Source organism: Actinoplanes sp. URMC 104 (assembly GCF_051386375.1).
Classification (GTDB): domain Bacteria; phylum Actinomycetota; class Actinomycetes; order Mycobacteriales; family Micromonosporaceae; genus Actinoplanes.
On sequence record NZ_JBPQTO010000002.1, the window covers coordinates 55,960 to 278,169 of the forward strand.

Genomic DNA, 222,210 nt, shown 5'->3' on the forward strand with positions numbered 1-222,210 from the left:
GCTCGTCCGCGCCCAGGGGCCGAAGGGGTCGTGCGAGTGGTCCTCCACGACGGTCACGCCGGGGTGCGCGTCGATCCAGTCACGCCAGCCGAGGCCGTCCTCGCGGCCGAAGAGGTTCTGCGCGAGCACCACGTCGCCGGGCACGGCGTGCAGCGTCTCCCAGTGCGGGCCGCGGTCGTCGGGCAGGTGGCGGTACCAGGCCGGCGGCACGTCGCGGCCGAGCGCCTCCGCCACGCCCATGCAGAAGAACGACGGCACGTGCAGGCGTCCGGGCGGGGCGAGCCGGCGCAGCAGGACGCGCAGTGCCCCGCAGGCGGTGGCGAACAGCCGGCCCTGCGGCGGCAGCACGTCGGCTCGGGTCGTGCCCAGGAAGGCGGGGTCCCAATGGAACTCGGAGCCGATCTCAGGCCGCACGGCGGGTGTCCCCCGCGGTCGTCTCCGGCGCGGCGGAGGCGGCGCGGGAGAGGTTCACGGTGCCGCCGCCGGGCTCGGCGGAGACTGCGCGGGCGAGGTTCACGGTGTCGGCGTCCGGCCCGGTGGAGCCGGCGCGGGCGATGTTCATCGTGTCGACGTGCACCGGGGGCTCGCCGCGGCGCAGGTCGGCGACCGTACGCCAGAGGATGCGCAGATCCAGGACGGGCGACCGGTTGTCGACGTACCAGCGGTCGAGCACGAACCGCTGCGGCCAGTCGATGTCGTCGCGGCCGTTGACCTGCGCCCAGCCGGTGATGCCGGGCTTCACCTCCAGGCGCCGCGCGTCGAGCGGCGAGTAGTGCGCGACCTGCGGCAGCACGTCGGGGCGCGGGCCGACCAGCAGCATCTGCCCGGCCACCACGTTCACCAGCTGGGGCAGCTCGTCGAGGCTGGTGCGGCGCAGGAACCTGCCGCAGCGGGTGATCCGTGGGTCGTTCTCGACGAGCCCGTACGGGTCCCCGATGCCCAGCTGCGCGCTCAGCGCCACCGAGTCGTGCACCATCGAGCGGAACTTCAGCATGCGGAACGGCTTGCCGCGCAGCCCGGCCCGCTCCTGCACGAAAAGCACGCCGGGGCCGTCCGCGATGCGGATCCACGCCGCGAGCACGAGCAGGACCGGGGAGAGCACGAGCAGGGCGACGGCTGCGATCAGGCGCTGGACGAACGACCAGAGTTTCACAACGACTCCACGGTGGGTCCGGTCAGGCGGTGCCGGGTGTCGAGCACGTACGAGGCATGGGTGGTCACCAGGTCGAGGTCGAACACGTCGTGGTCGGCGAGCAGCACCACGGCGTCGGCCTCGGCCACCGACGCGGCGGTCAGCGCGACCCGCGCCACGCGCCGGTCGACCTGGGCGTCCTCGACCACGTGCGGGTCGGCGGCGCGCACGTCGGCGCCCATGTCGAGCAGCAGCGACGCGACCCGGCGGGCCGGCGACTCGCGGGCGTCGCCGCTGTTCTTCTTGTACGCGAGGCCGAGCAGCAGGATCGTCGAGCCGTTGACCGGCTTGCGGCGTTCGTTGAGCGCGGACACCAGCCGCCGGACGACGTAGTCGGGCATGTGGTTGTTGATGTCGTTGGCGAGCTCCACGAAGCGGAAGCTCTGCCCGAGCGTGCGCTGCACCCGCCAGGACAGGTACGACGGGTCGATCGGCAGGCAGTGCCCGCCTACGCCCGGGCCGGGCACGAAGCGCAGATAGCCGAACGGCTTGGACGACGCGGCGTCGATCGCCTCCCACACGTCGATGCCGAGGTCGTGGGCGAACACCGCGAGCTCGTTGACCAGCGCGATGTTCACGTGCCGGAACGTGTTCTCGAGCAGCTTGGCCAGCTCGGCCACCTTGGTGTCGCCGACCGGCACCGTCCGGTCGACCACCGAGCCGTAGAAGGCCTCGATCCGCTCGAGCGACGCGGGGTTGATGCCCGACACCACCTTGGGCGTCGTCTGCAGCGACCACTCGCGGTTGCCCGGGTCGATGCGCTCGGGGCTGTAGCCGAGGAAGAAGTCGTCGCCGGCGATCAGCCCCGAGCCCTCCTCGAGCAGCGGGGCCACCAGGTCGGTGGTGGTGCCGGGATAGGTGGTCGACTCGAGCGCCACGGTCGCGCCCGGGCGCAGATAGCGGGCGAGCGTGCGGGCCGACTCCTCGATGTACTTGAGATCGGGTGTGCCCTCGCGCAGCGGGGTGGGCACGGCGATGACCGCGACGTCGAAGCCGGCGCACGACCGCGGGTCCGCCGACGGGTGGAACGTGCCCGCGTCGAGCAGCTCGCGCAGCTCGGCCGAGGTCACGTCGTCCACGTACGACTCCCCGGCGGCCAGCCGTTTGATCCGTTCGTCGTCGACGTCGAAGCCGACGACCGTGTGGCCGACCCGGGCGGCGCGGACGGCCAGCGGCAGCCCGACGTATCCCTGACCGACGATGACGACCCGCATGACAAGCTCCTCGAGGCTGGAAGGGTCAGGCCGCGCGACTGCGGCGGGATGGGCGGGCCACGCGACCGCGGCGGCAAGGGGGTCAGGCGGCGCGGCTGCGGCTGGACGGATCGGCGGCGCGCGCCGGGCGGGCGACGGAGAGCGCGGGGCTCTCGGCGAGCCAGCGCATGACGGCGATGAGGTCGGCGCGGGGCGCGGCCGCGTCGAGCAGGGAGAGCGCCGAGCCGTCCAGCGGCGGCACGGGCACCTGCGAGATGAGCGGGTGGTTGGGGCGGTGGTCGGCCTCGTCCGGGCCGAACAGGCTCTCGTGCAGCTTCTCGCCGGGCCGCAGTCCGGTGTAGACGATCGACACGTGCCGCTCGGCGGCGTCGGCCAGGCGGCGCGCCACATCGGCGATCCGCACCGGCTCGCCCATGTCGAGCACGAGCACCTCCCCCGCGCTGTCGAGCGCGCCGGCCTGCACGACCAGCCGTACCGCCTCCTGCACGGTCATGAAGAAGCGCGAGACGTCGGGGTGGGTGACGGTGATCGGGCCGCCCGCCTCGACCTGGGCGGCGAACGCGGTGAGCACCGAGCCGCGGCTGCCGAGCACGTTGCCGAAGCGGACGCTGCAGAAGGTGCCCGGGCCGGCCTGGTCGGCGGCCGCGGTGAGCCGCTCGGTGATGCGCTTGGAGTAGCCCAGCACACTGCCGGGGTCGGCGGCCTTGTCGGTGGAGATGTTGACCAGCCGCTCGACGCCATGGCGCAGCGCGGTCTGCAGCACCTGGTAGGTGCCGAGGATGTTGGTCTTGAGCGCCTCTCCGGGGTGCATCTCGAGCAGCGGCAGGTGCTTGAGCGCCGCGGCGTGGAACACCACCTGCGGCCGGTGCTCGGTGAAGACCTCGTCGAGCCGCTGCTGGTCGCGGATGTCGGCGACCACCAGGTTGTGGTCGTCGAGCAGGCCGCGGCCGTCCATCGAGAGCTGCACGGCGTGCAGGCCGGACTCGTCGCGGTCGAGCATCACCAGCTCCGCCGGCGCGAACCGGGCGACCTGGCGGCACAGCTCCGAGCCGATCGACCCGCCGGCGCCCGTGACGAGCACGCGGCGGCCGGACAGGTAGCCGGCGATCGCCGCGAGGTCGATGCCGATCTCGCGGCGGCCGAGCAGGTCAGCGTGGGTGACCGGGCGGATGTCGTCGACCCCGACCGTGCGGCCGAACAGCTCGACCACCGGCGGCACGACCTTGACCTCGACGTCGCATGCGCGGGCCAGGTCGGTCAGCTCGCGCACCAGGTCGGCGCCCGCGCTCGGGATGGCGATCAGCACCACGTCGGCCTCGTAGCGGCTGACCACCTCGGGCAGCGCGTGCCGGGGGCCGGCCACCGGCACGCCCATGATCTGCAGGGTGCGCTTGGCGGGGTCGTCGTCGAGCAGGGCGACCGGGATGTACGGGCTGTCGGGGTTGCGCAGCATGGCGCGGACCACCTGGGTGGCGCCCTCCCCGGCGCCCACCACGACCACGCGGCTGCCGTGGTCCGGCGACGGGCGCAGCCGCTGGTCGCGGGTCAGCCGTACGGCATAGCGCACGCCCGCCGCGAGCACCAGCGCGATGAGGCCGGACGCGATGATGGCCGACCGCGGCACCAGCCGGCCGAACAGCGTGTCGAGGACGAACAGGATCGGGACGGTGACCGCCGCGGTCTTGGCCAGCGCCGCGATCTCCTCGAAGCAGCCGTACGCCCATCGGCCGGTGTAGAGGCCGGAGCGCAGGCCGGCGAGGGTGTGCACGAGGGCTCCGACGGCCGCGAGGGCCAGCACGCCGCCGACGTCGACGTGGTCGAGATGCCCGTCGTGGCGCAGCACGGTCGCGATCATCAGCGCGGCGGCGAGGGCGAGCGCGTCGACGCCGGCGCGGGCGGCCCGGCCGGCGACGATCGTGCCCGCCCAGCGCGTGCCGGGCCATCGACCCCCCGGTTCGTCGACGTCCTCCCGCGGCGCCGCACTCCGTACCTGCATGAATTCCTCCTCGCGCGCTGCGCCCTGCGGAAGTTCCTTCATCAGGCAAGGAAAAGGCGTCTCTGGAATGGTCTTGGAATGCCTTTACCGCCTGCGTGAACGAGAGTGCCAGGAAGGTACGGTTGAATACAGTGGCAATTGTCATGCGACGTGTGAGGATCGTTCACCTTTCGCATGACACCCGCGCTGGCCTGCGGCACCACGCCAATCGGAACGTGAGCGTCCCTCTTGTTGTGCATGACATATGCGACTGTTGATAAGGCCGCCACCTCTGCGAACGTCCATTAAACGGCCTACACAATCGCGTTGCCGACAATAGCGCGGCGGGGAGTGGAAAATGGCGGCTCGGGTGCTGCACGTCATCAGCGCCCCGGCCGGCGACAGCGCCGAGCACCAGCTGCGGCTGCTCCTCGGCCACCTGCCGCAGCACGGTGAGGTGGTCACGCTGTCGCCGCCCGGTCCGGTGCTGGGCGGCGTGCGCGCCGGCGGCGCCGTCGTGCACGAGCTGGTCAGCGCCCGCGACCTCGACCCGGGCGTGGTGAACCGGCTGCGCCGCCTGGTTCTGCGCGGCGGCTTCGACGTGGTGCACACCCACCTGTTCCGGGCGGGGCTGCAGGGCCGGCTCGCGGCCTGGCTGGCCGGCGTGCGCCACGTGATCACCACCGAGTACCACCTGGGTGACGACAGCCGGCAGGTGCTCGGCGCCCGCGCCTTCTACCGGGCCGGCGCCCACGGCCGGTTCACCGTGGCGGTGTCCGCGGCGATCGCCGGCCGCCTGCGCCGCCGGGGGGTGCCCGCCGAGCGGATGGCCGTCATTCCCAAGGCCCTGGACCCCGCGGAGTTCCGCTTCGACGCGGGGCTGCGCGCCGCCGCCCGGGCCCGGCTGCGCATCCCCGCGGGCACCCCGGTGATCGGCGGACTCGGCCGGCTCGAGCCGAGCAAACGGTTCGACGTGCTGATCCGCGCCGTGCGGGAGGTGCCCGGCGCGGTGCTGCTGCTGGTCGGCGACGGCTCGGCGCGCCACGCCCTGGAACGGCTCGCCACTATCGAGGGCGTCGCCGACCGGGTGCGGTTCGCCGGTGCCGTGCCGCACGCGCGCGAGATGCTGTGCGCCATGGACGTGTTCGCCTCCCCCGGCCGCGACACGTGCGGGCTGGTCGTGCTCGAGGCGCTCGCCGCGGGGCTGCCCGCGCTCTACGCCGGCTGCGCCGCGCTGGACGAGGTGCCCGTGGAGGGCGCGCGGCGGCTCACCCCGCACGACCCGGAGTCGCTGCCGCGCGGGCTGCGGGCCGAGGTGCTCTGCGTCGCCGAACGTTCCGGTGGCCGCCTCCCGGCGCGGTCGGCCGGCAAGCCGTACGACGCCGGCAGCATGGCCGCCTCCATCGGCGACCTCTACGACCGCGTCCGCGGCTCCTGACGGTCCGGCCGTGACGTCCTATCGGGTTCTGCTGGACCCGGCGGGCCACCCGTTCTGCCTCTGTTCGGAGTGATCCGGACGAGCGTCAGCGGGCGACTGCCCGGTCGGCAACGCCGGCCCGCGGGTTGACCGACCAGCGGGCCGCCGTGCGGGCCACGGCGGGCACCCGCAGCAGCCGCCGGAAGGCGAGCCACCCCAGCCAGGCTCCGAGCGTGTTGGCGATCAGGTCGTTCACGTCGGCCCACCGGTTGCCGTGCAGGAACAGCAGGAGCAGCAGCTGCGCCGACTCGATCGCGGCGCTGAGCAGGAAGCCGGTCAGCACGACCCGGCGGCGGCTGCGCACCCCGGCCACCAGGTGCAGCAGCGCGGCCAGCGGCACGGTCATCGCGATGTTGAGGATGAAGTCGCCGACCCGCATGCTGAGGATCGGGACCGGCAGGATGCGGAACAGCTCGGGCTCCCCCGTCGCCGGCCCCCACGCGAGGTGCAGCGGCAGGAACGTCGCGCCGAGCACCGCCACCGCGTACCACCCGGCGGCCCACGCCACGCCGAGCCGCCCGGGGGTGAGCGCGCCGCGGCGGTGCAGCACCAGCGCGGCGGCGACCATGAGCGCGACCCCGAGCGGAATCAGGATCGGCAGCGCGGGGACGGTGAGCTGACCGGACACCGGACCAACGGTACGTCCCTCAGCGCAGCCAGCCGTCCTTGCGGGCGATGCGGATCGCGTCGAGGCGGTTGCGCGCGCCGGTCTTGGTGATGACCGCGGAAAGGTAGTTGCGGACCGTGCCGCCCGACAGGAACAGCCGCCGGGCGATCTCCTTCACCGGCTCCCCCTCGGCCGCCAGCCCGAGCACCTCGAGCTCGCGGGTGGTCAGTCCCTTGTCGGTGAGCAGCGTGGCGGTCTGCAGCCGCGGCGACACCACCCGCTCGCCGCCCGCGAGCCGGCGCACCGAGTCGGCGAGCAGCGCGGCCGAGGCGTCCTTGGGCAGGAAATTGAGCGGGCCGGAGCGGTGCCGCGGGGGCAGCATGCCGCGCTTGCTCGGGTCGCAGAGCAGCAGCAGCGCGCAGGAGGGGTTGGCCGCGCGCACGGCGTTGGCAACCGGCAGCACCTGGCTCACCATGTACTCCGTGTCGATCACGATCACGTCCGGCCACATCTCGGTGGCGACCTGCGGCAGGTCGTTGCCGAACGGCAGCGTGCCGATGAAATGCATGTCGGGGTTGGTCTCGAGCAGGGCACGGACCGGGACGCCGAAGTATCCCTCGTCTCTGGCCACCGCAACGCGTATCACCACATCACCTCGCCGATGGACGCCAGCACCCGTGCCCGGATCACCGATCCGGCAGGCACCCCGGAAAGCTCTTTCCTGTGTACTCCTGCTTGTCGATCCGCCCCGCCACGCTCCGCGGCCGGTCCGGCACCGTGAAGGATGTCGAAACGACCAGGTCAGAGCGCGCACTTCGCGCCGGGACCCCATCCCCCGGCGCCTCCTCACCGTAACCTTTCCGTCACAGCGCGGGTACCGGCCTGGCCGATCAAACGACCCAAGTGCACCGGATCTTCTGATCGGGCTGCCGGAAACAGCTGAGACATCGCATCGAAACAGGATTGCCACCGTCCACCGCGGACGGACAGGCAACCTTTCGGGCGCCCGCGAGCGTTGACCTCTCATGCCCACACACGCACCGGCGGACGACGGCTTCCGCGCCTTCGTCGAGCAGCAGTGGGGGCCGCTCGTGCGGCTCGCCTACCTGCTCACCGGCGACCGCGGCCACGCCGAGGACCTGGTCCAGGCCGCCCTCGAGAAGACCCACCGCCGATGGTCCCGCGTCGCGGCCATGGAGGCGCCGGTCGCCTACGTCCGCCGGGCGATGGTCAACACCGCGACCTCGTGGCGCCGGCGGCGCCGGGTCAGCGAGGTGCCGCTGCTGACATCCGACAGTCCGGCGCCCGACCCGTACGGACCGGTCGAGCACCGACGGCAGGTGGTCGCCGCGCTGCGCACGCTGCCGCCGCGGATGCGCGCGGTGCTGGTGCTGCGCTACTTCGCCGACCTGAGCGAGCCGGAGGTCGCCGAGGCGCTCGGCTGCTCGGTCGGCACCGTCAAGAGCCAGGCGTCGCGCGGCCTCGAGCGGCTGCGGGCGCACCTGACCGCCGTACCGGAAAGGACGCGGGCATGAACACCGAGCACGTGCTGAAGGATGCGCTCGCGGCCGAGGCGGAGCTGGTGGACGTGCCGGAGGACCCGTGGTCCGGCTTCCGGCGCCGCGAGCGCCACCACCGGGTCAAGCGGCGCTCGGGGATGGCCGCCGTGGCGCTGGCGCTGGCCGCCGCGGGCGGGGTGCAGGGCGGCTTGGTGCCGCTTCCCGGCTGGGCGCCCGGCATCGCGGTGGCCGGCTTCAACCCGGTGCTGGCCGAGGGCGCCACCCGCGGGTCGCTCGCCGGCGACGAGGCGTTCCTCGAGGGCGTACGGGCGCGGATCCAGGACGTCGAGGACCCGGGAGAGACGTGGCGGGTCGCCGACCGCGGCGCGATCAGGTTCGTGTACGCGGCGGACGTCGGCGACCAGCGCCTGGTGCTCGCGCTCGTGCCGCTGCGGTACGGCTTCCTCCAGGACAGGGCGCTGATCTGGTACGTCGGCGACGCCGGCGCCCCGCCCGCCGCCCTGGTGGAGAGCGGCCGGGTCGACGGCGGCGAAACCGTGGTCACGTACGCGGTGGCGCGGTCGGACGGCCCCGGCGTCCTCGTGGTCGTCGCGCCCACCGGGTCCGAGGTCGCGGTCAGCACCGGCTTCCGCTACACCCCCGAGGGGAGCGTGGAGCACGAGCCCGCCACGGTGGAACCCGGCGACGGGCTCGCCGAGCGGACCCTGCCGCCCGTGCCGCTGTCGCCCGAGATGACGATCACCGTCACCGCCGGGCCCGACACGCTCTACCGGGGCGGCGCGGGCTTCGGCTGGTCGGGCAGCTCGGGCGGCGACCCGCAGGAGGCGAGCGAGGCGACCGTCGCCGCGGCCCTGGGCGCCCGCACGTTCGACCGGGCCACGTTGCGGCAGTGGGTCTCCGGCGCGATCCGGGACGCCCGGCTGTCCGCCGCGGGCACGAAGGTGGCGGTGCGCTGGACCGGCGTGGTCGACGGGCAGCCCGCGGCGCTGTTCACCCTCCGGCCCCGCGGTGGCGGCGTGCTGGCGTACGCCTACCACGGCACCGCCGACTCGTACCGCCAGGACCTGCGGCTGCTGCTGCCGGTCAGGGGCGCGGACACGCGACCGATCGCGTGGCGGCTGCGCGCCGAGGGCCGCGACGACCGCACCGACCAGGTGGTGGTCACCGGCCCGGCGGGCGCGGCTCGGCTGACGCTGCAGGTCGGCGAGGCCGCGCCGACGTCCGTGGCGGTGGACGAGAGCGGGGCCGCGACGACGTCGGTGCCGCCGTTCGCCCCGGCGCTCGTCACGGCGTACGGCGCGGACGGGTCGGTCCTCGGCTCCACGCCCGTGCCGCCGTTCGAGACCGACAGCGGCGGCCTGCCCGGCGACGGCCCGGAGACCCGGGTCGGGGGCTGAGCGGCCGGGAACTGACCGCAATGCGCCCTAGCGTCGGGGCATGACCCGGACCCTGACGCGGCGGCACCTCAACCGCGCCACGCTGGAGCGGCAACTGCTGCTCCGGCGGGCGGCGCTGGACACCCCGCAGGCCCTCACCCGGCTGGCCGGCCTGCAGGCGCAGGAGGCGCAGAGCTGGTACGTCGGCCTGTGGAGCCGGCTCGCGGACTACCGGCCCGAGGAGACCTCGCGGCTGCTCGGCGACTCCTCGATCGTGCGGCTCGGGCTGATGCGCAACACGATCCACCTGGTCACCGCGGCGGACGCGCAATGGCTGCGGCCGCTGCTCGACCCGGTGATCGAGCGCAGCACGATGGGCGTGTTCCGGCGCGGCGTGACCGGCGTCGCGCGGGCCGAGCTGGTCGCCGCCGCCCGCGACGCGCTGGCCGGGCGGCCGATGCAGTTCGCCGAGCTGGGCCGCGCCCTGCAGCAGCACTTCCCCGGGCGTGATTCGACCGCGCTGGGCTACGTCGCCCGCGCGTGGCTGCCGCTCGCCCAGATCCCGCCGCGCGGCCAGTGGGGGCGCCGGGGGCGGGCGCTGCACATGCCGCTCGACGAGTGGCTGCGCGATCCACCGCCGGCCGGCGAGTCCACACCCGACCGGCTGCTGCTGCGCTACCTGGCCGCGTTCGGCCCGGGCACGGTGGCCGACTGCCGCCAGTGGTCGGGGCTGACCGGGCTGGGCGAGGTCGCCGAGCGCCTCCGGCCGCGGCTGGTCACCTTTCGCGACAAGCGCGGCCGGGAGCTGTTCGACCTGCCCGACGCGCCCCGGCCCGACCCGGGCACCCCCGCGCCGGTCCGTTTCCTGTACGACTTCGACAACCTGCTGCTGTCCCACGACGACCGCACCCGGGTGGTCGACGTCGACTACACCGCCCAGGGCTTCGGCCACGACCTCCCCGAGCAGCCCCGTTCGCTGCTGGTCGACGGCTTCGTCGCCGCCACGTGGAAGCCGGTGATCGACAAGCAGCGGGCGGTGCTCACCATCCGCCCGTTCCGCCCGCTGACCTCCGCCGAGCGCGCCGACGTCGAGGCCGAGGGCGCGGCCCTGCTCGCCTTCCTGGCGCCGGGCCGCGCCCACGACCTGGTGCTCACGACAGCGGCTGGCCGCCGGTGACGCCGAGCACCTCGCCGGTCACGTAGCTCGACTCCTGCGAGGCGAAGAAGACGTACGCGGGCGCCAGCTCGGCCGGCTGCCCGGCGCGGCCCATCGGGGTCTGCTCGCCGAACGACTCGACCTTCTCCGCCGGCATGGTCGCCGGGATCAGCGGCGTCCAGATCGGACCGGGGGCGACCGCGTTGACCCGGATGCCCTTCTGCGCCAGGCTCGCGCCGAGCGCCTTGGTGAACGCGACGATGCCCGCCTTGGTGGTGGCGTAGTCCATCAGCTCCGGCGAGGACTGGTAGGCCTGGATCGACGCGGTGTTGATGATGGTCGAGCCGGGGCCCATGTGCTTGACGGCGGCCTTGCTCAGCCAGAACATCGCGTACAGGTTGGTCTTGAGGACCCGGTCGAACTGCTCGGTGGTGATGTCCTGGATGCCGCCGGGCTGGGCCATCTGGTAGGCCGCGTTGTTCACCAGGATGTCGAGGCCGCCCAGGTCGCTGACCGCGCGCTCGACGATGCTCGTGCAGTGCTGCTCGTCGCGGATGTCGCCGGGCACGGTGACCGCCTTGCGACCGGCCTTCTCGATGAGCTGGGCGGTGTCGCGGGCGTCGTCCTCCTCCTCCGGCAGGTACGCGATGAGCACGTCCGCGCCCTCGCGGGCGAACGCGATGGCGACCGCCCGGCCGATGCCGGAGTCGCCGCCGGTGATGACCGCCCGCTTGCCGGTCAGCCGGCCGCTGCCGCGGTAGCTGTCCTCGCCGTGGTCGGGCTGGTCGTCCATCTGTCCCGTCGTGCCCGGGTGCGGGATCTCGCTGCTCTGCTGCTCGTCGGTCTGCGGGAACTGGTCCTGCGGGTTCTGCTTGCCGTACTGGTCCTCGGGCACGGTTCTGCCTCTCTGCTGCCGCGGGTCGCTGACCGGGGCCGGGTACCCAACGGATCGGCAGTGATGTCGGCGGATCCGTTGTTTGCGCCGCCGAGCCCCGGGAAGGCAGCCCGATGCCTGTGCGCCGGATCATCCTGGACACGGACGTCGCCATGGGCGCGCCCGGGTCCGACATCGACGACGGCTTCGCCCTGGCGTTGTGCGTCGACCTGGCCGACCAGACGCTGGAGCTGGTGACCACGGTCAACGGCAACATCGACGTCGAGACCTCGACCCTGCTGGCCCTGCACCTGCTGGAGCGGCTGGGCAAGACGGAGATCCCGGTGGTCAAGGGCGCCCGCACCCCGCTGCGGCGGCCGCTGCACGACCATCCCGCCCGCGACCGGGTGGCCGACGTGCGGGAGAGCCTGGCCGGGCGCAAGCCCGCGCCGGGACGCGCGGCCACCGCCATCGTGGACCACGTGCTCGCCAACCCGGGCGAGATCACGATCGTGGCGATCGGCCCGCTGACGAACGTGGCGATCGCCCTGTCGCTGGAGCCCGAGCTGGCCACGGCGGTCAAGGAGATCGTCATCATGGGCGGCGCGTTCATGCGCACGACCAGCCAGCTGTCCATGCCGGGCGAGTTCAACATCTGGATCGACCCGGAGGCCGCGGCCATCGTGCTCAACAGCGGAGCGCCGCTGCGGTTCATCGGGCTGGACGTCACCATGCAGGTGGAGCTCGACCGGGCCGACGCCGACCGGCTCATCGCCACCGGGCGTCCCTTCGCGACGTACGCCGGGCAGTGCGCGCACGCCTGGATCGACTACCTGCGGGAGGCGTACCCGGGCAAGGAGTTCCTGACCGCCTCCATGCACGACCCGCTCGCCGTGGCCGTGGTGAGCCGTCCGCACCTGGTGACGTGGCGCCCGGCGCGGGTGGAGGTCGAGGTCACCAGCGACATCACCCGTGGCGTGACCGTGGCCGACCTGCTCGCCTCGCGCCACCCTCCCGAGCCCAACTGCCTGGTGGCCACCGAGGTCGACAGCGCCGCCTTCATCGAGTACTTCCTCAACCATGTCTACTCCCTCTGACCTGCGCGTCGACCCGGCGCGGAAGGGACAACACCATGCCTCGACCCAGATTTCTCGCCGCGGGCGCGCTCGCGCTGGTGGTGCTGGCGGCCGCCGGTTGCGGCGGCGACGACGACTCGGGCGGCGCCTCCGGCGGCAACGTCACGCTGACGTTCGTCAACGCGCAGGACCCCGGCACCTTCGACAAGGTCATCGCGGACTTCGAGAAGGCCAACCCGACCATCAAGGTCAAGCAGCAGGTCGTCCCGTTCGACGACCTCAACTCCACGGTGCAGTCCCGGCTCGGCGCCCGTGACGCCGACATCGACCTGTACGACGTGGACGAGCCGCGGCTGGCGGCGTTCGCCTCGCGCGGTTTCCTGGAGCCGCTCGACGACCTCAAGGCCCAGGCCGAGGGCAAGATCGACCCCAACGCCCTGAAGATCACGACCTTCGACGGCAAGCAGTACGCGATGCCGCGGTGGACCTCGACCCAGCTGCTCTACTACAACAAGGCGCTGCTGTCCAAGGCCGGCGTCAAGGCGCCCAGCAGCGACCCCGCCGCCCCGATCACCTGGGAGCAGGTGACCGCCGACGGCAAGAAGGCACAGTCCTCGGGCGCCAAGAACGGGCTGATCTTCGACCAGGTCGACCGCTACTACCAGCTGCAGCCGCTCGCGGAGTCGCTCGGCGGCGGTCCCGGCCTGACCGGCGACAAGATGATCCAGCCGGACGTGACCAACCCGGGCTGGACCGCGGCCTTCACCTGGTACCACGACATTTTCGCCAACGGCGTGGCGCCCCGGGGCATCGACCCGGAGCAGACCCCCGGCCTGTTCGGCACCGGCGCCACCGCGTTCTTCGCCGGCGGCCCGTGGAACGCCGCCGCCTTCGACAAGGAGAAGGGCGTCGACTACGGCGTCGCGCCGTTCCCCAAGTTCGCGCAGGGCAAGCCGGCCACCTCGACCGACTCGTGGTCGACCGGCGTCAGCCCGTTCTCGGACAGCAAGGACGCGGCGAAGAAGTTCCTCAGCTACATGACGATCGACGCGGCCGGCGCCACGGCGACGACCAGCAACAACATCCCGGTCCAGAAGGACGCCTTCCAGACGTACCTCAAGACCCTGGGCGCCAAGGGCGCGCGCTACCAGCAGATCGCGGACATCATCGAGCACTCGCTCGCGAACACCGCGGTGTCCCGGCCGATCACGACCGGGTTCGTCGACTTCGAGTCGGTGATGAACAAGGCGTTCGCCGACATCCGCAACGGCACCGACGCGACGACCCGGCTCACCCAGGCCGGCGAGGAGCTCACCCGGGCCCTGGCCAAGTACGACAAGTAGGACTCGTGACCACCCCCACGACGACCCGCCGGCGCCGGCTCGGCGATCTGCCGATCGCGCTGACGTTCCTGCTGCCGGCCCTGCTGGCCGCGGTGCTGCTGCGGCTCTGGCCCACCGTGCGAGCGGTGTGGGACAGCCTGCGCAGCACCGCGCTCGGCGTCGAGCCCACGCACTGGGTGGGCGCCGAGCAGTTCCGCGCGCTGCTCGACGACCCCGCCTTCGTCAACTCGCTGAAGATCACCCTGCTGTTCGGCATCATCGTCAACCCGCTGCAGATCGCGGTGGCGCTCGCGCTCGCCGTGATCTTCAACGAGCGGATCCGCGGCGTCGGGCTGATGCGCACGCTGGTGTTCCTGCCCGTCGCCATCCCGCAGAGCGTGTCGGCGGTGATCTGGGCCGTCGCGTTCCGCCCGGACGGGCCGCTCAACGGCGTGCTGGCCCGGCTGGGCATCGCGCCGCAGGGCTTCCTCACCTCGCCCGGCCAGGCGCTGGCCTCGATCATCGTGGTCGTCTCCTGGATCGGCGTGGGCTATTGGATGATGTTCCTGGTCGCCGGCCTCAAGGAGATCGACCCCACCCTGTACGAGGCGGCGGCGCTCGACGGCGCCGGCCGGTGGGCCCGGTTCCGCCACGTGACGGTCCCGCAGCTGCGCCGGCAGATCGCCTTCGTACTGGTGGCCGACACCATCTCCAACCTGCTGGTGTTCGCGCCGGTGCACATCCTGACCGGCGGCGGGCCGAACGGGCGCACCAACCTGATCATGAACGACGTGTTCGAGCGGGCCTACGTGCGGGCGGACGCGGGCGCCGCGGCCGCCGGCACGGTGATCGTCGCGCTGATCGCGCTGGTCATCGTCCTGTTGCAGTTCCGGCTGCTGTCGAAAGGAAGTGACTAGTGTCCACCCAGACGCGTCAGCGGCCGGCCACCGCCGGGCCACCCGCGCCGCCCGCGCCGCGCCGCAAGCCGTCCCGCCGGATCGGCACGGTGCTGCTCGGCTCGGTCATCGCCGTGCTGTTCGTCCTTCCGCTGTGGTGGGCCGCGGTCAGCGCGCTGCGGCCGCAGCGGGAGACGTTCGCGACCATCTCGCCGGTGTCGCTGTGGACGTTGCTGCCCCGCAGCCTCGACCTCGGCAACTTCGCCCGGCTGTTCGACGCCGAGTTCGGCCGCGCGCTGCTCAACTCGACGATCGTCACGGTGCTGACGCTCGTCGCCGGCCTGGCCATCTGCGCGACCGCCGCGTTCGCGCTGGCCGTCCTGCAGTTCCCGGGGCGCGGGGTCATCTTCGCCGTGATGGTGGTGTCGTTCCTCATCCCGTTCGACGCGATCGCCATCCCCCTGATGTCGATCTTCCGCGACGCGCGGCTGGAGAACACGTACCTGGCCCTGGTCCTGCCCGGCGTAGGTAACGGGTTCGCGGTGTTCCTGCTCCGCGGCTTCTTCCAGGGCGTGCCGTACGACCTGGCGGAGGCGGCACGGGTCGAGGGGCTCGGCTGGTGGGGGGTCTTCTGGCGGATCTACCTGCCGTTGTCGCGGCCCGCGCTGATCGGGGCCGGGCTGATCCTGTTCGTGTTCCAGTGGCAGGCCTACCTGTGGCCGCTGCTGATCGCGCCGGATCCGAACATGACGGTCGCGCCCGTGGCGATCGCCCAGTTCGCGGGTCAGCAGGGGGTGGACTTCGGGGCCATCTTCGCCGGAACCGTGCTGACCGCCCTCGTGCCGCTGCTGATCCTGCTGTTCTTCCAGCGGTACTTCACGCAGTCGGTGTCGTCCTCGGGCGTCAAGGGCTGACCAGATAGGCGCCGGCCACCAGGCCGCGCAGCGGTTCGAACAGCGGCTCCGGAGCCGCGAGCACGTCCCCGCTGCGCGGCCAGGTGCCCCCGGACCGGCCGCTCAGGTCGCCGACCACTCCCCCGGCCTCCAGCACCAGCAGCACGCCGGCCGCGCAGTCCCAGGGCTGCAGGCCCGGCAGCCACGCCGCGTCCGCCCGGCCCGTGGCCACCCGCGCGAGCGCGGCCGCCGCACTCCCGCCGCGGCGCAGGTCGCGCACCCGCGGCGCCAGCGCGGCGACCATGTCGCCCGCCTGCAGGCGCTGCTCGGGACGGCCCAGGTTCACCTCGACGAGCGTCCGCGACAGATCGTCGTGGGCGGGCATCCGGGCACGGGCCCCGGCGCTGCGCGTGCCGCCGCGAAGCCGCGCCTCGGTGATCCGGTCGAGCATCGGCTCGGCCACCACCCCGGCCAGCAGCCGGCCGCCGGACGCCTCGCAGGCGGCGACGCTGACCGACCAGTCCGACCGGCCGTACAGATAGCTCGTGGTGCCGTCGATCGGATCGACCAGCCACCGGACGTCCGAGCGGCCGGCGGCCGCGCCCTGCTCCTCGCCGAGCACCGCGTCGTCGGGCCGCAACTGCGCCAGCACCTCGCGGATGGCGCCCTCCGCGTCGCGGTCGGCCTGGCTCACGAGGTCCGCCGGTCCGGCCTTCTCCTCGACCAGCAGCCGGTCCGCTCGGGCCCGCCAGCCGAGGGCCACCCGGGCGCCGGCCTGCGCCGCCCGCACGGCGACGCCGAGCAGGTCGTCGAGCTCGGTGTCACGCACGGGCCGACCCGCGCCCGTGCAGCAGGGTCCAGGTCTCGCGGCCCAGCGTGGCGCGCGCGATCGGCGCCAGCGCGGCGCCCAGCCGGGAGCGCAGGCGGTCGCCGAGGGCTCCCATCGTCTGCAGGCAGCCCGCGACGCACCGCACGTACGCGGCCGTCACCACCACCCACGGCAGCGCTGCGACCAGCGGCGCCGGCGTCTGCCGCCACAGGACGCCGGCCAGGACGACCGCGCCGGCCGCCACGACGGCGAGACGGGCACGCCCGGCCGCGACGACCCCGAGCGTCGCGAGCCCGCCGGTCACCGCGATCACCGCGGCCTCGGTAACGGACGTGTCCCCGGTCAGCAGGCGGCCGGTGACCGCGGCCGCCGCGCCGGCGACGACGGCCGCCAGGTTCCACGGGGCCGTCAGCGCGGTGCGTCCGCGCAGGGCGCTCCAGCCCGTGGCCGGCCCGTCCGCCGGCCCGCTGAGGTGCCGGGCGTCCGCCCGCGCGGGCATCCAGCGGACCAGTGCCAGCAGGTGCTCGCGGGCGTGCCCGGCCTCGCACGACCAGCCGAGCCGGCCGTCGCGCAGCCGGGCGAACGCGGTCGCCTCGATCGCCCACCGGCTCGTCACGAACGCGACGCCGTACGCCCAGAGCGTCACACCGGCCGCCACCCCCGCCATCGGATGACGGGAGAGGGCGACCACCAGCGCCAGACCGGTCAGGCCGCGGACGACGTAACCGGCGCCCACGACGATCCAGAGCAGGACCAGGGCCGGCCGCACCGGCGCGGGCACCTCGCCGGATCGGCCCGTGGCCGCGGCGCGCAGGGCCTCGTACGCGACGGCCACCCCGAAGACGCCCAGCACCAGCCACACCACGAAAGCGCCCAGGTGCAGCCCCGGCAGCAGCAGCGCCAGCGCCGCGGCCAGCAGCAGCCGCGCGACGGCGACGGCGACGCTCGCGGCGACGTGCTCGCGCGCCCGGCCGAGCGGCCCGGGCAGGCGGCCGCGGTCGGCCTCGGCGGGATGGCGCTGGTCGGCGGCGAAGCCCCGGATGTCGTTCCACTGGTAGCGCGCCGGATAGACCAGCAGCTCCAGCACCACCAGCACCACGGCGGCGCGCAGGACCGTCGACGCCGGCACCCCGCCCGCGGCGAGCGCCGCCAGCGCGAAGGTCAGCGGCATCAGCACCGCCTTGAACAGATCCTTCGGCCGGGGCATGAGCAGATAGCCGAGCAGGCTGCGGGAGGAACGTGCCGGCGGGGCCGCCGAGGGCTCGGCCGGTGGGCCGGCAGGCATCCGCGCGGTGTCCGTCCGGGTCGCCACGGCGGGCGCTGTGGTGGTCATGGCGCAGCCTTCCCACCGGCCGGGCCGTCAAACAAGCAGCTCGGTCGCCAGGTAGTCGCAGATGGTGGCGGCGGGGCCGTACATCTCGAGGTCGTGCAGCGCGCACTCGAGCATGGCGGCGAACGCGGGATCGTCGGCCAGCGGGCCGAACAGGCGGCGCTCCGCCAACAGCGGTCGCGGGTCGTTGCCACCGGCCCGGGCCCGGGCCTGCAGGACGTCCGCGAGGCGGTCGCGCACCTCGATCGGGGCGCCGTTGAGGTCGTACCCGCGCAGGTAGCAGAACCAGGCGGCGACCGCGAGGCTGAGCAGCAGCGCGGGCCGGTCGTCGCGGCGGGCGTGCGCCAGCGTGGGCAGCAGGTAGGCGGGCATCTTGGTGGAGCCCCGCCCGCACAGCCGGGCCAGCTGGTCGCTGATCATCGGGTTGGCGAAGCGCCTCAGCACGGTGCGCTGGTAGGCGTCCAGGTCGATGCCGGGCACCTCGGGCAGTAGCGGCGCGATCTCCTCGCGCATCAGCACGGCGAGGTAGTCGGCGATGACGGGGTTGGCCATGGCCTCGCTGCTGGTGCCGTACTCGCCGGTCAGCGCGCCGAGGTAGCCCAGCGCGCTGTGGCCGGCGTTGAGCAACCGCGTCTTCATCAGCTTGTACGGCGTCACGTCGGGCACGAACTGCACGCCCACCCGTTCCAGCGGGGGCCGGCCGGCGCGGAAGTCGTCCTCCACCACCCACTGGCGGAACGGCTCGGCCACGACCGGGCAGCGGTCGGCCACCCCGAAACGGCCGGCGACCAGGTCGCGGGCGGCGCCGTCGGTGGCCGGGGTGATGCGGTCGACCATGCCGGCCGGGAAGGAGACGTGCGCCTCGATCCACGCCGCCAGCGACCGGTCGCGCAGCCCGGCGAGGCCGAGCACGGTGGCGCGGGCGGCCGCGCCGTTGTCCGGCAGGTTGTCGCACGAGAGCACGGTGAGCCCGGGCGCGTCGCGGCGGCGGCGCCGGTCCAGCGCCTCGACCAGATAGCCCGCGGCTGTCGTGGGCGTCGCCGGGTGCGCGAGGTCCGCGAGGACGGCGGGGTGGTCGCTGCGGTGGTAGCCGTCGCCGGTGATCGTGAGCGTGACGATCCGGACCCGCGGGTCGGCCAGGATGCGCAGCACGGCCTCCGGGTCGTCCGGCGCGTACCGATAGCCGACCATGGACCCGACGACGCGTGCGGTGTCGCCGTGCTCGTCGCGCTCGACCACGGTGAACAGGCAGTCCTGCGGCAGCAGCGCGTCGCGCATCCGTGCCGAGCGCAGGCCGACGCCGACCACGCCCCATCCGGTGTCGCCCGTGCGGGCCAGGTCGTCGAGGTAGACGGCCTGGTGCGCCCGGTGGAAGCCGCCGACTCCCAGGTGGACCACGGCGGGGGTGAGCGCGGTCCGGTCGTAGGCGGGAACGTCGAGCCGGTCGGCGAGGGAGGCGACGGTCCGGTTGGTGAGGGGTATGGAGTGCACGGCTGGGCCCTTCGACTCCCGCGCACGGCGGCATCGCCCGGTGGTGACCGGGCATCCGGTGATCGTCGGCCGCCGAGCGCGGTCAGATGGAAGGCAGTCGGGTTGGGACTGCGCCGCGATCGGGCCGCGCTGCGGCCGCCGAGAGCGGTCTCGACGCTTGCCCAGCGAATCCGCGCTCAAACAACGGGTTTCGCGACCCGGCGGCCACTGTGGATCAGTTGAGCCCGCGGCGGCCCGCGACGAGCTTCTCCGACTCGCCGGCGGGCAGCAACGGGCCCAGCCCGCCGACGATCGCGACCTGCCGGACCAGCGGTTGCAGCTCCACGGCGGTGACGGCCACCCCGCGGACGCGTCCGGCGTCGTACGCGGCGAGCAGGGCGGCGACCCCGGCCGCGGCGAGCAGCGGCACCGCGCCCAGGTGGACGGCCACCTCGGAGCCCGCGGGCGCCCGGCTGACCAGCCGCACCAGGTCGCGGCGCAGCCGGTCGGCGTTGTCCCGGTCCACCTCGCCGGCGACCAGGACCAGCAGCGGGCCGGCGGCCGACCGGCGCACGGTGAGGATCGGTCCGGAGCCGGGCACGTCGGCCGTCTCCGCGTGCCGCGGCGGCGCCTCGTCGGTCAGCATCGCCGTGCGCAGCCACTCCAGCGTGCGGCCCAGCAGCCGCGACACGTGCATCTGCGAGATGCCCAGGTCGGCGGCGATCTCCAGCTGGGTGCGGTTGCCGTAGAAGCGCTCCAGCAGGATGCGCCGCTCGCGGGCGGGCAGCTGGTCGATCAGCCGGCGCACCGTCACCTGGTCGGCGACGAGCTCGAGGTCGCCGTCGGCCGACCCGAGCAGGTCGCCCAGCACGCCGCCGGACTCCGAGACGGGCAGGCTCAGCGAGACCGGCCGGTATCCGGCGCGCGACAGCAGCGCCTCCTCGACGTCCGCCGCGCTGACCAGGCACCGGACCGCCACCTCGGTGCGGGTCGGCGGGCGTCCCAGCTCGGCGGTCAGCGCGTCGATGGCCTGCGAGACCACGCGGGACAGGTCCTGGAGCCGGCGCGGCACCTGCATGCCCCAGCTGTGGTCGCGGAAGTACCGCTTGAGCTCGCCGACGATGGTGCTCAGCGCGTACGCGGTGAACGAGCCGCGCTCGGGGTCGTAGCGGTCGACCGCCTTGATCAGCCCGAGCCGCGCGACCTGCTCGAGGTCGTCGGACGGCTCCCGGAAGTAGCGGTAGCGCGCGGCCAGGCGGCCGGCGAACGGCAGCAGCCTGCGGATGACGTCGTCACGCAGCCGGGCCGCCTGGGCCGGGGACAGCCCGGCACGGTCACGGACGTACTGCTCGGCGACCTCGTCGAGGTCGTCGGAGATGTCGACGGGACCGATCGTCGCCGACGTGCGGCCGTTACGGCTCGGGTGACCACTGTGGTCCATGGGCATGCGTCATCTCCGTGACATCAGCTCCGCGGACACAGGGCGGATCGGTCAGATGCGCCAAGTCTAGCCACGATCGGGGTTTTGTCGACTTTCGACCGAAGGGTTTGAAACGTGTGGCATCGGGGATGCGCACTGGTCACGCCTTCGGGAAGGGGCCGCCGTGCCGGTCGACCAGCTGGCCTTGTCGCTGACCCTGCAGAGCCTGTTGCGGGTGGTCGATCTGCCGGCCGCCACCGACGGCGCCGCGCTCATCGGGCACCTCAACCGGGTGCTCGACGCGACCCAGGACGTCCTGCAGATCGACGGCGCCGGGCTGCTGCTGCGCGACGGGAACAACGGTCTGCGGATGGTGGGAGCCTCCGACGCCGCCGGCGCCGCGCTGGAACAGGGACAGCTCGAGGTCGACCAGGGGCCGGCCATCGACTGCGTCGCCACGGGCGCCGTCGTCGCGGTGACCGACCTCGCCGAATCCGACTATGCCGATCTGTGGGCGTGGCTCGAGGCGCGGAACGCGGACGGGAACGGGCCCGGAGTGCGGGCGGTCCTGTCCGCTCCGGTGCGGGTGGCGGGCGACGTCGTCGGCACGCTGAACGCGTTACGGTCGCGCAGCGGGCGCTGGTCGGCCGACGAGGTGCGGGCGGTGGAGGCGTACGGGGGCCTGATCGGGGTGTTGCTGCGGCTCCAGGCGGGAACAGCGGACGAGATGATCCGCGCAGGACGACCGCCCGAGCACAGTTAGGGATCCGCTCCGATGGCTCCTATCGATCCTCAGATGCTGGCGAGCAGCCTGCAAGGGCTCGGAAAGGCCTCCCGGCACGACGTCAGCGCCGCGGTCGGCGAGGCGGTGAGGGCCTGCGCCGACCTGTTCCCGGTGACCGGCAGCGGCCTGATGATCGCCGACGAGCAGAGCACGCTGCACTACGTCGCCGCCAGCGACGACCGCGGCCGCATCCTGGAGAGCGTGCAGAGCGAGACCGGGACCGGTCCGTGCGTGGAGGCGTTCGTCATCAACGACGTCGTCGTCGCGGCCGACCTGCGCGCGGAACCCCGCTGGCCGGAGGTGGCGCCGACGCTGGCCCGGCACGGTGTGCTGTCGGTTCTGGGCTGTCCGCTGCGGCTGGGTGGCACGCCGGTCGGCACGCTGGACGTCTATCTGGACAAGCCGCACCACTGGGACGAGTCCGAGCGCACCGCGCTGGTCAGCTACGGCGACGTCATCGAGGCCACGCTGAGCACGGCCCTGGCCGCCCACCGTGCCGGCGAGCTGGCCGACCAGCTGCAGTACGCCCTGGACTACCGCGTGGTGATCGAACGGGCCGTCGGCTATCTGATGGCGCAGCACCGCACGGACTCGGTCACCGCGTTCAACGTGCTGCGTCGGGCCGCCCGCGACCAGCGGCGCAAGGTCGCCGAGGTGGCTCAGGAGCTGCTCGACACCGGCACGATCACCCGGCGCTGAGCGGCCGGTCCGGCAGGGCCGCCGCGAGCTGCTCCCAGGCGTCGATCATCAGGGTCACGCCGGCCTGTTCGAGGGCACTCCGGCGGGCGTCCCGTTCGCCGGGCGGCACGAAGACGAGGTTGCCCACGGTGGCGATGCCCGCGGCGACGGCCGACTGCGCGCCGGGCAGCGAGTCCTCCACCGCGATCGCCTGCCCCGGCGCGACGCCGAGCTGGTCCAGGGCGTACCGGTAGATCGCCGGGTCGGGCTTGCTGGTGGGCCGGGGCAGCGAGTCCTCGGCGCTGAACCGCCGCCCGGGCGGGACGAGCGCGTCCAGGCCGGTGGCGCGGAAGCACTCGTCCAGACGGGTGAGGGCGCTGGAGCTGACCGCCGCGAGCTCGTAGCGGTCCGCGAACCGGCGCAGCGGCCCGAGCACCGCCGGGTCGGGGCGCAGCACCCGGCCGAGGTGCTCGGAGACGACCTTCTTCTCCTCGGCGACCCAGTCCTCGAGCACCTCGGCGCCGACCGCGACGCCGTGCTCGGCGGCGAGATCGACCGCCGTGGTGCGGAAGTTCTTGCCGGTCGTCGCGAGCCGCAGCTGGTCGGCGGTGTACCGGCGCGCGATGCCCAGCGAGGCGAGGAAGCGGTTGGTCACGTCGGCCGAGGCGACGAACGCCGGCTCCTCGGAGGGAAACAGGTTGCCGTCGGCGTCCAGGAGCAGCACGCGGGCGTCCCCGGTGGTGGGAGGTCGGATCACGGGCACCGCCTACCCACCGCACCGGGGACTACACCGTCGCAGGTCAGCGCGGGACGACCTTCTCGACCGCCCACTGGCGCCAGGTGTCGAGGTGGTGCTGCACCTGGGCGAGCTGGTCGGCGACCGGGCCCGGCCCGGTGGAGCCGGGCGTGGTGCGGGCGGCCAGCGCCGACTCGACCGAGAGCACCTGCCGCACGGACGGGTCGAGGTGCTCGCTGACCTGGGTGAGGTCGTCGTCGGTGAGGTCCTCGAGCTCGCACTCGCGCACCGAGCAGAGCGCGACCAGCTTGCCGGTGATCTCGTGCGCGTCGCGGAACGGGACGCCCTTGCGGACCAGCCAGTCGGCGACCTCGGTGGCCAGCGAGAAGCCGACCGGCGCCGCCGCGGTGAGGCGATCCACCCGTACGGTCATGGTCGACACCATGCCGGCGAGCGCGGGCAGCAGCAGCTCCAGCGTCTCGATCGCGTCGAAGACCGGCTCCTTGTCCTCCTGCATGTCGCGGTCGTAGGTCAGCGGCAGGCCCTTGAGCATGGTCAGCACCGTGACGAGCCCGCCGATCAGCCGGCCGCTCTTGCCGCGGGCCAGCTCGGCGATGTCCGCGTTCTTCTTCTGCGGCATGATCGACGACCCGGTGGCGAAGGCGTCGTCGAGCTCCACCCAGCCGAACTCGGTGGAGGTCCAGAGCACCACCTCCTCGCCGAGACGGGACAGGTGCACGCCGATCAGCGCGGTGATGAACAGGAACTCGGCCACGAAGTCGCGGTCGGCGACGGCGTCCATCGAGTTCGGGGCGGGGGCGCTGAAGCCCAGCTCCTTGGCGACGGCGGCCGGGTCGAGCGGCAGCGACGAGCCGGCCAGCGCGCCGCTGCCCAGCGGCGAGACGGCCGTGCGGGCGTCCCAGTCGCGCAGCCGGTCGAGGTCGCGCAGCAGCGGCTGCACGTGGGCCAGCAGCCAGTGGCCGAACGTGACCGGCTGGGCGTGCTGCACGTGGGTCAGGCCGGGCGCGGGCGTGCCGACGTTGCGGGCCGCCTGCTCGGTGAGCGCGTCGGCCAGCTCGACCAGCGCCACGGCCACGCCGCGGGCGTGGTCGCGCAGATAGAGCCGCAGGTCGGTGGCGACCTGGTCGTTGCGGGACCGGCCGGCGCGCAGCTTGCCGCCGAGCGCGCCGAGCCGTTCCAGCAGCCCGCGCTCAAGGGCGGTGTGCACGTCCTCGTCGTCGATCGTGGGCCGGAACTCGCCGGAGGCGCAGGCCGCCTCCAGGTCGTCGAGCGCGGCCAGCATCTGGCCCAGCTCGTCGGGGTCGAGCAGCCCGGCGGCCGCGAGCACCCGGGCGTGGGCGCGCGAGCCGGCGATGTCGTACGGGGCGAGGCGCCAGTCGAACTGCACGCTCACCGAGAGACGGGCCAGGGCGTCGGCGGGGCCGCCGGCGAACCGGCCGCCCCACAGGGAAGTTTTCTCAGTCATCGGGTGTCAGTCTGCCAGCCGCGCGTCGCGGGCCGACGCCATCCGTGACGGCAGGCCCCAGAGCTGCACGAAGCCCTTGGCGAGGGTCTGGTCGAACGTGTCGCCGGTGTCGTAGGTGGCCATGCCGAAGTCGTACAGGCTCGCCTCCGACCGGCGGCCGGTGACGGTGGCGCGGCCGCCGTGCAGCACGAGGCGGACCTCGCCCGAGACGTGCTTCTGGCTGTCGGCGATGAACGCGTCCAGCGCGTGCTTGAGCGGCGAGAACCACAGGCCGTCGTAGACGAGCTCGCCCCAGCGCTGGTCGACCGACCGCTTGAAGCGGGCCAGGTCGCGCTCGACGGTGACGTTCTCCAGCTCCTGGTGGGCGGCGATCAGCGCGATCGCGCCCGGGGCCTCGTACACCTCCCGGCTCTTGATGCCCACGAGGCGGTCCTCGACCATGTCGAGGCGCCCGACGCCCTGCGCCCCGGCCCGCCGGTTCAGCTCGGTGATCGCCTGCAGCGGGGTGACGGTCTCGCCGTCGATCGCGACCGGGTTGCCCTGGTCGAACGTGATGACCAGCTCGTCGGGGTCGCGGCCGGCCGACGGGTCCTGGGTGTAGGAGTAGATGTCCTCGATCGGCGCGTTCCAGATGTCCTCGAGGAAGCCGGTCTCCACCGCGCGGCCCCACAGGTTCTGGTCGATCGAGTACGGCGACTTGTGCGACACGTCGATCGGCAGGCCCTTCTCCTCCGCGAGGGCGATCGCCTTGTCCCGGGTCCACGCGAAGTCGCGGGCCGGCGCGATCACCTTCAGGTCGGGGGCGAGCGCGCCGATGCCCACCTCGAAGCGGACCTGGTCGTTGCCCTTGCCGGTGCAGCCGTGCGAGACGACCGTGCCGCCGTGCCGCCGGGCCGCCTCGACCAGGTGGCGCACGATCAGCGGCCGGCTGAGCGCCGAGACCAGCGGGTAGCGGTCCATGTAGAGGGCGTTGGCGCGCAGCGCGGGCAGGCAGAAGTCCGCGGCGAACTCGTCGCGGGCGTCCACCACGATGCTCTCGGCGGCCCCGCAGTCGAGCGCGCGCTGCCGGACGACCTCCATGTCCTCGCCGCCCTGCCCGACGTCGAGCGCGACCGCGATGACCTCACCGCCGACCTGGTCGGCCAGGTACGGGATGGCGACGGAGGTGTCGAGCCCTCCGGAATAGGCAAGGACGACCCGCTCGCTCACGGGGTGCTCCCTTCGAAGCTGTCGGAGTGGTGCCCGGCCCAGTCGGCGAGCTTCGCCGCGAGGGCCTGGCCACCGGTGACGTCGCGGGCCACGACGAGGATCGTGTCGTCGCCGGCGATCGTGCCGACGACGTCGGTGAGGCCGGCGCGGTCGAGCGCGCTGGCCAGGAAGTGCGCGGCGCCCGGCGGGGTGCGCAGCACGGCGATGTTGCCGCTGGAGTCCACGCCGGTGAGCAGCTCGCGCAGCAGCCGCAGCAGGCGCGCCGGGCCCTGCGCGGTGGTCTCGCGCAGGGGGCGCTTGCCGTCCTCCGGGATCAGGTAGGCGCCGCTCACCTTGACCGCGCCGAGTTCCTCGAGGTCGCGGGAGAGGGTGGCCTGGGTCACCACCACGTCCCAGCCGGCGAGTTTCTCGGCCAGCTCGGTCTGGGATCGGATCTCCTGATCGCGGATCAGTTCGACGATCCGGGCGTGCCGTCCGGCCCGGGTCACCGGCCCTGTCATGCCGGACTCGCCCCCAGGAGCCAGGCGAGCAGCGCCTTCTGCGCGTGCAGCCGGTTCTCGGCCTGGTCGAAGACCGCGCTCTGCGGGCCGTCCATGACCTCGTCGGTGATCTCCTCGCCGCGGTGGGCGGGCAAGCAGTGCAGCACGATCGCGTCGCCCGCGGCCGCGCCCAGCAGCTTGTCGTCGACCTGATAGGGCCGGAACGGGGTGAGCCGGTCGCGCCCGTCGTCCTCCTGTCCCATCGACGTCCACGTGTCGGTGGCCAGCACGTCGACGCCGTCGGCCGCCTCGTACGGATCGCGCAGCACCTCGACCGAGCCGCCGGTCCAGGCGGCGATCTCGGCGGCCCGTGACACCACGGCCGGGGCGGGGTCGAACCCGGACGGACCCGCCACCCGGACGTGCATGCCCGCGGTCGCTCCCGCGAGCAGGTAGGAGTGCGCCATGTTGTTGGCCGCGTCGCCCACGTACGCGAGCTTGCGGCCGGCCGTCGTCCCCAGCCGTTCACGGATCGTGAGCAGGTCGGCCAGCAGCTGGCAGGGATGGAAGCCGTCGGTCAGCGCGTTGATCACCGGGATGTTGACGCCGGAGGCGAGCTCGGTGAGCCGCTCGTCGCCGGTGGTCCGGAAGACCATGGCGGACACGTAGCGGGACACCACCCGGCCGGCGTCGCGCAGCGACTCCCCGCGCCCGAAGTGGGTGGCCTGCGTGTCCACGATCAGCGGCTGGCCGCCCAGCTCGGCGATGCCCGCCTCGAACGACAGCCGGGTGCGCAGGCTGACCTTGTCGAAGAACACGGCGACCGAGCGGGGGCCGGTCAGCGGCTGGTACTTGAACCGGTCCGCCTTCATCTCGGCGGCCAGGTCGAGGACGGCGTTCTGCTCGTCCGGCGTCAGGTCGTCGTCGCGCAGGAAGTGCCTGGTCACAGCGCACCGCCCAGCGCGGCGACGAGCGCGTCGGCCTGCTCGGCGCTGACGATCAGCGGTGGGGCGAGCCGGATGACGTCGGGCTGCGGGGCGTTCACGAGGAACCCGGCCTCCTTGAGAGCGGCGGCGACGCGGGCGGCCTCGGGCTCGGCGAGCACGACGCCCAGCAGCAGCCCGGCGCCGCGCACGCCCTTGACGAGGGGGTGGCCGAGGCCTTCGATGCCGCGGCGCAGCTGCTCACCGACCCGCTTGACGTGGTCGAGCAGGCCCTCGCCGGCGATCGTGCGGATCACCGCGAGCCCGGCGGCGCAGGCGATCGGGTTGCCGCCGAACGTGGTGCCGTGCGAGCCGGGGGTGAACAGCTCGGCGGCCGGGCCGAACGCGAGGCAGGCGCCGATCGGCAGGCCGCCGCCGAGGCCCTTGGCCAGCGTGATGACGTCGGGCTCGACGCCTTCGCTCTGGTGGTGGAACCAGTGACCCGTACGGCCGACGCCCGTCTGCACCTCGTCGAGCACCAGGAGGGCGCCGTGGGCCGTGCAGATCTCCCGGACGCCCGCGAGGTAGCCGGGCGGCGGCACGACGACGCCGTTCTCCCCCTGGATCGGCTCGAGGATGACCATGGCCGTCCGGTCGGTGACGGCGTCGCGCATCGCGTCGAGGGAGCCGAAGTCGACGTGCGTCACGTCGCCCGGCAGCGGCCGGAACGGGTCCGCCTTGGCCGGCTGGCCGGTCAGCGCGAGCGCGCCCATCGTGCGCCCGTGGAAGCCGCCGTGGGCGGCGACGACGTGCGTGCGCCCGGTCAGGCGCGAGATCTTGAAGGCGGCCTCGTTGGCCTCGGCCCCGGAGTTGGTGAACACGACCCGCCCGGCGCGGCCGGCCAGCGCGAGCAGCAGCTCGGCGAGCGCGACCGGCGGCTCGGCGACGTAGAAGTTGGACACGTGGCCCAGCTGCTGCACCTGCTCGGTGACGGCGGCGACCACGGCGGGGTGGGCGTGGCCGAGCGCGTTGACCGCGATGCCGCCGAGGAAGTCGACGTACTGCTTGCCGTCCTCGTCGGTGAGCACCGCGCCCTCGCCTCTGGTGAAGGCGGCCTGCGGGGTGCCGTAGTTGTTCATGCCCGCCTGCTGCCACCGCTCGATGAGCGAGCTCATGCTGGTACCACCATCGTTCCGATTCCTTCCGGGGTGAAGACTTCGAGCAGCGTCGAGTGGGCGACGCGGCCGTCGATCACGTGGGCCGCGGGCACGCCGCCGCGTACCGCTCGCAGGCAGGCCTCCATCTTGGGCACCATGCCGCTCTCCAGCCGCGGCAGCAGCTTCTCGAGCGCGTCCGCGTCGATCTGGCTGGTCAGCGACGTGGTGTCGGGCCAGTCGGTGTAGAGGCCCGGGACGTCGGTGAGCACGACCAGCTTCTGCGCGCCGAGCGCCTCGGCGAGCGCGGCGGCGGCGGTGTCGGCGTTCACGTTGTGCACCACGCCGTCGGCGTCCGGGGCGACGCTCGCGATCACCGGGATGCGGCCCGCGGCGATCAGGTCGTCCACCGCGGACGTGTCGACGCGGTCCACGTCGCCGACGAGCCCGATGTCGACCGGCTCACCGTCGACGAGCGCCCCCCGGCGTACGGCGGTGAACAGGTGGGCGTCCTCGCCGGAGAGCCCGACCGCGAGCGGCCCGTGCCGGTTGATGAGGCCGACCAGCTCGCGCCCGACCTGCCCGGTGAGCACCATCCGCACGACGTCCATGGCCTCGGGCGTGGTGACCCGCAGCCCGCCGCGGAACTCGCTCTCGATGCCGAACCGGTCGAGCATCCGGCTGATCTGCGGCCCGCCGCCGTGCACCACGACCGGGCGGATGCCGGCGTAGCGCAGGAACGCCATGTCGGCCGCGAACGCCTGCTGGAGCTCGGGCTTGATCATGGCGTTGCCGCCGTACTTGACGACGATCGTGGAACCGTGGAAGCGCTCCAGCCAGGGCAGCGCCTCGATGAGGACCTCGGCCTTCTCGCCCGCGTTCACGAGCTGTACGCCGAGTTCTCGTGCACGTACGCGTGCGAGAGGTCGGTGGTCCAGATCGTCGCGTCCAGCTCGCCCTCGCGCAGGTTGACGGTGATCTTCACGTCGCGGCCGCTCAGGTCGACCTTGGAGCGGTCCTCCGCGGCCGCGCCGCCCTTGCAGATCCACACGTCGTTGATCGCCACGTCGACCCGGTCGGGCTCGAAGCGCGCCTGCGTGGTGCCGACCGCGGCCAGGATGCGCCCCCAGTTGGGGTCGTTGCCGAACAGCGCCGTCTTCACCAGGTTGTTGCGGGCGACCGTGCGGCCCACCTCGACCGCGTCGGCCTCGCTGGCCGCGCCGCGCACCTCGATCGCGATGTGCTTGGTCGCGCCCTCGGCGTCGGCGATCAGCTGCTGGGCCAGGTCGTGGCAGACCTCGGTGACCGCGGCGGTCAGCTCCTCCGGGCTCGGCTGCACGTCGGAGGCCCCGCTGGCCAGCAGCAGCACGGTGTCGTTGGTGGACATGCAGCCGTCGGCGTCGATCCGGTCGAACGTCAGCCGGGTGGCCTCGCGCAGCGCCGCGTCGAGCACCTCGTTGCCGGCGCTGGCGTCCGTCGTGATCACCACGAGCATGGTGGCCAGGGCCGGGGCGAGCATGCCCGCGCCCTTGGCGATGCCGCCGACCGACCAGCCGTCCCGCTGGACCACCGCGTTCTTCGCCACGGTGTCGGTCGTCATGATCGCCTCGGCCGCCTGCGCGCCCCCGTCCGCGTGCAGCTTCTTCGCGGCGGCGGCCACCCCGGGCAGCAGCTTGTCCATCGGCAGCAGCTCGCCGATCAGCCCGGTCGAGCAGACCGCCACGTCGCCGGCGCCGATCAGCTGCGGCTTGGGGCCGCCGCGCAGCACGGTCGCGGTGTGCTCGGCGGTGGCGTGCGTGTCGCGGAAGCCCTGGCTGCCGGTACACGCGTTGGCGCCGCCGGAGTTGAGCACGACGGCCCGCACGACGCCGCCCTTGAGCACCTGCTGGCTCCAGAGCACCGGCGCCGCCTTCACCCGGTTGCCGGTGAACACGCCCGCGGCGGTGAAGTCGGGGCCGTCGTTGACGACGAGCGCGACGTCCGGGTTGCCGGAGGCCTTGAGGCCGGCGGCGACGCCCGACGCGCGGAAGCCCTTGGGGTGGGTGACGGTCACGGTGCGACTCCGAACACGGACAGGCCCGTCGTCTCGGGCAGGCCGGACATGAGGTTGGCGCACTGCACGGCCTGGCCGGCGGCGCCCTTGCCGAGGTTGTCGAGCGCGCTGACCACCACGATGCGGCCGGAGTCGACGTCCACGGTCGCCTGCAGGTGGCAGGAGTTGGAGCCGGCGGTCGCGGCGGTGTGCGGCCACGTGTTCTCCGGCAGGACGTGGACGAACGGCTCGTCCGCGTACGCCTGTCGCAGCGTCTCGCGCGGGTCGCCCGCCGCCGCGAAGCGCGCCGTGACGGTCGCCAGGATGCCGCGCGGCATGGGCGCCAGCACGGGCGTCATCGACAGCGACGTCGCCCCGGTCGCCTGCTTGATCTCCGGCACGTGCTGGTGGGCGCCCACCTTGTATGGCGACAGGTCGCCCATGACCTCGCTGCCCAGCAGGTTCACCTTGGCGGAGCGGCCCGCGCCGGAGGTGCCCGAGCTCGCCACCACGACCACGTCGGCCGGGTCGGCCAGCCCCGCGGCGATCAGCGGGGCCAGGGCGAGCGTGATGGTGGCCGCATAACAACCCGTGTTCGCCACCCGGGTCGACGCCTTGATGAGCTCGCGCTGGCCGGGCAGCTCGGGCAGCCCGTAGGTCCAGGTGCCGGCGTGCGCGCCGCCGTAGTACCTCTCCCACAGCGCCGCGTCCTTGAGCCGGAAGTCCGCGCCCAGGTCCACGACCTTCACGCTGTCCGGCAGCTGCGCCGCGAGGGCCGCCGACTGCCCGTGCGGCAGCGCGAGAAACACCAGGTCGGCGTCGCCCAGGCCGGCCGCGTCGGTCGCCGTGAGCGTCAGGTCGAGGCCCGCGAGCTGCGGGTGCACGGCGGTGACGTGCGAGCCGGCCTGCGAGTGCGCCGTGGCTGCCACGAGGTCGAACTCGGGGTGCCCCGCGAGCAGGCGCAGCAACTCGCCGCCCGCATACCCACTGGCTCCCGCTACCGCGACCCGGATTCCCATACCAACCTCCGCATGACTATGCAGAAGACCGTATCAACCCGCCGGGACGCCGGGCAACACCATTCCCCCGCGCGCCGCTATGACCCGCGCGACGGTGATAAGACTGGGCGCATGGCTGACGAGACGATCATTGCTTTGCGGGAAGCCGCCCGGGCGTACGCCGAGGCGGTACGCACCACCCAGCGCTACTTCGACAAGCTCGAGGACACGACGGACCCGTCCGTGGTGGCGGAGTACGCCAACCTGGTGGAGCGCGAGAAGGAGGCCGCGTCGGCCCGGCTCGACGCCATCGTGGCCGCCGGGATCGAGGCGCCGAGCATCGATGAAAGTGATTCTGACAGGTAAGTGAAAAGTTCCGGAACCGGGCCGGGCTCCCGTAACCGGTTCCGGACTGGAAGACTCCCGGTTGTTCATGTTTCGTTGACCGTGCCACCGCGGTCGTGACGACCGGAGGCGCGCGTGCCCGCTGACGTCCCGTACCGGGATACCACCCTGCCTGTCGACCAGCGGGTCGACGACCTGCTCGGGCGGATGACCCTGCCCGAGAAGGTCGGGCAGATGCTCCAGCTGGACGCCCGGGGCGACGTGAAGGAGATCGTCGGCGAGAAGCTGGCGGGCTCGATCCTGCACACCTCGCCGGCGAAGATGCTCGAGGCGATCGACCTAGTCGCCGAGACCCGGCTGCAGATCCCGCTGCTCACCGCCGAGGACTGCATCCACGGCCACTCGTTCTGGCCGGGGGCGACCATCTTCCCGACGCAGCTGGCGATGGCGGCCACCTGGGACGCCGGGCTGATCGAGCGGGTCGCCCGGGTCACCGCCGTCGAGGTGGCGGCCACCGGCATCCACTGGACCTTCTCCCCCGTCCTGTGCATCACCCGTGACCTGCGCTGGGGCCGGGTCGACGAGACGTTCGGCGAGGACCCGTACCTCATCGGCGAGCTCGGCTCCGCGATGGTGCGCGGCTATCAGGGCGGCGGCCTGAGCGACCCCACCGCGATCCTCGCCACGGCCAAGCACTTCGCCGGCTACTCCGAGACCCAGGGCGGCCGCGACGCCAGCGAGGCCGACATCAGCCCGCGCAAGCTGCGCTCCTGGTTCCTGCCGCCGTTCGAGCGGGTCGCCAAGGAGGGCTGCCGGGTGTTCATGCTCGGCTACCAGTCGATGGACGGCGTGCCGATCACCGCCAACCGCTGGCTGCTCAACGACGTGCTCAAGCAGGAGTGGGGCTTCACCGGCACGCTGGTCACCGACTGGGACAACGTCGGGCGCATGGTGTGGGAGCAGAAGGTGTGCGCCGACTACGCCGAGGCCGCGGCGGTGGCCGTACGCGCCGGGAACGACCTGGTCATGGTCACGCCGGGCTTCTTCGAGGGCGCCCAGGAGGCGGTCGAGCGGGGGCTGCTCGCCGAGGAGGAGATCGACTCGGCGGTCCGGCGCATCCTGCGGCTCAAGTTCGAGCTCGGGCTGTTCGAGAACCCGCGCGCGCCCTCCCCGGAGCTGATCGAGACGGTGATCGGCACGCCCGAGCACGCCGAGCTCAACCTCGAGGTGGCCCGCCGCTCGCTGATCCTGCTCAAGAACGACGGGGTGCTGCCGATCGACCCCGCGGGCAGGTTCCGCCGCATCGCCGTGCTCGGCCCCAACGCCGACAACGTCTCCGCCCAGCTCGGTGACTGGGCGGGCAACTCCGGTCAGGTCGACTGGATGCCCGACGGGCACCCGCGCGAGATGACCGAGACCGTGCTCGACGGCTTCCGCGCGGTCGCCCCGCCGAACTGGGTGATCGAGCACGAGCGCGGCGCCGACATCGAGCGCCTGGTGCCCGACCCCGAGGGCGCCACCTATCCCGACGGCCAGCCGCGCCCGCCGATCTCGGTCGGCGCGCCGGTCGACCACCACCTGATCGACCTCGCGCGCGACAAGGCGGTCCGCGCCGACTACGCGGTCGTGGTCGTCGGCGACACGGTGAACCTGACCGGCGAGCACAAGTCGACGGCCACACTGGAGCTGCAGGGCGGCCAGATCGCGCTGCTCGACGCGGTCGCCGCGACCAAGACCCCGATGATCGTGGTGCTGGTCAACTCGAAGCCCAGCGTGCTGCCGCCGTCCGCCCTGGGCGCCGCGGCGATCGTGCAGGCGTTCAACCCCGGCATGCGCGGCGGCCGGGCGATCGCCGAGCTGATCCTGGGCCTGATCGAGCCGAGCGGGCGCCTGCCGCTGTCGGTGGCCCGGCACGTGGGTCAGCAGCCGGTGTACTACAACACGATCCGCGGCCAGCACGGCAGCCGGTACGCCGACCTCACCCAGGACCCGCTGTTCGCGTTCGGCGAGGGGCTGACGTACACCACCCTGACGTACGGGGACCTGACCGTCAGCACGCCGTCGGTGTCCGCCTCCGAGACCGTGCGCGCGACGGTCACGGTCACCAACAGCGGCACCCGCCCGGCGCTGGAGACCGTGCAGGCGTACGTCAGCGACCTCGTCACGTCGGTGACCTGGGCCGGGCGCGAGCTCAAGGCGTACCGGCAGGTCACCGTGCCGCCGGGCGAGAGCGTCACCGTCGAGCTCGAGGTCCCCGCGTCGGCCTGCTCGCTGGTGACCGCCGACGGGCGCCGCGTCGTCGAGCCCGGCGACTTCGAGCTGCTGGTCGGGCCCAGCTCCCGCGAGCGCGACCTGCTGCGCGCCCCGTTCCGGATCGTCAGCCCGTGACCTGGTGCGCGGCCGCCACGGGCCGCAGGGCGAAGCCCAGCCTGCGGTACACCGCCACGGCCGCCACGTTCCAGTAGTCCACGAGCAGCGCGACCCGGGGCCGCCCGGCCAGCAGCTCGCTCGTCACGAAGGCGCAGAGCGTCGCCGCCCGCCCCCGTCCGCGCTGGTCGGGCCGGGTGGCGACGCCCGCGACGAACCCGACGCCCGGCGACGACCAGGCGTCCGCGGCCACCGCCACCAGCGCGCCGCCGGCGTCGCGCAAACCCGCCCAGCGCCGCACGCCCGTGCCGCCCGGCACGGCGTACGAGTCGGGGGCGGCCTCGTCCAGCAGCGCCCTCACCTCGGGCAGCGCGCTGTCGTCGAGCCAGCCCCCGGCGCCCGCGACCGGGGGCACGCGGGTGGTGTCCATCCAGCCGAAGCGGGCGCGCACCTCGACCGTCGGCAGCCGCTCGGCGACCGCGAGGACGAGGTCCTCGGCGCCCACCGGGCGGAAGGTGGGGCCGGCCTCGGGAAGCACGTGCTCGAGCAGCCGCGCGACGGCGTCGGGGTCGCCGTGGATGGCGAGGCGGTCGTGGCGGGACAGGTCGGGGCAGGCCACCGCGGTGGCGCCGGGGCGGGTCCAGACCCGTACGCCCGGCCGGTCGGCGGCCCACATCATGAGCGGGTCGGCTCCGGTCGCGGCGGCGACGTCGTCAAGGCTCGGCACCCGCCCATCCTGCCTGTGGACAACTCGCCGTTCCTGTCGGCCCCGTGCGCTAGATTCCCCGTCGTTCCCTGGGCGGGCGGGGGAGGCGGTGGCCCACCGCACGCCGAGCGCTGATCTTGACACCGGCTGGCATTGTCGTACGCGTGCCGATCATGAACCGCCTCCGTCGCAGCCGCTGGGTCCGCCGCGGCCTGGTCGCCGGCGCCCTCGCCGTCGCGCTGGGCGTGCTGACCTCGGCGGGCGCCGAGCTGTGGACCCGCGGCACCGCGCACGGGCACGTGTACGCCGAGGCGGACGTGCCCGCCGCGCCGGTGGCCCTCGTCCTCGGCGCGCAGGTCTACCCCGGCGGCTCGCCCTCGCCGTTCCTGGCCGCGCGGCTCGACATCGCCAAGCGCCTGCTCGACGCGGGCAAGGTCAGGGCGATCCTGGTGTCGGGCGACCACAGCCGCTGGGAGTACGACGAGCCCGGCGCCATGGAGGTCTACCTGATCGCCCATGGGGTGCCCGCGTCGCGGATCGCGCTCGACTACGCCGGGTTCGACACGTACGACTCGTGCGCCCGCGCCAACCGCATCTTCGGCGTCAAGCAGGCAATTGTCGTCACGCAGAGCTACCACATCGACCGGGCGGTGACGCTCTGCCGCACGCAGGGCATCGACGCGACCGGGGTGGGCGACGACACGGTCCGGATCTACGAACAACCGTGGCGCAACTCGGTCGTACGCGAGCGCGGCGCCGTGCTCAAGGCGGTCGCCGATGTCGTCTCGCACCGCGATCCGGTGTTCCTCGGACGGCAGGAGACCACCGTCCAGGAGGCGCTCGCCGCCCCCTGACCGCACCCGGTGTCGACCTTGGGAGGCAGACTTGCCCATGCGTCGCATCGTTCTCGGTCTCTGTCTGCTCATCGGCCTCCTGGCGGGATGCGCGTCGCCGGGCACCCGGGCGGCCGAGGATGAGGGCGTGCGCTGGGGCACCTCGCAGGCCGATGTGACGGCGGTGCGCCGCATCCCGGGCGAGCCCAGGTCGGTGCGGCTGACCGTGGAGCTGCTCGCGGGCGCCGAGGGCTGCTCCCGGAACCCGGCGATCGGGTACCACACCGAGGAGAACGGCCTGATCTACGCCACCGTGACGCAGGAGACGAGCCGCTCGGACGAGGTGGGCGTCTGCGTCCGGCGCACACCCGGCGAGGTGGTGCTGAGCTCGCGGACGCCGATCGGCTCGCGCCGGCTGGTGCTCAACCAGCAGGCGTGGAAGCCGGTCGCCGACGGCTACGAGCGCTGCTGGCGAGACGATGGGCTGCGACCCGCCGCCGGCCGACCACTGCGACCCGTTCTGGATCAGGCTCACCGTGCAGGGCATGGACGTCTCCCGCCACTCGACCGGCCACAAGGAGGCCTGCGCGGATCCGTGGCTGGTGATGACGGTCCCCGACGACCCCGCCGTGTGCGGCGCCGTGCCGCGCGGCGGCTGCGACGCCACCACCACGACGCGGCGCTACTTCCTGCGCTTCACCGGCGAGGGCTGGGACACCCTGGCCCGCGCGACCGGACCGGGCTGCGCCGGCGCGCCCGCCGAGTTCCCCCGCCGGCTGTGCGAGGGCCTGCCCGCCCCGGGTTGATCGTCCCGGGGAGCGCGTCGAAGGTCATCCGTGACAGGCTGGGGGCGTGACATCGCGACCTCTGCGCAAGATGGGCTTCCTGACGATCGGGCTGTTCGACGCGGGCGACCCGCGGGCCGGGCACGAGTCGACGCTCGAGATCATCAAGCTGGGCGAGGACCTGGGCTTCGACAGCGCCTGGGTGCGGCATCGGCATCTGCAGTACGGGATTTCGTCGCCGGTCGCCGTGCTGGCCGCGGCCTCGCAGCGGACGTCGCGCATCGAGCTCGGCACGGCGGTGATCCCGCTCGGGTGGGAGAACCCGCTGCGCCTCGCGGAGGACCTGGCGACCGTCGACGTGCTCTCCGGCGGCCGGCTCAACCCGGGCATCAGCGTGGGGCCGCCGATGAACTTCGACACGGTCAAGGAAGCGCTCTACCCGGACACCGCCGACGCCGAGGACTTCAGCTACCGGCGGGTCGAGCGGCTGCTCGGCTTCGTGCGCGGCGACAAGGCCAGCGACCTCAGCGGCAAGCAGGGCGTGGTGGAGGAGTTCTCCAGCCGGGTCGAGCCGCACGCCGCGGGCCTGATCGACCGCATGTGGTACGGCGGCGCCAGCCTGCGGTCGGCGCGGTGGGCCGGCGAGCACGGCATGAACTTCCTGACCAGCAGCGTCGTCAAGGCCGAGGAGTCGGAGGACTTCGCCGAGATCCAGCTGTCGCACGTGCGCGCGTTCCGCGAGCTGCACCCGGCCGGCGAGCGCGCCCGGGTGTCGCAGGGCCTCGTGGTCATCCCCACCGATTCGGCGTCGCCGGAGCAGAAGGCCAAGTACGAGGCGTACGTCGAAAAGCGCACGCCCCGCACGAAGGAACCGCAGGGCCCGGCCCGCATGCTGTTCTCCCGCGACTACGTCGGCACGTCGGCCCAGATCGCGGACGAGCTGCAGGCGCACGCCGCGTTCCGGGAGATCGACGAGGTCGCGTTCGCGCTGCCGTTCAGCTTCGAGCACCCCGACTACGTCCAGATCCTCACCGACATGGCCACCACGCTGGGCCCCGCGCTCGGCTGGCGTCCGGCTAGCTGAGGGCCCGTACGCTCACCGGCCGCCCGTCGCCGAGGCCGGCGACCGGGATCAGCGCCGCCGGGCCGCCGGCCATGAGCACCAGCGTCGTGGTGGGGTCCGGCGATCCGGTCTCCTGGCCCGCCATCTGCCGCAGCCGGGCCACGTCAGCGGCCGCGACGGTGACCGTACCGTCCTCGCGGGTGGCCTCGACCTCGCCCAGCGGCCCGTTGAGCACCAGGCACAGCTTCCGGTCGCCGTCGCGCGCGAAGTACGTGTCGGCGTCGCACATGCCGAACACGTTCGGCTCGTCCTGCGTCTCGCCCGAGATCGCGTCGTTCAGCCCGTACACCTCGACCCGGTGCTCGCCCGGCAGCGCGAGCGGGTCACCCACCACCCGCAGGGCGACCGTCGCCCCCGCCACGGCCACCGCGAGAATCCCTGCCGTCCAAGCCCATTTTCGTCGTCTCGACATGGACACGACCCTATGAACCCGGGCGGCGGGCGGGCCTGAGTAGCGCGACTCAGACGGCCTTGGGTAGGCCTAGCTCCACCCTGGATCCGGATGCTGGCCCCAGCGACCGCGCGCCGCCGCGGCCCTAGCGTCGAGGGCATGACGACGATGACGACGACCTCGGCCGCCGTGGCCCTGCACGGGGTCAGCCGGGTGTTCGGACGCGGGTCCTCGGCGGTCCGCGCGGTCGACGACGTGACGCTGGAGTTCCCGCGCGGCGGCTGGACCGCGGTGATGGGCCCGTCCGGCTCCGGCAAGTCCACGCTGCTGCACTGCGCGGCGGGGCTCGAACGGGTCGACACCGGACGCGTGCTGCTCGGCGACACCGACGTGACGGCGGCGAGCGACGCGGACCTGACCGCGCTGCGCCGCACCCGGATCGGGTTCGTGTTCCAGAGCTTCAACCTCATCGGCGCGCTCACCGCCGAGCAGAACGTCGCGCTGCCGCTGCGCCTCGCGGGCCGCCGCCCCTCGAGGTCCACGGTGCGCGCGACGCTCGACGCGGTCGGCCTCGGCGACCGGGCCCGGCACCGGCCGCGCGAGCTCTCCGGCGGCCAGCAGCAGCGGGTGGCGATCGCGCGGGCCATGGTGACCCGGCCCGAGGTGCTGTTCGCCGACGAGCCGACCGGCGCGCTCGACTCCGCCGCCGCCCGCACGGTGCTCGACCTGCTGCGCGCGATGGCCGACGCCGGGCAGAGCATCGTCATGGTCACGCACGACCCCGGAGCGGCCGCCCGCGCCGACTCGGTGGTGTTCCTGCGCGACGGCCGCGTGGTCGACCGGCTCGCCGGCGCCGACGCCCACCTGGTCGCCGACCGCCTCGCCGCGTGGGAGCGCTGACATGCGGGGCCTGAGCCGGGCCGGCCTGGCCGACCGCTGGACGCTGTTCGCGGGCGCGCTGCTCGCGGTCACCCTGGGGGTGGCGCTGGTGCAGTCGTCGCTGCTGCTGCTCGTCACCGCCGCCACCGCCGGCCCGCCGCCCGGGCTGGACGCCGCCGGCCGGATGGAGTTCGCCGACGCCACCTCCGGCGCGGTGGCGATGCTCGGCGTCGTGCTGGGCGGGTCCACGTTCCTCGCGGGCTTCGTCATCAGCTCGACGTTCGCCTTCACCGTCGACCAGCGCCGCCGCGACCTGGCCCTGCTGCGCCTGGTCGGCGCGAGCCGCGGACAGGTGCGCCGCCTGCTGCTGGGCGAGGCGCTGCTGCTCGGCGTGGCCGGCGCGGCCCTCGGCGTACCGGCCGGTCTCGGTGTCATGGCGGTGCAGGCCTGGCTCATGCGCCGGTTCGCGTTCGTGCCCGACGGCTTCACGGGCCAGTGGCGCATGTGGATTCTCGGGGTTTCCTTCGGTACGGGCATCCTGCTCGCGGTCGCCGGTGTGCTCGTGGCGGCCCGGCGGGCGGCGCGGGTGCGTCCGCTGGAGGCGCTGCGCGAGACGGGTGCGGCCGCACGCGTCATGACCGCCGGGCGCTGGGTCGCCGGGCTGGTGTTCCTCGGCGGGGCGCTCGCGCTGGTCCTCGTGGCCCCGCACGGCGGCCCGGCCGGCGGTCAGGCGATGGCCATGAACGTCGCCATGCCCGCCGCGGTGGCGGTGGTGGCGTTCGCGCCGCTGCTGGTGCCGCTGGTCGCCCGGCTGGTCCCGCTCGGCGGCGGCGTGCTCGGCTCGCTGGCCCGAGCTAACGTGCGGGACGCCCGGCGGCGGTCGGCTTCAGTGGCGGCGCCGCTGATCGTGCTGGTCGCGCTCATCGTCGGCAACACCGGCGCGGGATCGTCGTTCACCGCGAGCGGGATCGGCGAGCTGGCCCGCACCACCCACGCCGACTTCGTGGTGCAGGGCCGAGGCCCCGTCGCCGCGGTGCCCGGCGTGGCGACCGTGTCGACCGAGACCGCCCTGCTCGCCGAGGTGACCACCGGGTCCGGCGACGACCGGGAGACCTCCACCGTCACGGCGCTGGTGATCGACCCTCGGGCGTACGCGTCGGTGCACGTCGACGCCCGCCGACCGGGACCGGCAGGCGCCGGCCGGGACACGCTCCTGCCGCTGACCGGCCACGCCGTGGCGGCGGGTCCCGGCGGCGACGTGCCGCCCCGCGGGACCGTACGGGTCCGGCTGCCCGGGCACGACCTCGGCGAGCTTCCCGTGGTCGCGTCAGTGCCGGCCACGATGAGCGGTGGCGCGAGCCTGCTGCTGCCGCCCGGCCTGGTGCCCGAGGCCCAGCTGGCGACCGCGGACACCCGCTCGTACGTGTCGCTCGCCCCCGGCGCCGACCCCACCGCCGTACGGGCCGCTCTCGCCCGCATCGGCACGGTCTCCACTCTGCGCGACTGGCTACGCGCCGACGCCGCCGAGCGCGCCTCGACCAACAACCGCGTGATGCTGATCGTCCTCGGCCTCGGCGCCCTCTACGCGCTGCTCGGCGTCGTCAACTCCCTGGTCATCGGCGCCGCCACCCGCCGCCGCGAGTTCGCCGAGGCCCGCGTCACCGGCCTGACCCGCGGCCAGGTCGTGCGGGCAGCCCTGCTCGAGGCGTACGCCGTCACCGGCGCCGCCCTCCTGCTCGGCGGCGTCGCCGCGGCCGCCGCCCTGATCGCCACGCTCGCGACCACCTCCGCCGTGACCGGCACCGCGACGCTCGACCTCTCGTGGCCGCTGACCGCCGCCGTGGCCCTGCTGACCGTGGTCGTCACCGGCGTGACCAGCCTTGTCACGTCGTGGTCGGCCACCCGCCGCCCACCCGTCACCCTGCTCGCCGCCCACGAATGACCCCGCCGGCTCGCCCCGCCGATCCGCCCCCGCCGGCTCGCCCCGCCGGCCGGCCGACCAGCGGGCCCAAGAGCTGGCCACGAGCTGGCCCACCAGCCGGCCCACCAGCCGGCCCACCAGCCAGCCCACCCGCCCTGGGGGCCATCCACCCTACCCGGGCGGCCAACTCCGCGATCGAGTTTTCCACAGGCGCCCGCGAGTGGCCGGCTTCGTCCACAGGCCGGCTACGGCAGTCGCACCACGTCGGCGATCACGGCATCATCGTCGGTGAGGCGCACGGCCGCCGGGCTGTCGTAAACGACCAGCAGCCGCCCGTCGCCGTAGCGGCTGATGCCCTCGGCGTGGTCGTCGCCCTCGCCGAAAGTCAGCTCCAGCTCCCGCGTGATCAGCTCTCCGCGCACGATCGTCGGCTGCTCCGTGCGCCGGGCGCCGTGCCAGCGGTACACCCGTACCGGCCCGTCCAGGTCCATCGTCGGGCCGGCCAGGATCAGCAGGTCGTCGCCGTCGGGGCACAGGTCGCGCACGCCCAGCCCGTCGAGGCGCAGCACGTGCTTGCGGTAGGTGAAGCCGTCCGCGAACTCGTGCAGCCGCAGCCGGCCGGGCTCGTCGGGGTCCACGTACGGCCGCAGCTCCAGCACGAACGCCCACCCGCGCAGCACCGGCCCGCGCAGCCCCAGGTAGACCCGGTCGTCGCTGACCGCGATGCCCTCGATATCGAGCCCGTTGTCCTTGCCGGGGATCGGCAGGAACGGCGCCAGGTGCTCGTCGCGGCGCAGCAGCCGGCGCAGGTCGTCCTTGCCGCCGAGCGCGGCCGCGTAGTGCTTCTCGCCGTCGACCTCCAGCTCCCGGACGGGCGTGGGCAGGCCGTCCACGTCGGTCACGGGGATGCGTACGAGGATCTGGCGGTTCTCCTGCCCCTCGATGCGCGCCAGCCGCCGCAGCGCCTTCGCGCCCTCGTGCCGGCTCTTGATCTGCTTGCGGCGCAGGCTGTGCGAGCCGATCGCCCAGAGGAAGTGCCCGGTGCGGGCCAGCCCCTCGACGTCGGCCTCCTCCTCGATGTCGGTGCCGGGCAGCGTCACGAAGTCGGCTAGGCGGTACGTCGTCTCGTCGCGGAACTCCGTGGGCCGGGCGGGGTCGTCGGCGACGAGCCGTTCCACGGTGGCGGTCTCGTCGCCGGCGATCCAGAGGACGGGCCCGTCGAGCCGTACGGCGGAGAGGTTCGTATGTGTCGCCGCGGCGCGCGACTTGTCCCCGAAGCGCAACCGGACCGTGTGTTCCAAGGTCATGGTCATCATGGTCGCACCGGGGAGCCACCCGGGGCCCCCGCTGCCGGAACAACAAAAACTAGCTGGACGGCCGGGGCGCGGCGACCGGGCTGCGGTGCCCGTCGGTGTCGACCGCCCGCACGCCGAAGAACACGTTGTCCTTGGACAGGTCGATCGTCACCGTGTCGACCTTGCCGACGGCCCGCGAGTGCTGCCAGTCGGGCGCCGTCGTCTCGCGCCACACCACCTCGTACCCGGCCAGGTCCGGCTCGGCGCCGAGCTGCCAGCGCAGCGTGGTCTCGTTGGTGAGCTGGGTCGTGTCGATGACCACCCCGCGCGGCGTGCCCGGCGCCTGGGCGAGCGACCAGAGAGCGGCGGCGTTCACCCGGGCGACCCTGGCGATGTACGCGAAGTCGCAGAACTCGATGAGGTCGCCGTACTGGACCCCGTTCTCCACCCGTATGTCCTGGTGCTCGTGCGCGAAGTTCTCCCGCGGCTCGGTGAAGCGGGCCGCCGGGTAGCCGCGCAGCAGGAACGAGATGTGGTCGCTGCCGCGCAGGTAGCGGTCGCGGCGCCAGATGACCCGTACGTCCATGCCGGTCTGCCGGTTGCTCGCCACGTCGTCGACGAAGCGCCCCAGCTGCCGCGACGGCCCGTCGTTCTCGCCGCCGACGCTCTTGCGGACCGTCGCCTCGGCCGCCGTCTCGGCGGTGGGCACGCCCTCGACGAACAGCCGCACCTGGCGCGGGTTGATCGGGGTGCCGTCGTGCGCGTTGCCGGTGCCCACGATGTCGTTGCTGAACATCGCCTGGATGTCCGCGCCGCGGTCCTTGTAGACCTGGGCCATGTGGTCGGAGCCGTACAGGCCCTGCTCCTCGGCGGCCACCGCGGCGAACACGATCGTCGCCTCCGGCTCCCGCGTGGCCAGCACCCGCGCCAGCTCCATCACGACCGCCACGCCCGACGCGTCGTCGTCGGCGCCCGGCGCGTCCTTGACCGCGTCCATGACGTCGGTGACCCGCGAGTCGTAGTGCCCGGTCACCACGTAGATCCGCTCCGGCGTGACGCTGCCCCGCAGGGTGGCGATCACGTTGGTGATCGTCGTCGGCGCCGGGATCCGCGACGAGACCGGCTGCACGAACGACTGCAGCTCGACCGTCATCCGCCCGCCGGACGCCGCCGCGTACCGCTGCATCTCCGCGAAGATCCAGTCCCGCGCCGCCCCGATGCCCCGCACCGGATCGGTCTGGCTCGACAGCGTGTGCCTGGTCCCGAACGAGACGAGCTTCCGGACGATCGCCTCGATCCGCCGCGGGTCGATCTCCCGCAGGATGCCCTGGAGGTCGCGGCCGGGCGCGGTGCCGGCCTTGGCGGGCTCCCCCGCCACCAGCGGCGCCGCCGCAGCCGCCGCAGACACCGTCAGAAACGCACGCCGAGTCGACTTGGCCATGCGACTCACTCTGTCCCACTGCCGCCCACATGTCCATGTCGATCGATATATTGTTCCGCCTGCGGCCAACACACCGGCCTCCGCGCCCAGCTGACGAACCGGTCGTAGAGGTCGTCGACGCGGCCCCAGTTGTGGTCGCGGACCGCCTCCTCGATGGCGTCCCCGAGCTGTGCCGACAGATAGACGCACAGTCCGGTGAGGTCGCCGGCGTACTCCTCGGACAGCTGAACCTTCGCCGGCGGGCACGGCCACGGCCGCCGGCAGACCGCACACCCGAACCCCGGCCGCTCCGGCGTGTGCACCAACTCCGCCACAGCCGTCACCTGCGTCCGCCGTTCGAGTCTGCTTCCGTCACCGGCCCGCGGATGAACGGGTCGCGCACCGCCTCGAGACGCGCGTCCACGCAAGGCCACGGCAAGCCGCAGACACACAGCCGTCTGCGCCACGTCCGGAGGCGAGCCCGGGGGCGATGCATGAGAACCAGCTCCTCACGTGGCGAGGGACGGGTGCGTAACTTGCTGTGACCTACACTGCGCCCACAGGCTTGGCTTTGCAAGGCTTGCATTTCCTTGACACGCAGACGCGAGGGCATGTGCACGCCTAGGTATGGGTCCATGCACACTTACGGGACGGAGTGAGGGGATGGCCGGGATGGCGGGGCGCAGAACACCGACGATCAGGCTCAGGCGGCTGGCCGCCGAGTTGCGCCGGTTGCGTGTCGCGGCGCAGCTCACCGTCGAGGCGGTGACCGAGGCGACCGGGCTCGACCAGTCCTCGCTGTACCGGATCGAGCGGGCGCAGAACAAGCCGCAGCGGCGTACGGTGACGACGTTGCTGCAGCTCTACCAGGTGGACAGGGAGCGCCAGGCGACCTTGCTGGGCTGGCTCAAGGAATCTGGCCAGACAGGCTGGTTCCAGGTGTACGAGCCGTACCTGCCGGAGCAGTACCAGGCGTACGTCGCCTTCGAGCACGAGGCCGAGCGGCTCAAGAACTACGAGAGCTTGTTCGTTCCCGGCCTGCTCCAGACTGCCGAGTACGCGCACGCCGTCATCGCTGATGCGGATGCCGGCCGGTCGCTGAAGGCGGACGACGTGCAGCGCCGGGTGGATGTGCGTATGCAGCGTCAGTCCGTACTCAGCCGACCGGTTCCCATGCAGCTTCACGCTGTCGTGGACGAGGCGGCGATCCGGCGCACGGTCGGGGGGGCAGAGGTCATGAGGGCTCAGCTCACCCATCTCGTCAAGGCGAGCAGCCTGCCGAATGTGCGCCTGCAGGTCGTTCCGTTCGCCGCCGGCGCGCACCCTGGCATGCCGGGGTCGTTCGTGGTCATGGACTTCGCCGATCCGTTCGACGCGCCGCTGGTCTACGTCGACGGAATTGCGGGTGACGCGTTCTTGGAGACCGAGGAAGATGTTGCACGGTTCGCACGCACATTCGACCTCATCGCCCAGGCGGCGCTGAGCGAGACGCAGAGCAGGAAACTGATCCAGGAAGCGGCGCGAGCCGCATAGCAGAAGGAAGTCCGGATGGAACGCAACGTCTGGCGCACGAGCAGCAAGTCGAGCTCCAGCGGTCAGTGCGTCGAGGTCATGGTCACCGACGACGCCGTGCTGGTTCGGGACTCCAAGGACCGCAGCAAGCCGCCGCACGCATACACGCACGGGGAGTGGGCGGCCTTCGTGGGCGGGGTGAAGGACGCGGAGTTCGACCTCTAGGCGGCACGAGGAGCCCCGCCGGGCGTGCCGGCGGCGGGGCTCAGCCTGGGCGGCGGGCCAGGTGGACGACGATGTCGGACTCGAGTTCGACGGTGGCGGGCAGGACCGCGCGGATGCGGGTCCACACCTGCTCGCGGTCGGCGGCGGGCAGTTCCAGGTACGCGGAGACGGTGGCCAGGTGGCCGACGTAGTCGTCGGGCGTCAGGGTGAAGCGGCGCTCGATCGTGGTCTGCCGGACGTCGGTGAAGAACGGCGAGGTCTCGAGCTCCGTGCCGGGCCACTGCAGGGCGGCCTCCGCAGGCGTCCCGTCGGGGGACGGCACGTCGTCGCTCGCCAGGAACGGCGCCCGGGCCGCGCGCACGGCCTCCTCCACGGCGGGGTCGACCAGCTGCACCGGCCCGCCGAAGTTGGCGAACACGCCGCCGGGCGCGAGCAGGCCCGCGACGCGCTCCCACCGGCCCTCGGGCCTGGTCCAGTGCAGCGCCGCCGCCGCATAGACCAGGTCGTACGTCTCCCCGGCCGGCAGCTCCTCGAACGCGGCCCGCAGCGGGCGGACGTTCGGGGGCACGTGTCTACGCAGCTCCGTGAGCATGTCGGCGTCGGGCTCGGAGGCGGTCACGGCGACACCGCGGCCGGCGAACAGGCGCGTCGCCTTGCCGGTGCCCGCGCCGATCTCGAGCGCGGTCCGCAGCGGGCGGCCCGCGTACGCCGCCACCAGCTCGAACACCTCGTCGGGATAGCCGGGCCGGAAACGCTCGTAGGCCTGGGCAATGGCACCAAAACTGAGGGCTCGTCCGGACACGCCGCAGATCATCACACGGCCGCCGGGCCGGCCGCGCGCCATTAACGTCGGCGCATGACGATCTCGGGTACCGCGCTGGTGACCGGCGCCTCGCGCGGGCTGGGCGCGCACATCTGCCGCCGGCTGGCCGCGGACGGGTGGCCGGTGGCGGTCAACTACCGTTCCGACGCGGACGGCGCCGCCCGGGTGGTGGCCGCCATCGAGGCCGCCGGCGGCCGCGCGGCCGCGTTCCGGGCGGACGTGACCGACGAGGACGACGTCACCCGCCTGGCCACCGAGGTCGAGGAGAAGCTGGGTCCCGTACGGGTCATCGTCGCCAACGCGACCGGCCCGCAGCCCACGGCCAGGGCCGAGGAGACCACCTGGCAGGCGCACCTCGACCAGCTGGTGTTCTTCGTGAAGAGCCCCACCCTGCTGCTGCAGGCCACGCTGCCCCACATGCGCCGGCTGGGCGGGGGCCGCTTCGTCCACATCGGCTCGGACATGGTGGAGCGCGCGCTGCCCGGCTGGTCGGCCTACAACGCGGCCAAGGGCGCGCAGCTGATCCTGGCCCGCACGTGGGCGCGCGAGCTGGGCGCCGACAACGTGACCGTCAACGTGGTGGCGCCGGGGTGGATCCCGGTCGAGCGGCACGGCGAGGTCACCGAGGCGGACAGCGCCGGCTACCTGGCCGACGTGCCGCTGCGCCGGATGGGCACGCCGCAGGAGATCGCCGACGTGGTCGCCTTCGTGGCTTCGGACGCGTCCCGCTTCGTCACCGGCGAACGGATCACCGTCAACGGCGGCCACACCATCGATTGACGAGAGAAACCGCGACGGTACGGATACTCTGCGGACATGCTTGTCACGGTCGTTGCCGACTACGGGTTCGGGGATCTCGCCTTCGCGGAGGTGCGCCAGCGGTTCGCGAAGCTCATCCCGCACGCCGACGTCACGATGGTGCCGGTGCCCGCGTTCGACACGGTGAGCGCGGGGTTCTGCGTGGCCCAGCTGGCGCTGACCGACGGGCCCCTGGAGCGCATCGTGTTCGCCAACGTGGCGCCGCGGGAGGACGAGGACGACCCGCGCCCGGACAACGCCGGGGAACGGCTCGCCGCGGCCCGCACCGAGTCGGGCGTGCTCGTGGTGGCGGTGGCTTCGGGCGCCAGCCTCGCCTTCCTGGCGGCCGAGGGTGTCAGCGTGCGGGCCGTCAAGGTGCCCGACGCCGGCTCGCAGTTCCGCTCGCGCGACGTCTTCCCCGCGGCCGTGGCGGCGCTGGCCCGCGGCGAGGACGTGCTGGGCGAGGTGCTCGAAATGCCCGCCCCTCCGGAGAACGCAGTGGTCTACACCGACGGTTACGGCAACCTGAAGACCTCGTGGCACGAGTCGCCGGCCGAACCGGGCACACCCGTACGGGTGACGATCGGCGACGTCACCGCGGAGGCCATCGTCAGCGACGGCGTCTTCACCGTGCCGGCCGGCGCCACGTCGTTCGCGCCGGGCAGCTCGGGCTGGGGCAAGCCGTTCTACGAGCTGTTGATCCGTGGCGGCAACGCCTCGGAGGTCTTCGGCCGGCCGCGCTCGGGCACGCCGGTCGAGATCCAGCGGTAGATCTGGCCGTCGCGCAGCTCGTAGGAGTCGGGCGGCGCGGGCGGGGGGCCGGCGGCCAGCCGCGCGAAGACCTTGGTGCGCCCGCGCACCGTGACGCCGGCCTCGGTCCAGTGCAGGTAGGGGTGCAGCAGCCGGACCAGCGCCGGCCGGTCGTCGGCGGCCACGGCGTCCAGCACAGAGGCGATCAGAGCATCCATGCGAGCAAGGTAGAGCCCGGGTACGACAAAAAACGGGGTAGGCGCCGGGCCGAAGGACCCGGCGCCCACCCCGTGCTCAGGCTCCGCGCAGCACGGCTGCGAACTGCGACGACACCGCGGCCACGGCGGCATCCCGCGCGGCCAGGGTCTCCTCGGTGGTGAGCGTGCGGTCGGGGGCACGGAAGGTCAGCTTGTAGGCGAGCGACTTCTTCCCCTCCCCCAGCTGCTCGGACTCGTAGAGGTCGAACAGCGACACCGACTCGAGCAGCGAGCCCGCCCCGGCCGCCAGCGCGGCCGAGACCTCCGCAGCGGGGACGTCGCGGTCGACCACCAGCGCCACGTCGATCAGCGCCGGCGGGAACGAGGAGATCCGCGGCGCCTGGGTGACCGGGGGCAGCGGCAGCGCGTCCAGGTCGAGCTCCATCGCGGCGGTCCGCTTGGGCAGCTCGAACGCGGACACCACCGCGGGGTGCAGCTCGCCCGCGTGGCCGACGACCGTGCCGTCCACCGCGATAGCCGCGCACCGGCCGGGGTGCCACGGCGCCAGCTCGGCCGCGCTCACGGTGACCCGGTCGGCCGAGATGCCCGCCGCCGCGACGGCGATGCGCGCCGCCTCGATCGCGTCGGCCCAGGACGCCTCGCGCCCCGCGCCCCACCAGCCGGCGGGCTCGATGTCGCCGGTCAGCGCGGCCGCGAGGTGCCACGGCTGGGCGGGCACGATCGCGTTGGCCGCCGCCCACTCGGTGTCGGAGGGACGCCGGTCGACGCCCATCGCGGGCGGCGCGTTGCCGGCCAGGCGCGGCAGGAAGACCGTACCCGTCTCGAAGACCGCCACGTCGCGCCTGCCCCGGCCCAGGTTGCGCTTGAGCGTGCCGAGCAGCGGGGCCAGCAGCGACGTGCGCAGCAGCGGCTCCTGCTCGGACAGCGGGTTGGTGAGCCGCACGGCGCTGCGCCGCGGGTCGTCCGCGGGGTAGCCGAGCTGGTCGGCGGCGCCCGGCGCGACGAACGGGTACGACAGCACCTCGACGTAGCCGTTCTCGGCCAGCGCCCGCCCGACCGTGCGCCGGCGGCGCTGCGCCGGCGTGACACCGCTGCCCCCGCGCGCGGGCGGCAGGAGCGAGGGGATGTCGTTGTAGCCGCCCAGCCGGGCGACCTCCTCGACGAGGTCGATCGGCGCCAGCAGGTCGGGGCGCCAGGACGGCGGGGTCACCTCGAGCGGCGCCGAGCCGGTGACCGTGCAGCCCACCTGGGACAGCAGGGCGGCCACCTGCTCGGCGTCGTACGCGAGACCGATCCGCCGCGTGGCCAGCCCCGGATCCAGCGAGATCGTCGCCGGGGCGGCCAGGTGGTCGATGTCGAGCACGCGCTCGTCGACGGTGCCGCCGGCGTGCTCGGTGAGGATCCGTACCGCCCGCTCCAGCGCGATCAGCGTGAGCTGCGGGTCGACGCCGCGCTCCCACCGCTTGGCGGCCTCGCTGAACAGCTTGTGCCGGCGGGCCGTGCGGCCGACCATCACCGGGTCCCAGTGCGCGGCCTCGAGCAGCACGTCGACGGTGTCGGGCTGCCACTCGCTGGTCTCGCCGCCCATGATCGCGGCCAGCGAGATCGGGCCGGTGTCGTCGCAGATCACCATGTCCTCGGCGTCGAGCACCCGGGCCACGCCGTCGAGCGTGGTGAGCTTCTCGCCGGGGTGGGCGCGGCGCACGACCAGGCCGCCGTTGAGCCGGTTGAGGTCGAACACGTGCATCGGCTGGCCCAGCTCGAGCATCAGGTAGTTGGTGATGTCGACCGGCAGCGAGATCGAGCGGATGCCGGACGCGATCAGGCGCTTCTGCATCCACTCGGGCGACGGGGCGTTCGGGTCGATGCCGCGCACCACCCGGGCGGAGAAGCGGTCGCAGCCGACGGTGTCCTCGACCGTGACCGCGTACGGCGGTTCGGCAGTGCCGGCGCGACCGGGCACCAGCGTGGCCGGGTCGGTGTACGCCGCGGAGAACGCGTACGACAGCTCCCGCGCGATGCCGCGCAAGCTCATCTCATACCCGCGGTCCGGGGTGATCTCGACCTCGACGAGCACGTCGGACAGCCCCACCACCGGACGCGCGTCGTCGCCGGGCGAGGCCGCGCCGGGCGGCAGCACGATGATGCCGGAATGGTCGCCGCTGAGGCCGAGCTCGGCGGCGCTGCAGATCATGCCGTTCGAATTGCGGCCGTACGTCTTCCGCGCGCCGATCGTGAAGCCGCCCGGCAGCTCGCCGCCCGGCAGGATGACCGCCACCAGGTCGCCCTCGCTGAAGTTGCGGGCGCCGCACACGATCTCCTGCGGCTCGCCGCGGCCCACGTCCACGGTGGTGAAGCGGATCGGCTTCTTGAAGCCGGTCAGCTCCTCGATGGTGAGCACCCGGCCCACGACGAGGTCGCCCTTGACGGTGGCGGCCTGGTCGACGATCGACTCGACCTCCATGCCGAGGTTCGTCAGCGCCTCGTCGAGCTGCTCCGCGGTGAGGCCGGCGGGCAGCTCGACGAACTCCCGCAGCCAGGACAGTGACGTCTTCATGCGCCTCAGACCTCCATTCCGAAGTTCGCGGTGAACCGCACGTCGCCCTCGACCATGTCGCGCATGTCGCTGACGCCGTTGCGGAACATCAGCGTCCGCTCGACGCCCATGCCGAACGCGAAGCCCGAGTAGCGCTCGGGGTCGATGCCGCACGCGACCAGCACCCGCGGGTTGACCATGCCGCAGCCGCCCCACTCGACCCAGCGCGGGCCGTCGCGGTGCTGGGCGAACCACACGTCGAACTCGGCGGACGGCTCGGTGAACGGGAAGTAGTGCGGCCGCCAGCGGGTACGGGCGTCGGGGCCGAACATCGCCTTGGCGAAGTGGTCGAGCGTGCCGCGCAGGTGGGCCATCGTGATGCCCTCGTCGACGACCAGGCCCTCGATCTGGTGGAACACCGGGCTGTGCGTGGCGTCGAGCTCGTCGGAGCGGTAGGCGCGGCCCGGGCTGACCACATAGATGGGTGGCTGCCGGGTGAGCATCGAGCGCACCTGGCCGGGTGAGGTGTGGGTGCGCATGACCAGGCCGGGCAGGTCGACGTAGAAGGTGTCCATCGACCCGCGGACGGCGTTGTCGGGCCCGATGTTGAGCGCGTCGAAGTTCGCCCACTCCAGCTCGAGCTCGGGACCCTCCACGATGTCGTAGCCCATGCCGGCGAACAGGTCGCCCATGTGCTCCATCAGCGTGGTCAGCGGGTGGCGGGCGCCGCGCGGGCGCCGGTCCCACGGCAGGGTGACGTCGACGCGCTCCTCGACGAGCACCCGGGCGGCGCGCTCGATCTCGAGCTCGGCGAGGCGGGAGTCGTACGCGCCCTGAATGGACTGCCGGGCGAGGTTGACCCGCTTGCCGGCGTCGGACTTGGCGGCCGGCGGCAGCGAGCCGATCTCGCGCCGGGCCAGCGAGACCGGGGCGCGGTCGCCGAGGTGGGCGGGCTTGAGCGCGGCCAGCGAGTCCAGGTCGGACGCGGCGTCGAACGCCTTGCGCGCCTCGTCGACGGCGGCCTCGAGCGCGGCCGGGTCGAGCAGCGCGGCCTGCTTGGGGTCGTACGGATCGTTGCGGTAGGACATGGTCTCCCTCACACCGGATTGCCAGACGGCAGTGTACGGAGGCACGGCTGAGCCGCAGCCCGCCGGTCAGGGAGTTCGGGGCGTCAGAGCCCGGGCCCGCGACCAGCGGGCCGGCTAAACAGCATCGTCAGGCCTGACACGCCCATGAGCATATCGCGTCAGGCGCCGCGGACGGCCACGACCATCCCGGCGTGGCCCGGGATCGGCGAGTCCATGGCGGTCAGCGCGACCCCGGCGGCCTCCAGCGGGATCTCCGAGCCGACCAGCAGGGCCGGGTCGAGCCGGCCGCGCGCCACCAGGTCGACCATCGGCCCGTAGTCCGCGGCGGCCATCCCGTGCGAGCCCACCACCTGCAGCTCGCGCGCCACCACGAGGTCCCACGGCAGCGGCGCGCGGGCGTCCGCGCCCAGCATCAGCCCCACCTGCACGTGCCGGCCGCCCCGCTTGAGGCTGCGCACCGAGGCCTGCGCGGTCTCGGCGGACCCGTACGCGTCGATGGCGATGTCCGCCTCCTGGTCGATCTCGTGCACGATCACCGCGCCGAGCGACGCCGCGAGCGAGTTGGCGGCCGGCGACGGGTCCACGGCGAGCACGCGGAGCCGCAGCGCGGTGGCGATCATGATCGCGGACAGCCCCACGCCGCCGCAGCCGAAGACCGCCACGGTGGCGTCGTCGGGCACCGGTCCGTGCCCCGTCAGCGCGCGGAACGCCGTGGCGAACCGGCAGCCCAGCGCGGCGGCCGGCACGAAGCCGACGCTGTCGGGCAGCCGGACGAGGTTGGTGTCGGCCGCCCGCACGACGACCCGCTCGGCGAACGACCCGGCGTGGGTGAAGCCCGGCTGGGTCTGGTCGGGGCAGATCTGCGCCCGGCCCGCGAGGCAGTACCCGCAGACGCCGCAGCCGTTGACGAACGGCGCGGTCACCCGGTCGCCCAGGTGGAAGCCCTTGACCGCCGGGCCCGCGGCGACGACCACGCCGGCGAACTCGTGGCCGGGGATGTGCGGCAGCGGCACCGGGTCGTGCCCGCGCCAGGCGTGCCAGTCGGAGCGGCACAGCCCGGTGGCCCGCACGTCGATGACGGCGCCGTCGGGCGGGCAGACGGGTTCGGGCACGTCGGCGATGCGCGGCGCCGCACCGGCGGCGTCGTAGACGATCGCCCGCATCAGCGCTGCGCCCGCGCGGAGGCGTACAGGCACACGGCGGCGGCCGCGGCCAGGTTGAGGCTCTCCGCGCCGCCGTAGATCGGCACGCGTACCTGCCGGTCGGCCGCGTCGAGCAGCACCGGGGGCAGGCCGTGCGCCTCGGAGCCGAACAGCCACGCCGTCGGCGCCGCCAGCACGCCGTCGTCCGCCAGGGAGTCGAGGTCGTCGGCGCCGTAGCCGCTGGTGGCCAGGACCTGCAGGCCGGCCTCGCGCAGCGGGCTCACGACGTCGAGAGGGGTACGCACCACATCTACATGAAACAACGAGCCCGCCGATGCGCGGACGCATTTGCCGTTGTAGGGGTCGACGGCGTCCCCCGCGAAGATCACCGCCCCGGCGCCGGCCGCGTCCGCCGTCCGCAGCACGGTGCCCGCGTTGCCGGGGTCGCGGACCTCCGTCACCACCGCCACCAGCCGCGGCCGCTTCGCCAGCGCGTCGGCCAGCGACACGTCCACCTGCTCGCACACGGCCACCAGCCCCTGCGGCTGCACCGTCTCGGCCAACGCCGCCAGCCCGTCCTCGCTCACCGGCGACACCACCTGCGCGTGGGCCGCCAGGTCGGCGTACCGCTCGATGGCGTTGTCGGTGCCGAACAGCTCGACCACCACGCCCGCGGCAAGCGCCTCACGCACCGCCTGTGGCCCCTCGGCAAGGAACCGCCCGCTGGCGTCGCGGTCCCTGCGGCGCTGCAGCTTGCGCGCGGCGACGACTCGGGGAGTGCGGGAGGTGAAAGTCATGGGCCCTTCCTGGCAACGAAACAGGGCGCCTCCCGGGTCGGGGAGACGCCCTGCTGTCGAACGGGACGATCAGGCAGCCTGGGCGGCGGCGCCGCCGGTGCCCTCGGCCGCGACGGCGGCCTTGGCGACCTCGACGATCGCCGCGAACGCGGCGGCGTCGTTCACCGCGAGGTCGGCCAGGATCTTGCGGTCGACCTCGATCTCCGCGAGGCGGAGGCCCTGGATCAGGCGGTTGTAGGTCAGGCCGTTGGCCCGGGCCCCCGCGTTGATGCGCGTGATCCACAGCTGGCGGAAGTCGCCCTTGCGGTCACGGCGGTCGCGGTACGAGTACTGCATCGAGTGCAGCACCTGCTCCTTGGCCTTGCGGTAAAGGCGGGAGCGCTGACCGCGGTATCCGCTGGCGGTCTCCAGCAACGTGCGACGCTTCTTCTGGGCGTTGACTGCCCGCTTGACGCGTGCCATTTCGGTACTCCTAACAGGGGAACGGTTGTGGCGCGCGCGTCAGCGGCCCAGCAGCTTCTTCACTCGCTTGAGGTCGGACTCGTCGACGACCGTGGTGCCGGTCATCCGACGGGTGACGTGCGAGGACTTGCCCTCGAGCAGGTGGCGCTTGCCGGCCTTCTCGCGGACGATCTTGCCCGAACCGGTCACCTTCACCCGCTTGCCGGTGCCGGTGTGGGGCTTGAACTTAGGCACGTGGAGCCTCTTTCTGATCTTTCCCGTACGTCCGGGGGCCGAGCACGGCCCCCGACGTAGGAGAAAAGCTGTCTACTCTGCGGTGGTGTCGGCGGTCCCGGCCGTCGTCGCCGGGGCCTCGTCGCCCTCGCGCGGCTCCCGCGGGGGGCGTGCGTTGGCCGCGACCGTCGCCGCGGCAGCGGCCTTGGTCGCCCGGTGCGGGGCCAGCACCATGATCATGTTCCGGCCGTCCTGCTTCGGACTGGCCTCTACGAAACCCAGCTCCGAGATCTCTTCGCTGAGCCGGCGCAGGAGCCGGAAACCCAGCTCGGGGCGGCTCTGCTCGCGACCGCGGAACATGATCGTCACCTTGACCTTGTCGCCCGCCTTGAGGAACCGCACCACGTGACCCTTCTTGGTCTCGTAGTCGTGCGGGTCGATCTTCGGACGGAGCTTCATCTCCTTGATGACGGTCTGCTGCTGGTTGCGCCGCGCTTCGCGTGCCTTCAGTGCGCTCTCGTACTTGAACTTGCCGAAGTCCATGAGCTTGCACACCGGCGGCCGCGCCATCGGAGCAACCTCGACCAGGTCCAGGTCGACGTCCGCGGCCAGCTGGAGGGCTCGCTCGAGCGGGACGATGCCCACCTGCTCACCCTCGGGGCCGACCAGTCGGACCTCACGTGCCCGGATCTGTTCGTTAACGCGTGGTTCGACGCTGATGGGGCCTCCTCAGAACGGTTACTGTTTCTGCCAATGTCGGTCGGCCCCGCGCCCGCGACAACCGGGCACCGGGAAAGCAGAAGGCCCCGCCTGCACCGAAGAAAACTTCAGCGCATGCCGGGGCCCGCTCGACCGGTCATCGGCGCCCATGAGGACGCGCCCCGGGCGTCGGGTATTCCCCGACACCCAGGTGACCGGACCCGGCCCTCGGTGAAAGGGCGGCGGGTGGGAACCAGCGGGCTCCTCTTTCGCGTGTGCACGGCAGCGCACACGTGGTCGACGGCGTCAAGCCTACCAGGTGTGCCGGGTCACGCGTCCACCGCGGCCGCGTGCAGCCGGCGCAGCGCCCGGACGCCCTCGACGGCGTAGTCCTTGTCGGCCGCCTGCAGCGCGTGGATCGACACCTGTTCCTCGTCGTGCAGCTCGAGCTGGGCCCACGGCGAGTTGCGGTCGAAGCGCACCGCCCGCACCACCGACCAGGGCAGCTCGTAGCCGCCGATCACGTTGCGGATGCGGATGGTCTCGGCGTCGGCGACCACGCGCGGGCGCAGGAACGCCAGCACGCCGAGGCCGATCAGGATGCCGAGGCCGATCATCGCGACCTGGTCGCCGCGCTGGAACGAGCCCGAGTTGTCGAACCCGGCCGAGCCCTTGAGGCCGAAGCTCAGCACGGTGAAGAGCACCACCACCGCGGCGGCCACCGGGATGGCCACCCAACGGATCTTCTGCGGCCGGAACGTCACGGCGGTCTCCTCCACGACGTCCACGCTACAACCGGCAGTTCGCGATGTCGGTGACCAGGATGGCGCGGGCGCCGAGCTCGTACAGCTCGTCCATCACCCGGTGCACGTCGGCGCGCGGCACCATCGCCTGCACGGCCACCCACCCCTCGCGGTGCAGCGGCGAGACGGTCGGCGACTCGAAGCCCGGCGTCATCGCGCTCGCCCGGTCGAGCAGGTCGGCTCGGACGTCGTACGCGAGCATCACGTACGACCGGGCCACCAGCACGCCCTGCAGGCGCCGCAGCAGCTGCGCCGCGCCGGCGTGCTCGCGCCCGTCCCGGCCGATCAGGATCGCCGACGAGCGCAGCAGCGGCTCGCCGAGCGTGACCAGCCCGGCCTGGCGCAGCGTGGCGCCGGTCTCGACCACGTCGGCGATCAGGTCGGCCACGCCGAGGCGGACCGCGTTCTCGACCGCGCCGTCGAGCCGCACGACGTCGGCCTTGAGCTCGTGCTCGGCCAGATAGCGCTCGACCACCCCGGGGTACGCGGTCGCGATGCGGCGCCCGCCGATCTCGTCGGCCGACGTCAGCGAGCCGACCGGAGCGGCCCAGCGGAAGGTGGCGCCGCCGAAGTTGAGGTCGAGCAGCTCGACGGCCGGGACGCCGGAGTCGACGAGCAGGTCACGGCCGGTGATGCCGAGGTCGAGGTCGCCCGAGCCGACGTACGTGGCGATGTCGCGCGGCCGCAGGTAGAAGAACTCGACGTTGTTCGCCTCATCGCGGCAGATGAGGTCCTTGGGGTCGGTGCGCTGGCGGTAGCCGGCGTCGCGCAGCATCTGCGACGCGGGCTGGGACAGGGTTCCCTTGTTGGGTACGGCGATGCGCAGCATGACGTGCTCCTTGCGGTTCGGGGGGAACGGTGGCGCAGTGGCACGTCACAGATGTCGATAGACGTCCTTCAGCTCGAGACCGGTAGCGATCATCAGCACCTGGGCCTGGTAGAGCAGCTGGGAGATCTCCTCGGCGGCCCGCTCGGGGCCCTCGTGCTCGGCGGCCATCCAGGACTCGGCCGCCTCCTCGACGACCTTCTTCCCGATGAAGTGGACTCCGCGCTCCAGGGCGGCGACGGTGCCCGAACCCTCGGGGCGCTCCACCGCCTTGGCCTGAAGCTCGGCGAACAACTCTTCGAACGTCTTCACGGCGGCCATTCTGTCAACTCGTCACGGGATGGCGACGAACGGCCCCAGCAGGTGAGACGTGGCCTAGAGTGCCGTCATGGTCAGCCGATTCACCCTCCTCACCACCGGCGGCGCGGCGCTCGTGCTCGCGGCCGTCGCGGGCTGCGCTCCCGCCGACGAGAACGCGTCCCCCACCACGTCCGCCAGCGCTTCCACGGACGTCTGCGCTGCTGGCGCCCTTCCTACCCGGACCGCCGGCAAGCTCACGATCGGCACCGACAACCCGGCGTACGAGCCGTGGTTCTCCGGCAACGACCCGAAGAACGGCAAGGGCTTCGAATCCGCCGTCGCGTACCAAATCGCCCAGCGCCTCGGGTACTCGCCGGACAACGTGATCTGGACCTCTGTGACGTTCAACAACGCCATCGCGCCGGGTCCGAAGACGTTCGACTTCGACATCAACCAGTTCTCGATCACCCCCGAACGGCGTAACGCGGTGGACTTCTCCTCGCCGTACTACCTCGTCCGGCAGACCGTGATCACCACCAAGGGCTCGAAGATCGCCGGGGCCAAGTCGCTGGCCGACCTCAAGAGCGCCAAGCTGGGCGCCCAGGTCGGCACGACCAGCTACCAGGCCGTCACCGACCTGATCAAGCCGAGCACCCAGCCGTCGGTGTTCAACAGCAACGACGACGCCAAGGCCGCCCTGGTCAACGGCACCGTCGACGGCCTCGTGGTGGACCTGCCGACCGCGTTCTACATGACCGGCGCCGAGCTCGACAACGGCGTGATCGTCGGCCAGCTCCCCCAGGTCGGCACGCCCGAGCAGTTCGGCGTCGTGCTCGACAAGGGCTCGGCGCTGACCCCCTGCGTCAGCAGCGCCGTCGACCAGCTGCGCCAGGACGGCACCCTCACCGTGCTCGAGAAGACGTGGCTGGCCGAGACCGGCGGAGCTCCCGAACTCTCGTGAGCCCGGACGCCTACCGGCCGAGCCCTCTGCAGCAGGACCGGATCGCCTTCCGTCGCGGGCGGGCGATCCGGTCCGTGCTGCTGGCCGCCGTCTCCACCGCGGTCGTCGGCACGCTGCTCGGCCTGCTGATCACCGGCGCGCCCGGGTGGGACCGGGTCCGCCGGTCGTTCTTCGACCCGCGCATCGCCGTGGACTGGCTGCCCGAGATCCTCCAGGGACTCTGGCTCAACCTGCGGATGCTCGTGGTGTGCGCGTTCGCGGCGCTGGCGCTGGGGCTGCTCATCGCGGTGCTGCGCACGCTGCGCGGCCCGGTGTTCTTCCCGGTGCGGGCGCTCGCGACCCTCTACACGTACTCGTTCCGGGGTCTGCCGCTCATCATCGTGATCTACCTGTTCGCGTTCGGCGTGCCGGGGCTGCGGCTGCAGGGCACCCCGAGCGTCACGGTGCTCGGCGGGGCGGCCATCGTGATCACGTACGGGGCGTACCTGGCCGAGGTGTTCCGGGCGGGCATCGAGTCGGTGCACCCGAGCCAGATCGCGGCGGCGCGCTCGCTGGGGCTCAGCTACCGGCAGTCGATGCGCTTCGTGGTGCTCCCCCAGGCCGTACGGCGGGTGGCTCCTCCACTGCTCAACGACACCGTCGCGCTGCAGAAGGACGTGGGGCTGATCTCGCTGGCCGGTCCGATCGACGCGATCCGGGCGGCGCAGATCGGCGTCGCGCAGACGGCGAACTTCACCCCGTACGTGGTGGCCGGCGTGCTGTTCGTGCTGCTGGCGCTGCCGCTGATCGGGATCACCGACTGGGTGACGCTGCGCGCCGCCCGCCGGCAGAACGCGGGTACCTGATGGTTCTGAGCTGCACCGACGTCCGCAAGACGTTCGGCTCGCACGTCGTCCTCGACGGGCTCACGCTGGACGTGGGCGAGCACGAGGTGGTGGCGCTGATCGGCGCCTCGGGGTCGGGCAAGTCGACGCTGCTGCGCTGCGTGAACCTGCTCGCCGGGATCGACGACGGGGTGATCCGCCTCGACGGCGAGGACATCACCGACCCGCGGGTGGACGCCGACGCCGTACGCCAGAAGATCGGCCTGGTCTTCCAGTCGTACAACCTGTTCCCGCACATGACCGTGCTCGACAACATCACGCTCGCGCCGGTCCGCGTGCACAAGCGGCCCGTCGGCGAGGCCCGCGAGCAGGCCCTGGAGTGGCTGCGCCGGGTCGGGCTGGCCGACAAGGCGGGCAGCTATCCCGACCGGTTGTCCGGCGGCCAGCAGCAGCGGGTGGCGATCGTCCGCGCGCTGGTCAACAACCCGCGGCTGCTGCTGCTCGACGAGGTCACCTCGGCGCTGGACCCGGAGCTGGTCGGCGAGGTGCTCACGATGATCCGCGACCTCAAGGGCGAGGGCATGACGATGGTGCTGGCCACCCACGAGATGGGCTTCGCCCGGCAGGTGGCCGACCGGGTGGCGTTCCTCGACAACGGCCGCGTGCTCGAGCAGGGACCCCCGTCGCAGGTGCTGGGCGAGCCGGTCGAGGCCCGCACCCGCCAGTTCCTGGCCCGCATCATCGAGGCCGGCCGGCTCTGACCCCGGGCGGGGCAGCGCCGGCCGACGGGCCCCGCGGGTCAGGGCTTGGCGAGCTCGCGCAGCGTCAAGGCGGCGTCGAGCACGGCCACCGTGCTCTGCCAGCCCTTGTCCTCCACCGAGTCCTCGAGCCCGGCGCGGTCGCGGGCCTGCCCCAGGCTGTGCACGGTCAGCACGCCGTGCGCGACCGGGGTCTGCTCGTCCAGCGCGACCCGGGTCAGGCCCGAGGTCACCGCGTCGTTCACGTACTTGAAGTGGTCGGTCTCGCCCTTGATCACCACGCCGAGGGCCACCACCGCGTCGCACCTGCGGGCCAGGGCCTGCGCCACGATCGGCAGCTCCACCGAGCCGGAGACCCGGACCACGACGACGTCCTCGACGCCGCAGGCCCCGGCCGCCGCCCGCGCCCGCTCGATCATGTGATCGACCAGGTCGGCGTGCCAGCGCGAGCCGACGATGCCGAGCCGCAGCCCGGCCGCGTCCACCGTTTCCATGTGCGGATCACCGAAGCCGGCCATCTCTCCCCCTCGCTCGAAACCTCATCGTCGCCCCTGAACGGCGCGGAAATCAGCCCAACGCCTCGAACAGGTGCCCCATGCGGTCGCGCTTGGTCCGCAGGTAGTGCACGTTCTCGGGGTGCGGGCGCACGGGCAGCTCCTCGCGGCCGGTGACCTCCAGGCCGTACCCCTCGAGGCCGGCCCGCTTGGCGGGGTTGTTGGTGAGCAGCCGCATCGAGCGCACGCCCAGGTCGTACAGGATCTGCGCGCCGGTGCCGTAGTCGCGTGCGTCGGCCGGCAGGCCCAGCTCGAGGTTCGCGTCGACGGTGTCGAACCCGCGGTCCTGCAGCTGGTACGCCTGCAGCTTGTGCAGCAGCCCGATGCCGCGGCCCTCGTGCCCGCGCATGTAGAGCACCACGCCCCGGCCCGCCTCGGCCACCCGCTCCAGCGCGGCGTCGAGCTGCGGACCGCAGTCGCAGCGCTGCGAGCCGAAGACGTCGCCGGTCAGGCACTCGGAGTGCACGCGCACCAGCACGTCCTCGCCGTCGCCCAGGTCGCCGTGCACCAGCGCGACGTGCTCGCCGCCGTCGGTAAGCGCCCGGTAGCCGACCGCGGTGAACAGCCCGTGCTCGGTGGGCAGCCGGGTCTCGACCACCCGCTCGACCTGGGTCTCCCGGTGCCGGCGGTACGCGATGAGGTCGGTGATGCTCAGCAGCGCGAGGTCGTGCTCGGCGGCGAACTTCTCGAGGTCGGGACGGCGCTGCATGGTGCCGTCGTCGTTGACCATCTCGCAGAGCACGCCGGCGGGCCGCAGCCCGGCCAGGACGGCCAGGTCGATCGCGGCCTCGGTGTGGCCGGGACGGCGCAGCACGCCGCCGGGCTTGGCGCGCAGCGGCACCACGTGGCCGGGGCGGGAGAGGTCGGCCGGCTGGGTCTGCGGCGAGGACAGCAGGCGGATCGTGTGGGCCCGGTCGGCGGCCGAGATGCCGGTGGACACGCCCTCGCGGGCGTCGACCGTCACGGCGTACGCGGTGCCCCTCGCGTCCTGGTTGGTGTGGAACATCGGCGGGAGGTCGAGGCGGTCGGCCTCCTCCTCGGTGATCGGCACGCAGATGTAGCCCGAGGTGTAGCGCACCATGAACGCGACCAGCTCGGGCGTCGCCTTCTCGGCGGCGAAGATCAGGTCACCCTCGTTCTCGCGGTCCTCGTTGTCGACCACGATCACCGCGCGTCCCGCCGCGATGTCCGCGATCGCCCGCTCGACGTTCTCAAACATTGCGGCCTCCGAGCATCTTCTCGACGTACTTGGCGATCACGTCGACCTCCAGGTTCACCGGGTCGCCGACCTGCTTGGCGCCCAGCACGGTCAGCTTCGACGTCGTCGGGATCAGCCCGACGCTGAACGTCTCGTCGTCCACGGCCATGACCGTCAGCGACACCCCGTCGACGGTGATCGAGCCCTTCTCGACCACGTAACGCGCGAGGCCGGCCGGCAGCGAGAACCGCACGACCTCCCAGTCGGCGGCGGGCTCGCGGGCGACGATCCGCGCGACCCCGTCGACGTGGCCCTGCACGAGGTGCCCGCCGAGGCGGCTGCCCAGCGCGGCGGCCCGCTCGAGGTTCACCTGGCCGCCCACCTCGAGCGCCCCCAGCGACGAGCGGCGCAGCGTCTCGCCCATCACGTCGGCGGTGAACACGCCGTCCGCGTTGTCGATCACGGTGAGGCAGACGCCGTTGACCGAGATCGAGTCGCCGTGCCGGGCGTCGGACGTGACCAGCGGGCCGCGCACCGCGAGAACCGCGGAGTCGCCACCCGAGTCGGTGAGGCCGACGACCTCACCCAGTTCCTCGACGATGCCGGTGAACATCAGTGCTCCTCGTGTGGGTGATCGGCGGGCTTGTGCCGCAGCGATGCCGTGAAGCGCAGGTCCGGGCCGATCTGCGCGATGTCGGTGAGGTCGAGCTCGATCGCGTCGCCGATGGTGGCGACGCCCGCGTCGACCAGCGCGGTCCGGCCGGCGCCCAGCAGCTTCGGCGCCACGTAGCCGATGACCTTGTCGACGAGGCCGCCCGCCAGGAAGGCGCCGGCCAGCGTCGGGCCGCCCTCGAGCAGCACCGAGCGCACGCCGCGGCCGTAGAGGGCGCTGAGCAGCGCGTGCAGGTCGACGCGGCCGTCCGGCCCGGCGCCGAGCTCGCGGGTCGTGGCGATCCAGGTCGGTGCGGCGGCGTCGTTCACCCGCGCCCCGCCGGGCGTGCGGCCCTCGGAGTCCACGACGACGCGCAGCGGCTGCTTGATGGCGAGCGTGCCGTCGCGCAGGTCGCGGACGGTGAGCTGCGGGTCGTCGGCGAGGACCGTGCCGACCCCGGCCACGATCGCGTCGACCGTGCTGCGCAGCACGTGCACGTCGGAGCGGGCGGGCGGCGAGGTGATCCACTGGCTGGTGCCGTCGGCGGCAGCCGAGCGGCCGTCGAGCGTGGCGGCGAACTTCCAGGTCACGTACGGGCGGCCACGGCGCACGGCGGTCAGCCAGGCGACGTTGCCCTCGGTGGCCTCGCGGCGGCGCACACCGGTCTCGACCTGCACCCCCGCGGCGCGCAACGTGACCGCGCCGCCGGCCGCGGCGGGCGTGGGGTCGTCCACCGCGATCACGACCCGCCGGACGCCCGCGTTGATCAGGGCCTGGCTGCAGGGCCCGGTGCGCCCGGTGTGGTCGCAGGGCTCGAGCGTGACGACCGCGGTGCCGCCGCGGGCCCGGTCGCCGGCCTGCGCGAGGGCGACGATCTCGGCGTGCGGGCCCCCGGCGTACGCGTGGAAGCCCTCGCCGACGACCTCGCCCGCGGGGTCGAGCAGCAGGCAGCCCACCACCGGGTTGGGGCTGGTCGTGCCGAGGCCCCGGGCGGCCAGCGCGATCGCGCGGCGCATCGCCTCGTCCTCGGTCACCATCGTCTCGTCCTCTCACGCGGTGCGTCACGCGCTGAGGAACACAAGGGGCAGAACGCCGGAAATCGGGCAGGAGGGTACGCTTCGCGCGCCCCCGCTGCGGGCCGGGCAGCCCGCACCGATGCCGACGCGCTGTCTCCCATCCGGACTGTCTGGCCGGGCGTCGCCGCTCGACCAACCGTCGGCCCCGGAGTCTCACCAGGTCCACCGTCCGCCGCGAGATGCACGACGTCCGGGTCGCGGGCTTACCGATCGTGGATCGGATCACCGCCGGTTCGGAATTTCACCGAGTCCCGCCAGCGCGTGGTGGGTTAACCCCGAGTTTGGCACGACATCGAGTTTTTGCCACCCGGGGAGCGAGTCATGTCACACCGCGCGCCGCCGTCAGCCCTCGTCGCCGTCGGCGCGCCGGCGGTCGATCGCCACGTAGGACCCGGGCTGCGACTTCGCGACCTTCTTCATCTCGGAGGCCACGGCGATCACCACGCGCGGGTCGGTGAAGCGGCGCCCGTCGGCCGTCGCCTGCGCCACGCCGATCGACAGGGTCACCAGCGCGGCGCGGTTCTTGTTGCCGCGCCGGTCGGGCACCTCGATGTAGCCGCGCTCGGCGTCGCGGGCGTCGTAGAGCTGGTCGGCGGCCTGCTCGAAGTCGGTGACCGTGCGCTTGGTCAGCGGCAGCACCTGGTCGGGGTGGCAGATGAAGACGAAGTCGTCGCCGCCGATGTGGCCCAGGAAGATCGACGGCGGGCCGACCGTGGTCACCGCGCGGTGCAGGCTGCTGGCCAGCGCGCCGATGAACTCGTCGCCGCGGTCGAACCCGTACACGTCGTTGACGCTCTTGAACCGGTCGATGTCGATGTAGCCCACCGAGTAGTCGCCGCCGGCCTTCATCCGGTCGGCGATCTCGCGCCGCACCCGCGCGTTGCCGGGCAGGCCGGTCAGCGGCGAGACCTCGCGGAACTCCTTGTTGCGCCGCAGCGTCGAGGACACCCGGGCGATCAGCTCGGCGGTGTCGAACGGCTTGACCAGGTAGTCGTCGACCCCGGCGGTCAGGCCCACCACCTTGTCGACGGTCATGCTCTTGGCGGTCAGCATGATCACCGGGAGCGCGGAGGTCAGCGGCTCGGCGCGCAGCCGCCGGGTCAGCTCGACCCCGTCCATGCGCGGCATCATCCAGTCGACCACGGCCAGGTCGGGCCGCTTGTCCTGCATGACCTCGAGCGCGTCCTGCCCGTCGCGGGCGCGGATCACGTCGAACCCGTGCACCTTGAGGTTGAACTCGACGAAGCTCGCGATGTCCTGGTCGTCGTCGACCACCAGGATCAGGTCGGGACGGTCCTCGGGCTCTCCTCCGAGGTCCTCGTGCGGGGGATCGGCGACCCCGGTGCTCATCCTGCTCCTCCCACCAGCTCACGCAGCTTGCGGATGGCCTCGGCCGGGTCCTGCGCCCCGTAGACCGCCGTGCCCGCGACGAACGCGTCGGCGCCGGCCTCGGCCGCCTGCTCGATCGTGTCGGCCGCGATGCCGCCGTCAACCTCGAGCCGCACCTCCAGACCGTCGGCGTCGATGCGGCGGCGGACCGCGCGCACCTTGTCGAGCGTCTCGGGCAGGAATTTCTGCCCGCCGAACCCGGCCTTGATCGTCATGATCAGCAGCGTGTCGACGTGGGGCAGCAGATCGAGATAGGCATCGACCGACGTGTCGCGGTCGATCGCGAGGCCCGCCTTGGCCCCCGCCGCGCGCAACGTCTTGGCCAGCGCGACCGGGTCGTCGGTGGCCTCGGCGTGGAACGTGACGTTGTAGGCGCCGGCCTCGGCGTAGCCGGGCGCCCAGCGCTCCGGGTCGGTGATCATCAGGTGCACGTCGAACGGGAGGCTCGTCGCCTTGCGCAGGCTCTGCACGACCGGCAGCCCGATCGTCAGGTTGGGCACGAAGTGGTTGTCCATGACGTCGACGTGCACCCAGTCGGCCGCACCCTCGATCGCGCGCACCTCGTCGGCGAGGCGGGCGAAGTCGGCGGCCAGGATGCTGGGGGCGATGATCGGCGATGGTTCCACGGGAGGAAGTCTATGGCCTCCGCGGCGAGGGCTCTTCCCACCTGTGGACAACCGATAGAGTGACGCGCCATGCGACGGTGGGTGCCCCTGGTGGCCGGCGCGCTCGTGGCGGCCCTCACGGGCTGCTCCGACCTGCCCGCCGGCGTCGACGGCGACCTCACCGACGGCTGGCCGGCCCCGCCGGCGGCGACCCCGTTCCGGCCGGCGCCCGGCTGCCAACGCGACCCGGCCGCCACCGGGTCGATCGACGAGTACGCGCCGGTCCCCTGCACCGAGCCGCACCTGGCCGAGACAGCTGTGGTCGCCGACCTGCCGGTCCTCGACCCCGCCCGCGTCCATCGGGAGTGCTCGCGACGGGTCGCCGCGTTCCTCGGCGGCGACTGGCGCACCGGCCGGCTGGCCCTCGTCCCCGTGCTGCCGAGCAGGGACGCCCGGCTGGGCGGCGCCCGCTGGTACCGCTGCGACCTCGCCGAGATCTCACCGGTCCGCGGCGAGCCGGTGCGCCGCTCCGCCTCGCTGAGGGGCGCGCTCGCGGGCGCCGGCCCGCTGCGGCTGACGTGCGCCGACCCGGACCTCGACGGCGAGCGGATCACCGGCATGCACCCCGTGCCCTGCGCGGGACGGCACACGGCCGAGTTCGCCGGCATCTTCGAGATCGACGGCGGCCCCTCGTCGGTGGCCGGCCTGACCGCCGACGACGTCGGGCCGGGCTGCCAGGCGGCGATCGCCCGGTTCGCCGGCATCCCGGACGACGACACGATCGCGAGCCGGGCGGGCTGGCTCAGCATCCCGCCCGACCCCGGGTCGTGGAAGCTCGGCGAACGCGGGGTCCGCTGCTTCCTGTGGCTCGACGGCGAGCAGATGACCGGCTCCTACCGCAACGCCGGCACCCGCAAGCTGAAGATCCAGTACGCCGACTAGCTCGTCCGGCGCAGCACGGCCAGGAACATGGCGTCGGTGCCGTGCCGGTGCGGCCAGAGCTGCACCGTCGGGCCCGACCCCAGCCCCGGCATGCCCGGCGGCAGCAGCGGCCGGGCGTCCACGAAGTCGACCTCGACCCCGCTGCGCCGCGAGCCCTCGGTCACGGTCACCTGCGTCTCCACCATGTGCGGCGAGCAGGTCACGTACGCCACCACGCCGCCCGGCCGCACCGCCCGCAACGCCGCCACGAGCAGCTCACGCTGCAGCTTCGTCAGCGCGGGGAGGTCGTCCGGCCGGCGCCGCCAGCGCGACTCGGGACGCCGCCGCAGCGAGCCCAGCCCGGTGCACGGCGCGTCGACCAGCACCCGGTCGAACGCCTCCTCGGGCAGGTCGGGGTCGCGGCCCACGGACCGCCCGTCCATCGGCAGCACCGTCACCGGCATGCCCTCGGTGGCCTGCTCGACCAGCCGGGCGCGGTGCTCGGCCACCTCCACGGCGGTCACCTCGGCGCCGCGGGCCTGCGCGATCGAGCCGATCAGGCCGGTCTTGCCGCCCGGGCCGGCGCACAGGTCGAGCCATCGGGTGTCGCGGCCCTCGACCGGCGCGGCCAGCAGCGCCGCGGCGACCAGCTGCGAGCCCTCGTCCTGCACGTGCGCGCGCCCCTGGCGGATCGCGGCCAGCTCGCGCGGGGAGCCGCCGTTGAGATACACCGCGTACGGCGAGAACGCACCCGGCACGCCGCCCACCTCGTCGGCGAGCTCGACAGCGTCGGCACGCCCCGGGCGCGCGCACAGGTGCACCACCGGCGGCTGGTTGTCCTCGATGAGCAGCCGCGCGGTCTCGGCCAGGTCGCCGCCGAGCGACTCGGCGAACGCCCGGATGATCCACGCCGGGTGGTTGTGGTGCACCGAGAGGTTGCCGACCGGGTCGGTGTCGTAGTCGGGCGCCAGCCGGTCGAGCCACTTCTCCAGCGGCGTCTCGGCGATCGTGCGCAGCACCGCGTTCGCGAAGCCGGCCGCGCCCGGCGCGACCGAGCGCACCAGGTCGACGGTCTGGTTGACCGCGGCGTGCGCGGGCACGCGGGTGTGCAGCAGCTGGTAGGCGCCGAGCCGCAACGCGTCGCGGGCCGGCGGGTCGATGCGCGCCACGTCGCGCCCGGCGGCGTCGGCCACGATCAGGTCGAGGGTGCCCAGCGCGCGCAGGGTGCCGTACGTCAGCTCGGTCGCGAACGCGGCGTCGCGCCCGTCGAGCGCCATGCCCCGCAGGATCTCGGGCAGCACCAGGTTGGCGTACGCGTCGTCGCGGTGCACCGCCGCGATCGCCTCGTACGCAGCCTGCCGCGCCGGGTCGGACGGCGGGCGCCCGCCACGCGGGGCCCGTCCGGTGCGGGAGTCCCGCTCGTACCCGGGACCGCCGGGCCGCCGCGGACGCCCCGAACCGTGCGGCCGATCGGCCCTGTGCTCGGTCACTGGAGCTTCTCCCCCGGTTGGATCCGCAGGCCACGAGCCCAGTCCGTGGCGGCCATCGGCTTCTTGCCCGCGGCCCGCACCTCGCCCAGCGCCACCGGCGTGGTGGCCGTGCCGGCCAGCACCTGCGACCGCTCGACCAGCAGGTCGCCCGGCGCGAGCTCGGGACCGTTCGCCACCGGCCGCACCGGGCCCAGCTTGAGCCGCTCGTCGCGCAGCGTCGTCCACGCGCCCGGCGCGGGCGTGCACGCCCGGATGCGCCGGTCGACCGCGAACGCCGGGTCGCCCCAGCGGATGCGCGCGTCGTCGACCGTCAGCTTCGGCGCGAGCGAGACGCCGTCGGCCGGCTGCGGGTGCGCCCGCGCCGTGCCGGCCTCGATCGCGTCGAGCACCGCCACCAGCAGGCCGGCGCCCTCGGAGGCGAGGCGCTCGAGCAGGTCGCCGGACGTGTCGGTGGGGCGGATGTCCTCGGTGAGGGTGCCGTAGACCGGGCCGGTGTCGAGCCCGGCCTCGAGCTCGAACACGCTGGCGCCGGTCACCTCGTCGCCGTGCAGCACGGCGTGCTGCACCGGGGCGGCGCCGCGCCACGCGGGCAGCAGCGAGAAGTGCAGGTTGACCCAGCCGTGCTTCGGGATCTCCAGGGCACTCGGGGGCACCAGAGCGCCGTACGCCACCACGGGCACGCAGTCGGGGGCGAGCGCGCGCAGACGCTCCTGGAACTCGGGCTCGCGCGGCCGCTCGGGCGTGAGCACCTCAATGCCCCGCTCGTCGGCCCACGCGGCGGCAGGCGAACGTACCAGGCGGCGCCCCCTGCCGGCCGGGGCGTCGGGGCGGGTGACCACGGCGAGCAGCTCGTGCCCCGAGGCGGCGATCGCGTCGAGGGCGGGCAGGGCGACGGCCGGCGTACCGGCGAAGACCAGGCGCATGCCGCTCACCGCCCCAGCCCGAAGAGGCCGCGGCCGTGCGGGCTCTCCTTGATCGTGGGCGGCTTGCCCGCGTCGTACCAGTCGGCGGCGCGGATCTGCTTCATGGCGTCCTTGCGCGCGGCGGCGTCGAGCCGGTCGAGGAACAGCACGCCGTCGAGGTGGTCGGTCTCATGCTGCACGCAGCGCGCCATCAGCCCGGTGCCGACGATCTGGATCGGGTCGCCGTGCTGGTTGAAGCCGGCCGCCACCACGTTCTGCCGGCGCTTGGTGTCGATGTAGATGCCCGGGATCGACAGGCAGCCCTCCGGCCCGTCCTGCTCCTCGTCGTCGGGGAACGACAGCACCGGGTTGACGATGTGGCCCACCACGTCGTCCACATCGAACGTGAAGACGCGCAGGCCGACGCCGATCTGCGGGGCGGCCAGCCCGGCGCCGCCCTCGTCGAGCATGCTGTCGGTCAGGTCCTTGACCAGGGTGCGCAGTTCCTTGTCGAAGTCGACGACGGGATCGGCCGGCGTCCGGAGCACCGGATCGCCGAACAGACGGATGGACTGGACGGTCACGCGGGCAGGCTCCTGACATCTCGGCTCGGCACCTGACCAGTCTACGGAGTGCCCGGATGTGACCACGGTCGCCGTCGTCCCGCGTCCGCGGGTCCTGTGGACAACGGGGGTCGTTCCGCTTGACAAGCCGTAGGCTCCCCCCGACTCCCTTCCCTGGGCGGGCGGGGGAGGCGGTGGCCCACCCGTGATCGTTTTCGATGGGCGGGCGGAGGCCCACCCGTGATCGTCATCGCTGGGCGGGCGGGGTGCACGGCGAGCCACCGGAGATCGCTCGTCGGCCGGAGCGGCGGAATTGTCGGTGGGGCCGGGCAGAATGTTCGGCGATGGTGACGAAGAGCGGACACAGCGAGCGGCAGCCGGCGGAACGGCTGCCCGTGGCACGCGTGTGCGTCGACGTGCCGCTGCCGCACCTCGACCGCCCGTTCGACTACCTGGTCTCGTCCGACGACGACGACGCGGCCCGTCCGGGCGTACGCATCAAGGTCCGTTTCGCCGGTCAGCTCGTGGGCGGCTATCTGCTCGAGCGCGTCGAGTCGTCGGAGCACGGCAAGCTCGCGTACCTCGACAAGGTCGTCTCCCCGGAGCAGGTGCTCGACCCTGAGATCGCCCGCGTGGCGCGCGCCGTCGCCGACCGCTACGCCGGCAACCTCTGCGACGTGCTCCGGCTGGCCGTCCCGCCGCGCCACGCCCGAGCCGAGTCCCAGCCCTCCAAGCTCACACTTGCTCCCGACCTCGCCGCGCCCGCCGTGCCCGTCACCGCCTCCGACGTCGCCGAGGCCGCCCCCTCAGACCCCACTCCCTCCGACGTCGCCGAGGCCGCCCCCTCAGATCCCACTCCCTCCGACGTCGCCGAGGCCGCCCCCTCAGACCCCACTCCCCCCGCGGCCGACGACGGGCCGCCCTCCACCGCTCCGGCTCGGTCCGGCGGCTGGAGCAAGTACGTGGCCGGGTCCGCCTTTCTCCGCGCGCTGAGCGATGGCCGCAACGCCCGGGCGGTGTGGGGCGCGCTGCCGGGTGAGGACTGGGCGGCCCGCATCGCCGAGGCAGCCGAAGCCACTGTGCGAGGCGGCCGCGGCGTCGTGATCGTGGTCGCCGACGCCCGGGACCTCGACCGGGTGGACCGCGCGCTCGCCGAGGTGCTCGGCCCCGGCAGGCACGTCGCGCTCAACGCCGCCCTCGGGCCGGCCGAGCGCTACCGGCGGTTTCTGGCCGCCAGCCGCCACCAGGTGCCCGTCGTGGCCGGCACCCGCGCCGCGATGTGGGCGCCCGTCGCCGAGCTCGGCCTGGTCGTGATCTGGGACGACGGCGACGACCTGCACGCCGAGCCCCGCGCGCCCTACCCGCACGCCCGCGAGGTGCTGCTGACGCGCGCCCAGCTCGCCGGCTGCGCCGCGCTCGTGGCCGGCTTCGCCCGCACCGGCGAGGCCCAGCTGCTGCTCGAGACGGGCTGGGCGCGTGAGATCGGCGCGTCCCGCGACGTGCTGCGCGCGCACGCCCCCGCGATCGCCCCCACCGGCGACGACCCCCAGCTCGCGCGCGACCCCGGCGCCGCCACCGCCCGCCTGCCCAGCCTCGCCTGGCAGACCGCCCGCCAGGCGTTGCAGGCCGACGCGCCCGTGCTCGTGCAGGTGCCCCGCCGCGGCTACCTGCCGTCGATCGCGTGCGCCGAGTGCCGTACGCCCGCTCGCTGCCCGCAGTGCGCGGGACCGCTGGGCCTGCAGGGCGCCCGCGACGTCCCCACCTGTCACTGGTGCGGCCGCGCCGCCGCCGCGTACTCCTGCCCCGCTTGCGGCGGCCGCCGCCTGCGCGCCTCGGTGACCGGAGCGCGCCGCACCGCCGAGGAGCTGGGCCGTGCCTTTCCCGGCGCCCCGGTCCGCACGTCGGGCCGCGACGAGATCCTCACCACGGTCCCGCCCGAGGCCACCGTCGTGGTCGCCACCCCCGGCGCCGAGCCGGTGGCCGACGGCGGCTACGGCGCCGTCCTGCTGCTCGACACGTGGGCGCTGCTGACCCGCTCCGACCTGCGCGCCGCGGAGGAGACCATGCGCCGCTGGCTCAACGCGGCCGCGCTGGCGAGGCCCGCGGCGCAGGGCGGCAAGGTCGTCGTGGTCGCCGACGGCTCGCTGGCCCCCGTGCAGGCGCTGATCCGCTGGGACCCCGCCTGGTTCGCGCTGCGCGAGCTGACCGAGCGCCGCGAGCTCGCCTTCCCGCCCGCCTCGCGCATGGCCAGCCTCACCGGCAAGGCCGAGGCGGTGGCCGACTTCCTCGGCGTCGCGCGGCTTCCCGACGACACGGAGCTGCTGGGCCCGGTGCCCGCCGACGAGGATCAGGAACGCATGCTGCTGCGGGTGCCCCGCGGCCGGGCCGCCGCGCTGGCCCGGGCCCTGCACGAGGCCGCCGCCGTGCGCAGCGCCAAGAAGGCGCCGCTGGCCGTCCGCATCGAGGTCGACCCGTCGGCGCTGTTCTGACGGGTCAGCGCCAGATCAGGTCGAAGGTCCCGTCCTCGACCCGCGCGACGAAGGTCGCCACGTCCGGGGCCTGCACGACCGCGTCGTCCCAGCCTTCGCTCGCGTTGCTGACCATCAGCACCGGCGCGGGGTCCTGCCGCAGGTCTACCACGAAGTTCTCCAGGCCGCCGTCGCCGCCGATCAGCGCGATCCCCGGGTGCGTGCCTTCGGTCTCCCAGATGCGCAGGATCTGCCGCGCCTGCGCCGGCGGGTACAGCCAGATGTATTTGCCCGACGGCAGCCACCCCCGGCGCAGCCACGACGGGGACCGCAGATACCGGCGCCACGCCTCGGGCAGCTCCGGGCCGTCCGCGAACTCCGGCTCGGGCACCGGCCCCCGGTAGTCCGCCTCCTCGACGATCACGCCGACCGGTTCGCCGTCACGGGTCTGCACGCGCAGCACGTGCCCGGCGCCCTCCTCGGGGACGAGCTTCTCGCGCGCCACCCGCACCGCCGCGAGCCGGTCGTCGAACAGGCGCAGCCCCGACGGCCACTCCCGCCAGTCTCCCGCCTCGATCCGCTCCACGTCGGCCGCACCCGCGGCTCCCCACCGCGTGACCAGGCCGCGGTCAAGATCATTTCCCATGCGCGGGGACCCTACCGGACGCCGCCGGAACACAGAACCGGCGCTCCCGCACGTCGCGGGAGCGCCGGTTCGGCGAGGATGCCTCCGTCAGGCGGCGGCGTTCTTGAGGTCCTGGGCGCGCTCGGTGCTCTCCCAGAGCAGCTCCGGGATGTCCCGGCCGAAGTGCCCGTAGGCAGCGGTCTGCTGGTAGATCGGGCGCAGCAGGTCGAGGTCGCGGATGATCGCGGCCGGGCGCAGGTCGAACACCTCGCCGATGGCCTTCTCGATGCGCTCGACCGGAACGTTCTCGGTGCCGAACGTCTCGACGAACAGCGACACCGGGTGCGCCTTGCCGATCGCGTACGCGACCTGGGTCTCGCAGCGCTCGGCCAGGCCCGCGGCCACGACGTTCTTGGCGACCCAGCGCATCGCGTACGCCGCGGAACGGTCCACCTTGGACGGGTCCTTGCCGGAGAACGCGCCGCCGCCGTGCCGCGCGTAGCCGCCGTACGTGTCCACGATGATCTTGCGACCGGTGAGGCCGGCGTCGCCCATGGGGCCGCCGATCTCGAAACGGCCGGTGGGGTTGACCAGCAGGCGGTAGCCCTCGGTCTCGAGCCCCAGTCCCTCCAGCTCGGGCGCGATCACGTGCTCGCGGATGTCGGGCGTGAGCAGCGACTCGAGCGAGATGTCGGCCGCGTGCTGCGACGAGACGACAACCGTGTCGAGGCGTACGGGCTTGAGGCCGTCGTACTCGATCGTGACCTGGGTCTTGCCGTCGGGGCGCAGGTAGGGGATCGTGCCGTCCTTGCGCGCGACCGAGAGCCGGCGCGCGAGGCGGTGCGCGAGCGCGATCGGCAGCGGCATCAGCTCGGGCGTCTCCGAGCAGGCGAAGCCGAACATCATGCCCTGGTCGCCGGCGCCCTGGGCGTCGAGCACGTGCTCGCTGTCGCCCTCGCGCAGCTCGAGCGCGCTGTCGACGCCCTGCGCGATGTCGGGCGACTGCGAGCCGATGGAGACGCTGACGCCGCAGGACGCGCCGTCGAAGCCCTTCTTCGACGAGTCGTAGCCGATCCGCAGGATCGTGTCGCGCACGATGCTCGGGATGTCGGCGTACGCCTGGGTGGTGACCTCACCCGCGACGTGCACCTGGCCGGTCGTGATCAACGTTTCCACCGCGACACGGCTGCGGGGGTCCTGCGCCAGCAGGGCGTCGAGAATGCCGTCGCTGATCTGGTCAGCGATCTTGTCCGGGTGGCCTTCCGTGACCGACTCGGAGGTGAACAGGCGGCGTGCCACGGTGCTCCTCAGAATTGTCGAATACAGCGTAACGCGGAAGTGTAGTCATCGCGCCGGACCGGAGGCGCCTGGGTGCTACGCCGTCCCATCGTCTGCGACCTGGCGTTCCAGGAGCGCAACGACGTGGTCGAAAATCATATCGGCCACATCGTCTTTGGGGAGTTGGGCGTAGCTCGCCGTGACGCCGTCGGCCCCGAGCAGCGTGACCTCATTGTGGTCTGCGCCGAAAACGCGGTCGACCCCTACTTCGTTAACGACGATAAGGTCGGCACGTTTCTTGATCAGCTTTGCTCGAGCGTGCTCCAGGGCGTCGTGCGTCTCCGCCGCGAACGCCACCAGAACCTGCCCGGGCCGCTTCGACGCGCCCACTTCGGCGGCGATGTCCGGGTTCGTCACCAGCACGATCGGATCCGGCGTACCGCTGTCTGTCTTTTTGATTTTCTCCACCGCGACGGCAGCGGGGCGGAAGTCGGCGGGCGCCGCGGCCATCACGACGACGTCCGCATCGCCCGCGGCCTTCACCGTCGCCGCGCGCAGCTCCTCGGTAGTTCCCACCCGGACGATGTCCACACCTGCCGGGTCCGCCAGCGTCACGTTCGCCGCGATCAGCGTCGTTCGCGCGCCCCGGGCAGCCGCGGCCCGTGCCAGCGCGTACCCCTGCTTGCCCGACGACCGGTTGCCCAGGAACCGCACCGGATCGAGCGGCTCCCGCGTGCCGCCGGCGGTGACCACCACGTGCCGGCCCGCCAGGTCGAGCGACAAGCCCCTTCGCTGTACGCGCCGGGCCAGCTCGAAGATCTCCACCGGATCGGGCAGCCGCCCCTTGCCGGTGTCCTTGCCCGTCAGCCGCCCCACCGCGGGCTCGATCACCACGGCCCCCCGGGCCCGCAGCGTCGCGACGTTGGCCTGCGTTGCCGGGTTCTCCCACATCTCGGTGTGCATGGCCGGCGCGTACACCACCGGGCAGGTCGCCGTGAGCAGCGTGTTGGTCAGCAGGTCGTCGGCGATGCCGTGCGCCGCCTTGGCCAGCAGGTCGGCCGTCGCGGGCGCCACCACGACGAGCTCCGCCGCCCGGCCGATGCGCACGTGCGGCACCTCGTGCGCGTCGTCCCACACGTCGGTGGCCACCGGCCGCCCCGACAGCGCCGCCCACGTCGGCGCACCGACGAACTTCAGCGCCGACGCGGTCGGCACCACGCGCACCGCGTGCCCCGACTCGGTGAACAGCCGCAGGAGCTCGCAGGCCTTGTAGGCCGCGATCCCCCCACCGACCCCGAGGACCACCTCAGTCACCGCAGACCCCCGTACGCTCCGCGCCCGCCCGTGCGAGCAACCGAGGTCAACGCTAGTCCGCGCCGCCGCCTCCCGCGGCCCGAGCCCCGACCCCTGTGGACAACGGGACGCACGAAAAATCCCGCGCCCCCGAGGTGATCGGGAACGCGGGATCGCAGGAACAACGAGATCAGGGGTTGTCCGTGGCCTCCGCGGTGAGCAGCCCGGCGTTGATCTCACGCATGGCGATCGACAGCGGCTTCTCCTGCGGGGTGGTCTCGACCAGCGGGCCGACGTACTCCAGGAGACCCTCACCCAGCTGGCTGTAGTAGGCGTTGACCTGGCGGGCGCGCTTAGCCGCGAAGATCACCAGCGAGTACTTCGACGAGGTCTTGTCGAGCAGCTCGTCGATCGGCGGGTTGGTGATGCCTTCGGGGTTCGCTACGGTTCCCACAGTATTCAAATCCTTAATGCTCTGGGGCTTGCGCTGGCGTCAGAAATGACGAACCGAGCAATCCTACCAGCTCGTCCGCGGCACGCTCGACGAAGTCGTTGACCACCGTCCGGTCGAATTCCTTCTCGGCGGCCATCTCCTCGTCGGCGTGGGCGAGCCGGCGGCGGATCGTCTCCTCGTCGTCGGTGCCGCGGCCGACCAGCCGGCGGCGCAGCTCCTCGACGCTGGGCGGGGCCAGGAACACCAGCTGGGCGTCGGGCATCGACGCGCGCACCTGACGGGCGCCCTGCAGGTCGATCTTGAGCAGAACCGGCTGACCGGCGGCGAGCCAGCCCTCGACCTGCGCCCGGGGCGTGCCATAGAGGTTTCCGGCGAACTCGGCCCACTCGAGCAGCTGACCGCCGTCGATCAGCCGCTGGAACTGCTGCCGGTTCACGAAGTGGTAGTGCTCGCCTTCGGTCTCGTAGTCGCGTTTCTTCCGGGTCGTCGCCGACACGGACAACTTGATCCAAGGCGAGCGCGCCCGGATCAGCTCGATCACGCTGTCCTTGCCGACCCCGGAAGGGCCGGAGAGGACGGTGAGGCGGGCTGCCGGGCGCGCGTCGTCATCCATGCTCACAGGCTCATTCAACACGAGCCCATGAGTCAGTTCGCAGCGAACTCCCCCAGGAGGGCCTTGCGCTGCTGGTCGCCGAGACCGCGCAGCCGGCGGCTGTCGGCGATCTTCAGCTTCTCCATGATCTGGGTCGCGCGGATCTTGCCGATGCCCGGCAGCGCCTGAAGCACGGCCGAAACCTTCAGCTTGCCGACGACCTCGTCCTCCTCCGCGCGGTCAAGCACAGCGGCGAGGGTGGTCTTGCCGGACTTGAGCTGTTCCTTCAGCTCAGCCCGAGCCTTGCGGACTTCCGCGGCCTTCTCCAGCGCTGCAGCGCGCTGCTCGGGGCTCAGTGACGGGAGCGGCACCAGTTCTCCTCAGGTCCCTATCGCGGCGGTAGCGAATACCGGCGCTTCTGTGAAACGTGGTGTGCCAGGGAACCAAAGGGGCATGTGGTTCCCGGCGCCGGGAAAACTAGCGGTCAACGGCGGTTTCGGCAACGTGGGGGTACCCCCGTCCCGGCGCTCCGGGGCCCTGATAAGCAGGGCCGTTTCACCCGAGAGCGGCCTCACACTCCGCCGCGACGCGCTCCGCGGCGGCCCTCAGCTCGGCCACGCCCGGTCCCGCCGCGAGAACTTCCCGTGAGTACGACGGCAGCAGCGTCCGCAGGCTTTCACCGAAGACGGATCGCAGGTCGGAGGCGGTCGCGCCCTGCGCGCCGAGGCCCGGAGCGAGCAGCGGACCGTTCACCCGAGACAGATCGTGACCGGTGTCCCCGATCGTCGCTCCGATTACGAGCCCGAAGCTGCCGAGCGGCTCCGCACCCTCGTTGAGCTGGGAAATCTCATCGATCACCGTCTGCGCGACGGACTTGCCGCCGGCGGTGACGGCATGCTGGACGGTCGGTCCCTCCGGATTGGACGTGAGGCCCAGCACGAACACGCCGCCGCCGTTGGCGCGCGCAAGGTCGAACGCCGGCTGCAACGAGCCCACACCGAGGTAGGGACTGACAGTAATCGCGTCGGCACACAGCGAACTCGCCGGATCGAGATAGGCGCTCGCGTAGGCGGCCATCGTCGAGCCGATGTCGCCGCGCTTCACGTCCAGCAGGACCAGCGCGCCGGCCTCGCGGGACTGTCGGATAGTTGACTCAAGAATTCCGATGCCACGTGACCCAAATCTCTCAAAAAAAGCCGACTGAGGCTTCACGACGGCCACCCGATCGGCCAGGGCGTCGACCACCGTACGGGCGAAGCGTTCCAGGCCGGAGATGTCGTCGGGGAGCCCCCACCGGGACAGCAGGGCGGCGTGCGGATCGATGCCGACGCACAGCCGGCCCCGCTTCTGCGTGGCCTCCGCGAGGCGCTTGCCGAAGGTCTCCATGGGCGGTATTCCCCTTCCGGGTGAGCGAGGGTGAGCGAGCAGTGACGGCCGGACGGGCCGGGGGTCGGTCAAGTGGTCGGTCAGGTTGCGGCCACCGCCGCGGCGATGCCGGCGGCGATGAGCGCGACGTCGTCCGGCTCGGTGACGTACGGCGGCATGGTGTAGATCAGATTGCGGAACGGCCGCAGCCACACGCCCGCCCCGACGGCCGCCGCGGTGGCGCGGGTGATGTCCACCTCGCGGTCCATCTGAACCACGCCGATGGCGCCGAGCACCCGCACGTCGGCGACCCCGGGCGCGTCCCGCAGCGGCGCGAGCCCGGCCTCGAGTCCGCTTTCGATCAGCCGTACGCGGTGCTCCCAGTCGCCGGAGCGAAGCAGGCCCAGCGAGGCGTTCGCGACCGCGCAGGCCAGCGGGTTACCCATGAACGTCGGGCCGTGCGCGAGCCCGCCGCCCTCGCCGGCCGAGATCGCCGCCGCCACCCCGGGCGTGCACAGCGTCGCCGCCAGCGTGAGGTAGCCGCCGGTGAGCGCCTTGCCGACGCACATGATGTCGGGCGAGACGTCCGCGAACGAGGCGGCGAAGAACTTCCCCGTACGCCCGAAGCCCGTCGCGATCTCGTCGAAGATCAGAAAGATGCCGTGCGCGGCCGTCACCTCGCGCAGGACGCGCAGGTACTCCGGATGGTGGAACCGCATGCCCCCGGCGCCCTGCACGACCGGCTCGACGATCACCGCGGCGAGCTCGTCGGCGTGGGCGGCGACCATCTCGGCGAGCGAGGCCGCGTACGCCTTGTCGTGGTCCGCCGGCGGCGGCGGGGCGAAGATCTGCGCCGGCAGCACGCCGGTCCACAGCGAGTGCATGCCGCCGACCGGATCGCACACGCTCATCGGGTGGAACGTGTCGCCGTGGTAGCCGCCCCGCCACGTCGCCAGCCTGCGCCGGCCGGGCCGACCGAGCGCGCGCTGCGCCTGCAACGCCATCTTGATCGCGACCTCGACGCTGACCGAGCCCGAGTCACAGAGGAAGACGTGTTCGAGCCCGTCGGGCGTCAGGTCGACGAGCGTGGTGGCGAGCTCGATCGCCGGCTCGTGGGTGAGCCCGCCGAACATCACGTGGCTCATCCGCCCGGCCTGCTCGGCGAGCGCCGCGTCCAGGACCGGGTGGCGGTAGCCGTGGATCGCCGCCCACCACGAGGACATCCCGTCGACCACCTCGCGCCCGCCGGCCAGCGTGAGGCGCACGCCCGAGGCGCTCTCGACCAGGTACGGCTCGCTGCGTCCCGGCATCGGCCCGTACGGGTGCCAGACGTGCCGGCGGTCGCGGGCGATCAGATCCGCCGCCCGCGAGCCGATCACCGCTGCTCCGAGATCCGCCCAGCAGGCGAGCCCGCCGCCGCCGAAGCCGGGACGGACCGCAGCGCCGAAGCCGCGGAGCGCACCAGCGCCGGCCCCCGGTAGATGAAACCGCTGTAGAGCTGCACCAGCGAGGCTCCCGCGTCCACCAGCCGCAACGCGTCGTCGGCGCTCATCACGCCGCCCACGCCGACGATCGGCAGGCGGCCGCCCGTCTCGGTGTGGACGAAGTGGACGACCTTGCGCGCCTTCTCGGTGAGCGGCCGCCCGGACAGCCCGCCGGACTCCCCCGCCCGCGGCTGGTCGGCCGCGGCGAGGCCGTCGCGGGCCAGCGTCGTGTTCGTGGCGATCACGCCGGCCGCGCCGTGGCTGAGGCACACCTCGAGCAGCTCGGCGATGGCCGGCTCGGTGAGGTCCGGCGCAATCTTGACGAGCACCGGCTTGGGGCCGACCAGCGCGGTGAGCAGGTCGGCGATCGCCGAGCGGTCCTGCAGCGTGCGCAGCCCGGGGGTGTTGGGCGACGAGACGTTGACCGCGATGTAGTCGGCGTACGGGTGCAGCAGCCGGTGCGAGGTCAGGTAGTCCTCAACCGCGTCCTCCAGCGGCGTGACCTTCGACTTGCCCAGCGAGACGCCGAGCGGCACGCCGAGCGGCCCCAACTGTTGGAGCCGGGCCGCCAGCGGCGCGGCGCCGGCGTTGTTGAAGCCCATCCGGTTGATGATCGCCTCGCTGTCGCGCAGGCGGAACAGGCGCGGCCGGTCGTTGCCCGGCTGCGCGTGCGCGGTGACCGTGCCGACCTCGACGAAGCCGAACCCGAGGGCCGGCCACGCGGGCAGCGCCACGCCGTTCTTGTCCATGCCGGCGGCGAGCCCGACCGCGTTGGGGAACCGGACGCCGAACGCCTCGACCGGCGCGTCCACCGCGTACCGCGCGCGCAGCACCGAGCGCACCGGCGCCGGCAGCTTCGCGAGCCGCTCGAGCGTGAACTCGTGCGCGGTCTCGGCGTCGCCGCCGCCCAGCCGGAACAGCACCGGCCGGACGGCGGACTCGAACAACGTCACTTCGTGCCCCGCAGGGCGGCGTGCAGGTCCTGCAGCGGCCGCACGCTCATGTCGCCGCGCATGAGCGCCTCGATGCCCATCACCGCGGCGGCCGCGCCCGGCACCGTGGTGATGCTCGGGATGTCGGCGGTGACCGCGGCGCTGCGGATCTCGTAGCCGTCGGAGCGGGCGCTGGCCCCCGAGCCCTGCGGCGTGTTGATGATCATCGCGATCTCGCCGGCCAGGATGAGCTCCACCGCGTTCCGGTCCGCGCTCTCGTAGTGCTTGGGCACGATCTCGCAGACGACGCCGTAGCGGCGCAGCACCTCGCCGGTGCCGGCCGTGGTGACGATCGTGAAGCCCAGGTCGGCCAGCCGCTTGATCGGGAAGACCATCGCCCGCTTGTCGCGGTTCGCGACCGAGACGAAGATCTTGCCCGCGGTCGGCAGCGACCCGTACGCCGCGGCCTGCGACTTGGCGAACGCCTGGCCGAAGCCGGCGTCGATGCCCATCACCTCGCCGGTCGACTTCATCTCGGGGCTGAGCAGGCTGTCGACGCCCTTGCCGGCCGGGGTGCGGAACCGCTTGAACGGCAGCACCGCCTCCTTGATCGCGATCGGCGCCTGCTCGGGCGTCGTCCCGCCGTCGCCCTCGGGCAGCAGCAGCCCCTCGGCGCGCAGCTCGGCGATGGTGGCGCCGAGCATGATGCGGGCCGCAGCCTTGGCGAGCGGCACCGCGGTCGCCTTCGAGACGAACGGGACGGTCCGGGACGCCCGCGGGTTGGCCTCGAGCACGTAGAGCGCGTCGTCCTTGAGCGCGTACTGCACGTTGAGCAGGCCCTGCACCCCGACACCGCGGGCGATCGCCTCGGTGTAGCGGCGCACTTCCGCCAGGTGCGAGCCGGCCAGCGTGATCGGCGGCAGCGAGCAGGACGAGTCGCCGGAGTGGATGCCGGCCTCCTCGATGTGCTCCATCACGCCGCCGACATAGACCTCGCCGGTGGCGTCGCAGAGCGCGTCCACGTCGATCTCGACCGCGTCGTCGAGGAACCGGTCGACCAGCACCGGGTGGTCCGGCGAGATCTCGGTGGCCCGCTCGATGTAGCCGCGCAGCGTCGGCTCGTCGTACACGATCTCCATGCCTCGGCCGCCGAGCACATAGGACGGCCGCACCAGCACCGGGTAGCCGATCGTGTCGGCGATCTCCTTGGCCTGCTCGAAACTGGTCGCGGTGCCGTGGTCGGGCGAGCGCAGCCCGGCCTTGGCGAGCACGGCGCCGAACAGGCCGCGGTCCTCGGCCAGGTCGATCGACTCGGGCGAGGTGCCCACGATCGGGACGCCCGCGGCCTTGAGCCGGTTGGCCAGGCCGAGCGGCGTCTGCCCGCCGAGCTGCACGATCACGCCGACCACGCCGGGGCCGCCCGCCGCCTTGCCGCTGGAGTCCTCGGAGTGGAACACCTCGAAGACGTCCTCAAACGTGAGCGGCTCGAAGTAGAGCCGGTCGGCGGTGTCGTAGTCGGTGGAGACCGTCTCGGGGTTGCAGTTGACCATCACGGTCTCGTAGTCGACGCCCCGCAGCGCCATGACGGCGTGCACGCAGGAGTAGTCGAACTCGATGCCCTGGCCGATGCGGTTGGGGCCGGAGCCGAGGATGAGCACCTTGGGCCGGGCCGACGGCGCGACCTCGGTCTCCTCGTCGTAGGTCGAGTAGTGGTACGGGGTGTTCGCCTCGAACTCGGCCGCGCAGGTGTCGACGGTCTTGTAGACCGGGCGCACGCCGAGCCGGTGCCGCAGCGTCCGGACGCCGTCCTCGCCGGCGAGCTCGGGGCGCAGCGCGGCGAGCTGCTTGTCGGAGAAGCCCGAGCGCTTGGCACGGCGCAGCAGCTGCTCGTCGAGGACGGGGGCGTCGAGGATCTCGGCGCGCAGGTCGACCAGCGCCTTGATCTCGTCGAGGAACCAGGGGTCGATGCGGCCGCTGGCCTCGTGCACCTGCTCGACGGTCGCGCCGAGCCGCAGGGCGCGCTCGACGGTGTAGAGCCGGCCGTCGTGCGGCACCCGCAGGGCGGCGAGCGTCTCGTCCAGCGAGTCGGTCTTGTCGGGCGCCGTCCAGAAGCCGGCGGCCGAGGTCTCCAGCGACCGCATCGCCTTGTTCAGCGCCTCGGCGAAGTTGCGGCCCAGCGACATCGCCTCGCCGACCGACTTCATCGTGGTGGTCAGCTCGGCGTCGGCGCCGGGGAACTTCTCGAACGCGAACCGCGGGATCTTCACGACCACGTAGTCGAGCGCGGGCTCGAAGGCGGCCGGGGTCTTGAGCGTGATGTCGTTCGGGATCTCGTCGAGCGTGTAGCCGATGGCGAGCTTGGCGGCGATCTTCGCGATCGGGAAGCCGGTGGCCTTCGACGCCAGCGCCGACGAGCGCGACACCCGCGGGTTCATCTCGATCACGACGAGCCGGCCGTCGTCCGGGTTGATCGCGAACTGGATGTTGCAGCCGCCGGTCTCCACGCCGACCTCGCGCAGCACGGCGATGCCGAGGTCGCGCAGCCGCTGGTACTCGCGGTCGGTCAGCGTCATGGCGGGAGCCACGGTCACCGAGTCGCCGGTGTGCACGCCCATCGGGTCGAGGTTCTCGATCGAGCAGACGACCACGACGTTGTCGTGCTTGTCGCGCATCAGCTCGAGCTCGTACTCCTTCCAGCCGAGCACGCTCTCCTCGATGAGCACCTCGTGCACCGGGGAGGCGGCCAGGCCGGAACCGGCGATGCGCTCGAGGTCCTCGTCGGTGTGGGCCATGCCGGAGCCGAGGCCGCCCATGGTGAACGACGGCCGGATGACCACCGGCAGGCCCAGCTCGCCGACGGTCGCGCGGACCTCGTCCATCGAGTGGCAGACGCGCGAGCGCGGGGTCTCGCCACCCGCCTTCGCCACGATCTCCTTGAACAGCTGACGGTCCTCGCCGCGGCGGATCGCGTCGACGTTCGCGCCGATCAGCTCCACGCCGTACTTCTCCAGCACGCCGCTCTCGTGCAAGGCGATCGCCGTGTTCAGCGCGGTCTGGCCGCCCAGCGTCGGCAGGATCGCGTCGGGGCGTTCCTTGGCGATGATCAGCTCGACGAACTCGGGGGTGATCGGCTCGACGTAGGTAGCGTCGGCGAACTCGGGGTCCGTCATGATCGTGGCCGGGTTGGAGTTGACCAGCGAGACGCGGATGCCCTCGGAGCGCAGCACCCGGCACGCCTGGGTGCCGGAGTAGTCGAACTCGCAGGCCTGGCCGATGACGATCGGGCCGGAGCCGATCACCATCACGTGCTTGAGATCTTCACGCTTTCCCATGATCAGGCCTTCTTCCCGGTGAACTCCACGAGCTCGACGAACCTGTCGAACAGGTAGTCGGCGTCGTGCGGGCCGGCAGCGGCCTCGGGGTGGTACTGGACGGTGAACGCCGGGACCTCGAGCCCTCGCAGGCCCTCGACCACGTCGTCGTTGAGGCAGACGTGCGAGACCTCGACGCCGCCGAAGTCGGTGTCGATCACCTTGTTGAGCGGCGCGTCGACCGCGAAGCCGTGGTTGTGGCTGGTCACCTCGACCTTGCCGGTGACCTTGTCGAGCACCGGCTGGTTGATGCCGCGATGGCCGTAGCCGAGCTTGTAGGTGCCGAAGCCGAGCGCCCGGCCCAGGATCTGGCTGCCGAAGCAGATGCCGAACAGCGGCTTCTCGCGGCGCAGGACCTCGCGGGCGAGCGCGACCGGCCCGTCCGCGGTGGCCGGGTCGCCCGGGCCCGGCGACAGGAAGACCGCGTCGGGCGAGACCGCGAGCAGGTCCTCCACGCTCGACGTGGCCGGGAAGATGTGCGTGGTCACGCCGCGCTCGGCCAGCCGGCGCGACACGTTGCGCTTGATGCCGAGGTCGAGCGCGGCCACCGTGTAGCGGTGCTCGCCGACGGCCTCGACCGTGTAGCGCGACGCGGTGGTGACCTCGGCCGACAGGTCGGCGCCGACCATCTGCGGCGACGCCTGGACGCGCTGCAGCAGCGACTGCGGGTCCAGGTCGACGCTGGAGATGCCGACCCGCATGGCGCCGCGCGAGCGCAGGTGCCGGGTCAGCGCGCGGGTGTCGACGCCGCTGATGCCGACGACGCCCTCGGCCGCGAGCCGCTCGCCCAGATCACCGGTCGAGCGCCAGTTGGAGGGGCGACGGGCCGGGTCCCGGACGACGTAGCCGGCGACCCAGATCTTGGAGGACTCGTCGTCCTCGTCGTTGACGCCGGTGTTGCCGATCTGCGGCGCGGTCTGCACGACGACCTGCCGGTGGTACGACGGGTCGGTCAGCGTCTCCTGATAGCCGGTCATGCCGGTGGTGAACACGGCCTCGCCGAACGTCTCCCCCAGCGCGCCGTACGCGTCGCCGGTGAAGGTCCGTCCGTCCTCGAGGACCAACAGAGCTTTACTCACTTAACAGCCTTCCCATCGAGGACCGTCGGCTCTCCCCGGAGGAAGGTCGCCACGATGCGACCCGGCAGGGTGGTGCCCGCGTACGGTGTGTTGCGGCTGCGGCTCGCCAGCTCGGCCGGGTCGACGACCCGGCGGGCGGACGGGTCCACCAGCGTGAGGTTGGCCGGGTCGCCGACCGCGAGGCCGGTGCCGTGGCCGGTCAGGCCCGCGATGCGCGCGGGCGTCCGGGACATGCGCTCGGCGATCAGGTCCCACCGCTCGCCCAGCACCGAGAGCACCACCGGGAGAGCGGTCTCGAGACCCACCATTCCCGGGCGGGCGTACGCCCACTCGCACTCCTTGTCCTCCACGGCGTGCGGCGCGTGGTCGGTCGCGACGATGTCGATCACGCCTTCCACGAGCGCCTCGCGCAGGGCCTGCACGTCGGCCGCCGTACGCAGAGGGGGGTTGACCTTGTAGACGGGATCGTAGGACGCGGCGAGCTCGTCCGTGAGCAGCAGGTGGTGGGGTGTGACCTCGGCCGTCACCCGCACGCCGCGCGCCTTGGCCTGGCGCAGCACCTCGACCGAGCCGGCCGTCGAGACGTGGCAGACGTGCAGGCGGCTGCCGACGTGCTCGGCGAGCAGCACGTCGCGCGCGATGATCGCCTCCTCCGCGACCGCCGGCCAGCCGGTGAGGCCGAGCCGCGTGCTGACCTCGCCCTCGTGCATCTGCGCGCCCTCGGTGAGCCGCGGCTCCTCGGCGTGCTGGGCGATGATGCCGTCGAACGCCTTGACGTACTCCAGCGCGCGGCGCATCAGGCGCGGGTCGGCGACGCAGTGCCCGTCGTCGGAGAAGATCCGCACACCGGCCGCGGAGGTCGCCATCGCGCCCAGCTCGGCCAGCTGCTTGCCGGCGAGCCCGACAGTCACCGCGCCGATCGGCTGCACGTCGACCAGCCCGGCCTCGCGGCCCAGCCGCCACACCTGCTCGACCACGCCGGCGGTGTCGGCGACCGGCGACGTGTTCGCCATCGCGAACACCGCCGTGTAACCGCCGAGCGCCGCGGCCCGCGAGCCGGTCTCGACGGTCTCCGCATCCTCGCGGCCGGGCTCGCGCAGGTGGGTGTGCAGGTCGACGAGGCCGGGCAACGCGACCAACCCGGCCGCGTCGACGATCTCGGCACCGTCGGCCGAGCCGTCGGCGATGACGCCGTCGCGGATCAGGAGGTCGCGCGGGGCGGCGCCGACCACCGAGACGCCACGAAGCAGATATGCGGTCACGCCTTGCCTCCCAGGAGCAGGTAGAGAACAGCCATCCGAGCGCTCACGCCATTGGCGACCTGCTCGACGATGGTGGAACGCGACGAGTCCGCCACCTCGGGCGTGATCTCCATGCCGCGGTTCATCGGGCCGGGGTGCATGACGATCGCGTGCTCGGGCAGCTTGCGCATGCGCGCCAGATCGAGACCGTAGCGGCGGCTGTACTCCCGGGCGGAGGGGAAGTACGAGTCCTGCATGCGCTCGGTCTGCACTCGAAGCATCATCACGACGTCCATGTCGGGCAGGACGCTATCGAGGTCGTACGACACTTTCGTCGCCGGAGACAGAGCGGCGGCGATGTCCACCGGGATGAGCGTCGGCGGCCCCACGAGCGTGACCTGCGCGCCCAGGGTCGTCAGCAGCAGGACGTTCGATCGGGCGACGCGACTGTGAAGCACGTCACCCACGATCGCGACCCTGAGGCCGTCGAGCCGGCCCAGCCGCGAGCGCATCGTGTACGCGTCCAGCAGCGCCTGCGTGGGGTGCTCGTGCGTGCCGTCGCCCGCGTTGACGACCGAACCGTCCACCCAGGACGCCAGCCGGTGCGGCGCGCCCGAGGCGGGGTGCCGGATGACGACCGCGTCGGCGCCCATGGCCTGCAGGGTCAGCGCGGTGTCCTTGAGGCTCTCGCCCTTGGAGACGCTCGAGCCCTTGGCCGAGAAGTTGATGACGTCGGCGGAGAGCCGCTTGGCGGCCGCCTCGAACGAGATGCGGGTGCGGGTCGAGTCCTCGTAGAAGAGGTTGACGACCGTGCGGCCGCGCAGCGTCGGCAGCTTCTTCACCTCGCGGCCGGCGAGGGCGGCCATCTCGGCGGCGGTGTCCAGGATGAGGGTGGCGGTGGGCGCGTCGAGGTCGGCGGCCGAGCGCAGATGCTTGATCACTTGTCGCTCCCGGTCAGCTTGACCTCGTCGAGTCCGTCGATCTCGGTCAGTGAGACGCGGACGCTCTCGTCCAACGAGGTCGGGATGTTCTTGCCCACGTAGTCGGCGCGGATCGGCAGTTGCCGGTGCCCGCGGTCGACCAGCACCGCGAGCTGCACCGAGCTTGGCCGCCCCTCGTCGTTCAGGGCGTCGAGCGCGGCGCGGACCGTACGGCCGCTGAACAGCACGTCGTCGACGAGCACGACCCGCCGCCCGTCGATGCCGCCGCCGGGCAGCTCGGTCTTGCCGAGCGCGCGGGTGGCGTGCAGCCGCAGGTCGTCGCGGTACAGGGTGATGTCGAGCGATCCGACCGGGACGTCGATGCCTTCGAAGGCGTGGATGCGGGCGGCCAGGCGCTGCGCCAGCGGCACGCCGCGGGTCGGGATGCCGAGCAGCACGGTGCCCGTGGCGCCCGAGGTCTTCTCGAGGATCTGATGGGCGATGCGGTCGACGACCCGGTGCAGGTCGGACGCACTCAGAATGATCTTGCTAGTCACGTCGGCGCGTGGCGATGCCACGGCGGACCTCCTTCCCCGCCTCACGGGACGGGTCGTTAAAGGACGTCTTCGGAACCGGCCCCACCAGGGGTCTTTCCGATGGCTGACGCTACGTTACCAGTGGTCGCGGCGGGGACCAGGGTGACGTGCCCGACCCCGGAACACGACGGACTTATCCGGCAACTCCCTCCCCGGGCCCACGACTCATCGGTAACCGACACTTGACCAGGGGTCGCAAACTCCGTACCGTCACGCTGCGTAGCGATCGCGGAGGGGAACCCTCCGGGCCAGCACAGTGGGAGTGTTTCTCAATGCCGTCTGAGTATGCCAAGTCGCTGGGCGCGCGTCTGCGCTCCATCCGGCAGCAGCAGGGCCTGTCCCTGCAGGGTGTGGAAGAGAAGTCGAACGGCCGGTGGAAGGCCGTCGTGGTGGGCTCGTACGAGCGTGGCGACCGTGCCGTCACCGTCTCGCGCCTTGCCGAGCTGGCCGACTTCTACCGGGTGCCCGTCTCGGAACTGCTGCCCGACGGCAGCGGCGTCCGGCTCGAGGCCACCAACAAGATCGTTCTGGACCTCGAGAAGCTGTACGACACCACCGGCGAAGACCTCGCCTACGTGGCGCGGTACGCGCGAGCCATCCAGCAGCAGCGCGGCGACTACAACGGCCGCGTGCTGTCCATCCGGGCCGACGACCTGCGGGCGCTGGCCATCGTCTACGACATCTCCCCCTCGGGCCTCATCGAGCGCCTCACCGAGCAGGGCGTCCTGGTCGCCGACCCCCGGGCGTTCTTCGCCAGCTGATCTGCGGGCGCGGGTCGTGAAAGCGCTCCCGCCCGACAACGCCGGTCCGCCGGCCGCATCCCCCCGATCCGTGACCACGCCGATTCCACCTCGGCGCGCGTCCCGAGCCCGAAAAGCCCGCGTCCGCCGCGGGCTTTTTCGTGTCCGCGCCGGCCCGGCGACGGCCGACATCACCGATCGTGGTCGGCCCGCCCGCGGCACCCGTCGCAGCGCCGGTTTCCGCACCTGCGGTGACTGCCGCAACGCGGTGCGTCTCAGTGATGCCAGGGCAGCTCGACGGGTTCGGCCGGAACCCTGCCGGCCACGATCAGGCCGAGCAGTTCCCCCAACCGGTACGGATAGACGACCTCGTCGGTGGCGTCCAGCTCGCCCGCCGTCCACCACCGGAAGCCGCTGAAGTGCGTACGCTCGAACGCCGTCTGCCCGCGGGTGTCCACTTCGTGCCCGTCGACGCGGCACAGGAAGAAGTCGTCCCGGAAGAGCCCCTTGGCGAAGCCGAGGTCGGCGTGCCCGGTCGTGAACGCGACGGCCCGCAGCCGCGCGGCCGGAACCGCGAGCCCCACCTCCTCGCGCAGCTCACGGGCCGCCGCCCCGGGCAGGCGCTCCCACCACTTGACGCCTCCCCCGGGCGTGTACCAGGCGAAGCCGTCCCCGGCCGCCGACCGCAGGAGCAGCACGCGATCGCGGCTGTCGACCAGAACCACTCGCGCCGACCGGCGGGCGTAACGAGGCATGGGCCCCACCCTAGGGCGACACGGCGCCACCGGTCCGAGCGGAACGTGACCGTTCCTGTGGATGCGGGCGGTAATCGGCTGGACAGCGCTGGGAGGCTGGCGGCATGTCGATTGCTGTTCGTCCGCTCGCGGAGAGCGACATCCCGGCCGTCGTCGAGTTCTCGCTGCGGGCGTGGGCCCCGGTGTTCGCGTCCTTCGAGCAGGCGCTGGGCCGGCGGATCTTCACGCATCTCTATCCCGACTGGCGCCGGGCGCAGGCCGAGGCCGTCGAGCACACGTGCCGGGAGCTGACCGCGACCACATGGGTCGCGGTCGAGAACGGGCATCCGCTCGGCTTCGTGGCGGTGCTGCACCGCCGCGACGACCCGGGCGAGCCGAACAGCGCGGAGATCGAGATGATCGCCGTCGATCCGGCCGCGCAGCGCCGCGGCATCGCGGGCACCCTCATCGAGGTCGCGCTGGAGCACATGCGGCGGGCCGGCTTCGCGCTGGCCAGCGTCTCCACGGGCGGCGACCCCGGCCACGCCCCGGCCCGGGCGGCGTACGAGAAGGCCGGCTTCACCGGGCTGCAGCAGGTCCGCTACTACCAGGCCCTATGACGAGGCTCCGACCGCCGCAGGGGCGATCGGAGCCGGGGAGCGCGCGGATCAGCGGGTGGCGAACTCGGCGATGCGGCCGAGGATGCCGTTGAGGAACCGCGGGCTGTCGTCGGTCGACATCTGCTTGGCGAGCTCGACCGCCTCGGTGATCGCGACCGGGTCGTCGATCTCGGGCACGTAGAGCAGCTCGTAGACGGCGATGCGGGCCAGGTTGCGGTCGACCACGGGCATGCGGTCGATCGTCCAGCCCTCGGCGTAGCTGGCGATCAGCTCGTCGATCCGGTCGAGGTGCTCGGCGACGCCCTCGACCAGGCCGACCGCGTAGCCGAGGTGGTCGGGGTGGGGCTTGGCGATGCGCTCGAGGTAGGTCGCCAGCACCTGCCGGGGCGGCAGGTCGCGCAGGTCGGCCTCGTAGAGCACGTCGAGGGCCCGCTTGCGCGCCTTGCGGCGCGCGGGCATCTGCGTCGTGGGACCTTCGGCCATCTCAGGAACGACCGAGGTAACGGCCGTCGCGGGTGTCGACCTTGATCTTCTCGCCGGTGGTGATGAAGAGCGGCACGTTGACCGTGGCGCCGGTCTCGACCGTGGCCGGCTTGGTGCCGCCGGTGGAGCGGTCGCCCTGCAGGCCCGGCTCGGTGTAGGTGACCTCGAGGAAGACGCTGGTCGGCAGCTCGATGTAGAGCGGCACGCCCTCGTGCGTCGCCACCGTGGCCTCGGCCTCGGGCAGCAGGTAGTTCGCGTTCTCGCCGACGGTGCCGGCGGGGACGGTGATCTGGTCGAACGTGTCCAGATCCATGAAGACGAAGTCCTCGCCGTCCTGGTAGAGGTACTGCATCGTGCGCTTGTCGACCGTGGCCGTCTCGACCTTGGTGCCGGCGTTGAACGTCTTGTCGACGACCTTGCCGGACAGCACGTTCTTGAGCGTGGTGCGCACGAACGCCCCACCCTTGCCGGGCTTGACGTGCTGGAACTCCACGACGGACCACAGGTCGCCGTCGAGGTTGAGCACCAGGCCGTTCTTCAGGTCGTTCGTGGAAGCCATGTCCTGCCTTGCGTTCGATATCTGCCGGTGACCGACCGAGTTTACCGATGTCGCGGCCTCACCGACGAATCGGGATCAGCGGGCGACCTCGGCGTACGCCCGCTCCAGTACGGATTCGTCCGGCCCGCTCAGAATGTCGGGTTTCGCGAGGCCGTTGAGCACGACGAAACGCAGCGTCGCCGCGCGCGCCTTCTTGTCGACGCGCATGGCCCTCAGCAGCTCGGGCCATGCGTCGGCCTCGTACGAGGTCGGCAGCCCGACCAGCTCGAGCACCTCGCGGTGGCGGCGCGCGGTCGCGGCGTCCAGCCGCCCGGACAGCTGCGCCAGTGCGGCGGCGAAGATCAGGCCCACGGCGACGGCGTGCCCGTGCTTCCAGGTGTACTTCTCGCGCTTCTCGATCGCGTGGCCCAGCGTGTGGCCGTAGTTGAGGATCTCGCGCAGCCCCGACTCCTTGAGGTCGACGCCCACCACGCCGGCCTTGACCCGGATCGCCCGCTCGACCAGCTCGCGGAGCACCGGGCTGCCGGGGTCGGCCGCCGCGGCCGGGTCGTTCTCGATCAGCCCGAGGATCACCGGGTCGGCGATGAAGCCGCACTTGACGACCTCGGCCAGCCCGGCCGTCAGGTCGTCGGCGGGCAGCGTGCGCAGCGCGTCGAGGTCGCACAGCACGCCGGCCGGCGGGTGGAACGCGCCGACCAGGTTCTTGCCGGCGTCGATGTTGACCCCGGTCTTGCCGCCGACCGCCGCGTCGACCATGCCCAGCAGCGACGTCGAGCACGGCACCCAGCGCACCCCGCGCAGCCAGCTCGCGGCGACGAACCCGGCCAGGTCGGTGACCGCTCCCCCGCCGACGCCCACGACCACGTCCGTACGGGTGAAGTTGTTGCGGCCCAGCTCGTCCCAGCACCTCGCCGCCACCTCGACGGTCTTGCCGCGCTCGGCGTCGGGCACCTCGATCAGCACCGCGGGCACGCCGGCCTGCGCCGCGACGCGGGCGGCGTGCTCGGCCAGCGGCGCCGAGTAGAGCACCGCGGCCTGCGCCGCGCCGCCGATCAGCGACGGCAGCTCGCCCGCCAGGTCGTGCCCGACGAGAACGTCGTACGGTCGGTCGCCGTCCACCGGAATCCGTGTCACCACGGCGGAAACCCTATCGGCCGAAAATGGGGTTATATCTTTCTACCCCCAGCAGGGTTACAAAGGCCTCATGCCGAAAATCAACGTGTACCTTCCCGACGACCTCGCCGAGACCGTCCGCGAGAGCGGGCTGCCCGTGTCCGCCATCTGCCAGCGCGCGCTGGAGCAGGCGGTCCAGCGGGTCACCACGATCCGTACGGCGGTGCTCGACGACCTGGATGTCAGCGAGCTCACCCGGCGCCTGCCGAGCGTCACCCCGCGCCTGGTGACCGCGCTGACCCTGGCCGCCGAGCGGGCCAAGACCGCCGGGGCGACCACCGTGTCGACCGGCGATCTGCTGCACGGCCTGCTCGCCGAGGGCGACAACCTGGCGTGTCAGATCCTCACCGCGATGGACATCGCGCCCGCCTCGCTCACCGCGCCCGGCACCCGCGAGCCGGGCGGCGCGGACGGCGGGCTGCGGTTCAGCCGGCAGGCGGCGGTCGTCCTGGAGCAGGCGGTCGGCGAGGCGATCGGCCTGGGGCACAACTACCTGGGCTGCGAGCACCTGCTGGTGGCGCTGACCGCGGAGCCCGACGGCAGTGCCGGGCAGCTGCTGCGCGAGCGCGGGGCCGACGCCAAAGCGACCCGCAGGGCGGTCGCGGTCGCCATCGCCGGGTACGCCCACCTGCGCGCGAACCTGCAGCACCAGCCCACCCCGCCGGCCGGCATCCTCGCCGCCGTACGCGGAGAGCTGGCACCGCTGATCGAGCGCATCGAACGCCTCGAGAGCCGCCTGGCCTAGCCGCGCAGCAGCGCCGCGACCTCGTCCGCGATCTCCTCGGGCGTACGGCCGTCCGTCTTCACGGTGTGGGTCGCCACCTCGCGATACAGCGGGCGGCGCTGGTCGAGCAGGTATTTGAGGGTGGCGCGCGGGTTGATGCTCAGCAGCGGGCGGCCCGCGCCCAGCCCGACCCGCTTCACCGCGTCGCTCAGCTCGACCGACAGGTAGACCACGGTGTGCTTCTGCAGCAGCTCGCGCGTGCCCTCGTGCAGGATCGCGCCGCCGCCCAGCGACAGCACGCCGTCGAACGACTCGAGCGCCTCGGCGATCACCGTGCGCTCGAGGGCACGGAACGTCTCCTCGCCGTCGTCGATGAAGATCTCGGGGATCGGCTTGCCGGCCCGTTCCTCGATGATCGCGTCGGCGTCGGCGAACGCGAGGCCGAACAGCTCGGCGACCGCGCCGCCCACGGTCGTCTTGCCCGCGCCGGGGGCGCCGACGAACACGGCCCGAGGCGCCATCAGCGGATGACCAGCGTCTCGAGGTAGCCGGCGAGGTTGCGGCGGATCTCGCCCACCGAGTCGCCGCCGAACTTCTCGGTGGCGGCCTCGGCCAGCACCAGCGCGACCATCGCCTCGGCGACCACCGCGCCGGCGGGCACGGCGCAGACGTCCGACCGCTGGTTGATCGCCGTGGCCGGCTCGCCGGTGGTGACGTCGACGGTCTGCAGGGCGCGGTTGAGCGAGGAGATCGGCTTGAGCGCGGCCCGCACCCGCAGCGGCTCGCCGTTGGTGATGCCGCCCTCGAGCCCGCCGGCCCGGTCGGTGACGCGCCTGACGCCGTCGGCGGTGGGGACGATCTCGTCGTGGGCGACCGACCCGCGCGAGCGGGCCTGGGTGAAGCCGTCGCCGATCTCGACGCCCTTGACGGACTGGATCGACATCAGCGCGGCGGCCAGCCTCGCGTCCAGCTTGCGGTCCCACTGCACATGAGACCCCAGACCGGGCGGTACGCCGTACGCCAGCACCTCGACGATCCCGCCCAGCGTGTCGGCGTCGCTCTTGGCCGCGTCCACCTCGGCGACCATGCGCGCGCTGGCCTCGGGGTCGAGGCAGCGCAGGGGGTCGGCGTCGATGCGCTCGGCGTCGTCGGGCGTGGGGATCAGACCCGTCTTGGCCGCGACCGAGCCCAGCTCGATCACGTGCGAGACGATCTCGATGCCGAGCGCCTGCTTGATCATGGCCTTGGCGACCACGCCGACCGCGACGCGCGCGGCCGTCTCGCGGGCACTGGCGCGCTCGAGAATCGGGCGGGCGTCGGTGTGCGCGTACTTCTGCATGCCGGCCAGGTCGGCGTGACCGGGACGGGGCCGGGTCAGCGGCGCGTTGCGGGCCTGCGCGGCGAGCTCGGCCGGGTCGACCGGGTCGGCCGCCATCACCGTCTCCCACTTGGGCCACTCGGAGTTGGCCACCCGGATCGCGACGGGGCTGCCCAGCGTGAGCCCGTGCCGGATGCCGCCGACGACCTCGACGACGTCCTGCTCGAACTTCATGCGGGCGCCGCGGCCGTAACCCAGGCGGCGGCGCGCGAGATCGCGCCCGATCTCCGTGCTCGTCACTTGCACCCCGGCGGGAACTCCCTCGAGGAGCGCGACGAGCGCCGGTCCGTGCGATTCACCTGCGGTAAGCCAGCGCAACACGGGTCACAGTCTGGCACGCCGCGCCCGCCCGCCGCCGCTGCCCCGCCCCTGTCCCGCTCTCCGGACTCGAGACCAAGATCGTCTTTTCGCGCGCGGTGGGGCCATCCCTACCCCCCACCCACCCGGGGAGCTGAGGCAGAGGGTACGGCGTGTCAAGCGGGCGGGCGGGAGTTGTCCACAGGTGGCGGGGAGCACCTCCCGCCGGGGACCGACCCGCCCTCCCACTGACTTCGGGTCTTGGATGAAGTCTGTCGGCTCCGGTCGGAAGGTGCCCGTCGCCCGCCGGAAGGGCGTGGTGACTTCATAGGAGCCTGGCCAGAGGCCTCATCTCTGTCGTGTCCGCGTTGCCCGGCTGCTACGTGCCGGCCTGCCCCTACAGACGGCAGGTCGCCGGTGGCGTTGCCACCCACCAAGACACCCACACCGCCGCCCTCATCGACCTGGTCGGCCGCGTTTCAGGCACGCACCAGTTTTCGATGACGCCGCGGGGCACGCCGCCCCGGATCATCTTGGAAGCTGCGTTCGCCATGCTCCGCGGCGCTGCCCACTACCGGCGTGTCAAGCGGGCGGGCGGGAGTTGTCCACAGGTGGCGGGACACGGATGTCCACAGCCGGCGGGGTCAGCGGGCCGCGGCGGCCTCGAACAGGGCCCGGCGCATCGCGGCCTCCGGGGCGGGCGTAACGCCGGTGAACTGCTCGAACTGGCTCAGCGCCTGCGCCAGCAGCAGATCGAGACCGGACAGCACCGGTACGCCGTGAGCCCGCGCGTCGGCCGCGAGAGGGGTCGGCCACGGGTCGTAGATGGCGTCGAACAGCACCGTCCCGACGCGCCACGCCACCGAGCCCGCCAGGCTGTCGGCCGCCCCCTTGGGCACGGTCGAGATCACGGCGTCGGCCTCGAACGCCTCGGGGGCCGCCTCCCACGCGGCGCCCAGCAGCGTGACGCCGAGCGCGTCCGCGGCGGGGGCCAGCTCCTCGAGCGCCGCGGGACGCCGGGTCACGACCGTCACGGCCGTGGCGCCGAGCTGGGCGGCGGCCGCGAGGGCGGCCCGGGCCGTGCCTCCGCCGCCGAGCACGGTGACCGTGGGGGCGGGCTTGAGACCGGCCTCGCTCAGCACGCGGATCATGCCGGCCACGTCGGTGTTGTCCGCGTGCCAGGAGCCGTCGGACCGGCGTACGAGCGTGTTGGCCGCGCCCGTCGCCACCGCCACCGGCGTCGCCGCCGCGGCCAGACGCAGGCCCTCCTCCTTGAGCGGCATGGTGAGCGACAGCCCGGCCCACTCGGGGCCGAGACCGCCGACCATAGCCGCCAGGCCGGCCTCGCCGCACTCGAAGGAGCCGTAGGACCAGCCGGACAGTCCCGCCGCGGCGAAGCCGGCGTTGTGGATCACCGGCGACAGCGAGTGGCTGATCGGCATGCCGCAGACGGCGGCCCGGCGGGTGGCGGTCATCAGGCTGAGCTCCGGGGGTCGGGAAACACATCGGCGGCCGGCCGGGAAACCCGACCGGCCGCCGACAGGCAGCGTATTACAGAGTGCGGGTGCCCGAGCAGTTCCAGACGCCGGTGCGGCAGATCCGGATCTGGTAGCCGGAACGGGCCGACCCCGCCCACGTCTCGGTGCTGCTGCAGACGCTGTTCAGCGAGTTGGTCCAGGAGCCGCCGGGCGCCTTGTACTGCCACTGGGCGCAGTGGCCGTCGGTCAGCGGGTCCTTGGCGTACAGGCTCCAGTCACCGTTCTTGATGTACGACCACCGGCCGGACGCGCCCGTGGTGCTCAGCGTGTCCGCCGCCAGCGCCGGCGTCGAAACGACCCCGAGCACCGCGGCAGTGCCCGCGGCGACCATCGCCGTACGCCTCATCCAGCTCGTGACAGTAGTCATCGCACGCTCCTTCGCAGAAGTCGCGCCCCCCGTGGGCGAGATGCCCCAACCATAGGAGGTCGTCGATCACTGCGTGGCCCGGAGCGACATACCGGTCACTTCGGGCAGTTGCTCAGCGGGACGCCGTTGCGGCAGGCGAGGTTGCGGTTCGCGTCGTGCTGGGCGTTCGTGGTGGCGAAGGCCGAGTTGCCCTTCTTGTCGACGGCCACGAAGAACAGCCACGGTCCGGTGGCCGGCTTCATCGCCGCCTCGAGCGCGACCCGTCCCGGGTTGTCGATCGGGCCCGGGGTCAGACCGGTCTTGGTCACCGAGTTGTACGGGTTGGTCGGGTCGTCCAGCTCCTTCTGGCTGAGCTGGCCGGAGTGCTTGGCCGCGCTGCCCTTGAGCTGCAACCAGTAGTTCGCGGTGACGTCGAACTGCAACGGCATGGGCGGCTTGCTCTTGTACGTCCGGTTGTACGCCACCCGGGCGATCTTCGGGGTGTCCTTGTCGACGCCCGACTCGGCCTGCGCGAGCGACGCCACGATCAGCGCCTCGAACGGCGAGACCGAGAGGTTCTTCTGCACGGTGTCGACGAAGCCCAGCTCCGTGGTCGTCTCGAGGAACCTCTGCACCATCGTCGAGAGAACGGCCTTGGCGTCCATCTTGGGGTCGAACTCGTACGTGTCGGGGAACAGGAAACCCTCGACCGACTTCTTGGCCTGCTTGTTGTCGCGGCGGTTGAACCAGAAGTCGGGCACGCCCAGCGCCTCCGGGTCCTTCGCCGCCTGCACGAAGTCGTCCTCGGGGATCTTGGTGGCCTTGGAGAGCAGCGCGAACGTCTGCATCATCGTCAGGCCCTCGCGCAGGGTGACCCCGGCGGTGACGCGCGCCTTGGGGTCGAGCAGCAGGGTCACGGCGCTCTCGGCCGACATCTGCTTCTTCAGGTTGTACGTGCCCGACTGGATGTTCTTGCCCTTCGGGTTCGCGTCGGCCGCGTTCACGAAGGCCTTGGTGCTCTTGACGACGTCCGAGTCGACGAGCGTGTTGCCGATCTCGGTGAGCGTCGCGTTCTTGGCGATCGTCACCTGGATGGCCTCACCGCCGGCGCCGTCGTAGTCGGCTGCGGTGAAGAACCCCTTCACCTTGTTGTAGCCGAAATACACACCGCCGCCGAGCGCAGCGAGCAGGACAAAAGCCATCAAGAAGGCGATGCTGGACTTGCCCGCGCCGCCCTTCTTGCCGCTGCCGCGGGCGCCCCGCCGGTGACGGGGCTTGCCCTTCTCGGCATGCTCGTCGAAAGCCAGGTCCAGCTCGTCGATCATCTCTGCCTCCGCTGCGCGTCCAGCCAGCTCTGCAGGATCTCCACCGCAGCCGCCTGGTCGACGACCGCTCGTTGACGCTTCCCTCGGACGCCACGCTCGGCCAGCCTACGGGTCGCGACCACGGTCGACATCCGTTCGTCCGTCAGAACGACCGGCACCTCGCCGACCGCCGCTGTCAGCCGCCCAGCGTACTCACGAATGTCGATGGCTGCGGGCCCCTCGGCACCGTTCAGCCGCACCGGGAGCCCCACCACGATCTGCACCACCTCGTGTTCCCCCACGAGGCGGACGAGCTCAGCTATGTCGCGTGGCACGGCATCGGCTGCCGCACCCATGTCACGGGACACCGTGACCAGGGGGGTGGCCAGGATCCCGTCAGGGTCACTGATCGCGACCCCGACGCGCACCTTACCGACATCGACGCCCAGTCGCCTACCCCGCGACAGTGCGCTCATGACCACCCTCCGTCACTTCGTCTCATCACCCCGCGCTATGCGGCGGTGTCGGCCACCGCCTTCTCGACCGCGGCCAGGAGCACCGGCACCTGGTCGGCCGGCAGCCCGCCGCCCTGCGCCAGGTCGGCGTTGCCGCCGCCCCGTCCGGACAGCGCGCCCTTGACCAGATCGGCCGCGGAGAGCCCGCGACCCTTCGCCGCTCCGTTGAGCGCAACGATCAGCGACGCCTTGCCGTTAGCGCGGGCCGCCACCGCGACCACCGCGGGACGCGCCGCGTCGATCTTGCCGCGGATCTCCTGGGCCAGCGTACGCACGTCGTTGCCCGCCGCGCCCTCGGGAGCCTCGGTGCCGACGAACGCGACCCCGCGCAGGTCCTTGGCCTGCGCCGCCAGCGTCGCCGCGCCGCCCAGCACCATCTGCGCCCGCAGCTTCTCGAGCTCCTTCTCGGCGTCGCGCAGCGCGGTCACCGTCTGCTCCACCCGGTCGGCGACCTGGTCGCCGGGCACCCGGAACAGCTCCGCAAGACGCGAGACCAGCAGGTGCTCCTTGGCGAGGAACCCGAACGCGTCGATGCCGACGAGCGCCTCCACCCGGCGGACGCCCGAACCGATCGAGGACTCGTTGAGGATCTTCACGAGCCCGAGCTGACCGGAACGCGACACGTGCGTGCCGCCACAGAGCTCACGCGCGTAGTCGCCGACTTCAACCACGCGGACCTCGTCGCCGTACTTCTCACCGAACAGCGCCATCGCACCGAGCCGGCGCGCTTCCTCCTGGGAGGTGATGAACGCGTGCACCTCGAGGTCACGCAGCAGCACCTCGTTGACCTGCTGCTCGACGTCGTTGAGCACCGCGGGCGAGACCGCCCCGGGGGTGTTGAAGTCGAACCGCAGCCGGCCCGGCGCGTTCAGCGAGCCCGCCTGGGTCGCCGACTCGCCGAGGAACGCGCGCATCGTCTGGTGGATCAGGTGGGTCGCGGTGTGCGACCGGGAGATCGCCTTGCGCCGGGTCACGTCGATCTCGGCCTCGGCCGCCTCGCCGGTGCGCACCTCGCCGCGGATGACCCGCGCCTTGTGCACGATCAGGCCCGGGATCGGCTGCTGCACGTCGACGACCTCGACCTGCCCGCCGCCCAGCTTGATCACGCCGGTGTCGGCCTGCTGGCCGCCGCCCTCGGCGTAGAACGGGGTCGTGTCGAGCACCAGCTCGACGAAGTCGCCCTCGCCCGCCACCTCGACCGTGCCGCCGCCACCGATCAGCGCCCGCACCCGCGACTCGCGCTGCACCTCCTGGTAACCGGTGAACTCGACCGGACCGCCGAGATCGAGGGCGTTCCGGTACGCCGACAGGTCCGCGTGGCCGGTCTTGCGCGCGGCGGCGTCCGCCTTCGCGCGGGCCCGCTGGTCGGCCATGAGCCGCCGGAAGCCCTCCTGGTCGACCTCGAGGCCCTGCTCCTGCGCGATCTCCAGGGTCAGGTCGATCGGGAAGCCGTACGTGTCGTGCAGCTGGAACGCCTTGTCACCGGAGAGCGCCTTGCCGCCCTTGGCCCGCGTGTCGGTGATCGCGGTGTCCAGGATGGTCGTGCCCGCGCGCAGCGTCGAGAGGAACGCGTCCTCCTCGGCGTACGCGTACGTGGAGATCCGGCCGAACTCCTCCGCCAGCTCCGGGTACGAGGGCGCCATGCAGTCGCGCGCCACCGGCAGCAGCTCGGGCAGCGCCGGCGCCTGCCAGCCCAGCAGGCGGATCGCCCGGATCGCGCGGCGCATGATCCGGCGCAGCACGTAGCCGCGGCCCTCGTTGCTGGGCGTCACGCCGTCGCCGATGAGCATGAGCGCGGTGCGCACGTGGTCGGCGATCACCCGCAGGCGTACGTCGTCGGGGTGCGACTCGCCGGCGACGTGCCCGGAGTGCGCGCCGTACTGCTTGCCGGTCATCTCGGCCGCGCGCGCCAGGATCGGGCGCACCTCGTCGATCTCGTACAGGTTGTCGACGCCCTGCAGGATCGACGCGATGCGCTCCAGGCCCATGCCGGTGTCGATGTTCTTGTTGGGCAGCTCCTGCACGATCGTGAACTCGGACTTCGACTTCACGTCCGTGATCTCGTACTGCATGAAGACCAGGTTCCAGAACTCCATGAACCGGTCCTCGTCGACCTCCGGGCCGCCGTCCGCGCCGTACTCGGGGCCGCGGTCGTAGAACAGCTCGGAGCACGGGCCCGCCGGGCCGGGGATGCCCATCGACCAGTAGTTGTCCTTCTTGCCCCGGCGCACGATCCGCGACTCCGGCACGCCGATGCCCCGCCACAGCGAGAACGCCTCGTCGTCGTCCAGGTAGACGGTCGGCCAGATGCGCTCCGGGTCGAGCCCGTAACCACCCTCGGACTGCGGCTTGGTGACCAGCTCCCAGGCGAGCTTGATCGCGCCTTCCTTGAAGTAGTCGCCGAACGAGAAGTTGCCGTTCATCTGGAAGAACGTGCCGTGCCGCGAGGTCTTGCCGACCTCGTCGATGTCCGGCGTACGGATGCACTTCTGCACGCTGACCGCCCGCTTGAACGCCGGCGTCCGCTGACCCAGGAAGTACGGGACGAACTGGACCATGCCGGCGTTGATGAACAGCAGGTTGGGGTCGTCGATGGCCGGCAGCGGGGCACTCGGCACGACCGTGTGCCCGTTCGCCTCGAAATGCGCCAGATAGCGCCGCTTGATCTCCGCCGTCTTCATCGGTTCCCCTCCTGGCCGTCCGGCCCGTCGTCATCCACATACAGCTCACCCGAGGCGAACGCCTTGTTGATCTGTTCCTCGCGTTCGGCCGCGGCTTCGCGCACGTCCTCCACGAAGCTACGCAGGGACTCGACCAGGCCGCCAGCGGATTGCGACAGCGAGGTGGCGATGCCGGTGGGGGTGAACTCGTTCGCCTTCTGGGTGAACTTGCGGACGACGATCGCGCCGACGGCCAGGCCGACGCCCAGCCAGAGCAGCCGCTTCATAGCGGGTTGGTTCCCTTCTGATAATTAGCGGCGGACGGCCTTGCGGCGCTGCTTGATGGTCTCGCGCACCTCGCGAGTCTCCTCCGCGTTGCGGCGCGCCTGGACGGTCTTGCGCAGGCCGTAGCCGAACGAGGCCACCTTGACCAGCGGGTTGGCGGCGGCCGCCGCGACGACGGTGGACAGGTTCGCCACGTTCGCGGTGACGTGTGCGGCGTGCTCGGTGATCGTGTCGACCTTGCCGAGCTGGACGTTCACACCGTCCAAAGAGACCTGCACCTGACCGAGCGCGGTATTGACGTTACGCACCGTGTCGTTCACGTCGACGAGGAGCGGGCCGGTCCGATCGGTGATGTCGTTGATCGCGCGCGTGGCGGCGTCGACCGTGCGGCCCAGCTTGAGGATCGGCACGGCGAGCACGATGACGAGCATCAGAAAGGCGCCCGCCGCGATCAGGCCTGCGATTTCTCCGGCGTCCATGAGGCGCGTCTCCCTTACGAGGTCACAATGAGGCGGGTCAACGGAGAGACCCTACCGTCCGTGACCGCAGCCCGCGTCACGACGCCGTGGGTGTCGGCTCCAGGAGCGGATCGTCGGGGATGACGGCGTCCGGCGTCTCGCCCGTGAACGGGCTCTTCTCCGGCTCCGGCTTGCCGCGCGTGTCGGCGATCGCGTTCTGCACCTTGATGCTCACGGCCGACCCCGCGCAGGCGCCCTTGGGCACCGCCGGCGGCGCCGTCGAGCCCGCCACCGACGGGTCGTTGGCCGCGACCTGGTCGACCGCGCACTCGGGCGGGCTGACCCGCAGGTCCAGAGTGAACTCGTCGCGCCGGAAGCAGCTGTACGTGGTGTCGGCCGGGTTGATCGCCTCCTCCGGGCAGTCCCCGACCTTCCAGGGCTGCCACCCGGCGGCGGTCAGCGCCGAGGTGTACGCGGCGGTGGTCTCCTTGAACGACTTCTGCGAGGAGGCCGTACGCTCCCGGAACGTGCAGTCGATGAAGCACCACCGGCTGCCGCTGCTCTGATCCTCGACCTGCTGCGCCGCCCACGAGGGCACCTCGAGCGAGTCGAGCGAGCGGAACACCGGGTCGCTGCCCGCCGCCCGCAGCCCGAAGATCGCCGGCAGGACGACCAGCACCACGGCCGCGAGCGAGACGAGCGTGACCACGCGCAGCCGGCGCTGCGTGCGCAGCTGCTCCCGGATCCCCCGCACCCCGCCGGCCGCCGGGTTGCCCTCGTCGTCGTCCGTTCCCGCAAGACCCGCGACCTTGGCTGCGGCCGCCTTGGCGCCGACCACGGGCGCGCTGCGGGCCGTTTCACCCGTTGGGGGTACGCCGCCCGCCGCCCGCGCCGGGGCCACGGGCGCCACCTTCGCGGCGCCCACCGACGCTGCGCCCGTCGCTGCCGGGCCCATCGCGGCCGCACCCGTCGCTGCGCCCACCGCGGCCGCGCCCGCCGCGCCACGAACTGCCGCCGCGCCGGCGGCCGCCCGCGCCGAAGCTGTACCGGCTGCGCGGCCCGGAGCCGCCGCCACCGAAGCCGATGCCGATCCGGCAGCCGGCCCGACTGAGGCCGATCCTGCAGCCGGCCCCACCGCACCCCTGCCGATCGAGGCCGCGCCCGGCCCGACCGACGCCGCGCCCGGCCCGACCGATGTCGCGCCTGGCGATGCCGAACCTGCGGCCCAGCCGACCGACGCCGAACCAGCGGCCGGTCCCAGCGATGCCCCGCCGGGCGACACCGAGCCCGTAGCCGAACCCACCGATGCCGAACCGGCGACCGGTCCCGGCGATGCCGCACCCGGCGACACCGAGGCCGCAGCCGAGCCCGCCGACGCCGTACCCGGCGACGCCGAACCGGTAGCCGAGCCCACCGATGCCGATCCAGCGGCCGGTCGCAACGATGCCGCACCCGGCGACACCGATCCGGTGGCCGGGCGGACCGGTGCGGCGCCGGTTGCCGACGCCGGCCCAGCCGACGCTCCGCGAGCCGATGCCGGCCCGGCGGCCGGGCTGACCGAGGCTGCGCCGGAGAAGGGCGCGCCGGCGGATGCGGCGCCTGGGGTGGGGCCGGTCTGGGCCGCTCCACGGACCGCACCGGCGGCCGTCGAGCCCACGCGAGCCGCTCCCGCGGCCGGCCCGAGCCTCGCGGCGCCCGTCGCCTGGCCCGGAGGGCCGGCCGACGGGGCCGCGCCCCGGCCGCCGCGTCCACGCTCGCCGGGATCGGCGGGCGGCTGCACGGGTCCGGTTGAGTGCTGCGCCGGTCCGAGCGGCGCCTGCCCCGGAACGGCGTGCGCCCGGGACAGCTGCCCGTACTCGCCGGGAACCTGGTCGGCGAAGCCCGTCACCTCGGGCGCCGGCACGTCGTCGCGCGCCGGCCCCGGAACGCCCTGGGCGCGCGCAAGCTGGCCGTACTCCCCCGGCGGCCGGCCGTAGACGCCCTGCCCGGGCGACACCGGCCCGGGGGCAACGGCGCCCGTCCCCGCCCGGCCCTGAGCCTCGGCGGGCGGCCTGGCGCGGCCCGGCCGGCCCGCTCGCGGCTGCTCCGGCGGCTGCATCGCACCCGTCTGCGGCTGCTGCATCTCCGGCGGCCGCCCCTGCGCAGGGGGTTGCCCGCCGCGCGGAACGACCCGTCCGGAGCCTTCGCCGGGACGCGGAACGGCTCCCGGCGTCTGCCCGGCCATCGCGCCGGCCCGCCCGGGAACCGCGGGGGTGCGTACGCCCTCTCGACCCGGCACCACCGGCGGAACGACGGCGGCGGCAGCGCGCACCGGCCCCGTCGTACCGGACCTGGCCGCCGGGAAGCTGCCGGTGTGCCCGGACATGCCGGTTCCGCCCTGGCCGCGCCCGCCCTGCCCGCGGCCGCCCTGCTGCCGCCCCTGCGGCGAACCCGGCTCGCGCTCCTGACGCGACCCCGGCTGAGGAGGCTGATACGGCTCCTGGGGAGACCCCGGTTCGGAATGCTGATACGGCGCCTGGGGGGAACCCGGCTGAGGACCCTGGTAAGGCCCCGGCCGGCGATCCTGCTGCCCGGCCGGCTGACGGCCCGGCTGCGGCCCGGGCCGGCGACCCTGCGGAAAGTCCTGTCCGCGGCGCTGGTCGGGCCCTTCCGCCGATCCGCCGCGGCCCGGACCACGGGGGTCCTGCTCGTCGCGCGGTTCCGGCCCGCCGTGGCGGGCCACGTTCCGGCTGGTGCTGCCCGGTTCGGGGCTGCCGTGCCGCCCGGTGTGCCCACCCGGCTCGTCATCGTCGCCGCGCCCGTGCCGGCTGCGAATGGGCCCTGTCCCGCCGGCGCCTGGAGCACCGGACACCGGACGCCCGGGGCGGTACTCCTCCGCGAAGCCACGCCCGCCGGACACCGGCCGCGCGGCGCCGTACTCACCCGGGCGCCCGTCGTGGTCCGGCGCGCCCGACACCGGCCGCCCGGCACCGTACTCACCCTGGCGACCCTCGAAGCCCGGCGCGCCCGACACCGGCCGCCCCGCGCCAGACTCGCCCGGCCGCCGGTCGAAGCCCGAAGCGCCCGACACCGGCCGCGCGGCCCCGTACTCACCCTGGCGGCCGTCGAAGCCCGGCGCGCCGGACACCGGCCGCCCGGGATCGGCGGAGCCGTGTACGCCGCCACGCCCGGGAGCGCCCGAAACAGGCCCGGGAGCGCCGTAGCCCCCGCCCGACACCGGCCGTCCGGCACCGCCCGGCGGAGGCCCGTCGGCGCGGAAGCGGTCGCGTCCCCGCGTGGGGGTGCCCGGCGAGACCGGGCGCGAGGCCGGCGACACCGGCCGTACGGGAGGAACGTCGGGCGCGTTGCCCGAGAGCGGCACGACCGGCCCGGGCATCCCCGCAGCGTCGCCACCCTGCACCGGCGGCGGCGGAACCGCGGCTCGACCACCCGGCTGTGCCCCTGCGGGCCCACCCGGCCGCGCCGCACCGGGGCGCTCGACCGCACCAGCGCGACCGGGGCCGCCCTGGCCGGGGACGGGGCGCGCGCCGGAGACCTGCCCAGGGCCGGGACGCTCGGGAGCGGGGGCCTCGCCGGGCAGCGGGGAGTCGTCGGGCTCCTCGTCGGGGCCGGGGGCCGTGCGGCCCGACTTGCTATATCGGGTCTCGCCGGCGAGGGTTCCGGGGCCGATGGCGCCGCGTTGCTGCTTGGCGGTGCGCAGGTCGTCGAGCCAGCCGGTCTCCTCCTGGCCGACGACCTCGGGCTCGACCGGCTCGGGGGCGCGGCCACGGCCGAACCGGCGACCCTTGCGCCCGCCGCCCTGCTCGTTGCGCAGGTCGGGGTCGTCGGGCCGTTCGGCACCGCGCGGGGTCACGGCTGGTCCTCTCCGTCGGTCGAGTCGGCGAGGCTACCAGCCTCGTCTGTGGGCACGCTCCCAAGCGGGGTCGCCGGGGAAACGCCCCCGGCAAAGCGTCCCCCATCGGGCCCCGCGGCACCACCCGCCGCACGGTCGGCGCCGTCCGCCGACGAAGCGGACGCCGACGGGGGCGAAGCAGCACGCCCCCGCACGATCCGCCGCAGCCGAGGCACCCGCTCGCCGATCGACCGTTCCGCGCCGTGGTCGGTCGGCTGGTAGTACTCCGCGTCCGCCAGATCGTCGGGCAGATACTGCTGCGTGACCACCGCGCGGGGGTCGTCGTGCGGATAGCGATAACCCCGGCCGTGCCCGAGGCCCCGTGCGCCCGGATAGTGGGCGTCGCGCAGGTGCGAGGGCACCGCGCCGCCGCGGCCGGCCCGGACGTCGGCCATGGCCGCGCCGATGGCCGTGGTCACGCTGTTGGACTTGGGGGCGGTCGCGAGGTGGACCACGGCCTGGGCCAGGTTGAGCCCGGCCTCGGGCAGCCCCACGTTCTGCACCGCCTGGGCGGCCGCGGTGGCCACCAGCAGCGCCTGCGGGTCGGCCATGCCCACGTCCTCGCTGGCGAAGATCACGATGCGCCGGGCGATGAACCGCGGGTCCTCGCCGGCGACCAGCATGCGGGCCAGCCAGTGCAGCGCCGCGTCGGGGTCGCTGCCGCGCATGCTCTTGATGAACGCGCTGGTCACGTCGTAGTGGGCGTCGCCGTCGCGGTCGTAGCGCACCGCGGCGACGTCGACCGCCTTCTCGGCGGTGGCGAGGTCGATCTCCTTGACGCCCTGCGCCACGGCCGAGCCGGCGGCGGCCTCCAGGGCGGTGAGCGCCTTGCGGACGTCGCCGGACGCCAGCCGTACGAGGTGCTCCTCGGCCTCGGCGGAGAGCGTGACCGTGCCGCCCAGCCCGCGCTCGTCGGTGACCGCGCGGCGCAGCAGGCCGCGGACGTCGTCGTCGTCGAGCGCCTGCAGGGTGAGCAGCACGCACCGCGACAGCAGGGGCGAGATGACCGAGAAGTACGGGTTCTCCGTGGTCGCCGCGAGCAGCGTGACCGTCCGGTCCTCGACCGCGGCGAGCAGCGAGTCCTGCTGGGTCTTGCTGAAGCGGTGCACCTCGTCGATGAACAGCACGGTGGGCGGCCCGCCGTGGCGTCGTTCGCGGCGAGCCGTGTCGATGACCGCGCGCACGTCCTTGACGCCCGCCGACAGCGCCGACATCGCGACGAACTTGCGGTTGGTGGCACCCGCGACCAGGTGGGCGATCGTGGTCTTGCCGGTGCCGGGCGGGCCCCAGAGGATCACCGACATGGGGCTGGCGCCGGTGACGAGCTGGCGCAGCGGCGCTCCGGGGGCGAGCAGGTGCTCCTGGCCGACGAGCTCGTCGAGCGAGGCGGGCCGCATGCGCACCGGCAGCGGGGCGTCGGCGGCCGGGGAGGTGAAGCCGTCGGCCGGCCCGGCGGGTGCGGCGCCGCCCGGCTGCGCCAGGGAGAAGAGGCCGTCCGGTTCCATCGGCAAAGACAGTACCGGCCCGCCGGTGGTGCGTCGAAACGCACGTTCGGCGGGCCGGTGCCGCGGAAGGAGGAGAGGTCAGCCGCGGCCGGGACGACGGCCGTAGAAGCGGCGGCCCGAGGAGCCGGTGCCGGCGCGCGGCCCGCTGCCGACGCCCGCGAGGTAGAGCGCGAGCAGCAGCAGCCCGAGCGAGGCCATGGTCGAGAAGTTGAACAGGTCGGGGGCGCCCAGGTTGGTGTCGAACAGGTCGAGCAGAAGCCAGATGCCGAACACGATGGCGGCGGCGATAGCAAGCATGATGTTCCTCCGGGGGTGAGAGCTCTGCCCCGCAGATACCCCGGCGGCCGGAGCCGCCAAACTCCACCGTGGAACGGCTTGATCTAGCCCGCGAGCTTGAGGAACAGGTCCGTGCGCCACTTGTGCATGTCGGGTTCCACGGCAGGGTCCGTCATCAGCACCTCGAGGCGGCAGCCCCACACCTCGCCGGTCGGCGTCGGCTGCACGTCCCACCGCAGGTCGTTCTCGCGCCCCCAGTCGAGCAGCCGCGAGGTGGCCGCCATCAGCCCGTCGGGGTGGCCGACGTGGCTGACCGTCGCGTAGCGGCCGGCGGGCAGCGTCTCGACGAACATCGGCTCGGCGACGGCGACCGGCTCGCTGATCGGGATGCCCGCCTCGACGACGAGGTCGGCGGACATGTCGATCATTCGATAGCGGAAGAACGGGGCGCCGGCGACCGGCACCCCGCGCTCGGCGAGCCGCGCGAGCAGCAGCGGCAGGTGGTCGGCGACCTGGGCGAACTCGGTCATCGTGACCGTCTCGCGGCGGCCCACGTACGGCTGCTCGCCGAGCTCCACGACCGTCGGTTGCACTTCCGCCCTCACATGCTCTCGGAGACCGGTCGCAGCCGGGTGCGCAGCACCGTGCGGGCCAGCGACGTGTCCAGCCGCACGTCGAGCGGCCGCGGCCCCAGCCCACCCTCGCTGCTGAGCCCGACCGGCAGCTTGGACTCGTCGAGCCCGTGCGCGCGGGCCACCAGCCGGCCGAAGTCGGCGCGCGAGACCGCCTCGGGGCCGGCCACGTTGAGGATGCCGGCGAACCGGGAGTCGGCGATCTCGAGCAGCGCGGCGGCGAGGTCGTCGCGGTGGATCGGGCAGCGGATCTCGTCGGCGAACAGCATGCCCGGCTCCTCGCCGGCGAGCAGCCCGAGCACGAACGCCTCGTGCTTGCTCCCGTCGCCGTGGATCAGCGACGTGCGCACGACCACCGCGGACGGGTCGATCGCGGCCACCGCCGTCTCGGCCGCCGCCTTGGCCGCGCCGTAGAGCGAGACCGGGGTCGGCGCGTCGTCCTCGGTGTAGGGCTCGGGCCGGCCGGCGTGCAGCGCGTCGGTCGAGACGTGCACGATCCGCGCGCCCACGGCGAACGCCTCGGCGGCCACGACGGCCGCCCCGTCGGCGGAGACCCGCCAGTCGCCCCACGTGCAGTTGATGACGAGCTTCGGGCGTACGGCCGAGATCAGCGCACGCACCGACTTGCGATCGGTGACGTCGACCGGCACCCAGCCGCCGGTCGAGGTGGTGGCGGTGCCCACCACGGTGTGACCGGCGGCCGTCGCCTGACGGGCCACTTCGGAGCCGAGATATCCGGACGCGCCGACGATGAGAGTGCTCATGGGTCGATCACATCAGTTCGAGCGCTCCACGGGAACAGCCTGACCGTCGGTGCCCGGGGCGCCGGCAGCCGGCTTGGGCTTCGCGTCGATGCCCGCCTCGAGCCGCTGCTGCGCGGTGATCGGGGTGGGCGCCGTGGTCAGCGGGTCGTAGCCGCCGCGGGTCTTGGGGAACGCGATGACCTCGCGGATCGACTCGTTGCCGGACAGCAGCATGCAGGTGCGGTCCCAGCCGAGCGCGATGCCGGCGTGCGGCGGAGGACCGTACTTGAACGCCTCGAGCAGGAAGCCGAACTTGTCCTGCGCCTCCTCGGGCGAGATGCCGAGCAGGTCGAACACGCGGCTCTGCACGTCGGCGCGGTGGATACGGACGCTGCCGCCGCCGATCTCGTTGCCGTTGACGACGATGTCGTACGCGTACGCCAGCGCCTTGTCCGGCGCCTCCTCGAAGCGGTCGAGCCACTCGGCGTTGGGCGAGGTGAACGGGTGGTGCACCGCGGTCCAGCCGCCCTCGTCGGTCTTCTCGAACATCGGGGCGTCGACGACCCAGCAGAACGCCCAGGCGGACTCGTCGATCAGCCCGGCCCGCTTGGCGATCTCGATGCGGGCCGCGCCCAGCAGCTCCTGCGCCTCGCGGCGCTCGTTGGCGGCGGCGAAGAAGATCGCGTCGCCGGGCTTGGCGCCGGTGGCGTCGGCCAGGCCGGCCAGGTGCGACTCCGAGAGGTTCTTGGCGACCGGGCCGCGGGGGGCGCCGGTCTCGGCGTCGAGCACCACGTACGCCAGGCCGCGTGCGCCGCGCGCCTTGGCCCAGTCCTGCCAGCCGTCGAGCTCCTTGCGGGTCTGCGAAGCGCCGCCGGGCATCACCACGGCGCCGACGTAGCCGCCGTTGTCGATCGCGCCGGCGAACACCCGGAACTCGGTGCCGCGCAGGTAGTCGGTGAGCTCGACCAGCTCGACGCCGTAGCGCAGGTCGGGCTTGTCGGAGCCGTAGCGGTTCATCGCGTCGGTCCAGGTGATGCGCGGGATCGGCAGCTGCACCTGGTAGCCGGCGAGCTCGCTCCAGAGGCGGGAGACGATCTCCTCGCCCAGCGCGATGATGTCGTCCTGGGTCACGAACGACATCTCGATGTCGAGCTGGGTGAACTCGGGCTGCCGGTCGGCGCGAAAGTCCTCGTCGCGGTAGCAGCGCGCGATCTGGTAGTAGCGCTCCATGCCGGCGACCATCAGCAGCTGCTTGAACAGCTGCGGGGACTGCGGCAGCGCGTACCAGGTGCCGGGCTGCAGGCGCACGGGCACCAGGAAGTCGCGGGCGCCCTCGGGGGTCGAGCGGGTCAGCGTCGGCGTCTCGATCTCGTTGAAGTCGCGGGCGTGCAGCACCTCGCGGGCGATCTGGTTGGCGCGGCTGCGCAGGCGCAGCGCCTTGGCCGGACCCGAGCGGCGCAGGTCGAGGTAGCGGTACTTGAGGCGCAGGTCGTCCGACGCGGTGATCGTGTCGTCGACCGGCAGCGGCAGCGGCGCGGCCTCGGAGAGGACGGTGAGCTGCGAGGCCACCACCTCGATCTCGCCGGTCGCGAGCTCGGGGTTCGCGTTGCCCTCGGGGCGGGCGGAGACCTCGCCGACGACCAGCACGCAGAACTCGTTGCGCAGCGCGTGCGCGTCCTCCTCGCGGAAGACCACCTGGACGACGCCCGAGGCGTCCCGCAGGTCGACGAAGATGACACCGCCGTGGTCGCGCCGGCGGGCCACCCATCCGGCGAGCGTCACCGTCGTGCCGGCGTCGCTCGCGCGCAGGGTGCCGGCGTCATGGGTACGAATCACGGGAAGGACTCCTCACACAGCGTTCACGGGGCGCACGGAACATTCTGTCAGGGGCGCCCGGCGCGACCGCCGTCAGCCCGCGACTTTGCCCGCGCGACCCGCGCGAGCACGGCGACGGCCTGCGGCACGGCGGCGTCGGAGAGGTTGCCGTAGCCGAGCACCAGCCCCGGCGGTCCCGGCGTCACCCGGTAGTCGGCCAGCGTCATCACGTGCACGCCCTCGGCCCGTACGGCCGCCGCGACCGCCCGCTCGTCGTCGAGGCCCGGCCACGAGCAGACCACGTGCAGCCCGGCGGAGACGCCCTGCGTGACGCAGCCGGGCAGCGCGCGGGCGAGCGCGTCCACCAGCAGATCGCGGCGGGCCCGGTAGCGCTGGCGCGCCCGGTGCAGGTGCCGGTCGTAGCGCCCGGCCGCGACGAACGCCGCGAACGCCGCCTGGTCGATCCCCGGCGGGCCGGCGCCGGCCTCCAGGCACGGACGCCACCGGGGCGGCGCCACTGCCCACCCCACGCCCACCGCCGGCGCGAGCGTCTTGTGCGCCGAACCGGTGAGCACCACCCGCGCCGGGTCGAGCCCCTGCAGGCAGCCCACCGGCTTGCGGTCGTAGCGGAACTCGCTGTCGTACTCGTCCTCGACGATCACCCCGTCGACGGCCCGCGCCCAGTCGATCAGGGCCCCGCGCCGCGCGGGCGAGAGCACCCCGCCGGTGGGGAACTGGTGCGCCGGCGTGAGCAGCACCGCCCGTACGCCCGGGGGAAGCTCGGCCACCCGCAGGCCGTCACCGTCCACCGCCACCGGCCGGGGCCGCAGGCCCGCCGTCGCCGCCACCTGGCGCAACGCGCCCCACCCCGGGTCCTCCACCGCGATCTCGCGGTGCCCCTGCGCGGCCAGCCCCCGGCACAGCCGGCCGACCGCGTCGCGGATGCCGCCGCACACCACCACGGAGCCGGCCGGGGCGACCGCGCCCCGCGAGCGTGCGAGGTACTCCGCCAGCACCTCCCGCAGCGCCGGGACCCCGCCGGGCGCCGCCGGGCCCAGGTCGGCCCCGGCGGCGGCGCGCGACAGGGCGTCCGCCCACTGCCGCCGCGGAAAGGCCCGCAGGTCGGGCAGCCCGGGCGCGAGGTCGAAGCGCGGTCGCCCGGACTGCGGTGAGGGCGCCGGCGCTCTGGTGTCGGCGCCGGGCGACCAGCGCACCCGGGTGGCCGATCCGGTGCGGCCGCCCAGATAGCCCTCGGTCGCGAGCTGGGCGTACGCCTGCGTGACCACCCACCGCGAGCAGCCCAGCGTCGCCGCGAGCACCCGGCTCGGCGGCACCGCGGACCCGGTCGGCAGCCGGCCCGAGCGGATCGCGGCGCGCAGCGCGGTGGCGAGCGCGACGTGCCGCGGCCCGCGCGCCGGCACGTCGAGCAGCGTCTCCCACGCGAAAGTGGTACGGGATTCCTGCATGGAAATGGATCGTAGGAGCAGACCGATCCGTGGTTAGGGTTCGGATCATGCGCTATCGATTTCTGGGACGCACGTCGCTGGCCGTCAGCGAGCTCTGCCTCGGGGCCATGACCTTCGGCAGGGAGAGCGACGAGGAGACCAGCGTCCGCATGATGAACCGGTTCGCCGAGGCCGGTGGCACGTTCCTCGACACGTCCGACGCGTACGGGGGCGGTCGTAGCGAGGAGATCGTGGGCCGGTGGCTCAAGGGGCAGGACCGCGACGACTGGGTGATCTCGACGAAGGTGCGCTGGGGCCCGGGCGGCAACCGCGAAGGGCTGGGCCGCAAGCACGTGCTGGCCGCCGCCGAGGGCAGCCTGCGCCGGCTGGGCACCGACCACATCGACCTCTACCACGTGCACGGGTGGGACCCGGCCGCGCCGGTCGAGGAGGTGGTGCGCACCCTCGACGTGCTGGTGACCAGCGGCAAGGTGCGCCACCTGGCGGTCAGCAACTGGGCGGCCTGGCAGATCCAGAAGGCGCTCGGCGTGGCCGACAGGCGCGGATGGGAGCCGTTCGCCGCGATCCAGCCGCGCTACAACCTGCTCGACCGCGAGTTCGAGTGGGAGCTGGGCCCGCTGGCGGCCGACGCTCAGCTGGGCGTGCTGCCCTGGAGCCCGCTGCGCGGCGGCTGGCTGACCGGCCGCTACCGGCGGGGCGGCTCGGCGCCCGCGGACAGCCGCATCGGCATGGCCGAGGCCGAGAACTGGGGCGAGCGGTGGGCCGTCTACGACAACGAGCGCACCTGGCGGGTGCTGGACGAGCTGACCGCGGTGGCCCGCGAGGCCGGCCGCGAACTCGCGCAGGTCGCGCTGAACTGGCTGCTCGGCCGCCCGGCCGTCACCGCGCCCATCATCGGCGCGCGCACCCTCGAGCAGCTCGACGTGAACCTGGGCGCCACCGATTGGACGCTGGACCCCGCGCTGGCCGACCGACTCACCGAGGTCACCACGGTCGACCCGCTGCCGTACCCGTACGACATCCTCGCGGGCAGCGGTCACACGGCCGCGCCGCACTAGTCGGCGGGCACGAACCAGCCCTCGCGCAGCACCGGCACGGCCCGGGTCGCGTCCTGGTCCGCGGCCACGGCGACGTCGCCGGCGAAGCCGTTGGCCCGCAGCTCGCGGCCGCTCGCCGACTCGGGCAGCGCGGTGGCCAGGTCGCCGGCCACGCCCCGGTACGCCGCCACGGCGGTCCGGGCCTCCGGCGACCAGCCCGCCGTGCCGCCCCGGTCGGCGAGCCGGGCCAGGAAGGCGCCCGCGCCCCACAGGTCCTCGACCGCCGGGCGCAGCGACCCGTCCGGCCAGCGTTCCCCGGCGGCCACCACGGCCACCGGCCGCTCGCCCGCGCGGTCGCGCACCCACTCGGCGGCCGCCGCGGCGTTGCGCAGGCACACCCCGACCACGGTGCTGCCCGCGGCGGCCAGCCGTGCCGAGATCGCCGACCCGTTCGGCGAGGGCAGCACCAGCCGGTCGATCCGCGCCGTGCCGAGCTCGCGCAGCATGCTCTCGGGCGACAGCGTGACCTGGCCCGGGCCCGCCTGCGAGCGCAGCACCGCCAGCATCGCGCCGTGCCGCCGGGCCACCGCCACCGCCGAGTCGTCGCGCCACCGGTACGGCAGGACGCTGATGCCCCGCTCGACCGCCACGGTGAGCGTGGTGGTGAAGGACAGCACGTCCACGACCGCCACGAACGCCGCGCCCGGAGCCACCGTGTCGGCGCCCACCGGACCCCAGTCGAACCGGATGAGGTTCAAGCGTTCCGCCATGGCCGCAGTCTGCCAGCGCGACCCCGATCAGAAATAGGTCGCAAGCACGTCGACCACGCGGAGGTCCTCGTCGACCACCGGGATGTGCCGCCATTTGTCGAAAGCCGTGCACGGGTGGGAGATCCCGAACCGCACCAGGTCGCCCGGCGCCGGCTCGGCGTCGCCGGTGGACAGGTAGGTGTGGTGGTCGTTGAGCTTGGTGACCTCGACGCCGGTGACCGGCGCGGACGACCCGTCCGCCCGCCGGATCTCCATCGCCACGGGCAGCCCCTCGTCGAACGGCGCGTCGCGCTTGCCCATCCCGGCCAGCGCCAGCCCCGGCTCGGGCACCGAGATGATCTGGGCCCAGATGTCGAGCGCGGCGGCCAGCGGCCCCTCCTGCGGCACGCGCAGGAACGGGGTGCGCTCCCGGTAGAAGCCGTCGTCGTGGGTGACCGAGGCGCCGCTGCGCAGCACCAGTGTCGCCTGCCCCGCCAGCGGGGCGAACCGCTCGACGACCCGGTCGAACCAGGCGCTGCCGCCCGCAGACACGATGGGGTCGTCCCGCAGCAGCCCGGCGGCGCGCAGCCGGGAGAAGCCGGTGAGCACCTCGTCGAGGAAGGCGTCGACCTGCGGCCCGGTCTGGAGCTGACCCTCGTACGCGGTGACGCCCGCCGCCTCGAGACCCGGCGCCGCGGCCACGACCCGCGCCACCTCCTCGAGCTCGCCGAGCGTCCGGACCCCCGTACGCCCCTGGTCGTGACCCTGCTCCACGAGGACCCGCAGCCGTCCCGCCCCGGCCGCCCGCGCCGCGGCGGTCGCCCCGGCGACCGAGTCGACCTGGACGTGGACCTCCCAGCCGGCCGCGCCCTGCTCGGCAAGCCAGCGCAGCGCCGTCGGGTCGAGCACCTCGTTGGCGATCAGCACCCGGTCGACGCCGAGCCGGCGCAGCACCAGCGCCTGGTTGGCGGTCGCGACCGTCATGCCCCACGCGCCGGCCTCGGTCTGCCGCGCGAGCAGGCCCGGCGCCATCGTCGTCTTGGCGTGCGGGCAGAGCTCCCAGCCGTGCCGGCGCACGTACGCGGCCATCGTCGCGATGTTCGCCTCGGCGGCGTCGCGGCGCAGCACCAGCAGCGGCCAGGTGAACCGGCCGCCGAAGATGCTCGGCTTGTCCGCGGCGAGCTCCGCGGCCGTCAGCGTCTCGTCCGGCAGCCAGAACCCCTTGCTGCGCCAGTCGACGCGCACCTCAGGAACGTCCATCGCCCACTCCGATCCCCAGGTCACCCCTCGGCTCGAGGGCGTTCAGCACGCCGGTCAGGCGCTTCTCCTCGCCGATGAAGTGCGTTTCGAGCACGGCGCTGAGGCCGTCCAGCTCCTCGTGCGTAGTGGCGGCCTCGAGCCGCCGCAGCATCCCCGCGAGGATCTCGTGGTCGCGTTTCAGGTCGTCGAGGAACGCCGCCAGCTCGGGGTGGCGCGCGGCCAGCAGCGGGAAGACGTTCGCGTCCTCCGCGGTGTGGTGCCTGGTGACCGCGCCGCAGAGCGTCAGGCAGTGCAGCCGCACGTCACGGCCGGAGTCGAGCGCGTCGTACAGGTCCTCGACCATCTCGCGCAGGCGCAGGTGGGCGCCGATCAGCTGGTCACCGTAGGCGCGGAAACGCGCTCTTTCGTCGTCCTCGTTCACGCTGCTGGCAGCTCATCAGACCGGGCCGCGGATTTCAAGACGCTTGGTCATCTCGCGCAGCTCGGCCAGGCGATCGGGCAGCGACCGCGGGTTGCCCGGGGCGTCCGGGCGCGCGTCCCAGGGTCGCGGTCCGGTGAGCGGCCGGTAGTTGACGCCGAGCGCGTCGAGCCGTTCCAGGTGGTCGCCGAGGCGGGCCTCGAACGACGCGTACGAGCGCCCCGGCGGATCCCACACGGCTTCCGCGAAGGCGCTCAGCCGCGGATAGGTCATGTAGTCGACGCGGCGGGCCGACTCCATGTGCTCGGTCCACACGTTCGCCTGCCCACCCAGCACGAGCTCGCGCCCCGCCTCCGGCAGATCCGGCGGTACGGGCGAGAACGCGTACACGTCGGCCAGCGTCAGCCGCGTGCCGACCGGGGTGGGCTCGCCCGGGTCGTCGGACTGGCGGTAGTCCAGGTACGTCCCCACGTCCGGGCAAGACACCACCTGATGGCCCAGCCGGGCCGCGACCGTGGTGGGCTCCGCGCCCCGCCAGGCGGCCACCACCGCACCCCGCGGGGCGCCGCCCTCGAGGATCTCGTCCCAGCCGTAGACGCGCCGCCCGCGCGACGCGAGGTGCTCGGCCATCCGCATCGTGAACCACGGCTGCAGCTCGTGCGGCGTGCTCAGCCCCTCGCGGGCGAGGACCGGGCTGTCCACCCACTCGTCGACCGGGCACTCGTCCCCGCCGATGCCGATCACCTCCGACGGGAACACGTCGCACAGGTGGTCGAGCACCGCCCGGCAGAAGTCCAGCGCCTCGTCGCTCAGGTCGAGCACGTGCGACGAGATGCCCCAGCCGGTCCGTACGGTCGTCGCCGCCCTGCCGAGGCCGGGGTACGCGGCAATGGCCGCCTGCATGTGCCCCGGCATGTCGACCTCGGGCACCACCCGCACGTGCCGCTCCCGCGCGTACGCCACGATCTCGCGCAGGTCGTCGCTCGTGTAGAAACCCCCGTGCGGCCGCCCGTCGAAGCGCGCGTGCTGCCGGGCGCCCAGCATCGACTCGCTGCGCCACGCCCCCACCTCCGTCAGCCGCGGCCACCCCGGCACCTCCAGGCGCCACCCCTGGTCGTCGGTGAGGTGCAGGTGCAGCACGTTGAGCTTGTGGAACGCCGCCAGGTCGACGAAGCGCAGCACGTCCGCCACCGGCATGAAGTGCCGGGCCACGTCCAGCATCACCCCGCGCCAGCCGAACCCCGGCCGGTCGTCGACCCGCACCGCCGGCACCGGCCACCCCACCGCCCCCGCCCGGCGCAACGCCGCCGCCGGGAGCAGCTGACGCAACGTCTGACAGCCGTAGAACACCCCGGCCGCCGAGCCGCCGCTGATCCGCAGTCCGTCCAGCACGTACGCCTCTTCGTCGAGGGTCTCGTCCACCCGGAGCGTCAGGCCGCCCGCGCCCGGCGGAAGCGGGCAGCGCAGCGCGCCCCGCAGCCAGCTCGCGACGCCGGCCAGCTCGGCGGGCGCCTCCAGGGGCGTGTCGGCGCCCAGCCAGAGGTCGCCCGAGGTTGCGGCAACCGACACCGGTAGCGGGACCAGCCCTCGCATCGTCATCCCCTCACGCTTGCTGACCGCCTCGAATGCCCGCAAGCCCCACGACCACGCCCGCCGTCGCGCCCGCCCGGATCCGGCCCGCACCGCCACCGCGCCCGGCTGGATCCTGCCCGCGCCGCCGCCACCGCCGTCGTGCCCGCCCGGATCCGGCCCGCGCCCCGCGATCACCGCCGTCGGGCCCGCCCGGATCCGCTCGTTTGCCAAGATCACCCGTGGGCCACCGCCTCCCCCACCCACCCGGGAGTTGGCAGGGACCTTACGCCCTTGTCAAGCCGCCGAGCCCACTTGTCCACAGGCGCCCGCCCCGGCAAACGGCGGACGAGCCCGCCGCCGATCCGACACCCACCCCGTTCCCCGCCCACGGCCGCCCACCCGTCCGATAGGGTCGGCCCGGGGAGGTGGCCGTGACGTACGACCTGCTGCTGACCGGCGGCGAGCCGTTCGACGTGGCGGTCACCGGCGGGCGGATCGCGGCGACCGGCCACGCCCTGCCCCGCGACGCCCGCACGGTCGTCGACGTGTCCGGCAAGCTGATCACCCCCGGCCTGATCGACCTGCACACGCACGTGGGCCCGGGCTACTGGGGCATCGACCCCGACCCGGTCGCCTGGCGCACCGGCGTCACGACGTGGGTCGACGCCGGCTCCACGGGGGCCTACACGCTCGACGCCCTGCCCGCCCGCGCGGTGCGCGTGCCCGTGCTGCTCAACATCTCGGCGGTGGGCCTCGCCGGGCGCACCGGGGAGAGCCGCGACCTCGGCAACTGCGACGTCGCGCTGGCGATCGACACCGTGCAGCGGCGGCGCGAGCTCGTCCGCGGGATCAAGGTGCGCATCGACCACGACACCGTCGGGGACAACGGCGTGGAGCCGCTGCGCCGGGGCCTCGCCGTCGGGGAGGCCTGCGGCGTACCGGTCATGGTCCACATCGGCACGACACCGCCGGCGCTGGACGAGGTGCTCGACCTTTTGCGGCCCGGCGACATCGTGACGCACTGCTCCAGCGGCATCGCCGCGCCGCTCGGGCCGGCCGTGCGGGCGGCGGTCGACCGTGGTGTGCTGCTCGACCTGGGGCACGGCTCCGGCGGGTTCGCCTTCGACGTGCTCGAACGCCAGCTGGACCTGGGGCTCGTCCCGACGTCGGTCTCGACCGACCTGCACTGCCGCTCGGTGGCCGGGCCCGTGTTCGACCTGCCGACCACGATGGCCAAGCTGCTCGCGGTGGGGCTGCCGCTGGACGCCGTGCTGCCGAAGGTCACGTCCGCGCCGGCGGCCGCGCTGGGCCTGCCGGGCGGCACGCTCGACGTGGGCGCGCCGGCCGATCTGGCGGTCTTCGACGTACGGGCCGAGGAGCACACGGTCGTCGACGCGCACCGGCAGACGCGGACCGCTCCGCTGCGGCTGGTCAACGTCGCCACGTACGTGTCGGGCCGGCTCCTGCCTCCCGCCTGGCCGGCCGACCCGCCGCCGTGGGCGCCGCTCACCGAGGCGCAGCACGCCGCCCTGGCCCGGCGCCGGTCGGCGCTGCGCGACCTGCTCGACATCCCGCTCGTCGACGTGGACGGGCTGGCCGAACAGTTTCCCCGCGATACCAAGGAGATCTGACATGCCCAAGCGCGCCATCAAGGCCGAGAAGGCGGCCCCGGCCGGCGGCCCGTACTCGCACGCCGTCGTCGCCGGCGACTTCGTCTATCTGGCCGGCGCGGTCCCGGCGCTGCCCGACGGCACCTGGGTCACCGGCAGCTTCGCCGAGCAGGCGCACGCCGCGTTCCGCAACCTGGCCGCGGTGGCCGAGGCGGCCGGCGCCAGCCTCGACCAGGCCGTGCGTCTCGGCGTCTACCTGCGCGACTTCGACGACTTCGCCGAGATGAACGAGATCTACGCCGAATACGTCAAGGGCGACAATCTTCCCGTACGCACGACGCTGCCGGTGCCGCTGGTCGGCTTCGACATCGAGATCGACGCCGTGCTCTACACGGGCGCCTGACCGGCCGCGGGTAACACGTCCGAAACGTCGAACTGCGAGCATCGCGGGGCGCTATCAGGGAGGTCCGGTTGTTCCTCAGCCCGCACGAGCAGGAACGCCTGCTGATCCACGTCGCGGCCGACGTGGCCCGGCGCCGGCGCGAGCGCGGGCTGAGGCTCAACCACCCCGAGGCGACCGCGATCATCACCGCGTTCCTGCTGGAGGGCGCGCGCGACGGCCGGACGGTGGCCGAGCTCATGGACGCCGGGCGGCGCGTGCTCTCCCGGGACGACGTCATGGACGGGGTGCCCGAGATGCTGGCCGAGGTGCAGGTCGAGGCCACGTTCCCGGACGGCACCAAGCTCGTCACCGTCCACGGGCCGATCCCGTGATCCCCGGCGAGATCCTGCTGGGCGAGGGGGACATCGAGATCAACCCGGGGCGCCCGGTCGTCGCGATGACCGTCCGCAACACCGGGGACCGGCCCGTGCAGGTGGGCTCGCACTTCCACTTCGCCGAGGCGAACGCGGCGCTGGAGTTCGACCGGCGGGCCGCCTGGGGCTGCCGGCTGGCCGTGCCCGCCGGCACGTCGGTGCGCTTCGAGCCGGGCATCCCGCGGGACGTGACGCTCGTGGCGCTCGCCGGGGCGCGGATCGTGCCGGGCCTGCGCGGCCTCGCCGGCGGCCCCCTCGACGACGCGACCGGCGACAGCGCGGACGGTTCGGACGGCGCAGGCGGCGCGGACGGGGAACGATGACGACCCTCGACCGTGGGCGCTACGCCGCCCTCTACGGCCCCACCGCCGGCGACCGGATCCGGCTGGCGGACACGAACCTGCTCATCGAGGTCGAAGAGGACCGCAGCGCCGGGCCGCGGCCGGGCGACGAGGTGGTGTTCGGCGGCGGCAAGGTGATCCGCGAGTCGATGGGGCAGTCGCGGGCCAGCCGCGCCGAGGGCACGCCGGACACGGTCATCACGGGCGCGGTGGTGCTCGACCACTGGGGCATCGTGAAGGCCGACATCGGCATCCGCGACGGCCGCATCACCGCGGTCGGCAAGGCCGGCAACCCCGACACCATGGACGGCGTGCACCCCGACCTGGTGATCGGCCCCGGCACCGAGATCATCGCGGGCAACGGGAAGATCCTGACCGCTGGCGCGATCGACAGCCACGTCCACCTGATCAGCCCGACGATCCTCGACACGGCGCTCGCGTCGGGCATCACGACGATCATCGGCGGCGGCACCGGGCCGGCCGAGGGCACGAAGGCCACGACCGTCACCCCGAACGCGTGGCACCTGGCGCGCATGCTCGAGGCGATCGACGCGTACCCGGTCAACGTGCTGCTGCTCGGCAAGGGCAACACCATGTCGTCCGAGTCGATGTGGGAGCAGCTGCGCGGCGGCGCGGGCGGCTTCAAGCTGCACGAGGACTGGGGCACGACGCCCGCGGTGATCGACGCGTGCCTGCGGGTGGCGGACGCGTCGGGCGTCCAGGTGGCCATCCACACCGACACGCTGAACGAGGCCGGGTTCGTCGAGGAGACGCTGCGCGCCATCGCCGGCCGGTCGATCCACGCGTACCACACCGAGGGCGCGGGCGGCGGGCACGCGCCGGACATCATCACGGTGGCCGGGCAGCCCAACGTGCTGCCGTCGTCGACCAACCCGACCCGGCCGTACACGCGCAACACGCTCAGCGAGCACCTCGACATGCTGATGGTCTGCCATCACCTGAACTCGGCGGTGCCCGAGGACCTGGCGTTCGCCGAGAGCCGCATCCGGCCGTCCACGATGGCCGCCGAGGACCTGCTGCACGACCTCGGCGCGATCTCCATGATCGGGTCGGACTCGCAGGCGATGGGCCGGGTCGGCGAGGTGGTGCTGCGCACCTGGCAGACCGCGCACGTCATGAAGGCCCGCCGCGGCCCCCTGCCCGGCGACACGACCGCCGACAACACCCGGGCCAAGCGGTACGTCGCCAAGTACACGATCTGTCCCGCGGTGGCGCACGGCATGTCGTCGCACGTGGGCTCGGTCGAGCCGGGGAAACTGGCGGATCTCGTGCTGTGGGATCCGGCCTTCTTCGGCGTACGCCCGGCGCTCGTCCTCAAGGGCGGCATGATCGCGTACGCGCAGATGGGCGACGCGAACGCCTCGATCCCCACGCCCCAGCCGATGCTGCCGCGCCCGATGTTCGGCGCGAAGGGCGTGGTGCCCGCCCAGACGTCGCTGGCGTTCGTGGCCGAGGCCGCGATCGACGCGCTGGTCGGCGACCGGATCGGCGTCAAGCGCGAGTTCGTCCCGGTCGAGGACACCCGGCGCGTCGCCAAGGCCGACATGCCGCTGAACGACGCCCTGCCGCGCATCGAGGTCGAGCCCGACACGTTCGTGGTCCGCATCGACGGCGAGGTCGTCGAGCCTGACCCGGTGACCGAGCTCCCCATGGCCCAGCGCTACTTCCTGTTCTGACATGAGCCTCGCGACGCTGCTGGTGCTTGCCGACGGGCGGCTGCCGTCGGGCGGGCACGCGCACTCCGGCGGGCTCGAGGCGCAGGTCTCGGCCGGGCGGGTGCGCGAGCTCGACGCCGTGGCGGAGTTCCTGCGCGGCAGGCTGGCGACGGCCGGGCTGGTCGCGGCGGGTTTCGCGGCCACCGCCTGCGTCCGGCCCGCCGAGTGGGCCGATCTCGATCAAGGGCTTGACGCGCGTACGCCGTCACCGGCGCTGCGGAAGGCGTCCCGGGCCCAGGGCCGGGCGTTGCTGAGGGCGGCGCGAGCCATGTGGGCGCTGCCGCCCGTGGGCCGCGAGCCGCACCAGCCGGTGGCGCTGGGAGTGGTCGCGCACGCCGCCGGGCTGGGCGCGACGGAGGCGGCCGTGGCCGCGGCGCACACCACGGTCACCGGCCCGGCCAGCGCGGCCGTACGCCTGCTCGGTCTCGATCCCTATGCGGTGCACGGGCTGCTCGCCCGGCTCGCCGGCGACTGTGACCGGATCGCGGCCGGCGCCGCGGCGCGCGCCTTAGACCCGGTCGACGACCTGCCGGCGGCGGGCGGCCCGCTGCTCGACGTCGGCGCCGAGCTCCACGCCACCTGGGAGGTGCGTCTCTTTGCATCCTGAAGCACAGCATTCCGTCGCGGGCGGGGCTCTCCCCCACCCCTCGGACGGCTATGTCGCCCCGCACACGCACGGTCCCGGCGAGACGACGCCGCACACCCACCCCGACCCCGGCACCGACCCGCACGACCCGCTGCACGAAGGGCCGCGGGCGCTGCGCATCGGCATCGGCGGGCCGGTCGGCTCGGGCAAGACCGCGCTGGTCGCGGCGCTGTGCCGGGCCCTCGGCGAGGAGCTGCGGCTGGCCGTCGTGACCAACGACATCTACACCACCGAGGACGCGGACTTCCTGCTGCGCAACGGCGTGCTGCCGGCCGACCGCATCCGCGCGGTGGAGACCGGCTGCTGCCCGCACACGGCGATCCGCGACGACATCTCGGCCAACCTGGACGCGGTCGAGGACCTGGAGGCGGCGCTCGGCCCGCTCGACCTCGTGCTGGTGGAGAGCGGCGGCGACAACCTGACCGCGACGTTCAGCAAGGGCCTGATCGACCAGCAGATCTTCGTGGTCGACGTGGCCGGGGGCGACAAGGTGCCGCGCAAGGGCGGCCCCGGCGTCACCACGGCCGACCTGCTGGTCATCAACAAGATCGACCTGGCGCCGCTGGTCGGCGCAGACCTGTCGGTGATGGACCGTGACGCCCGGGCCCGCCGCGGCGACCTGCCGACGGTCTTCCTGTCGCTGGTGCAGGACCGCGCCGCCACGCCGGTCGCCGACTGGATCCGCGGCCTGGTCGCCGCGCGAGTGCCCGCGGCGTGAGGGCGCGTTCCCGGGTCGCCGCCGAGTCCGACGGGCGCGGCGGCACCCGGCTGACCGTCCTGCACAGCGAATCCCCACTGCTGCTGCGCCGCACCGGACCCGCCACCCTGCACCTGGTGGGCGGCGGCGCGGGCCCGCTGCGCGGCGACGACCTGCGCCTCGAGATCAGTGTCGGGCCGGGCGCCGCCCTCGAGATCCGCAGCGTGGCCGCGCAGCTCGCGCTCCCCGGCCGCGGCCACCTGCCGCGGTCGCGCCTCGAGGTCCACGCGAGCGTGGCCGAGGGCGCCACGCTGCGCTGGCTGCCCGAGCCGCTGATCGCCGCGGCCGGCTGCGACCACCTGAGCGTCACCCGCGTCGACGTGGCCGACGGGGGCGCGCTGCTCTGGCGCGACGACCTCGTCTGCGGGCGCCACGGCGAGCAGCCCGGCGACGTCGTCATGGACACGACCATCCGGTACGCGGGCCGCACGCTCTACCGCCACGAGGTGTCCGTGGGCCCCGCCGCTCCGGGCTGGTCGGGCGCCGCCGTGCTGGGCGGCGGGCGTGCGCTGGGCACGGTGGTCGCCGTCCCGGCCGCCCTGCTGCCCCCGCCGATCTCGGGGCCGGGCGACTTCGCCGTCATGCCGCTGGCCGGCTGCGGCGCTCTCGCCACCGCCGTGGGCGCCGACATCCGGCCCGTACGCGCGGCTCTCGATCCGCTCTGCGAGCCGGGAACGGCACGAGGGCGGCACAAGGCCGCCCCCGCTCTATGAAGTGATCAAGCCGCTACCGCGATCGGGACGCCGTGCGCGTCCGTGAGCGCGAGCCTGGTGTGCAGGTTGCCCTGCTGCGCGACCCGGGCGAAGTACTCGGACCGGCGCCTCTGCATACAACCCTTGCGCGTACGGGGACCGCCCGCGGCAACCGTGAGCAGCTCCGGCGCCAGCGAACTGTTCAGGCCCTCGCGCAGCAGCTGCAACGCCTCGGTGCGCAGCTGCGAGATGCGCGACTCGGTGACGCCCAGCCGCGCCGCCACGTCGCTGAGCGGCTGCTCCTGCAGGAACGACTCGGTGACCACCTGGCGCAGCCGCTCGGGCAGCGCCTGGATCGCCTGGTGCAGGTAGCCGAGGCGTTCCCGCTTGAGCAGCAGGTCCTCCGGCCCCTCCGAGGTCTCGGGCACCATCTCCTCGGCCGCGCCGGTCGGGAAGCCCTGCAGGCTGAGCAGGGCCGCCTTCTGGACGTCGTCCTCGACCCCGGCCAGCTCGGCCACCCCGATGCCGAGCAGCTCGGCCACCTCGGCGTCGGTGGGCGTGCGGCCCAGCGCCGCGGTGAGCTCCTGCCGGGCCGCCGCCGTCTTGCGGGCCCGCGCCCGCACCGACCGGCTGGCCCAGTCCTGCCCGCGCAGCTCGTCGAGCAGCGCGCCGCGGATCCGGACCGCGGCGAAGCGGTGGAACGGGATGCCGCGGGTCACGTCGAAGGAGCGGGCCGCCCCGAGCAGCGCGGCGAACCCGGCCGAGGACAGGTCGTCCGCATGGACGTGGCCCGGTACCCGGTTCAGCAGCTCCCGGACCAGATGGCCAACCATCGGCATGTGTTCGCGGACCAGGTCCTCGATGTCACGCGCGGACGGCGCGTCGTGGGTCGTGCCGATGGTGGCGGGGAGTTCGGTCGTGTCGCTCACGTGGTCCTCCTCGCTCATACGACCGGTTGGGTGAAAACCGGCTGACGAGGAAGACTTTTACGGGCGAAAGGTGCAGGGGCGGCCGAACTCGGTTGCTATTCGGGTGCTTTTCGCGAGAAAGACTCAGGTTTAGTGGAGGGCTGCGGCCCGCCGGGGTGCCAGCACCCCGCTGAGCTCGGTGTGCACCCAGTGCATGCGGCGCACCGCGCAGTCCGGGTGGTCACCGAACTCGGCCGCCACGCCGGCCGCGCAGCCGTCGCTGCCGTACTGCAGGATCATGTCGGTGACGGCCTGCTCCACGGCCTCGTTGCTGGGGCACTGGGACGGCTGCAGATCGGAGACGAAGAGGGCCTCCGCCGCCAGATCCTTGACGATGCTGATCATGAAGAACTCCCCGATGGACGACCTTGCTGGCCGTTGCACCTGTGCCCGTCCGGTGGCACTGCAGACCGAATGCGCACGGCCAGATCCGCTATCTCATCTTGCCCAGGCACACTCCCCCACCCGGCAGACACGCCGGGCGAAACGGAGGAAAGTGCCTGATGCATCCCGTTCACAGTAACTCCACAGCCCGCGGCGTCGCGTCCGCTTTCGGCCGTTGCGGTGTTCGGCATCCGACCCTCGCCGCCACAGGCCCAGACACGACAAGGGCCGGCTCTGTCGAGCCGGCCCTTGTCGTCAGTCCTACGGAGTCACGCACTCATCCGGAATTGCCGCGCAGTCGTCAACCGCATCCGGACCGGGCGTGCCGGGCGGCGTGGACGTCGTCGTGCTGGGACCGTTGTCGGGCTCCTCGGAGCCCGTGCCGGTGCCCGGCTCGTCCTGCCCAGCGGGCTTGGGATCCGGCGACGCGCTCTGCACCGGATCCGGGTTGCCGCCGCCGGTGTCGGGGTTGCCGCCGCCGGTGTCCGGGTTGCCGCCGCCGGTATCCGGGTTACCGCCGCCGGTATCCGGGTTACCGCCCGTATCCGGGTTGCCGCCGGTGTCGGGGTTACCACCGGTGTCCGGGTTGCCGCCGCCGGGCGGGGGCGTGGTCGAACTGGTCGACGGCTTCGGGGTCTCCTTCGTCGGCGTGACGGTGATCAGACCGCCGTCGCCCACCGAGACGCCCGGAACGCGTGCCTGCGGCGAGACCAGCTTCACCTGGTTGCCCGGTCCACGCTGCACGTACTTCGTCGGCGCACCGGGCGCCGGCGACACGAACGTCTCGCACGGCGTGCCGTTGAGCTCGAAGGTCATGGGCGCGGAGTTGCGCTGGACGTAGGTCCCGTTGATCGCCAGCGGAACGGTCCCCAGCGGTCCGAGCTCCTTCGGCCCCGTGATCGTGACGCCGCCACCGCTGGGGTCGGGCTGCGTGAGCTGAAGATCACCAGCGCCGACCATCTTCTGGTCGCCGGGCAGCATGAACCAGAGCTTCCAGTCCTTCACCGCGACCTGGTTGCGGTTGGCCACCGTGATGCCGGCCGTGAAGTGTTTGTCCTCGTCGGAGAAGACCGAGTAGCTGACCACGCACCGGGTCGGCGGCGGCGCCGGGGTCGCGCCCTGTGCGGCGCCGCCCGAGGGGCCACCCGTCAAGCTGAAGCCATAGGTCCCCGCACCGAGCAACATGACGCCGAGCGCGATGACGAGCACGCGACGGGTCTTGGCGTTCGCCATCCACGCCGGAGCCGGCTTCTCCGCGTTCGGCGAAGCGTTGCTCGCCGCCGAACGCACCGCGCCCTGGGCCGCCGCGGCCGGGGCCGCGTTGTAGACCGGCCCGGAGGGCAGGTCGGCGAACCGGCTGTTGCGCGCCGGCGCCTCCGCCTCCGCGGCGGCAGCAGCCGCGGCCGCCGGAGCAGGGGCCGGCGAGACGGGCTCGGCCGCGGGCGAGACCGGGGAAGCAGCCGGCGAGACCGGGGCAACAGCCGGCGAGACCGGAGCAGCCGCGGGCGACACCGGAGCGGCACCGGCCGCTCCGCCCAGGATCTCGTCGTAGGACCCGCCGGCGGGCGGCAGGATCGTCGTGTTCTCGCCGCTGCCGGACCACTCCGGCACGTAGCCGCGGGCCACCGGGGGCGCCGCCGCCGAGATGCCGGCGAGCAGGTGTGCCAGGTCGGCGCTCGACGGCCGGTCGGACGGGCGCTTCTCGAGGCAGCGGCCCACCAGGGCGTCCACCTCGGGCGGCAGGCCGTCGACCGGCGGCAGCGGCTCGGGCTCGGTGTACTGGTGTGCCCGCAGCAGCGCCGTGGTCGTGCCCACGTCCCACGGCAGCTGGCCGATCAGCGTGCGGTAGATGAGAAGGCCGACCGCGTAGACGTCGGTGGCCGGGCTCACCTGGCCGCCCTCGAGCCGCTCGGGCGCGAGGTAGGCCGGCGTGCCGAGCAGGCTGCCGTCGGGGTCGATGTCGTTCTCGCCGATCAGGGCCGAGATGCCGAAGTCGACCACCTTGGCGCCGGTCGGGGTGAGCATGACGTTGGCCGGGGTGACGTCGCGGTGCACGATGCCCCGCGAGTGCGCGGCGGCCAGCGCCGCGGCGACCTCGGCAGTTATCCGCACGGCGTGCTGCCAGGGCAGCTTGCGGGTGCGGGCGAGCACGGCGGCGAGCGACTCGCCGTCGATCAGCTCCATGACCACGTACGGGACCGGCTCACCGTCGACGGTGGTCGCCTCGCCGTAGTCGTAGACATTCGTGATGTTGGGATGGCTGAGCCGAGCGGCAGCCTGAGCCTCCGCGCGCAGCCGGCGCCGGAACGCCGGGTCCGCGCTTGTCGACGGTGGCAGAACCTTCACCGCGACCTGGCGCCCGAGGACTTCGTCGAACCCCCGCCACACCACTGACATCCCGCCGGCGCCGAGGCGCTCGACCAGTCGGTATCGACCGGCCAGCAGACTCGAACCGGGCAGGTCCGTCGTGCTCATGTGCCCCCACATGCGCGCTTCGAAAGAAACACCGAGAAACACCGCCATGCCCTCGATGTCGGGGTGCCGGCCCGTGGACCGAGCGTTCCCCATCGACGCAAGGATGCTAGCCGATGATCGGCCCCCTCACGATCCCGCGCAGACCCGCCCTCACCTGCGGTTCATCACGGTCCGTTTGGGGTCCGATCGCACCCGGAAGGGGTTTCCGTCCAGTACCCGAAAGTCGGATGCCCGACGGAATTCGAAGCGCAATACCCCAGCCTGAGCCGATATGCCCGCTTCATCGGAAGTTTCTTTGAGTACGAGTTTCCAGCGTTTACCGGTGCCGGCCGACAAGCCGTCACACCGTTGTGACGCATAGCAACTACCGCCCGATTGTCGTCGAATGACAACTATTGAAGGCTTTACCAGCGGCACCTAATCTGAACGGTCACTGCCATCGGCCGATCGGCCGATTTGGTGTGCCAACCTCCCGCGCGGGACGTCAGACGTGGTATCCGGGGACCGGAACCCGATCGTTCCCCATAATGGCGCGCCCGGGCGACACCAGCGGACGCGGCGCACGGCCGGGCAGCGCCGGAACCCGGTCACCCGCGGGCACCGCACCCAGCCCGGCGAGCAGGTCGAGCACGGGCGCCAGCCTCTCGTAGACGACCAGCACCACCTCGCCCGGCCGGGCCAGCCGCAGCGCCTCGGTCACCGCTTCGCGGCAGCCGGCGGCCCGCACGGCGGACAGCTTCGGGCGCCGCATCCGCATCTCCTTCTCCACGAGCCGCGACACCTCTCCGGGCGTACGCCCCCGGAGGTCCTCGTCGTCGTAGAGGACCGCACGCGTGACCCCGTCGGCGACCACCTGGGCACACGCCGCGAGCAGGTCGTCGCGCCGGTCGCCGGGCAGGGTGAGCGCCGCGACGCAGCGGTCCGGGCCCCAGAGCCGGTGCAGCGTGCGCAGCGTCGCCGCCAGCGCCGCCGGGTTGTGCGCGTAGTCGACGAACACCGACACGTCGCCGAGGCGCAGCAGGGTCCCGCGGCCGGCGTTGTCGACGGCGGGGTCGAACTCGGCGAGCCGCCGGCAGACTGCCTCCTGCGCCGCGCCCAGCGCCCGCGCGGCGGCGATCGCGGCGAGCGTGTTGGCCACGACGTGCGGCGCCGCTCCCCCGTACGTCCCGGGAACGTCCGCGGCCCGCATCAGCGGCGTCCGCCGTGCCCCGGTTGCCTGCACCACCCAGCCATCGTGCAGCAGGTAGGCGGTAGCGCCCTTCGCCAGGTGCTCGACCACGACGGGCTGCCCGGGGTCGAGGGAGAACCACACGATGCGCTTGCGGTCGGCGCGCACCCGCGGCCGGTCCACCAGGCTGCGCACCCACGGGTCGTCGGCGTTGAGCACGAGCGTCCCGCCGTCGCGCACCCGCTCGGCCACCAGCGCCTTCACGTGCGCCAGGTCCTCGATCGTGTCGAGCCCGTCCTGCCCCAGGTGGTCGGCGGTGATGTTGGTCAGCACGCCCACGTCCGACCAGTCGTAGCCGAGCCCGCGGTTGAGCAGCCCGCCGCGGGCCGTCTCGAGCACGGCGGCCTGCACGCCCGGGTCGCCGAGCACCATCTGCGCCGACTGCGGCCCGGTGGCGTCGGCGCGGTAGACCACCCGCCCGTCGATGCGGACGTCGTCGGTCGTGGTCAGCCCGACCCGCAGCCCGTTGTCGGCGAGCAGGTGCGCGGTCAGGCGCGCCACCGTCGTCTTGCCGTTCGTGCCGGTGATCGCGACCGTCGGGATCCGCCCGTCGGAGCCGGCCGGGAACATGGCCCGCACGATCGCGTCGCCCACGTCGCGGGAGCGCCCGCGCACCGGGGCGAGGTGCATGCGCAGGCCGGGCACGGCGTTGACCTCGAGCACCCCCGCGGTGACCTCGTCGTCGCTGCCGGGCGGCGGCACCGGCTCGTCGATGCCGGGCAGGCGCAGGTCGATGCCCGCGATGTCGAGCCCGAGCAGCGCGGTCACCCGCAGGCACAGCCGGGCCACCTCGGGGTGGATCAGGTCGGTGACGTCGTGGCTGGTGGCGCCGGTGGAGAGGTTGCCGGTGCCGGCGAGCCAGACCGTACGGCCCGGCGGCGGCACACTGTCCACCGTGCAGCCCTGCCGCGCCAGCACGGCGGGCACGCAGGTGACCCGGGTCAGCACCCGGGAGTGCCCAAGGCCGCGGCGGGGGTCGGCGTTGACCCGGTCGGCCAGCTCGGCGACCGTGCTGCGGCCGTCGCCGACGACGTGCGCGGCGATCCGTTCGGCGGCGGCGACCACCTCGCCGGCCACCACCAGTACGCGGTAGTCGCGGCCGCCGAGCTGCCGTTCGACGATCACGTCCCCGCCGGCCGCGTGGAACGCCCGCTCGACCTCCTCGGGCGTGCAGAGGTCGAGCGCGACGTGTTCGCCCTGGCGGCCGCACCGGGGCTTGACCACGACCGGGCCGCCCAGCCTCGCCAGCCGGTCCAGCGCCTCGGCCGCGGTCCGCGCCGCGCCGCCGGCGGGCATCGGGACCCCGGCCTCGGTGAGCAGCCGCCGGGTCACCTGCTTGTCGCCGGCGATGTCGATGCCCACGCCGCTGGTGCGGTCGGTCATCGCCGCCCAGGCCAGCCGGCGCCGGTTGCCCCAGCCCAGCCGTAGCAGGCTCAGGTCGTCGAAGCGCTCGACCGGGATGCCGCGCCGGCGGGCCGCCGCGATGATCGAGCGGGTGCTCGGGCCGGTCGCCTCGCGCTCGGCGCGCGCCGCCAGCTCGTCCAGGGCCGGCGCGGCCGTCCCGCCCGCCACGACCGCGACCACCAGGTCGGCCGCGGCCTGCAGCAGCTCGTGCGGCACCCGCGAGCCGGGCGACTCGTCCACCGGGCACTCGATCACCAGCCGGTAGCAGCCGGGCTCGCCCGCCGAGAGCGTGCGTCCGAAGTTGACGTCGCGGCCGATGCGCTGGGAGAGCTCGAGGCAGACGTGCTCGGTGACGTGCCCGAAGTACGTGCCCCCGCGCAGCCGGCTGACGAAGCCGCCCGGCGCGCCCGCCGCGCAGTGGTGCTCGGCCAGCCCGGGCAGCGCGCGCAGCAGGCGCTCGGCGAAGCCGGTGACGTCGGAGGTCTCGACGCCGGTCAGCTCCTCGAGCCGCAGCCGTGCCACGACGGCGGGGCGGGACAGATAGACGTTCGGGCCGCGCAGGTGGCGCACGCTCTCGATCTTCATGACGGCCGCCGCCCGGCGTCCGCGTGCCCGGCGTCCGCGTGCCCGGCGTCCGCGTGCCCGGCGGAGCGGCCGAGCAGGGCCGGGCCGGCCGCTCCGCCGGTGATCAACGGGCGGCCACGGCGGGCATCGAGGCAACTCGACACGACACCTCCTCAGCCGCGGCCGGGAACGGCCACCCCTGAGGTTAATCGCAACAAATGCGAAACATCCGAATAATCGGTGTTTAGTCCGCTCGAGGCGCGGCGGCCGACGAGGCAGGCTCGGCACCGTGCGCCGGCAGGCCGCCGCCGGCGGGCACATCCCCGCGGGCCGGCAAGTCGTCGCGCGCAGGCGAGGGGTCGTCGCGCGCAGGCGAGGGGTCGTCGTGCGCCGGCAGCAGGTGGGTCACCTCCGGCTCGCCCTCGGCGAGCGCCACCGCGCGCTTCTCCACCTGCTCGTCGCTGCCGGTCAGCCGCCCCTCGTGCTGGCGCAGGTGCTCCTCCCAGGTGGGCACCTGATAGACCTCGACGAAGCGGGCCGGGTCGGCGCCGTCGCGGAACAGCCCCCACCGGGTCGCGCCGGTGCGCAGCCGGGTCAGCCGCACCTCGTCCATCGCGGACACGAAGCCGGCCGCGTTGGCGCCGGCCACCCGGTAGACCGCCGTGACCAGCACCGGCCCGTCGTCGTGGTGCGGCTCGAGCATGATGTGCGGCTCGGCCCAGAAGATCGCCGGGCTGCGGTCGGCGTCGTCGTGCTCGTGCACCGGCAGCCACTCGACGGTCACCGCCCCGAGCAGCATCGCCACGGCCGCCGTCACGAAGGTCGCCGGCAGTCCCGCCGCCTCGGCGACCTGACCCCACACCAGCGCGCCGAGCGCCTGCGCCCCGGCGAACACGACCTGGTAGATGCCGAGGCCGCGAGCGCGCACCCAGTTCGGCAGCAGCAGTTGCAGGGTCGCGTTCATCCGCGAGACCAGCATCATCCACGCCGCCCCGGCGAGCACGAGGACGGCGCCGACCGCGGCGAAGTGCGGCACGAGCGCGACCACGGCCAGCGCGGCGGCGTAGACCGCGCCGGTCACGCGGATCAGGCGGTTCGCCGACAACCTCCGGCGTACGCGGGGCATCAGCAGCGCGCCGGCGATCGCGCCCACGCCCAGCGCGGCCAGCAGCACGCCGTACCCGCTCGCGCCCAGGCCCAGCTCCTGGTGCGCGACCACGGGCAGCAGACCCCAGACCACGCTGCCCGGCAGCACGAACAGGACCACGCGCAGCAGCAGCCGGCGGACCCCGGGCGCGTACCGGACGAAACGGCCGCCGGCCCGGACGGCCGGTCCGAAGTGCTCGGGGTGGCTCGGTCCCTGCCGGGGCGGGCGCCGCCAGGCCAGCAGCGCGAGCGCGAAGACGGCGTACGAGACGGCGTTGAGCGCGAAGACGGCGACCGGCCCGATGTGCGCGACCAGCAGGCCGGCGACGGCGGGGCCGGCCGAGCGGGCCAGGTTGGTGTTGACCGCCCCGAGCGCCGACGCGGCCGGCAGCTCGTCGCGCGGCACCACCTCGGGGATCACCGCCTGCCAGGTGGGCAGCGTGAACGCCTGCCCCACGCCGAGCAGGAACGTGAAGCCCAGCAGCAGCGGCGGCGACATCTCGTCGAGCGCGGTCAGCGCGGCGAGCACTCCGCCGATTCCGAACAGCCCGGTCTGCACGGCCAGCAGCAGCCGCCGCCGGTCGAACACGTCGGCCAGCGCGCCGGACGGCAGCGCGAGCAGCAGCACCGGCAGCATCGTGACGGTCTGCACGAGGCTGGTCCACGTCGCCGCGTCCGGCTCCGCCACCACCAGCCACTGGGCGCCGACGGTCTGCATCCAGGTGCCGACGTTGCCGGCGAGCACCGCGATCCAGAGCATCCGGAACACGCGGTCCCGCAGCGGCGCCCACGGTGAGTCCACCCGCGAAACCTACCGGGCCAGGCGGGCGCGCCTGGCTTCGCGCTTCTCCTCGAACCGGGTGGCCTGCTGCTCGAGGTCGTCGAGGTGGGCGGCCAGCTCGTCGCGCGCCTTCTCGCCCTCGCCGTCGAGGTCCGTACGGGTCAGGACGTTCCACTGGCGCAGCACGGGCATCAGCACCTCGTCGCGGTGCTGGCGCAGGTCGTAGATGCCGGCCAGCGCGATCGACAGCGCCTTGCGGCCGAAGCCCTCGATGTTCGCGCCGGGCATCTGGAACGAGGCGACCACGTCGGCGACCGCGCGCATCGCGTGGCCGGGGTCGAGGTCGAAGGCGGCCGCGAGCAGGTTGCGGTAGAAGACCATGTGCAGGTTTTCGTCGGCGGCCACGCGGGCGAGCAGCTGCTCGGCGATCGGGTCGCCGGTGGCCTTGCCGGTGTTGCGGTGCGAGATGCGGGTGGCGAGCTCCTGGAAGGCCACGTACGCGATCGAGTGCAGGATCTCGTCGGGGTGGTCGTTGGCGTAGCCGGCCTGCATGTGGGTCATGCGGGCGCGCTCCAGCTCGACCGGGTCGACGGCGCGGGTGACCGTCAGGTAGTCGCGCAGCGCGATGCCGTGGCGGCCCTCCTCGGCGGTCCAGCGGTGCACCCACGTGCCCCAGGCGCCGTCGCGGCCGAACAGCGTCGCGATCTCGTGGTGGTACGACGGCAGGTTGTCCTCGGTGAGCAGGTTGACGATCAGCGCCGTACGGGCGACGTCCGGCAGCGGCGAGTCGGTCGGCAGCCACGGCTCGCCGCCCAGCAGCCCGTCGAACGTGCGGCCCTCGCTCCACGGCACGTACTCGTGCGGGAACCACTCCTTGGCCAGCGACAGGTGACGGTCGAGGTTGGCCGCCACGACGGGCTCCAGCTCGATCAGCAGCGCGGTCTGGTCCAGCGGCATGACGATCTCCCTACGGTGGCGTAACCTACGCACCCGTAGGTAAGGGTACGCCCGGCAGGCGAAAAGGGCGGCGCGGTCCGCACACGTCGACCACAATGAATGCCATGAATCGACGAGCGCTCATCGTTCTGATCGCCGCAGTCGGACTTCTCGCGCCACCCGGCATCGCGACGGCCGCACCGGCATCGCCGCTGCAGGCACAGCTCGACGCCATCCATGCGGCCGGCATGCCCGGCGCCTTCGCCGAGGTGCGCGACGGACGCCGGACCACGACGCTCACCGCGGGCGTGGCGGACGTGAAGACCCAGGCTCCCGTACGGGACGGCATGCGCCACCGCGTCGGCAGCATCACGAAGACCTTCGTCGCCACGACGATGCTGCAGCTGGCCGGTGAGCGGCGGGTGGACCTCGACGCCCCGGTGCGCCGCTATCTCGCGTTCGACATCGATCCGCAGGTGACCGTCCGGATGCTGCTCAACCACACGAGCGGCATCGGCGACTACGACACCGAGCTGATCAAGACGCTGGACGACATCGTCGCGCTCGGCGAGCGGACGTTCCGTCCCGAGGAGCTGGTGCGCATCGGGCTGGGCGCGCCGCCGACCGAGCGCGGCGTGTACTCGTACGCCAACACCAACTACATCCTCGCCGGGCTGATCATCCAGAAGGTGACCGGCCACAGCTACCGCGCCGAGGTCAGCCGCCGCATCCTGAGGCCGCTCGGCCTGCGCGGCACGTACTTCGAGGGCGCCGACCCGTACATCCGGGGACCCCACATGCACGCGTACGTGCCCTGGACCGACGGCACCCTGCGGGACTTCACGAAGTACAACATGTCGTGGGCCTGGGCGGCCGGCGAGATCGTCTCGACCGCGCACGACCTGAACGTCTTCTACCGGGCACTGCTCACCGGGCGGCTGCTGCCGCCGCGCCTGCTGGCCCAGATGCAGACGACCACCGGCGTGGACGGCTACGGGCTCGGCCTCTACTTCGTCGACTTGCCGTGCGGGCGGGTCTGGGGGCACGACGGCGGCACGATCGGCCACCTGACGGTGTCGTGGCACAGCGCGGACGCCCGCCGGCAGGTGACGCTGGCACTGAACATGGCGTTCTACCAGACGTCACCCACCGAGCCGCACCCCATCGACGTGGCGGTCGCGCAGTTCCTGACGACCGCGCTGTGCGGTGACCAGCCGAGCCTGAAGGCGGCGACGGCCTTCCGCTGGCTCGACGGCTAACCGGCGATCACCGGGTGCAGGTCGGCGGCTGGCGGCTGCCACGCGGCGGCGTCGGCCTCGACCTGCTCCCCCGACCGGATGTCCTTGACCGTGTCGGGCTCGCCCGGGAACCAGACGTACGGGATGCCGCGCCGGTCCGCGTACTGGATCTGCTTGCCGAACTTGGCCGCGGTCGGTGCCACCTCGGTCGGCACGCCGCGGCGGCGCAGGGCCGTGGCGATCCGGTCGCAGGCCGTGCGCTGCTCCTCGCTCGGCACCGCGACCAGCACGCACGTGGGCACCGAGCGCGAGACGCTCAGCGCGTCATGGCCGAACAGCAGCCCGAGGATGCGGGTCACGCCGATCGAGATGCCCACTCCGGGGAACGTCTCCTTGCCGGTGGAGGCGAGACTGTCGTACCGGCCGCCGGAGGTGACCGAGCCGAACCGCTCGTAGCCCTCGAGCTGCGTCTCGTAGACCGTGCCGGTGTAGTAGTCGAGCCCACGGGCGATCTTCAGCTCCGCGACGACCAGGCCGGGCGCGTGCTCGCGGGCCGTCTCGACCACCCGCAGCAGCTCGTCGAGGCCCTCGTCGAGCAGCGGGTCGGTGACGCCCAGCTTGCGCACCGCGTCCACGAAGGACCCGTCCTCGGCCGAGATCGCGGCCAGCTCCAGGCACGCGTCGGCCTGCGCGCGGGTGGCGCCGGCGGTCTCGACGAGCTGGTCGGCGACCCGCGCCGGGCCGATCTTGTCGAGCTTGTCGACCGTGCGCAGCACCTGGGCGGTGTCGGCCAGGCCCAGCCCGCGGTAGAAGCCCTCGCACACCTTGCGGTTGTTGACCTGGATGCGCACCCGCGGGATCGGCAGGCCGCCCAGCGCGTCGCCGATCACCAGCGGCATCTCGGTGTCGTAGTGGAACGGCAGCTCGCCGCGCGCCACCACGTCGATGTCGGCCTGCAGGAACTCGCGGTAGCGGCCCTCCTGCGGACGCTCGCCGCGCCACACCTTCTGGATCTGGTAGCGCCGGAACGGGAACTGGAGCTTGCCCGCGTTCTCCACGACGAAGCGGGCGAACGGCACGGTCAGGTCGAAGTGCAGGCCGAGCTGGTCGTCGTCCTTGGCGTTGTCGTCGGCCTGCAGCCGGCGCAGCAGGTAGACCTCCTTGGACGTCTCCCCCTTGCTCAGCAACGTGTCGAGCGGCTCGACCGAGCGCGTCTCGAGCGGGGCGAAGCCGTAGAGCTCGAACGTGGAGCGGATGCGGTCGAGGAACCGCTGCTCGACCATCCGCTGGGGCGGCATCCATTCGGGAAAACCGGAAATGGGCATTCTCAAGAGCTCCTAGGAAAAGTCTCAGAGTCCACGGCCGGGCGCCGCGATCAGTTCCCGCAGGTACGGGTTCTGCGCGCGCTCGCGGCCGACGGTGGTGGCCGGTCCGTGGCCGGGCAGCACGACGGTGTCGTCGGCCAGCGGCAGGATCTTGCTCCGCAGGCTGGTCATCATCGTCTCCGTGCTGCCGCCCGGCAGGTCGGTGCGCCCGATCGAGCCGGCGAACAGCACGTCGCCCGAGAGGCAGACCTGGTCCGCGTCGAAGGCCGAGCCCGCGCCGGGCAGGCGGAACAGCACCGACCCGCCGGTATGGCCCGGGGCATGGTCGACGGTCACCTCGAGCCCGGCCAGCGCGAGCGTGGCGCCGTCGGTCAGCTCGGCCACGTCCTCGGGTTCCGAGTACGGCAGGCGGCCGCCGAACAGCTGCGTGAGGTCCATGCTCAGGCCCTTGGCCGGGTCGGCCAGCATCTCGCGGTCGGCGGGGTGCACGTAGGCGGTGATGCCGCGCGCGCCGCAGACCGGTGCGACCGAGAACGTGTGGTCGAGGTGGCCGTGGGTGAGCAGCACCGCGGCCGGGAAGAGCCGGTGCTCGGCGAGCACCTCGTCGAGCCGGTCGAGCACGCCGATGCCGGGATCGACGATCAGGCATTGCTCACCCGGGCCGGCGGCGACCACGTAGCAGTTGGTGCCGAAGGCCTGGGCCTCGAAGCCGGCGACGAGCACTACAGGCCCCCCTCGTGCAGACAGGTGCGAATCGTAACGATGCTAGCCGGGCGGGCGCACACCACTTTCTCAGGAGGTACCCGTACACTCTTGCGGGCGTGTGACACGGTCGTACGAGAGGACAGCGTTCGGTGGCATCCAGCAGGGACCGGCAGCGCAAGCTGGCCCGGGCGAAGCTCGATCGGCAGATGGCGCGACGAGCCGCGAGACAACGCCGCCGTCGACGCGTGCTCGCGGGCGTCGGCTCCGGGGTCGCCGTCCTGCTCATCGTCGCCGGCATCGCGTGGATCGGCGGAGCGTTCGGCTCCGACGACGACGACAAGACCGACGCCGCCGACCAGGATCTGTGCCTGTGGACCCCGCAGAACGCGTCGACGAACTCGAACCTCAAGGACGTGGGCACCCCGCCGACCAAGGACATCCCGACGCTGGGCACGCAGACCATGACGGTCACCACCAACCAGGGTGACCCGATCGTCGTGGGCCTCGACAGCGAGCTCTCGCCGTGCGGCACGGCCGACATCACGTACCTGGCGAGCAAGAAGTTCTACGACAACACCGACTGCCACGAGATCACCTCGTACGGCGCGCTGCGCTGCGGCGACCCGAGCGGCACCGGTCTCGGCGGCCCGACCTACAGCATCTACAACGAGAACGTGCCGACCGCGCCCGAGCCCAGCGCCTCGGCCGCACCCGGCGCCGTGAAGACGCCGCTCTACCCCAAGGGCACCGTCGCGCTGATCGGCAACCCGCCCGGCACCAACGGCAGCCAGTTCCTGATCTTCTTCAAGGACTACAGCCCGGCCACCCCCGAGTTCTCGATCGTCGGCAAGGTGACCGGCGGCCAGGCCACGATCGACAAGATCGGCAAGATCCCGGTCTCGGCGAACGCCTCGGGCGACAAGGTCAAGCCGACCTCCAAGATCACCATCAAGACCCTGACCGTCGGCGACGCCCCGGCGTCCGCAGCCCCCTCGGCCAGCACCCAGTCGTAAAGCCCCAGGCCGACATATCAGCAGGAGGAACACCGTGTCGTCGATCAAGGACCGGCAGCGCGCGGCGGCGCGGGCCCGGCTCGAGAAGGAGATGGCCGAGCGCTCCGCGGCCGCTCGTCAGCGCCGGCGGCGGCAGGCCGTCATCGGCTCGGCGATCGCCGTCGTGCTGATCGCGGGCGCCGCGGTGTGGATCGTGTCCGCGCTGAACGACGACCCCAAGTCGTCCGACACCCCGGCCGCGAGCAGCGTCCCCGCCGGCCAGGTCGCCTGCACGTGGACCCCCGACCAGGGCGGCGGCGGCAAGGTCAAGGACGTCGGCACCCCGCCGGCCACCGCGCCCAACACGGGCAAGGGCGTGCTGACCATGCAGACCAACCTCGGCACCATCAAAGCCAGCATCGACCGCTCCAAGGTGCCGTGCACCGCGGCCAGCTTCGAGTTCCTCGCGGGCAAGAAGTTCTGGGACAACACCAAGTGCCACCGCCTGGTCAACGAGGCGACCTTCAAGGTGCTGCAGTGCGGCGACCCGTTCGCCACCGGCAAGGGCTACCGCGAGACCGACGGCCAGGGCGGCCCGAGCTACACCATGGGCGAGGAGAACCTGCCGACCGACACCAAGAACCCGTACCCGGCCGGGTCGATCGCGATGGCCAACACGGGTCAGCCCGGCAGCACCGGCAGCCAGTTCTTCATCTGCTCGGAGAACACGCAGCTCCCGGCGAACTACACGCTGCTCGGCACGATCACCGACGGCCTCGACATCGTCAAGGGCGTGGTGAAGGCCGGCGACGACGGCGCCTTCGCGCAGTCGGCCGGCGGCGGGCACCCCAAGAAGGAGATGGACATCCAGAAGATGACCTTCGCCGCCGCCTGACCTAGGGATTGAGCTGGGGCCCCCGGGAAACCGGGGGCCCTTTGCTATGCGCCCGAGGTGACGCGGTACGCGTCGAAGACGCCGTCGACCTTGCGGACCGCGGCCACCAGGTGGCCCAGGTGCTTCGGGTCGGCCATCTCGAACGTGAACCGGCTGACGGCGACGCGGTCGCGGGTCGTGGTGACCGTCGCGGACAGGATGTTGACCCGCTCCTCCGACAGCACCCGGGTGACGTCGGCCAGCAGCTTGTGCCGGTCGAGCGCCTCGACCTGGATGGCGACCAGGAACGTCGACGCGCTCGTCGGCTTCCAGGTCACCTCGACCACGCGCTCCTGCTGGTCGCGCAGGTCCTCGGCGTTGGCGCAGTCCTCGCGGTGCACGCTCACGCCGCCCGAGCGGGTGACGAAGCCGAACACCGCGTCGCCCGGCACCGGGGTGCAGCAGCGGGCCAGCTTCACCCACACGTCGCTGACGCCCTTGACCACGACGCCCGGGTCCTGCGCCTGGCTGCGGTTGCGCGGCGGGCGGGTCGCGACGGCGGTCTCGGCGATGTCCTCGACCGCGCCCTCCTCGCCGCCGAAGCCGGCGACCAGCTTCTGCACGACGGACTGGGCGCTCACCGTGTTCTCGCCGATGGCCGCGTAGAGCGAGGCCACGTCCGCCAGGTGCAGGTCGCGGGCGATCGTCGTGAGGTTCTCGTTGGTCAGCATGCGCTGCAGGGGCAGGCCCTGCTTGCGCATCGCCTTGACGATCGCCTCCTTGCCGACCTCGATCGCTTCCTCGCGGCGCTCCTTGTTGAAGTACTGCCGGATCTTGGTGCGCGCGCGGGGGCTCTTGACGAAGCCCAGCCAGTCCTGCGTGGGGCCGGCGTTCGACGACTTCGACGTGAAGATCTCGATGACGTCGCCGTTGGACAGCGTCGACTCGAGCGGGACCAGCTTGCCGTTGACCCGCGCGCCGATGCACTTGTGCCCGACCTCGGTGTGCACCGCGTACGCGAAGTCGACAGGCGTCGAACCCGTCGGGAGCGGGATGACGTCGCCCTTCGGCGTGAAGACGTACACCTCCTGGCTCGACAGGTCGAAGCGCAGCGCGTCGAGGAACTCGCTCGGGTCGCTCGCCTCGCGCTGCCAGTCGAGCAGCTGCCGCAGCCAGGTCATCTCGTCGATGTGCGCCGGCGGGCCGACGATCGTCGCGCCCTTCTGCTCCTTGTACTTCCAGTGCGCGGCGATGCCGAACTCGGCGGTGCGGTGCATCGCGAACGTGCGGATCTGCATCTCGACCGGCTTGCCGGTCGGGCCGATGACCGTCGTGTGCAGCGACTGGTACATGTTGAACTTCGGCATCGCGATGTAGTCCTTGAACCGGCCCGGCACGGGCTGCCAGTTCGCGTGGATGACGCCCAGCGCGGCGTAGCAGTCGCGGACCGTGTCGACCAGGATGCGCACGCCGACCAGGTCGTAGATGTCGTTGAAGTCGCGGCCCCGCACGATCATCTTCTGGTAGATCGAGTAGAGGTGCTTGGGGCGGCCGGTGGTCTCGGCCTTGATCTTCGCCGACTTGAGGTCGAGGCTGACCCGGTTGGTCACCTGGCGCAGCAGCGCCTCCCGCTGCGGCTGGTGCTCGCCGATCAGGCGGTTGATCTCCTCGAACCGCTTGGGGAACAGCGTGCCGAACGCGAGGTCCTCGAGCTCCCACTTGATCGTGTTCATGCCCAGGCGGTGGGCCAGCGGGGCGAGGATCTCGAGCGTCTCCTTGGCCTTCTGCTCCTGCTTGGCGCGCGGGAGGAAGGTCAGGGTGCGCATGTTGTGCAGCCGGTCGGCCAGCTTGATGACCAGCACGCGCGGGTCCTTGGCCATCGCGACGACCATCTTGCGGATGGTCTCGGCCTTGGCCGCGTCGCCCAGCTTGACCCGGTCGAGCTTGGTCACGCCGTCGACCAGCAGCGCGACCTCGCCGCCGAAGTCGCTGCGCATCTGCTCGAGCGAGTAGTCGGTGTCCTCGATCGTGTCGTGCAGCAGGGCCGCCACCAGCGTGGTGGTGTCCATGCCCAGGTTCGCGAGGATCGTCGCCACCGCGAGCGGGTGCGTGATGTAGGGGTCGCCGGACTTGCGGTACTGACCCGAGTGCCACCGCGCCGCCACGTCGAAGGCGCGCTGCAGCATGCGGCCGTCGGCCTTGGGGTGGCTCGCCCGGTGGGTGGCGATCAGCGGCTCGAGCACCTCGCTGACCTGGGTGCTCTGCCACGGGGCGTTGAACCGCGCCAGCCGGGCGCGCACGCGGCGGCCGGTGGGCGCGCCGGCCAGCCCGAAGGCGCCCGCGCCGTCCGCGGGCGTCAGCGGCTGGGTGGCCTCACCGTCGGCAGCCGCGGGAACGGCCGGCGTTGCCTGCTCTGCGGGCGCCGCGGCGTCCGCACCGGTCCGTGAGTTCTCGGTCGGCTGCACCGTGCCCTCCGCCGGAGGGACGACGTCGCTGGACACCGGTCTCCTCACACATTCGCTGGGAACCGTCCGGCGAGTGCCGTCCGTGTCACCTGATTAGGAACGCCATCCTACCCGCACAGTCTTCCCGGATGGCCGGGCCGAACCTCCGAAAGAGCATCGCGGTCCGGGCAAAGGCCCATCAAACGGTCAGCACCGCATGGACCTTGCGGGGGCTGAGCCGCTCGCGGCCCTTGAGGAAGGCCAGCTCCATGAGCACGGTGAAGCCCGCGACCGTGCCGCCGGCCCGCTCCACGAGCTCGAGCGCCGCGCCGGCCGTGCCCCCGGTGGCCAGCACGTCGTCGACCACCAGGACGCGCTGCCCGGCGATGAACGCGTCCTCGTGCACCTCGAGGGTGGCCTCGCCGTACTCGAGCTCGTACGAGGCGGACAGGGCCCGGCGCGGCAGCTTGCCGGCCTTGCGCACCGGCACGACCCCGACCCCGGCGGCGTACGCGATGGCGGCCGCCACGACGAAGCCGCGCGCCTCGACGCCGGCCACCACGTCGAACGACTCCGGGCCGTGGTGCGCGACGATCCCGTCGACCACCTCGCGGAACGCGCGCCCGTCGGCGAACAGCGGCATCAGGTCCTTGAAGACGATGCCCGGCTTGGGGAAGTCGGGCACGTCCACCGTGCCGCCGGCGACGACCGCGGCGAGGTCGCGGCCGCTGTCGCCGCTGGGGCGGAGGCTCTCATCACTCACCCGGTCAGCCTAACGACAGCGGGGGCGGCCGATGATCCGGCCGCCCCCGCGCTGCTTCGCCGTGTCAGCGACGCTTGTTGCCCCCGGCCGGCCGGTTGCCGGCCCCGCCGGGACGCCCGCCGCGGTTGGTGTTGCGCTTGGCCGTCGGACGCGAACCGGGCCGCGGGGCGGCCGACGCCAGGGCCGGGGCCTCGTCCGACTCGGTGGCGTTGGCGCTGCGGCCGGCGCGCTCGGCGCGCGGCGCCACGTCGCCGGAGCGGGCGGCGGCCCGCCGGGCCAGCACCCGGGCGGTGTGCGCCTTGATCTTCGGCTCGCGGTCCTTGAGCACGGTCAGCACCGGGGCGGCGAACACGATCGACGAGATGACGCCGAGGCCCATGCCGACGAACAGCACCAGGCCGAGGTCCTTGAGCGTGCCCGCGCCCAGCAGGCCGGCGCCGATGAACAGCAGGCCGCCGACCGGCAGCAGCGCCACCAGGCCGGTGTTGATCGACCGCATCAGCGTCTGGTTGACCGCCAGGTTGGCCGCCTCGCTGTAGGTGCGCGTGCTGCCCGCCGTGATGCCGCGGGTGTTCTCCTGCACCTTGTCGAACACCACCACCACGTCGTACAGCGAATAACCGAGGATCGTCAGGAAGCCGATCACGGTCGACGGGGTGACCTCGAAGCCGACCAGCGAGTAGATGCCGGCCGTGAGCACGAGGTCGAGCAGCAGCGACGACAGCGCGGCGACCGCCATCCGCCACTCGAACCGGACGACCAGATAGATCATCACCACGATCAGGAAGATGATCAGACCCAGCAGGGCCTGCCGGGTCACCTGCCCGCCCCAGGCGGCCGACACCTGGTCGTCGCTCACCTCGCTCGCCGGCACGTTGAGGTCCTCGACCAGCGCGGTCTTGGCCTGCTCCGCCTGCTGCGCGCTGAGCGCCGAGGCGCGCACCGTGAAGCTCTGCTTGCCGCCGGTCAGGCCGACCTGCTGCGCGGCGCCGACCTCGGCGCCCGGGTCGACCGACTGGATCGCGCGCTCGACCGCGTCGGACGCCTCGGCCTGGGTCAGCGTGCGGCCGTCGGTGGTCTTGGCCGGGACGCTGAACGAGGTGCCGCCGGCGAACTCGATGCCGAGGTGGAACTTGTTGAACGCGAAGCTGCCGATCGACAGCAGCACGAGCACCGCCGCGATCGTGAACCACAGCTTGCGCCGGCCGATGATGTTGACGTTCGCCTCACCCGCGTACAGGCGGGCGGCGAGACCTTCGCGGGCCACGTCAGGCCTCCTTGGGGTCGGTCGAAGCGCGGCGCAGGACGCGGCCGAGACCGCTGACCCGCGGCGACAGGAACGCCTTGGTGCTGGCGAACATCGTCATGATCGGGTGACGGAACAGGAACACCACGATCAGGTCGAGCACCGTCGACAGGCCCAGCGCGAACGCGAAGCCCTGGACCGCGCCGACCGAGACGATGTAGAGCACGACCGCGGCGAGGATGGTGATGGCGTTCGCCGAGATGATCGTCCGCCGGGCCCGGGCCCAGGCGCGCGGGACCGCGCTGCGCGGACTTCGGCCGTCGTGGATCTCGTCCTTGAGACGTTCGAAGTAGATGACGAACGAGTCCGCGGCGACACCCAGCGACACGATGAAGCCCGCGATGCCGGCCAGCGTCAGCGTGAACCCGACGGTGCGGCCGAGGAAGACCAGCGCGCCGAAGGTGAGCAGACCCGACAGGATCAGGCTCATGAAGATCACGGAGCCGAGCAGACGGTAGTAGAAGAACGCGTAGATCGCGACCAGGCCCATGCCGATCGCGGCCGCCAGCAGACCGGCCTGCAACTGCTGGATGCCCAGCGTGGCGGAGACGGTCTGCGCGGGGCCGGACGAGAAGGTCACCGGCAGCGCGCCGAAGTTGAGCTGGTCGGCCAGCTGCTTGGCGGAGCCGGCGTTGAACTGACCGGTGATCTGCGAGGTGCCGGTCAGCACGCCCTGGATCTGCGGCGCGGAGATGACGTTCTTGTCGAGCACCACCGCGACGGCGCAGTGCTCGATGCTGCCGTACAGCGACTGCGCCGCGACGTAGCAGGGGTCGGTGGCGGTCGCCTCGAACGCCTGCCGGGTCAGCGCGGCCCACTTGGTCGAGCCCTCGCTCTTGAAGTCGAGCGAGACGACCCACTGGCCGGACTGCTGGTCGAGCTGCGGGCTCGCCTTGTTGATGTCGTCGCCGACGACCGGCGCCTTGTCGAGCAGGATCTTCGCGCTCTGGTAGCACGCGACGACCTGGGTCTTCACGTCGTCGATCGCGCCGTTGGGCCGGTCGTCGAGCTGCTTGCAGCCGATCGTCGGCACGTTGTACTGCATCTGCGGGCTCAGCGCGTTCACCTCTTCGCCGCTCAGCTTGGCGAAGGGCGCGAACGGCAGGCCGGCCTTCGGGTTGCTGCTCAGGTCGACCGGCGCGGTCAGCTTCTCGGCCGCGGCCCACGCGGCGGCGCCGACCTTCTTCTGCACGGCGGCGCGCGCGGCCTCCTGGTCGGGGCTCGCCGGCGCCTGCGCGCTCGCGGACGGAGCGGGAGCGCTGGGCGAGGCACTCGGCGTGGCGCTGGGGGTCGGGGCCTTGACGACCTCGCCACCGCCCTGGCCACCGGACGAGGGAACGCTCGTGGCCGCGGGGGCACTGGCGCCCGCGGACGGAGCGGCGCTGCCCGAGGGCGCGGCACCCGACGGCGCGGCGCTGGGCGCGGCCGACGGCGGGTTCAGCGCGACCGACGAGACGTCACCGGTCGTGCCGACCAGCAGCCGGAACCGCATCTGCGCGGCCTGCGACAGGTCCTTGAGCTGGTCGTCGGCCTTGCCCGCGAGCGAGACCACGATGTTGCGGTCGCCCTGGATGACGACCTCGGCCTCGGACACGCCGAGCGCGTTGACCCGCTGCTCGATGATGCCGCGGGCCTGCTCCATGCTCTCCTTGGACGGCACCTGGCCGCCCTGCACGGACGCGATGTAGGTGGCCTGCGTGCCGCCCACCAGGTCGAGGCCGAGCTTGGGGTGCAGACGGTCGGTGAAGCTGCCGCTCGCCCCGCCCGCGAAGAAAACCAGCAGGTACAGGACGACGAAGATCGCGCCGAGCACGGCTAGCTGCCGTCCGGGATGCATCTGTCCCTGTGGTGGTCGTGCCACGGCTTTCGGTCTCCCTGTGTGTTACGGCATTTGACTGGTTAACGCGGCTGCGGCCGCTTCGACGCTGTGCTGCGGGCCGGCTTCGGCCGCACGAACCGGCCCGGCGGCGTGGAGCGCCGCGGGCCGGCCGGAAGAACTGCGTCAGTCCTTTTTACGCGTATCGATGATCGGGTCGACGACCGGCTCCTCCACGGCGGGCTCCGGCGCCTCCTCGACCGGGGTCGCCACGGCCGGAGCCGCGTCGGGCACGACCCGGGCGATCGCCGGACGGGCGAACTGCACGTGGACACCGTCGGCGATCTCGAGGGTCACCACGTCGTCGGCCACGCCGGCGACCGTGCCGTGCAGGCCGCCGATGGTGACGACGTGGTCGCCGGGACCCAGCGCGTTCTGCATCTGCATCGCCTCGCGGCGGCGCTTCTGCTGCGGCCGGATCATCAGGAAATACATCACGGCGAAGAGCAGAACGATCAGGAGCAGCGGCGTGAAGCTGCCACCGCCGGATGCCTCGGCTGCCAGGTACACGAATAAAGCCTTCCGTTGGCCACCGGCGGCGCGGGCGCGCACCGGGGCGATATGCACATCCCGGGTTGAACGGCGGCGAGTCTAATCGGTCAACCTGGGAAGTCCGAATGCGGCACACATCACGTTCACATCACGAGGGGATTTCACGCATCCCGTGCGAACAAATCTCCCTGGACGGTGCCGGACGGCGGCACCTTGCCGAGATGCGCCCAGCCCGCCTCGGTGGCGACCCGGCCCCGCGGCGTACGCGCGAGCAGCCCCGCGCGCACCAGGAACGGCTCACAGACCTCCTCCACGGTGTCCGACTGCTCGCCGACCGCCACCGCCAGCGTGGACAGCCCCACCGGCCCGCCCCGGAACGACTCGATCAACGCCCGCAGCACGGCCCGGTCCAGCCGGTCGAGCCCGAGGTCGTCCACGTCGTACACCTTGAGCGCCTCGCGGGCCGTCGCCTCGGTCACCACCCCGTCGGCGCGCACCTCGGCGTAGTCGCGCACCCGCCGCAGGAGCCGGTTCGCGATACGCGGCGTCCCGCGCGAGCGGCCGGCGATCTCCGCGGCCCCCTCCGCCGTGATCGGCACGCCCAGGATCCGCGCCGACCGGTGCAGCAGCGCGTCCAGGTCGGCCGGCGAGTAGAAGTCGAGGTGCGCCACGAACCCGAACCGGTCGCGCATCGGCCCCGACAGCAACCCCGCCCGGGTCGTCGCCCCCACCAGCGTGAACGGCTCCACGTCGAGCGGGATCGCGGTGGCGCCCGGCCCCTTGCCCACCACCACGTCGACCCGGAAGTCCTCCATCGCGCTGTAGAGCAGCTCCTCGGCCGGCTTCGCGATGCGGTGGATCTCGTCGATGAACAGCACGTCCCCCGGCGCCAGGCCGGTGAGGATCGCCGCGAGGTCGCCCGAGCGCTCGATGACCGGCCCGCTGGTCGTCCGGATCCCCGTCCCGAGCTCCGCCGCCACGATGTTCGCCAGCGTCGTGTTGTGCACCACCAGGTCGTTGACCGTGAACGTGTGGTCGTCGGCAACCGTCAGGCACCGGCACTCGGTCAGCCCGGCCGGCTCGACCGACGCCACGCGGTCGGGCGCCAGACGCTCGTCGAACCGGTCCCGGCGCGGCGCCCACTCGCGGAGCCGCACGCCGCGTTCGCCGAGCGGTGTGACGCGCTCGGCGAAGCGTGCCGCGTCGTCCTGGCTGGTGATCGACAACCGCCACGACTCGTGGGGCCGGCCCTGGTAGCGTCCCCGCTTGAGCTTGAGCCGCGACTGAATGCCGAGCCGCAGCAGCAAGTGCTGGGTGTCCTGCAGCAGCTCACGCGAGACGCTGGAGAACTCGATCACCACGTCGTAGCGCTCCCGGCCGCGGCGGCTGACCGTGCCGTCACAAGCGAAGTACGCCGCCAGGAATGCGCTGACCTGCCACTCGTCTCCGCGGAAGACAAACTCGGGAACTCGTTTCGACCATGCCGTCTTGTCGATCAGGCCGGTTTCGGTGAGCCACGGCTTCAGCCCGGAGACACGCACCAGCTCGCTGCGCGCGGAGTTGGGCCGGCTGCGACGGGAGTAGCCGAGCCGGTCGCAGACGGCGCGGAAGTCGTCCGGAACGACGGCGTCGCCGCCCGTGAACGTGACCTGGTTGCTCGTGCAGCCGTCGCCGATCATGTAGGCGGCCAGGCGGAACTCGTCCGTCTCCTCGGTGCTGGTGGCGACCGTCCGCGGGGACAGGACGTTGGCGAGCACGTCGTCCGGGGTCAGGTCGCCGGCCTTGACCCAGCCCTCGGTCGTCCAGAACGGGTGGTCGGGGGCGGCCACGACCTCCCGCCCGCTGGTGGTGCGGATGCGTACGGAATCCAGTTCGCCCTGCTCGTGGACCGCGAGCACCGCGGCCGGCTCGCCGGTGCGGGTGACCACCTGGTCGCCCACCACGATGTCGCCGAGCCGGCGACGGGAACCGTCGGCCATCAGCACCAGCGCATCCACCGACACCGGCTTGCCCAGGCCGGGAGGCCCCGAGAGCAGGATGTGGTCGGGTGGGGTGCCGCGGCCCATGGCGCCCTTGAGCAGCAGCTCGAGCTGGTCGCGCACGCGGTGCTGGGCGATGAAGTCGGCCAGGCGGCGCGGGCGGACGCTGGCCTCGGCGTCGAGCTCGTCGTCGCCGGCGTCGGCGGAGACCAGGTCGCTCATCGGGCCTTGCCCAGCAGGCGGATGGCCTGGCGCAGCAGCACCGGCACGGGCGGCACCTCGCCGTCGATGGTCTCGGCGACCGCGGCGACGGCCTGGTCGGCCTGGGCCGCGGACCAGCCGAGCGCGAGCACGCCCTGGCGCACCTGGTCCTGCCAGGCGCCGTTGAGCACCCCGGCGGGGGCGCCGTCGCCCAGCGGCAGGGGGCCGATGCGGTCGCGCAGCTCGAGCACGAGGCGTTCGGCGCCCTTCTTGCCGATGCCCGGCACCCGGGTCAGCGTGGCCAGGTCGCCGCCGGCGATGGCCCGCCGTACGGTCTCGGGCTGGTGCACGGCGAGCACGGCCTGGGCGAGCCGGGGGCCGACGCCGCTCGCGGTCTGGAGCAGCTCGAACAAATGCTTCTCGTCGTCGTCCGCGAAGCCGTACAGGGTCAGCGAGTCCTCCCGCACCACCATGCTGGTGGCCAGCCGCGTCTCGGCGCCCGCCTTGAGGTTGGCGAGGGTGCCGGGCGCGCACTGCACCTGCAGGCCCACGCCGCCGACCTCGATCACGGCGCTGTCCGGCGCGATCGCCGCCACCACCCCGCGCACGCTGGCGATCATCGGCGGCTCCCCTTTCGCGCGGCGGCAACGGCCGCCGCCTGGATCCTGGCGCGGGTGCCGCCGCGCCAGATGTGACAGATGGCGAGTGCGAGCGCGTCGGCGGCATCGGCCGGGCGGGGCGGCGCGTCGAGCTGCAGCAGCCGCGTGACCATCGAGGTCACCTGCGCCTTGCCGGCCGTGCCGGAGCCGGTGACGGCCGCCTTCACCTCGCTCGGCGTGTAGGTCTGCACGGGCAGGTGGAGCCGCGCGCCGGCCAGCACCGCGACGGCGCTGGCCTGCGCCGTGCCCATCACCGTGCGAGTGTTGTGCTGCGCGAAGACCCGCTCGACGGCGACGCTGTCGGGCCGGTGCTCGGCCACGAGCTCGGCGAGCGAACGGTCGAGGTGCAGCAGGCGCAGCGCGATGTCGTCGTCGGGCTCGGTGTAGACGACGTAGTAGCCGACCAGCTTGCACGGCCGGCCCGGCACGCCCTCGACGACCCCGACCCCGCAACGGGTGAGCCCCGGGTCGATCCCGAGCACGCGCACCGCGGACCTCCCCTGCCTGACGTACGTGTGTTCGACACCCTAGTACGGGTTCCACTTGCGCCCGGCAGCGACACGCTCCCACGATGGACGGGGAGTGTGAGCCATGTATCTCGTTCCACCCATGGACGACGAGCCGCCGACCGAGTACGTCGCGTTCGTCGCTGCGCACCTGGACGAGCTGCGCCGCGAGACGAACCGGCTGGTCGGCGGCGACACCGAGGCCGCACACCTCTACATGGACGTGCTCGCCGACGTCGCCCGGCACTGGCGCGGGCTGTCGCTGAGCTGCCGCCTGCTGGGCCGGCCGGAGGCCGCGCGCGACTACATGCGCCACCGCCTGGCCGTGCGGACGAAGCAGTGGCGCGACGACCAGTTCTACGAGGTCGACGTGCGCGTGATGCGCGGGACCGCGTACGCCCCGGCCTATTACCGGCGCGACGGCAGCGTGGCCCTGCGCAAGGCGTCAGTGCTTCCCGGCACGGTGCGCAGCGGGGTGGTCGCCGTGGCCGATGCGGGCATCGCCTGGGTGCAGGCCTACCGCCGCTATCAGTGGCACGCGGTGGGCCGCCGGATCGCCTTCGGCTTGCTGCTGATCGCCGTGCTGATCCAATACATGTCGGCGATCGCGCCGGACCAGTGAGAATGCGCGATCCCATCGATCGCCGACATTGCAATATCGCGTTTCGGAGCCGGCGTGGCCTCGCGCGGCCGGTCACCGGAAGCTCCGGTGGCCGGCCGGGCAGGAGACGTCACGCGTCGATGGCCGCCATGATCTCGTCGCTGATGTCGGCGTTCTGGTAGACCTCCTGGACGTCGTCGCAGTCGTCCAGCGCGTCGACCAGCTTGAACACCTTGCGCGCGGCCTCCTCGTCGAGGGGGACCGTCATCGTCGGCAGCAGCGAGGACTCGGCCGAGTCGTACTCGATGCCGGCGTCCTGCAGGGCCGTGCGGACCGCGACCAGGTCGGTCGGCTCGCTGACGACCTCGAACGCCTCGCCCAGGTCGTTGATCTCCTCGGCGCCCGCGTCGAGCACGGCGAGCATGAGGTCGTCCTCGCTCAGGCCGCCCTTGGGCACGATCACGACGCCCTTGCGGTTGAACAGGTACGACACGCTGCCGGCGTCGGCGAACGTGCCGCCGTTGCGGGTCAGCGCCGTGCGCACCTCGGTGGCCGCGCGGTTGCGGTTGTCGGTCAGGCACTCGATGAGCAGCGCGACGCCGTTGGGGCCGTACCCCTCGTACATGATCGTCTGCCAGTCGGCGCCGCCGGCCTCGAGGCCGGAGCCCCGCTTGACCGCGTTGTCGATGTTGTTGTTGGGGACCGAGCTCTTCTTCGCCTTCTGGATGGCGTCGTAGAGCGTCGGGTTGCCCGCCGGGTCCCCGCCGCCGGTGCGGGCCGCGACCTCGATGTTCTTGATGAGCTTCGCGAACATCTTGCCGCGCTTGGCGTCGATGACGGCCTTCTTGTGCTTGGTCGTCGCCCACTTGGAGTGGCCGGACATGCAAAACCTCCGTGGTGTCAGGCGGCCTGGCGGACCATCTCGACGAAGTACCGGTGGACGCGGAGGTCGCCGGTGAGCTCCGGGTGGAAAGCCGTGGCGAGCAGGTTGCCCTGCCGAACGGCGACAATCCTACCGGCGGCCTGACCGTCCTTGACGCGGCCCAACACCCGCACGCCGTCGCCGACCTCCTCGACCCACGGCGCTCGGATGAACACGGCGTGAAAATCCCCGCCCTCGATGTCGTCGATCGGCACCTCGCCCTCGAACGAGTCCACCTGCCGGCCGAACGCGTTGCGCCGCACGGTCATGTCGATGCCCTTGAACGACTGCTGGTCCGGCCGCCCGTCGAGCACCTCGGCCGCCAGCATGATCATGCCCGCGCACGACCCGTAGACCGGCATGCCCCCGGCGATCCGCTCGCGGACCGGGTCGAGCAGGCCGAACGACACGGCCAGGTTGCTGATCGCGGTCGACTCGCCGCCCGGGATCACCAGCGCGTCGACGTCCGCGAGCTCCTCGGGCCGGCGGACCGGACGGGCCAGCACGTCACTCTCGGCCAGCGCGGCCAGGTGCTCGCGGACGTCGCCCTGCAGGGCCAGCACTCCGATGTTCACGATCCTCAGCTTAGGCTGATCAGGTGTTCGCTCTGCGTAGGGTGCGCGACCACATCGACCGCAACAGCGCGGCGCCCCTGACGCTGGGCGACCTCGCCGCGCTGGGCGGCATGTCCCGGCCCCACCTCGTCCGGGCGTTCCGGGCCGCGTACGGCGAGACGCCCATGCGGTATCTGACCCGCCGCCGCATCGCCCGGGCGCAGGAGCTGCTGCGGTACGCGAACCTGACCGTCACCGAGATCTGCATGGCGGTCGGCTTCACGTCGCTCGGCTCGTTCTCGTCGCGCTTCACCGCCCTGGTCGGCGAGAGCCCCACCGCCTACCAGCGCCGCTGGGCCGGCTCGGCGCCGCACATCCCCGGCTGCTGGCTGTTCATGCACGGGGTCGTATCAATTTCGGAGAAGCCCGCCCAGCCCGGCGCGCCTAGCGTCGAGGCATGATCCTCAACGTCTCACTGATGACCGTGTACTGCCTCGACCAGGACAAGACCCGCGACTTCTACGTACGCCACCTCGGCTTCGAGCCCCGCGTCGACGCCCAGATGGGCCCGCTGCGGTGGGTGACGCTCGCACACCCCAACCAGCCCGAGCTCGAGCTGACGCTGATGACCCCCGGCCCGCCGCTGTCCCCCGAGGCGGCCGCCTTCGTGCGCGGCCAGCTCGAGTCGGGCCAGATGGGCGGCTTCGGCCTGCGCGTCGACGACTGCCGCAAGACGTACGCCGAGCTGTCCGCCGCCGGGATCGAGTTCCTCCAGGAGCCCTCCGACCGCCCGTACGGCGTCGAGGCCGTGATGCGCGACAACACCGGCAACTGGCTCGTCCTCGTGGAGACGCGCTCCTGACCGCGCCCGGGCCGGCGCTCGCCAGCCGGCCCACCAGCCGGCCCACCAGCCAGCCCACCAGCCAGCCCACCAGCCAGCCCACCAGCCAGCCCACCCGCCCTGGGGGCCGCCACCCTACCCGCGCGGGCTGACGATCGGCCCGGCCGTCCACAGGGCGGCCGGCCACCAGCCAGCCCACCCGCCCTGGGGGCCATCCACCCTACGGGCGCGGGCTGACAATCCGGCCCGGCCGTCCACAGGCGGGCTCCCCGGCGCGACCCGATATCCACAGGGCGGGCGCCCATCCACAGGCGGCAGGACGGGCAGTTGTGGCCCCTGCGGCGAACGAGGTTGGATCAGGCCACCGAGGGGTCGATTGGCCATCGGCCGGGCCCCCCGGCGTGGATACGATCCGATCACCGAAACCGCTGCGTGAGGAGCCGATTTCCCATGTCCGACAATCAGTCCGCCATCGGCACCGCCCGGGTGAAGCGCGGTATGGCGGAGATGCTCAAGGGCGGCGTGATCATGGACGTCGTGACGCCGGAGCAGGCCAAGATCGCGGAGGACGCGGGGGCCGTGGCGGTCATGGCGCTCGAGCGGGTGCCCGCCGACATCCGGGCCCAGGGCGGCGTCTCCCGCATGTCCGACCCCGACATGATCGACGGCATCATCAACGCCGTGTCGATCCCGGTGATGGCCAAGGCGCGCATCGGGCACTTCGTGGAGGCGCAGGTGCTGCAGGCGCTCGGCGTCGACTACATCGACGAGTCCGAGGTGCTCACGCCCGCCGACTACGCCAACCACATCGACAAGTGGAACTTCACGGTCCCGTTCGTGTGCGGCGCCACCAACCTGGGTGAGGCGCTGCGCCGCATCACCGAGGGCGCGGCGATGATCCGTTCCAAGGGCGAGGCCGGCACGGGCGACGTCTCCAACGCGACCACCCACATGCGCAAGATCAGGCAGGAGATCCGCCGGCTGCAGACGCTGCCGGAGGACGAGCTCTATGTGGCGGCCAAGGAGCTCCAGGCGCCGTACGAGCTGGTCCGCGAGGTGGCCGGGCTGGGCAAGCTGCCCGTCGTGCTGTTCACCGCGGGCGGCATCGCGACTCCGGCCGACGCCGCGATGATGATGCAGCTGGGCGCCGAGGGCGTGTTCGTCGGCTCGGGCATCTTCAAGTCGGGCAACCCGGCGCAGCGCGCCGCCGCGATCGTGAAGGCGACCACGTTCCACGACGACCCCGACGTGATCGCCAAGGTGTCGCGCGGGCTGGGCGAGGCCATGGTGGGCATCAACGTCGAGGACGAGCCGGTCCCGCACCGCCTCGCCGAGCGCGGCTGGTAGGAGGCCGACCCGGGCGGACAAGCGACCGGCGGGTGCGGGTCAGACGGGCTCGAGGGGCACCGCGGGCACGGCCGGGGAGGGCGCGGGGATGGCCGGCGGCATCATCGGCTCCTCGATGTCGAAGTACTGGGGCCGCGGGTAGCGCCGGGCCATGCGCAACGCCCGGACAAGCGGCCGCCGCCGGGCGGTGAGGGCGTCGCGCACCAGGTCGGTGTGCACCTGGCGGGCGAGCACCACCCGGCGGCTGGAGGCGACCAGCGTCCGGGTGGCCGGGTCGGCTCCGGAGAGGTGCACGGCCTGCAGCTGGCGGGTCAGGTCGTTCTCGGCGGACTCCCGCTCGTCGGCGCCGGCGTCGAGGGCGAGCCGCGCGGCGGCGTAGAGCTCGGTGATGTCGCGCTGCTCGGCGACCACGGCGGCCGCGGCGGCGCGGCGCATCAGGTGGGCGTCGAGGGCACGCTCGGCGGACTGGGCGCGCACGTGCACGCGCTCGACCCGGTGGGCCGTCCAGCCGAGGTACGCCGCGAGCAGCACGACCGCCGCGACGACACCCAGGACCCACCACATGCGCGGAATCGTAGTGCCCCGGCGCCCGGGATGGTCATCGGGCGGAGCGTGGTTCCGCCCACTCCTCGTCCATGACCCGCCCGTCCGTGGCCTCGATCGCCGTGGCGTAGACCTCGAGGACACGCTGCGCCACGCTGGGCCAGTCGAAGGCCGCCACCGCCTCCGCGGCCGCCGCGGACAGCGACGCCCGCCGCTCCGGCGAGGAGAGCAGCGTGTCGAGCAACACACACAGCGCCGAGGCGTCCCCGGTGGGGAACAGCGCCCCCGCCCGGCCGCCGTCGAGCACCCGCCGGAACGCGTCGAGGTCGCTGGCCGCGATCGCCGTGCCGGCCGCCATCGCCTCGGTGAGGATCATGCCGAAGCTCTCGCCGCCCGTGTTGGGCGCCACGTAGACGTCGACGCTGCGCAGCATGCGCGCCTTGTCCGCCTCGGTCACCAGCCCCAGGAAGGTGACCCGGGGCCGCAGCGCGGCCGGGATCTCGTCGTAGAGCTCGTCGCGGTCGCCGGGCCCGGCCACCAGCAGCCGCAGCCCGGGCCGGCGCTCCGCCAGCTCGACGAAGGCCGTCCGCAGGATGTCGAAGCCCTTGCGGGGCTCGGTGAACCGGCCGAGGAACCCGAGCGTCCCGCCGTCGCCGGGCCACCCGTCGAGCGGCTCGGCGGTGGCGAACTTCGCCACGGCCACCCCGTTGGGGATCTCGACCGCTCCCCCGCCCAGATGCTCGACCTGCACCTTGCGCGCGAGCTCGCTGACCGCGATCCGGGCGGTGATCTTCTCGACGACCAGCTGCAGCATGCCCTGCGCGGCGGAGAGCGCCCGCGAGCGGGTCATGGCGGTGTGGAAGGTCGCCACCACCGGCCCGCGCGCGGACAGCACCGCCAGCAACGACAGGCTGAGCGTCATCGGCTCGTGCACGTGCAGCACGTCGAACTGCCCGGCCTTGAGCCACCGCCGCACCCGGGCGGTCGACACCGGCCCGAACGCGATCCGGGCGACCGAGCCGTTGTACGGCAGTGGCACCGCGCGCCCGGCCGGGACCACGTACGGCGGGAGCTCGGCGTCCTCGTCGGCCGGGGCCAGCACGCTGACCTCGTGGCCGAGGCCGAGCAGCGCCTCGGAGAGGTCCATGATGTGGTTCTGCACGCCGCCGGGCACGTCGAACGAGTAGGGCGAGACGATCCCGATCCGCATGAGGCCCCCTACAGCCACAGTTTCTGCAGCATGTGCCAGTCCTGCGGATGCTGGGCGATACCGGCGGCGTAGGCGTCGGCGAGCAGCTGGGTGGTCGCCTTGACCCGGACGTCGAGCGCTCCCTCGGTGACCGGGGTGATCCGGCGCAGCACCGCGTGCGTCCCGGTGGGCGTGAACGACAGGTCGACGGCGAACAGCGGTGCGCCCGTGCGGATGGCCAGGATCGCCGGGCCGGCCGGCATCCGGGTGCGGCCGCCGAAGAAGCTCACCTCGACCCCGCTGCGCGACAGGTCGCGGTCGCTGAGCAGCGCCACCGCGTACCCCTGCTGGAGGCGCTCGGCGAGCACGTCGAGCGGCGGGCGCTGCCCACCGGTGAGCGGGAGCACCTCCAGGCCCAGCTTCTCGCGGTACGCCACGAACTGCTGGAACACTCCCTCGGGCTTGAGCCGTTCGGCGACCGTGACCATCCGCCAGCCGTGCGAGACCGCCCAGGCCGCCGCCGCGTCCCAGTTGGCCAGGTGCGGCAGCGCCAGCACGACGCCCTTGCCGTCGGCGATCACCGATTTGAGCTCGGCGAAGTTCTCGTCGCTCATCCCGAAGCCGGCCAGGAAGTCCTCACGGCTCTGCGAGGGCAGCCGGAACGCCTCGAGCCAGTAGCGCGCGTAGGAGCGCAACCCGTCGCGCACCAGCGTGTCGGGCATGTCGGGGACGATCTGCTGCAGGTTGCGCCGCAGCCGCTGGGTGCCGGGACCGTTCCTGGCGTACGCCCGGTCGGCCCCCGCCTGGAAGATGCGGCGCGCGACCGGCAGGGGCAGCGTCCGCACCACCCGCCACCCGGCCGCGTAGCCGAGCTCGATCAGCCGGTCCTTCACGCGGCGGTGTCCTCGGTGCCGGTCGGCTGCGGCCGGGGTTCCGTGCGGGCCGCGTGGATCAGCCGCTGGAACACGGTGATGATCGAGAGCGCCGCGAGCACCCAGAGCGCGGCGGGCAGCCCCCACTCGAGCCCGGCGCCGCCCAGCAGGCCGCCGACGCCGACGATCAGCAGGCGCTCGAGGCGCTCGGCGATGCCGACGTCGGCGTTCAGGCCGAGGCTCTGCGCGCGGGCCTTGACGTACGAGACGACCTGGCCCGCGGAAAGGCTGATCAGCGCGGCGACCATGCCGCCGTACGGGTTGCCCTCGCCCGCCAGGTAGTAGACGACGGCGCCGAAGACCGCGGCGTCGGCCAGCCGGTCCATCGACGAGTCGAGCAGCGCGCCGAACTTGCTGTTGTTCGGGCGCATCCGGGCCATCGTGCCGTCGAGCGCGTCGGTCAGCGCGCAGGCGGTGACGAACAGCGTCGCGAAGACGAGGTGGCCCATCGCGCCGAAGTACGACCCGATCAGCACGCCGACGGTCCCGGCGACGGTGACCGCGTTGGGCGAGACGCCGATCCGCAGCAGGAAACGGGCGGTCGGATTCACGCCGTACGAGACGACGGCGCGCGCGGGTACTTGGACGATCTTTGCCATGGCCGTCCTACCCTATCGGCGGCGGGTTGCCGGGCGCTCCCCGGCAAGCCCACCGGACCGTATCGACTACAAAGGGTTGCCCTTTCGACGACGCCGGGTGTGGGATTTACCAACAGCGGCGTAACAGATCCGAGACCCTGAGCCACCGGACAAGACAGGGAGCGGTTGCCATGGCGCAGAAGACCCAGGAGAAGGGGCTCAACGGCGCCGCGGCGCCGGTGGTGACCGAGCCCGGCAGAGTACGCAACGTGGTGCTGGTGGGCCACTCCGGCTCGGGCAAGACGACTCTGGTCGAGGCCTTGCTGGCCGCGACCGGGACGATCTCCCGGGCCGGTTCGGTGACCGAGGGCACCACGGTGTCGGACCACGACCCGGCCGCCATCCGCCAGCAGCGCTCGGTCTCGCTGGCCTGCGCGCCGCTGGTGCACCAGGACGTCAAGATCAACCTGCTGGACAGCCCGGGGTACGCCGACTTCGTCGGGGAGCTGCGCGCCGGCCTGCGGGCCGCGGACGCCGCGGTCTTCGTCGTCTCGGCCGTCGACGGGGTGGACGACGCCACCGTCGCGCTCTGGGAGGAGTGCGCCGCCATCGGCATGCCCCGCGCCGTGGTGATCACCCGGCTCGACCACCCGCGGGCCGACTACGAGGAGACGCTCGCCACCTGCCAGGAGGCGTTCGGCGAGAACGTCATGCCGATCTACCAGCCGATGCTCGGCGACGACGGCCAGTCGGTGGCCGGGCTGATCGGGCTGGTCACGCTGCGGGTGCTCGACTACTCGCAGGGCTATCCGCCGCGGGTCGGCGAGGCGGAGCCGGAGCACCTCAACCCGATCGCGGACGACCGCAACGCGCTCATCGAGGGCATCATCGCCGAGAGCGAGGACGAGTCGCTGATGGACCGCTACCTCGGCGGCGAGCTGATCAGCACCGACACGCTGCTGCCCGACCTCGAGAAGGCGGTGGCCCGGGGCAACTTCTATCCGGTGATCCCGGTCTGCGCGGGCACCGGCGTCGGCCTCGACGCGCTGCTCGACGGCCTGGTCAGCGGCGCTCCGTCGCCGCTGGAGCACGACCTGCCCGTGGTCACCGGCGTGGACGGCTCGCCGCGCCCGCCGCTGACCTGCGACCCCGACGGCCCGCTGGTGGCCGAGGTGGTCAAGACCACGATCGACCGGCACGTGGGCCGGGTCTCGCTGGTACGGGTCTTCTCGGGCACGCTGCGCCCGGAGCAGACGCTGCACGTCTCGGGGCACGGCCTGGCCGAGCGCGGCCACCCCGACCACGACGCCGACGAGCGCGTCGCGCACGTCTACTCCCCGCTGGGCGCCCAGCTGCGCGAGGTGCCGTACGCGATCGCGGGCGACATCTGCGCGATCACCAAGTCGGGCAGCGCCGAGACCGGCGACACGCTCAGCAGCAAGGACAACCCGCTGCTGGTCGAGCCGTGGTCGATGCCCGAGCCGCTGCTGCCGATCGCCGTGGTGGCCAAGTCGCGCTCCGACGAGGACGCGCTGGCCAAGAACCTGGCCCGGCTGGTCGCGGGCGACCCGACGCTGCGGCTCGAGCGCAACGCCGACACCCACCAGCTGGTGCTCTGGACCATGGGCGAGTCGCACGCCGACGTGGTGCTCGACCGGCTGCGCGCCGGCGGCGTCGAGCTCGACACCGAGCCGGTCAAGGTGGCGCTGCGCGAGACGTTCGGCGCGGCGGCCAAGGGCCACGGGCGGCACGTGAAGCAGTCCGGCGGCCACGGGCAGTACGCGGTCTGCGACATCCACGTCGAGCCGCTGCCGCGCGGCTCCGGCTTCGAGTTCGTCGACAAGGTGGTGGGCGGCGCCGTCCCGCACAACTACATCCCCTCGGTGGAGAAGGGCGTACGGGCCCAGCTCGAGCGCGGCCTGGCGGCCGGCTACCCGGTCGTCGACCTGCGGGTGACGCTGTTCGACGGCAAGGCGCACAGCGTCGACTCCTCCGACGCCGCCTTCCAGACCGCCGGCGCGCTGGCGCTGCGCGAGGCGGCCGCGGCCGGGCAGGTCACGCTGCTCGAGCCGATCGACGAGGTCGTGGTCAAGGTGCCCGACACGTACGTGGGCGCCGTGATGAGCGACCTCTCCGGCCGGCGCGGCCGCCCGCTGGGCACCGAGAGCGACGCCGGCGGCTACAGCCTGGTCCGCGCCGAGGTGCCGGCGACCGAGCTGGTCCGGTACGCGGTGGAGCTGCGCGCCCTCTCCTCCGGCGCGGGCACCTTCGTCCGCACCTACGCCCGCCACGAGCCGATGCCCGCCCACCTGGCCGAGGCCGTGAAGAAGGAGGCCGCTACAAGGTGACCGCGTTCGCTGCCTCGCGCAGGGGCGCCAGCACGCGCTCGATCACCTGCTCCTTGCGCGGGTGGTACTTCAGCGTGCGCATCCCGTAGTTGCGGAACGCGATCGCGAGCCGGCCGCCGGGCACCATGTCCTTGACCATCCGGCGGCCGAACGCCATGTTCCTGGCCACGTAGGGGCGCATGCGGGCCTCGTACGCCGCGAAGGCCTCGGCGTGCGGCTTGGTGGCCAGCTCGTCCGCGAGCACGTACGCCCCCACCAGCGCGAGGCTCGTGCCCTGCCCCGACGAGGGCGCCGGGCAGTGCGCCGCGTCGCCGAGCAGCACCACCCGCCCGGACGACCAGCTCGGCGGGTCGACCTGGCTGAGCGAGTCGAAGTAGAAGTCGTCCGCGGCGTCCATCGCCGACAGGAACTCCCCCGTACGCCATCCGCCGCCCGCGAACGCCTCGGCGACCAGCCGCTTGCCGTCGCGCCGGTCGAGCCCCGCCCGCGGGTCGGCGAAGATCATGCCGATCCGCGCCGGCCCGGCCGGGTCCATGGCGTACGCGAAGGTCAGCCGGCCGGGCTCGGCGTACATGACCTCCTCGCGGTCGATGCCGAGCGTGTTCGCCGTCGAGAAGATCGAGATGTAGCCGCCCAGGTGGCTCAGCGGCACCTCGCCGAACGCCTGGCGCCGGGTCGCCGAGTGCAGCCCGTCGGCCGCGACGACCAGGTCGTAGCGGCCGGTGCGCCCGCCGGCGAAGGTGACGTCGACGCCGCCCGGGTCCTCGCGCAGGCCGGCGATCGCGTCGCCGAAGACGTGCTCGGCGCCGGACGCGTCGAGCAGGATCCGGCCGAGGTCGCCGCGCATGAGCTCGAGGTCGTCGCCGCGCCGTCCCATGATCAGGTCGGCCGGGAGGGCGGCGAACGGCTTGCCGTGCCGGTTGACGTACGTGATCTGCCGCATGCCGGTGTCGGCCGCGCGCGCCTGCTCGTAGACGCCCAGGCGGTGCAGCACGGTGGCTGCTGCCCCGCGGACGTCGACCTTGTAGCCGCCCGGGCGCGGCGCGGGCGCGCGCTCGACGACGGTGACCCGGTGGCCCTGCCGGACCAGGAAGTGGGCGAGGGCGGGACCGGCCACGCCGGCGCCGGAAATCAGAACATCGATCGTCATGCCGCTACTATACAAACGTATTATACGTTTGTATAGAACTTAGGATCGACCACCATGGGCCATCGCGAAGATCTGCTGGCGGGCGCCAAGCGCGCCCTCTACGAGAAGGGGTACGCCCGCACGACGGCGCGCGACATCGTCGCGCTGTCCGGGACCAACCTCGGCTCGATCGGCTACCACTACGGCTCGACCGAGGCGCTGATGACCGCCGCGATGCTCGGCGCGATGGAGGACTGGGGCGACGAGCTGGCCAAGGCGCTCGCGGCCGAGCCCGGCGACGGCGACGACACGGTCGAGAGCTTCTGGCGGCGGGTCGTGCACTCGATCACGACGCACCGGGAGCTGTGGCTGGCCAGCGTCGAGGTGATGATCCAGAGCGAGCACAACCCGCACCTGCGCGCCCAGCTCGCCGCGGGTCTGCAGGCGGGCCGCCGCGGCATGGCGGCGCTGGCCACCGGCGTGCCCGAGGAGCAGCTCGACGAGGCCACCGTGCGCACGGTCGGCTCGGCGCAGATGGCGCTGATGTCGGGGGTGGTGACGCAGTGGCTCACCGATCCGGCGACCGCGCCGAGCCCCGAGGAGATCGCCGAGGGCGTACGCCTACTGGGCGGGCCACGCCTTGATCAGTAGCCGGCGGGTGTCGTCGAGCAGCTGGGGCAGCACCTTGGTGCGGCTCACCACCGACATGAAGTTCGCGTCGCCGCCCCACCGGGGCACCACGTGCTGGTGCAGGTGGGCGGCGATCCCCGCGCCCGCGACCGCGCCCTGGTTCATCCCGAGGTTGAACCCGTGCGGGCTGCTCACCGAGCGGATCACGCGCATCGCCGTGCGGGTGAACGCGGCGACCTCGGCGGTCTCGTCGTCGGTCAGGTCGGTGTAGTCGGCGACGTGCCGGTAGGGGCACACCATCACGTGCCCGGGGTTGTACGGATAGAGGTTGAGCACCGCGAACACGAGCTCCCCGCGCGCGACGACCAGGCTGTCCCGCTCGGGCGCCAGGCAGAACGGGCAGCCGGCCGGCTTCTCGTACCCGCCCTCGGGCTGCTCCTCGCCGGTGACGTAGCCGAGCCGGTGCGGCGTCCACAGCCGTTCCAGGCCGTCGGGCTCACCGGTCTCGACGTGCTCGGCTTCGTCGCTCACACGTCAGAGCTTAGGCTGCGTGAGCCGAGCGCCGTGCAGGTGGAAGCCGCCCCCGCCGCGGCGCTTCGCCTCGTACATCGCCGTGTCCGCCAGCCGCAGCAGCTCGTCGGGGCCGTCGATGCCGGCGTGCGAGAGCGCGATGCCGACGCTCGCCGGGGTGCGCAGCCGGCGGCCCCCCGCCTCGACCGGCCGGTCCAGCGCCGCCACGATCCGCTCCGCGACCACCAGGGCGTCGCGCGCGGAGCTCAGGTCCTCGACGACCACCACGAACTCGTCCCCGCCGAGCCGGCTCACCGTGTCCTCGATCCGCACGCACTCGCGCAGCCGGTCGGCGACCACCCGCAGGACCCGGTCGCCTGCGGTGTGCCCGTGCGCGTCGTTGACCTGCTTGAACCCGTTGAGGTCGAGCAGCAGAGCGCCGACCGGGCGCCCGGTGCGGCGCGAGCGGGCCAGCGCGCCGGCGAGCCGGTCGTGCAGCATCGCCCGGTTGCCCAGGCCGGTCAGCGGGTCCCGCAGGGCCCGGTCGGTCAGCTCGGCGGTGAGCGCCACGCCGGCCAGCGCGAGCGCGACCTGGGTGCGCAGGGCCTGCAGCGCCTGGCTGACCTCGGCGGGCAGCTCGGCCTCGGCGCTGACCGAGAGCACGCCGAGGAACCGGTCGCCGTTGGTCAGCGGCAGCAGCGTGTACGGGCGGCGGGTCGCCGGGGGCAGGTCGGTGAAGCCGAGCGCGGCCAGGTCGTCGACGACCACTACCTCGCCCGCGCGCAGCCGCGTGGTCACGCTCGCCGGCGCGTCGGTGACGACCGCGCTGCGGCCGGTGCGCTCGCCGGACGCCTCGCACAGCGTGAACTCGCCGGACTCCAGGTCGACCACGGAGGCCCGGGCGCCGGGGCACTCGGCGAGCAGGGTGCCGGCCGCCCGCGTCGCGATCCGGTGCACCTCGGCCCGGTCGGCGGCGCTGAGCAGGGCGGTGCCGGCCTCGCCGAGCACGTGCTCGCGGGCGACCGAGCGGCGCAGCGCGCGCAGGTCGGCGTTGCGGGCGGTCGCGGTGCGCACGACCGCCGCCAGCACGGCCGCCAGGACGAGCGCGAGAGCGACGGCGGCGAGCAGACTCTCCGATTGCGGCATGCCGGGGAATTCGGCCCGCCGCCGGGTGCAGATGAGCCCGCTTCGGTAGCGGTTGGGATCACTCGGTCGCCGTGGCCGCGACGAGCCACCCGGGCAGCGGCTCGCGGGCCGCGAGCCACTCCCGCGGGATGCCGCCGGGACCGGTGTACGCCGCCACGACGCCCCCGGCGATGGCGCAGGTGGTGTCGACGTCGCCGCCGGCGCGCGCGCAGGCCGCGATCGCCGCCGGATAGTCGTCGAGGAAGCGGTCGGCCACCCAGAGCGCGAACGGCACGGTGTCGCGGGCCAGCGCGCGGGCGCCGGTGCCCAGTTCGTCCGCCGCCTCGGCCGCGTCCTTGATGCGCTGCGCCGCGACCAGGCCGTCGCGCACGAGCCCCTCGGGGGTGTGCGCGGCGACCGCCCCCAGCAGCGCCGGCCGCTGCCCGTCGAGCCGGCCCGCCGCCGCAGCGGCCGCGGCCACGGTGACGGCCACCCCGCCGGCGATGCCTTCCGCGTGCGCATGGGTCACCTCGGCGGCCCGCGCCCCCTGCACCGCCGCGCGCGCGAGCGAGTCGGCGTGCCAGGCGCCCAGCGGCGCGGCCCGCATGGCGGCGCCGTTGCCGGCCGAGCCCTGCCCGTCGAAGGCGGCCGCCGCCGCGATCGGCCAGGGCAGCCCGTCGCGGATCTCGCCGAGCACCGCCAGCGCGCCCCGGCCGTAGGACCGCCGCGGGTCGTGCCGGCGGCCCAGCAGCTCGGCGAAGGCGTCGCGGTCGAGGTCACCCTCCGCGAGCACGGCGACGAGGCAGCACGCCTGCTCGGTGTCGTCGGTCCACTCCCACGGGCCCGGCGGCGGGCTCTGCGGGTCGACGGGCCACCGCGCGCCCAGCGCGTCACCGACGCTCAGGCCGGCCAGGCTCTCGAGCGCCAGCGCGAGGCGCGTACCGGGAAAAAGAGTGAACGTCATCGGCACAAGGGATGGTATTCCGTCACGCTGAGTGATCGAAAGGTGTCCCTGGATCACCGATTGGGAGTCGCTTGCCAGGGGCAGTACCTTCTTCGCATGGCCACGGTGTTGCTCGTCGAAGACGATCACGTCGTGCGCGGCGCCATGCTCCGATCGCTCGCCGACCGGGGGCATGCCGTGCACGCCGTCGGCACGGCGCTGGACGCGCTCCGGCGGGTCGCCGCCGAGACGCCCGACCTGGTCGTGCTCGACCTCGGCCTGCCCGACCTGGACGGCTCCGACGCGCTGCGCATGCTCCGGGGCATCACCGACGTGCCGATCATCATCGCCACCGCGCGGGACGACGAGCAGACGGTCGTCCGGTTGCTGCGCGCCGGCGCCGACGACTACATGGTCAAGCCGTTCACGGGCGCCCACCTGGACGCCCGGATCGCCACCGTGCTGCGGCGGGTCGGCCGCGCCAGCCGCACGGCGCAGCCCGCCGTGCACGAGGTCGGCGAGCTGCGGGTGGACGTCGGCGAGCGCAGCGCCACCCTGGCCGACCAGGCCCTCGCGCTGACCCGCAAGGAATTCGACCTGCTGGCGTACCTAGCCGCCCGTCCGGGCCGGGTGGTGTCGCGTCGTGAGCTGCTGGAGGAGGTATGGCGACAGCCATCGGTCGGCGAGGACCAGACGATCGACGTCCATCTGTACTGGCTGCGTCGGAAACTGGGCGAGTCCGCGGCGAAGCCTCGCTACCTGCGCACCGTGCGGGGGGTCGGATTCCGGTTGGTGGCGCCGGACTGAGGGCCCGCCTGGCCTACACCACCGCCGCGACCACCGCCGTCGCCGCGCTCGCCTTCCTCGTCCCGCTGGGCTGGGAGTTGCGCAGCGACCACCGGGAGCAGGCGCTGTCGGCCGCCGAGCGGCAGAGCGCCAAGGTGGCCGGCGCCATCGCGGCCGGCGCGGGCGCCAAGGGCTTGGCCGCCGCCACGGCCGGCACCGGAGGGCGCGTGGTGGTGCACGCGCCGGGCACGACGGCCGGCGGCCGCGCCGACGGCAGCGAGGTGAGCCACGCGGCGTCCAGCGGCTCGACCGTCACCGAGGAGGTCGACGGCGGCATCGTCCGGCTCGAGCCGGTCACGGCCGGCGCCCGCACGTCCGTGGTCGAGGTCTTCGTGCCCGACAGCGAGCTGACCCAGGGCACCGGCCGCGACTGGTGGCTGCTGTTCGGGATCGCATTCGTGCTGGTGGCCGGCAGCGTCGTCGTGGTGGACCGGCTCGCCCGCGGCGCGGTGAACTCGGCGCGCGGCCTCGTGCAGGCGGCGATGGCCGTCGGCGGCGGCGACCTCGGCGTGCGCATCCAGCCCTCCGGGCCGCGCGAGCTGGCCGAGGCGGGGTACGCGTTCAACCGCATGGCCGACCGCCTGGTCACCTCGCGCACCAACGAGCGCGAGCTGGTCGCCGACCTGTCGCACCGGCTGCGCACCCCGCTGACCGCGCTGCGCCTGGACGCCGAGGCGCTCGACCCCGACGACACCCAGATCATCAACCTGAGCCCCGACGAGATCGACCGGCGGCGCGGCATCCGGCGCATCCGGCAGGCGATCGTGACCCTGGAGGGCGAGGTCAACCAGCTCATCAACACGACCCGGCAGGCGGTGGCGGCCCAGGTCGCGGCCGCGCCCGAGACCGGCGTCTGCGACGTCAGCGAAGTGGTGCGCGAGCGGATGACGTTCTGGGCTGCGCTGGCGGGCGACCAGAACCGCAACTACCGGGTGGTGGGCGCGCAGATGCGCATCCCGGTGCCCGTCGCGCGCGAGGAGCTCGCTGCCGCGCTGGACGCGATCCTGGGTAATGTCTTCCGCTACACCCCGCAGGGCACGGCGTTCGAGGTGGGCATCTCCCGGCGCGACGGCTGGGTCGCGGTGCGTGTCGACGACGCCGGTCCCGGCATCCCCGACCCCGAGAGAGCACTGCAGCGTGGCCAGAGCAACCAGGGTTCCACCGGCCTCGGGCTCGACATCGCCCGCCGGGCGGCGCAGTCCGCGGGCGGCTCGGTCAGCCTCGACCGCGCGGCCATGGGCGGCGCGAGCGTGGTCATGTTGTTCGCCGACGCCGAGGCGACGCCGAAACAGGCGAGCCGTTTCGGCCTGGTCGGGCGTCTGGCGCGCGAGCGCGCCGGCCGCCCTGTGCGCTGACGAGTGAAGCGGACCGAGTTCTTGCTTAGATCTGTATTAAAGGCGTTCCGCTCCGCGAGCCGGGCTGGCAGTGTTCCCCCCGATCCCATCCGGCTTCCCGCCTCGCGGCGAAGCTCCCGCGCGGTGAGAGGTGGTCGCCCCATCGCCACCTCCCACCGCGCACCCGCCAGTCAAGGAGAGGCCTTGTCCACGCACCGCCGATCGCCGGCCCCGCGTGGTCACCGCCGGGCGGTGTCCACCCGGCCCCATCGGCTGCTGCCGGTCGCGCTCGGGCTGGCGCTGCTCGGTGTCGGCGGGGTGGTGGGCCCCAGCGTGGTGGAGACCGTGACCGGCGACTCCGGCTCGCACAGCCTCTCGCTCGCCTCCCTGCCCGCCGACAAGCCCGACCAGGGGCTGGTCTACGACGGCCTGCAGCCGGCCGGGGCGGGCTCGCTGTGCGCCGGGTCCTACGAGCTGGACGGCCAGACCTGCACGCACGGCCCCGACCAGGCGCCGGCCGGCCTGCTGGTGCGCCGCGACGTCACCCCGGTGACCGCGAAGGCGCCCGAGCCGCGGCAGCCGGTGCGCGAGAGCGCCGCGTCGACGCCCACCGACGCCGAGATCGCCCGCGACCAGGGCGGCAGCGCGCTCACCGCGGACGCGCCGGCGCTGGTGCCCGACGCCGCTCCCGGCGAGGCCGACTTCATCATGGGCGCGCACGACGTGGCCTGCGAGGGCGACGGGCGCAGCGGCAAGCGCGTCCAGGTGCTGTACCTGCACGAGAACGGCACCCCGAGCCGCTACACCGGCTTCCTCGGTTCGTTCCGCACCTGGTCGGCCGGCGTCGACCAGATCTTCGACGAGAGCGCGGCCGAGACCGGCAGCTCACGCCACGTGCGGTTCGTGACCACGCCGGAGTGCCGGGTGGAGGTCTCCGAGGTGCAGCTGCCGGCAGGCGCGCTGCGGTCGTTCAACGGCAGCATCGACGCGCTGCGCAAGCTGGGCTACAACCGCACCGACCGCAAGTACCTGATGTTCGCCGACACCAACGTGTACTGCGGCATCGCGACCTATGTCGCCGACCGGCGGCCCGGGCTGGGCAACCGCAACAACGGCGGCCCCTCCTACGGCCGGGTCGACGCCGGCTGCTGGAGCTCGGCGATGGCCGCGCACGAGCTGACCCACACCCTCGGCGCGACGCTGACCGACTCGCCGAACTCCAGCGGGGCCGGCGGCTGCCTCGACGAGTTCGACCTGCTCTGCGGCGCCGACCGCTCGGGCAAGCCGGTGCGCAACGTCTGCCCCCGCAAGCACGAGACGCGGCTCGACTGCGGCCACGACGACTACTTCAGCACCGACCCGAAGCCGGGCAGCTACCTCGACAAGCACTGGAACATCGCGCAGAGCGAGTTCCTGCTGCGCAGCGACGGCGGCGACGACATCCCCGACGCGGTCGGCGCGCCCCGGCCCGGCCCGGCGCCCAGTTCCGCCGCCCCGGCCGAGCCCGAGGCCTCGCCGAGCCCGAGCGCCGAGCCCACCCCCACCGTGACCGACCCCGGCCCGGCGGACGGCGGCGGCGACGCCCCGCCCTCGCCCGAGCCCACCCCGAGCGGCACCACGCCGCCCGAGCAGGAGCCCGGCGCCGAGCCCAGCGCGCCCGCCGAGCCGCCGGCCGACGAGCCGCAGGAGCCGGCCGGCGACGTGCAGGCGCTGCCGGTCGCGGCGACGACCGCTCCCCCGGCTCCCCCGGCCTCGCCGACCGGCGGGCTGCCCGCCGAGCCGGTGCAGGCCGTGCTCGAGGTGCGCGACGCGACCAGCAGCTCGGTGCGGCTGTCCTGGAGCGCGGCCTCGGAGCGGGCCACGTACGAGGTCTCGGTCGACGGCGAGCCGGTGGCCACCACCAAGGCCACCCGGGCGCGGCTGATCGGCCTCAGGCCCGACGCCAGGTACCGGGTGACCATCAAGTCGGGCAGCAGGTACACCGCGCGGTCCACCGCCGAGACGACGCCCGCCGCCCGCCCGGCGCAGAACTCCTGGTTCACGCTGACCAACGCGCTCACCGGCGGCGCCGCCGACCTCTACGCGGCGCGTACGGCGCCCGGCACCCCGGTGACGCTCAGCGGCACCGACGACGACGCCCAGCAGCAGTGGCAGCTCGTGCCGGCCGGCGGCAACAGCTACTCGCTGATCTCACGGGCCACCGGCAAGTGCGTGGGCCCGCTGGGCGGCGCGGTCGCGGGCGCGCCGCTGGTGCAGGCGGAGTGCAGCGGCGGCAAGGCGGCCCGGTGGACGCTGCAGGCCTCGCCCTACGGTTTCACGCTGCGCACCGACGGCGGCCTGGTGGCCGGCGTGGGCGATCAGCGGTTCGGCGCGCACCGGGTGCTCGTCCTGCAGACGGGCAACGACCAGCGCTACCAGAGTTGGACAGCGGTACCCGACTAGAGCGGAGGCAAGGCTGTGCGCGACACCCTGGAAAGGCCCCTGACCGAGCCCGAGGAGGGCCCGGCCAGGTTCAACAAGCGTCGTCTCGTGCGCGCGATCGCGGTGCTCACGATCGGCATCATCGTGGTGATCGCGATGTGGCAGGAGCCGCTCTACGCGTTGCGCCCCGCGTAGGCGTCGATCTCGGCGAGCAGCCGCGCCTTGCCCGCCTGGTCGAGGAAGCTCTGCCGCACGGCCGCGCGCGCGAGGTCCGCGACGCCCCGGTCGTCGAGGCCGAGCAGCCGGGCGGCCACCTCGTACTCGTGCTCGAGGGTGGTGCCGAACATCGGCGGGTCGTCGGAGTTGATGCTCACCGGCACGCCGGCGGCGACGATCCTCGCCAGCGGGTGGTCGTCGAGCGTGGCGACCGCCCGGGTGCGCACGTTGGAGGTCGGGCACACCTCGAGCGCGATCTGCTGCTCGGCCAGGTGGGCCAGCAGTTCCGGGTCCTGCGCGGCCGCGATGCCGTGCCCGATCCGCTCGGCGCCCAGTTCCCGTACGGCGTCCCAGACGGTCTGCGGGCCGGTGGTCTCGCCGGCGTGCGGCACGCTGTGCAGCCCGGCCGCGCGCGCCTTGTCGAAGTACGGCTTGAACTGCGGGCGGGGCACACCGATCTCCGGGCCGCCCAGGCCGAAGCTGATCAGACCGGCGGGCTGCTGCTCGAGCGCGATCCGCAGCGTCTCCTCGGCCGAGGCCAGGCCCGCCTCCCCGGGGATGTCGAAGCACCAGCGCAGCTCGATGCCGAACTCGGCGGCGGCCGCCCGGCGCGCATCCTCGATCGCGGCGCAGAACGCCTCGGCGGCGATGCCCCGGCGGACGCTGGAGTACGGCGTGACGGTCAGCTCGGCGTACCGGACCTGCTGGCGGGCCAGCTCGCGGGCCACCTCGAAGGTCAGCACGCGCACGTCTTCGTCGTCGCGGATCAGGTCGACCACGCTGAGGTAGACGTCGATGAAGTGCGCGAAGTCGCGGAACGCGAAGTACTCCGCGAGCGCCTCCGGGTCGGCGGGCACCGGCGAGGCGCCCTCGTGCCGGGCGGCCAGCTCGGCCACGATCCGCGGCGAGGCCGAGCCCACGTGGTGGACGTGCAGCTCGGCCTTGGGCAGGCCGGCGATGAACGGGGTGGTCATCCGGTTCCTTCCTCCTCCTCAGCGGTCCGCGCCACCACGAAGACGCGGCGGAACGGGAACGCGACGTGCGCGCCGGTCGCCGGATAGGCGCCCGACAGTTCCCGCGCCAGCTCGGCGCGGAACGACTGCCAAGCATTCTCGTCGAGCGCCGCCTTGACGGGACGCAACGCCGTGCCTTCCATCCACCGCAGCACCGGATGCTCCCCTTCGCCTTCCCCCTCCGGGCCGGCGGGCAGCAGGTGCAGGTACGTGGTCTCCCAGGCGTCGACGGTCGCGCCGGCCGCGGTGAGCAGCGCCGCATAGCCCGCCGGGTCGTCGACCGGCGCCTCGCGCAGCAGCCCGCCGACGCCGTAGCGCTCGCCGACCGCCCGCAGCAGCACGTGCGAGGGCGCCCCGAAGTTCCCCGGCACCTGCATCGCCAGCCACGATCCCGGCGCCAGCTCCCGCACCCAACGCACGAGCAGCTCGCGGTGCTCCGGCACCCATTGCAGGGTCGCATTGGTGACCACGACGTCGACGTCGCGCCCGGGCCGCCAGTCGCGCACGTCGCCCGCGCGGAACTCGACTGGGCCGCCGTGCGCCACCGCCTTGGCGATCATGTCGGGCGAGGAGTCGATGCCGGTCAGGCGCGCGCCGGGCCACCGCTCGGCCAGGCTCAGCGTCAGCTCGCCGGGCCCGCAGCCCAGGTCGACGACCGCCCGCGGGCTCCCGGTGCCCACGCGGGCGACCAGATCGAAGAACGGGCGCGCGCGCTCGGCGCCGTAGCGACGGTAGACAGCCGGGTCCCACATGCGGCGACCTCCAAACCGTACGTACGTTTTGCGGGCAGAATACCAGAGGGCCGGTAGGGTCGAGGCCGTGGAGAATCGCACTTTTGGCAGGATGGGACGGACGGTCGGCGTGGTCGGCCTGGGCGCGTGGCAGCTGGGCGCCGACTGGGGCGAGGTCAGCGAGGCCGACGCGCACGCGACCCTGCAGGCCGCGGTCGACGCGGGCGTGACGTTCATTGACACCGCCGACGTCTACGGCGACGGCCGCAGCGAGCAGATCATCGGCTCGTTCATCAAGGACAAGCCGCAGCTCACCGTCGCCACCAAGATGGGACGCCGGGTGGCGCAGGAGCCCGGCAACTACACCCTCGACAACTTCCGCGCGTGGACCGACCGGTCCCGTGCCAACCTCGGCGTCGACACGCTGGACCTCGTACAGCTGCACTGCCCGCCGACGCCGGTCTTCTCGACCGACGCGGTCTACGACGCCCTGGACACGCTCGTGCAGGAGAAGCGGATCAGGGCGTACGGCGTCAGCGTGGAGAAGGTCGACGAGGCGCTCGCCGCGATCGCCCGCCCGGGCACCGCGAGCGTGCAGATCATCCTCAACGCGTTCCGGCTCAAGCCGCTCGAGCGGGTGCTGCCGGCCGCGGCCGAGGCCGGCGTGGGAATCATCGCCCGCGTGCCGCTCGCCAGCGGGCTGCTCTCCGGCCGCTACGACGAGAAGACGACGTTCGCCGAGAACGACCACCGCAACTACAACCGGCACGGCGAGGCGTTCGACGTCGGCGAGACCTTCTCCGGTGTGGACTTCGCGACCGGCCTCGAGGCGGTCTCCCGGCTGCGCCCGCTGGTGCCCGAGGGCTTCACGATGGCCCAGTTCGCGCTCCGCTGGGTGCTCGACCAGTCCGGCGTCACCGTCGTCATCCCGGGCGCCCGCAACCCGGAGCAGGCGCGCGGCAACGCCGCCGTGGCGGACCTCCCGCCGCTGAGCGACGAGGCACGCGAGACGGTGCGGGCGGTCTACGACGAGCTGATCCGCCCGCAGGTCCACGACAAATGGTGAACGAACCGGCACCGGGCCCGGCGGCCTCCGCACCGCGGAAGCTCACGGGCTGGCTGCCGATGGCGCTGGGCGTGCTCGCCGTCGTCGTCGGTGCTCTGTGGACACTGCAGGGCCTCGACGTGCTCACCGGCAGCCGGATGAGCGGCGCCCGCGTCTGGTCGATCATCGGTCCGGTCGTCGCCGTCGGCGGGCTGATCCTGATCATCACCGGGGAGCGCGCCCGGGCGCGGGCCAAGCGGGCCGAGGTGGCCGCGCTCATCCAGTCCTCGCCCATCCTCGACGACAACCGGCGCCCCGAAGCCGGGCAATGAGAAACCCCCGCATCCTCGCGGTGAGGATGCGGGGGTTCCGGGGCTCCAGCCGACCTCCGCCAGGCGATCGGCAGCCGGTCCGGGACCGGCGTGTGGTGTCAGAGGGGTCGAACCTGCTCCGCCTGCGGGCCCTTCTGGCCCTGGGCGATCTCGAACTCGACCCGCTGGTTCTCCTCCAGAGCGCGGTAGCCGCTCATCTGGATGGCCGAGAAGTGAACAAACACATCAGCACCCCCGCCGTCGACGGTGATGAAGCCGAACCCCTTGTCTGCGTTGAACCACTTCACGGTTCCTTGCGCCATGCTGAACTCCCCTTTGCGAAAATGCCGACCCCGTAATGCCCGGGCCGATGACCGTTTTCGAGCAGCGGCGCCGTTGAGGCGGCCTTTCAGAGGACGTCCCATCCACCGTGATCTCGCGACACCGGCCGTCGTCGTGTGAGCGACCGGCATCCCGTGATCGGGCGGAAGCAGCGAACCACGTACGCAAAAACTGGGCACACCATACCCGAAAAGGGGGTCACAAAGCTGCCCCTGCGGGCCAACGAAATACATGACGACGGATATGGAAAAGGCCCCCCACTTCGCTCTCGCGAGGTGGGAGACCTTGAACCGCCGACCGGGTGTCAGTCAGGCCATTGCCCAGTCAGTTTCCGAACACCCACGGCGCCGCCCCGGTGCACGGCAGCGCGCACGAGCGCGAAGATGGCGCCCTGCAACGCGGCCGCCGCGAGGATCTCGCCCCAGCCGCGGTCCTCGTCGGTCGCGTCCGGCGCGTCGTCGTCACCGGCGGCCAGCTTCCAGACCTCCTTGAAGACGACGCCGGCGACCATGCCGGCGCCCACGCCGAGCAGCAACCCGACCGGCTTGTACGCCAGCTTGCCCACCTTGCCGCTCATCGGCGACTCCCTCGAATGATCAGAATGACGCCCACGATCGCCGCCACCCCGGCGAGGACCAGCGGGAGCGGCACGGGGCTGTTGCGCACCTGCTCGCGGGCCTCGAGGGCGAAGTCGTGCGTGCTGCTGTTGTTCACCTTGTCGGCGGTCAGCGCGGCCGACGTGCGTACCTTGTCGGCGGTGTCCGCGGCGGAGGCCTTGACCTTGCCCGCGGCTGCCGCGGCGGCGTCGCGCACCTTCTCGGTCGCCTCCACGGCCTGCGCCTTGACCTTCTGCTTGGTCTGCTCGACCTGCTCCTTGGCGCGCGCCTTGACGTCGGCCTTGGCGGCGAGCGCCTGCACCGTCTCGCCCAGCTCCTCGCGGGTCTGCTTGATGTCGGCGCGCAGCTCGTCGATCGACGGCTTCGGCGCCGACTGCCCGTTCTTCTCGCTCATCAACGGCTCCTGACCGCCTGCTTGACCTCGTCGACGTCGGCCTTGACGCTCTTGATCGCGGCCGTGGGCTCCGGCGGGACCGCCTTGGTCACCTGCTTCTTGCCGATCAGGGCGAGAACGCCGGCGACCGCGAAGAGCACGACCGTGACGATGAGCGCGGCCAGCCACAGCGGCAGGAACAGATCGAAAACGATGATCAGGGTTGCCACGAGGGCACCGACGCCGTACATGGCGAGAACGCCGCCACCACCGAACAGGCCGATGCCGATACCGGCATGCTTGCCCTTCTCCGCCAGTTCGGCCTTGGCCAACGCGATCTCGTCACGGACGAGACGACTGATCTGCTCGCTGGCGCGTTGCACCAGCTCGGCGGTGGACTGATCGGCGCCTGCGCTGGTCTGGCGGCCGTTCAGAACATCGGCCATGGTGTCCTCCTTTCGGTGTCCCGTGTATGCCCTGATGAGCGGGCCGTCAATCCTGTCGTGCGAAACCGGACTTCCGGGTCAGCGGTTGGCCGGCACGGGGAGTTGCTCGTCCGGCCCGGCGAACACCGCGGCGCGCTCGTCGCCGCCCGCACCGGCGGGAGAACGGCCCTCGCCGGAGTCGGTCCGGGGCGCGACGCGCGGCTCGGAACGGGCGGCCGTCGCGTCGGCCACGTCGGCCCGGTGACGCGGCAGCGCGTCGCGCTGGTGCTGCCAGATGTAGGTCACCAGCCGCTCGCGCACCAGGCACCGCAGGTCCCACAGCGACGGCGCGTCGGCCGCGCTGACCAGCGCCCGGAGCCGGACCGATCCGCCGACGGCGTCGGTCACCTGCAGCACGCAGACCCGGCCGTCCCACAGTTCCGAGCCCTCGCACGCGGCCCGCAGCTCCGCGCGCAGCGGCTCGATCTCGAAACCCCAGTCGACGTCCACCTCGGCGGTGCCCAGCACCGCGGAACTCGACCGGGTCCAGTTCTGGAACGGCTTGGTGGTGAAGTACGAGGTGGGCAGCAGCAGCCGCCGGTCGTCCCAGATCTGCACGGCCACGTAGGTAAGCGTGAGCTCCTCGATGCGGCCCCACTCCCCCTCGACCACCACCACGTCGTCCACCCGTACGGCGTCGCTGAAGGCCAGCTGCAGGCCCGCGAACACGTTGCCCAGCGTGCTCTGCGCGGCCAGCGCGGCGACGACGCTCACGATGCCGGCCGAGGCCAGCACGCTGGCGCCGAGCGCGCGGATGCCCGGGAACGTCATCAGCACCACGCCGAGCGTGAGCACCACGACCGTCGCCACCGTCAGCCGCCGGATCATCACGACCTGGGTCTTGAGGCGGCGGCGCTTGAGGTTGTCCGGCACGTCGGTGCGCCACCGCGACAGCGCGGCGTCCTCGAGCACCAGCACGAGCATCGCGATCAGCCAGCCGAGCCCGGCGATGGAGAGCACGACCAGGGCGTGCAGGACCCCGGCCCGGCCCGGGAAGTCACCGGCGACCGTCCGCAGTGCCTGCTGCACGCTGAAGACCATCACCGTGGCCAGGAACGGCCGGTGCGCCGTACGGGAAAGGTCCGCGGCGAGCGGCGATCTGCGCCCCAGCCGGCTCAGCAGCCAGTGCAGGATCTCGGCCGCCAGGATCGCCGGTCCCACGCCGGCGAGGACAGCGAGCAGGGCCTCCAGGGTGCTGGCCACTTCCGTTCTCCTTCGCGCGCGAAAACAACGAGTACCGGCAACCCGGCTTGCCCAGGTCACCGATACTCGCAACTTTTCCGCAGCGGGATCGGAGCTTGCTCACACTTTGCGGTACTTGGCCTGCGCGATGCAGTAGACGCCGAAGGCGGCGATGCCCAGCGCGATCAACGCGAGCAGCCACACGCCCCACGAGTACCCCGCGAGCGTCTTGAGCGCGGCGTCCAGCCCGCGCGCCTTCTCGGCGTCGTAGTTCACCGCCGCCACCACGACCAGCGCGCCGGCGATCGCGTACGCCGCGCCCTTGGCCATGTAGCCCGCCATGCCCAGCCGGATGATCGGCTGCCGGGTGCCGTGCTGCATCTGGCCGGTGTTCAGGTGCTTCACGAACTTGCGGCGCAGCCCGTAGACGAACATCCCGACCCCGACGCCCAGCACCACGAGCCCGATCAGCCCGACCAGCCACCGGCCGCCCGTGCTGTCCATCAGGCCTGAGGTCTTGCTCTGGGAGGTGTCGCCCATCGAGGCGTTCGAGCCCCGCAGCACTTTGACGGCGTAGAACGCCAGATACAGATAAAGCAGCGCCCGCGCGACCGACAGCGCCCGCTCCGCCTTGGCGCCGCGGGTCTGCTCGCCGCTCTCGCCGATGGCGGCCTCGAACCCCTGCCAGATCGCCATCGCGACCATGCCGATGACGATCAGCACCAGCAGCGTCTTGCCGACACCGTTGCCGGCCAGCGACTGCAGTGCGCCCGACTGGTCGCTGTCCTGCTTGGACCCCTGGAAGGCGACCTGCAGCGCGATCCAGGCGAAGATGAGGTGGATGATGCCGTAGCCGATGAAGCCGCCCCGGGCCAGGTACTCCAGCGGTTTGCTGTTCGCGGCCTTGGAGGCGGTGCTCTTGACGTTCGAGGCGGCGGATGTCATACGGGGGAAAATGACCCGTCCCGGGTTTTCTCAAACCCGGGACGGGAACGGGTGCCCCGTGCTAGTTGCGTGACACCTGCAAGCCGATCTGGTCGCCGGTCACGCTGTCGAGCGAGACCATCAGCCCGCCCACCTCGACCGCCTGCTGCCCCTTGGTGAGGCTGACCTGCTCCCCGGCCACCTCGAGCGTCACCGTGTTCGCGTCGGCGCTCACGAATTTCGCCTCCACGCCGAGGAAGCTGGCGCTCGCGTTCGTCTGGCGGTCGATCGTCACCGTGCACTGGTCGAGCCCGCAGCTGACGTCGTCGTTGCTGCACCCCGCGAGGAGGGCGAGACCGAGGGCGGCCGAGCTGACGAGGGCGGCGATCCTGGAGTTCGTCACCCGTCAAGCGTACGGGGCCCGCGCGAGCCCTAAGCTGTGGCGATGAGCGAGGTCGACGTGCGTGACAACCCCTCCGAGAGCCGTTTCGAGCTGACCGTCGACGGCGAACGCGCCGGCCTGGCCGCCTACCGCGTCCGCGACGGCGTGACCGTCGTGACCCACAGCGAGGTCGACCGCCGCTTCCGCGGGCAGGGCCTCGGCAGTGCGCTCGCCCAGCAGACCCTCGACGCGCTGCGCGCCCAGGGCGCCCGGGTCTATCCGGCGTGCCCGTTCTTCGCCAAGTACGTCGCCGAGCACCCCGAGTACGACGACATCATCGAGAGCTGACCCGGCGGTCCTCAGGCGGCCAGCGGCTGGGGTGCGGGAGCCGGCACCCGGGTGCCCGCGATCAGCTCGGCAGCGGCCAGGCCGCACGCCCGGGTGGCGCCGAAGGTGGCGAGGTGCACGGCGCCCAGGACGGTCTCGGGGACGCCCATCTCGACGACCACGGCGTCGGGGCGTTCGGCCAGCACGGCGTTCAGCACCGTGCTCAGCCAGGCGTGCCGGTGCACGTCGCGGACCACCAGCACGAGCGGGCGGCCCCCGACGCCGGACAGCACGGTGGCGGTGGGGTCGGGGCCGAGGTCGTCCTCGGTCAGGCGTACGGCGGTGGTGCCGGGCAGCAGGTCGGCCAGCGGGGCGCCCAGGCCCCACGGGGTCTCCTCGCCGATGGCGATGTTGCGCGGCGGGGCGAACTCGACCACGTGCGGGGCCTCGGTGAGCGGCAGCGCCGGCGCGTTGCCGGCGGCGGTCACCCGCACGGCGCGGCGGGCGGCGTCGAAGCCGACGCTGTCGGTGTGCGCCAGAACGGTCACGTCGCGGACGGCGCGGGCGCCGGAGGCGGTCTGCGTGGCGGTGGTCCAGGCGCCCAGGTCGCGCACGCGGGCGGCGGCGGCGCGCAGCCGCTCCTCGGGCAGATCGCCGGAGCGTACGGCCTCGACGATCGCGTCGCGCAGCAGCGTGGCGGTCTGCTCGTCGGCGTGGTCGCCGCCCACGCAGATCGCGTCCACGCCGGCGGCCAGCGCGCGTACGGTGGCGCCGGCCAGGCCGTAACGGCGGCGCACGGCCTGCATCTCGATGCCGTCGGTGACGATCAGGCCGTCGAAGCCGAGCTCCTCGCGCAGCAGACCGGTGATGATCCGGGGGCTGAGCGTGGCGGGCAGGTCGGGATCGTACGCCGGGACGAGCAGGTGACCGGTCATGACGACCCGCGCGCCGGCGGCGATGGCAGCCCGGAACGGCACGAGCTCGCACTCCTCGAGCTGCCGGCGGTCGCGGCCGATCAGCGGCACGTCGTGGTGGGAGTCGACGCTGGTGTCGCCGTGCCCGGGGAAGTGCTTGGCGCAGGCCGCGACGCCGGCCTCCTGCAGGCCGCGGACGAACGCGGCGGAGTGGCGCGCCACCAGCTGCGGCTCGGCGCCGAACGCCCGTACGCCGATCACGGGGTTCGCGGCGTTGCTGTTGACGTCGGCGTCGGGCGCGTAGTCGAGCGTGATGCCGGCGTCGGCCAGCTCGCGGCCGAGGTCGCGGGCCACCTCCTCGGTCAGCAGCACGTCGTCGATCGCGCCCAGCGCGAGGTTGCCCGGACGCGAGCTGCCCAGCCGCGACTCGAAGCGGGTGACGTCGCCGGCCTCCTCGTCGATCGCGACCAGCACGTCGGGACGCTCGGCGCGCAGCTGCGCGGTCAGGGCCGCGACCTGGGCGGGCGACTCGACGTTGCGGGCGAACAGCGCGACGCCGCCGAGGCCGTCGCCCAGCCACCGCCGCACCCAGTCGGGCGCCGTCGTGCCGGCGAACCCCGGCTGTAGCACCGTCGCGGCGAGCTCCGGCAATGCGCCCTGTGTCGGCATGTGGCCCCGTACCTCCGGTGACGTCCGGCGCCGCGCGCCCTGTCGTTGCGGACCCATGGTCACACCCGTACGATATTTAGTCAACAAACCTTCCAATTACGGGAGCGATACCATCCGCCGGTGACCCCCACCACGCTCGCCGCCTCCGGAGTCGACTGGTCGCAGGTGCACGCCGTCCGGCTGCTCGGCGTCGCGCTGGCCTTCCTGTTCCTGCTCTGGGCGATACGCCGGATGTTCGGCCGCAGGAAATAGGGGTATCCCGGCGCATATGCGCATCGGATACTTTCTCTCCTGCGAGGAATACACCCCCGAGGAACTCCTCGAGCAGGCCCGCGGCGCCGAGCGCGCCGGCTTCAGCGGCCTCTGGATCTCCGACCACTACCACCCGTGGGTCGACGCCCAGGGGCAGAGCGCGTTCGTCTGGTCGATGATCGGCGCGCTCAGCCAGGTGACCAGCCTGCCGATCACCACCGCCGTGACCTGCCCGACGGTGCGGATCCACCCCGCGGTCATCGCCCAGGCCGCGGCCACCAGCGCGGTGCTCACCAAGGGCCGGTTCCGGCTTGGCGTCGGCACCGGCGAGGCCCTCAACGAGCACATCTTCGGCGACGCGTGGCCCGAGGCCGACGTACGCCTGGAGATGCTCGAGGAGGCCGTCGAGATCATGCGTGGCCTGTGGCAGGGCGGCAACTACTCGTACCGCGGCAAGCACTACACAGTGGAGAACGCCCGCATCTACACGCTGCCCGAGGCGCCGCCGGAGATCCTCGTGTCCGGGTTCGGCCCCAAGGCGGTCGACGTGGCCGCGCGGATCGGCGACGGGTACGTCAGCACGATGCCCGACGGCGAGCTGGTGTCGCGCTTCCGCGAGAACGGCGGCGGCAAGCGGGTCGCCCAGGCGGGCTTCAAGGCGGCGTTCGCGGCCACCGAGGAGGAGGGCGCCCGGATCGCGTACGAGAAGTGGCCGAACGCGGGCGTGCCCGGCGAGCTCTCCCAGGTGCTGCCCACGCCCAAGCACTTCGAGCAGGCGTCGCAGCTGGTCACGCAGGACATGGTCAAGGAGGCCTTCGTCTGCGGCAACGACCCGGCCAAGCACCTCGAGCAGATCGACCAGTACCGCCAGGCCGGCTTCGACGAGCTGTACGTGGCCAACACCGGCCCGAACTACCAGGGCCTGTTCGACCTGTACGCCGGCGAGATCCTGCCGAAGCTCTCGTGAGCGTTTGCCGTTCCGGCCGCCGGGGCACCCTGGCCGCTCGATGAACATTCCCGTATACGGTCCGCGCCTGCGCAGGGTCGCCCGCGAGCACTTCGGGTGGCCCTCGCTGCGCCCCGGCCAGTTCAAGCCGATGCGCGCCGTGCTGCGCCGCAACGACGCCCTCGTCGTGCTGCCCACCGGCGCCGGCAAGTCGGCGATCTACCAGATTCCCGCCGTGCTGCTGCCCGGGCCCACCGTGGTGATCTCGCCGCTGCTCGCGCTCCAGCAGGACCAGATCGCCGCGCTCAACGAGCACGACGATCCCACGATCCGCGCCGTACGGGTGAGCTCCGCCGAGACGCCGGCGCAGCAGCGCGAGGCGATCCGGGAGATCCGCGAGGGCCGCGCCGAGTTCCTGTTCATCACGCCCGAGCAGCTCAGCGACCCCGAGCGCATCGCCGAGGTGCGCGACCTCAAGCCCGGGCTCGTCGCGGTCGACGAGGCGCACTGCATCTCGGCGTGGGGGCACGACTTCCGCCCCGAGTTCCTCGCGCTCGGCGACCTCATCAAGGGCATCGGCCGCCCGCCCGTGCTGGCGCTGACCGCGACCGCGTCGCCGCCGGTGCGCGACGACATCATCGAGCGGCTGCAGCTCAAGGACCCCGAGATCCACGTCTCCGGGCTCGACCGGCGCAACCTGTTCCTCGAGGTCGCGTACTGCCCCGACGAGGACTACCGGTGGCGCAACCTCACGTCTCTGCTCGACGCGACCGGGCGCCCGGGCATCATCTACGTCGCCACGCGGCGCGCCGCCGAGGAACTGGCCGAGCGGCTCACCGGGGCCGGCTACCCCGCCGAGTTCTACCACGGCGGCATGGCCGCGGGCGCCCGCGAGCAGTTGCACGAGGACTTCACCAACGACAAGGTCGACATCATGGTCGCCACGTCGGCGTTCGGCATGGGCATCGACAAGCCGAACATCCGGTGGGTGGCGCACATGGCGCTGCCCGACTCCCCCGACAGCTACTTCCAGGAGATCGGCCGCTCCGGCCGCGACGGCGAGCAGGCCCAGGCGCTGCTGCTGTGGCGCGCCGAGGACGAGGCCATCCAGCGGTTCTTCACCGGCGGCTCCCCCGACGAGGTCGAGCTGCGCGAGCTGGCCGCCGCCGTACGCTCCGGCCCGCAGACCAAGGCCCAGCTCAAGGAGGCGACCGGGCTCGGCCCGCGCAAGCTCAGCTCTTACCTCGCCCTGCTCGAACACGTCGGCGCCGTGACCACCGGCCGCGGCGGCAAGCTGACCGTGCCGGTCTTCGCCCCGCTGCCGGCCGCCGCCGCGACCGCCGCCGTCAAGGAGCACGAACGCCAGCAGGTCGTGTCGCGCTCGCGCACCGACATGATGCGCGGCTTCGCCGAGACCCGGGCCTGCCGCACGCAGACCCTGCTCGCCTATTTCGGCGAGGAGCTCACCAAGCCGTGCGGCCACTGCGACAACTGCGTCGAGGGCACCGCCGCCGAGACCGAGGCCGCCACCGCCGACGAGCCCTTCCCCGTACACGCCAAGGTCCGCCACGGCGAGTGGGGCCCGGGCACAGTGATGGGCTACGAGGAGGACCGGATGACGGTGCTCTTCGACGAGGTCGGCTACAAGACGCTATCGGTCCCGGTCGTCATCGAGAACGAGCTGCTCGCCGCCGAATGAGCAGGCGGCGACCGGCCCACCTGCTTCAGCGCTCGATCACCCGCATCTGCTCCTCGGTGTGGTGGCCGCCCTCGGCCACCGGCAGCGCGGTGAGGGTGGCGATCTGCTCAGTGGTGAGCGTGACGCTGTCAGCGGCGACGTTCTCCTCGACCCGGCTCACCCGTTTGGTGCCCGGGATCGGCACGATGTCGTCGCCCTGGGCCAGCAGCCAGGCCAGAGCCACCTGAGCGGGAGTCACACCGGCCTGGTCGGCGACCTCCTGCACCTGATCGGCGAGGCGCAGGTTGCGCTGGAAGTTCTCGCCGGTGAAGCGCGGGTGGTTCTTGCGGAAGTCGCTGTCGTCCAGCTTCTCGACGTCGGCCGGCGTCCGCAGCGCGCCGGTGAGGAAGCCGCGGCCGAGCGGGGAGTACGCCACCAGCCCGATCCCCAGCTCGCGCAGCACCGGCAGGATCTCCTCCTGGTCGCGGGTCCACAACGAGTACTCCGACTGCAACGCGGTCACCGGGTGCACGGCGTGGGCGCGGCGGATCGTGTCGACCCACGCCTCGGACAGGCCGACGTACCGGATCTTGCCTTCCTGCACGAGGTCGGCCAGGGCGCCCATGGTGTCCTCGATGGGGGTGCTCGGGTCGACGCGGTGCTGGTAGTACAGGTCGATGCGGTCGGTGCCGAGCCGCTTCAGCGAGCCCTCGACCGCCGTACGAATGTTGGCCGGGCTGCTGTCCAAGCCGCCCGGAACGCGGCCGTCGTGCGAGACGAGCCCGAACTTGGTGGCCAGCACCACCTCGTCGCGGCGGCCCTGCAGAGCCCGGCCGACGAGCTCCTCGTTGACGTACGGGCCGTAGATCTCCGCGGTGTCGATCAGGGTGACGCCCAGGTCGATCGCCCGGTGGATGGTGCGGATCGACTCGGCGTCGTCGCTGCCGGCGCCGCTGTAGCCGTGCGACATCCCCATCGCGCCCAGCCCGATCCGGGCTACCTCGAGGTTTCCGAGCTTGGCGGTACGCATGCTGTTCCTCCGTAAGTCGATGGTGGGTCAGGCTTCCGGGATCGCCCGGCCGAAGGTCTCCAGGGTGATGGCCTCCGGCTCGGGACCGCCGCGCTTGCCGGTGTCGAGGGCGTCGATCGCGGCGAGCTGCTCGGCGGTGAGCTCGAAGTCGAACACGTCGAAGTTCTCCGCGATCCGGGCCGGCTTGGTCGACTTCGGGATCACCGAGCGGCCCTGCTGCAGGTGCCAGCGCAGCATCACCTGCGCCGGGCTCTTGCCGTGCGCCTTCGCGATCTCGCCGATCACCGGGTCCTGCAGGGTGCTGGTGTGCTCGCCCTCGCGGTAGAACGTGATGCCGCCGATGGGCGACCACGCCTGGGCGAGGATGCCCTGCTTGGCGCCGAACTCCTGCACCTCACGCTGCGCGAAGTACGGGTGCACCTCGATCTGGTTCACCGCGGGCACCACGGTCGCCTTGTCCAGCAGCGCGGTCAGGTGGTCGACCATGAAGTTGCTGACCCCGATCGCGCGGACCTTGCCGTCGGCCAGCAGCTTCTCCAGAGCCCGGTACGCCTCCCGCGTCCTGACGAACTCCGAGGGCAGCGCCTGGTGCAGGATCAGCAGGTCGATCTGCTCGACGCCCAGCTTGGCCGCGCTCTTTTCGAAGCCGTGCAGGGTCTCGTCGTACCCGTAGTCGCTGATCCAGATTTTCGTCTCGATGAACACCTCGGAGCGGTCGACGCCGGACTTGGCGATCGCCTCGCCGACCTCGCGCTCGTTGCCGTAGGCGGCGGCGGTGTCGATGTGCCGGTAGCCGGTGGACAGCGCGGCCAGCACGGCGTCGCGGGTCTCCTCGGGCGGGGTCTGGAAGACGCCGAGGCCGATGGCGGGCAGTTCGACGCCGTTGTTCAGCGTCAGGTTCGGGACGGTAGGCATAAGTAGTTCCTTTCAGTTCCGGGGGAGCAGGCGGATGGTGACTTCCCTCGCGCTGTCCCCCACGACGGAGCCGACGATGGCGGCCCCGTAACGGTCGTATTTGGCGTGGTAGGCGGCATCGATACCGGCGTGAACGTCGGAGTCGGCGGGTTCGGCGAACACCACGTCGGGCTCCAGGCCGCCCGCGCGGATCCGGCCCGCTCCGGCACGTAGCGCGCGCATGTACCAGCGGCCGGCCGGGCCGCGGGCCGAACGGACGTACAGCTCGTCGCCGGCGCGGACGACCCACATGGTCACGTACGGGCTGAGCGTGCCGTCCTTGCGCAGCGACGCGAGCCCGAGCTCCTCGGCGCCGCCGATGGTGGCCAGCTCGTCGCCCGTCCAGGACGCCGTCGATTCGGGTATCACTGAATCTCCTTCCGGCCTTCCACGGAGGACGTACCCGGCCTGATACCAGCAAACATCAGTGTTCCTGCTTGAGGGAGTTCCTCCTGGAAGGGGTACCGGCAGGGTCCCCCAGCACAGGTTTGACCATCCACGGACGAGGTCGTCGCCGCCGCCGGTTTCTGATATCGGTCAGTTGCTCCCGTACGGTGGCCGGCTCGGCGTCCAGCGGCATGTTGTCGACGTCGAGCACGGCGTCCAGGCTGTCCGGCTGGTCCGGTTGCAGTCCGTCGAACAACGGGTCGAGGTCGCTGGTCGGAGGTCCCTGTTGCGCCGCCAGCTCGAACGTCTTGCCGGCCGCCGCGGCCGAGGTGAGGCTCGCGACGAGGACCTCGGCTATCTGCCGGCGCGAGACCACGCCGTCGGAAGGATCACCGGCCCAGTTGCGGTCGCCCTGCTTCATGACCAGGCGCAGCCGGCCGGGTGCGTGGTAGTCGAACCAGCCCGGCCGCACGATCGTGTACGGCAGACCGCTGGCGCGCACGAGGCGTTCGCCGCGGCGCTTCCAGTCGCGGCCGGGGGTGTGCTTGGTGACGCCCACGGTGGTCATCAGGGCGATCCGAGCAGGCCGCGTGCCGAGTGCGGTGAGTGTGTTGCGGACCGCGCCGTAGTCGACGAGTTCGGCGTCGCGGGCGCTGAGTGAGCGGGGCGGTGTTCATGGGCGTTCCGTCCGGTCAGGCACCGATGCGGACGAGCGCCTTGGTGGCGCGGCGGTCGAGCATGGCGGTGTACGCGTCGGCGATGCCGTCGAGGTCGGTCTCGTGGTCGAGGACCAGGCCCGGGTTGATGCTGCCGTCAAGAACGTCGGGCATCAGCTCGGGGATGTAGCGGCGGGCCGGGGCGATACCACCGCGCAGGCCGATGTTGCGGAAGATGACCGTCTGCAGCGGGACGGCGGAGTCGTGCGGCACCCCGACGGCGCCGACGATCGACCCGACGCGGGCGACCCCGAAGGCGGTCGCCATCGACTGACCCGTGCCCACGCATTCCAGAGCCGCGTCGACGCCGATACCGCCGGTCATGTCCATGATCAGCTTGGTGGCGTCGTCGCCGCGCTCGGTGACGATGTCGGTCGCGCCGAACTCGCGCGCGAGGGCCTGACGTACGGGGTTGCGGCTCAGCGAGATGATCCGCTCGGCGCCGAGACGCTTGGCCGCTATGACCGCGCACAGACCGACCGCACCGTCGCCGACCACCGCCACGGTGTCACCGGCCTTCACCCCGGCACTGAACGCGGCGTGGTGCCCGGTGCACATCACGTCCGACAAGGCCACCAGCGACTTCAGCACCGCGTCGGAGTGGCCGCGGCCGGGCACCTTGACCAGCGTGGCGTCGGCGTACGGGACCCGTACGTATTCGCCCTGGCCGCCGTCGACGCCGTGGTTGCCGAACGAGCCGCCGCCCAGGCAGTTACCGGTCCAGCCGGCGGCGCAGTTGGCGCAGGTGCCGTCGCAGAAGGTGAACGGCGCCACCACCAGGTCACCGGCTTGCAAGGTGGTGACGTCATCGCCGACCCGCTCGACGACGCCGATGAACTCGTGGCCGATCGGGCCCAGCGCGTGCGGATTGACGCCGCGGTAGTACCAGAGGTCGGAGCCGCAGACGCAGCCGAGCGTGACCCGGACGACCACGTCCGTGGGTTGTTGCACGCGGGGGTCGGGGCGTTCACCGACGGTGATGTCGCCAGGGCCGCCGTAGAGGGTGGCACGCATGTCAGGCCTTTCGAGTACGCAGTGCCGAGCTGGCGACTGCGGTGAGGAGAACAAGAGCGGCGGTGACCGTGAGGCTGATGTGCAAGCCGTTCAGGAACTCGGTCTGACCGGCCACCACCGCCCCGAAAGCAGCCACCCCGAGAGAGCCGCCCATCTGCCGGAAGGTGTTGAACACTCCGCTGGCGGTGCCGGCGCGATCGTGCGGGACGCTGTCGAGGATCAGCGCCGTGGTCGGCGGCACGGTGAACGAGCCCCCGACACCGACCAGCACCATCACCGCAGCAACCAGCAGGAGCGGGACGTCGGCCGGCAGCAACACCAGCCCGAGCAGACCCGCCGCCATCACCACCTGCCCGCCGACGACCGGAACAGCCGGCCCGAACCGCCTCGCGGCGCGGGCGGACACCGGGCTGAGCACCGCGACAAGGCCGGTCATGGGCAGGAACAGCAGGCCGGTGACGAACGGGGACGCGCCGCGCAGCTGCTGGAAGTACAGGCTCTGCAGGAAGACGACGCCGTAGAAGGCGGCCATGTTGAGAAAGCCCACCGTCAGCGCCACGCTGACGACGCGGGAGCGGAACAGGTCGAGCGGCACCATCGGGTGCCGGCCCCGGGCCTGGGCAGTGACGAACACTGCGCCGGCCAGGACGGCGACGACGAACGGGACGGGGCCGGCCCGCTCGATGATCCCGTAGGTGAGCGCGCCCAACGTCAGCACCGCGGCGGCCTGACCGGTCCAGTCGAACGGCACGACGGTGCGGGGTGAGTCTGCGGTCCGGCGCAGCACCAGCACCGCGACGACGCCGACCGGCAGGTTGAGGAAGAAGATCAGCCGCCAGTCGAGCTGGGTCAGCGCGCCGCCGAGGACCGGCCCGGCCGCCGCCGCGATCGACCCGCCCATCGCCCAGTATGCGATCGCCCGGGCCCGGGCGCCGCTGTCGTGATAGGCCGCGCGGATCAGCGCGAGCGAGGTCGGCGTGACCAGCGCGGCGCCGATGCCCTGCAGAACGCGCGCCGCAACCAGCCAGCCCAGGCCCGGCGCCAACCCACATGCCGCAGACGCCACCACGAAGATCAGCATGCCGATCCCGTACGCCCGGCGCGCCCCGATCCGGTCGGCGAGGGTGCCCGCGAACAGCAGCAGCGCGGAGAACATGAGCGTGTAGCCGGTCACCACCCACTGCAGGCCGGAGAGGGTGCCACCGAGAGTGCGGCTGATGTCGGGCAGGGCGACGTTGACGACCTGGGTGTCGAGGGTGACGACGGCGAAGCCGAGCATGGCGACCGCCAGCGACGCGCGGGGCCGACCGAGCTGCGGCGGTGCGAGGAGGAGTGGCACCTGTCCAGAGAACTTCCCCCAGCAGCTGCCAGGGAGACTCCACGTAAAGGGGTACCGACAGGGACCCCTTCCGGCCGGCAACGGTGCCTAGCCTGGAGCCATGGACAACAGCAGCGAGGTGCGGGCGTTCCTGACCTCCCGCCGGGCGAAGGTCAGCCCGGAGCAGGCCGGTATCCCCGCGTACGGCAGCCGCCGGGTCGCCGGGCTGCGCCGCGGTGAGGTCGCCGCCCTCGCCGGGGTCAGCGTCGAGTACTACACCCGCCTCGAACGCGGCAACCTCGCCGGCGCCTCCGACGGCGTCCTGGATGCCCTGGCCCGCGCGCTGCGGCTCGACGAGACCGAGACCGAGCACCTCCACCGCCTGGCCCGCGCCGCCGGCCCAGCACCGGCCCGTGCCCGCGTCCGCCGCGACAAGGCGCCCGAGATCCGGCCCGCCATCCGCCGCGTGCTGGACTCCATGACCGGGGTGCCGGCGTTCCTGCGCAACCACCGCTTCGACATCCTCGCCGCGAACCCGCTGGGCATGGCGCTCTACGCCCCCATGTTCACCGCGGGCCCGGCTCTACCGGTGAACTCGATGCGGTTCACCTTCCTCGACCCGCACGCCCAAGCCTTCTACCCGGAGTGGGCGCAGGTCGCCCGCTCCGCCGTCGCCGCGCTGCGCGTCGCGGCCGCCCGGAACCCGCACGACCAGCAGCTGATGAACCTCATCGGCGAGTTGTCCATGCGCAGCGAGCCGTTCCGGACGATGTGGGCCGCGCAGGACGTCTACGTGCACCGCCACGGCACCAAGCGCCTGCGCCACCCGGCCATCGGCGAGATGGACCTGGCCTTCGAAGCGCTCGAACTGCCCGGCGGCGACGAGACTCTGACGGTCCTGACCTACGCCGCCGAGCCGGGCACCCCTGCCGGCGACGGCCTCGAGCTGCTCGCCACCTGGGCGGCGACGCAACAGGCCGGCACCGCCGCGGCGAGAGACTGACGGCCGCGGCGGTTCAGGAATCGGTGGTCAGCGGGTGAGCAGGCCGATGCGGCGCAGCCAGGCCTCGACGTCGGGCTGGGCGTCGGCGACCTCCTCGCCGCGGACGGCGAGGCCCTCCCCGAGCTTCGCGCCCGGACAGGATGCGGCGTAGTCCCGCTCGGTGGTGCCCAGACCGCTCATCGCGTACGTGGTGAGCGGGTGGATCGTCTTGCCGGCGAAGTCGAGGCCCTCGACGAGCGTAGTCATGATCATGGGCGCCCGGACGTTCCAGATCGGACTGCCGAGCAGGATGGTGTCGTACCGTTCGATCGAGGTCAGTGGGTTGGCGATGGCCGGTCGGGCGTTCTCGTTCTGCTCCCGCACGTTGCGCGCGACCGTCGGCTCGTAGTCGTCGGGGTACGGGTCGGCGGCCTCGATGCGGTGCACGTCGCAGCCGATGAGCCGGCTGATCATGCCCGCCACGACCTCGGTGTTGCCCACGGCCAGGCGCCGGCGACCGCCGTTGAAGTAGTTCTCCCCGGCGCGGGAGAAGTAGGCAAGCAGCACCTTGCTCCCCTCGGCCGTGGCGGAAGCTCGAGCGGAGGCCGCTTCGGAGGCGGTGACGGGGCTGGACGCCGGGGAATCGGAGCAGGCGCCCAGCACCGCAGCGGATGCCGCACCGGCGGCCATTCGCAGCATCGTCCGCCGTGGGTAGCGGTTCATCGCATCCATCAGTTCCTCCGATCTCGCGAATGACACGGGTCAGGGCAGCGGCGCTTCAACGCCGGACAGGGCGAGCACCGGTGCCGGCAGCCGCTCGCCCCGGACCGGGATCGCGTTCAGCGCGGTGGTGAACTCCCGCAGTTCGTCGGCGGTGAAGGCGAACTCTTCAGTACCGATGTTCTCCAGCAGATGCGAGGTCCGGGTGGCGCTGGGGATCGGCACGATCCACGGCTTCTGCGCCAGCAGCCACGCCAGCGACACTTGGCCGGGCGTGGCGCCCTTGCGGACGGCCCAGTCCCACAGCAAGTTCACGACAGCCATGTTCGCGGTCATGTTCTCCGGTGAGTTTCGTGGCACGTACTGCCGGAAGTCCCCCTGAGCGAACCGCGTGTACGGATTGATCGCGCCGGTGGTGAAGCCGTACGCCAGCGGCGCCCAGCACACGAACCTGATCCCCAGTTCTTCGCAGATCGGCAGGATCTGCTGCTCGGATCCGCGCCACGGCAGGTTGTGCTCGTTCTGCACCGCGGTCAGCGGGTGCACCGCGTGGGGCACGGCGTACCGTCTGCGGGTCGGTGTCCGGATCGATGTTCCAGCCGAACTTCGACGCGATCACCACCTTGTCCCGTACCGGTCGCAGGGCCTCGCCGACGATGCGTTCGGACTCGAACGGCCCGTACGCCTCGGCGGTGTCGAACAGGGTGACGCCCTGGTCGACCGCGGTGCGGATGATCCGAATCATGTCCCGGCGGCTGCTGACCGGCCCGTAAAGGTTGCCGGGCATCGTCTGGCAGCCGAGACCGATGCTGGAGACGGTGAGCCGCCCCAGCCGGCGGCGGCCGGTGAGCGTGGTGGCCCGGGCTGCCGGGGCGCCGTTGCCGGCGGGACCGCGCGTCGCCTGCGCAGGCGTTGTGGGACCGATCAGGCCGGCCACAGCGGGAGCTGCTGCGACGCCGGCGGCACCCGTCAGGAACCGGCGGCGGCTGTTGTCTGACATTGAGCACCTTCTCGTTGTCGCGACAGGGCATGACTCGCCACCTATGCAACCCGCGATGCCGGCAATGAGGGAGACACTGCCGAAAGGGGTACTGACAGCAACCCCCTCCGGCCGTGGGGCGTGATGGATCGAAAGCGAACCGGCCTGACGCTCGAACGAAGAGAAGCGCCGACCGCGCGGGGTCGTGGGAGGATGGGCAGCCATGGCCGACGAGATGGCACCGCCCGGACCTCCGCACCGGCCGCGCGCCTTCGCGCCGGCCGAGCTGGGCTTCACGCCTGCGCGGCCGGTCGCGTGGCTGTCGCCCGTGCAGCTGGCCGGCACCGGGCTGCGGGTCGCGCTCGCCTCGATCCAGGGCGGCTACCTCGACAAGCGGGAGCTGCAAGGGGCCTTCCCCGACCAGGTGCACCGCGAGGTGGGGCCGGACGGCGACTGCTGGCTCGACTTCGTGGCCGACCTCGGCGACGGGTTCGACGCCACGTACTCGGTCGCCTATCTGCTCGCCCAGCCCACGCTCACCGTGGGCGGGAAAGAGCTGCCGCGCGGCCGGGTGCTCGTGCTCGGCGGCGACGAGGTCTATCCGACGCCGAGCACCGAACGGTACGAGGACCGGCTGATCGGCCCCTACCGGGCGGCGATGCCGCTCCCGCCCGCCGACGGCACGACCGCGACCCTGTACGCGCTGCCGGGCAACCACGACTGGTACGACGGGCTCACCGCGTTCCTGCGCATCTTCACCGGCAGCCGGCGTACGGAGATCGGCGGCCGCAGCCTGCCCCAGGTCCGGTCGTACTTCGCGGTCGAACTGCCGGGTGACTGGTGGCTGCTGGCGCTCGACGACGAGGCGTCCACCTATCTCGACGACCCGCAGCTGGCCTACTTCACCCGGGTGGCCGCCCGGTTCGGCCCGCAGACCAAGGTCATGATCGCCTCGGCCAGCCCGACCTGGGTGCAGGCGGCGGACAAGCCGGCGGCGTACGGCTCGCTCGACTACTTCGTCCGGGCCGTCCTCGAGCCGACCGGCGCCCGCATCCGGCTGATGGTCTCCGGCGACTGGCACCACTACGCGCGCTACGGCAACGCCGACCGCGAGCTGATCACGTGTGGCGGCGGTGGCGCCTACCTCTACCCCACCCACCAGCTGCCCGAGACGATCGAGGTGCCGCCGCCCGCGCTGCCCTCGACCTCACCGCGGCGCACGTACGACCTGCGGTCGCGCTTTCCGGGCAAGCGGCTCTCCCAGGCGTACGCCGCGAGCATCTTCGCGCGGCTGCCCAAGCACAACCCGAGCTTCATCGCGATGGTCGGCGCCGTGCACACTTCGCTGCTGTTCGCGGCGAGCGGCGTGATCGGCAGCGAGTTCGGCAGTCCGCTGCAGAAGTTCGCGCTGGTCCCCCTGGTGCTGCTCGCGGCCGCGGTGCTGGCGGGCACGTACGCGTTCGCGCACCTCAGCGAGTCCGTCGTCGGCCACAACCGGCGGCGGGTGATGGGGGTGACGCACGGCGCCGCCCACCTCGCGCTGGCCGCGCTGGGCACCTGGGCCTGGTGGGAGCTGCCGCCGCACGGCTGGCCGTGGCCGTGGTCGCTGGTGGCCACCGTGGTCCTCTACGGCGTCGTGTCCGGCCTCGCCGCCACCGAGCTGGTCGCCGTCTATCTGCTCGTGGCCGCCCGCTTCGGCGTGAACCTCAACGAGCTGTTCTCGGCGCAGGGGATCATCGACTCGAAGTCGTTCCTGCGCCTGCACTTCGCGGCCGACGGCACGCTGACCGTCCATCCCTTGGGCGTACGCCGCTCGGCCCGCCACTGGCAGCCCGCCCCGGACGCCGACCCGCACCAGCCGTGGCTCGACCCGGCCGGCCGGCTGCGCGCCCACCTCATCGAGCAGCCCATCGTCCTCAAGTGACGGCGGCCCGCGCTGCGAGTCGGGCGGCACACGTTTCGTCGATCGCCCCGCCGGGGTACCGGATCCTCGAACACTCATCTTCCGAGGAGCTGACGTGGAAGTCTCCGGCATCATCACCGCGATCATCGTCGGCCTGATCATCGGCGCGCTCGGCCGCCTGGTCGTGCCCGGCAAGCAGAACATCCCCATCTGGCTGACGATTCTGATCGGCATCGTCGCCGCCATCATCGGCACGTTCATCGCCGCCGGCATCGGCGTCGCCGAGACCCGCGGTGTCGACTGGATCGAGCTGATCATCCAGGTGGTGCTGGCCGCGGTCGGCGTGAGCCTGGTCGCCGGCCTCCGCGCCCGGCGCTGACGAACGACCTCGCCGATGGCCGGCCGCCGCGAGGCGGCCGGCCATTCGTGTCAGGAACGCGGGGACGACGACCGGGGGCGTACGCGGGGCAGGGCCGCAAGCGTGACCGATGCGAGCACGCAGACCGCCGCGGTCGCCAGGAAGGCGCTGCCGTAGCCGCCGCTCAGCGAGTGCAGGCCCGCGGCCGCCAGCGGCGCGGTGGCCTTGGCGACGGTCATGGGCACGACGAGGACGCCGGCAATCGTGGCGTAGCGGCGGGTGTCGTAGCGCTCGGCGAGCAGCAGCGGCTTGGCGATGCTGCCGACGCCGAAGCCGAGCCCGAAGGCGACCACCGCGACGACGGCGGCGATCGCGTCGCGGCCGGCCACGACGAGCGCGGCGACGGCGAGGGCCTGCAGGAGGAAGAGCGCGGCGACGACCGTGGTGGTCCGGTAGCGGCGTTGCAGGCCGGTGGTGAGCAGACGGCCGGTGACGGACAGGACGCCGAACAGCCCCGCCACGGAGGCGGCGTACGCCGGCGGGTGACCCCACGCGATGAGCGCCGCGACGAGGTGCACGCCGACGGCGGCGATGGCGGCGGTGTGGGCTGTGAAGCCGACCGCGAGAAGCCAGAAGCCGCGGTCGGCAAGGACGGCCCGTACGCCGTCCCCCGCCGCGGCCGGCGGCGCAGCAGCGCGGGGAGCGCGCCGCAGGACCGCCGCGTGCAGCGGGACCGCGACCACGGCGTGGACGGCGGCCAGCACGAGCAGCGCGGTGCGCCAGCCGTGGCGGTCGACCAGCCAGCCGGTCAGCGGCAGGAAGATCGTGCCGGCGAACCCGGCCACGACGGTCAGCGCCAGCAGGGCCGACGACCGCCGGCGCGGGGAGTGCCACGCGATGATCACGGCGAAGGCGGCCTCGTACAGGCAGGTGGCCGACGCGACGCCGATGCCGGCCTGCACGGCGTACAGCTGCCCGAGGCTCTGGACCTGCGACCACGCGGCCAGCAGCAGGGCGCCGGCCACGGAACCGGCCGTCATCAGCGCCCGGCCGCCGTGCCGGTCGAGCCATCGGCCGACGGGCACGGCCAGCACGGCGGAGGCGAGCACCGAGACGGTGAAGCTGCCGGTGACCGCGGTCGTGGAGGCGCCGAGGTCGGCGGCCAGCGGGACGAGGAAGACCGCGAACGCGTAGTAGAGCGTGCCGTAGCCGACGGTCTGGGTGACCGCGAGCGCGGCGACGATCGCCCTGGCGCGCGGGGAGTCGACGGCAGGGACCACCGGTCAGCTGCAGCAGCCGCCGGACTCGGACGGCACCGTGATCAGGGTGAGCGGCGTACGGAGAAGGCCGCCCTCGACGCCGGTCGCCAGTCCACGCTGGACAGGCTCGGCCGCTGCCGGGGTGCCGCAGCAGCCACCGGAGGCGCCGTCGATGCTGTCGGCGTCGAGCGGGACGTTGCTCGAGCAGACGCCGGTCTCGGGCAGGTCCAGCCGGACGTCGCGGGCGGCCTCCCAGTCGCCGGCGAGGGCCGCGACGACCGAGCGGGCCTGCTCGTAGCCGGTGGCCATGAGGAACGTGGGAGCACGGCCGTACGACTTGGAGCCGATCGCGAAGTAGCCGGGCTCGGGATGCGCGAGCTGGTCGGCGCCGTGCGGCGGGACGGTGCCGCAGGAGTGCTCGTTGGGGTCGATCAGCGGCGCGAGCTCCCGGGTGGAGCCCAGGATCGGGTCGAGGTCGAGGCGCAGTTCCGCCGTGATGGTGTGGTCGGGGCGGAAGCCGGTGGCCGACACGATCCGGTCGACCGTGACGGTGCGGGTGCCGTCGGAGACCTCGACGCCGTCCGCGCCCGCCCTCACCGTCCGGACGCCGAATCCGGGGAGCAGCGTGATGGCGCCGGACTCGACGTGCTCGCGCAGCCGGGTGCCGAGCGCGCCGCGGGCGGGCAACGCGTCGGCGGTCCCGCCGCCGTAGGTGCGCGCGGGCGAGGCGGCGCGGATGGCCCACGTGACGGTGGTGCCGGGCAGCTCGGTGAGCGACAGCAGCGTGTTGGCCGCGGAGTGGCCGGCGCCGACGACCAGGACACGGCGGCCGGCGAAGCGCTCGCGGTCGCGGCCCAGGACGTCCGGGAGGGCGCTCTCGACGTACGCCGAAGCCTCGACCTCACCGTGCGCGGGGATGCCGGAGGCGCCGAGCACGTTCGGCGTGTCCCACGTGCCGGAGGCGTCGATGACCGCCCGCGCGAGCACCTCCTCGCCGTTGCCGAGGCGGATCAGGTACGGCGTCCCGGCGCGGCCTGCGCTGCGGAGGCGGTCGAGGCCGAGCCGGGTGATCGCGGCGACGCGCGCGCCGTAGCGCACGTGCGGCTTCAGGGCGGGCAGGTCGGCGAGCGGCTGCAGGTAGTCGGCGGCGAGCTGGGCGCCGGTGGGCAGCTTGTCGTCGTCGGGGCGCACCCAGCCGGCGTCGGCGAGCAGGCGCGCGGCCGCGGCGTCGACGTCGTAGCGCCACGGCGAGAACAACCGCACGTGACCCCACCGCCGGACGGCCGCGGCGGGCTCGTCGCCGGCCTCGAGCACGGTGAACGGCAGGCCGCGCTCGGCGAGGTGGGCGGCGGCGGCCAGGCCGACCGGACCGGCGCCGATGACGGCCACGGGCAGGGTGTCGAGCTCGGATGTCATGGGTGGCTCCCATTCCCTCGTTACGGCTTCGATCTCTGTCGAACTTGACGTTTGTCGAATCCGAGACTTGCACGCGGTTTCGACATCTGTCAACCTCGAAGCATGTCGAAATCAGGTCAGCCGCTCGCCGTCATCGACGTGAACGCCGCGGGATGCTGCGCGCCCCTGGCGGAGAGCCGGATCCCGTCCGAGGCGGCCGGCACGCTGGCGCAGGCGTTCAAGGCGCTGGGCGACCCCATCCGCCTGCAGCTGATGTCGATGATCGCGTCGGCGCCCGGCGGCGAGATCTGCGTCTGCGACCTGACGCCAGCGTTCGAGATCTCCGGGCCGACCATCTCGCACCACCTCAAGGTGCTCAAGGAGTCCGGCCTGGTCACCGCCGAGCGCCGGGCCAGCTGGGTCTACTACCGCGCCCGCCCGGCGCTCCTGCGCCAACTGTCCGCGCTGCTCGACGTCGACGACTGACGCGCGCGCCCGACCCGACCCGGCCCGCCCGCCCGCCCGACAGTTCAAGGATCTCCGTTCCATGACCCACACCACGTCCGCCGGCACCGCGCCGGCGGTGGCCGGGCGCCTGTCGCGCCTCGACCGGTTCCTGCCGCTCTGGATCCTGCTCGCCATGGCCGCCGGACTGCTGCTCGGCCGCGCCGTGCCCGGTCTCGGCAGCGCCCTCGAGGCCATCGAGATCGGCGGCATCTCGCTGCCGATCGCCCTCGGCCTGCTGATCATGATGTATCCGGTGCTGGCCAAGGTCCGCTACGACCGGCTCGGCGCCGTCACCGGGGACCGGCGGCTGCTGCTGTCGTCACTGCTGCTGAACTGGATCGCCGGGCCGGCACTCATGTTCGCGCGCCCGGCTGGAGGTCTCCGGCTGGGACATCGCCCGCAACGTGCTGGTCTTCCTGGGCGTCCCGCTGCTCGCCGGCTTCCTCACCCGCCGCCTCGGCGAGAAGGCCAACGGCCGCACCTGGTACGAGGGAAGGTTCCTGCCGCGGATCGGGCCGACCGCGCTGTACGGGCTGCTGTTCACGATCGTCGTCCTGTTCGCGTTGCAGGGTGACGCGATCACCTCCCGGCCGTGGGACGTGGCGCTGATCGCGGTGCCGCTGCTCGCCTATTTCGCGATCATGTGGGGCGGCTCGTACGCCCTCGGCCGGGCGATCGGCCTGACCTACGAGCGCACCACCACGCTCGCGTTCACCGCCGCCGGCAACAACTTCGAGCTCGCCATCGCGGTGGCGATCGGCACCTTCGGCGTCACCAGCGGGCAGGCCCTGGCCGGCGTCGTCGGCCCGCTGATCGAGGTGCCGGTGCTCGTGGCCCTGGTCTATGTGAGCCTGGCCGTACGCCGCCGGTTCTTCACCCACCCCGCCGTCTGACCCCGCTACCGGAGGCACCTCGTATGTCCGAAAAGCCCAGCGTCCTGTTCGTCTGCGTCCACAACGCCGGCCGCTCGCAGATGGCCGCCGGCTGGCTGCGCCACCTCGCGGGCGACGCCGTGGAGGTCCGCTCCGCCGGCTCCGCCCCCGCCGACACGATCAACCCGGCCGCCGTCGAGGCCATGCGCGAGGTGGGCATCGACATCACCGACCAGAGCCCGAAGATCCTCGAGTACGACACCGTGCAATCCTCCGACGTCATCGTCACCATGGGCTGCGGCGACGCGTGCCCGTACTTCCCGGGCAAGCGCTACGAGGACTGGAAGCTCGAGGACCCGGCCGGCCAGGGCGTCGAGGCGGTCCGCCCGATCCGCGACGAGATCCGGGCCCGCATCGAGGCGCTGCTCGCCGACCTGCTGCCGGCCGCCTGAACCCCTCGGCCGATCAGGCGTGCGGGCGGTCCGCGATCAGCGCGGTGAGGGCGGCCGTACGCTCCGGAGTCCAGCCGTCCGGCGGCGCGATCCGGGACCAGGCCGTGACGGGAGCGGCGCCGAACCGGTGACCGTGACCGGCCGGCACGTTGTTGGAGATCGCCATGTCGGCGCTCACCTGGGCCCACGTGATCAGCGGATACCACTGCACGGCGGGCAGCACGTCGTCGCCGCGCCTCTCCTCGAGCCAGTCGGGCCGGCTGACCGCGAGCCGCGGCGACCACCACGTGATCGGGTCCGAGGGGTGCTGCAGGTAGATGACCTTGGGCTGGCCCCACGGCGCGGGCGGCTGGGCGAGGTCGGCGACCGGGTCGGCGGCGAAGCGGACGGTCTCACCCCGTTCGAACTGCGGCAGCACCTCGAGCGTGCCGGCGTCGCGGTCCCTGACGAACTGCCGCCACAGCTCGTTGCTGTTCGGCGGGCCGGCCAGGAGCATCCCGTCGACGCGCGAGCGGATGTCGCCGCTGCCGCTGAACGCCGCCTCCGAGCCGAACGAGCCGAGGCTCTCGCCGAACACCAGCAGCTTGGGGCGGTTCTCGACCGGCAGCCGCGACCACATGCCGTACACCTCGTCGACGAGCGCCCGCCCCGCCGCCCGCGCCCGTTCCTGGTCGACCAGGAACGAGATCACGCTGGGCAGGTAGGAGTACTGCATGGACACCAGCGCGGTGTCGCCGTTGTACATGTACTCCAGCGGGTCGACGGCGTCCGCGTTCACCCAGCCGGTGCCCGTCGTGGTCACCAGGCACAGCACCTCGCGGGAGAACGCTCCGGTGCGCACCAGCTCGCGGACGGCCAGCTCCGCGCGCTCCCGCGGGGTCGGCGCGGCGTCCAGACCGGCGTACACCCGGATCGGCTCCATCGGCGCGCGGCCGGAGAACGCCCGCAGCTCCGCCTCGTCGGGGCCGCTGCCGATGAACTTCCGGCCCTGGTTGCCCAGCGACGCCCAGCTCATCAGCGAGCCCGGACCACCCGAACGGTACTTCGACTGCGGCTCGGCCACGCCCGGCTGCGTCTCGGAGTTGACCGTCGCGAAGGCGCCGTCGGCGAGGCGGAACATCCCGCCCACCAACACGCCGTTGGTGAACAGGTAGAGCACCGCGGCCACGAGCGCGACGCTCAGCGCGCGGGCCGCGGAGGGCGAGACCACCCGGCTGAGCAGGCCGCGCAGTGCGCGGTAGCCGCGGCGCACCAGCCGCGCCACGGCGATCAGCGCGACGAACAGCACCGCCGCGAGCAGCAGGGCCGGCAGGTACTGCACGCGCGGCGGCGGGTCCAGGCTCATGAGCCTGTGGATCTGCCGCTGCCAGCCCGCGCCCAGCCACCAGAACAGCAGGATCAGCACGGCTGCGACGCCACCCAGCACCCGCCACGCGAGGCGGCTCGCGCCGGGCCACGGCGGACGGCCGAGGACCCAGCGCGCCACCCAGCCCCCGAACTCCGCGACGCCGTACCCGATCGCGGCGAGCGCCCCGCTGATCAGCCCTTGGAAGAGCCAGCCGCGGGGCAGCAGCGACGGCGTGAGCGAGACGCAGAGGAACAGCAGCGCGCCGCTGAGCCCCACGAAGGTGTAGTGCAGGCGCGGGACTGCGACCCGGGACGTCGTGACCACGGCGCGCTCCTTCCCCTGTGGAGGGTCGGCGCGTGACCACGCCGCCTCACCCGCTGCGGATGACTAGGCTGCGGAAGGTGCACAGCGAGCAATGGCGGCGTCTGATCCACGACCGGCTGCACGAGGCGATCACGGTGCTGAGCGGCGTTTCCGGCGTACGGGGCTTTCTGGTCGCCGGCAGCCTGGGCCGGAACGAGCCGTGGCCGATGTCCGACATAGATTTGCTGCCAGTGTACGACGATCCGGCCGCGGCGGACGAGGTCGAGCGCGGCCAAGCGGAGCTGGTCGACTGGTGGGCCGCCTCCGGACGGGCGCAGACCCTCGACCTCGGCTGGCTCGCGTTCACCACCGACGAGATCCGCGCGGTGACTGCCGCGGGACCGTCGGCGCTCGCCACGACCATCACCGTCGACCGCCGCTGGTTCCACGGCATCGACAAGGCGTACGGCGGCCGTCCGTCCGACCCCGCCGACGAGCTCGTGGCCGGGTTCGCCTCCTGGATCACCGACGTACGGTTCCACCCCGCCGTCGTGCAGGCGCGGATCGCGGAGTGGCGCCGCCAGGCCCGGGCGGCCGCCGAGCTCGCGGCGCATCCGGACCCGGCGACCGCCACGCGGCACCTGCGCGAGTCCGCCCGCGCGCTGCGCATGGTGCTGCTCGAGACGTGGGGCGAACGGCTCGGCTCGCTGGGGCGCGAGTGGACACGGTTCGAGCGCATGGCCGACCGGCACGGCCACCGCGAGACGGCCGCACACGTCGCCCGGCTGGCCGGCGCCGGCACCCGGACGGCCGCCCACCGGGCCTCGCTGGCTCCGCTGTGGCTGCGGGAGCGCATCGCGTTGAGCCTGGCCGCCCGGCAGGCGGTCGGCGAGCGGGTCACCGAGGACCAGAACGCCCGCGACCAGCTCGCCGCGTTCACCGTGCTGATCCGCCGCCGCCCCGACCTGGACGGCTTGTGGACGGCCACCCCCGACCCGGACCTCGAGGCCCACCGGGAAGAGCTCGCCGCCCTGCTCGCATCGCTGTAGCAGTCCGGTTACGCACTGTGACTTTTGAGCCTGGCCGGGTGACAGCCGGTGAGCAGCGGGGCGGTGGGGTATAAGAATCGCGACGACGAACCCGACCGTGAGGGACTTACCGTGAGCGACGATCCGCTGTACTCGATGCTGGGCTTCACCGACTCGGAGTGGGGGCTGCTGGTCGGCCTGCCGCAGTCGGTGCTCACCGCCGCCAGCGCGGCCACGCCCGACAGCGCCCGCAAGACCCGGGCTGAGACCGCGGCCGGCCTCGACGTCATCTCCGACGCGCGGGCCTCGGCCAGCCGCCTGGTCACCGCGGTGGCCGGCGCCATCGTGTCGCGGGTGGGCGACCCCGACCTCGGCGAGGAGCCGCCGGTCATCGAGCCGAGCGACCCCATCGCGTACGCCCAGGACGTGCTCGGCCGCGCCGCCGAGGCCAACGCGCTGCTGGCCGCGAAGGCCGACCAGGCCGACGCCGAGACCTACAAGCACTGGCTCGTCGAGATCGCCGAGAGCGTCGTCGGCGCGGCCTCCACCGGCGGCGTGCTCGGCATCGGCGGCGAGGCCGTCACCGACAGCGAGCGCGCCTTCCGCGACGACCTCTCCAAGGCCCTCAACGACTGACGCGCGGGCGTGCCAGGGTCGGCCCGGCGGCAGCCCGGGGGCCGCCCCGGTCGGGCGCGGCCGCAGCGCCGGCTGGGCGCGGCCAAGCGCCGGCTGGGCGCGGCCAAGCGACGGCTGGGCGCGGCCAAGCGACGGCTGGGCGCGGCCAAGCGACGGCTGGGCGCGGCCGAGCGACGGCTGGGCGCGAGCAAGTCAGGCGGGCGGGCGGGTCAGCCGGGCGGGCGCCAGGCGAGCACCGGGTCCATCTGGCGCAGCACGAGGTTGGGCCCGAGCTTGCCGGCCAGCAGCATGCCGGTGTTGCGCAGCCGGGCGGCCGCGCCCGACAGCCCCGCCATCCTGCCGATGCGTCGCGAGGCGGCCGCCACGGCGGCCGTCCGCGGCACCCGCTCCGCCGAATAGGCCGCCAGCGCCCGCGACAGCGAGGAAGTGCCGTCCGGCGTTCGGACGTGGGCGGCCAGCACGACCGCGTCCTCGATCGCCTGGCACGCGCCCTGCCCCAGGTTGGGAGTCATCGCGTGGGCCGCGTCGCCCAGCAGGGCCACGCGTCCCTTGTGGAACGTCGGCGGCGCCGGGTCGAGGCAGCGGATGTCGGTGCGGATCACCGAGTCGGCGGCGGCGATCAGACCCGGGATCGGCGCGTGCCACCCGCCGAAGAGCCGCGCCAGCTCGGCCCGCTCATCGGCGGCGGACCCCTGCGGCGGAGCGGGCGCGGTGGCGTAGCAGTACACGCGGCCGTCACCCAGCCCCACGACGCCGAACACCTTGCCCTCGCCCCACGTCTCGGAGAGCACCAGTTCCCCCGGCGGCCGCGCGACGATGAAACGCCAGCTCGTCACCCCGGCGTAGATGGGCCCGGCCGTCTCGGGGAAGAGCTTCGCGCGTACGCCCGAACGCAGCCCATCGGCCGCAACCACCAGGTCGGCCGTGGTCGTCCCCTCGGAGGTGACCACCACACCGTCGGCCGAGACCTCCGACGCCGGCACGCCGAGGCGCAACGTCCCCGGCTGCAGCGCCTCGGCCAGCACCCGCACCAGCGCCGCTCGATGCACCACCACGGTCGGCTCACCGAACCGCGCCTCCGCGGCAGCCGCGTCCGTCCGCGAGATCCACCGCCCGTCCGGCCGCTGAATGCCCGCCGTGCCCTGCAGCGCCGCCAGCGCCCGCACCGGCTCACCCACGCCGAGCGAGTCGAGCGCCCGCACTGCATTGGGCGCCACTGCCAGCCCCGCGCCCACGTCCTCGAGGGCCTGCGCCCGCTCGACCACCGTCACCGCCCAGCCGCGCCGTTGCAGCGCGAGGGCCGCGGCCAGCCCGCCGATGCCCGCTCCGATCACCACCGCCTCTGCCATGGCCCGATCGTCGCACGCGGAAGGCCGCCCGAACGGCCCTGTGGACAACGGAACGTTCACTGGTGCGGGGCGCCTGGTCACCGAGCTTCGGCGCGGCCGCTGTCGCGGACCTCACCCCGCGCACATTTCGCTGGGCCCGAGCCGCCGACCGCTACGTGAGTTCGCCGACTGCGTCGTAAAGTCGCCTGTGGACGACACAGTGCGCCTGTGGAAAACGCCGGTCGACGGCGCGGCGCACCGTAGGGTGGGGGCCCCCGGGAGGGTGGGCTGTGCGAGGGGTGGGCCTGCGAAGGGCGGGCGGACACGGCAGGCCGGCGAAACGGCGGGCCGGCGACACAGCGGGCCGGCTCAAGCGGCGGACCGGCGGAGGCGGTGAACCGACCAGATGATCGTCGACGAATACGTGCGAGCCGCCCCGGCGCCGGCGCTGGCGGGGATGGTGGCATCCTACACGGGCTACCGTCAGCGTGGGGTGGCGCCGATGCGGCACCTCGGGCTGCCCTCCCCCCACCTGACGCTGATCCTCACGCTGGACGACCCGCTGGTCATGGCCGCGCACCCCGATCCGCGGCAACCGCCGGGCAGCTTCGACGCGCTGGTGGGTGGGCTGCACACGCGCCCGGCCGTGATCACGCACGACGGGCGGCAGTCGGGGGTTCAGGTGGCGTTGTGGCCGCTGGGGTGCCGGGCGCTGCTGGGGATGCCGGCGGGTGAGCTCGCGGGCCTCGACGTGGACGCGGCCGAGGTGCTGGGCGTGCGGGCCGTCGCGGCGATCCGGGAACGGCTGGTGGGCGCGCCGGACTGGCCGAGCCGCTTCGCCGTGCTCGACGAGGAGTTCCGGAGCAGGCTCACGCCGGCGAGGGGCAGACCCGAGGTGGCGTACGCGTGGGAACGGGTCCTGCGGGGTGCGCCGATCGCGAGCGTGGCGGCCGAGGTGGGGTGGAGCGACCGCCACCTGACCGACCGGTTCCGGGCCGAGACGGGGTTGCGGCCCAAGCAGGCGGCGCGTGTGGCCCGCTTCGACCGGGCGCGGCGGGCGCTGCGGCCGGGGCAGCCGATCGGCGACGTGGCGGCGGCGCACGGGTTCGCCGACCAGTCGCACTTCGTTCGCGAGTTCCGGGCGCTGGCGGGGTGCACGCCGTCGCAGTGGCTGGCCGCGGAGTTCGGTTTCGTTCAAGCGCTGCAGTCCGTGGGCGCCGAGAATCTACAGGCATGACTGACGCGAGGACTCCGCCACCGCAGGTGTGGCCCACGCTGGTGGCCACCGACGCCCGCGCCCTGATCCGGTTCCTGGTCGACGCGTTCGGCTTCGAGGAGGTCGTCGTGCACGGCGACGGCGACCGGGTCGACCACGCGGAGCTGGCCTGGCCGCCCGGCGGCGGCATCATGCTGGGCTCGGCGCGCAACCGGCCGGACGACCCGTGGCCGCTGAAGCCGGGCACGTTCGGGGCGTACGTGGTGGCCGACGACATCGACGCTCTGCACGAGCGCGCGGCAAAGGCGGGCGCCGAGATCCTGCAGGCGCCGTACGACACCGACTACGGCTCCCGCGACTTCCGGGCCCGCGACCCGGAGGGCAACCTCTGGTCGTTCGGCACCTACCGGGGCGAGCCGCTGCCCTGACGGCGGGTCAGACGCGGAACTGGCCGACCAGCGCGCTGAGGTCGTTGCTCAGGTCGGACAGCTTCTGCGTGGCCGCCTTGATGTCGAGCACGCCGTCGCTCGTGCTGGTGGCCTCGGCGGAGATGACGGCGATGGTCTCCGCGATGTCGGCGGAGCGGACGGCGGAGCCGGCGACCGTACGGCTCATCTCGTCGGTCGTGGCGGTCTGCTGCTCGGCGGCCGCGGCGATCGTGTGCTGGAAGTCGCCCAGCCGGCCGGTGATCTGCACGATCTGGTCGACGGCCGCGGCGGCCAGGGCGGTGTCCTGCTGGATGCTGTGCACCATCGTCGTGACGTTCTCGGTGGCGCTCTCCGCCTCCTGGGCCAGGTTCTTGACCTCGCCGGCGACGACCGCGAACCCCTTGCCGGTCTCGCCGGCCCGGGCCGCCTCGATCGTGGCGTTGAGCGCGAGCAGGTTGGTCTGCTGGGCGATCGCGGTGATGGCCTTGACCACGTCGCCGATCTGCCGGCCCGCCTCGCCGAGCCGGCCGATGACCTCCTGGGTGCGGCGGGCCGCCTCGACGCTCTCCCGGCAGACGCCGGCCGCGTCGGCGGAGGTGGCGGCGATCCGCTGGATCGAGTCGCTCATGGTCCTGGTCCCGGCCTCGACGGTACGCACGGCGCCGAGCACCTCGTCGGCGGCGAGCACCACGTCGCGGGACTGCAGCGACGTCTTCTTCGCGTCGACCAGGATCTGGATCGCCGACTTGGTCAGGGTCTCGCTGGCGTGCGCGACGGTCGCGGCCGAGGCGCCGATCTCCCGCACGGTGGCGGCGATCTTCCCGACGAAGGTGTTGAACGAGCGGCTGACCTTGGTGAGCTCGTCGTCCCCGGTGGTCTCCAGCCGGCGGGTCAGGTCGCCGTCGCCCTCGGCGATGTCGGCGAGCCGGTCGCCGAGCGCGGTCAGCGGCCGGATGATCGAGTAGGCGAGCGTGACCGCCAGCACGACCGAGAGGACCAGCACCGAGACGCCCACGCCGGTGGCGACGCGGCTCGTGGTGGCCGCCGTCGACTGCGCCCGGTGATGGGCTGCCGCCTCCTTGGTCCGGGCGCTGTCCAGCAGGCTGTCGACCCCGCCGCGGATCTCCGCGTACACGTCGAGCCCCTCGCCGACCACGAGGGCGTTGGCGAGCTCGGTCTGCGCGGGCTCGTTCGCCCGGTACGCCGCGATGACCCGGTCGTCCATCTGCTCGAAGGCGGTGAGGCCCCGCCGGATGGTCGCCACGTCGGTGGTCTCCGCGGTGGTCAGCGGCAGCACCGCCAGCGCCTCCAGCTCGTGCCGGAAGCTCTTCATCGCGGCCAGGAACGCGGCGCGCGAGTCGGCGGTGTCCGCGGTGGCGTCGCGCGCCCCGCGGACGATGTCGAAGGCGTACCCGGCCTGCCACCCGCTCACGTCGGTGACCCGGAACTTGAGCTGCTGCGCGGCGTCGAGCTGGGCCTGCGTGCGCACCAGCTCCTCGGCGGTGACCCGGGTGCCGTTCGCCGACCAGAGCGCGGCCGCCCCGACGGCGACCACGCACGCGGACAACAGCAGGAAGCCGACCACCAACCGGGTCGTCACCCGCACCCGCCGAAGCACGATCACGTCGACCCTCCGACCACGGAGCCACCCCGTACCGATGCCAGGCTAACCGGCAATTCGCCCGGAAGGTCCCGTATGCGGGAGACGCCTGATCAGCTCTGCAGCAGTCCGCGCTCGAAGGCCACGGCGACGGCCGCCGCGCGGTCGCGGACGCCGAGCTTGGCGTACGCGTGCAGCAGGTGCGTCTTGACCGTGGCCTCGCTGATGAACAGGCGGCCCGCGGCCTCCTTGTTCGAGTGACCCCGCGCGATCAGGGCGAGCACCTCGAGCTCGCGCTGGCTCAGCGGCTCCCTGGCGGGCGAGCGCAGGTTGCCCATCAGCCGTCCGGCGACCGCCGGGGAGAGCACCGACTCGCCCCGGTGCGCCGCCTCGACCGCCCGGAACAGCTCGTCGCGCGAGGCGTCCTTGAGCAGGTAACCGGTGGCGCCGGCCTTGATGGCGGGCAGCACGTCGGCGTCGGTGTCGTACGTGGTGAGCACCAGCACGCGCGCCCGGACGCCCTGCGACCGCAGCTCCTTGATCGCCGTCACGCCGTCCATGCCCGGCATGCGCAGGTCCATCAGCACGACGTCGGGGTCCGTCGCCCGCGCCACCGCGAGCGCCTCGGCGCCGTCGCCCGCCTCGCCCAGCACCTCGAAGCGCTCGTCGCCGGCGAACATGCCGCGCAGCCCGTCGCGCACCACCGGGTGGTCGTCGACCAGGAGCAGGCGGATCATGCGGCGGCCCCGACCGCGATCGCGGGCACGCAGGCGGACAGCGCGGTGCCGGCGCCGGGCTCGGACTCGACCTCGAGGCTGCCGGCGATGCGGGCCAGCCGGTCGCGCATCGCGGCCAGCCCGTAGCCGCCCTCGTCGCCGACGACCGGCGTCAGCGAGGGGTCGAAGCCGGCGCCGTCGTCGCGCACGTCGAGCGTCACCACGTCCTCCATGTAGGACAGCGTCAGCGTGACCCGGCCCGCGGCGGCGTGCCGCGCCACGTTGGCGAGGGCTTCCTGGGCCGTACGCAGCAGGGCCGCCTCGATCTCGGGCAGCAGCGCCCGGCGGGTTCCGGTCGTGACGAGCTCGGCGGTCACCTCGTGCACCTGCGACCAGTCGCGCACGAGGTCGCCGATCGCCTCGGGCAGCCCGGCGCCGTCCAGCGTCTGCGGCCGCAGCGCCTGCACCGAGCGGCGCGCCTCGGTGAGGCTGTCGCGGGCCAGCCGCTTGGCGTTGCCCAGGTGCCGCTGCCGGTCGGCGGGCCGCGCGGCTGCGGCGTCGGCGGCCTCGAGCTGCGTCACGATGCCGGTGAGCCCCTGCGCGAGCACGTCGTGGATCTCGCCGGCCATGCGCTGCCGCTCGTCGAGCACGCCGGCCTCGCGGGCCTGGGCGAGCAGCTGGGCGTGCAGGCCGGCGTTCTCCTTGAGGGCCGCGGCCAGCCTGGTGTTCGCCTCGGCCAGGTCGTGGATCATGCGGGCTCGCTTCTCCGACTGCTCGTGGGTCCAGCCGGTCACCCAGATCATCACGTTGGCGACGCCGATGTTGATCGCCAGCACCACGAGGAAGGCCGGGATCACCCCCGGGTCGGCCAGGTTTCCGAAGCCGCCGAGCTGTGAGACGGCCGAGGCGCCGGCGATCAGCGTGCCGCCGGCGATCAGCCGCCAGCTCCGCAGCCCACCGGTCAGCAGGTAGCCGCTCCAGGCGAAGAAGCCGAACAGCGGGCTCGCCCACACGAGCAGATAGATCAGCGCCGCCAGCCCGGTGAAGAAGACGATCATCTTGCGCTCGTCGGACTCCCACTGCGGGTGCAGGGTGATCCACCAGAGCAGCCATCCCGCGGTGACGGCCACGAGGACGCCGACGACCGGCCACGGCTGATGCGGAACGCCCACCGTGGCGCCGGCCAGCAGCAGCACGAGCGAGCTGCCCAGTGCGATGTAGGGCAACCGCGCCATGATCCGATCCACTCGGCGCGCCGTCTCGGTCATCTCACTCCCCCGATCAGGACCAGCGGAACAGCCGGACCGCAGCGGCCCCGAAAACAACCAGGTATCCCACCAGAACCGTAGCGGAGAGCAGGTTGGGCCAGCCGCCCGTCATGGCGTCGCTGAGCGCCCGCTCTCCCGCGCCCAGCGGCGTGAAGTCGGCGATCCGCTGCAGGATCCCCGGCATGACTTCGCGAGGCGTCCACAGCCCGGCGAAGAACATCAGCGGGAAGAACAGGATCGTGCCGACCGAGTTGCCGGCCTTGCCGGTGGGCACCACGGCCGCGACGAGGATGCCGATGGCGAGCGCTCCGGCCGCCGTCAGCAGGAAGGCGAGCACGAAGCCGGCGAAGTTCTCGGCCAGGCGCACGTCGAAGGCCAGGCGGCCGACCGCGAGCACCAGCGCGGTCGAGACGATCGCGGCGATCCCGTTCATCGCCAGCTGCGCGCCGAGCATCTTCAGCGGCGACACCGGGGTGGTGGCGAGCCGGCGCAGCACGCCGCGCTCGCGGTAGGTGGCGAGCACCGCGGGGGCGACCTGGATGGCGACCATGGCCAGCGTCAGCACGACGGCGATGCCGACGTACAGGTCGATCACCCGGGCGCCGCCGAGGTCGTCGGAGGGCTCGCGGAACGACGGGATGCTGCCGAGGATGACCACGAGCACGGTCGGGAACAGCAGCACGAAGAAGGCGCCTACGGGCTCGCGCAGGAACAGCTTGATCTCGGTCAGGGTGAGCTTGGTGAACACGCGCATCGGGTTACTCCTTCTCCGACCGGCCGGTCAGTTGCACGAACGCGTCGTCCAGGCTGGCCTGCTCGATCCGCAGGTCGGCGGCGACGATCTGGTTGACGGCGAGCACCGAGGTGACCGCGTGCAGCAGGTTGCCGGTGCCGGTGACCTCGAGCTGCGCGCCGTGCCGGCGTACCTGGAGCACCTCCGGCAGCGCGGTCAGCAGCGCGTCGTCGACCGGCACGGACGGCCGGAAGCGCAGCCGCTGCTCGGTGGCGAGCCCGGCGACCAGCCCGGCCGGGGTGTCGAGCGCGACGACGGTGCCGTGGTCGATCACGGCGATCCGGTCGCAGAGCCGCTCGGCCTCCTCCATGAAGTGGGTGACCAGCACGATCGTCACGCCGCTGTCGCGCACCGACTCGATCAGGTCCCAGGTGTCGCGGCGGGCCTGCGGGTCGAGCCCGGTGGTGAGCTCGTCGAGGATGGCGATCTGCGGGCCGCCCACGAGCGCCAGCGCGATCGAGAGCCGCTGTTTCTGACCCCCGGAGAGCTTCCCGTACGCGGTGGTCAGCTTCTCGCCGAGGCCGAGCTCGCGGGTCAGCGCGCGCCAGTCGGCCGGCTCGGGATAGAAGGCGGCGTAGAGCTCGAGCGCCTCACGGACGGTGAGCTTGTCGGGGAGCTGGCTCTCCTGAAGCTGCACGCCGACGTCGCGGCGCAGCGAGCGGTCGTGCGGCGGCCGGCCGAGCACGCGGATCGTGCCGCCGTCGGGCTCGCGCAGGCCGCAGATGCTCTCGACCGTGGTGGTCTTGCCGGCGCCGTTCGGCCCGAGGATCCCGAAGATCTCGCCGGGCTCCACCGAGAACGAGACGTCCCGTACGGCGAGGGTGTCGCCGTACGCCTTTCGCAGGTTCTGGACCTCGATGACTGTCATGCACCCAGCGTCACATCGACGCCCGGGTGCCCGAATCGATCAGCTCGCTCGTCGGTGGGTCAACCGGTTGGTGGATGCGGGCCTACGCCGCCGCCTCGGTGCTGGTGGTCTTGCGCAGCCCGGTGACCGCCGAGTAGACCGAGCCGACCTGGGCGGCAACCCGCTTCCAGGAGTACGCCTGCCGCGCCCGGTCGAGCGCCGCCGTGGCGTACGCGAAGCGCCGGACCTTGTCGTTGACCAGCCGCCGCAGCGCGCCGCCCAGGGCCCGCGGGTCCCGCGCCGGCACCAGGTCGCCGGTGAGGCCGTCGACCACAGTCTCGGTGAGGCCGCCCACTGCCGTGCCGATCACCGGGACGCCGCAGGCCATCGCCTCGAGCTCGGGCGAGTCGAACTGCTCCTGCCAGGGCGCCGCCACCAGCAGGTCGGCGGAGCGGTACCAGCTGGGCATGTCGCGGGCGGGCACCGATCCGACCAGCCGCAGCCGGTCGGCGACCTGGAGCCGCTCGGCGAGCGCGCGCAGCTTGCGGGCGCCCGGGTCGGCGGGCAGCTGGTCGGCCGACGGGCCGCCGATGACGACCACCTCGGCGGACGGCACGTAGCGCATGGCCTGGATGACGTCGCCGAAGCCCTTGTGCTCGACGAGCCGGCCCACCGACAGGATCCGCGGCCGCTCGGGGTCGCGCTCGACGGCCGGGCCCTCGGGGCTGAACCGGACGCTGTCGACACCCGAGGGCACGACGGTCAGCCGGGCCCGGGGCACGCCGATGCGGACCAGGCCCTGCATCTCGTCCTGCGACTGGGCGACCACCCGGTCGACGGCCCGGCCCAGCGCGCGCTCGTAGCCGGTGCGCGAGGGGCCGCCGTTGCTCGCCTGGAACTCGCCGAGCTCGTGGAACGACTGCACGACGGGGATGCCGACCTGGCGGGCGGCGGTGACCGCGGCCAGGCCGCTGGTCCAGAAGTGCGCGTGCACGACGTCGGGCACCCAGTCGCCCTGGCGCCAGCTCTGCTCGAGCCCGCGGGCGAACTCGCCCATGTGCGGCAGCAGCAGGTCGGGCGGCAGGAAGTGCTGGGGCCCGGCGGGCACGTGGACGACGCGGATGCCGCCCGGCGTGGTGACGACCTCGGCCACGGCCGGGTCGTCGCGGCGGGTGTAGACGCAGACCTCGTGCCCGAGCTCGGCCAGGGCCGCGGAGAGGTCGGCGACGTGGGTGTGCTGGCCGCCGTCACCCAGAGGGCTGGCGTGCTCGGAAATCATGGCAATGCGCACGTGGTCCTCCGTCTGGCTCCGCTACGCGGTGGCTGATGCCCGACTGCCGGATCCGTAAACCTGCACCTGTCTGTTACGCCCGGCTCTCGACAGGGTATGTCCAGGTCGTGGCTACCGTGCAGCGTACCGTTCAGGCTCCGCCCGACCAGGTGTTCGCCGTGCTCGCCGACGGCTGGACGTACAGCGACTGGGTGGTGGGCACCGCCCACATCCGCGACGTCGACGCGAACTGGCCGGAGGTCGGCTCGGAGCTCCACCACAAGGCCGGTCCGTGGCCGTTCTCACTCCACGACTCGTCGACCGTGCTGATCATGGAGCCGAGCCGCCGCCTGCGCCTGCGCGCCGGGCTGTGGCCGCTCGGCGAGGCGATCGTCGACGTCAAGCTCGAGCCGGCCGGCGCCTCCGCCACCCGGGTCACCATGCACGAGCAGTTCGAGCGCGGCCCGCTCCTGGCCGCCCGCAACAAGATCAACGATCTCGTGCTGCACCAGCGCAACGTCGAGGCGCTGCGCCGGCTGGCCGACATCGCCGAGCACAAGTACGCGTACTCGTCGCAGTAGCGGGCGGCGCCCGCCGGGCTCAGCCGTAGACGACCCGGTGGCCCGCGTTGATGAGCGCCCGGTAGGCGCCCCCCACCAGCGCCCGGTCGCGGGCCAGCGCGGCGCGGGCGGCGTTGCTGCCGGGTGCTCCGTGCACGCCGCCGCCCGGGTGGGCCGACGAGCTGGCCAGGAACAGCCGGTCGACCGGGGTGTCCGGGCGGCCCAGGCTCGGCACCGGGCGCAGGAACAGCTGCTGGTAGGCGGCCGCCGTGCCGCCGCCCAGCGCGCCGCCGACCAGCGACGGGTTCTCGTGCTGCATGTCGGCCGGGGAGAACACGTTGCGGCCCACGACCTCCTGCTTGAAGCCGGGGGCGTGCTCCTCGATCACCGACTCCATCCGCTCGACGTGCGCGGCGATCTCGTCGTCCTCCCAGTGCTCGCGGTGCGGCAGGTGGGTGTACGCCCACAGCGACTCGGTGCCCTCGGGCGAGTGCGCGGGGTCGGCGGTGGTCATCTGGCCCAGCAGCAGGAACGGGTGCGGCGGCACCTCGTCGGTGGCCAGGTGCGCGGAGTACTTGGTGAGCCCGTTGAGGTCGGCACCCAGGTGCACCGTGCCCGCGCCGGCGGCGGCCGGGTTCTTCCACGGCAGCTTCGTGCGCACGGCCCAGTCGACCTTGACCGTGGCGCCGTCCCAGCGGAAGTGGTCGAGGTCCTCGACCAGCCGCGACGGCAGCCAGCGCGGGCCCACCAGGTCGAGGTAGAGCGCCGGGGCGGGCACGTCGGCGACCACGGCGCGGTACGCCCGGTACGTCTCGTCGGGGGTCCGCACGCCCATGGCCCGGCCGCGGGCGATCAGCACCTGGGTGGCCGGGGCGTTGTAGACGATCCGGCCGCCGCGCTGCTCGAGCCGGGAGACGAGCGCGTCGGTGATGCGCTGGGCGCCCCCGACGGGCACCGGCCAGCCGTACTGCTGGCCCAGCATCGCCAGCAGCCACCCGTACACCCCGCCGCCGGCCTCCTCGGGCGACAGGTCGGTGTGCAGCGCGCAGCCGGCCAGCAGCATGGGCGCGCCCTCGCCGCGGAACATCTCGGTGCCCAGCTCGCGCACCGACAGCAGCAGCCGCCGGGCCAGCCGGATCGAGCCGGGGCCGCGCAGCCGGCGGGCCACGTCGAGCCCGGAGCGCACCGGCGGGAACGGCCGCAGGATCGTGTCGAGCATGCTGCCCGAGACGGTGCGCCACTCCGCGTACATCGACTTCCAGCGGTCGCCGTCACCGTCGGCGAAGCGCTCCACCGACTCCATCGTGCGGGCCAGGTCGCGGCTGAGCGTGGCCGCCCGGCCGTCGGGCAGCAGGTGGGTCAGCACCTCCGGCGCGTGGGTCCAGCGCAGGCCGTGCTCGTCGAGCGCGAGGTCCTTGAGGATCGGTGAGGCGTACCCGAGCGGATAGAACGAGCTGAACAGGTCGCTGAGATAGCCGGGCGCGGTCACGTAGCCCGACCGGACCGCGCCGCCCGGATGCGGCGTCGCCTCCAGCACCACGACCGACCAGCCGGCGTCGGCCAGCATATTTGCCGCCACCAGGCCGTTGTGCCCGGCGCCCACCACGATCGCGTCCGCGCTGTCCATGCCCACCCCCTGCGTTTGCCGCCATCGGTGCCCGGGTAGCTGCCGTCAAAACATCTTCAGGAGGCGGCATGAGCACCGAGCCGACCGCCGACCGCGAGTCCGAGGCCCACGCCGACGACGTTACGCCTCGGCCGCTGCCTCGCAAGATTCGCCAGCTTCGCTGGCGCAGCTGGCGCTCGGTGCTGTGGCGCAGTGTCGTGGGCTACATCGAGGACGACTGCTCCGACTTCGCCGCCGCGATGACCTACCAGACGTTCACCGCGCTGATCCCGTCGCTGGTCGTGATCGTAGCGCTGATCAACCTGGTCACCGACGGCTCCACGGTGCTGACGGCCACCGTCGGCATCCTGCGCGACCTGGGCATCGGCTCGGTGGTCGGCAACCAGGACCTGCTGTCGGTCATCCAGGCCCTGCTCGTGCACCAGAACTCGGCCAAGGTGCTGTTCGGCTTCGGCCTGCTGCTCGCGCTCTGGTCGGCCTCGGGCTACGTGTCCACGTTCACCCGGGCGTCCAACCGCATCTACGGCGTGCGGGAGGGCCGGGCGTGGTGGAAGCTCCAGATGCTGGAGATCGCGCTCGCCGCGGTGGCGCTGGTGCTGCTCGCCGCGATCGGCGCGGGCCTGGTGATCAGCGGCCCGCTGGTCGACGCGGTCGGCGACGCGCTGGGCGCCGGCGACACCGTCCGCCGGCTGTGGTCGGTCGGGCGCTGGCCGGTGCTGGTGGCGGCGGCCACGCTCGTGCTGTCGCTGCTGTTCTGGATCGCGCCCAACGTCAAGCAGCCCCGGTTCCGCTGGCTCACCGTGGGCGGGGCGGTGGCGCTGCTGCTGTGGAGCGTGGCGTCGTTCGGGTTCGGGCTGTACGTGGCGAACTTCGGCTCCTACAACCGCACGTACGGCAGCCTCGGCGCGATCATGGCTTTCCTGGTCTGGATCTATCTTTCGAACACCTCGATTCTGCTCGGTGTGCAGGTCAACGCGCAGGTGCAGCGGGCCCGGCTGCGGCAGGCCGGCGACGAAGATCCGAAGACTCCGCTCGCACCCCGTTTAGCCCCGTCCGAGCCGGGCACCAGTTGACGCGTAAGGCGGGGTAACACAACGAAGGAGAGCCACACCGTGAGCACCGTGACCGAGTTCGTTGATGTCGACGTTCCGATCCGCACTGCGTACAACCAGTGGACCCAGTTCGAGGAGTTCCCCCGGTTCATGGAGGGCGTGCAGGAGATCCGTCAGCTCGACGCGACGCACACCCACTGGAAGACCGAGATCGCCGGCGTGAAGCGTGAGTTCGACGCCGAGATCACCGAGCAGCTCCCCGACGAGCGGGTGGCCTGGACGTCGACCGAGGGCGAGAAGCAGGCCGGCGTGGTGACGTTCCACCGGCTCGACGACACCAAGACGCGGGTGACCGTGCAGATGGACTTCGAGCCGCAGGGCGTCGTCGAGACGGCCGGCGACAAGCTGGGCATCCTCGACCGCCGCGTGAAGGGCGACCTCAAGCGGTTCAAGGAGTACATCGAGGGCCGCGGCGGCGTCGAGACCGGCGCGTGGCGGGGCCAGGTGGACCGCCCCGGCGCGTAAGGGTTCCTCACGAGGTGGCCGTCCGGTTTCCCCGGGCGGCCACCTCCGTGTTCGCCCGCAGCGACAGGATCCCTATCGGCGCGCGCGCCCGCAGCGCGTAACGGTTGCGGGCGGTCGGCCAGATCGCCGGGCCCAGCGTGGTGCGGGGCGGCAACTCCTCGTCCGCGGTCCACGGCGTCAGCGCCGAGCCCGCGCCCCCGGCCAGCCGCAACCGCACCGGCGCGCCCCGCGGAACGGTGACGGCCAGGGTGCCCACGCCTCCGGTCACGACCAGCGGCACGGTCCCCGACGGCGGCGGCAGCCGCATCTCGATCAGCCCGGACGCGCCCAGGTCGACGCGGGCCAGGCGGCCCCGGGCCAGGTCCAGGCGCTGCTCCCCCGCGCCGGCCGGCAGCCGCAGGCTCCAGCGCACGCCCCGGTTGAGCACGATGCGGACCTCGTGCGGCCCGTCGTCGCCGGTCGGCACGAGCGCCGCCAGCACCCGCCCGTCGCGGCGGGTGACGCGGGGCGCCAGACCCGAGTGCGCGGGCGTGCTGATGCGGTAGAGCAGCCCCGGCATCGTGGCGAGCACGACGTGGACGCGGGAGGCCGCGTCGGCGACGGTGAGCGACGCCCCGGTCCGTCCGAGGAGCGGTCCCGTCACGATGTGATCAGCGGGTACCGGTTCGATAACGGGCCGCGCCGGTTCGTCGCAGCCCCCGATCATGAACGCTCCGACCAGCAGAAACGCGATTGTTGAGCGACGGCGACGCAACGCTGGGGGCACGATCGGACAACGCAGAATCGGCCGAACGGGTGACGGCGATCCGCTCGGTGCGCGCCAGAATGTCCGAATGCGTTCTGCCGGTTTTCTCTCCGATGGTCAGCGTCGTCTCGCCTGGGTGGGCTTCCTGCTCGCCGCCTTTCAGGCTCCGCTGGCCGCGAACCTGATCGACGACGCGTCCTGGCTCTTCGCCGTGGTCGTGGCCATGGTGGTCGCCACCGTCATCCTCGCCGACGACGCGCAGCGCCGCCGCCCCGTGCGGGCCGAGGCGGAGTAATCCTCAGCGGGACTCGTGTCCCGGCTTGCCGTGGGTGCGCCGCCGTTCCTTGAGCTCCGACTCGAACAGGTGACGGCGGCCGCCGGCCAGCTCGTCGCGAGCCGCGCGCTCCACCGTGCGGAACTCGCTCCAGTACGTGTCGTCGTACTCCTCGACCAGCTGGAACGTCCAGTGCCCGGGTGTCACGTTGCGGCCGATCAGATCCTGCTGGATCCGGTCGGCCATCTTGTCGTGCCCGGCCTTGCGGAACAGCGCGACCGCCTCGTCCAGCTCGAAGTCCGCCTTGCCGGTGAGCTGGTGGAACGTGTACAGGTGCCCGCGCGCCCGGTCGGTCGTCTCCAGCGCCGAGCTCAGCTTGCCGAGCGCCTCCACGGTGAGGTCGTCCAGCCCCTCGGGGCGCTCGTGATCGTGCGTCATGCGGACCTCTGTTCCCTCATCCGCGAGCTTCAACCGAGCTGCACCGATCAGGGGAACCGTTGGCTACCCGGGGCTCCCTAACGTTTCTTCTCATGAATGGCCTGTTCAGCGGCGCCGCCGCCCGTGCTGCCCTCCGTTCCGCCCACGCCAGCCTCGCCGAGCTGCACGACACCGTCGGTGTCAGCGGCCTCGCCGCGGCCGACGCCAACCCCGGCCTGATGGCCGTCGTCGACCAGCACGCCGCCGGCATCCGCGACAGCCTGTCCGCGGACGTCCGCCCGCTCACCGCGGTGCTGCTGGCCGCGTACGCCGAGGGCGTTCGCGACGCCGCCTACACCCACGGCTGGCAGCCCCCGGCCGGCGAGCTGGACTGGACCGCCCGCGACTGGGTGCTGCGCCGCCTGCTGGCGGTGTGCGCGCTCGCCCGCACCCTGCCGCAGCCCAGCTGACCGACCTGCAGTGAGCCGCTGATCCGACCTTTCATTTCGAGGGCCGGTGCCGGGATTCCCCGGCACCGGCCTTTTTCATTTCGCAGGGCGCCCTACGGCTGCGGGCCGGGGTCCTCGCCGGTCGGGAGCGGGCGCGTGACGGCCGGGTCGCCGTCGGCGATGACCTGGGTGCGTTCGGAGTCGTCCGCGTCGCCTGGCGACGCGGCGGGCCCGGGGTCGGCCTGCCGCGGGATGACCTGCGTCTCGTCCGCCTCGCCGGGGTCCGCGTACCGCCGGTGCTCCTCCGCCGGCCGGCCGGCGCGCACGTGGTCGCGGATCGCCGTGGACCCGGTGGTCGCGCGGTCGAGCCAGGTGTCCCAGCGCTGCTGCATGGGCTTGATCAGGCCGCCGCCGGCGCCGACGACGACGACGCCGCCGACGGTGGCCAGCACCGCGATCAACAGGGGCTGGGTGACCGCGGTGGCGATCCGCACCTGGTCGAGCGCGGCGACCACGCCGAGCGTGACGATCACGACGGAGGCGGCACGCGCCAGCAGGGGGCCGTACGGCAGGGCGCCGAGCGCGCCGGCGACCAGGTCCCGCACCGCACGGGCCACGGTGGCGGCGACCAGCACGAGCACGATGGCGACCAGCAGGCGGGGCAGCCACGCGATCAGGGCGGTGAGCAGCGCGCTGACCGGGTTGGGGCCCCAGACGCCGAACGCCAGGTGCAGCGCGAGCAGCAGGACGGCGAAGAACGCCAGACGCCCGGCGAGCATGCTCGGCGGCTCGGCGCGGAACAGCCCGGCGACGGCGCCGCGTTCCACGGCCCGGTCGAGGCCCGCCTTGTGCAGACCGCGGGTGGCGGCCGCGCGGGCCGCCCGCGCGACCAGGTAGCCGATCAGCAGGATGGCGGCGAAGGCGACGGCCACCGGTACGACCATCACGACCGCATGCCACATGTCGCCGAGTCCTCTGCTCAGCCCGTCCCCGGTCATCGTGCGCTCCCCTGCTTTCCGGCCGGGCGGCGTGCTGCCGGCCCGTGGCGGCCGTAGGAGCAACGAGGCGGACCGGCCGGGCGAACGCCGGGTCACACGTCAGGGCCACCCGGGACGCGGTCGATCAGCGGCGGGGGCTGGGCCGGACCGGGTCGGCGGCGGCCGCGGGCCACCGGGTGCGACCCGGCGAGAAAGAGGTGCCGGACGGGGTGACCGTCGCGGACGGGGCGGTCGCGGACGGCGAGGGTGCGGCGTCGGGGACGGATCCCGTGACGGCGGGACGCAGCGAGGCGTAGCCGCCCGCACCGGCCAGGACCGCGGCGGCCGCCGCGACGGCGAGACCGGCAGCGCGCTGCCGCCGCAGGCCCCGGCGACTGCGCTGAAGGGGCGGCCGGGCCGCGGCGAGGTCGATCAGGGGATCCGACGGGTCCCGCTGCGAGGGGACGGCCGCGGACAGGAGCGGCAGGCCGCGGTCGTCGGTCACGACGGCAACTGTAGGTGACGTCCGACGGCGAATGACAGGTCAGCGACCCGCCTGCTGGCTACCCAGCGTAAGGGAACCGACAGAACACCCGAGTGGGATCGAGGGGTCGTACCGTCAAGAATCGGACGGTTGGCCGGTGCGGCATCGTCCGAATGGCGGAGTCGGGCTACTCTTTTGGACATGGCCGGGACGGGTGGGGTGAGCCCCTCAGTGATGCCCGCATTGCCCGCGCAGGCAGCGGGGGCGCCGCAGGGCCGTCCGAGTTGCGCCGAGCTCGTGCACGGCCGCGACTGGAGCGACACCGAGCTCGGCCCGCGCGACCACTGGGACCCGGCCGTCTCGGCAACCGTCGAGCTCGTGCTCGCCTCCCCCATGCCGATGGCGTACAGCCACGGCGACGGCTTCCTGCTGATCTACAACGACGCGTACGCGGACCTCATCGGCGCCCTGCACCCGGCCGCGCTGGGTCAGCCCGCCGCCGAGGTGTTCGGCGACCTCTGGCAGTCGCGCGGCTTCGGCGGCGTGGTCGAGGAGGTCTACCGCAGCGGCCAGCCCTTCCTCGAGGCCGAGACGCCGCTGACCGTCGTGCGCGGCCAGCACGGCCGCCCCGAGCAAGCGTTCTTCACCCGCGGCCACTCGGTGGTGCACGACCTGCGGGGCAGGGTCGCCGGCGTGCTGACCGTGGCGGCCGAGACCACCCAGGTGACCCGCCGGCTGCAGAACCTGGGCGATCTGACCTCCAAGCTGGCCGGCGCACTCACCGTCGACGACGTGGCAAGGGTCGTGCTGGGCTACGCGATGACCTCGTTCGACGTCGACCACTGCGCGTTCGCGGTCGACGACGGCAGGGCGTACCGCTACGTGCGCCGCATCCGGGGCGAGATGCTCGACGAGGCCGACGAGCGGCTGCCCCCGGTGTGGAAGAGGCTGCCGGCCGATCCGCGCGCGCCGATCGTGGCCGCCGCGCAGACCGGGCAGCCCACCTTCGTGGCCGACGGCGAGCCGCTGCGGCAGGTCGCCTCCGACCGGCACGAGCGGCGCGTGCGTGCGCTGGCCTCGCTGCCGCTGCGCACGCCGCTGCTGAGCGGCGCGCTGACGATCGGCTATCGCGAGGCGCACCGGTGGCTGCCGGCCGAGCGGGCGCTGCTCAACGCGGCCGCCCAGCTGGTCGCGCAGGCGGCCGAACGGGCCCGCCGCTTCGAGGCGCAGCACGGCACGGCGCAGCTGCTGCAGCGCAGCATGCTGCCCGAGCACCTGCCCGAGCTCGAGACGTTCCGCATCGCCGCCCGCTACGACGTGGGCGTCGACGGCAACGCGGCGGGCGGCGACTTCTACGACGCGTTCCACCTGCTCGACGGCCGGCTGGCGATGGTGCTGGGCGACGTGGCGGGCCACGACGTGCGGGCGGCCGCGGTGATGGGGCAGGTCCGGGCCGCGCTGCGGGCGATGGCGCTGACCGATCCGGCGCCGCCGAGCGTGCTGGCGGGCCTCGACCGGCTGGTCGGCTCGCTGGGCGCCGAGTCCCGCAACGAGGAGATCTTCGTGACCGTCGTGTACGGGGTGCTCGACCCGGCCGACGGCACGATCACGATGGCGAGCGCGGGGCACCCGCCGCCGGTGCTGCGCCGCGCCGGGCAGGGTGGGGCCGCGCCGACGGCCGAGCTGGTCAAGGTGCCGCCGGGCGCGCCGCTGGGGCTGGGCGGCCGCTGGCAGACCGGCCAGGTACGGCTGGAGCCCGGCGACACGATCCTGCTGTTCAGCGACGGCGTGGTGGAGCGGCGCGGCCGTCCGCTGAGCGACGGGTTCGACGCGCTGGTCGCCGCGGCCACCTCGGCGCCGAGCGGCGATCCGCGCAACCTCTGCGCGCTGGCGACCTCGGCGGTGCAGGGCTCGACCGACGACGACGTGGCGGTGCTCGCGGTGGAGCACGCGGTCGCGATGAGCCGCTCGGCCACGATGCTGGTGCCCGCGGAGCCGACCGGCCCGAGCCGCGTCCGCCAGTGGATGACCACCCGCCTGCGGGACTGGTCGGTGCCCGAGGCGGTGATCGGCGCGGCCATCCTGTGCACCAGCGAGCTGACCACCAACGCGCTGCTGCACGCCGGCACGCCCGCGCAGGTCCACATCGACCTCAACGCCGAGCGCCTGCTGGTCTCGGTGGCCGACGAGGGCACGCGGGGCAACCTGATCCGCGCGCACGCCGACACGATGAGCAGCCGCGGCCGCGGGCTCGGCCTGATCGAGGAGCTGAGCGATTCGTGGGGCACGGACCCGACGGTGCGCGGCACCACGGTGTGGTTCGAGATGCTGATGCCGGGCGGCCGCGCGGATCGATGAGCACCGCTGGTCGCGCTCCCACGCCCGGCCCGTTGACGCTCGTGTTCCATCCGCCTACAGGCAGTCACTTTAGGTAGCGGCAAGCCGCTCTAAAGCGGACATTGAACCCCGGGGTAGTGACGGCGCGTATAGATTGCCGTAGAGTCTTCCCCATTCGGGGACGTCCACGTTGGAGTGGTATATGCGGATCAGAGGCTTTGCGCCGTCGACCCCCTGCTGGGTGGAGCTGTCGGTTCCGGACCCTGACGACGCGGCGGGGTTCTACGCCGGACTGTTCGGCTGGCAGGTCGAGGGTGATCGATTCGTGCTCGACGGCTGCGCGGTGGCGGGCCTGAGCCGTACGCGCCCGAACCGGCCCGCCGGCTGGCTGACCTATCTGGCCACGCCCGATCTGCAGGCGACCACCGAGCGCGTCACCCGGGCCCGCGGCCGGGCCCTGACCTGGCCCGAGCAGCGGCAGGGCGCCTGCAGCGCGATCGTGGCCGACGCGGACGGCGCGGTCTTCGGGCTCTGGCAGACCGCCGGATTCGCCGGCGCGCAGCTGCGCGGCGAGCCGGGCACGATGGAGTGGGCCGACCTGCTGACCGGCGACGTGGCCGCCGCGACCGCCTTCTACGGCTCGGTCTTCGGCTGGACGCTCACCCACGAGTTCGGCAGCGGCGAGTGGCTCAGCCAGGCGCACGACTCGGTGGCCGGGCTGATCACCGGGCGCTACGACGTGCGCTGGCAGCCCTCGTTCCAGGTGGCCGACACCACCGACGCGATCGACCGGTGCGCCGCCCTGGGCGGCCGGGTGGTGTCCGGGCCGGTGGAGATGGGCCTGGGCAGCTACGTCGAGATGGTGGACCCCTCGGGTGCGCCGTTCGCCGTGACCGCGCCGGTGCATCGCCCGGTCGAGTTGAACGTGGCCTACAACGACATCATCGGCATGGAGTTGACGTACGGCGGGTAGAAGAACACGCGTTCGAACGAATCTACCGCCGGAAGGATGGCGCGATGAGCGACCAGTCGAACGCCGAGAAGGACCCGTCGGACTGGGTCACCGGTGACGAGCCGGCGACCGGCGCCCAGGAGTCCTACCTGCACACCCTCGCCGGGGAGGCGAAGGAGGACGTGCCGGACGGGCTCACGAAGGCCGAGGCGTCCCAGATGATCGAGGAGCTGCAGTCGAAGACCGGCCGCGGCCAGTAACAAAAAAGCCGGCCCGCGGGCCGGCTTTTTTGTGCCCGAGGTGTCAACCGGGGTTGACGACAGCGCATCGTCAACGTAAGTTGACAGCATGACCGAAGCAACCGACCTCGCCGCGGCGGCGAGCAGCGCCGATCCCCGGGTCGGGCTGCGCGCGGTCGTGGCGCTGCGCCGCCTGCTCGAGGGCCTCGAGCATCTGCAGGTGGCCAACGCGCGCCGCAAGGGCTGGTCCTGGCAGGAGATCGCCGACGCCCTCGAGGTGACCCGTCAGGGCGTTCACAAGAAGCACGCGCGCCTCATGCCGGCGCCGGACCCACGGGAGGACTGAGCCGATGTTCGAGCGATTCACGGCCGGAGCGCGCGCCGTCGTCACCGGCGCACAGGCCGAGGCGCGCCGCCTGCACCACGACCACATCGGCACCGAGCACGTGCTCCTCGCCCTGCTCGCGGATCCGGCCGGGCCGGTCGCCCGGTCCACCGGCCTGGAGGCCGACGCCGTACGCGCCGAGGTCCTGCGCCGGATCGGCGGCCACACCGAGGGCGGTCCCGTCCTCAGCGACGCCGACGCCGAGGACGCCGCCGCGCTCAAGGCGATCGGCATCGACCTGGCCGCGGTCCGCGAGGCGATCGAGGCGAACTTCGGCGCGGGCGCCCTGCACCTGCCCCGCCCGGTGCAGAAGAAGCAGGGCGTGTTCCGCAAGCTCTACCGGACCCGCGGGCACATCCCGTTCACCGACCGCAACAAGAAGGTGCTCGAGCTGTCGCTGCGCGAGGCGATCCGGCTCAAGCAGAAGTTCATCGCGCCCGAGCACATCATGCTGGGGCTGCTGCGCGAGGGCCGGGGCCTGGCCGCGCTGATCCTCGCCGACCACGGCGTCGACTTCGACCGGCTGCGCGCCGACCTGGAGCGCTCGGTGCAGGCCGCGGCCTAGGCTCTAGTCGCCGCGGTAGTAGACGCGCAGCTGGTGGCCGTCGGCGGTGTGGTGCCAGCCGACGTCGCCGAGCGCCGTGATGTCGGGCCGCTTCTCGAGCCAGGCGGCCGCCATCGCGAACGCCTCGGCGGGCGTGTCGCCGACGAAGACGGCCCGGCGCTCCCACTCCTCGAAGACGCTCGGCAGCCCGCGGTGCCGCGGGCGGGGCCCCGACACGACGGCCGTGCGGCCGACCCGCCGGCCGTCGCGCACGCCCTGCACGAACCACTCGTTGACGGCCTCGTCGTGCTCGACCGCCCAGCCGTCGATGCGGCCGATGTGGTCGAGGATCGCGGTGCGCGCACAGTCCAGCGCGGCGTCGAGCGAGGCGAAATCGATCTCCTCGCCGCCGTACTCCACGCGGTACGCCATGCGCTGCCCCCACCGGCCCGGCCGAACCCAGGGCACGATGATAGGCGATGGTCCGAGTAAGTTTCAGATCATGCCTGCTCACGTGCTCGTGACCGGGGCGGCCGGCCGCATCGGCACCGCCGTGCTCGACCTGCTCGCCGCCGAGGGCGTCAGCACCACGGCGCTCGTGCTCGAACCCGCCGGCACGCGGGCCGGCCGCACGCTCGCCGGCGACGCCCGCGACCCTGCCCTGGTCGCCGACGCGCTCGACGGCGCCGACGCGGTCATCCACCTGGCCGCCATCCCGCACCCGGGCGGCGACCCCGACGCCGAGGTCTTCGCGCGCAACTCGCAGGCCACGTTCACGGTGCTCGACCAGGCCGCCCGCCGCGGCGTGCCGAACGCGGTGATCGCCAGCAGCTACGCGATCTGCGGGCTGCCGTTCGCCCGCCGGCCGCTGAGCATGCCGTACCTGCCGATCGACGCCCACCTGCCGTTGCAGATCACCGACCCGTACGCCCTGTCGAAGCGCGCCGACGAGGCCACCGCCGACATGATCCACCGGCAGTACGGGACGACCGTGGTCGCGCTGCGCCTGCCGTTCGTGGGGGCGGCCGGCGACCGCCTCGGCCCGATGGCCGAGCTGTTCGCGCGCGACCCCGGCCACGGCGCCGCCGACGTCTGGAGCTACCTCGACGTCCGCGACGCCGCCCGCGCGCTGGTGGCCGCGCTGACCCCCGCCGTGCCCGGCAACCACGTGCTCTACGTGGCCGCTCCCCGCACGCTCGCCCCGCAGCCCACCGAGTGGCTGCTCGACCGGTTCCACCCCGGGGTCCCGCGGCCGCGCTTCGAGGGCCGTACCGTCCCGATCGACCTCGCCCCGGCCCGTGACCTGCTGGGGTTCGCCGCCGAGCACGAGTTCCCGGTCGGATGAGCGCGCCCACGATCACCGCCGTCCGGGTCGTCGTGACCGCGCCCGAGGGCGTGAACCTCGTCGTCGTGCGGCTCGACACCTCCGAGCCCGGCCTGTACGGGCTGGGCTGCGCGACCTTCCACCAGCGGTTCGCCGCCGTGGTCGCCGCGCTCGAGACGCACCTCGTCCCGCAGCTGATCGGCCGGGACGTCTCGCAGATCTCCGACATCGGGCGCACGCTGCACTTCTCGTCCTACTGGCGGGGCGGCCCGGTGCTCAACAGCGCCCTGTCCGGGATCGACATGGCGCTGTGGGACATCGCGGGCAAGCGCGCCGGCCTGCCCGTCTGCGACCTGCTCGGCGGGCGGCTGCGCGGCGCCGTGCCGGTCTACCTGCATGCCTCCGGCGCGGACGTCGAACAGACGCTCGACCACGCGCAGGCCCTGATCGAGGCCGGCTACCGGCACGTCCGGCTGCAGACCGGCCAGCCCGGGCTCGGCACGTACGGGGCGCCCGGCATCGCGGGCGGCTATCCCGGCGCGCCCTATCCGGACGGCTGGGACGTGGGCTTCTACCTCGCGCAGACGCCCCGGTTGTTCGCCGCCGCCCGCGAGCGGCTCGGCGACGACGTGGAGCTGCTGCACGACGTGCACAGCCGGCTCACCCCCAAGCAGGCGGTCACGCTGGCGCGGGCGCTCGAGCCGTACCGCCTGTTCTTCCTCGAGGACGTGGTGGCGCCCGAGCACTACGACCACCTGCCCGCGGTGCGCGCGGCCTCCCCGGTGCCGCTGGCCGTGGGCGAGCTGACCGCCTCGGTGACCGACGCCGCCCGCCTGGTCACCTCCGGCGGGATCGACCTGCTGCGCTGTCACGTCTCCGCGATCGGCGGGCTCACCCCGGGGCACAAACTCGCCGTCCTCTGCGAGCTGCACGGCGTGCAGACCGCCTGGCACGCGCCCGCCGACGTCTCCCCCGTCGGCGCCGCCGCCAACCTGGCGCTCGACCTGACCAGCCCGGCCTTCGGCATCCAGGAGGGGCACGTGTACGCCGACGTCGTCCACGAGATCTTCCCCGGCACGCCGGTGGTGGAGGCCGGATACGCCCGCCCGTCCACCGCCCCCGGCTGGGGCATCGAGCTGGACGAGAAGGCCGCGGCGGCCTTCCCGCCCGTGCTCGGCGCTCACGAGCAGTGGGCCGCCACCGTCCGCCGGCCGGACGGCTCGGTGGAGGCGCCCTGACGCGTCAGCCGAACAGCTTCCAGGTGCCCTCGGAGACGACCTCGACGACGCCGTCGACCACCTTGATGGCGGTCTGCTCGTCGATCGCGTACGCCGGGTTCGGCAGCCCCGCGGCCCACCGCTGCGCCTCGGCCAGGGTGTTCTCCGGCATCTCCGGGTGGTCCAGGTGCGGGAAGATCGAGAACGGGACGACCCCCAGCGTGCTGTCGTCGCCCGAAGGCGGGTCCCACTCGACGAACTCCGGCCCGATCCGCGGGGTCATCACCATGCTGCCCGCGGAGATCCCCACCCAGACGCCGGGCAGCGACGGCAGCAGGTCCGCCAGCCCCGACTCGCGCATCCAGTGGCACAGGTACGTGGCGTCGCCGCCGTCCACGAGCAGCGCGTCCGCCTCCCGGACCCACTGCACCCAGCGGTCGCGGTCGATGGTGGGCAGCGCGGTCAGCTCGAGCACCCCGAGCGACTTCCACCCCAGCCCCGCCAGCGGCGCGGAGGACGTGCCGCTGATGAAGCGCCAGGTGGTCTCCGGGGTGACCATCGGGTGCCCGTAGTTGGCGGTGGGGATGCACAGGGCGCTCGACTCGGCGATCGGCTTGCCCAGCAGGTCGGTCAGGGCGGCCCGGATGCTCGCGTTCCGGACGCCGCCGGACGTGAGGAGAAGCTTCATGGCGCCTCGCGCCTCCGAAACTGGTTGCAGAGTACAAGTGGTCGCCCGACGGTAGCACCACCGGTTGCGAAGTACCATCAGTGTCGATGACTGTCGAGAAAGACCCGGCGCACCGGTCGGGATGCCCGATCAACCTGGCGGTCGAGGTGCTGGGCGACCGCTGGTCGCTGGTCGTGCTGCGCGACGTCATGTTCGGCGACCGGCACTACTTCCGCGAGCTGCTGACCGGGTCGCAGGAGGGGATCGCCTCCAACCTGCTCGCCGACCGGCTGCGGCGGCTGGTCGCCCACGGGCTCCTGTCGCGCACCCCGGACGCGTCGCACCGGCAGAAGGTCCGCTACAGCCTCACCGAGGCCGGCGTGCAGCTCGTGCCGGTGATGGCGGCGCTGGGCTCGTGGGGACGGCGCCACCAGCCCGCGAGCCACGAGCTCTCGGTCCGCGCCGAGCTGCTCGAGCGCGGCGGCCCCGAGCTGTGGGAGCGGTTCATGGACGAGCTGCGCGAGCAGCACCTCGGCATCCCCCGCCCGCCGCGGACGCCGTCGGTCTTCGCCGAGCTGCAGGCGGCGTACGAGGCCGCGGTCGCGGAAACGGGCTGAGCCGGGCCCTTGATATTTCAGATTTGAAAGAGTTACAGTTTCCGTATGGCCGATCCGCTGACCGACAGCGAACAACTCGCGTGGCGCACGTTCATCGAGAGCTCGTGGGCGCTGCACACCCACCTCGAGGACGAGCTCCGCGCGCAGACCGGCCTCAGCATGAACGACTACCACGTCATGGTCGTGCTGTCCGAGGCGCCGGACCGCCGGCTGCGGATGGGCGAGCTCGCGAAGAGCCTGGTGTTCTCGCCGAGCCGCATCACCTATCAGATCAGCTCGATGGTCAAGCGCGGCCTGGTGAGCAAGCAGCCCTGCCCGGAGGACGGCCGCGGGCAGGAGGCGGTGCTCACCGACGAGGGCATGGCCGCCCTCGAGGCCGCCGCCCCGCTGCATCTGATCACGGTCCGCGACAGCTTCATCGACCACCTCGATCCCGACGAGCTCGCGGTCGTCCACCGCGTGTTCGCCCGGATCCGCAAAGCTTAGGAGGGGCGAGACATGCCCGCCATCACCGTCGACGACGTCCTGGTCCTGCCGCGGCTGCCCGAGCTCGGCCCCGACACCGGCTTCCGGCCGGTCCGCCGCCTCACCACCGCGCCGAGCGGTTACGAGGGCGAGGGCTTCCCCGTACGCCGTGCGTTCGCCGGCGTCCCGCTCAACGAGCTCGACCCGTTCATCCATCTCGACCAGATGGGCGAGGTGGACTACGCGCCGGGCGAGCCCAAGGGCACCCCGTGGCACCCGCACCGCGGCTTCGAGACGGTGACCTACATGATCGACGGGATCATGGACCACCAGGACTCGCTGGGCAGCGGCGGCACGATCGCGAACGGCGACACCCAGTGGATGACCGCCGGCCAGGGCATCCTGCACATCGAGGCCCCGCCCGAGCACCTGGTGACCAGCGGCGGGCTCTTCCACGGCCTGCAGCTCTGGGTCAACCTCCCCCGCGCCGCCAAGATGATCACCCCGAAGTACCAGGACATCCGCGGCCGCGAGTCGGCGCTGCTGACC

227 protein-coding genes, 6 pseudogenes and 1 riboswitch (2 of these 234 cut by a window edge) are annotated in these 222,210 nt (G+C 72.9%); of the genes and pseudogenes, 83 read left to right on the top strand and 150 right to left on the bottom strand.

Annotated elements, in window-relative coordinates:
* From ACSNN8_RS01145 to ACSNN8_RS01160, 4 genes are all read right to left on the bottom strand, one after another.
* Positions 1-414 carry the start of a hypothetical protein gene (locus ACSNN8_RS01145; RefSeq protein WP_436646281.1) on the bottom strand. Its footprint begins 627 nt before the window's first position, so the window shows 414 of its 1,041 coding nt (coding positions 1-414); it begins with the start codon at positions 412-414; its stop codon lies beyond the left edge, outside the window.
* Entirely contained in the window at positions 404-1,153 is a 750-nt protein-coding gene (locus ACSNN8_RS01150; RefSeq protein ID WP_436646283.1) for a sugar transferase, read from the bottom strand. Before ACSNN8_RS01150 ends, ACSNN8_RS01145 begins: the two co-directional genes overlap by 11 nt.
* Positions 1,150-2,406 carry a nucleotide sugar dehydrogenase gene (locus ACSNN8_RS01155; RefSeq protein ID WP_436646285.1) on the bottom strand — a complete coding sequence of 419 codons (1,257 nt, stop codon included), beginning with the start codon at positions 2,404-2,406 and terminating at the stop codon, positions 1,150-1,152. The genes ACSNN8_RS01150 and ACSNN8_RS01155 overlap by 4 nt, the downstream gene beginning before the upstream one ends.
* Positions 2,407-2,488: 82 nt before the next feature.
* Positions 2,489-4,402: a polysaccharide biosynthesis protein gene (locus ACSNN8_RS01160; RefSeq protein ID WP_436646287.1), complete on the bottom strand. Its 1,914-nt coding sequence runs from the start codon at positions 4,400-4,402 to the stop codon at positions 2,489-2,491.
* A gap of 337 nt (positions 4,403-4,739) precedes the next feature.
* Between ACSNN8_RS01160 and ACSNN8_RS01165 the strand changes: the two genes are divergently transcribed.
* On the top strand, positions 4,740-5,819 hold the full coding sequence (locus tag ACSNN8_RS01165; RefSeq protein WP_436646288.1) for a glycosyltransferase: 1,080 nt from the start codon (positions 4,740-4,742) through the stop codon (positions 5,817-5,819).
* Positions 5,820-5,904: 85 nt separating this feature from the next.
* On the opposite strand, the gene ACSNN8_RS01170 is transcribed toward ACSNN8_RS01165, so the two are convergent.
* Together ACSNN8_RS01170 and ACSNN8_RS01175 are read right to left on the bottom strand one after the other, a co-directional pair.
* A complete protein-coding gene (locus ACSNN8_RS01170; RefSeq protein WP_436646290.1) occupies positions 5,905-6,486 on the bottom strand; it encodes a VanZ family protein in 582 nt (193 codons plus the stop codon).
* A gap of 19 nt (positions 6,487-6,505) precedes the next feature.
* Complete coding sequence (locus tag ACSNN8_RS01175) at positions 6,506-7,096, bottom strand: response regulator transcription factor (protein ID WP_436646291.1); 591 nt, start codon at positions 7,094-7,096, stop codon at positions 6,506-6,508.
* A 394-nt stretch (positions 7,097-7,490) separates the two neighbouring features.
* Here ACSNN8_RS01175 and ACSNN8_RS01180 point away from each other — a divergent pair, with 394 nt between their 5' ends.
* The 3 genes from ACSNN8_RS01180 to ACSNN8_RS01190 are packed head-to-tail and all read left to right on the top strand — an operon-like array spanning position 7,491 to position 10,538.
* Entirely contained in the window at positions 7,491-8,000 is a 510-nt protein-coding gene (locus ACSNN8_RS01180) for a SigE family RNA polymerase sigma factor (RefSeq protein ID WP_436646293.1), read from the top strand.
* Entirely contained in the window at positions 7,997-9,382 is a 1,386-nt protein-coding gene (locus ACSNN8_RS01185) for a hypothetical protein (protein ID WP_436646294.1), read from the top strand. Before ACSNN8_RS01180 ends, ACSNN8_RS01185 begins: the two co-directional genes overlap by 4 nt.
* A 40-nt stretch (positions 9,383-9,422) precedes the next feature.
* Complete coding sequence (locus ACSNN8_RS01190) at positions 9,423-10,538, top strand: winged helix DNA-binding domain-containing protein (RefSeq protein ID WP_436646295.1); 1,116 nt, start codon at positions 9,423-9,425, stop codon at positions 10,536-10,538.
* Here the strand turns inward: ACSNN8_RS01190 and ACSNN8_RS01195 are convergent.
* Positions 10,513-11,412, bottom strand: a complete 900-nt coding sequence (locus ACSNN8_RS01195) for an SDR family oxidoreductase (protein WP_436646297.1) — start codon at positions 11,410-11,412, stop codon at positions 10,513-10,515. The genes ACSNN8_RS01190 and ACSNN8_RS01195 overlap by 26 nt on opposite strands.
* A gap of 113 nt (positions 11,413-11,525) precedes the next feature.
* Between ACSNN8_RS01195 and ACSNN8_RS01200 the strand changes: the two genes are divergently transcribed.
* From ACSNN8_RS01200 to ACSNN8_RS01215, 4 genes are read left to right on the top strand one after another with little or no spacing between them, the layout of a single operon-like run.
* A complete protein-coding gene (locus tag ACSNN8_RS01200) occupies positions 11,526-12,488 on the top strand; it encodes a nucleoside hydrolase (protein WP_436646299.1) in 963 nt (320 codons plus the stop codon).
* Between the two features lie 35 nt (positions 12,489-12,523).
* Positions 12,524-13,810 (top strand): sugar ABC transporter substrate-binding protein, encoded by a 1,287-nt coding sequence (locus tag ACSNN8_RS01205; RefSeq protein ID WP_436646300.1) that lies wholly within the window; start codon positions 12,524-12,526, stop codon positions 13,808-13,810.
* 5 nt (positions 13,811-13,815) lie between these two features.
* Positions 13,816-14,706, top strand: a complete 891-nt coding sequence (locus ACSNN8_RS01210) for a carbohydrate ABC transporter permease (protein ID WP_436646301.1) — start codon at positions 13,816-13,818, stop codon at positions 14,704-14,706.
* The gene (locus ACSNN8_RS01215) at positions 14,706-15,599 is read left to right on the top strand and encodes a carbohydrate ABC transporter permease (RefSeq protein WP_436646303.1); all 894 of its coding nucleotides are present in this window, start codon (positions 14,706-14,708) and stop codon (positions 15,597-15,599) included. The genes ACSNN8_RS01210 and ACSNN8_RS01215 overlap by 1 nt, the downstream gene beginning before the upstream one ends.
* Here ACSNN8_RS01215 and ACSNN8_RS01220 read toward each other — a convergent pair.
* From ACSNN8_RS01220 to ACSNN8_RS01235, 4 genes are all read right to left on the bottom strand, one after another.
* Positions 15,589-16,407, bottom strand: a complete 819-nt coding sequence (locus ACSNN8_RS01220) for an inositol monophosphatase family protein (protein ID WP_436646305.1) — start codon at positions 16,405-16,407, stop codon at positions 15,589-15,591. The genes ACSNN8_RS01215 and ACSNN8_RS01220 overlap by 11 nt on opposite strands.
* Positions 16,400-17,740: a hypothetical protein gene (locus ACSNN8_RS01225; RefSeq protein WP_436646306.1), complete on the bottom strand. Its 1,341-nt coding sequence runs from the start codon at positions 17,738-17,740 to the stop codon at positions 16,400-16,402. Before ACSNN8_RS01225 ends, ACSNN8_RS01220 begins: the two co-directional genes overlap by 8 nt.
* A 27-nt stretch (positions 17,741-17,767) precedes the next feature.
* Entirely contained in the window at positions 17,768-19,228 is a 1,461-nt protein-coding gene (locus tag ACSNN8_RS01230) for a mannitol dehydrogenase family protein (protein WP_436646308.1), read from the bottom strand.
* Positions 19,229-19,442: 214 nt separating this feature from the next.
* Entirely contained in the window at positions 19,443-20,654 is a 1,212-nt protein-coding gene (locus ACSNN8_RS01235) for a sigma-70 family RNA polymerase sigma factor (RefSeq protein WP_436646309.1), read from the bottom strand.
* A 157-nt stretch (positions 20,655-20,811) separates the two neighbouring features.
* Here ACSNN8_RS01235 and ACSNN8_RS01240 point away from each other — a divergent pair, with 157 nt between their 5' ends.
* Positions 20,812-21,390, top strand: coding sequence for a GAF domain-containing protein (locus ACSNN8_RS01240; protein ID WP_436646311.1), 579 nt, complete (start codon positions 20,812-20,814; stop codon positions 21,388-21,390).
* Positions 21,391-21,402: 12 nt separating this feature from the next.
* Entirely contained in the window at positions 21,403-22,110 is a 708-nt protein-coding gene (locus tag ACSNN8_RS01245) for a GAF and ANTAR domain-containing protein (RefSeq protein WP_436646312.1), read from the top strand.
* Here the strand turns inward: ACSNN8_RS01245 and ACSNN8_RS01250 are convergent.
* From ACSNN8_RS01250 to argC, 9 genes and pseudogenes are all read right to left on the bottom strand, one after another.
* Entirely contained in the window at positions 22,097-22,846 is a 750-nt protein-coding gene (locus ACSNN8_RS01250; protein WP_436646314.1) for an HAD family hydrolase, read from the bottom strand. The two genes, ACSNN8_RS01245 and ACSNN8_RS01250, sit on opposite strands and share 14 nt — an antisense overlap.
* Before the next feature lie 43 nt (positions 22,847-22,889).
* The gene (gene argH, locus ACSNN8_RS01255) at positions 22,890-24,311 is read right to left on the bottom strand and encodes an argininosuccinate lyase (RefSeq protein WP_436646315.1); all 1,422 of its coding nucleotides are present in this window, start codon (positions 24,309-24,311) and stop codon (positions 22,890-22,892) included.
* Between the two features lie 6 nt (positions 24,312-24,317).
* Positions 24,318-25,520, bottom strand: coding sequence for an argininosuccinate synthase (locus ACSNN8_RS01260; RefSeq protein WP_436646316.1), 1,203 nt, complete (start codon positions 25,518-25,520; stop codon positions 24,318-24,320).
* Positions 25,517-26,020, bottom strand: coding sequence for an arginine repressor (locus tag ACSNN8_RS01265; protein WP_436646318.1), 504 nt, complete (start codon positions 26,018-26,020; stop codon positions 25,517-25,519). The genes ACSNN8_RS01260 and ACSNN8_RS01265 overlap by 4 nt, the downstream gene beginning before the upstream one ends.
* A complete protein-coding gene (gene argF / locus ACSNN8_RS01270; RefSeq protein ID WP_436649354.1) occupies positions 26,017-26,931 on the bottom strand; it encodes an ornithine carbamoyltransferase in 915 nt (304 codons plus the stop codon). The genes ACSNN8_RS01265 and argF overlap by 4 nt, the downstream gene beginning before the upstream one ends.
* A pseudogene (locus tag ACSNN8_RS01275) lies at positions 26,831-28,097 on the bottom strand (acetylornithine transaminase); the annotation flags it as partial. The gene argF and the pseudogene ACSNN8_RS01275, both read right to left, overlap by 101 nt.
* Positions 28,094-28,960, bottom strand: coding sequence for an acetylglutamate kinase (gene argB / locus ACSNN8_RS01280; protein WP_436646320.1), 867 nt, complete (start codon positions 28,958-28,960; stop codon positions 28,094-28,096). The pseudogene ACSNN8_RS01275 and the gene argB, both read right to left, overlap by 4 nt.
* Positions 28,957-30,129, bottom strand: a complete 1,173-nt coding sequence (argJ, locus tag ACSNN8_RS01285; protein WP_436646321.1) for a bifunctional glutamate N-acetyltransferase/amino-acid acetyltransferase ArgJ — start codon at positions 30,127-30,129, stop codon at positions 28,957-28,959. Before argJ ends, argB begins: the two co-directional genes overlap by 4 nt.
* The gene (argC, locus tag ACSNN8_RS01290; RefSeq protein WP_436646323.1) at positions 30,126-31,127 is read right to left on the bottom strand and encodes an N-acetyl-gamma-glutamyl-phosphate reductase; all 1,002 of its coding nucleotides are present in this window, start codon (positions 31,125-31,127) and stop codon (positions 30,126-30,128) included. Before argC ends, argJ begins: the two co-directional genes overlap by 4 nt.
* A 111-nt stretch (positions 31,128-31,238) precedes the next feature.
* Here argC and ACSNN8_RS01295 point away from each other — a divergent pair, with 111 nt between their 5' ends.
* Together ACSNN8_RS01295 and ACSNN8_RS01300 are read left to right on the top strand one after the other, a co-directional pair.
* Positions 31,239-31,472 carry a hypothetical protein gene (locus ACSNN8_RS01295; RefSeq protein WP_436646324.1) on the top strand — a complete coding sequence of 78 codons (234 nt, stop codon included), beginning with the start codon at positions 31,239-31,241 and terminating at the stop codon, positions 31,470-31,472.
* Between the two features lie 114 nt (positions 31,473-31,586).
* The gene (locus tag ACSNN8_RS01300) at positions 31,587-33,839 is read left to right on the top strand and encodes a glycoside hydrolase family 3 N-terminal domain-containing protein (RefSeq protein WP_436646325.1); all 2,253 of its coding nucleotides are present in this window, start codon (positions 31,587-31,589) and stop codon (positions 33,837-33,839) included.
* On the opposite strand, the gene ACSNN8_RS01305 is transcribed toward ACSNN8_RS01300, so the two are convergent.
* Positions 33,829-34,545: a GNAT family N-acetyltransferase gene (locus tag ACSNN8_RS01305; protein ID WP_436646326.1), complete on the bottom strand. Its 717-nt coding sequence runs from the start codon at positions 34,543-34,545 to the stop codon at positions 33,829-33,831. The two genes, ACSNN8_RS01300 and ACSNN8_RS01305, sit on opposite strands and share 11 nt — an antisense overlap.
* Before the next feature lie 152 nt (positions 34,546-34,697).
* Here ACSNN8_RS01305 and ACSNN8_RS01310 point away from each other — a divergent pair, with 152 nt between their 5' ends.
* A complete protein-coding gene (locus tag ACSNN8_RS01310; protein WP_436646328.1) occupies positions 34,698-35,378 on the top strand; it encodes a SanA/YdcF family protein in 681 nt (226 codons plus the stop codon).
* Between the two features lie 282 nt (positions 35,379-35,660).
* Here the strand turns inward: ACSNN8_RS01310 and ACSNN8_RS01315 are convergent, their stop codons facing one another.
* Positions 35,661-35,783: a hypothetical protein gene (locus ACSNN8_RS01315; RefSeq protein ID WP_436646330.1), complete on the bottom strand. Its 123-nt coding sequence runs from the start codon at positions 35,781-35,783 to the stop codon at positions 35,661-35,663.
* Between the two features lie 53 nt (positions 35,784-35,836).
* Between ACSNN8_RS01315 and ACSNN8_RS01320 the strand changes: the two genes are divergently transcribed.
* Together ACSNN8_RS01320 and ACSNN8_RS01325 are read left to right on the top strand one after the other, a co-directional pair.
* Positions 35,837-36,163, top strand: coding sequence for a hypothetical protein (locus tag ACSNN8_RS01320; RefSeq protein WP_436646332.1), 327 nt, complete (start codon positions 35,837-35,839; stop codon positions 36,161-36,163).
* Positions 36,164-36,209: 46 nt separating this feature from the next.
* The gene (locus ACSNN8_RS01325; protein ID WP_436646333.1) at positions 36,210-37,226 is read left to right on the top strand and encodes an LLM class flavin-dependent oxidoreductase; all 1,017 of its coding nucleotides are present in this window, start codon (positions 36,210-36,212) and stop codon (positions 37,224-37,226) included.
* Here the strand turns inward: ACSNN8_RS01325 and ACSNN8_RS01330 are convergent.
* Complete coding sequence (locus ACSNN8_RS01330; RefSeq protein WP_436646335.1) at positions 37,219-37,677, bottom strand: hypothetical protein; 459 nt, start codon at positions 37,675-37,677, stop codon at positions 37,219-37,221. The genes ACSNN8_RS01325 and ACSNN8_RS01330 overlap by 8 nt on opposite strands.
* A 147-nt stretch (positions 37,678-37,824) precedes the next feature.
* Here ACSNN8_RS01330 and ACSNN8_RS01335 point away from each other — a divergent pair, with 147 nt between their 5' ends.
* Both ACSNN8_RS01335 and ACSNN8_RS01340 read left to right on the top strand, forming a co-directional pair.
* Entirely contained in the window at positions 37,825-38,556 is a 732-nt protein-coding gene (locus ACSNN8_RS01335; RefSeq protein ID WP_436649356.1) for an ABC transporter ATP-binding protein, read from the top strand.
* Position 38,557: 1 nt separating this feature from the next.
* Positions 38,558-40,477: an FtsX-like permease family protein gene (locus ACSNN8_RS01340; RefSeq protein ID WP_436646336.1), complete on the top strand. Its 1,920-nt coding sequence runs from the start codon at positions 38,558-38,560 to the stop codon at positions 40,475-40,477.
* Positions 40,478-40,701: 224 nt separating this feature from the next.
* On the opposite strand, the gene ACSNN8_RS01345 is transcribed toward ACSNN8_RS01340, so the two are convergent.
* The 3 genes from ACSNN8_RS01345 to ACSNN8_RS01355 are packed head-to-tail and all read right to left on the bottom strand — an operon-like array spanning position 40,702 to position 43,506.
* Positions 40,702-41,763: a DUF3616 domain-containing protein gene (locus tag ACSNN8_RS01345; RefSeq protein WP_436646338.1), complete on the bottom strand. Its 1,062-nt coding sequence runs from the start codon at positions 41,761-41,763 to the stop codon at positions 40,702-40,704.
* 58 nt (positions 41,764-41,821) lie between these two features.
* Entirely contained in the window at positions 41,822-43,192 is a 1,371-nt protein-coding gene (locus ACSNN8_RS01350) for a M20/M25/M40 family metallo-hydrolase (RefSeq protein ID WP_436646340.1), read from the bottom strand.
* 5 nt (positions 43,193-43,197) lie between these two features.
* Positions 43,198-43,506, bottom strand: coding sequence for a flavin reductase (locus tag ACSNN8_RS01355; protein ID WP_436646341.1), 309 nt, complete (start codon positions 43,504-43,506; stop codon positions 43,198-43,200).
* Positions 43,507-43,843: 337 nt separating this feature from the next.
* Here ACSNN8_RS01355 and ACSNN8_RS01360 point away from each other — a divergent pair, with 337 nt between their 5' ends.
* Complete coding sequence (locus tag ACSNN8_RS01360; protein WP_436649358.1) at positions 43,844-44,704, top strand: helix-turn-helix domain-containing protein; 861 nt, start codon at positions 43,844-43,846, stop codon at positions 44,702-44,704.
* Positions 44,705-44,719: 15 nt separating this feature from the next.
* Positions 44,720-44,908 (top strand): DUF397 domain-containing protein, encoded by a 189-nt coding sequence (locus ACSNN8_RS01365; protein ID WP_436646343.1) that lies wholly within the window; start codon positions 44,720-44,722, stop codon positions 44,906-44,908.
* Between the two features lie 40 nt (positions 44,909-44,948).
* Here ACSNN8_RS01365 and ACSNN8_RS01370 read toward each other — a convergent pair whose 3' ends face one another.
* Positions 44,949-45,710, bottom strand: a complete 762-nt coding sequence (locus tag ACSNN8_RS01370; protein ID WP_436646345.1) for a class I SAM-dependent methyltransferase — start codon at positions 45,708-45,710, stop codon at positions 44,949-44,951.
* Between the two features lie 54 nt (positions 45,711-45,764).
* Between ACSNN8_RS01370 and ACSNN8_RS01375 the strand changes: the two genes are divergently transcribed.
* Entirely contained in the window at positions 45,765-46,511 is a 747-nt protein-coding gene (locus ACSNN8_RS01375) for an SDR family oxidoreductase (protein WP_436646346.1), read from the top strand.
* A gap of 36 nt (positions 46,512-46,547) precedes the next feature.
* Positions 46,548-47,300 carry a hypothetical protein gene (locus ACSNN8_RS01380; RefSeq protein WP_436646347.1) on the top strand — a complete coding sequence of 251 codons (753 nt, stop codon included), beginning with the start codon at positions 46,548-46,550 and terminating at the stop codon, positions 47,298-47,300.
* Here the strand turns inward: ACSNN8_RS01380 and ACSNN8_RS01385 are convergent.
* The 11 genes from ACSNN8_RS01385 to ACSNN8_RS01435 all read right to left on the bottom strand — a co-directional run bounded on the left by ACSNN8_RS01385 (position 47,216) and on the right by ACSNN8_RS01435 (position 56,375).
* Positions 47,216-47,497, bottom strand: a complete 282-nt coding sequence (locus ACSNN8_RS01385; protein WP_436646348.1) for a DUF4440 domain-containing protein — start codon at positions 47,495-47,497, stop codon at positions 47,216-47,218. The two genes, ACSNN8_RS01380 and ACSNN8_RS01385, sit on opposite strands and share 85 nt — an antisense overlap.
* Before the next feature lie 76 nt (positions 47,498-47,573).
* Complete coding sequence (pheT, locus tag ACSNN8_RS01390; RefSeq protein ID WP_436646350.1) at positions 47,574-50,054, bottom strand: phenylalanine--tRNA ligase subunit beta; 2,481 nt, start codon at positions 50,052-50,054, stop codon at positions 47,574-47,576.
* Positions 50,055-50,059: 5 nt separating this feature from the next.
* Entirely contained in the window at positions 50,060-51,121 is a 1,062-nt protein-coding gene (gene pheS, locus ACSNN8_RS01395) for a phenylalanine--tRNA ligase subunit alpha (RefSeq protein ID WP_436646351.1), read from the bottom strand.
* 158 nt (positions 51,122-51,279) lie between these two features.
* Complete coding sequence (locus tag ACSNN8_RS01400) at positions 51,280-52,284, bottom strand: alcohol dehydrogenase catalytic domain-containing protein (protein ID WP_436646353.1); 1,005 nt, start codon at positions 52,282-52,284, stop codon at positions 51,280-51,282.
* Complete coding sequence (locus tag ACSNN8_RS01405) at positions 52,284-53,060, bottom strand: TrmH family RNA methyltransferase (protein WP_436646355.1); 777 nt, start codon at positions 53,058-53,060, stop codon at positions 52,284-52,286. Before ACSNN8_RS01405 ends, ACSNN8_RS01400 begins: the two co-directional genes overlap by 1 nt.
* A gap of 69 nt (positions 53,061-53,129) precedes the next feature.
* Positions 53,130-53,522, bottom strand: coding sequence for a 50S ribosomal protein L20 (rplT, locus tag ACSNN8_RS01410; RefSeq protein WP_436646356.1), 393 nt, complete (start codon positions 53,520-53,522; stop codon positions 53,130-53,132).
* A gap of 39 nt (positions 53,523-53,561) precedes the next feature.
* Complete coding sequence (gene rpmI / locus ACSNN8_RS01415) at positions 53,562-53,756, bottom strand: 50S ribosomal protein L35 (RefSeq protein ID WP_436646357.1); 195 nt, start codon at positions 53,754-53,756, stop codon at positions 53,562-53,564.
* 72 nt (positions 53,757-53,828) lie between these two features.
* Positions 53,829-54,455 carry a translation initiation factor IF-3 gene (infC, locus tag ACSNN8_RS01420; RefSeq protein WP_436649360.1) on the bottom strand — a complete coding sequence of 209 codons (627 nt, stop codon included), beginning with the start codon at positions 54,453-54,455 and terminating at the stop codon, positions 53,829-53,831.
* Positions 54,456-54,763: 308 nt separating this feature from the next.
* A complete protein-coding gene (locus tag ACSNN8_RS01425; protein WP_436646359.1) occupies positions 54,764-55,222 on the bottom strand; it encodes a PH domain-containing protein in 459 nt (152 codons plus the stop codon).
* Position 55,223: 1 nt separating this feature from the next.
* Entirely contained in the window at positions 55,224-56,066 is an 843-nt protein-coding gene (gene hisG / locus ACSNN8_RS01430; protein ID WP_436646361.1) for an ATP phosphoribosyltransferase, read from the bottom strand.
* Between the two features lie 45 nt (positions 56,067-56,111).
* On the bottom strand, positions 56,112-56,375 hold the full coding sequence (locus ACSNN8_RS01435; protein WP_436646362.1) for a phosphoribosyl-ATP diphosphatase: 264 nt from the start codon (positions 56,373-56,375) through the stop codon (positions 56,112-56,114).
* A gap of 76 nt (positions 56,376-56,451) precedes the next feature.
* Between ACSNN8_RS01435 and ACSNN8_RS01440 the strand changes: the two genes are divergently transcribed.
* Genes ACSNN8_RS01440 through ACSNN8_RS01450 form a run of 3 tightly spaced genes read left to right on the top strand, consistent with a single transcriptional unit; the run spans position 56,452 to position 58,909 of the window.
* Positions 56,452-57,324, top strand: coding sequence for an ABC transporter substrate-binding protein (locus ACSNN8_RS01440; RefSeq protein WP_436646364.1), 873 nt, complete (start codon positions 56,452-56,454; stop codon positions 57,322-57,324).
* Positions 57,321-58,169 (top strand): amino acid ABC transporter permease, encoded by an 849-nt coding sequence (locus ACSNN8_RS01445; protein ID WP_436646365.1) that lies wholly within the window; start codon positions 57,321-57,323, stop codon positions 58,167-58,169. The genes ACSNN8_RS01440 and ACSNN8_RS01445 overlap by 4 nt, the downstream gene beginning before the upstream one ends.
* Entirely contained in the window at positions 58,169-58,909 is a 741-nt protein-coding gene (locus ACSNN8_RS01450; protein WP_436646367.1) for an amino acid ABC transporter ATP-binding protein, read from the top strand. The genes ACSNN8_RS01445 and ACSNN8_RS01450 overlap by 1 nt, the downstream gene beginning before the upstream one ends.
* Before the next feature lie 38 nt (positions 58,910-58,947).
* Here ACSNN8_RS01450 and ribH read toward each other — a convergent pair whose 3' ends face one another.
* From ribH to rpe, 6 genes are all read right to left on the bottom strand, one after another.
* The gene (gene ribH / locus ACSNN8_RS01455; RefSeq protein WP_436646368.1) at positions 58,948-59,424 is read right to left on the bottom strand and encodes a 6,7-dimethyl-8-ribityllumazine synthase; all 477 of its coding nucleotides are present in this window, start codon (positions 59,422-59,424) and stop codon (positions 58,948-58,950) included.
* A 49-nt stretch (positions 59,425-59,473) separates the two neighbouring features.
* Positions 59,474-60,679, bottom strand: a complete 1,206-nt coding sequence (locus ACSNN8_RS01460) for a bifunctional 3,4-dihydroxy-2-butanone-4-phosphate synthase/GTP cyclohydrolase II (RefSeq protein WP_436646370.1) — start codon at positions 60,677-60,679, stop codon at positions 59,474-59,476.
* Complete coding sequence (locus tag ACSNN8_RS01465; RefSeq protein WP_436646371.1) at positions 60,672-61,271, bottom strand: riboflavin synthase; 600 nt, start codon at positions 61,269-61,271, stop codon at positions 60,672-60,674. The genes ACSNN8_RS01460 and ACSNN8_RS01465 overlap by 8 nt, the downstream gene beginning before the upstream one ends.
* Positions 61,271-62,347: a bifunctional diaminohydroxyphosphoribosylaminopyrimidine deaminase/5-amino-6-(5-phosphoribosylamino)uracil reductase RibD gene (gene ribD, locus ACSNN8_RS01470; RefSeq protein ID WP_436646373.1), complete on the bottom strand. Its 1,077-nt coding sequence runs from the start codon at positions 62,345-62,347 to the stop codon at positions 61,271-61,273. Before ribD ends, ACSNN8_RS01465 begins: the two co-directional genes overlap by 1 nt.
* A 124-nt stretch (positions 62,348-62,471) precedes the next feature.
* Positions 62,472-62,649: riboswitch (FMN riboswitch) on the bottom strand.
* 79 nt (positions 62,650-62,728) lie between these two features.
* Positions 62,729-63,736, bottom strand: a complete 1,008-nt coding sequence (locus ACSNN8_RS01475; RefSeq protein ID WP_436646375.1) for a GGDEF domain-containing response regulator — start codon at positions 63,734-63,736, stop codon at positions 62,729-62,731.
* Complete coding sequence (gene rpe / locus ACSNN8_RS01480; RefSeq protein ID WP_436646377.1) at positions 63,733-64,401, bottom strand: ribulose-phosphate 3-epimerase; 669 nt, start codon at positions 64,399-64,401, stop codon at positions 63,733-63,735. Before rpe ends, ACSNN8_RS01475 begins: the two co-directional genes overlap by 4 nt.
* Positions 64,402-64,470: 69 nt before the next feature.
* On the opposite strand from rpe, the gene ACSNN8_RS01485 reads away from it, so the two are divergent.
* Positions 64,471-65,322, top strand: coding sequence for a septum formation family protein (locus ACSNN8_RS01485; RefSeq protein ID WP_436646378.1), 852 nt, complete (start codon positions 64,471-64,473; stop codon positions 65,320-65,322).
* Here the strand turns inward: ACSNN8_RS01485 and ACSNN8_RS01490 are convergent.
* Genes ACSNN8_RS01490 through def form a run of 3 tightly spaced genes read right to left on the bottom strand, consistent with a single transcriptional unit; the run spans position 65,319 to position 68,277 of the window.
* On the bottom strand, positions 65,319-66,791 hold the full coding sequence (locus tag ACSNN8_RS01490) for an RsmB/NOP family class I SAM-dependent RNA methyltransferase (RefSeq protein WP_436646379.1): 1,473 nt from the start codon (positions 66,789-66,791) through the stop codon (positions 65,319-65,321). The two genes, ACSNN8_RS01485 and ACSNN8_RS01490, sit on opposite strands and share 4 nt — an antisense overlap.
* Complete coding sequence (fmt, locus tag ACSNN8_RS01495) at positions 66,788-67,714, bottom strand: methionyl-tRNA formyltransferase (RefSeq protein WP_436649362.1); 927 nt, start codon at positions 67,712-67,714, stop codon at positions 66,788-66,790. The genes ACSNN8_RS01490 and fmt overlap by 4 nt, the downstream gene beginning before the upstream one ends.
* Positions 67,715-67,719: 5 nt before the next feature.
* Positions 67,720-68,277: a peptide deformylase gene (gene def / locus ACSNN8_RS01500; protein ID WP_436646381.1), complete on the bottom strand. Its 558-nt coding sequence runs from the start codon at positions 68,275-68,277 to the stop codon at positions 67,720-67,722.
* Positions 68,278-68,600: 323 nt separating this feature from the next.
* Here def and ACSNN8_RS01505 point away from each other — a divergent pair, with 323 nt between their 5' ends.
* Positions 68,601-70,745: a primosomal protein N' gene (locus tag ACSNN8_RS01505; protein WP_436646382.1), complete on the top strand. Its 2,145-nt coding sequence runs from the start codon at positions 68,601-68,603 to the stop codon at positions 70,743-70,745.
* A gap of 4 nt (positions 70,746-70,749) precedes the next feature.
* On the opposite strand, the gene ACSNN8_RS01510 is transcribed toward ACSNN8_RS01505, so the two are convergent.
* The 14 genes from ACSNN8_RS01510 to pyrR form a co-directional block, all read right to left on the bottom strand.
* Positions 70,750-71,370, bottom strand: coding sequence for a hypothetical protein (locus ACSNN8_RS01510; protein ID WP_436646383.1), 621 nt, complete (start codon positions 71,368-71,370; stop codon positions 70,750-70,752).
* Between the two features lie 87 nt (positions 71,371-71,457).
* On the bottom strand, positions 71,458-72,648 hold the full coding sequence (gene metK, locus ACSNN8_RS01515; protein ID WP_436646384.1) for a methionine adenosyltransferase: 1,191 nt from the start codon (positions 72,646-72,648) through the stop codon (positions 71,458-71,460).
* A 75-nt stretch (positions 72,649-72,723) separates the two neighbouring features.
* Positions 72,724-73,941, bottom strand: coding sequence for a bifunctional phosphopantothenoylcysteine decarboxylase/phosphopantothenate--cysteine ligase CoaBC (gene coaBC / locus ACSNN8_RS01520; protein WP_436646385.1), 1,218 nt, complete (start codon positions 73,939-73,941; stop codon positions 72,724-72,726).
* 169 nt (positions 73,942-74,110) lie between these two features.
* A complete protein-coding gene (rpoZ, locus tag ACSNN8_RS01525) occupies positions 74,111-74,374 on the bottom strand; it encodes a DNA-directed RNA polymerase subunit omega (RefSeq protein WP_020517552.1) in 264 nt (87 codons plus the stop codon).
* A 13-nt stretch (positions 74,375-74,387) separates the two neighbouring features.
* Positions 74,388-74,987: a guanylate kinase gene (gene gmk / locus ACSNN8_RS01530; RefSeq protein WP_436646387.1), complete on the bottom strand. Its 600-nt coding sequence runs from the start codon at positions 74,985-74,987 to the stop codon at positions 74,388-74,390.
* 32 nt (positions 74,988-75,019) lie between these two features.
* Positions 75,020-75,337, bottom strand: a complete 318-nt coding sequence (gene mihF, locus ACSNN8_RS01535) for an integration host factor, actinobacterial type (RefSeq protein ID WP_020517554.1) — start codon at positions 75,335-75,337, stop codon at positions 75,020-75,022.
* A 184-nt stretch (positions 75,338-75,521) separates the two neighbouring features.
* Complete coding sequence (gene pyrF / locus ACSNN8_RS01540; protein ID WP_436646388.1) at positions 75,522-76,352, bottom strand: orotidine-5'-phosphate decarboxylase; 831 nt, start codon at positions 76,350-76,352, stop codon at positions 75,522-75,524.
* A gap of 80 nt (positions 76,353-76,432) precedes the next feature.
* Complete coding sequence (locus tag ACSNN8_RS01545; protein ID WP_436649364.1) at positions 76,433-77,707, bottom strand: adenosylmethionine--8-amino-7-oxononanoate transaminase; 1,275 nt, start codon at positions 77,705-77,707, stop codon at positions 76,433-76,435.
* A complete protein-coding gene (locus ACSNN8_RS01550; RefSeq protein WP_436646389.1) occupies positions 77,707-78,768 on the bottom strand; it encodes a quinone-dependent dihydroorotate dehydrogenase in 1,062 nt (353 codons plus the stop codon). Before ACSNN8_RS01550 ends, ACSNN8_RS01545 begins: the two co-directional genes overlap by 1 nt.
* The gene (carB, locus tag ACSNN8_RS01555) at positions 78,765-82,079 is read right to left on the bottom strand and encodes a carbamoyl-phosphate synthase large subunit (protein ID WP_436646391.1); all 3,315 of its coding nucleotides are present in this window, start codon (positions 82,077-82,079) and stop codon (positions 78,765-78,767) included. The genes ACSNN8_RS01550 and carB overlap by 4 nt, the downstream gene beginning before the upstream one ends.
* A 2-nt stretch (positions 82,080-82,081) precedes the next feature.
* Positions 82,082-83,197 carry a glutamine-hydrolyzing carbamoyl-phosphate synthase small subunit gene (gene carA / locus ACSNN8_RS01560; RefSeq protein ID WP_436646393.1) on the bottom strand — a complete coding sequence of 372 codons (1,116 nt, stop codon included), beginning with the start codon at positions 83,195-83,197 and terminating at the stop codon, positions 82,082-82,084.
* Complete coding sequence (locus ACSNN8_RS01565) at positions 83,194-84,459, bottom strand: dihydroorotase (protein ID WP_436646395.1); 1,266 nt, start codon at positions 84,457-84,459, stop codon at positions 83,194-83,196. The genes carA and ACSNN8_RS01565 overlap by 4 nt, the downstream gene beginning before the upstream one ends.
* Positions 84,456-85,379, bottom strand: coding sequence for an aspartate carbamoyltransferase catalytic subunit (locus ACSNN8_RS01570; RefSeq protein ID WP_436646396.1), 924 nt, complete (start codon positions 85,377-85,379; stop codon positions 84,456-84,458). Before ACSNN8_RS01570 ends, ACSNN8_RS01565 begins: the two co-directional genes overlap by 4 nt.
* Complete coding sequence (gene pyrR, locus ACSNN8_RS01575; protein ID WP_436646398.1) at positions 85,376-85,936, bottom strand: bifunctional pyr operon transcriptional regulator/uracil phosphoribosyltransferase PyrR; 561 nt, start codon at positions 85,934-85,936, stop codon at positions 85,376-85,378. The genes ACSNN8_RS01570 and pyrR overlap by 4 nt, the downstream gene beginning before the upstream one ends.
* 290 nt (positions 85,937-86,226) lie before the next feature.
* On the opposite strand from pyrR, the gene bldD reads away from it, so the two are divergent.
* The gene (gene bldD, locus ACSNN8_RS01580) at positions 86,227-86,715 is read left to right on the top strand and encodes a transcriptional regulator BldD (RefSeq protein WP_020517563.1); all 489 of its coding nucleotides are present in this window, start codon (positions 86,227-86,229) and stop codon (positions 86,713-86,715) included.
* Between the two features lie 254 nt (positions 86,716-86,969).
* Here bldD and ACSNN8_RS01585 read toward each other — a convergent pair whose 3' ends face one another.
* Positions 86,970-87,449: an NUDIX hydrolase gene (locus ACSNN8_RS01585; RefSeq protein WP_436646399.1), complete on the bottom strand. Its 480-nt coding sequence runs from the start codon at positions 87,447-87,449 to the stop codon at positions 86,970-86,972.
* A gap of 104 nt (positions 87,450-87,553) precedes the next feature.
* On the opposite strand from ACSNN8_RS01585, the gene ACSNN8_RS01590 reads away from it, so the two are divergent.
* On the top strand, positions 87,554-88,048 hold the full coding sequence (locus tag ACSNN8_RS01590; protein ID WP_436646400.1) for a GNAT family N-acetyltransferase: 495 nt from the start codon (positions 87,554-87,556) through the stop codon (positions 88,046-88,048).
* A 48-nt stretch (positions 88,049-88,096) separates the two neighbouring features.
* Here ACSNN8_RS01590 and nusB read toward each other — a convergent pair whose 3' ends face one another.
* From nusB to aroB, 3 genes are all read right to left on the bottom strand, one after another.
* Complete coding sequence (gene nusB, locus ACSNN8_RS01595) at positions 88,097-88,507, bottom strand: transcription antitermination factor NusB (protein ID WP_436649366.1); 411 nt, start codon at positions 88,505-88,507, stop codon at positions 88,097-88,099.
* A 25-nt stretch (positions 88,508-88,532) separates the two neighbouring features.
* Positions 88,533-89,090, bottom strand: coding sequence for an elongation factor P (gene efp / locus ACSNN8_RS01600; protein WP_133875607.1), 558 nt, complete (start codon positions 89,088-89,090; stop codon positions 88,533-88,535).
* 75 nt (positions 89,091-89,165) lie between these two features.
* Complete coding sequence (gene aroB, locus ACSNN8_RS01605; RefSeq protein ID WP_436646401.1) at positions 89,166-90,227, bottom strand: 3-dehydroquinate synthase; 1,062 nt, start codon at positions 90,225-90,227, stop codon at positions 89,166-89,168.
* Positions 90,228-90,294: 67 nt separating this feature from the next.
* Here aroB and ACSNN8_RS01610 point away from each other — a divergent pair, with 67 nt between their 5' ends.
* On the top strand, positions 90,295-91,008 hold the full coding sequence (locus ACSNN8_RS01610; RefSeq protein WP_436646402.1) for a Clp protease N-terminal domain-containing protein: 714 nt from the start codon (positions 90,295-90,297) through the stop codon (positions 91,006-91,008).
* On the opposite strand, the gene ACSNN8_RS01615 is transcribed toward ACSNN8_RS01610, so the two are convergent.
* From ACSNN8_RS01615 to ACSNN8_RS01690, 16 genes are all read right to left on the bottom strand, one after another.
* Positions 91,005-91,508, bottom strand: a complete 504-nt coding sequence (locus ACSNN8_RS01615; RefSeq protein ID WP_436646404.1) for a shikimate kinase — start codon at positions 91,506-91,508, stop codon at positions 91,005-91,007. The genes ACSNN8_RS01610 and ACSNN8_RS01615 overlap by 4 nt on opposite strands.
* Entirely contained in the window at positions 91,508-92,686 is a 1,179-nt protein-coding gene (gene aroC, locus ACSNN8_RS01620; protein WP_436646405.1) for a chorismate synthase, read from the bottom strand. The genes ACSNN8_RS01615 and aroC overlap by 1 nt, the downstream gene beginning before the upstream one ends.
* A 620-nt stretch (positions 92,687-93,306) precedes the next feature.
* Complete coding sequence (locus tag ACSNN8_RS01625) at positions 93,307-94,137, bottom strand: shikimate dehydrogenase (protein ID WP_436646406.1); 831 nt, start codon at positions 94,135-94,137, stop codon at positions 93,307-93,309.
* A gap of 76 nt (positions 94,138-94,213) precedes the next feature.
* Positions 94,214-94,567, bottom strand: coding sequence for a hypothetical protein (locus ACSNN8_RS01630; protein WP_436646408.1), 354 nt, complete (start codon positions 94,565-94,567; stop codon positions 94,214-94,216).
* A gap of 95 nt (positions 94,568-94,662) precedes the next feature.
* On the bottom strand, positions 94,663-95,871 hold the full coding sequence (gene mltG, locus ACSNN8_RS01635; RefSeq protein ID WP_436646410.1) for an endolytic transglycosylase MltG: 1,209 nt from the start codon (positions 95,869-95,871) through the stop codon (positions 94,663-94,665).
* Positions 95,868-96,326 (bottom strand): Holliday junction resolvase RuvX, encoded by a 459-nt coding sequence (gene ruvX, locus ACSNN8_RS01640; protein WP_436646412.1) that lies wholly within the window; start codon positions 96,324-96,326, stop codon positions 95,868-95,870. The genes mltG and ruvX overlap by 4 nt, the downstream gene beginning before the upstream one ends.
* Positions 96,327-96,361: 35 nt before the next feature.
* On the bottom strand, positions 96,362-99,046 hold the full coding sequence (gene alaS, locus ACSNN8_RS01645; RefSeq protein ID WP_436646414.1) for an alanine--tRNA ligase: 2,685 nt from the start codon (positions 99,044-99,046) through the stop codon (positions 96,362-96,364).
* The gene (locus ACSNN8_RS01650; protein ID WP_436646416.1) at positions 99,043-99,312 is read right to left on the bottom strand and encodes a hypothetical protein; all 270 of its coding nucleotides are present in this window, start codon (positions 99,310-99,312) and stop codon (positions 99,043-99,045) included. The genes alaS and ACSNN8_RS01650 overlap by 4 nt, the downstream gene beginning before the upstream one ends.
* Positions 99,313-99,336: 24 nt before the next feature.
* Positions 99,337-99,789, bottom strand: a complete 453-nt coding sequence (locus ACSNN8_RS01655; protein ID WP_436646418.1) for a DUF948 domain-containing protein — start codon at positions 99,787-99,789, stop codon at positions 99,337-99,339.
* A gap of 76 nt (positions 99,790-99,865) precedes the next feature.
* Positions 99,866-100,669 (bottom strand): hypothetical protein, encoded by an 804-nt coding sequence (locus ACSNN8_RS01660; RefSeq protein ID WP_436646419.1) that lies wholly within the window; start codon positions 100,667-100,669, stop codon positions 99,866-99,868.
* Between the two features lie 2,948 nt (positions 100,670-103,617).
* Positions 103,618-105,165: a replication-associated recombination protein A gene (locus ACSNN8_RS01665; protein ID WP_436646421.1), complete on the bottom strand. Its 1,548-nt coding sequence runs from the start codon at positions 105,163-105,165 to the stop codon at positions 103,618-103,620.
* A gap of 78 nt (positions 105,166-105,243) precedes the next feature.
* Positions 105,244-105,462: a hypothetical protein gene (locus tag ACSNN8_RS01670; protein ID WP_436646423.1), complete on the bottom strand. Its 219-nt coding sequence runs from the start codon at positions 105,460-105,462 to the stop codon at positions 105,244-105,246.
* A gap of 83 nt (positions 105,463-105,545) precedes the next feature.
* On the bottom strand, positions 105,546-106,034 hold the full coding sequence (locus tag ACSNN8_RS01675; RefSeq protein ID WP_436646425.1) for a GyrI-like domain-containing protein: 489 nt from the start codon (positions 106,032-106,034) through the stop codon (positions 105,546-105,548).
* An 8-nt stretch (positions 106,035-106,042) separates the two neighbouring features.
* The gene (locus ACSNN8_RS01680) at positions 106,043-106,837 is read right to left on the bottom strand and encodes an SDR family oxidoreductase (RefSeq protein ID WP_436646426.1); all 795 of its coding nucleotides are present in this window, start codon (positions 106,835-106,837) and stop codon (positions 106,043-106,045) included.
* A gap of 12 nt (positions 106,838-106,849) precedes the next feature.
* On the bottom strand, positions 106,850-108,652 hold the full coding sequence (gene aspS / locus ACSNN8_RS01685; protein WP_436646427.1) for an aspartate--tRNA ligase: 1,803 nt from the start codon (positions 108,650-108,652) through the stop codon (positions 106,850-106,852).
* A gap of 47 nt (positions 108,653-108,699) precedes the next feature.
* Positions 108,700-110,097: a PLP-dependent aminotransferase family protein gene (locus ACSNN8_RS01690; protein WP_436646428.1), complete on the bottom strand. Its 1,398-nt coding sequence runs from the start codon at positions 110,095-110,097 to the stop codon at positions 108,700-108,702.
* A gap of 47 nt (positions 110,098-110,144) precedes the next feature.
* On the opposite strand from ACSNN8_RS01690, the gene ACSNN8_RS01695 reads away from it, so the two are divergent.
* Complete coding sequence (locus ACSNN8_RS01695; protein WP_436646429.1) at positions 110,145-111,155, top strand: aldo/keto reductase; 1,011 nt, start codon at positions 110,145-110,147, stop codon at positions 111,153-111,155.
* On the opposite strand, the gene ACSNN8_RS01700 is transcribed toward ACSNN8_RS01695, so the two are convergent.
* The 4 genes from ACSNN8_RS01700 to ACSNN8_RS01715 are packed head-to-tail and all read right to left on the bottom strand — an operon-like array spanning position 111,152 to position 115,370.
* On the bottom strand, positions 111,152-111,904 hold the full coding sequence (locus ACSNN8_RS01700) for a 2-phosphosulfolactate phosphatase (protein WP_436646431.1): 753 nt from the start codon (positions 111,902-111,904) through the stop codon (positions 111,152-111,154). The two genes, ACSNN8_RS01695 and ACSNN8_RS01700, sit on opposite strands and share 4 nt — an antisense overlap.
* A gap of 27 nt (positions 111,905-111,931) precedes the next feature.
* Positions 111,932-113,143 carry an alanine racemase gene (locus ACSNN8_RS01705; protein WP_436646433.1) on the bottom strand — a complete coding sequence of 404 codons (1,212 nt, stop codon included), beginning with the start codon at positions 113,141-113,143 and terminating at the stop codon, positions 111,932-111,934.
* Positions 113,130-113,564 carry a hemerythrin domain-containing protein gene (locus ACSNN8_RS01710; protein WP_436646435.1) on the bottom strand — a complete coding sequence of 145 codons (435 nt, stop codon included), beginning with the start codon at positions 113,562-113,564 and terminating at the stop codon, positions 113,130-113,132. Before ACSNN8_RS01710 ends, ACSNN8_RS01705 begins: the two co-directional genes overlap by 14 nt.
* A 15-nt stretch (positions 113,565-113,579) precedes the next feature.
* Positions 113,580-115,370: a beta-N-acetylhexosaminidase gene (locus tag ACSNN8_RS01715; protein ID WP_436646436.1), complete on the bottom strand. Its 1,791-nt coding sequence runs from the start codon at positions 115,368-115,370 to the stop codon at positions 113,580-113,582.
* A 194-nt stretch (positions 115,371-115,564) separates the two neighbouring features.
* Here ACSNN8_RS01715 and ACSNN8_RS01720 point away from each other — a divergent pair, with 194 nt between their 5' ends.
* The 8 genes from ACSNN8_RS01720 to ACSNN8_RS01755 all read left to right on the top strand — a co-directional run bounded on the left by ACSNN8_RS01720 (position 115,565) and on the right by ACSNN8_RS01755 (position 121,752).
* Positions 115,565-116,764 (top strand): amidohydrolase family protein, encoded by a 1,200-nt coding sequence (locus tag ACSNN8_RS01720; RefSeq protein ID WP_436646437.1) that lies wholly within the window; start codon positions 115,565-115,567, stop codon positions 116,762-116,764.
* A 1-nt stretch (position 116,765) separates the two neighbouring features.
* Complete coding sequence (locus ACSNN8_RS01725; RefSeq protein ID WP_436646438.1) at positions 116,766-117,146, top strand: RidA family protein; 381 nt, start codon at positions 116,766-116,768, stop codon at positions 117,144-117,146.
* Between the two features lie 68 nt (positions 117,147-117,214).
* A complete protein-coding gene (locus ACSNN8_RS01730) occupies positions 117,215-117,517 on the top strand; it encodes an urease subunit gamma (protein ID WP_436646439.1) in 303 nt (100 codons plus the stop codon).
* Positions 117,514-117,882 (top strand): urease subunit beta, encoded by a 369-nt coding sequence (locus ACSNN8_RS01735; protein ID WP_436646440.1) that lies wholly within the window; start codon positions 117,514-117,516, stop codon positions 117,880-117,882. Before ACSNN8_RS01730 ends, ACSNN8_RS01735 begins: the two co-directional genes overlap by 4 nt.
* Complete coding sequence (locus tag ACSNN8_RS01740; protein ID WP_436646442.1) at positions 117,879-119,597, top strand: urease subunit alpha; 1,719 nt, start codon at positions 117,879-117,881, stop codon at positions 119,595-119,597. Before ACSNN8_RS01735 ends, ACSNN8_RS01740 begins: the two co-directional genes overlap by 4 nt.
* 1 nt (position 119,598) lies before the next feature.
* Entirely contained in the window at positions 119,599-120,243 is a 645-nt protein-coding gene (locus ACSNN8_RS01745) for an urease accessory protein UreF (protein WP_436646444.1), read from the top strand.
* 130 nt (positions 120,244-120,373) lie between these two features.
* Positions 120,374-121,000 (top strand): urease accessory protein UreG, encoded by a 627-nt coding sequence (gene ureG, locus ACSNN8_RS01750; RefSeq protein ID WP_436649368.1) that lies wholly within the window; start codon positions 120,374-120,376, stop codon positions 120,998-121,000.
* Positions 120,997-121,752 carry an urease accessory protein UreD gene (locus ACSNN8_RS01755; protein WP_436646445.1) on the top strand — a complete coding sequence of 252 codons (756 nt, stop codon included), beginning with the start codon at positions 120,997-120,999 and terminating at the stop codon, positions 121,750-121,752. Before ureG ends, ACSNN8_RS01755 begins: the two co-directional genes overlap by 4 nt.
* Before the next feature lie 5 nt (positions 121,753-121,757).
* On the opposite strand, the gene ACSNN8_RS01760 is transcribed toward ACSNN8_RS01755, so the two are convergent.
* The 7 genes from ACSNN8_RS01760 to ACSNN8_RS01790 all read right to left on the bottom strand — a co-directional run bounded on the left by ACSNN8_RS01760 (position 121,758) and on the right by ACSNN8_RS01790 (position 131,638).
* Positions 121,758-122,660, bottom strand: a complete 903-nt coding sequence (locus ACSNN8_RS01760; protein WP_436646447.1) for a sigma-70 family RNA polymerase sigma factor — start codon at positions 122,658-122,660, stop codon at positions 121,758-121,760.
* Between the two features lie 129 nt (positions 122,661-122,789).
* Complete coding sequence (locus tag ACSNN8_RS01765; RefSeq protein ID WP_436646448.1) at positions 122,790-123,044, bottom strand: hypothetical protein; 255 nt, start codon at positions 123,042-123,044, stop codon at positions 122,790-122,792.
* A 300-nt stretch (positions 123,045-123,344) separates the two neighbouring features.
* The gene (locus ACSNN8_RS01770) at positions 123,345-125,558 is read right to left on the bottom strand and encodes a serine/threonine-protein kinase (RefSeq protein WP_436646449.1); all 2,214 of its coding nucleotides are present in this window, start codon (positions 125,556-125,558) and stop codon (positions 123,345-123,347) included.
* Between the two features lie 484 nt (positions 125,559-126,042).
* On the bottom strand, positions 126,043-128,775 hold the full coding sequence (gene cphA / locus ACSNN8_RS01775; protein ID WP_436646451.1) for a cyanophycin synthetase: 2,733 nt from the start codon (positions 128,773-128,775) through the stop codon (positions 126,043-126,045).
* Complete coding sequence (locus ACSNN8_RS01780) at positions 128,772-128,918, bottom strand: hypothetical protein (RefSeq protein ID WP_436646452.1); 147 nt, start codon at positions 128,916-128,918, stop codon at positions 128,772-128,774. The genes cphA and ACSNN8_RS01780 overlap by 4 nt, the downstream gene beginning before the upstream one ends.
* An 80-nt stretch (positions 128,919-128,998) precedes the next feature.
* Positions 128,999-130,702: an MFS transporter gene (locus ACSNN8_RS01785; protein WP_436646454.1), complete on the bottom strand. Its 1,704-nt coding sequence runs from the start codon at positions 130,700-130,702 to the stop codon at positions 128,999-129,001.
* 9 nt (positions 130,703-130,711) lie between these two features.
* The gene (locus ACSNN8_RS01790) at positions 130,712-131,638 is read right to left on the bottom strand and encodes an acyl-ACP desaturase (protein WP_436646455.1); all 927 of its coding nucleotides are present in this window, start codon (positions 131,636-131,638) and stop codon (positions 130,712-130,714) included.
* A gap of 104 nt (positions 131,639-131,742) precedes the next feature.
* Between ACSNN8_RS01790 and ACSNN8_RS01795 the strand changes: the two genes are divergently transcribed.
* Positions 131,743-132,876 carry a serine hydrolase domain-containing protein gene (locus tag ACSNN8_RS01795; RefSeq protein WP_436646457.1) on the top strand — a complete coding sequence of 378 codons (1,134 nt, stop codon included), beginning with the start codon at positions 131,743-131,745 and terminating at the stop codon, positions 132,874-132,876.
* On the opposite strand, the gene hisS is transcribed toward ACSNN8_RS01795, so the two are convergent.
* Positions 132,873-134,180 carry a histidine--tRNA ligase gene (hisS, locus tag ACSNN8_RS01800; RefSeq protein WP_436646459.1) on the bottom strand — a complete coding sequence of 436 codons (1,308 nt, stop codon included), beginning with the start codon at positions 134,178-134,180 and terminating at the stop codon, positions 132,873-132,875. The two genes, ACSNN8_RS01795 and hisS, sit on opposite strands and share 4 nt — an antisense overlap.
* Positions 134,181-134,204: 24 nt before the next feature.
* Positions 134,205-134,903: an MBL fold metallo-hydrolase gene (locus tag ACSNN8_RS01805; protein ID WP_436646460.1), complete on the bottom strand. Its 699-nt coding sequence runs from the start codon at positions 134,901-134,903 to the stop codon at positions 134,205-134,207.
* A 131-nt stretch (positions 134,904-135,034) separates the two neighbouring features.
* Here ACSNN8_RS01805 and ACSNN8_RS01810 point away from each other — a divergent pair, with 131 nt between their 5' ends.
* Positions 135,035-135,898 carry a peptidylprolyl isomerase gene (locus tag ACSNN8_RS01810; RefSeq protein ID WP_436646462.1) on the top strand — a complete coding sequence of 288 codons (864 nt, stop codon included), beginning with the start codon at positions 135,035-135,037 and terminating at the stop codon, positions 135,896-135,898.
* A gap of 34 nt (positions 135,899-135,932) precedes the next feature.
* Complete coding sequence (locus ACSNN8_RS01815; protein WP_436646464.1) at positions 135,933-136,772, top strand: peptidylprolyl isomerase; 840 nt, start codon at positions 135,933-135,935, stop codon at positions 136,770-136,772.
* Positions 136,773-136,816: 44 nt separating this feature from the next.
* Here the strand turns inward: ACSNN8_RS01815 and ACSNN8_RS01820 are convergent, their stop codons facing one another.
* The 10 genes and pseudogenes from ACSNN8_RS01820 to ruvC all read right to left on the bottom strand — a co-directional run bounded on the left by ACSNN8_RS01820 (position 136,817) and on the right by ruvC (position 146,959).
* Positions 136,817-139,252: a RelA/SpoT family protein gene (locus ACSNN8_RS01820; RefSeq protein ID WP_436646465.1), complete on the bottom strand. Its 2,436-nt coding sequence runs from the start codon at positions 139,250-139,252 to the stop codon at positions 136,817-136,819.
* 142 nt (positions 139,253-139,394) lie between these two features.
* Positions 139,395-139,958: an adenine phosphoribosyltransferase gene (locus tag ACSNN8_RS01825; protein WP_436646466.1), complete on the bottom strand. Its 564-nt coding sequence runs from the start codon at positions 139,956-139,958 to the stop codon at positions 139,395-139,397.
* A gap of 64 nt (positions 139,959-140,022) precedes the next feature.
* Complete coding sequence (gene secF / locus ACSNN8_RS01830; protein ID WP_436646467.1) at positions 140,023-141,225, bottom strand: protein translocase subunit SecF; 1,203 nt, start codon at positions 141,223-141,225, stop codon at positions 140,023-140,025.
* A gap of 1 nt (position 141,226) precedes the next feature.
* A complete protein-coding gene (secD, locus tag ACSNN8_RS01835; RefSeq protein WP_436646468.1) occupies positions 141,227-143,101 on the bottom strand; it encodes a protein translocase subunit SecD in 1,875 nt (624 codons plus the stop codon).
* Positions 143,102-143,266: 165 nt separating this feature from the next.
* A complete protein-coding gene (yajC, locus tag ACSNN8_RS01840) occupies positions 143,267-143,650 on the bottom strand; it encodes a preprotein translocase subunit YajC (RefSeq protein WP_436646470.1) in 384 nt (127 codons plus the stop codon).
* 143 nt (positions 143,651-143,793) lie between these two features.
* Positions 143,794-144,669, bottom strand: a pseudogene (ruvB, locus tag ACSNN8_RS01845) (Holliday junction branch migration DNA helicase RuvB); the annotation flags it as partial.
* Positions 144,670-144,822: 153 nt separating this feature from the next.
* A pseudogene (locus ACSNN8_RS01850) lies at positions 144,823-145,611 on the bottom strand (LAGLIDADG family homing endonuclease); the annotation flags it as partial.
* A 17-nt stretch (positions 145,612-145,628) separates the two neighbouring features.
* A pseudogene (locus tag ACSNN8_RS01855) lies at positions 145,629-145,833 on the bottom strand (Holliday junction branch migration DNA helicase RuvB); the annotation flags it as partial.
* Complete coding sequence (gene ruvA, locus ACSNN8_RS01860; RefSeq protein ID WP_436646472.1) at positions 145,830-146,432, bottom strand: Holliday junction branch migration protein RuvA; 603 nt, start codon at positions 146,430-146,432, stop codon at positions 145,830-145,832. The pseudogene ACSNN8_RS01855 and the gene ruvA, both read right to left, overlap by 4 nt.
* On the bottom strand, positions 146,429-146,959 hold the full coding sequence (gene ruvC, locus ACSNN8_RS01865; RefSeq protein ID WP_436646474.1) for a crossover junction endodeoxyribonuclease RuvC: 531 nt from the start codon (positions 146,957-146,959) through the stop codon (positions 146,429-146,431). The genes ruvA and ruvC overlap by 4 nt, the downstream gene beginning before the upstream one ends.
* Before the next feature lie 103 nt (positions 146,960-147,062).
* Here ruvC and ACSNN8_RS01870 point away from each other — a divergent pair, with 103 nt between their 5' ends.
* On the top strand, positions 147,063-147,599 hold the full coding sequence (locus ACSNN8_RS01870; protein WP_436646475.1) for a hypothetical protein: 537 nt from the start codon (positions 147,063-147,065) through the stop codon (positions 147,597-147,599).
* Between the two features lie 109 nt (positions 147,600-147,708).
* Here ACSNN8_RS01870 and ACSNN8_RS01875 read toward each other — a convergent pair whose 3' ends face one another.
* Both ACSNN8_RS01875 and pdxT read right to left on the bottom strand, forming a co-directional pair.
* Entirely contained in the window at positions 147,709-148,461 is a 753-nt protein-coding gene (locus tag ACSNN8_RS01875; protein ID WP_436646477.1) for a YebC/PmpR family DNA-binding transcriptional regulator, read from the bottom strand.
* A gap of 17 nt (positions 148,462-148,478) precedes the next feature.
* Positions 148,479-149,075, bottom strand: a complete 597-nt coding sequence (gene pdxT, locus ACSNN8_RS01880) for a pyridoxal 5'-phosphate synthase glutaminase subunit PdxT (protein ID WP_436646479.1) — start codon at positions 149,073-149,075, stop codon at positions 148,479-148,481.
* 23 nt (positions 149,076-149,098) lie between these two features.
* Here pdxT and ACSNN8_RS01885 point away from each other — a divergent pair, with 23 nt between their 5' ends.
* The 3 genes from ACSNN8_RS01885 to pdxS all read left to right on the top strand — a co-directional run bounded on the left by ACSNN8_RS01885 (position 149,099) and on the right by pdxS (position 151,242).
* Positions 149,099-149,515, top strand: coding sequence for a helix-turn-helix domain-containing protein (locus ACSNN8_RS01885; protein WP_436646481.1), 417 nt, complete (start codon positions 149,099-149,101; stop codon positions 149,513-149,515).
* Positions 149,512-149,916, top strand: coding sequence for a VOC family protein (locus tag ACSNN8_RS01890; RefSeq protein ID WP_436646482.1), 405 nt, complete (start codon positions 149,512-149,514; stop codon positions 149,914-149,916). The genes ACSNN8_RS01885 and ACSNN8_RS01890 overlap by 4 nt, the downstream gene beginning before the upstream one ends.
* A gap of 429 nt (positions 149,917-150,345) precedes the next feature.
* The gene (pdxS, locus tag ACSNN8_RS01895; RefSeq protein ID WP_436646483.1) at positions 150,346-151,242 is read left to right on the top strand and encodes a pyridoxal 5'-phosphate synthase lyase subunit PdxS; all 897 of its coding nucleotides are present in this window, start codon (positions 150,346-150,348) and stop codon (positions 151,240-151,242) included.
* A gap of 39 nt (positions 151,243-151,281) precedes the next feature.
* Here the strand turns inward: pdxS and ACSNN8_RS01900 are convergent, their stop codons facing one another.
* From ACSNN8_RS01900 to pgsA, 4 genes are read right to left on the bottom strand one after another with little or no spacing between them, the layout of a single operon-like run.
* Positions 151,282-151,815: a hypothetical protein gene (locus tag ACSNN8_RS01900; RefSeq protein ID WP_436649370.1), complete on the bottom strand. Its 534-nt coding sequence runs from the start codon at positions 151,813-151,815 to the stop codon at positions 151,282-151,284.
* Between the two features lie 25 nt (positions 151,816-151,840).
* The gene (locus ACSNN8_RS01905; RefSeq protein WP_436646484.1) at positions 151,841-152,995 is read right to left on the bottom strand and encodes a glycosyltransferase family 4 protein; all 1,155 of its coding nucleotides are present in this window, start codon (positions 152,993-152,995) and stop codon (positions 151,841-151,843) included.
* Positions 152,996-153,003: 8 nt separating this feature from the next.
* Positions 153,004-153,867 carry a phosphatidylinositol mannoside acyltransferase gene (locus ACSNN8_RS01910; RefSeq protein WP_436646485.1) on the bottom strand — a complete coding sequence of 288 codons (864 nt, stop codon included), beginning with the start codon at positions 153,865-153,867 and terminating at the stop codon, positions 153,004-153,006.
* Entirely contained in the window at positions 153,864-154,505 is a 642-nt protein-coding gene (gene pgsA / locus ACSNN8_RS01915) for a phosphatidylinositol phosphate synthase (RefSeq protein ID WP_436646487.1), read from the bottom strand. Before pgsA ends, ACSNN8_RS01910 begins: the two co-directional genes overlap by 4 nt.
* A 170-nt stretch (positions 154,506-154,675) precedes the next feature.
* On the opposite strand from pgsA, the gene ACSNN8_RS01920 reads away from it, so the two are divergent.
* Complete coding sequence (locus ACSNN8_RS01920) at positions 154,676-156,832, top strand: elongation factor G-like protein EF-G2 (protein ID WP_436646489.1); 2,157 nt, start codon at positions 154,676-154,678, stop codon at positions 156,830-156,832.
* On the opposite strand, the gene ACSNN8_RS01925 is transcribed toward ACSNN8_RS01920, so the two are convergent.
* On the bottom strand, positions 156,822-157,982 hold the full coding sequence (locus ACSNN8_RS01925; protein WP_436646490.1) for an FAD-dependent monooxygenase: 1,161 nt from the start codon (positions 157,980-157,982) through the stop codon (positions 156,822-156,824). The genes ACSNN8_RS01920 and ACSNN8_RS01925 overlap by 11 nt on opposite strands.
* 54 nt (positions 157,983-158,036) lie before the next feature.
* Here ACSNN8_RS01925 and ACSNN8_RS01930 point away from each other — a divergent pair, with 54 nt between their 5' ends.
* Complete coding sequence (locus ACSNN8_RS01930) at positions 158,037-158,612, top strand: TetR/AcrR family transcriptional regulator (RefSeq protein ID WP_436646492.1); 576 nt, start codon at positions 158,037-158,039, stop codon at positions 158,610-158,612.
* On the opposite strand, the gene ACSNN8_RS01935 is transcribed toward ACSNN8_RS01930, so the two are convergent.
* Genes ACSNN8_RS01935 through ACSNN8_RS01945 form a run of 3 tightly spaced genes read right to left on the bottom strand, consistent with a single transcriptional unit; the run spans position 158,583 to position 161,190 of the window.
* Positions 158,583-159,122, bottom strand: coding sequence for an HIT family protein (locus ACSNN8_RS01935; RefSeq protein ID WP_436646493.1), 540 nt, complete (start codon positions 159,120-159,122; stop codon positions 158,583-158,585). The two genes, ACSNN8_RS01930 and ACSNN8_RS01935, sit on opposite strands and share 30 nt — an antisense overlap.
* A 3-nt stretch (positions 159,123-159,125) precedes the next feature.
* On the bottom strand, positions 159,126-160,247 hold the full coding sequence (locus tag ACSNN8_RS01940) for a diguanylate cyclase domain-containing protein (protein ID WP_436646494.1): 1,122 nt from the start codon (positions 160,245-160,247) through the stop codon (positions 159,126-159,128).
* 58 nt (positions 160,248-160,305) lie between these two features.
* Complete coding sequence (locus tag ACSNN8_RS01945; protein ID WP_436646496.1) at positions 160,306-161,190, bottom strand: ADP-ribosylglycohydrolase family protein; 885 nt, start codon at positions 161,188-161,190, stop codon at positions 160,306-160,308.
* A gap of 96 nt (positions 161,191-161,286) precedes the next feature.
* Between ACSNN8_RS01945 and ACSNN8_RS01950 the strand changes: the two genes are divergently transcribed.
* The 4 genes from ACSNN8_RS01950 (at position 161,287) to ACSNN8_RS01965 (ending at position 165,965) form a co-directional block, all read left to right on the top strand.
* Complete coding sequence (locus ACSNN8_RS01950; protein ID WP_203382696.1) at positions 161,287-161,976, top strand: response regulator transcription factor; 690 nt, start codon at positions 161,287-161,289, stop codon at positions 161,974-161,976.
* Between the two features lie 77 nt (positions 161,977-162,053).
* Positions 162,054-163,370 (top strand): HAMP domain-containing sensor histidine kinase, encoded by a 1,317-nt coding sequence (locus ACSNN8_RS01955; protein WP_436646497.1) that lies wholly within the window; start codon positions 162,054-162,056, stop codon positions 163,368-163,370.
* Positions 163,371-163,601: 231 nt separating this feature from the next.
* Positions 163,602-165,791, top strand: coding sequence for an RICIN domain-containing protein (locus ACSNN8_RS01960; protein WP_436646499.1), 2,190 nt, complete (start codon positions 163,602-163,604; stop codon positions 165,789-165,791).
* 15 nt (positions 165,792-165,806) lie between these two features.
* Positions 165,807-165,965: a hypothetical protein gene (locus ACSNN8_RS01965; protein WP_436646500.1), complete on the top strand. Its 159-nt coding sequence runs from the start codon at positions 165,807-165,809 to the stop codon at positions 165,963-165,965.
* Here the strand turns inward: ACSNN8_RS01965 and ACSNN8_RS01970 are convergent.
* Positions 165,944-166,960: an adenosine deaminase gene (locus tag ACSNN8_RS01970; RefSeq protein WP_436646501.1), complete on the bottom strand. Its 1,017-nt coding sequence runs from the start codon at positions 166,958-166,960 to the stop codon at positions 165,944-165,946. The genes ACSNN8_RS01965 and ACSNN8_RS01970 overlap by 22 nt on opposite strands.
* A complete protein-coding gene (locus ACSNN8_RS01975) occupies positions 166,957-167,751 on the bottom strand; it encodes a trans-aconitate 2-methyltransferase (protein ID WP_436646502.1) in 795 nt (264 codons plus the stop codon). The genes ACSNN8_RS01970 and ACSNN8_RS01975 overlap by 4 nt, the downstream gene beginning before the upstream one ends.
* Positions 167,752-167,818: 67 nt before the next feature.
* On the opposite strand from ACSNN8_RS01975, the gene ACSNN8_RS01980 reads away from it, so the two are divergent.
* Together ACSNN8_RS01980 and ACSNN8_RS01985 are read left to right on the top strand one after the other, a co-directional pair.
* Positions 167,819-168,796, top strand: coding sequence for an aldo/keto reductase (locus ACSNN8_RS01980; RefSeq protein WP_436646504.1), 978 nt, complete (start codon positions 167,819-167,821; stop codon positions 168,794-168,796).
* The gene (locus ACSNN8_RS01985; protein ID WP_436646505.1) at positions 168,790-169,107 is read left to right on the top strand and encodes a hypothetical protein; all 318 of its coding nucleotides are present in this window, start codon (positions 168,790-168,792) and stop codon (positions 169,105-169,107) included. Before ACSNN8_RS01980 ends, ACSNN8_RS01985 begins: the two co-directional genes overlap by 7 nt.
* 98 nt (positions 169,108-169,205) lie before the next feature.
* Here ACSNN8_RS01985 and ACSNN8_RS01990 read toward each other — a convergent pair whose 3' ends face one another.
* From ACSNN8_RS01990 to ACSNN8_RS02020, 7 genes are all read right to left on the bottom strand, one after another.
* Complete coding sequence (locus ACSNN8_RS01990) at positions 169,206-169,409, bottom strand: cold-shock protein (RefSeq protein WP_436646507.1); 204 nt, start codon at positions 169,407-169,409, stop codon at positions 169,206-169,208.
* A gap of 323 nt (positions 169,410-169,732) precedes the next feature.
* Positions 169,733-170,005 (bottom strand): DUF4235 domain-containing protein, encoded by a 273-nt coding sequence (locus tag ACSNN8_RS01995; protein WP_436646508.1) that lies wholly within the window; start codon positions 170,003-170,005, stop codon positions 169,733-169,735.
* Positions 170,002-170,439 (bottom strand): DUF3618 domain-containing protein, encoded by a 438-nt coding sequence (locus ACSNN8_RS02000; protein ID WP_436646510.1) that lies wholly within the window; start codon positions 170,437-170,439, stop codon positions 170,002-170,004. The genes ACSNN8_RS01995 and ACSNN8_RS02000 overlap by 4 nt, the downstream gene beginning before the upstream one ends.
* On the bottom strand, positions 170,439-170,864 hold the full coding sequence (locus tag ACSNN8_RS02005; protein WP_436646512.1) for a phage holin family protein: 426 nt from the start codon (positions 170,862-170,864) through the stop codon (positions 170,439-170,441). Before ACSNN8_RS02005 ends, ACSNN8_RS02000 begins: the two co-directional genes overlap by 1 nt.
* Before the next feature lie 78 nt (positions 170,865-170,942).
* Complete coding sequence (locus ACSNN8_RS02010) at positions 170,943-172,106, bottom strand: mechanosensitive ion channel family protein (RefSeq protein ID WP_436646514.1); 1,164 nt, start codon at positions 172,104-172,106, stop codon at positions 170,943-170,945.
* A 99-nt stretch (positions 172,107-172,205) separates the two neighbouring features.
* The gene (locus ACSNN8_RS02015; protein WP_436646516.1) at positions 172,206-173,030 is read right to left on the bottom strand and encodes a DUF1206 domain-containing protein; all 825 of its coding nucleotides are present in this window, start codon (positions 173,028-173,030) and stop codon (positions 172,206-172,208) included.
* Positions 173,031-173,091: 61 nt separating this feature from the next.
* Positions 173,092-173,412, bottom strand: coding sequence for a hypothetical protein (locus ACSNN8_RS02020; RefSeq protein ID WP_436646517.1), 321 nt, complete (start codon positions 173,410-173,412; stop codon positions 173,092-173,094).
* 42 nt (positions 173,413-173,454) lie between these two features.
* Between ACSNN8_RS02020 and ACSNN8_RS02025 the strand changes: the two genes are divergently transcribed.
* Positions 173,455-173,739: a GNAT family N-acetyltransferase gene (locus ACSNN8_RS02025; RefSeq protein ID WP_436646519.1), complete on the top strand. Its 285-nt coding sequence runs from the start codon at positions 173,455-173,457 to the stop codon at positions 173,737-173,739.
* Positions 173,740-173,750: 11 nt separating this feature from the next.
* On the opposite strand, the gene ACSNN8_RS02030 is transcribed toward ACSNN8_RS02025, so the two are convergent.
* On the bottom strand, positions 173,751-175,301 hold the full coding sequence (locus ACSNN8_RS02030; protein WP_436646521.1) for a glycoside hydrolase family 3 protein: 1,551 nt from the start codon (positions 175,299-175,301) through the stop codon (positions 173,751-173,753).
* A gap of 120 nt (positions 175,302-175,421) precedes the next feature.
* On the opposite strand from ACSNN8_RS02030, the gene ACSNN8_RS02035 reads away from it, so the two are divergent.
* From ACSNN8_RS02035 to ACSNN8_RS02045, 3 genes are read left to right on the top strand one after another with little or no spacing between them, the layout of a single operon-like run.
* Positions 175,422-175,553, top strand: a complete 132-nt coding sequence (locus tag ACSNN8_RS02035; protein ID WP_436646522.1) for a hypothetical protein — start codon at positions 175,422-175,424, stop codon at positions 175,551-175,553.
* Between the two features lie 16 nt (positions 175,554-175,569).
* Positions 175,570-176,520, top strand: a complete 951-nt coding sequence (locus ACSNN8_RS02040) for a TIGR03557 family F420-dependent LLM class oxidoreductase (protein ID WP_436646524.1) — start codon at positions 175,570-175,572, stop codon at positions 176,518-176,520.
* Positions 176,521-176,560: 40 nt separating this feature from the next.
* The gene (locus ACSNN8_RS02045) at positions 176,561-178,198 is read left to right on the top strand and encodes a RecQ family ATP-dependent DNA helicase (protein ID WP_436646526.1); all 1,638 of its coding nucleotides are present in this window, start codon (positions 176,561-176,563) and stop codon (positions 178,196-178,198) included.
* A gap of 25 nt (positions 178,199-178,223) precedes the next feature.
* On the opposite strand, the gene ACSNN8_RS02050 is transcribed toward ACSNN8_RS02045, so the two are convergent.
* From ACSNN8_RS02050 to ACSNN8_RS02075, 6 genes are all read right to left on the bottom strand, one after another.
* Complete coding sequence (locus tag ACSNN8_RS02050) at positions 178,224-179,207, bottom strand: aldo/keto reductase (RefSeq protein ID WP_436646528.1); 984 nt, start codon at positions 179,205-179,207, stop codon at positions 178,224-178,226.
* A gap of 27 nt (positions 179,208-179,234) precedes the next feature.
* Positions 179,235-180,122, bottom strand: coding sequence for an aldo/keto reductase (locus tag ACSNN8_RS02055; protein ID WP_436646530.1), 888 nt, complete (start codon positions 180,120-180,122; stop codon positions 179,235-179,237).
* Positions 180,123-180,134: 12 nt separating this feature from the next.
* Positions 180,135-180,530 (bottom strand): DUF2255 family protein, encoded by a 396-nt coding sequence (locus ACSNN8_RS02060; protein ID WP_436646532.1) that lies wholly within the window; start codon positions 180,528-180,530, stop codon positions 180,135-180,137.
* Positions 180,531-180,585: 55 nt separating this feature from the next.
* Entirely contained in the window at positions 180,586-181,116 is a 531-nt protein-coding gene (locus ACSNN8_RS02065; RefSeq protein ID WP_436646534.1) for an NAD(P)H-binding protein, read from the bottom strand.
* Between the two features lie 124 nt (positions 181,117-181,240).
* The gene (locus ACSNN8_RS02070; protein WP_436646536.1) at positions 181,241-182,278 is read right to left on the bottom strand and encodes a zinc-dependent alcohol dehydrogenase family protein; all 1,038 of its coding nucleotides are present in this window, start codon (positions 182,276-182,278) and stop codon (positions 181,241-181,243) included.
* A gap of 1 nt (position 182,279) precedes the next feature.
* On the bottom strand, positions 182,280-183,617 hold the full coding sequence (locus ACSNN8_RS02075; protein ID WP_436646538.1) for an MFS transporter: 1,338 nt from the start codon (positions 183,615-183,617) through the stop codon (positions 182,280-182,282).
* Positions 183,618-183,717: 100 nt separating this feature from the next.
* Between ACSNN8_RS02075 and ACSNN8_RS02080 the strand changes: the two genes are divergently transcribed.
* On the top strand, positions 183,718-184,599 hold the full coding sequence (locus tag ACSNN8_RS02080; RefSeq protein WP_436646540.1) for a helix-turn-helix transcriptional regulator: 882 nt from the start codon (positions 183,718-183,720) through the stop codon (positions 184,597-184,599).
* A gap of 27 nt (positions 184,600-184,626) precedes the next feature.
* Here ACSNN8_RS02080 and ACSNN8_RS02085 read toward each other — a convergent pair whose 3' ends face one another.
* The 3 genes and pseudogenes from ACSNN8_RS02085 to ACSNN8_RS02095 form a co-directional block, all read right to left on the bottom strand.
* Positions 184,627-185,145 carry a flavodoxin gene (locus ACSNN8_RS02085; protein WP_436646542.1) on the bottom strand — a complete coding sequence of 173 codons (519 nt, stop codon included), beginning with the start codon at positions 185,143-185,145 and terminating at the stop codon, positions 184,627-184,629.
* Between the two features lie 195 nt (positions 185,146-185,340).
* Positions 185,341-185,826 carry an aldo/keto reductase gene (locus tag ACSNN8_RS02090; RefSeq protein WP_436646544.1) on the bottom strand — a complete coding sequence of 162 codons (486 nt, stop codon included), beginning with the start codon at positions 185,824-185,826 and terminating at the stop codon, positions 185,341-185,343.
* Between the two features lie 118 nt (positions 185,827-185,944).
* Positions 185,945-186,502, bottom strand: a pseudogene (locus tag ACSNN8_RS02095) (aldo/keto reductase); the annotation flags it as partial.
* On the opposite strand from ACSNN8_RS02095, the gene ACSNN8_RS02100 reads away from it, so the two are divergent.
* Together ACSNN8_RS02100 and ACSNN8_RS02105 are read left to right on the top strand one after the other, a co-directional pair.
* A complete protein-coding gene (locus ACSNN8_RS02100) occupies positions 186,501-188,201 on the top strand; it encodes a metallophosphoesterase (protein WP_436646546.1) in 1,701 nt (566 codons plus the stop codon). The pseudogene ACSNN8_RS02095 and the gene ACSNN8_RS02100 overlap by 2 nt on opposite strands.
* A gap of 94 nt (positions 188,202-188,295) precedes the next feature.
* Entirely contained in the window at positions 188,296-188,559 is a 264-nt protein-coding gene (locus tag ACSNN8_RS02105; protein ID WP_436646548.1) for a GlsB/YeaQ/YmgE family stress response membrane protein, read from the top strand.
* Between the two features lie 50 nt (positions 188,560-188,609).
* Here ACSNN8_RS02105 and ACSNN8_RS02110 read toward each other — a convergent pair whose 3' ends face one another.
* Both ACSNN8_RS02110 and ACSNN8_RS02115 read right to left on the bottom strand, forming a co-directional pair.
* Positions 188,610-189,818, bottom strand: coding sequence for an MFS transporter (locus ACSNN8_RS02110; protein ID WP_436646550.1), 1,209 nt, complete (start codon positions 189,816-189,818; stop codon positions 188,610-188,612).
* A gap of 3 nt (positions 189,819-189,821) precedes the next feature.
* Positions 189,822-191,213 carry an FAD-dependent oxidoreductase gene (locus ACSNN8_RS02115; RefSeq protein WP_436646552.1) on the bottom strand — a complete coding sequence of 464 codons (1,392 nt, stop codon included), beginning with the start codon at positions 191,211-191,213 and terminating at the stop codon, positions 189,822-189,824.
* A 102-nt stretch (positions 191,214-191,315) separates the two neighbouring features.
* On the opposite strand from ACSNN8_RS02115, the gene ACSNN8_RS02120 reads away from it, so the two are divergent.
* The 4 genes and pseudogenes from ACSNN8_RS02120 (at position 191,316) to ACSNN8_RS02135 (ending at position 193,023) form a co-directional block, all read left to right on the top strand.
* The gene (locus ACSNN8_RS02120) at positions 191,316-191,678 is read left to right on the top strand and encodes an ArsR/SmtB family transcription factor (RefSeq protein ID WP_436646554.1); all 363 of its coding nucleotides are present in this window, start codon (positions 191,316-191,318) and stop codon (positions 191,676-191,678) included.
* A gap of 265 nt (positions 191,679-191,943) precedes the next feature.
* A pseudogene (locus ACSNN8_RS02125) lies at positions 191,944-192,001 on the top strand (hypothetical protein); the annotation flags it as partial.
* A gap of 102 nt (positions 192,002-192,103) precedes the next feature.
* Positions 192,104-192,592 (top strand): arsenic resistance protein, encoded by a 489-nt coding sequence (locus tag ACSNN8_RS02130; protein WP_436646556.1) that lies wholly within the window; start codon positions 192,104-192,106, stop codon positions 192,590-192,592.
* A 23-nt stretch (positions 192,593-192,615) separates the two neighbouring features.
* Positions 192,616-193,023 (top strand): arsenate reductase ArsC, encoded by a 408-nt coding sequence (locus tag ACSNN8_RS02135; RefSeq protein WP_436646558.1) that lies wholly within the window; start codon positions 192,616-192,618, stop codon positions 193,021-193,023.
* Between the two features lie 13 nt (positions 193,024-193,036).
* On the opposite strand, the gene ACSNN8_RS02140 is transcribed toward ACSNN8_RS02135, so the two are convergent.
* Positions 193,037-194,695: an alpha/beta hydrolase gene (locus ACSNN8_RS02140; protein WP_436646560.1), complete on the bottom strand. Its 1,659-nt coding sequence runs from the start codon at positions 194,693-194,695 to the stop codon at positions 193,037-193,039.
* 59 nt (positions 194,696-194,754) lie between these two features.
* On the opposite strand from ACSNN8_RS02140, the gene ACSNN8_RS02145 reads away from it, so the two are divergent.
* Together ACSNN8_RS02145 and ACSNN8_RS02150 are read left to right on the top strand one after the other, a co-directional pair.
* A complete protein-coding gene (locus ACSNN8_RS02145; protein WP_436646562.1) occupies positions 194,755-195,723 on the top strand; it encodes a nucleotidyltransferase domain-containing protein in 969 nt (322 codons plus the stop codon).
* Between the two features lie 111 nt (positions 195,724-195,834).
* Entirely contained in the window at positions 195,835-196,338 is a 504-nt protein-coding gene (locus tag ACSNN8_RS02150; protein ID WP_436646564.1) for a hypothetical protein, read from the top strand.
* Between the two features lie 209 nt (positions 196,339-196,547).
* Here the strand turns inward: ACSNN8_RS02150 and ACSNN8_RS02155 are convergent, their stop codons facing one another.
* Positions 196,548-197,687, bottom strand: coding sequence for an FAD-dependent monooxygenase (locus ACSNN8_RS02155; RefSeq protein WP_436646567.1), 1,140 nt, complete (start codon positions 197,685-197,687; stop codon positions 196,548-196,550).
* A gap of 385 nt (positions 197,688-198,072) precedes the next feature.
* Here ACSNN8_RS02155 and ACSNN8_RS02160 point away from each other — a divergent pair, with 385 nt between their 5' ends.
* Positions 198,073-198,903: a helix-turn-helix domain-containing protein gene (locus ACSNN8_RS02160; RefSeq protein ID WP_436646568.1), complete on the top strand. Its 831-nt coding sequence runs from the start codon at positions 198,073-198,075 to the stop codon at positions 198,901-198,903.
* Complete coding sequence (locus ACSNN8_RS02165) at positions 198,900-199,310, top strand: VOC family protein (RefSeq protein ID WP_436646570.1); 411 nt, start codon at positions 198,900-198,902, stop codon at positions 199,308-199,310. Before ACSNN8_RS02160 ends, ACSNN8_RS02165 begins: the two co-directional genes overlap by 4 nt.
* Positions 199,311-199,317: 7 nt before the next feature.
* Here ACSNN8_RS02165 and ACSNN8_RS02170 read toward each other — a convergent pair whose 3' ends face one another.
* From ACSNN8_RS02170 to ACSNN8_RS02195, 6 genes are all read right to left on the bottom strand, one after another.
* A complete protein-coding gene (locus tag ACSNN8_RS02170; RefSeq protein WP_436646572.1) occupies positions 199,318-200,934 on the bottom strand; it encodes a methyl-accepting chemotaxis protein in 1,617 nt (538 codons plus the stop codon).
* 89 nt (positions 200,935-201,023) lie between these two features.
* Positions 201,024-201,647, bottom strand: coding sequence for a response regulator (locus ACSNN8_RS02175; protein ID WP_436646573.1), 624 nt, complete (start codon positions 201,645-201,647; stop codon positions 201,024-201,026).
* Positions 201,644-202,861, bottom strand: a complete 1,218-nt coding sequence (locus ACSNN8_RS02180) for a sensor histidine kinase (RefSeq protein WP_436646574.1) — start codon at positions 202,859-202,861, stop codon at positions 201,644-201,646. The genes ACSNN8_RS02175 and ACSNN8_RS02180 overlap by 4 nt, the downstream gene beginning before the upstream one ends.
* Positions 202,862-202,907: 46 nt before the next feature.
* Positions 202,908-203,648, bottom strand: a complete 741-nt coding sequence (locus tag ACSNN8_RS02185; RefSeq protein WP_436646576.1) for an ABC transporter permease — start codon at positions 203,646-203,648, stop codon at positions 202,908-202,910.
* 4 nt (positions 203,649-203,652) lie between these two features.
* Positions 203,653-204,555, bottom strand: coding sequence for an ABC transporter ATP-binding protein (locus ACSNN8_RS02190; protein ID WP_436646578.1), 903 nt, complete (start codon positions 204,553-204,555; stop codon positions 203,653-203,655).
* 82 nt (positions 204,556-204,637) lie between these two features.
* A complete protein-coding gene (locus tag ACSNN8_RS02195) occupies positions 204,638-205,825 on the bottom strand; it encodes a glycosyltransferase (RefSeq protein ID WP_436646580.1) in 1,188 nt (395 codons plus the stop codon).
* A gap of 107 nt (positions 205,826-205,932) precedes the next feature.
* Between ACSNN8_RS02195 and ACSNN8_RS02200 the strand changes: the two genes are divergently transcribed.
* Positions 205,933-206,385 carry an SRPBCC family protein gene (locus tag ACSNN8_RS02200; protein ID WP_436646582.1) on the top strand — a complete coding sequence of 151 codons (453 nt, stop codon included), beginning with the start codon at positions 205,933-205,935 and terminating at the stop codon, positions 206,383-206,385.
* A gap of 19 nt (positions 206,386-206,404) precedes the next feature.
* On the opposite strand, the gene ACSNN8_RS02205 is transcribed toward ACSNN8_RS02200, so the two are convergent.
* A complete protein-coding gene (locus ACSNN8_RS02205; protein ID WP_436646584.1) occupies positions 206,405-207,991 on the bottom strand; it encodes a phytoene desaturase family protein in 1,587 nt (528 codons plus the stop codon).
* 68 nt (positions 207,992-208,059) lie between these two features.
* On the opposite strand from ACSNN8_RS02205, the gene ACSNN8_RS02210 reads away from it, so the two are divergent.
* Together ACSNN8_RS02210 and ACSNN8_RS02215 are read left to right on the top strand one after the other, a co-directional pair.
* Positions 208,060-209,064 (top strand): YihY/virulence factor BrkB family protein, encoded by a 1,005-nt coding sequence (locus ACSNN8_RS02210; RefSeq protein WP_436646586.1) that lies wholly within the window; start codon positions 208,060-208,062, stop codon positions 209,062-209,064.
* Positions 209,065-209,103: 39 nt separating this feature from the next.
* Positions 209,104-209,568 (top strand): SRPBCC family protein, encoded by a 465-nt coding sequence (locus tag ACSNN8_RS02215; protein ID WP_436646588.1) that lies wholly within the window; start codon positions 209,104-209,106, stop codon positions 209,566-209,568.
* 7 nt (positions 209,569-209,575) lie between these two features.
* On the opposite strand, the gene ACSNN8_RS02220 is transcribed toward ACSNN8_RS02215, so the two are convergent.
* Positions 209,576-210,211 (bottom strand): hypothetical protein, encoded by a 636-nt coding sequence (locus ACSNN8_RS02220; protein WP_436646590.1) that lies wholly within the window; start codon positions 210,209-210,211, stop codon positions 209,576-209,578.
* A gap of 190 nt (positions 210,212-210,401) precedes the next feature.
* Here ACSNN8_RS02220 and ACSNN8_RS02225 point away from each other — a divergent pair, with 190 nt between their 5' ends.
* The gene (locus tag ACSNN8_RS02225; protein WP_436646592.1) at positions 210,402-210,608 is read left to right on the top strand and encodes a hypothetical protein; all 207 of its coding nucleotides are present in this window, start codon (positions 210,402-210,404) and stop codon (positions 210,606-210,608) included.
* A 3-nt stretch (positions 210,609-210,611) separates the two neighbouring features.
* Here the strand turns inward: ACSNN8_RS02225 and ACSNN8_RS02230 are convergent, their stop codons facing one another.
* Entirely contained in the window at positions 210,612-211,025 is a 414-nt protein-coding gene (locus ACSNN8_RS02230; protein WP_436646594.1) for a hypothetical protein, read from the bottom strand.
* 92 nt (positions 211,026-211,117) lie between these two features.
* On the opposite strand from ACSNN8_RS02230, the gene ACSNN8_RS02235 reads away from it, so the two are divergent.
* A complete protein-coding gene (locus tag ACSNN8_RS02235; RefSeq protein WP_436646596.1) occupies positions 211,118-211,474 on the top strand; it encodes a DUF6401 family natural product biosynthesis protein in 357 nt (118 codons plus the stop codon).
* Positions 211,475-211,566: 92 nt separating this feature from the next.
* On the opposite strand, the gene ACSNN8_RS02240 is transcribed toward ACSNN8_RS02235, so the two are convergent.
* Positions 211,567-212,451: a mechanosensitive ion channel family protein gene (locus ACSNN8_RS02240; RefSeq protein WP_436646598.1), complete on the bottom strand. Its 885-nt coding sequence runs from the start codon at positions 212,449-212,451 to the stop codon at positions 211,567-211,569.
* A 124-nt stretch (positions 212,452-212,575) separates the two neighbouring features.
* A complete protein-coding gene (locus tag ACSNN8_RS02245) occupies positions 212,576-212,935 on the bottom strand; it encodes a hypothetical protein (RefSeq protein ID WP_436646600.1) in 360 nt (119 codons plus the stop codon).
* Between the two features lie 180 nt (positions 212,936-213,115).
* Between ACSNN8_RS02245 and ACSNN8_RS02250 the strand changes: the two genes are divergently transcribed.
* From ACSNN8_RS02250 to ACSNN8_RS02270, 5 genes are all read left to right on the top strand, one after another.
* On the top strand, positions 213,116-215,272 hold the full coding sequence (locus ACSNN8_RS02250) for an ATP-binding SpoIIE family protein phosphatase (protein ID WP_436646602.1): 2,157 nt from the start codon (positions 213,116-213,118) through the stop codon (positions 215,270-215,272).
* A 220-nt stretch (positions 215,273-215,492) separates the two neighbouring features.
* Positions 215,493-216,224, top strand: coding sequence for a VOC family protein (locus ACSNN8_RS02255; RefSeq protein ID WP_436646604.1), 732 nt, complete (start codon positions 215,493-215,495; stop codon positions 216,222-216,224).
* Between the two features lie 44 nt (positions 216,225-216,268).
* On the top strand, positions 216,269-216,463 hold the full coding sequence (locus ACSNN8_RS02260) for a DUF3072 domain-containing protein (RefSeq protein ID WP_436646606.1): 195 nt from the start codon (positions 216,269-216,271) through the stop codon (positions 216,461-216,463).
* A gap of 88 nt (positions 216,464-216,551) precedes the next feature.
* A complete protein-coding gene (locus ACSNN8_RS02265; RefSeq protein WP_184956233.1) occupies positions 216,552-216,788 on the top strand; it encodes a helix-turn-helix domain-containing protein in 237 nt (78 codons plus the stop codon).
* Between the two features lie 4 nt (positions 216,789-216,792).
* Positions 216,793-217,392: a Clp protease N-terminal domain-containing protein gene (locus ACSNN8_RS02270; protein WP_436646607.1), complete on the top strand. Its 600-nt coding sequence runs from the start codon at positions 216,793-216,795 to the stop codon at positions 217,390-217,392.
* A gap of 3 nt (positions 217,393-217,395) precedes the next feature.
* Here ACSNN8_RS02270 and ACSNN8_RS02275 read toward each other — a convergent pair whose 3' ends face one another.
* Positions 217,396-217,839: a hypothetical protein gene (locus tag ACSNN8_RS02275; RefSeq protein ID WP_436646609.1), complete on the bottom strand. Its 444-nt coding sequence runs from the start codon at positions 217,837-217,839 to the stop codon at positions 217,396-217,398.
* 34 nt (positions 217,840-217,873) lie between these two features.
* Between ACSNN8_RS02275 and ACSNN8_RS02280 the strand changes: the two genes are divergently transcribed.
* Entirely contained in the window at positions 217,874-218,716 is an 843-nt protein-coding gene (locus ACSNN8_RS02280) for an NAD-dependent epimerase/dehydratase family protein (protein ID WP_436646611.1), read from the top strand.
* Positions 218,713-219,933 (top strand): enolase C-terminal domain-like protein, encoded by a 1,221-nt coding sequence (locus ACSNN8_RS02285; RefSeq protein WP_436646613.1) that lies wholly within the window; start codon positions 218,713-218,715, stop codon positions 219,931-219,933. The genes ACSNN8_RS02280 and ACSNN8_RS02285 overlap by 4 nt, the downstream gene beginning before the upstream one ends.
* A gap of 4 nt (positions 219,934-219,937) precedes the next feature.
* On the opposite strand, the gene ACSNN8_RS02290 is transcribed toward ACSNN8_RS02285, so the two are convergent.
* Positions 219,938-220,600, bottom strand: coding sequence for a Type 1 glutamine amidotransferase-like domain-containing protein (locus ACSNN8_RS02290; RefSeq protein WP_436646615.1), 663 nt, complete (start codon positions 220,598-220,600; stop codon positions 219,938-219,940).
* Between the two features lie 86 nt (positions 220,601-220,686).
* On the opposite strand from ACSNN8_RS02290, the gene ACSNN8_RS02295 reads away from it, so the two are divergent.
* The 3 genes in view from ACSNN8_RS02295 to ACSNN8_RS02305 are tightly spaced (at most 45 nt apart) and all read left to right on the top strand, a layout consistent with a single transcriptional unit that may run on beyond the window.
* Positions 220,687-221,196: a winged helix-turn-helix transcriptional regulator gene (locus ACSNN8_RS02295; protein WP_436646617.1), complete on the top strand. Its 510-nt coding sequence runs from the start codon at positions 220,687-220,689 to the stop codon at positions 221,194-221,196.
* Between the two features lie 45 nt (positions 221,197-221,241).
* Positions 221,242-221,682, top strand: a complete 441-nt coding sequence (locus ACSNN8_RS02300; RefSeq protein WP_436646619.1) for a MarR family winged helix-turn-helix transcriptional regulator — start codon at positions 221,242-221,244, stop codon at positions 221,680-221,682.
* A gap of 12 nt (positions 221,683-221,694) precedes the next feature.
* A protein-coding gene (locus ACSNN8_RS02305; RefSeq protein ID WP_436646621.1) for a pirin family protein crosses the window boundary here: on the top strand, positions 221,695-222,210 show its 5' portion. 453 nt of this gene lie beyond the right edge of the window; the window shows 516 of its 969 coding nt (coding positions 1-516); it begins with the start codon at positions 221,695-221,697; its stop codon lies off the right edge, out of view.

Excerpts from the sequence above, each read along its gene's own strand:
- ACSNN8_RS02290 (WP_436646615.1), bottom strand. The coding sequence starts at position 220,600 with ATGAAGCTTCTCCTCACGTCCGGCGGCGTCCGGAACGCGAGCATCCGG.
- ACSNN8_RS01485 (WP_436646378.1), top strand. The coding sequence starts at position 64,471 with ATGCGACGGTGGGTGCCCCTGGTGGCCGGCGCGCTCGTGGCGGCCCTC.
- ACSNN8_RS01665 (WP_436646421.1), bottom strand. The coding sequence starts at position 105,165 with ATGGAACCGGACGGCCTCTTCTCCCTGGCGCAGCCGGGCGGCGCCGCA.
- ACSNN8_RS01590 (WP_436646400.1), top strand. The coding sequence starts at position 87,554 with ATGTCGATTGCTGTTCGTCCGCTCGCGGAGAGCGACATCCCGGCCGTC.
- efp (WP_133875607.1), bottom strand. The coding sequence starts at position 89,090 with ATGGCTTCCACGAACGACCTGAAGAACGGCCTGGTGCTCAACCTCGAC.
- ACSNN8_RS01380 (WP_436646347.1), top strand. The coding sequence starts at position 46,548 with ATGCTTGTCACGGTCGTTGCCGACTACGGGTTCGGGGATCTCGCCTTC.
- hisS (WP_436646459.1), bottom strand. The coding sequence starts at position 134,180 with ATGCCCATTTCCGGTTTTCCCGAATGGATGCCGCCCCAGCGGATGGTC.
- ACSNN8_RS02250 (WP_436646602.1), top strand. The coding sequence starts at position 213,116 with ATGGCCGGGACGGGTGGGGTGAGCCCCTCAGTGATGCCCGCATTGCCC.
- ACSNN8_RS02265 (WP_184956233.1), top strand. The coding sequence starts at position 216,552 with ATGACCGAAGCAACCGACCTCGCCGCGGCGGCGAGCAGCGCCGATCCC.
- ACSNN8_RS02050 (WP_436646528.1), bottom strand. The coding sequence starts at position 179,207 with ATGCGTACCGCCAAGCTCGGAAACCTCGAGGTAGCCCGGATCGGGCTG.
- nusB (WP_436649366.1), bottom strand. The coding sequence starts at position 88,507 with ATGCCCGCGCGCCGCAAGGCGCGCAAGCGGGCCCTCGACGTGCTCTAC.
- ACSNN8_RS02120 (WP_436646554.1), top strand. The coding sequence starts at position 191,316 with ATGTCGAAATCAGGTCAGCCGCTCGCCGTCATCGACGTGAACGCCGCG.
- ACSNN8_RS02160 (WP_436646568.1), top strand. The coding sequence starts at position 198,073 with ATGATCGTCGACGAATACGTGCGAGCCGCCCCGGCGCCGGCGCTGGCG.
- ACSNN8_RS01205 (WP_436646300.1), top strand. The coding sequence starts at position 12,524 with ATGCCTCGACCCAGATTTCTCGCCGCGGGCGCGCTCGCGCTGGTGGTG.
- ACSNN8_RS01450 (WP_436646367.1), top strand. The coding sequence starts at position 58,169 with ATGGTTCTGAGCTGCACCGACGTCCGCAAGACGTTCGGCTCGCACGTC.
- ACSNN8_RS02240 (WP_436646598.1), bottom strand. The coding sequence starts at position 212,451 with ATGACCGGGGACGGGCTGAGCAGAGGACTCGGCGACATGTGGCATGCG.
- ACSNN8_RS01725 (WP_436646438.1), top strand. The coding sequence starts at position 116,766 with ATGCCCAAGCGCGCCATCAAGGCCGAGAAGGCGGCCCCGGCCGGCGGC.
- ribD (WP_436646373.1), bottom strand. The coding sequence starts at position 62,347 with ATGGTGACCGAGGACGAGGCGATGCGCCGCGCGATCGCGCTGGCCGCC.
- ACSNN8_RS01245 (WP_436646312.1), top strand. The coding sequence starts at position 21,403 with ATGGCTCCTATCGATCCTCAGATGCTGGCGAGCAGCCTGCAAGGGCTC.
- carB (WP_436646391.1), bottom strand. The coding sequence starts at position 82,079 with ATGGGAAAGCGTGAAGATCTCAAGCACGTGATGGTGATCGGCTCCGGC.
- pdxS (WP_436646483.1), top strand. The coding sequence starts at position 150,346 with ATGTCCGACAATCAGTCCGCCATCGGCACCGCCCGGGTGAAGCGCGGT.
- ACSNN8_RS01460 (WP_436646370.1), bottom strand. The coding sequence starts at position 60,679 with ATGTTTGAGAACGTCGAGCGGGCGATCGCGGACATCGCGGCGGGACGC.
- ACSNN8_RS01505 (WP_436646382.1), top strand. The coding sequence starts at position 68,601 with ATGGTGACGAAGAGCGGACACAGCGAGCGGCAGCCGGCGGAACGGCTG.
- ACSNN8_RS01655 (WP_436646418.1), bottom strand. The coding sequence starts at position 99,789 with ATGGACGCCGGAGAAATCGCAGGCCTGATCGCGGCGGGCGCCTTTCTG.
- pheS (WP_436646351.1), bottom strand. The coding sequence starts at position 51,121 with ATGTCCTACCGCAACGATCCGTACGACCCCAAGCAGGCCGCGCTGCTC.
- ACSNN8_RS02080 (WP_436646540.1), top strand. The coding sequence starts at position 183,718 with ATGGACAACAGCAGCGAGGTGCGGGCGTTCCTGACCTCCCGCCGGGCG.
- ACSNN8_RS01740 (WP_436646442.1), top strand. The coding sequence starts at position 117,879 with ATGACGACCCTCGACCGTGGGCGCTACGCCGCCCTCTACGGCCCCACC.
- ACSNN8_RS02185 (WP_436646576.1), bottom strand. The coding sequence starts at position 203,648 with ATGCGCGTGTTCACCAAGCTCACCCTGACCGAGATCAAGCTGTTCCTG.
- ACSNN8_RS02005 (WP_436646512.1), bottom strand. The coding sequence starts at position 170,864 with ATGGCCGATGTTCTGAACGGCCGCCAGACCAGCGCAGGCGCCGATCAG.
- ACSNN8_RS02055 (WP_436646530.1), bottom strand. The coding sequence starts at position 180,122 with ATGCCTACCGTCCCGAACCTGACGCTGAACAACGGCGTCGAACTGCCC.
- ACSNN8_RS01200 (WP_436646299.1), top strand. The coding sequence starts at position 11,526 with ATGCCTGTGCGCCGGATCATCCTGGACACGGACGTCGCCATGGGCGCG.
- ACSNN8_RS01925 (WP_436646490.1), bottom strand. The coding sequence starts at position 157,982 with ATGACGATCGATGTTCTGATTTCCGGCGCCGGCGTGGCCGGTCCCGCC.
- ACSNN8_RS01995 (WP_436646508.1), bottom strand. The coding sequence starts at position 170,005 with ATGAGCGGCAAGGTGGGCAAGCTGGCGTACAAGCCGGTCGGGTTGCTG.
- ACSNN8_RS02015 (WP_436646516.1), bottom strand. The coding sequence starts at position 173,030 with ATGACATCCGCCGCCTCGAACGTCAAGAGCACCGCCTCCAAGGCCGCG.
- ACSNN8_RS01335 (WP_436649356.1), top strand. The coding sequence starts at position 37,825 with ATGACGACGACCTCGGCCGCCGTGGCCCTGCACGGGGTCAGCCGGGTG.
- pgsA (WP_436646487.1), bottom strand. The coding sequence starts at position 154,505 with ATGGCAAAGATCGTCCAAGTACCCGCGCGCGCCGTCGTCTCGTACGGC.
- ACSNN8_RS01945 (WP_436646496.1), bottom strand. The coding sequence starts at position 161,190 with ATGACGTTCACTCTTTTTCCCGGTACGCGCCTCGCGCTGGCGCTCGAG.
- ACSNN8_RS02180 (WP_436646574.1), bottom strand. The coding sequence starts at position 202,861 with ATGGCGCGGTTGCCCTACATCGCACTGGGCAGCTCGCTCGTGCTGCTG.
- ACSNN8_RS01350 (WP_436646340.1), bottom strand. The coding sequence starts at position 43,192 with ATGGCCAAGTCGACTCGGCGTGCGTTTCTGACGGTGTCTGCGGCGGCT.
- ACSNN8_RS02135 (WP_436646558.1), top strand. The coding sequence starts at position 192,616 with ATGTCCGAAAAGCCCAGCGTCCTGTTCGTCTGCGTCCACAACGCCGGC.
- ACSNN8_RS01265 (WP_436646318.1), bottom strand. The coding sequence starts at position 26,020 with ATGACAGGGCCGGTGACCCGGGCCGGACGGCACGCCCGGATCGTCGAA.
- ACSNN8_RS02205 (WP_436646584.1), bottom strand. The coding sequence starts at position 207,991 with ATGGACAGCGCGGACGCGATCGTGGTGGGCGCCGGGCACAACGGCCTG.
- ACSNN8_RS01190 (WP_436646295.1), top strand. The coding sequence starts at position 9,423 with ATGACCCGGACCCTGACGCGGCGGCACCTCAACCGCGCCACGCTGGAG.
- ACSNN8_RS01155 (WP_436646285.1), bottom strand. The coding sequence starts at position 2,406 with ATGCGGGTCGTCATCGTCGGTCAGGGATACGTCGGGCTGCCGCTGGCC.
- ACSNN8_RS01235 (WP_436646309.1), bottom strand. The coding sequence starts at position 20,654 with ATGCCCATGGACCACAGTGGTCACCCGAGCCGTAACGGCCGCACGTCG.
- cphA (WP_436646451.1), bottom strand. The coding sequence starts at position 128,775 with ATGAAGATCGAGAGCGTGCGCCACCTGCGCGGCCCGAACGTCTATCTG.
- ACSNN8_RS01975 (WP_436646502.1), bottom strand. The coding sequence starts at position 167,751 with ATGTGGGACCCGGCTGTCTACCGTCGCTACGGCGCCGAGCGCGCGCGC.
- ACSNN8_RS02300 (WP_436646619.1), top strand. The coding sequence starts at position 221,242 with ATGGCCGATCCGCTGACCGACAGCGAACAACTCGCGTGGCGCACGTTC.
- ACSNN8_RS01670 (WP_436646423.1), bottom strand. The coding sequence starts at position 105,462 with ATGCTTGCTATCGCCGCCGCCATCGTGTTCGGCATCTGGCTTCTGCTC.
- ACSNN8_RS02295 (WP_436646617.1), top strand. The coding sequence starts at position 220,687 with ATGACTGTCGAGAAAGACCCGGCGCACCGGTCGGGATGCCCGATCAAC.
- ACSNN8_RS01340 (WP_436646336.1), top strand. The coding sequence starts at position 38,558 with ATGCGGGGCCTGAGCCGGGCCGGCCTGGCCGACCGCTGGACGCTGTTC.
- ACSNN8_RS01680 (WP_436646426.1), bottom strand. The coding sequence starts at position 106,837 with ATGAGCACTCTCATCGTCGGCGCGTCCGGATATCTCGGCTCCGAAGTG.
- ACSNN8_RS01585 (WP_436646399.1), bottom strand. The coding sequence starts at position 87,449 with ATGCCTCGTTACGCCCGCCGGTCGGCGCGAGTGGTTCTGGTCGACAGC.
- ribH (WP_436646368.1), bottom strand. The coding sequence starts at position 59,424 with ATGGCCGGCTTCGGTGATCCGCACATGGAAACGGTGGACGCGGCCGGG.
- ACSNN8_RS01765 (WP_436646448.1), bottom strand. The coding sequence starts at position 123,044 with ATGATCAGCATCGTCAAGGATCTGGCGGCGGAGGCCCTCTTCGTCTCC.
- ACSNN8_RS01905 (WP_436646484.1), bottom strand. The coding sequence starts at position 152,995 with ATGCGGATCGGGATCGTCTCGCCCTACTCGTTCGACGTGCCCGGCGGC.
- ACSNN8_RS02040 (WP_436646524.1), top strand. The coding sequence starts at position 175,570 with ATGCGCATCGGATACTTTCTCTCCTGCGAGGAATACACCCCCGAGGAA.
- ruvA (WP_436646472.1), bottom strand. The coding sequence starts at position 146,432 with ATGATCGCCAGCGTGCGCGGGGTGGTGGCGGCGATCGCGCCGGACAGC.
- ACSNN8_RS02235 (WP_436646596.1), top strand. The coding sequence starts at position 211,118 with ATGAATGGCCTGTTCAGCGGCGCCGCCGCCCGTGCTGCCCTCCGTTCC.
- ACSNN8_RS01690 (WP_436646428.1), bottom strand. The coding sequence starts at position 110,097 with ATGCAGGAATCCCGTACCACTTTCGCGTGGGAGACGCTGCTCGACGTG.
- fmt (WP_436649362.1), bottom strand. The coding sequence starts at position 67,714 with ATGCGCCTGGTCTTCGCCGGTACGCCGGCCGTCGCCCTGCCCGCCCTC.
- ACSNN8_RS02175 (WP_436646573.1), bottom strand. The coding sequence starts at position 201,647 with ATGATCCGCCTGCTCCTGGTCGACGACCACCCGGTGGTGCGCGACGGG.
- ACSNN8_RS01770 (WP_436646449.1), bottom strand. The coding sequence starts at position 125,558 with ATGAGCACGACGGACCTGCCCGGTTCGAGTCTGCTGGCCGGTCGATAC.
- ACSNN8_RS01160 (WP_436646287.1), bottom strand. The coding sequence starts at position 4,402 with ATGCAGGTACGGAGTGCGGCGCCGCGGGAGGACGTCGACGAACCGGGG.
- ACSNN8_RS02145 (WP_436646562.1), top strand. The coding sequence starts at position 194,755 with ATGACTAGGCTGCGGAAGGTGCACAGCGAGCAATGGCGGCGTCTGATC.
- ACSNN8_RS02070 (WP_436646536.1), bottom strand. The coding sequence starts at position 182,278 with ATGCGTGCCACCCTCTACGGCGGCCCTGGCGACATCACCGTCGGTGAA.
- ACSNN8_RS01180 (WP_436646293.1), top strand. The coding sequence starts at position 7,491 with ATGCCCACACACGCACCGGCGGACGACGGCTTCCGCGCCTTCGTCGAG.
- rplT (WP_436646356.1), bottom strand. The coding sequence starts at position 53,522 with ATGGCACGCGTCAAGCGGGCAGTCAACGCCCAGAAGAAGCGTCGCACG.
- pyrF (WP_436646388.1), bottom strand. The coding sequence starts at position 76,352 with ATGGAGACCTTCGGCAAGCGCCTCGCGGAGGCCACGCAGAAGCGGGGC.
- ACSNN8_RS01940 (WP_436646494.1), bottom strand. The coding sequence starts at position 160,247 with ATGCCGCAATCGGAGAGTCTGCTCGCCGCCGTCGCTCTCGCGCTCGTC.
- ACSNN8_RS01330 (WP_436646335.1), bottom strand. The coding sequence starts at position 37,677 with ATGTCGAGACGACGAAAATGGGCTTGGACGGCAGGGATTCTCGCGGTG.
- ACSNN8_RS01165 (WP_436646288.1), top strand. The coding sequence starts at position 4,740 with ATGGCGGCTCGGGTGCTGCACGTCATCAGCGCCCCGGCCGGCGACAGC.
- ACSNN8_RS02025 (WP_436646519.1), top strand. The coding sequence starts at position 173,455 with ATGAGCGAGGTCGACGTGCGTGACAACCCCTCCGAGAGCCGTTTCGAG.
- bldD (WP_020517563.1), top strand. The coding sequence starts at position 86,227 with ATGCCGTCTGAGTATGCCAAGTCGCTGGGCGCGCGTCTGCGCTCCATC.
- ACSNN8_RS02190 (WP_436646578.1), bottom strand. The coding sequence starts at position 204,555 with ATGACAGTCATCGAGGTCCAGAACCTGCGAAAGGCGTACGGCGACACC.
- ACSNN8_RS01985 (WP_436646505.1), top strand. The coding sequence starts at position 168,790 with ATGGTGAACGAACCGGCACCGGGCCCGGCGGCCTCCGCACCGCGGAAG.
- ACSNN8_RS02165 (WP_436646570.1), top strand. The coding sequence starts at position 198,900 with ATGACTGACGCGAGGACTCCGCCACCGCAGGTGTGGCCCACGCTGGTG.
- gmk (WP_436646387.1), bottom strand. The coding sequence starts at position 74,987 with ATGGATGACGACGCGCGCCCGGCAGCCCGCCTCACCGTCCTCTCCGGC.
- ACSNN8_RS01375 (WP_436646346.1), top strand. The coding sequence starts at position 45,765 with ATGACGATCTCGGGTACCGCGCTGGTGACCGGCGCCTCGCGCGGGCTG.
- ACSNN8_RS02260 (WP_436646606.1), top strand. The coding sequence starts at position 216,269 with ATGAGCGACCAGTCGAACGCCGAGAAGGACCCGTCGGACTGGGTCACC.
- ACSNN8_RS01700 (WP_436646431.1), bottom strand. The coding sequence starts at position 111,904 with ATGGCGGAACGCTTGAACCTCATCCGGTTCGACTGGGGTCCGGTGGGC.
- ACSNN8_RS01625 (WP_436646406.1), bottom strand. The coding sequence starts at position 94,137 with ATGACCGCCACCCGCCGGGCCGCCGTCTGCGGCATGCCGATCAGCCAC.
- ACSNN8_RS01970 (WP_436646501.1), bottom strand. The coding sequence starts at position 166,960 with ATGACCACCCCGTTCATCGCCGGCCTGCCCAAGGCCGAGCTGCACGTC.
- ACSNN8_RS01510 (WP_436646383.1), bottom strand. The coding sequence starts at position 71,370 with ATGGGAAATGATCTTGACCGCGGCCTGGTCACGCGGTGGGGAGCCGCG.
- ACSNN8_RS01465 (WP_436646371.1), bottom strand. The coding sequence starts at position 61,271 with ATGTTCACCGGCATCGTCGAGGAACTGGGTGAGGTCGTCGGCCTCACC.
- ACSNN8_RS02230 (WP_436646594.1), bottom strand. The coding sequence starts at position 211,025 with ATGACGCACGATCACGAGCGCCCCGAGGGGCTGGACGACCTCACCGTG.
- ACSNN8_RS01295 (WP_436646324.1), top strand. The coding sequence starts at position 31,239 with ATGGCTGACGAGACGATCATTGCTTTGCGGGAAGCCGCCCGGGCGTAC.
- ACSNN8_RS01405 (WP_436646355.1), bottom strand. The coding sequence starts at position 53,060 with ATGACTTTCACCTCCCGCACTCCCCGAGTCGTCGCCGCGCGCAAGCTG.
- ACSNN8_RS01185 (WP_436646294.1), top strand. The coding sequence starts at position 7,997 with ATGAACACCGAGCACGTGCTGAAGGATGCGCTCGCGGCCGAGGCGGAG.
- ACSNN8_RS01365 (WP_436646343.1), top strand. The coding sequence starts at position 44,720 with ATGGAACGCAACGTCTGGCGCACGAGCAGCAAGTCGAGCTCCAGCGGT.
- argC (WP_436646323.1), bottom strand. The coding sequence starts at position 31,127 with ATGGGAATCCGGGTCGCGGTAGCGGGAGCCAGTGGGTATGCGGGCGGC.
- ACSNN8_RS02285 (WP_436646613.1), top strand. The coding sequence starts at position 218,713 with ATGAGCGCGCCCACGATCACCGCCGTCCGGGTCGTCGTGACCGCGCCC.
- ACSNN8_RS02280 (WP_436646611.1), top strand. The coding sequence starts at position 217,874 with ATGCCTGCTCACGTGCTCGTGACCGGGGCGGCCGGCCGCATCGGCACC.
- ACSNN8_RS02115 (WP_436646552.1), bottom strand. The coding sequence starts at position 191,213 with ATGACATCCGAGCTCGACACCCTGCCCGTGGCCGTCATCGGCGCCGGT.
- ACSNN8_RS01320 (WP_436646332.1), top strand. The coding sequence starts at position 35,837 with ATGGGCTGCGACCCGCCGCCGGCCGACCACTGCGACCCGTTCTGGATC.
- ACSNN8_RS01385 (WP_436646348.1), bottom strand. The coding sequence starts at position 47,497 with ATGGATGCTCTGATCGCCTCTGTGCTGGACGCCGTGGCCGCCGACGAC.
- ACSNN8_RS01695 (WP_436646429.1), top strand. The coding sequence starts at position 110,145 with ATGCGCTATCGATTTCTGGGACGCACGTCGCTGGCCGTCAGCGAGCTC.
- ACSNN8_RS02270 (WP_436646607.1), top strand. The coding sequence starts at position 216,793 with ATGTTCGAGCGATTCACGGCCGGAGCGCGCGCCGTCGTCACCGGCGCA.
- ACSNN8_RS01400 (WP_436646353.1), bottom strand. The coding sequence starts at position 52,284 with ATGCGGGCGATCGTCTACGACGCCGCCGGTGCGGCGCCGCGCATCGCC.
- ACSNN8_RS01990 (WP_436646507.1), bottom strand. The coding sequence starts at position 169,409 with ATGGCGCAAGGAACCGTGAAGTGGTTCAACGCAGACAAGGGGTTCGGC.
- mltG (WP_436646410.1), bottom strand. The coding sequence starts at position 95,871 with ATGATCGACGAGCTGGACCTGGCTTTCGACGAGCATGCCGAGAAGGGC.
- ACSNN8_RS02100 (WP_436646546.1), top strand. The coding sequence starts at position 186,501 with ATGGCCGACGAGATGGCACCGCCCGGACCTCCGCACCGGCCGCGCGCC.
- ACSNN8_RS01615 (WP_436646404.1), bottom strand. The coding sequence starts at position 91,508 with ATGGCGCCTCGGGCCGTGTTCGTCGGCGCCCCCGGCGCGGGCAAGACG.
- ACSNN8_RS01790 (WP_436646455.1), bottom strand. The coding sequence starts at position 131,638 with ATGCCGCTGGACCAGACCGCGCTGCTGATCGAGCTGGAGCCCGTCGTG.
- ACSNN8_RS01360 (WP_436649358.1), top strand. The coding sequence starts at position 43,844 with ATGGCGGGGCGCAGAACACCGACGATCAGGCTCAGGCGGCTGGCCGCC.
- ACSNN8_RS01225 (WP_436646306.1), bottom strand. The coding sequence starts at position 17,740 with ATGACCACCACAGCGCCCGCCGTGGCGACCCGGACGGACACCGCGCGG.
- secD (WP_436646468.1), bottom strand. The coding sequence starts at position 143,101 with ATGCATCCCGGACGGCAGCTAGCCGTGCTCGGCGCGATCTTCGTCGTC.
- ACSNN8_RS01930 (WP_436646492.1), top strand. The coding sequence starts at position 158,037 with ATGGGCCATCGCGAAGATCTGCTGGCGGGCGCCAAGCGCGCCCTCTAC.
- ACSNN8_RS02155 (WP_436646567.1), bottom strand. The coding sequence starts at position 197,687 with ATGGCAGAGGCGGTGGTGATCGGAGCGGGCATCGGCGGGCTGGCCGCG.
- ACSNN8_RS01870 (WP_436646475.1), top strand. The coding sequence starts at position 147,063 with ATGTATCTCGTTCCACCCATGGACGACGAGCCGCCGACCGAGTACGTC.
- ACSNN8_RS02210 (WP_436646586.1), top strand. The coding sequence starts at position 208,060 with ATGAGCACCGAGCCGACCGCCGACCGCGAGTCCGAGGCCCACGCCGAC.
- hisG (WP_436646361.1), bottom strand. The coding sequence starts at position 56,066 with ATGCTGCGCATCGCCGTACCCAACAAGGGAACCCTGTCCCAGCCCGCG.
- ACSNN8_RS02065 (WP_436646534.1), bottom strand. The coding sequence starts at position 181,116 with ATGACCACCGTGGGCGTCACCAAGCACACCCCCGGCCGCGACTGGAAG.
- pheT (WP_436646350.1), bottom strand. The coding sequence starts at position 50,054 with ATGAAGACGTCACTGTCCTGGCTGCGGGAGTTCGTCGAGCTGCCCGCC.
- ACSNN8_RS01795 (WP_436646457.1), top strand. The coding sequence starts at position 131,743 with ATGAATCGACGAGCGCTCATCGTTCTGATCGCCGCAGTCGGACTTCTC.
- ACSNN8_RS02000 (WP_436646510.1), bottom strand. The coding sequence starts at position 170,439 with ATGAGCGAGAAGAACGGGCAGTCGGCGCCGAAGCCGTCGATCGACGAG.
- ACSNN8_RS01745 (WP_436646444.1), top strand. The coding sequence starts at position 119,599 with ATGAGCCTCGCGACGCTGCTGGTGCTTGCCGACGGGCGGCTGCCGTCG.
- ACSNN8_RS01650 (WP_436646416.1), bottom strand. The coding sequence starts at position 99,312 with ATGAAGCGGCTGCTCTGGCTGGGCGTCGGCCTGGCCGTCGGCGCGATC.
- ACSNN8_RS01310 (WP_436646328.1), top strand. The coding sequence starts at position 34,698 with ATGAACCGCCTCCGTCGCAGCCGCTGGGTCCGCCGCGGCCTGGTCGCC.
- ACSNN8_RS02045 (WP_436646526.1), top strand. The coding sequence starts at position 176,561 with ATGAACATTCCCGTATACGGTCCGCGCCTGCGCAGGGTCGCCCGCGAG.
- alaS (WP_436646414.1), bottom strand. The coding sequence starts at position 99,046 with ATGAAGACGGCGGAGATCAAGCGGCGCTATCTGGCGCATTTCGAGGCG.
- ruvX (WP_436646412.1), bottom strand. The coding sequence starts at position 96,326 with ATGAGCGCACTGTCGCGGGGTAGGCGACTGGGCGTCGATGTCGGTAAG.
- ACSNN8_RS01705 (WP_436646433.1), bottom strand. The coding sequence starts at position 113,143 with ATGGACGTTCCTGAGGTGCGCGTCGACTGGCGCAGCAAGGGGTTCTGG.
- ACSNN8_RS01475 (WP_436646375.1), bottom strand. The coding sequence starts at position 63,736 with ATGAGCACCGGGGTCGCCGATCCCCCGCACGAGGACCTCGGAGGAGAG.
- ACSNN8_RS01610 (WP_436646402.1), top strand. The coding sequence starts at position 90,295 with ATGCCGAAAATCAACGTGTACCTTCCCGACGACCTCGCCGAGACCGTC.
- ACSNN8_RS02030 (WP_436646521.1), bottom strand. The coding sequence starts at position 175,301 with ATGCCGACACAGGGCGCATTGCCGGAGCTCGCCGCGACGGTGCTACAG.
- ACSNN8_RS01890 (WP_436646482.1), top strand. The coding sequence starts at position 149,512 with ATGATCCTCAACGTCTCACTGATGACCGTGTACTGCCTCGACCAGGAC.
- ACSNN8_RS01875 (WP_436646477.1), bottom strand. The coding sequence starts at position 148,461 with ATGTCCGGCCACTCCAAGTGGGCGACGACCAAGCACAAGAAGGCCGTC.
- ACSNN8_RS01950 (WP_203382696.1), top strand. The coding sequence starts at position 161,287 with ATGGCCACGGTGTTGCTCGTCGAAGACGATCACGTCGTGCGCGGCGCC.
- ACSNN8_RS01345 (WP_436646338.1), bottom strand. The coding sequence starts at position 41,763 with ATGACCTTGGAACACACGGTCCGGTTGCGCTTCGGGGACAAGTCGCGC.
- ACSNN8_RS01630 (WP_436646408.1), bottom strand. The coding sequence starts at position 94,567 with ATGACTACTGTCACGAGCTGGATGAGGCGTACGGCGATGGTCGCCGCG.
- ACSNN8_RS01920 (WP_436646489.1), top strand. The coding sequence starts at position 154,676 with ATGGCGCAGAAGACCCAGGAGAAGGGGCTCAACGGCGCCGCGGCGCCG.
- argH (WP_436646315.1), bottom strand. The coding sequence starts at position 24,311 with ATGACTGAGAAAACTTCCCTGTGGGGCGGCCGGTTCGCCGGCGGCCCC.
- ACSNN8_RS02225 (WP_436646592.1), top strand. The coding sequence starts at position 210,402 with ATGCGTTCTGCCGGTTTTCTCTCCGATGGTCAGCGTCGTCTCGCCTGG.
- ACSNN8_RS01440 (WP_436646364.1), top strand. The coding sequence starts at position 56,452 with ATGGTCAGCCGATTCACCCTCCTCACCACCGGCGGCGCGGCGCTCGTG.